Annotated in this window: 156 protein-coding genes, 2 tRNA genes, 1 pseudogene, 1 riboswitch and 1 other annotated feature; of the genes and pseudogenes, 69 read left to right on the top strand and 90 right to left on the bottom strand. The window is 67.6% G+C overall.

Annotated elements, in window-relative coordinates; translation table 11 throughout:
* Window positions 1-173: 173 nt before the first annotated feature.
* The 7 genes from AVKW3434_RS16630 to AVKW3434_RS16660 all read right to left on the bottom strand — a co-directional run bounded on the left by AVKW3434_RS16630 (window position 174) and on the right by AVKW3434_RS16660 (window position 6,135).
* Window positions 174-1,508 carry an AAA family ATPase gene (locus AVKW3434_RS16630; RefSeq protein WP_284406723.1) on the bottom strand — a complete coding sequence of 445 codons (1,335 nt, stop codon included), beginning with the start codon at window positions 1,506-1,508 and terminating at the stop codon, window positions 174-176.
* A complete protein-coding gene (locus tag AVKW3434_RS16635; RefSeq protein WP_284406724.1) occupies window positions 1,505-2,032 on the bottom strand; it encodes a hypothetical protein in 528 nt (175 codons plus the stop codon). The genes AVKW3434_RS16630 and AVKW3434_RS16635 overlap by 4 nt, the downstream gene beginning before the upstream one ends.
* A 35-nt stretch (window positions 2,033-2,067) precedes the next feature.
* The gene (locus AVKW3434_RS16640; RefSeq protein WP_284406725.1) at window positions 2,068-2,277 is read right to left on the bottom strand and encodes a hypothetical protein; all 210 of its coding nucleotides are present in this window, start codon (window positions 2,275-2,277) and stop codon (window positions 2,068-2,070) included.
* Window positions 2,278-2,389: 112 nt separating this feature from the next.
* Window positions 2,390-3,052 carry a PIN domain-containing protein gene (locus AVKW3434_RS16645; protein WP_284406726.1) on the bottom strand — a complete coding sequence of 221 codons (663 nt, stop codon included), beginning with the start codon at window positions 3,050-3,052 and terminating at the stop codon, window positions 2,390-2,392.
* Window positions 3,027-4,196, bottom strand: a complete 1,170-nt coding sequence (locus AVKW3434_RS16650; RefSeq protein ID WP_284406727.1) for an XRE family transcriptional regulator — start codon at window positions 4,194-4,196, stop codon at window positions 3,027-3,029. The genes AVKW3434_RS16645 and AVKW3434_RS16650 overlap by 26 nt, the downstream gene beginning before the upstream one ends.
* Window positions 4,196-5,560, bottom strand: a complete 1,365-nt coding sequence (locus AVKW3434_RS16655) for a 7-cyano-7-deazaguanine synthase (RefSeq protein ID WP_284406728.1) — start codon at window positions 5,558-5,560, stop codon at window positions 4,196-4,198. Before AVKW3434_RS16655 ends, AVKW3434_RS16650 begins: the two co-directional genes overlap by 1 nt.
* Window positions 5,557-6,135: a hypothetical protein gene (locus AVKW3434_RS16660; protein ID WP_284406729.1), complete on the bottom strand. Its 579-nt coding sequence runs from the start codon at window positions 6,133-6,135 to the stop codon at window positions 5,557-5,559. The genes AVKW3434_RS16655 and AVKW3434_RS16660 overlap by 4 nt, the downstream gene beginning before the upstream one ends.
* Before the next feature lie 189 nt (window positions 6,136-6,324).
* Here AVKW3434_RS16660 and AVKW3434_RS16665 point away from each other — a divergent pair.
* Window positions 6,325-7,545 (top strand): annotated as a pseudogene (locus AVKW3434_RS16665) (IS3 family transposase).
* Window positions 6,603-6,719, top strand: a sequence feature (AL1L pseudoknot). (Overlaps the previous pseudogene by 117 nt.)
* A 63-nt stretch (window positions 7,546-7,608) precedes the next feature.
* On the opposite strand, the gene AVKW3434_RS16670 reads toward AVKW3434_RS16665, so the two are convergent.
* Together AVKW3434_RS16670 and tmk are read right to left on the bottom strand one after the other, a co-directional pair.
* Window positions 7,609-10,278 carry a hypothetical protein gene (locus AVKW3434_RS16670; RefSeq protein ID WP_284406730.1) on the bottom strand — a complete coding sequence of 890 codons (2,670 nt, stop codon included), beginning with the start codon at window positions 10,276-10,278 and terminating at the stop codon, window positions 7,609-7,611.
* A 92-nt stretch (window positions 10,279-10,370) separates the two neighbouring features.
* On the bottom strand, window positions 10,371-10,982 hold the full coding sequence (gene tmk, locus AVKW3434_RS24245) for a dTMP kinase (protein WP_284413682.1): 612 nt from the start codon (window positions 10,980-10,982) through the stop codon (window positions 10,371-10,373).
* On the opposite strand from tmk, the gene AVKW3434_RS16675 reads away from it, so the two are divergent.
* Window positions 10,911-11,651 carry a radical SAM protein gene (locus AVKW3434_RS16675; protein WP_284406731.1) on the top strand — a complete coding sequence of 247 codons (741 nt, stop codon included), beginning with the start codon at window positions 10,911-10,913 and terminating at the stop codon, window positions 11,649-11,651. The two genes, tmk and AVKW3434_RS16675, sit on opposite strands and share 72 nt — an antisense overlap.
* Window positions 11,585-12,388, top strand: a complete 804-nt coding sequence (locus AVKW3434_RS16680; RefSeq protein ID WP_284406732.1) for a radical SAM protein — start codon at window positions 11,585-11,587, stop codon at window positions 12,386-12,388. Before AVKW3434_RS16675 ends, AVKW3434_RS16680 begins: the two co-directional genes overlap by 67 nt.
* A gap of 420 nt (window positions 12,389-12,808) precedes the next feature.
* On the opposite strand, the gene AVKW3434_RS16685 is transcribed toward AVKW3434_RS16680, so the two are convergent.
* From AVKW3434_RS16685 to AVKW3434_RS16695, 3 genes are all read right to left on the bottom strand, one after another.
* Window positions 12,809-12,885: transfer RNA gene (locus AVKW3434_RS16685), tRNA-Val, on the bottom strand.
* 69 nt (window positions 12,886-12,954) lie between these two features.
* Window positions 12,955-15,204 carry a RelA/SpoT family protein gene (locus AVKW3434_RS16690; RefSeq protein WP_502869110.1) on the bottom strand — a complete coding sequence of 750 codons (2,250 nt, stop codon included), beginning with the start codon at window positions 15,202-15,204 and terminating at the stop codon, window positions 12,955-12,957.
* 5 nt (window positions 15,205-15,209) lie between these two features.
* On the bottom strand, window positions 15,210-16,163 hold the full coding sequence (locus AVKW3434_RS16695) for an alpha/beta fold hydrolase (RefSeq protein WP_284406733.1): 954 nt from the start codon (window positions 16,161-16,163) through the stop codon (window positions 15,210-15,212).
* Between the two features lie 68 nt (window positions 16,164-16,231).
* On the opposite strand from AVKW3434_RS16695, the gene AVKW3434_RS16700 reads away from it, so the two are divergent.
* Window positions 16,232-17,014: a 3-hydroxybutyrate dehydrogenase gene (locus tag AVKW3434_RS16700; protein WP_284406734.1), complete on the top strand. Its 783-nt coding sequence runs from the start codon at window positions 16,232-16,234 to the stop codon at window positions 17,012-17,014.
* A 94-nt stretch (window positions 17,015-17,108) separates the two neighbouring features.
* On the opposite strand, the gene AVKW3434_RS16705 is transcribed toward AVKW3434_RS16700, so the two are convergent.
* Window positions 17,109-17,825 carry an SIMPL domain-containing protein gene (locus AVKW3434_RS16705; protein WP_284406735.1) on the bottom strand — a complete coding sequence of 239 codons (717 nt, stop codon included), beginning with the start codon at window positions 17,823-17,825 and terminating at the stop codon, window positions 17,109-17,111.
* A 217-nt stretch (window positions 17,826-18,042) separates the two neighbouring features.
* Between AVKW3434_RS16705 and ompR the strand changes: the two genes are divergently transcribed.
* Window positions 18,043-18,774 carry an osmolarity response regulator transcription factor OmpR gene (gene ompR, locus AVKW3434_RS16710; RefSeq protein ID WP_272564091.1) on the top strand — a complete coding sequence of 244 codons (732 nt, stop codon included), beginning with the start codon at window positions 18,043-18,045 and terminating at the stop codon, window positions 18,772-18,774.
* A gap of 76 nt (window positions 18,775-18,850) precedes the next feature.
* Window positions 18,851-20,350, top strand: coding sequence for a sensor histidine kinase family protein (locus tag AVKW3434_RS16715; protein WP_272564092.1), 1,500 nt, complete (start codon window positions 18,851-18,853; stop codon window positions 20,348-20,350).
* Here AVKW3434_RS16715 and ispF read toward each other — a convergent pair.
* Window positions 20,331-20,822: a 2-C-methyl-D-erythritol 2,4-cyclodiphosphate synthase gene (ispF, locus tag AVKW3434_RS16720; RefSeq protein WP_284406736.1), complete on the bottom strand. Its 492-nt coding sequence runs from the start codon at window positions 20,820-20,822 to the stop codon at window positions 20,331-20,333. The two genes, AVKW3434_RS16715 and ispF, sit on opposite strands and share 20 nt — an antisense overlap.
* Window positions 20,823-20,852: 30 nt before the next feature.
* Window positions 20,853-21,701 (bottom strand): IspD/TarI family cytidylyltransferase, encoded by an 849-nt coding sequence (locus AVKW3434_RS16725; protein WP_284406737.1) that lies wholly within the window; start codon window positions 21,699-21,701, stop codon window positions 20,853-20,855.
* 152 nt (window positions 21,702-21,853) lie between these two features.
* Between AVKW3434_RS16725 and mfd the strand changes: the two genes are divergently transcribed.
* The 4 genes from mfd to AVKW3434_RS16745 all read left to right on the top strand — a co-directional run bounded on the left by mfd (window position 21,854) and on the right by AVKW3434_RS16745 (window position 28,508).
* A complete protein-coding gene (mfd, locus tag AVKW3434_RS16730) occupies window positions 21,854-25,327 on the top strand; it encodes a transcription-repair coupling factor (RefSeq protein WP_284406738.1) in 3,474 nt (1,157 codons plus the stop codon).
* 289 nt (window positions 25,328-25,616) lie between these two features.
* Window positions 25,617-26,594 carry a Bug family tripartite tricarboxylate transporter substrate binding protein gene (locus AVKW3434_RS16735; protein WP_284406739.1) on the top strand — a complete coding sequence of 326 codons (978 nt, stop codon included), beginning with the start codon at window positions 25,617-25,619 and terminating at the stop codon, window positions 26,592-26,594.
* Window positions 26,595-26,753: 159 nt separating this feature from the next.
* Window positions 26,754-27,467: a phosphoserine phosphatase SerB gene (serB, locus tag AVKW3434_RS16740; RefSeq protein WP_284406740.1), complete on the top strand. Its 714-nt coding sequence runs from the start codon at window positions 26,754-26,756 to the stop codon at window positions 27,465-27,467.
* 255 nt (window positions 27,468-27,722) lie between these two features.
* Window positions 27,723-28,508 (top strand): MetQ/NlpA family ABC transporter substrate-binding protein, encoded by a 786-nt coding sequence (locus AVKW3434_RS16745; RefSeq protein WP_284406844.1) that lies wholly within the window; start codon window positions 27,723-27,725, stop codon window positions 28,506-28,508.
* Window positions 28,509-28,600: 92 nt separating this feature from the next.
* Here AVKW3434_RS16745 and AVKW3434_RS16750 read toward each other — a convergent pair whose 3' ends face one another.
* Window positions 28,601-29,266 carry a LysE/ArgO family amino acid transporter gene (locus tag AVKW3434_RS16750; RefSeq protein WP_284406741.1) on the bottom strand — a complete coding sequence of 222 codons (666 nt, stop codon included), beginning with the start codon at window positions 29,264-29,266 and terminating at the stop codon, window positions 28,601-28,603.
* A gap of 78 nt (window positions 29,267-29,344) precedes the next feature.
* On the opposite strand from AVKW3434_RS16750, the gene AVKW3434_RS16755 reads away from it, so the two are divergent.
* Entirely contained in the window at window positions 29,345-30,283 is a 939-nt protein-coding gene (locus AVKW3434_RS16755; RefSeq protein WP_284406742.1) for an HTH-type transcriptional regulator ArgP, read from the top strand.
* 96 nt (window positions 30,284-30,379) lie between these two features.
* Window positions 30,380-30,805, top strand: a complete 426-nt coding sequence (locus AVKW3434_RS16760; protein ID WP_284406743.1) for a group III truncated hemoglobin — start codon at window positions 30,380-30,382, stop codon at window positions 30,803-30,805.
* A 19-nt stretch (window positions 30,806-30,824) separates the two neighbouring features.
* Here the strand turns inward: AVKW3434_RS16760 and AVKW3434_RS16765 are convergent, their stop codons facing one another.
* Together AVKW3434_RS16765 and AVKW3434_RS16770 are read right to left on the bottom strand one after the other, a co-directional pair.
* On the bottom strand, window positions 30,825-31,064 hold the full coding sequence (locus tag AVKW3434_RS16765; protein ID WP_272564103.1) for a DUF3820 family protein: 240 nt from the start codon (window positions 31,062-31,064) through the stop codon (window positions 30,825-30,827).
* A 7-nt stretch (window positions 31,065-31,071) separates the two neighbouring features.
* Window positions 31,072-31,431 (bottom strand): translation initiation factor Sui1, encoded by a 360-nt coding sequence (locus AVKW3434_RS16770; RefSeq protein WP_284406744.1) that lies wholly within the window; start codon window positions 31,429-31,431, stop codon window positions 31,072-31,074.
* A 208-nt stretch (window positions 31,432-31,639) separates the two neighbouring features.
* On the opposite strand from AVKW3434_RS16770, the gene AVKW3434_RS16775 reads away from it, so the two are divergent.
* Window positions 31,640-32,914 (top strand): DEAD/DEAH box helicase, encoded by a 1,275-nt coding sequence (locus AVKW3434_RS16775; protein ID WP_284399371.1) that lies wholly within the window; start codon window positions 31,640-31,642, stop codon window positions 32,912-32,914.
* 24 nt (window positions 32,915-32,938) lie between these two features.
* Here AVKW3434_RS16775 and AVKW3434_RS16780 read toward each other — a convergent pair whose 3' ends face one another.
* From AVKW3434_RS16780 to AVKW3434_RS16790, 3 genes are all read right to left on the bottom strand, one after another.
* Window positions 32,939-33,943: an aldo/keto reductase gene (locus tag AVKW3434_RS16780; RefSeq protein ID WP_284406745.1), complete on the bottom strand. Its 1,005-nt coding sequence runs from the start codon at window positions 33,941-33,943 to the stop codon at window positions 32,939-32,941.
* 67 nt (window positions 33,944-34,010) lie between these two features.
* A complete protein-coding gene (locus AVKW3434_RS16785) occupies window positions 34,011-34,229 on the bottom strand; it encodes a SlyX family protein (RefSeq protein WP_272564107.1) in 219 nt (72 codons plus the stop codon).
* 26 nt (window positions 34,230-34,255) lie between these two features.
* The gene (locus AVKW3434_RS16790; RefSeq protein ID WP_284406746.1) at window positions 34,256-35,161 is read right to left on the bottom strand and encodes a LysR family transcriptional regulator; all 906 of its coding nucleotides are present in this window, start codon (window positions 35,159-35,161) and stop codon (window positions 34,256-34,258) included.
* Between the two features lie 98 nt (window positions 35,162-35,259).
* Between AVKW3434_RS16790 and AVKW3434_RS16795 the strand changes: the two genes are divergently transcribed.
* Window positions 35,260-36,024: a sulfite exporter TauE/SafE family protein gene (locus AVKW3434_RS16795; protein WP_284406747.1), complete on the top strand. Its 765-nt coding sequence runs from the start codon at window positions 35,260-35,262 to the stop codon at window positions 36,022-36,024.
* 90 nt (window positions 36,025-36,114) lie between these two features.
* On the opposite strand, the gene AVKW3434_RS16800 is transcribed toward AVKW3434_RS16795, so the two are convergent.
* The 6 genes from AVKW3434_RS16800 to AVKW3434_RS16825 all read right to left on the bottom strand — a co-directional run bounded on the left by AVKW3434_RS16800 (window position 36,115) and on the right by AVKW3434_RS16825 (window position 42,936).
* Complete coding sequence (locus AVKW3434_RS16800) at window positions 36,115-37,311, bottom strand: aminotransferase-like domain-containing protein (protein WP_284406845.1); 1,197 nt, start codon at window positions 37,309-37,311, stop codon at window positions 36,115-36,117.
* Between the two features lie 160 nt (window positions 37,312-37,471).
* Window positions 37,472-39,625 (bottom strand): prolyl oligopeptidase family serine peptidase, encoded by a 2,154-nt coding sequence (locus tag AVKW3434_RS16805; protein ID WP_284406748.1) that lies wholly within the window; start codon window positions 39,623-39,625, stop codon window positions 37,472-37,474.
* 127 nt (window positions 39,626-39,752) lie between these two features.
* Entirely contained in the window at window positions 39,753-41,339 is a 1,587-nt protein-coding gene (locus AVKW3434_RS16810; protein WP_284406749.1) for a RimK family ATP-grasp domain-containing protein, read from the bottom strand.
* A gap of 1 nt (window position 41,340) precedes the next feature.
* Entirely contained in the window at window positions 41,341-42,486 is a 1,146-nt protein-coding gene (locus AVKW3434_RS16815) for a GNAT family N-acetyltransferase/peptidase C39 family protein (RefSeq protein ID WP_284406750.1), read from the bottom strand.
* A complete protein-coding gene (locus tag AVKW3434_RS16820) occupies window positions 42,479-42,610 on the bottom strand; it encodes a hypothetical protein (protein ID WP_272564113.1) in 132 nt (43 codons plus the stop codon). Before AVKW3434_RS16820 ends, AVKW3434_RS16815 begins: the two co-directional genes overlap by 8 nt.
* Window positions 42,611-42,621: 11 nt before the next feature.
* Window positions 42,622-42,936: a hypothetical protein gene (locus AVKW3434_RS16825; protein WP_284406751.1), complete on the bottom strand. Its 315-nt coding sequence runs from the start codon at window positions 42,934-42,936 to the stop codon at window positions 42,622-42,624.
* Window positions 42,937-43,171: 235 nt separating this feature from the next.
* Here AVKW3434_RS16825 and nth point away from each other — a divergent pair, with 235 nt between their 5' ends.
* The gene (gene nth / locus AVKW3434_RS16830; protein ID WP_284406752.1) at window positions 43,172-43,810 is read left to right on the top strand and encodes an endonuclease III; all 639 of its coding nucleotides are present in this window, start codon (window positions 43,172-43,174) and stop codon (window positions 43,808-43,810) included.
* Between the two features lie 133 nt (window positions 43,811-43,943).
* Here nth and AVKW3434_RS16835 read toward each other — a convergent pair whose 3' ends face one another.
* Window positions 43,944-45,026: a YcjF family protein gene (locus AVKW3434_RS16835; protein ID WP_502869106.1), complete on the bottom strand. Its 1,083-nt coding sequence runs from the start codon at window positions 45,024-45,026 to the stop codon at window positions 43,944-43,946.
* 355 nt (window positions 45,027-45,381) lie between these two features.
* Between AVKW3434_RS16835 and AVKW3434_RS16840 the strand changes: the two genes are divergently transcribed.
* Both AVKW3434_RS16840 and AVKW3434_RS16845 read left to right on the top strand, forming a co-directional pair.
* On the top strand, window positions 45,382-46,710 hold the full coding sequence (locus AVKW3434_RS16840; RefSeq protein ID WP_284406754.1) for an MFS family transporter: 1,329 nt from the start codon (window positions 45,382-45,384) through the stop codon (window positions 46,708-46,710).
* 288 nt (window positions 46,711-46,998) lie between these two features.
* Window positions 46,999-48,579: a tyrosinase family protein gene (locus AVKW3434_RS16845; RefSeq protein WP_284406755.1), complete on the top strand. Its 1,581-nt coding sequence runs from the start codon at window positions 46,999-47,001 to the stop codon at window positions 48,577-48,579.
* A 78-nt stretch (window positions 48,580-48,657) separates the two neighbouring features.
* On the opposite strand, the gene AVKW3434_RS16850 is transcribed toward AVKW3434_RS16845, so the two are convergent.
* The 6 genes from AVKW3434_RS16850 to AVKW3434_RS16875 form a co-directional block, all read right to left on the bottom strand.
* Window positions 48,658-49,425 carry an aspartate/glutamate racemase family protein gene (locus AVKW3434_RS16850; RefSeq protein ID WP_284406756.1) on the bottom strand — a complete coding sequence of 256 codons (768 nt, stop codon included), beginning with the start codon at window positions 49,423-49,425 and terminating at the stop codon, window positions 48,658-48,660.
* Window positions 49,426-49,456: 31 nt separating this feature from the next.
* A complete protein-coding gene (locus AVKW3434_RS16855; protein WP_502869107.1) occupies window positions 49,457-50,263 on the bottom strand; it encodes a GntR family transcriptional regulator in 807 nt (268 codons plus the stop codon).
* Window positions 50,260-51,159, bottom strand: coding sequence for an ABC transporter permease (locus AVKW3434_RS16860; RefSeq protein WP_272564119.1), 900 nt, complete (start codon window positions 51,157-51,159; stop codon window positions 50,260-50,262). Before AVKW3434_RS16860 ends, AVKW3434_RS16855 begins: the two co-directional genes overlap by 4 nt.
* A 92-nt stretch (window positions 51,160-51,251) precedes the next feature.
* The gene (locus AVKW3434_RS16865; protein WP_284406757.1) at window positions 51,252-52,166 is read right to left on the bottom strand and encodes an ABC transporter permease; all 915 of its coding nucleotides are present in this window, start codon (window positions 52,164-52,166) and stop codon (window positions 51,252-51,254) included.
* Window positions 52,167-52,252: 86 nt separating this feature from the next.
* A complete protein-coding gene (locus tag AVKW3434_RS16870; protein WP_272564121.1) occupies window positions 52,253-53,536 on the bottom strand; it encodes an ABC transporter substrate-binding protein in 1,284 nt (427 codons plus the stop codon).
* A 110-nt stretch (window positions 53,537-53,646) separates the two neighbouring features.
* Window positions 53,647-54,735: an ABC transporter ATP-binding protein gene (locus AVKW3434_RS16875; RefSeq protein ID WP_284406758.1), complete on the bottom strand. Its 1,089-nt coding sequence runs from the start codon at window positions 54,733-54,735 to the stop codon at window positions 53,647-53,649.
* Window positions 54,736-55,007: 272 nt separating this feature from the next.
* Here AVKW3434_RS16875 and AVKW3434_RS16880 point away from each other — a divergent pair, with 272 nt between their 5' ends.
* From AVKW3434_RS16880 to AVKW3434_RS16890, 3 genes are all read left to right on the top strand, one after another.
* A complete protein-coding gene (locus tag AVKW3434_RS16880; protein ID WP_284406759.1) occupies window positions 55,008-55,886 on the top strand; it encodes a DUF6402 family protein in 879 nt (292 codons plus the stop codon).
* Between the two features lies 1 nt (window position 55,887).
* Window positions 55,888-56,292 carry a hypothetical protein gene (locus AVKW3434_RS16885; protein ID WP_284399309.1) on the top strand — a complete coding sequence of 135 codons (405 nt, stop codon included), beginning with the start codon at window positions 55,888-55,890 and terminating at the stop codon, window positions 56,290-56,292.
* 199 nt (window positions 56,293-56,491) lie between these two features.
* Complete coding sequence (locus AVKW3434_RS16890) at window positions 56,492-56,875, top strand: hypothetical protein (protein WP_284406760.1); 384 nt, start codon at window positions 56,492-56,494, stop codon at window positions 56,873-56,875.
* Between the two features lie 56 nt (window positions 56,876-56,931).
* Here the strand turns inward: AVKW3434_RS16890 and AVKW3434_RS16895 are convergent, their stop codons facing one another.
* Entirely contained in the window at window positions 56,932-58,077 is a 1,146-nt protein-coding gene (locus AVKW3434_RS16895) for an alginate lyase family protein (RefSeq protein WP_284406761.1), read from the bottom strand.
* Window positions 58,078-58,493: 416 nt separating this feature from the next.
* On the opposite strand from AVKW3434_RS16895, the gene AVKW3434_RS16900 reads away from it, so the two are divergent.
* Window positions 58,494-59,786: a hypothetical protein gene (locus tag AVKW3434_RS16900; RefSeq protein WP_284406762.1), complete on the top strand. Its 1,293-nt coding sequence runs from the start codon at window positions 58,494-58,496 to the stop codon at window positions 59,784-59,786.
* A 46-nt stretch (window positions 59,787-59,832) separates the two neighbouring features.
* On the opposite strand, the gene AVKW3434_RS16905 is transcribed toward AVKW3434_RS16900, so the two are convergent.
* Window positions 59,833-61,080 (bottom strand): MFS transporter, encoded by a 1,248-nt coding sequence (locus AVKW3434_RS16905; protein WP_502869111.1) that lies wholly within the window; start codon window positions 61,078-61,080, stop codon window positions 59,833-59,835.
* 186 nt (window positions 61,081-61,266) lie between these two features.
* Here AVKW3434_RS16905 and AVKW3434_RS16910 point away from each other — a divergent pair, with 186 nt between their 5' ends.
* The gene (locus tag AVKW3434_RS16910; RefSeq protein ID WP_284406764.1) at window positions 61,267-62,157 is read left to right on the top strand and encodes a LysR family transcriptional regulator; all 891 of its coding nucleotides are present in this window, start codon (window positions 61,267-61,269) and stop codon (window positions 62,155-62,157) included.
* Window positions 62,158-62,193: 36 nt separating this feature from the next.
* Here the strand turns inward: AVKW3434_RS16910 and cobT are convergent, their stop codons facing one another.
* Both cobT and AVKW3434_RS16920 read right to left on the bottom strand, forming a co-directional pair.
* Complete coding sequence (gene cobT, locus AVKW3434_RS16915) at window positions 62,194-63,264, bottom strand: nicotinate-nucleotide--dimethylbenzimidazole phosphoribosyltransferase (RefSeq protein WP_284406766.1); 1,071 nt, start codon at window positions 63,262-63,264, stop codon at window positions 62,194-62,196.
* Between the two features lie 86 nt (window positions 63,265-63,350).
* Window positions 63,351-64,817: a cobyric acid synthase gene (locus tag AVKW3434_RS16920; RefSeq protein ID WP_284406767.1), complete on the bottom strand. Its 1,467-nt coding sequence runs from the start codon at window positions 64,815-64,817 to the stop codon at window positions 63,351-63,353.
* Window positions 64,818-65,110: 293 nt separating this feature from the next.
* On the opposite strand from AVKW3434_RS16920, the gene AVKW3434_RS16925 reads away from it, so the two are divergent.
* Complete coding sequence (locus tag AVKW3434_RS16925; protein WP_284406768.1) at window positions 65,111-65,524, top strand: DUF3224 domain-containing protein; 414 nt, start codon at window positions 65,111-65,113, stop codon at window positions 65,522-65,524.
* Between the two features lie 25 nt (window positions 65,525-65,549).
* Here the strand turns inward: AVKW3434_RS16925 and AVKW3434_RS16930 are convergent, their stop codons facing one another.
* From AVKW3434_RS16930 to AVKW3434_RS16985, 12 genes are all read right to left on the bottom strand, one after another.
* Window positions 65,550-65,951, bottom strand: a complete 402-nt coding sequence (locus AVKW3434_RS16930; protein ID WP_284406769.1) for a DUF3037 domain-containing protein — start codon at window positions 65,949-65,951, stop codon at window positions 65,550-65,552.
* Window positions 65,938-66,723, bottom strand: coding sequence for a HipA family kinase (locus tag AVKW3434_RS16935; protein WP_284406770.1), 786 nt, complete (start codon window positions 66,721-66,723; stop codon window positions 65,938-65,940). Before AVKW3434_RS16935 ends, AVKW3434_RS16930 begins: the two co-directional genes overlap by 14 nt.
* A gap of 54 nt (window positions 66,724-66,777) precedes the next feature.
* Window positions 66,778-67,785, bottom strand: coding sequence for an aminotransferase class I/II-fold pyridoxal phosphate-dependent enzyme (locus tag AVKW3434_RS16940; RefSeq protein WP_284406847.1), 1,008 nt, complete (start codon window positions 67,783-67,785; stop codon window positions 66,778-66,780).
* The gene (gene cbiB / locus AVKW3434_RS16945) at window positions 67,776-68,750 is read right to left on the bottom strand and encodes an adenosylcobinamide-phosphate synthase CbiB (RefSeq protein ID WP_284406771.1); all 975 of its coding nucleotides are present in this window, start codon (window positions 68,748-68,750) and stop codon (window positions 67,776-67,778) included. The genes AVKW3434_RS16940 and cbiB overlap by 10 nt, the downstream gene beginning before the upstream one ends.
* Window positions 68,750-69,493: a 5,6-dimethylbenzimidazole synthase gene (gene bluB / locus AVKW3434_RS16950; RefSeq protein ID WP_284406772.1), complete on the bottom strand. Its 744-nt coding sequence runs from the start codon at window positions 69,491-69,493 to the stop codon at window positions 68,750-68,752. The genes cbiB and bluB overlap by 1 nt, the downstream gene beginning before the upstream one ends.
* A gap of 26 nt (window positions 69,494-69,519) precedes the next feature.
* Window positions 69,520-70,089, bottom strand: a complete 570-nt coding sequence (gene cobO, locus AVKW3434_RS16955; protein ID WP_272564138.1) for a cob(I)yrinic acid a,c-diamide adenosyltransferase — start codon at window positions 70,087-70,089, stop codon at window positions 69,520-69,522.
* A gap of 66 nt (window positions 70,090-70,155) precedes the next feature.
* Complete coding sequence (locus tag AVKW3434_RS16960) at window positions 70,156-70,935, bottom strand: ABC transporter ATP-binding protein (protein WP_284406773.1); 780 nt, start codon at window positions 70,933-70,935, stop codon at window positions 70,156-70,158.
* Window positions 70,932-71,981: a FecCD family ABC transporter permease gene (locus AVKW3434_RS16965; protein WP_284406848.1), complete on the bottom strand. Its 1,050-nt coding sequence runs from the start codon at window positions 71,979-71,981 to the stop codon at window positions 70,932-70,934. The genes AVKW3434_RS16960 and AVKW3434_RS16965 overlap by 4 nt, the downstream gene beginning before the upstream one ends.
* A gap of 44 nt (window positions 71,982-72,025) precedes the next feature.
* Window positions 72,026-72,943 (bottom strand): ABC transporter substrate-binding protein, encoded by a 918-nt coding sequence (locus tag AVKW3434_RS16970; RefSeq protein ID WP_502869108.1) that lies wholly within the window; start codon window positions 72,941-72,943, stop codon window positions 72,026-72,028.
* Window positions 72,940-73,551 (bottom strand): bifunctional adenosylcobinamide kinase/adenosylcobinamide-phosphate guanylyltransferase, encoded by a 612-nt coding sequence (locus AVKW3434_RS16975; RefSeq protein WP_284406774.1) that lies wholly within the window; start codon window positions 73,549-73,551, stop codon window positions 72,940-72,942. The genes AVKW3434_RS16970 and AVKW3434_RS16975 overlap by 4 nt, the downstream gene beginning before the upstream one ends.
* Entirely contained in the window at window positions 73,548-74,951 is a 1,404-nt protein-coding gene (locus AVKW3434_RS16980) for a cobyrinic acid a,c-diamide synthase CobB (RefSeq protein ID WP_284406776.1), read from the bottom strand. The genes AVKW3434_RS16975 and AVKW3434_RS16980 overlap by 4 nt, the downstream gene beginning before the upstream one ends.
* A gap of 73 nt (window positions 74,952-75,024) precedes the next feature.
* The gene (locus tag AVKW3434_RS16985; RefSeq protein WP_284406777.1) at window positions 75,025-76,923 is read right to left on the bottom strand and encodes a TonB-dependent receptor domain-containing protein; all 1,899 of its coding nucleotides are present in this window, start codon (window positions 76,921-76,923) and stop codon (window positions 75,025-75,027) included.
* Between the two features lie 91 nt (window positions 76,924-77,014).
* A riboswitch (cobalamin riboswitch) is annotated at window positions 77,015-77,259 on the bottom strand.
* A gap of 66 nt (window positions 77,260-77,325) precedes the next feature.
* Between AVKW3434_RS16985 and AVKW3434_RS16990 the strand changes: the two genes are divergently transcribed.
* Window positions 77,326-77,547, top strand: coding sequence for a DUF904 domain-containing protein (locus tag AVKW3434_RS16990; protein WP_272548299.1), 222 nt, complete (start codon window positions 77,326-77,328; stop codon window positions 77,545-77,547).
* Window positions 77,544-77,954: a cell division protein ZapA gene (locus AVKW3434_RS16995; protein WP_284406778.1), complete on the top strand. Its 411-nt coding sequence runs from the start codon at window positions 77,544-77,546 to the stop codon at window positions 77,952-77,954. Before AVKW3434_RS16990 ends, AVKW3434_RS16995 begins: the two co-directional genes overlap by 4 nt.
* Window positions 77,955-78,209: 255 nt before the next feature.
* On the opposite strand, the gene AVKW3434_RS17000 is transcribed toward AVKW3434_RS16995, so the two are convergent.
* The 4 genes from AVKW3434_RS17000 to hemN all read right to left on the bottom strand — a co-directional run bounded on the left by AVKW3434_RS17000 (window position 78,210) and on the right by hemN (window position 84,287).
* Window positions 78,210-80,687 (bottom strand): sensor domain-containing protein, encoded by a 2,478-nt coding sequence (locus AVKW3434_RS17000; RefSeq protein WP_284406779.1) that lies wholly within the window; start codon window positions 80,685-80,687, stop codon window positions 78,210-78,212.
* Window positions 80,684-81,982 carry a cyclic di-GMP phosphodiesterase gene (locus tag AVKW3434_RS17005; protein ID WP_284406780.1) on the bottom strand — a complete coding sequence of 433 codons (1,299 nt, stop codon included), beginning with the start codon at window positions 81,980-81,982 and terminating at the stop codon, window positions 80,684-80,686. The genes AVKW3434_RS17000 and AVKW3434_RS17005 overlap by 4 nt, the downstream gene beginning before the upstream one ends.
* Window positions 81,983-82,128: 146 nt before the next feature.
* Window positions 82,129-82,887 (bottom strand): sulfite exporter TauE/SafE family protein, encoded by a 759-nt coding sequence (locus tag AVKW3434_RS17010; RefSeq protein WP_284406781.1) that lies wholly within the window; start codon window positions 82,885-82,887, stop codon window positions 82,129-82,131.
* 17 nt (window positions 82,888-82,904) lie between these two features.
* A complete protein-coding gene (gene hemN / locus AVKW3434_RS17015) occupies window positions 82,905-84,287 on the bottom strand; it encodes an oxygen-independent coproporphyrinogen III oxidase (RefSeq protein WP_284406782.1) in 1,383 nt (460 codons plus the stop codon).
* Window positions 84,288-84,464: 177 nt separating this feature from the next.
* Here hemN and fnr point away from each other — a divergent pair, with 177 nt between their 5' ends.
* Window positions 84,465-85,184 (top strand): fumarate/nitrate reduction transcriptional regulator Fnr, encoded by a 720-nt coding sequence (gene fnr, locus AVKW3434_RS17020; RefSeq protein WP_284406783.1) that lies wholly within the window; start codon window positions 84,465-84,467, stop codon window positions 85,182-85,184.
* A 31-nt stretch (window positions 85,185-85,215) separates the two neighbouring features.
* On the opposite strand, the gene AVKW3434_RS17025 is transcribed toward fnr, so the two are convergent.
* The 10 genes from AVKW3434_RS17025 to AVKW3434_RS17070 all read right to left on the bottom strand — a co-directional run bounded on the left by AVKW3434_RS17025 (window position 85,216) and on the right by AVKW3434_RS17070 (window position 95,540).
* Window positions 85,216-85,509: a hypothetical protein gene (locus AVKW3434_RS17025; RefSeq protein ID WP_272548306.1), complete on the bottom strand. Its 294-nt coding sequence runs from the start codon at window positions 85,507-85,509 to the stop codon at window positions 85,216-85,218.
* Window positions 85,510-85,554: 45 nt separating this feature from the next.
* Window positions 85,555-85,839 carry a FixH family protein gene (locus tag AVKW3434_RS17030; protein WP_284406784.1) on the bottom strand — a complete coding sequence of 95 codons (285 nt, stop codon included), beginning with the start codon at window positions 85,837-85,839 and terminating at the stop codon, window positions 85,555-85,557.
* An 85-nt stretch (window positions 85,840-85,924) separates the two neighbouring features.
* The gene (gene ccoG / locus AVKW3434_RS17035) at window positions 85,925-87,373 is read right to left on the bottom strand and encodes a cytochrome c oxidase accessory protein CcoG (protein ID WP_284406785.1); all 1,449 of its coding nucleotides are present in this window, start codon (window positions 87,371-87,373) and stop codon (window positions 85,925-85,927) included.
* A gap of 111 nt (window positions 87,374-87,484) precedes the next feature.
* The gene (ccoP, locus tag AVKW3434_RS17040) at window positions 87,485-88,399 is read right to left on the bottom strand and encodes a cytochrome-c oxidase, cbb3-type subunit III (RefSeq protein WP_272564151.1); all 915 of its coding nucleotides are present in this window, start codon (window positions 88,397-88,399) and stop codon (window positions 87,485-87,487) included.
* A gap of 24 nt (window positions 88,400-88,423) precedes the next feature.
* Window positions 88,424-88,561 (bottom strand): cbb3-type cytochrome oxidase subunit 3, encoded by a 138-nt coding sequence (locus AVKW3434_RS17045; RefSeq protein WP_272548310.1) that lies wholly within the window; start codon window positions 88,559-88,561, stop codon window positions 88,424-88,426.
* A 20-nt stretch (window positions 88,562-88,581) separates the two neighbouring features.
* Window positions 88,582-89,211, bottom strand: coding sequence for a cytochrome-c oxidase, cbb3-type subunit II (gene ccoO, locus AVKW3434_RS17050; protein WP_284406786.1), 630 nt, complete (start codon window positions 89,209-89,211; stop codon window positions 88,582-88,584).
* 19 nt (window positions 89,212-89,230) lie between these two features.
* Window positions 89,231-90,670 carry a cytochrome-c oxidase, cbb3-type subunit I gene (gene ccoN, locus AVKW3434_RS17055; RefSeq protein ID WP_284406787.1) on the bottom strand — a complete coding sequence of 480 codons (1,440 nt, stop codon included), beginning with the start codon at window positions 90,668-90,670 and terminating at the stop codon, window positions 89,231-89,233.
* Between the two features lie 594 nt (window positions 90,671-91,264).
* Complete coding sequence (locus tag AVKW3434_RS17060; protein ID WP_284406788.1) at window positions 91,265-92,701, bottom strand: alpha/beta hydrolase; 1,437 nt, start codon at window positions 92,699-92,701, stop codon at window positions 91,265-91,267.
* A gap of 212 nt (window positions 92,702-92,913) precedes the next feature.
* Window positions 92,914-93,051, bottom strand: coding sequence for a cbb3-type cytochrome oxidase assembly protein CcoS (gene ccoS, locus AVKW3434_RS17065; protein ID WP_272564155.1), 138 nt, complete (start codon window positions 93,049-93,051; stop codon window positions 92,914-92,916).
* Window positions 93,051-95,540, bottom strand: a complete 2,490-nt coding sequence (locus AVKW3434_RS17070) for a heavy metal translocating P-type ATPase (protein WP_284406789.1) — start codon at window positions 95,538-95,540, stop codon at window positions 93,051-93,053. The genes ccoS and AVKW3434_RS17070 overlap by 1 nt, the downstream gene beginning before the upstream one ends.
* 107 nt (window positions 95,541-95,647) lie before the next feature.
* Between AVKW3434_RS17070 and AVKW3434_RS17075 the strand changes: the two genes are divergently transcribed.
* A complete protein-coding gene (locus tag AVKW3434_RS17075) occupies window positions 95,648-96,091 on the top strand; it encodes a universal stress protein (protein ID WP_284406790.1) in 444 nt (147 codons plus the stop codon).
* A gap of 143 nt (window positions 96,092-96,234) precedes the next feature.
* Here the strand turns inward: AVKW3434_RS17075 and AVKW3434_RS17080 are convergent, their stop codons facing one another.
* From AVKW3434_RS17080 to AVKW3434_RS17105, 6 genes are all read right to left on the bottom strand, one after another.
* Window positions 96,235-96,969, bottom strand: a complete 735-nt coding sequence (locus AVKW3434_RS17080; RefSeq protein ID WP_284406791.1) for an ABC transporter ATP-binding protein — start codon at window positions 96,967-96,969, stop codon at window positions 96,235-96,237.
* Complete coding sequence (locus tag AVKW3434_RS17085) at window positions 96,966-97,721, bottom strand: ABC transporter ATP-binding protein (protein WP_284406792.1); 756 nt, start codon at window positions 97,719-97,721, stop codon at window positions 96,966-96,968. Before AVKW3434_RS17085 ends, AVKW3434_RS17080 begins: the two co-directional genes overlap by 4 nt.
* A gap of 20 nt (window positions 97,722-97,741) precedes the next feature.
* Window positions 97,742-98,620: a branched-chain amino acid ABC transporter permease gene (locus AVKW3434_RS17090; protein ID WP_284406793.1), complete on the bottom strand. Its 879-nt coding sequence runs from the start codon at window positions 98,618-98,620 to the stop codon at window positions 97,742-97,744.
* Between the two features lie 19 nt (window positions 98,621-98,639).
* Window positions 98,640-99,515, bottom strand: a complete 876-nt coding sequence (locus AVKW3434_RS17095; RefSeq protein ID WP_272564160.1) for a branched-chain amino acid ABC transporter permease — start codon at window positions 99,513-99,515, stop codon at window positions 98,640-98,642.
* A 78-nt stretch (window positions 99,516-99,593) separates the two neighbouring features.
* Entirely contained in the window at window positions 99,594-100,814 is a 1,221-nt protein-coding gene (locus AVKW3434_RS17100) for an ABC transporter substrate-binding protein (protein ID WP_284406794.1), read from the bottom strand.
* 31 nt (window positions 100,815-100,845) lie between these two features.
* Complete coding sequence (locus AVKW3434_RS17105) at window positions 100,846-102,078, bottom strand: metal-dependent hydrolase family protein (protein ID WP_284406795.1); 1,233 nt, start codon at window positions 102,076-102,078, stop codon at window positions 100,846-100,848.
* A 216-nt stretch (window positions 102,079-102,294) separates the two neighbouring features.
* Between AVKW3434_RS17105 and AVKW3434_RS17110 the strand changes: the two genes are divergently transcribed.
* Window positions 102,295-103,266, top strand: a complete 972-nt coding sequence (locus AVKW3434_RS17110; RefSeq protein WP_284406796.1) for a LysR substrate-binding domain-containing protein — start codon at window positions 102,295-102,297, stop codon at window positions 103,264-103,266.
* Window positions 103,267-103,542: 276 nt separating this feature from the next.
* Window positions 103,543-104,235 (top strand): Fic family protein, encoded by a 693-nt coding sequence (locus tag AVKW3434_RS17115; protein ID WP_284406797.1) that lies wholly within the window; start codon window positions 103,543-103,545, stop codon window positions 104,233-104,235.
* 77 nt (window positions 104,236-104,312) lie between these two features.
* On the opposite strand, the gene AVKW3434_RS17120 is transcribed toward AVKW3434_RS17115, so the two are convergent.
* The 6 genes from AVKW3434_RS17120 to AVKW3434_RS17145 all read right to left on the bottom strand — a co-directional run bounded on the left by AVKW3434_RS17120 (window position 104,313) and on the right by AVKW3434_RS17145 (window position 111,826).
* Window positions 104,313-105,896 (bottom strand): sensor domain-containing diguanylate cyclase, encoded by a 1,584-nt coding sequence (locus AVKW3434_RS17120; RefSeq protein ID WP_284406798.1) that lies wholly within the window; start codon window positions 105,894-105,896, stop codon window positions 104,313-104,315.
* Between the two features lie 113 nt (window positions 105,897-106,009).
* Window positions 106,010-107,575 (bottom strand): malonate--CoA ligase, encoded by a 1,566-nt coding sequence (locus AVKW3434_RS17125; protein WP_284406799.1) that lies wholly within the window; start codon window positions 107,573-107,575, stop codon window positions 106,010-106,012.
* A 27-nt stretch (window positions 107,576-107,602) separates the two neighbouring features.
* Entirely contained in the window at window positions 107,603-108,463 is an 861-nt protein-coding gene (locus AVKW3434_RS17130) for an enoyl-CoA hydratase/isomerase family protein (protein ID WP_284406849.1), read from the bottom strand.
* Window positions 108,464-108,538: 75 nt separating this feature from the next.
* A complete protein-coding gene (locus AVKW3434_RS17135; RefSeq protein WP_272564166.1) occupies window positions 108,539-109,531 on the bottom strand; it encodes a Bug family tripartite tricarboxylate transporter substrate binding protein in 993 nt (330 codons plus the stop codon).
* 154 nt (window positions 109,532-109,685) lie between these two features.
* A complete protein-coding gene (locus AVKW3434_RS17140; RefSeq protein ID WP_284399174.1) occupies window positions 109,686-111,140 on the bottom strand; it encodes a malonyl-CoA decarboxylase in 1,455 nt (484 codons plus the stop codon).
* On the bottom strand, window positions 111,137-111,826 hold the full coding sequence (locus AVKW3434_RS17145; RefSeq protein ID WP_284406800.1) for a GntR family transcriptional regulator: 690 nt from the start codon (window positions 111,824-111,826) through the stop codon (window positions 111,137-111,139). Before AVKW3434_RS17145 ends, AVKW3434_RS17140 begins: the two co-directional genes overlap by 4 nt.
* A 274-nt stretch (window positions 111,827-112,100) precedes the next feature.
* Between AVKW3434_RS17145 and AVKW3434_RS17150 the strand changes: the two genes are divergently transcribed.
* Both AVKW3434_RS17150 and AVKW3434_RS17155 read left to right on the top strand, forming a co-directional pair.
* The gene (locus AVKW3434_RS17150; RefSeq protein ID WP_284406801.1) at window positions 112,101-113,132 is read left to right on the top strand and encodes a GlxA family transcriptional regulator; all 1,032 of its coding nucleotides are present in this window, start codon (window positions 112,101-112,103) and stop codon (window positions 113,130-113,132) included.
* A gap of 111 nt (window positions 113,133-113,243) precedes the next feature.
* Window positions 113,244-114,410 (top strand): MFS transporter, encoded by a 1,167-nt coding sequence (locus AVKW3434_RS17155; RefSeq protein ID WP_284406802.1) that lies wholly within the window; start codon window positions 113,244-113,246, stop codon window positions 114,408-114,410.
* 94 nt (window positions 114,411-114,504) lie between these two features.
* Here the strand turns inward: AVKW3434_RS17155 and lgt are convergent, their stop codons facing one another.
* Window positions 114,505-115,326: a prolipoprotein diacylglyceryl transferase gene (gene lgt, locus AVKW3434_RS17160; RefSeq protein ID WP_272564174.1), complete on the bottom strand. Its 822-nt coding sequence runs from the start codon at window positions 115,324-115,326 to the stop codon at window positions 114,505-114,507.
* A gap of 383 nt (window positions 115,327-115,709) precedes the next feature.
* On the opposite strand from lgt, the gene AVKW3434_RS17165 reads away from it, so the two are divergent.
* Window positions 115,710-117,875 carry a TonB-dependent receptor gene (locus AVKW3434_RS17165; RefSeq protein WP_284406803.1) on the top strand — a complete coding sequence of 722 codons (2,166 nt, stop codon included), beginning with the start codon at window positions 115,710-115,712 and terminating at the stop codon, window positions 117,873-117,875.
* A gap of 36 nt (window positions 117,876-117,911) precedes the next feature.
* On the opposite strand, the gene AVKW3434_RS17170 is transcribed toward AVKW3434_RS17165, so the two are convergent.
* Window positions 117,912-119,876 (bottom strand): Fic family protein, encoded by a 1,965-nt coding sequence (locus AVKW3434_RS17170; protein ID WP_284406804.1) that lies wholly within the window; start codon window positions 119,874-119,876, stop codon window positions 117,912-117,914.
* An 80-nt stretch (window positions 119,877-119,956) separates the two neighbouring features.
* The gene (locus tag AVKW3434_RS17175) at window positions 119,957-120,337 is read right to left on the bottom strand and encodes a hypothetical protein (protein WP_284406805.1); all 381 of its coding nucleotides are present in this window, start codon (window positions 120,335-120,337) and stop codon (window positions 119,957-119,959) included.
* A 244-nt stretch (window positions 120,338-120,581) separates the two neighbouring features.
* On the opposite strand from AVKW3434_RS17175, the gene bfr reads away from it, so the two are divergent.
* Window positions 120,582-121,058, top strand: coding sequence for a bacterioferritin (gene bfr / locus AVKW3434_RS17180; RefSeq protein ID WP_284406806.1), 477 nt, complete (start codon window positions 120,582-120,584; stop codon window positions 121,056-121,058).
* Window positions 121,059-121,158: 100 nt separating this feature from the next.
* Here bfr and AVKW3434_RS17185 read toward each other — a convergent pair whose 3' ends face one another.
* Window positions 121,159-122,142: a LysR family transcriptional regulator gene (locus tag AVKW3434_RS17185; RefSeq protein ID WP_284406807.1), complete on the bottom strand. Its 984-nt coding sequence runs from the start codon at window positions 122,140-122,142 to the stop codon at window positions 121,159-121,161.
* 141 nt (window positions 122,143-122,283) lie between these two features.
* On the opposite strand from AVKW3434_RS17185, the gene ilvD reads away from it, so the two are divergent.
* Complete coding sequence (gene ilvD, locus AVKW3434_RS17190; protein WP_272564179.1) at window positions 122,284-123,978, top strand: dihydroxy-acid dehydratase; 1,695 nt, start codon at window positions 122,284-122,286, stop codon at window positions 123,976-123,978.
* Window positions 123,979-124,082: 104 nt separating this feature from the next.
* Here ilvD and AVKW3434_RS17195 read toward each other — a convergent pair whose 3' ends face one another.
* Entirely contained in the window at window positions 124,083-124,325 is a 243-nt protein-coding gene (locus tag AVKW3434_RS17195) for a TIGR04438 family Trp-rich protein (RefSeq protein WP_284399149.1), read from the bottom strand.
* Window positions 124,326-124,428: 103 nt separating this feature from the next.
* Here AVKW3434_RS17195 and AVKW3434_RS17200 point away from each other — a divergent pair, with 103 nt between their 5' ends.
* Window positions 124,429-124,734, top strand: a complete 306-nt coding sequence (locus AVKW3434_RS17200) for a c-type cytochrome (protein WP_272564181.1) — start codon at window positions 124,429-124,431, stop codon at window positions 124,732-124,734.
* Between the two features lie 122 nt (window positions 124,735-124,856).
* Here AVKW3434_RS17200 and AVKW3434_RS17205 read toward each other — a convergent pair whose 3' ends face one another.
* Window positions 124,857-125,336 (bottom strand): LapA family protein, encoded by a 480-nt coding sequence (locus AVKW3434_RS17205; RefSeq protein WP_272564182.1) that lies wholly within the window; start codon window positions 125,334-125,336, stop codon window positions 124,857-124,859.
* Window positions 125,337-125,811: 475 nt separating this feature from the next.
* On the bottom strand, window positions 125,812-127,806 hold the full coding sequence (acs, locus tag AVKW3434_RS17210; protein WP_284406808.1) for an acetate--CoA ligase: 1,995 nt from the start codon (window positions 127,804-127,806) through the stop codon (window positions 125,812-125,814).
* A 199-nt stretch (window positions 127,807-128,005) separates the two neighbouring features.
* Between acs and AVKW3434_RS17215 the strand changes: the two genes are divergently transcribed.
* From AVKW3434_RS17215 to proX, 4 genes are all read left to right on the top strand, one after another.
* Window positions 128,006-128,617 (top strand): TIGR00645 family protein, encoded by a 612-nt coding sequence (locus AVKW3434_RS17215; protein WP_272548342.1) that lies wholly within the window; start codon window positions 128,006-128,008, stop codon window positions 128,615-128,617.
* Window positions 128,618-129,260: 643 nt separating this feature from the next.
* Window positions 129,261-130,541, top strand: a complete 1,281-nt coding sequence (gene proV, locus AVKW3434_RS17220) for a glycine betaine/L-proline ABC transporter ATP-binding protein ProV (RefSeq protein ID WP_272564185.1) — start codon at window positions 129,261-129,263, stop codon at window positions 130,539-130,541.
* On the top strand, window positions 130,538-131,830 hold the full coding sequence (proW, locus tag AVKW3434_RS17225) for a glycine betaine/L-proline ABC transporter permease ProW (RefSeq protein ID WP_284406809.1): 1,293 nt from the start codon (window positions 130,538-130,540) through the stop codon (window positions 131,828-131,830). The genes proV and proW overlap by 4 nt, the downstream gene beginning before the upstream one ends.
* A gap of 37 nt (window positions 131,831-131,867) precedes the next feature.
* The gene (gene proX, locus AVKW3434_RS17230; RefSeq protein ID WP_284406810.1) at window positions 131,868-132,905 is read left to right on the top strand and encodes a glycine betaine/L-proline ABC transporter substrate-binding protein ProX; all 1,038 of its coding nucleotides are present in this window, start codon (window positions 131,868-131,870) and stop codon (window positions 132,903-132,905) included.
* A gap of 39 nt (window positions 132,906-132,944) precedes the next feature.
* On the opposite strand, the gene AVKW3434_RS17235 is transcribed toward proX, so the two are convergent.
* Window positions 132,945-133,856 carry a LysR family transcriptional regulator gene (locus AVKW3434_RS17235; RefSeq protein ID WP_284406811.1) on the bottom strand — a complete coding sequence of 304 codons (912 nt, stop codon included), beginning with the start codon at window positions 133,854-133,856 and terminating at the stop codon, window positions 132,945-132,947.
* A 140-nt stretch (window positions 133,857-133,996) separates the two neighbouring features.
* Here AVKW3434_RS17235 and AVKW3434_RS17240 point away from each other — a divergent pair, with 140 nt between their 5' ends.
* The 8 genes from AVKW3434_RS17240 to AVKW3434_RS17275 all read left to right on the top strand — a co-directional run bounded on the left by AVKW3434_RS17240 (window position 133,997) and on the right by AVKW3434_RS17275 (window position 143,837).
* Window positions 133,997-134,920 (top strand): amino acid ABC transporter substrate-binding protein, encoded by a 924-nt coding sequence (locus AVKW3434_RS17240; RefSeq protein WP_284406812.1) that lies wholly within the window; start codon window positions 133,997-133,999, stop codon window positions 134,918-134,920.
* The gene (locus AVKW3434_RS17245) at window positions 134,920-136,260 is read left to right on the top strand and encodes an aminotransferase class V-fold PLP-dependent enzyme (protein ID WP_284406813.1); all 1,341 of its coding nucleotides are present in this window, start codon (window positions 134,920-134,922) and stop codon (window positions 136,258-136,260) included. The genes AVKW3434_RS17240 and AVKW3434_RS17245 overlap by 1 nt, the downstream gene beginning before the upstream one ends.
* Window positions 136,261-136,461: 201 nt before the next feature.
* Window positions 136,462-137,385, top strand: coding sequence for a dioxygenase family protein (locus AVKW3434_RS17250; protein ID WP_284406814.1), 924 nt, complete (start codon window positions 136,462-136,464; stop codon window positions 137,383-137,385).
* Window positions 137,386-137,474: 89 nt separating this feature from the next.
* The gene (locus AVKW3434_RS17255) at window positions 137,475-137,768 is read left to right on the top strand and encodes a hypothetical protein (RefSeq protein ID WP_284406815.1); all 294 of its coding nucleotides are present in this window, start codon (window positions 137,475-137,477) and stop codon (window positions 137,766-137,768) included.
* 17 nt (window positions 137,769-137,785) lie between these two features.
* Window positions 137,786-139,390, top strand: a complete 1,605-nt coding sequence (locus AVKW3434_RS17260) for an ATP-binding protein (RefSeq protein WP_284406816.1) — start codon at window positions 137,786-137,788, stop codon at window positions 139,388-139,390.
* On the top strand, window positions 139,387-140,118 hold the full coding sequence (locus AVKW3434_RS17265) for a response regulator (protein WP_284406817.1): 732 nt from the start codon (window positions 139,387-139,389) through the stop codon (window positions 140,116-140,118). The genes AVKW3434_RS17260 and AVKW3434_RS17265 overlap by 4 nt, the downstream gene beginning before the upstream one ends.
* 211 nt (window positions 140,119-140,329) lie before the next feature.
* Window positions 140,330-142,414 carry a TonB-dependent receptor domain-containing protein gene (locus AVKW3434_RS17270; protein ID WP_284406818.1) on the top strand — a complete coding sequence of 695 codons (2,085 nt, stop codon included), beginning with the start codon at window positions 140,330-140,332 and terminating at the stop codon, window positions 142,412-142,414.
* Window positions 142,415-142,694: 280 nt separating this feature from the next.
* Window positions 142,695-143,837, top strand: coding sequence for a DNA topoisomerase IB (locus tag AVKW3434_RS17275; RefSeq protein ID WP_284406819.1), 1,143 nt, complete (start codon window positions 142,695-142,697; stop codon window positions 143,835-143,837).
* A gap of 54 nt (window positions 143,838-143,891) precedes the next feature.
* Here AVKW3434_RS17275 and fumC read toward each other — a convergent pair whose 3' ends face one another.
* Window positions 143,892-145,277, bottom strand: coding sequence for a class II fumarate hydratase (gene fumC, locus AVKW3434_RS17280; RefSeq protein ID WP_284406820.1), 1,386 nt, complete (start codon window positions 145,275-145,277; stop codon window positions 143,892-143,894).
* 187 nt (window positions 145,278-145,464) lie between these two features.
* Between fumC and AVKW3434_RS17285 the strand changes: the two genes are divergently transcribed.
* The 3 genes from AVKW3434_RS17285 (at window position 145,465) to murI (ending at window position 150,359) form a co-directional block, all read left to right on the top strand.
* Window positions 145,465-147,684 carry a putative bifunctional diguanylate cyclase/phosphodiesterase gene (locus AVKW3434_RS17285; protein WP_284406821.1) on the top strand — a complete coding sequence of 740 codons (2,220 nt, stop codon included), beginning with the start codon at window positions 145,465-145,467 and terminating at the stop codon, window positions 147,682-147,684.
* Window positions 147,685-147,757: 73 nt separating this feature from the next.
* Window positions 147,758-149,311 (top strand): fumarate hydratase, encoded by a 1,554-nt coding sequence (locus tag AVKW3434_RS17290; protein ID WP_272564198.1) that lies wholly within the window; start codon window positions 147,758-147,760, stop codon window positions 149,309-149,311.
* A 130-nt stretch (window positions 149,312-149,441) separates the two neighbouring features.
* Window positions 149,442-150,359 carry a glutamate racemase gene (gene murI, locus AVKW3434_RS17295; protein ID WP_284406822.1) on the top strand — a complete coding sequence of 306 codons (918 nt, stop codon included), beginning with the start codon at window positions 149,442-149,444 and terminating at the stop codon, window positions 150,357-150,359.
* A 46-nt stretch (window positions 150,360-150,405) separates the two neighbouring features.
* Here murI and AVKW3434_RS17300 read toward each other — a convergent pair whose 3' ends face one another.
* The 3 genes from AVKW3434_RS17300 to AVKW3434_RS17310 all read right to left on the bottom strand — a co-directional run bounded on the left by AVKW3434_RS17300 (window position 150,406) and on the right by AVKW3434_RS17310 (window position 151,726).
* Window positions 150,406-150,921: a M48 metallopeptidase family protein gene (locus tag AVKW3434_RS17300; RefSeq protein WP_284406850.1), complete on the bottom strand. Its 516-nt coding sequence runs from the start codon at window positions 150,919-150,921 to the stop codon at window positions 150,406-150,408.
* A gap of 67 nt (window positions 150,922-150,988) precedes the next feature.
* Complete coding sequence (locus tag AVKW3434_RS17305; protein ID WP_272564201.1) at window positions 150,989-151,621, bottom strand: DUF6806 family protein; 633 nt, start codon at window positions 151,619-151,621, stop codon at window positions 150,989-150,991.
* A 13-nt stretch (window positions 151,622-151,634) separates the two neighbouring features.
* Window positions 151,635-151,726, bottom strand: a tRNA-Leu gene (locus tag AVKW3434_RS17310).
* 516 nt (window positions 151,727-152,242) lie between these two features.
* Here AVKW3434_RS17310 and AVKW3434_RS17315 point away from each other — a divergent pair.
* The 5 genes from AVKW3434_RS17315 to AVKW3434_RS17335 all read left to right on the top strand — a co-directional run bounded on the left by AVKW3434_RS17315 (window position 152,243) and on the right by AVKW3434_RS17335 (window position 158,357).
* Entirely contained in the window at window positions 152,243-152,695 is a 453-nt protein-coding gene (locus AVKW3434_RS17315) for a hypothetical protein (RefSeq protein WP_284406823.1), read from the top strand.
* Window positions 152,696-153,212: 517 nt separating this feature from the next.
* Window positions 153,213-155,042, top strand: a complete 1,830-nt coding sequence (locus AVKW3434_RS17320) for an ATP-binding response regulator (RefSeq protein ID WP_284406824.1) — start codon at window positions 153,213-153,215, stop codon at window positions 155,040-155,042.
* A gap of 479 nt (window positions 155,043-155,521) precedes the next feature.
* Window positions 155,522-156,496 carry a LysR family transcriptional regulator gene (locus tag AVKW3434_RS17325; RefSeq protein WP_284406825.1) on the top strand — a complete coding sequence of 325 codons (975 nt, stop codon included), beginning with the start codon at window positions 155,522-155,524 and terminating at the stop codon, window positions 156,494-156,496.
* Window positions 156,493-157,416: an alpha/beta fold hydrolase gene (locus AVKW3434_RS17330; protein ID WP_284406826.1), complete on the top strand. Its 924-nt coding sequence runs from the start codon at window positions 156,493-156,495 to the stop codon at window positions 157,414-157,416. Before AVKW3434_RS17325 ends, AVKW3434_RS17330 begins: the two co-directional genes overlap by 4 nt.
* 185 nt (window positions 157,417-157,601) lie before the next feature.
* Window positions 157,602-158,357 carry a M20/M25/M40 family metallo-hydrolase gene (locus AVKW3434_RS17335; RefSeq protein ID WP_284406827.1) on the top strand — a complete coding sequence of 252 codons (756 nt, stop codon included), beginning with the start codon at window positions 157,602-157,604 and terminating at the stop codon, window positions 158,355-158,357.
* An 81-nt stretch (window positions 158,358-158,438) separates the two neighbouring features.
* On the opposite strand, the gene AVKW3434_RS17340 is transcribed toward AVKW3434_RS17335, so the two are convergent.
* Together AVKW3434_RS17340 and avrBs1 are read right to left on the bottom strand one after the other, a co-directional pair.
* A complete protein-coding gene (locus tag AVKW3434_RS17340) occupies window positions 158,439-159,458 on the bottom strand; it encodes a secretion protein EspV (RefSeq protein WP_284406828.1) in 1,020 nt (339 codons plus the stop codon).
* A gap of 290 nt (window positions 159,459-159,748) precedes the next feature.
* Window positions 159,749-161,092, bottom strand: coding sequence for an AvrBs1/Avra family type III secretion system effector (gene avrBs1, locus AVKW3434_RS17345; protein ID WP_284406829.1), 1,344 nt, complete (start codon window positions 161,090-161,092; stop codon window positions 159,749-159,751).
* Between avrBs1 and AVKW3434_RS17350 the strand changes: the two genes are divergently transcribed.
* The 14 genes from AVKW3434_RS17350 to AVKW3434_RS17415 all read left to right on the top strand — a co-directional run.
* Complete coding sequence (locus AVKW3434_RS17350) at window positions 161,092-161,496, top strand: hypothetical protein (RefSeq protein WP_284406830.1); 405 nt, start codon at window positions 161,092-161,094, stop codon at window positions 161,494-161,496. The two genes, avrBs1 and AVKW3434_RS17350, sit on opposite strands and share 1 nt — an antisense overlap.
* A 157-nt stretch (window positions 161,497-161,653) precedes the next feature.
* Window positions 161,654-162,739 (top strand): IS5 family transposase, encoded by a 1,086-nt coding sequence (locus tag AVKW3434_RS17355; RefSeq protein ID WP_284406851.1) that lies wholly within the window; start codon window positions 161,654-161,656, stop codon window positions 162,737-162,739.
* A 242-nt stretch (window positions 162,740-162,981) separates the two neighbouring features.
* Window positions 162,982-163,344, top strand: a complete 363-nt coding sequence (locus tag AVKW3434_RS17360) for an integrative conjugative element protein, RAQPRD family (protein WP_284406831.1) — start codon at window positions 162,982-162,984, stop codon at window positions 163,342-163,344.
* A complete protein-coding gene (locus AVKW3434_RS17365; protein WP_284406832.1) occupies window positions 163,341-163,574 on the top strand; it encodes a TIGR03758 family integrating conjugative element protein in 234 nt (77 codons plus the stop codon). The genes AVKW3434_RS17360 and AVKW3434_RS17365 overlap by 4 nt, the downstream gene beginning before the upstream one ends.
* A 17-nt stretch (window positions 163,575-163,591) precedes the next feature.
* Entirely contained in the window at window positions 163,592-163,966 is a 375-nt protein-coding gene (locus AVKW3434_RS17370) for a TIGR03745 family integrating conjugative element membrane protein (RefSeq protein WP_284406833.1), read from the top strand.
* A 10-nt stretch (window positions 163,967-163,976) separates the two neighbouring features.
* The gene (locus AVKW3434_RS17375) at window positions 163,977-164,372 is read left to right on the top strand and encodes a TIGR03750 family conjugal transfer protein (protein ID WP_502869109.1); all 396 of its coding nucleotides are present in this window, start codon (window positions 163,977-163,979) and stop codon (window positions 164,370-164,372) included.
* Window positions 164,369-165,061, top strand: coding sequence for a PFL_4703 family integrating conjugative element protein (locus AVKW3434_RS17380; RefSeq protein WP_284406835.1), 693 nt, complete (start codon window positions 164,369-164,371; stop codon window positions 165,059-165,061). The genes AVKW3434_RS17375 and AVKW3434_RS17380 overlap by 4 nt, the downstream gene beginning before the upstream one ends.
* Window positions 165,058-165,963 (top strand): TIGR03749 family integrating conjugative element protein, encoded by a 906-nt coding sequence (locus AVKW3434_RS17385; RefSeq protein WP_284406836.1) that lies wholly within the window; start codon window positions 165,058-165,060, stop codon window positions 165,961-165,963. Before AVKW3434_RS17380 ends, AVKW3434_RS17385 begins: the two co-directional genes overlap by 4 nt.
* Window positions 165,953-167,404 (top strand): TIGR03752 family integrating conjugative element protein, encoded by a 1,452-nt coding sequence (locus tag AVKW3434_RS17390; protein WP_284406837.1) that lies wholly within the window; start codon window positions 165,953-165,955, stop codon window positions 167,402-167,404. The genes AVKW3434_RS17385 and AVKW3434_RS17390 overlap by 11 nt, the downstream gene beginning before the upstream one ends.
* Window positions 167,385-167,819 (top strand): TIGR03751 family conjugal transfer lipoprotein, encoded by a 435-nt coding sequence (locus AVKW3434_RS17395; protein WP_284406838.1) that lies wholly within the window; start codon window positions 167,385-167,387, stop codon window positions 167,817-167,819. The genes AVKW3434_RS17390 and AVKW3434_RS17395 overlap by 20 nt, the downstream gene beginning before the upstream one ends.
* Entirely contained in the window at window positions 167,819-170,698 is a 2,880-nt protein-coding gene (locus tag AVKW3434_RS17400; RefSeq protein WP_284406839.1) for a conjugative transfer ATPase, read from the top strand. Before AVKW3434_RS17395 ends, AVKW3434_RS17400 begins: the two co-directional genes overlap by 1 nt.
* A gap of 246 nt (window positions 170,699-170,944) precedes the next feature.
* Window positions 170,945-173,278 carry a type VI secretion system Vgr family protein gene (locus AVKW3434_RS17405; RefSeq protein ID WP_284406840.1) on the top strand — a complete coding sequence of 778 codons (2,334 nt, stop codon included), beginning with the start codon at window positions 170,945-170,947 and terminating at the stop codon, window positions 173,276-173,278.
* 235 nt (window positions 173,279-173,513) lie between these two features.
* Window positions 173,514-173,774 carry a hypothetical protein gene (locus tag AVKW3434_RS17410; protein ID WP_284406841.1) on the top strand — a complete coding sequence of 87 codons (261 nt, stop codon included), beginning with the start codon at window positions 173,514-173,516 and terminating at the stop codon, window positions 173,772-173,774.
* A 95-nt stretch (window positions 173,775-173,869) separates the two neighbouring features.
* A partial coding sequence (locus tag AVKW3434_RS17415) for a hypothetical protein (RefSeq protein ID WP_284406842.1) occupies window positions 173,870-175,205 on the top strand: 1,336 nt, incomplete at its 3' end.

Genomic DNA, 175,205 nt, shown 5'->3' on the forward strand with positions numbered 1-175,205 from the left:
TACCTGATCCACCACCGCCAGCTTAAAGGCCAGTGTGTAGTCCTTCTGCGTTCTCTTAACCCATTGATCCACTTGACTTTCCTTTCTGATGAACAGAAAGGTGTCAACCTCATTCAGGACGGGTCATTTCCACCGAATCAGTTCTTCTGGCTGCCCCCCTTTATTGATGAACCTCATGCTTCATCATCCTCTAACCATTGCAGGCTCTTGATGGCTGCTTGCAGCTCCAGCACCTGTGGAATATCGCAGACGCTTTCAGGCAGCCCCGCCAGCACTTTTTCTGCACCTGCTATATCGTCCTCATCCAGTAAGGTGCGAATAGTGCTGAGCTGGGAAGCTACCGCCACATTGCTGGCATTCGCATCCATCAACTCTTCCAGCACATCCCCGCTGCTCAGCCCCAAGGAGCGTTCCGCATGCCCGACAAACGCGCCATCGCGCAGCAAAAGCACGGACTCGGGAGCAAGCTCACCCACCACCTGTGGCGAGTGCGTTGTGATGATGAACTGGCAATGTGGGAAAGTGCGCTCCAAAGATGCCACCACCGAGCGCTGCCATTTGGGATGCAGATGCAGGTCGATCTCATCAATCAACACCACGCCCTCACCGTGCAAGGGGTTTTCTCGGTCGGTATTGAGCAAGCTCAATCGCCGCGCTAAATCACCCACCAGAGCCAAAAGGCACTTTTCCCCGTCCGACAGTTGCAGCACATTCAGCTCTGTCTTGTTCTTTTTTACAGTCATGCGCAATGATGGTTTGCGCCGAATCCTCAAAGCGGTGAACTGCGTGAAGCTCTCCACCGCCGCCCTCACCGCCTGCAAATCACGGTCTATATAACCGGGTTCATCGCGAATGCGCTCATTTTCCGCATCTTCACGGTCACGAAACCAAGCAAAGAATCCCCGAAAGTCGGTGCCACCATGACCCAAGGCGTCGTGGTAGGCCTCGCGCGGGGTGTTCTTGAGCTTTTCCTTGACCCGCAATGGGACATCCAGCACAGCCCGGTGCACGTCGTAATACACGGCCAAAGGCAAATGTGTGGGCTGGTGATTGGCTTCGGCATAAAGCATCCGACCATTGAACAGACTGGTATGCGAATTCAGTTGATCAAGGTCGCTGCTACGCTCCTCTGGGTGCTTTCCAGCTTTTCTATTGCGCGCTATGGCCCAGGTGGTTAGCGCATGGACACGCGACTCGACGGAACCATCGATACCAACTTCAGCCGCGGAAAGCTGACTGGTGGATGTATGAACATCTAGGTCAGCCGTGACTTGAATTCGTGCATAAGCAGCATCGCTTTTGATGTCGTCGGGCGAGATATCCCGAGCCTTGGCGGCTTGACCCGCAATACGCTCCGTCATGTTAGACAGGGCGATAGCCAGCGCATCGAGCACCGCAGATTTCCCCACACCGTTGATGCCCAAAATGGCCGAGGTTCTGGTAGTGAACGGCAGCTCCATACTCGCGATACCGCGAAAGTTCACCAGCTGAATTTCTTTGAGCATCATGGTTTGCTTCCTTTTGCTGCTATTTTCTCCGTCAATGTCAAATGGTGGTCATTGATTCGATCCCCCTCAAACACCTTGAACCACGGCGCGCTTTCCACGTCCTTGCCTCGATCTTTGTCCCAGGTGATGTTGAGCTTGGGCTTCTTGTTGTGGCGCAGAACCTCAGCGGTCATGAAGGGGCGGATGTTCAGGCGCACGCCGTCATTGAGGTCCGGATTCCAGCCGATGAACTGCGCAAACACCAGGGCCATCCAGTCCTCAGGCTTGGCCGCCACCTTCAAGCCGCAGCAGGCCACCTGCGGAGCAGGCATGTCGGCGCGCACACCCAGCGCCTCGCCGTGCTCAACGTCGAACTGTCCATACAGACGGATGGCAGATGACTTGGCCGCACGCTTGATGCGGTCTGCCAGATCACTGTCGTCAAGGGCCTCTTGCCCTCTCGCCTGGAACACTCGAACACCCGCTATAAGTTGGTCCAACAAGTCGGCCAGCTCTTTTTCAGCGGTGCGTTGGCGGCTTTCCATGGAGCGCTGAGCATCACGGCCTCGGCTCTTCACCGTCACGCAGCGCTTCCCCGCAGGTTGGTGTTAGACAAAGTGTCATCCGGCACACCGTCCAGCGGATAGCCCTGCGCACGGCAGTACGCCACCACCATCACTTCAACCATGTTGGCAAGGCTCCGCATCTCGCGTTCAGCGGCGGACTGCAGAGCTGTCTTGATGTGCGGCTCCACGCGAACACTAACTACCTGAGATTTGGAAATGGCCATTGAGCTGCTCCTGCAAGCATAACGCTCGCAATACGCTAGCTTAACGCATCTTGGTGCCAGCAGCCTCCGCTCCATTGAATGCAAGATCACCTAGGCTAGAGGCTACTTAAATTCATGCCGGAGGCGCGAAAACACCCGAAGGAGTAAGGCAGCGGCCGCTCGCAGGTAAATTCTTTACGAGACGCCTCAAACTTGGGCACAACGCCAAGTTTTCCACACCAATTTGTTCGACCACCCACTCAAACTGGGGCAGGCCCACCTGCATTCTTGCCAAGCGGAGGGCATCGAGAACAGCCATGGAAAGCCTTTCTTGTCCCAAAGCGTGCATCACAGAGGAATGAGCAAGGATGTCCACAGTGGTTGCCATTCTGAGCGAAGCAAAACGCTCAGAAGCAATGCGGGTGGCTTTCCTTTCGTCAATAGCCGCTGTCAGCCCGCTGTGATAAGCAAAAGCCAAGGTTGCAGCCTCACCGTCACCCAGTGACTCCGACGCTGAGCCAGATACGATGTCAATGAAACTTTCGAGCGCCAGTTCGTCTAAGACAGCGACCTCGAGAGGCCCTCCCTCGATGAGATCGAAAAGCTGCTTCGACTCTGGACGACCACTCCCAGCACCACCATTAATTTCGCCAACGACGTTTTCAGTAACGTATGAGCGCCCAGGCAAGGATTGCAGAATCATGCCTGCATGTCCTGTCGCCAGCAGGTTGATGACCACGCTGGCATCGAGAACAAGGGGGTTGGATTGCTCAACTAGGCAGCTTGAAAAGGTCATCAACCTCATCCTCTTCAGCTTCGTCCAGCAGCTCCCGGACCATTTCACGATTAAGTTTAAGCAAGTCCGATATCTGCCCTTCGCTGATCAGCGCCTTCTTCCAAGCCTCAATTGCCATTAAATACAGCCTCGACGATTGAGGAGACTGTGCAACAAACTGCTCTTCCGCAACATTTCCAAGCACTTGGCGGACTTGATCATCGGTAATGCCACCGTTGTCAACGAACCAATCCCAGGTCCCCCTCTTCGTTAATGCTAAGTCTTCCAGCCTCATCACCATGGCTTGGCGCGATACACCGAAAAAGTTAGCCAGCAAAATGATATGACGGCGCGTGAGGTGGGTGGACCCGATGGTCACCTCCTTAAACTTCTCCATGACTGCTCTCGTTGGCGTCAAAAATGCCCGGGCAAATGCATTGGCATATCGCTCGTCGCGAGAGTTTTCATAAATAGAATCTTGGTAAATTTCAGGCTTGCGGCGAGTCGCAATGAAATGCCCCAACTCATGGCTTCCCGTTTGAGCTCGCCGATCTTTTCGATGCCCCGCATTGATGAGCATGCAAGCTCCCACCGCATCGTCGTAGGCAAATAGACCTGAAACCTTGGCGTCGAGTTTTCGCGTGTAAACACGAATGCCGAGCTGCAGCTCAAGGATGGCGTAAAGATCGTGGATCGGCCCCTCCCCCAGCCCCAGCCAGTTACGCAGACTTAGAGCATCCTGCTCTGCTTGCTGACGTACATCTCCCGGAAGAATGTTCTTTTCCGATGGGTAGTTGTAGGTCTTTTTAATGCCAAGAATGTTCTCTAACTCGACTTCGGCCTTGACCAAATCATTGAGCAATTTTGCAGCTTGGTCGACTCCCGCGTCACCGGTTTCTGCGAACGCTCGAAAGCGTGGCACAAGGTCCACGTGAACGGACTCGCGACGTAATATAGAGTTGACTGACACTCCGTAAGACCGGCATAAATCTTGTAATTCCTTCAGCTTCGCTACACGCTGGCCTTTTTCAATAGCGACCAACGTCGTTCGCGAAATGCCGACAGCCTTAGCTGCCAGGTCTTGAGTAAGGTTTGCAGTTTCACGCGCACCTCTAAGTCTTTCGCCGAGCTCAAGTTGGCTCAGTTCATAGTTGTCTTTAGTCATCATAATTCATCTATCCATTGCCTCACGAATGACCTCGGTCCCAGGTCCTTCGTGAATGCCGCCCATTCCTTGGCGTGTTGCTGCAGCAGCCTATCCAACTTCTGTGAAACATCCTGAGGACCTTGCCCTAGGGAACGAGCTAATTCGTAAGTCTTCAAGCGTTTGATTAGTTCGTACTGAGAAGAAGTCGGGAGCAACGCCAAATGTTCAAAATGGAGAATCCCAGCGATTGAGTATTCATACAAGGCCTTCGTAAACTGAGAGAACTTTTCGGATGCACCTTCCTTCCATTTTTCAGCGCTCAAGGATTCCCATACATAGACTTCCGGAGGCTCAATCAGACCTGCAGCATGCACGCTGAGCCGACGGAGTATGCACGCAGCACAGACTCCACACTGCCTTCTCGATTGCCCAACGGATACCTGTCTTGAGTTCTGCCAACAAGACCGGGTCTTTTGCCATTTAGCCCCCGCCTCGCAGACCTCAACGTACTCTCGCAGGGTTTCCCCTTTGGTGGACCACAGACGAGGGAACTGAAATTTAATTGAGTAATTTAATATCGTTGAAAAAAAACGTTCCATTTTTGAAGTGAAGGCAGGGTGATTTCGATAATCTTCATACCCATGCCCCACAGGCAAAAATACCGGTGCCAAAGCGCCCTGTCCACTTTCCGGAACGATGGCTGCCGGAGCTTCAATCAAATACGCAGCAACAGCAGACACCACGCTGAACTTGAACCCACGACTACGTGCACTGGACTCGCCGTTCCTCTTATTTAGCTTTACGTCATAAGGAACCGCCCTAAAAGGCCTCTCTTTTCGATCTGCCCTCGAAATATCATGCTGTTTGTTGCCCACACGCACTCGGACGAGGCGCATTCCTAGCCTTTTACCCTCCAACGCTGCAACAGCTTGTGAGTCCATGCCATCGCTGTACGCAATCACGGCCTCCGCATCTGCAGGGAAGGTCATTCGCTCTTGAGCGGGACGTGGCGCGGGAGTCTTTCGTGGACGAAACTCAAAGTGCCAGTCATCGCCGGTCAAAAGATTCAGCGCTTCGGTCAACGCCCTAACAACTGAAGCCTCCTTCCACTGATACGGCTCATGAACAGGAATATGCAACTTGAATCGTCGCCCCCAATTCATTGAACTCCGCAGAAGAGTACGGTCGCAAAACTCCACCGCGGCAGCCAGAAGCAACAAGTCGTAGACCAAGGGTTGCCACCGGCGAGACGAAAAAGACTCAAGAGCCCCTATGTCAAAGGTAATGTTTTTATTGATCCGGCAAGGCTCTGCGCCTTTTCGACAGCGCCCGTTCGGCTCAACAACATCAACAACAAGCTCTCTTAACGCCAACGTGTTCATGAGAACGCCACTCCATCATCAAGGCCGCTCTTGCTCTTCCGTTTATGAGATCGAGTGATCGCTGAACGGGCATCTATAAGCAGAGACCCAAGTTTGCTTTCGGAGAAGCCAACCACGGCGCTTTTGATCCGGCCGGCCACGTTATTTGCCCTTCGCACCGTCGACTGACGAAGATAGTGCTCTTCAACAGCTTTTGCGTTAGCAAGCCCTCGCATCTTGGCAGCAAGGCCAATAGCGTCATAAAACGCCTGAAGTTCAAGCCGGCCCTCTGCCACGAGTACCTCGCTGCAGGACACTGCGTTTTGGCCAAATACGGATCCCCCAGCCAAAGCGCGAGCATCGTTGAGTTGCTGCAACGCGATTTCCGGGGAGCCCAAGGAATTGTCACTGCAGCTGAAGATGGACTTCAGCATGTTGATGAGCTTCCAAGAGACCTCGTTGATGAAGTCGCTCGCCAGGGCTGTTGCGGCCGCTTGAGCCACTTCAACATTGGCATAGGCCTGGTTATCGCCGACCTCCGCCAGCTTCTTCCACTGCTTCCTCAAGTCCAAACTTCTATGCGGTCCGTCACTCATTGGTCGCCTCCTTTTGTCAAATTTTACCAAATAAATTATGACAATGTCAAATCAACCAACGCAAGATATTTTGGTAAGACGCGACTACCCTGAGAAGACCTACACCAGCTGCCAGGAACGGAACTACCGGCTGGCGCTTTGAATCGCCCCGGGCCTCGCGGAGGCTCAACGCTCTGAGAGGATTGAGCCATGAAGAAGACGAACAAGTTCTCGCCTGAGGTGCGTGAGCGCGCAGTGAGGATGGTGCAAGAACAGCGGGGTCAATATCCATCGCTGTGGGCAGCCATCGAGTCCATCGCCCCCAAGATTGGGTGCGTGCCGCAGACCTTGAACGAATGGGTCAAGCGTGCCGAAGTGGATGCAGGCACGCGAGAAGGTGTCACCACAGCTGAAGCCCAACGGCTCAAAGAACTGGAGCGCGAGGTCAAAGAGCTGCGCCGGGCCAACGAGATACTGAAGCTGGCCAGCGCGTTTTTCGCCCAGGCGGAGCTCGACCGCCGACTGAAGTCGTGAAGGCGTTCATCGACCGGCATCGCAATGCCTTCGGGGTCGAGCCGCTCTGCAAGGTGTTGCAGGTTGCCCCGTCGGCTTATCGAAGACATGTAGCGCTGCTGCGCGAGCCCCATAAGCGCTGTGCCCGGGTTCTTCGAGACGATGCCCTGGCGCCCGAGATTCAACGCGTCTGGCAGGCCAACATGCAGGTCTATGGTGCCGACAAAGTGTGGCGGCAACTGGAACGCGAAGGCGTGACGGTGGCCCGCTGTACGGTCGAGCGTTTGATGCGCAGGATGGGACTGCGCGGCGTGATGCGGGGCAAGGTCGTACGCACAACCGTCGGGGAAGCCAAGGCGCCTTGTCCGCTGGACCGGGTAAACCGGCAGTTCCGGGCCGAACGGCCGAACCAGTGTGGGTCTCTGACTTCACGTACGTCTCTACCTGGCAGGGCTGGCTGTACGTGGCCTTCGTCATTGACGTGTTCGCGCGTCGAATCGTGGGCTGGCGGGTGAGCAGCTCGATGCGAACGGACTTCGTGCTTGATGCATTGGAGCAGGCCCTGTATGCCCGGCAGCCCGAACGTGATGGGAGCCTGATATGCCACAGCGACAGGGGCTCTCAGTACGTCAGCATTCGGTACTCGGAAAGGCTGGCTGAAGCCGGCATCGAGACGTCCGTGGGCAGCAAGGGCGACAGTTACGACAACGCCTTGGCCGAGACCATCAACGGCCTCTACAAGGCCGAGTTAATCCATCGCCGTGCACCGTGGAAGCCGTGGAGTTTGCGACGCTCGAATGGGTGTCCTGGTTCAATCACCATCGCCTGCTCGAACCCATTGGGTACATCCCGCCTGCAGAGGCTGAGGCAAACTACTATCGGCAACTTGCCAATCAGGCCACTGCTGTGGTGACCTGACTTAAACCAAACAGCCTCCGCGAAACCCGGGGCGATTCAGTCATGACATCCCCCAAGCTGTACCTACCCGTCGAGTTCAGAGATTTGCTTGAGAAGACCAGGGTGCTTAGTAAAACTCAAAGCTTCGGCAATATCGGCGGAAGCGTCTAGTTGCAGCGCACGCTTGACCTTGATCCGCTGCAGAAGAAAGCTGCTGCGGTACCTCTCGTTCGCGCCAACCGCAGCGGTTACGGACTCGTCGATCAGCGCTAGTGCTTCCGGAAGCTTGCCCAACGCAAGTTTGACCTGCGACAAATTATGGGCCAGCCAAGGGCGCCCCGGATCGTCGCTGATGGTCTCGAGAATAGCCTCTGCATCGATGAATCGATCCAGCCTGTAGAGCGTCTCACCCCATTTGCGCCGTTGGTAGGCGTTGGGAGACTGGAGAGTCTCAAACGCTTGCAGCGCCTGGCTCAAGTACGTCTCGTTCTCGCTCGCTTGCGCTGCGATCATCATGATTTCGGCGTAAGCGCCTCGGCTCTGATCATCGTCCAGCATCAAGGGGGTAGGCTCAGGCAGGCGCGCCAGCACCCCCTCGACTCGCTCAGGGGCATGCCAGATGAGCGCTCGCACAAAGTTCGCCAGCGAGTGATAGCCCTGCGGAACACCAATCCCGGCGCTGTACAGCGCCTCGCCAAGAAACATCTCCTCGTGTTGGTCGAGAAGCTCTCCCGCCCATGTCTTGCGAGCTAGGTTGAGTGTGTCTCCAAGTGCCAGGAGCAGAGATGGCGAGACGCCTGCGTCCTCTAGCTTTGCGGCAATGATGTCTGTGGCGTATTGCTTTGCCGCCGCATAGCCCTCGGGCCTGAGGCCGAGGGACCTCACCAGCTGGAGCTTGGCATCGTTCAGGGGATAACTGGCGACCACCTCCTGGAATAGCTCCTCGGCTTCGGAATCCCTCCCGAGAGTGCGCAACACTTTAGCCTGGTGGTGCTTGATCTCAGCCACTTGGCGAGCATTTTGGTCTGCCATGCCAGCGAGCGCTCCGTAGGCTTGCATCACTGAATTGAGCCAGCTGGTGACCGCAACTTCTCCCATGGTGTGCTTAAGAAAGCGCGCCTTAGCTTCGATCGTCTCCAGCACGACCAGGATCGCCACTTCGTTTTCGCGAGCGCTGAGAGCGCTCAGTCGCTTGGCTTCCTGAATCGGATCGGGAAGCAACTGGACAGGGATTGCACCGCCGCTCCACGTCATCGCCAAGGCATAAAGGTAGGCCGGACGTCGGTCACCGTTCTCGACGTTTCTTCGGATCTTGGCTCGCAGTTGCGAGGCGATCAGCTGCAGGCCATGCCCGTCATCCCGGATCTGTTTGACGATGAACGCTTCCAGGTGACCGTCGATTGCCCTGGATCGCTGTGTCGTTAGCCAGTCCAGGGACTTGAGCGCTGTGAAGACGATGTCGTGAATTCGAATCGATGCCTTACCTTCGGGCGCCGTGAGGCCATGGCGCTCGAACGCCCTCATACGAAGGGAACCGATGACGTGTTCAAAAAAGGCTCGATCTAAGTTACTTTGGTCCGCCCATTGAAAGAGGCTCAGCTCCTCCTCAAGCGCCGGCCTGAGCCTTCCTAGGATGCTGTCGGCAAGCCGCGCTCCGTGCAGTTGAAACTTGGCTACGTGCGCGCACTCATTCGCAAGCTCGTTCCAAGACGATCCTTCCCGTGCCGCGGCGTTCAGCATCGTCAGGGTAAGTGGGTGACCTCCGACTGTTCGCCAAATCGTGCGGAAGGCTTTGTCGGATAGCTGGCTCGCCACGTCGTGGGTGAGCAAGGTGCGGGCCTGATTCTCGTCCATCAGCGGCATGGCGAACGCTCCTGGGGATGAGTGCTGCCGCGTGATCACGACCCGCGAGTCGGGGCCGCACAAGTTCGCCAGCCCGCATGGGTCAAGCCGGGCGTTTGCGTCATCGAGGACCAACATCGTGCGCTCTCGCCGCAGCAAGGCACTCACGTTTCGTTCGGCACCTCCGCGCCGCAGAGGGACCGCAGAGAGGCGCTCAATGCCGTCGATATCTCTGCCGCTGACCCAGAAACGGTAGTGGAATCGACCTTCTGCGCGCGCCAGGCACGCGGCTGCGGCCTGAGATTTGCCGATGCCGCCGATGCCTGTGATCTCAACGCATTTCTTCGTCTCCAGCAGCCGGTCAAGTTCCATGTCGACCGCTGTGTTTGGCAAATAATTCTCGCTCAATGGTGCTGCGGTCAGAGATGCGGGGTGGTCGTCCCGAATGTCCGACAACACAGGCAGGTGGACCGACAGCTTGTCTATGGCGCCGTCCCGAAGCATGAGCGTATCGACGATGGCCTCAGCGATCGCCCGGCTGTCCATAAGATGCAGGCGCCTACCGGACATCCGCGCTTGCCCGAGCGCTTCGTTGACCATGCCTTCGATTTTCCCCGTTTCAGCACGTTGCGAGCTCAGAAGGTAGACATCTTGTGCTCTCGGCGCGAGATCAAGCGCGTGCTCCAGATCGCCCCAGGGCTTGGCCATCTGCCCCGAAAAATACCCCTTGACGATGGAGGCCTCCACGACCACGCGGCCGTCTTCCGAAACGGCATCAAGCGCACCGCCGACAGGGCTGCCATTGACGGAAGATCCGCGCTGCACCAGCGTGATGTCGTGCAGCTGTTCTATCAGGACGACGGCGAACCTCTCGAATACCGAGCCTGGGGCGAGGACCGCCAGCGATTCCATCAGGCGCGTCACTAAAAGACTACGGGTGTGTTGGTGCACAAAAAGCCTAAACTGATGTCAGCGCCACGCGGCAGCACTCTTCGCAGGCGCAGTCACAGCGACTGCTCAATGATGCGACGTACTGCGGCAGCGACTTGATCGACGGGCTGGTCTGCATTCACGACGCGGCACCGTCGCGGGTCGTTGCGTGCAATCTCAAGCAACGCGCTTCGGATCGCTGAAAAATCCCGGGTTTTTTCCGCGGGGTCATCTTCTTGGTCGCCACGCAGCCTGCGGCGGCTTATAGCCACTTGCGGCGGCAGGTCAAGGATAAGCGTTAGATCTGGGAGTGTGGTTCCTACGACAATGTCGCAGGTGGCTTGAAAGAGTGGACGAAGATTCGTTTCAGACACAGACACCTGGAAAGCGGAGGTGGAGTCCAAGAATCGGTCGGACACGACCCAGGCTCCGGCGGCCAGAGCTGGCCGAATGACATTCTTGACGTGGTCGTAACGAGCAGCGCTGACCAAAAGGAGCTGCTCCGTTGGGTCCAGCGTGCGCTGAGGCCGCGTCAAGATCGCTCGCACCTCCGCACCTAGATGTCCTCCGTCTGGCTCCTTGGTCTGTAGTACGGACCGACCTGAATCACGCAGGTGCTTGACAATCCGCCGAACCTGCTCAGACTTTCCGCTTCCGTCGATGCCTTCAAAACTAATAAACGGCACTGCTTTCCTTCTAAAGCCGCAGTTCGCGGGTCGCTGCTCGAAATGAGGCGATCGAACACAGTGGCGTTCGTGTCCGCAGGCATGCTGTCGCCCAAGAAGCGCGATCATATGCTGGCTCGCCGGCAGCTCTACTTGAACTATGGCGCTCTCTCGCTTGCAACGATCCTGAATGATCAGGGATTCAAGACCTTGCTGGTGCACGGCGAGCATCGCGAGCCCAGAGAACTACTCGACGCGCTTGTGCAAGACGGAACGTTGCCGTCCTCACTGCCGGTCATGCTGTCGATCCCGAGCTTCTACGCTCTCGGATGGGCGCAACGGTTTTGCAAGCTTGTCCGCCTCGCGGACCCCTGCGCAAAGATCATCGTTGGCGGGCGCTGGGTTGTCGGTCCGGATCCTGGCTGGCTTCGCAAAAAGCTTCCTGAAGCGGACTTGCTTATTCCAGGGCTGGCTGAGCCTGTCATAACGAGTTTGCTCACCGCCACGCCGATCGTGCGCCGGCTCTCCGCACCGACGCCGCAGTTCGTTCTGAACCATCGACTGGTCTCGGGGTTTGAGCGGTATCAGCCAAGCATTGAGGCGTCGCGAGGGTGTGGCATGGGGTGCAGTTTGACATCCCCCTCGAGAAACTGCTGCCAGCCGAGCAGATCGCGGCCGCCTTGGCGATGATCGCGGGGCAGTACGGAACCAGCGATGTTCGCCCGTACCTGCAATCGTCGATGTTCGCGCCCAATCTGAACTGGAGCACTTGTCTGGTTAGCGCAGTGCGCTCACATGGCCTAGAAATCAAGTGGCGCACAGAGAGCCGTGTCGATGCGCTGACGCCAGAGACTATCGCCTGCCTGGCCGAAGCCGGCATGAAGGTCCTGGACCTAGGGCTCGAGACCGCCTCTCCCACTCAGATCCTGAGCATGCGCAAATCGGCACACCCTGATCGTTACCTGCATCGAGCTTCCAAGCTCCTTAAGGCTTGCGGACAAAACGGAGTGGCTGCCAAAGTCAATGTGTTGCTCTACGCGGGAGAGACGGCCAAGACACTCACCGAGACTCGCTCATTCCTCGATGAACACGACGAGCACATTGCCGGCGTTTCAGTCGGCCCTGTGGTGGCCTACGGCCCTCCCAAGACTGCCAATATCTTGTTGCATGAATGGTCGGGTAGTGGCTGCGTCGCTGTGGACTCGCGCAGCACCGATGAGACGGGCATCACCCATGTTCACTTGAGCCGGGAAATGGATGCAGAATCGGCCGAGCTTGCCAGCCTGGACATGTCGCGGCGCTACATGAACGCAAACGCGTACTACCGCCTTAAGAGCTTTTCCTACTACCCTCGTGACTACACGCGCCATGACTTCGACCGCGACGTCGACGCAAGCGACAAGTCGAGACTGCCCTTCCGCCAATAGCTGAATGAGATCGCAAACACTCTGGTTTTTCAGCCCAAGCGGTGGCATTCTTCTTCCGAGCGAGGATGTGCGGGCGGGCGGTCTTCGTTGAAGTTGGGCGACTTGTACCGAGCGAAGTCGCTCGCGGCGCACGACGGCCGATGTCAGCGACCTCAGACATTCGCGCGGCAAATCTGACCGTCCGCACTCAGCCCGAAGCTGCCGCCTCTAGTTGACGGCTTGTGCGAACAAACCAACGCCACGGCCCGCGCCGCGGGGCACGCCCCCAGCGTGCCTTGTTGCCTCCAATAACTGCTCGTCTCGAAGCGAAAAGGCTTCACCCGCAGTCGATAAAACCCCAATAAAACCCCAACCGACGAAGCAACAAAAGAAAAAGCCTTCTAGACCGTTGATCTAGAAGGCTTTTTACCAATGGTTAGTTGGTAGGCGCGATTGGACTCGAACCAACGACCCCCACCATGTCAAGGTGGTGCTCTAACCAGCTGAGCTACGCGCCTGTTTGTATTCGAGAAGAGAGATTGTAGCAGTAAAAAATACGCGTTCCAGGCAACTTCGCGCGCTTTCTTTCAACGGCGCCGTGCAGAGCGCACGCCTTGCACCGTGGCCACGATGCCGAGCACTTTGTTGAGCCGTCCAGAGTCGGCCACCTCCACCGTGAACGTCATCCAGGCCGTGCCTTTCACGGACTGCGTCTGAACGCCGATCACGTTGGTCTTCTCCCTGGCGAAGACTTCGGAAATGTCGCGCAGCAAGCCTTGCCGGTCTGCAGCCTCGACCGACACGTCCACGGGATAGACCGACGGGCCGGCACCGGCGGACGCCTTGGATTGCCCCCACTCCACTTCAATGACGCGTTCGGCACTGCGTGCCGCCATCTCGCGAAAATTGCTGCAGTCGGCGCGGTGCACGCTCACCCCTTTGCCACGCGTGACGAAGCCCCGGATGTTGTCGGGCGGCGCAGGCTTGCAACACTTGGCCAGTTGCGTCATCAGCGAATCGATGCCCACCACCAGCACCCCGCCCTTGGGCGCGGTCTCGGAGGTGCGCGTCTTCTTGAGAAGCAGGTAATCGTCCGGCTGCAGCACGGGCTCGGGCGGGCGCAGCAGCGTCTCGATGGTGCGCAGCGAGAACTCGTCCTTGCCCACCACTTCGAACAAGGCGTCCGCCGTCTTGAAGCCCAGCTGAACGGCAAGATCGTCGAGCTTGATGGCGGTCTTGCCCTCGCGCTGCAGCAGCTTTTCCACCGCCTCGCGACCCCGCGCCGTGGTCTCATGCGTGGCCTGGGCGTTGAACCACGCGCGCACCTTGGCGCGGGCGCGGTGGCTGGTGAGGTAGCCCAGTTCGGCATTGAGCCAATCGCGCGACGGGCGGCCTTCCTTGACGGTGGTGATTTCGACCGTCTGCCCGTTCTGCAGCGGCGTGTTGAGCGGCACCATGGCACCGTCGACGCGCGCGCCGCGGCAACGGTGGCCGACACTGGTGTGCACCGCATAGGCGAAATCGACCGGGGTGGCACCCTGCGGCAGCTCCACCACGGCCGCGTCCGGCGTGAGCACGTAGATGCGGTCCTCGAACAGCCCCCCGTGCTGCACGGTGCCCGCCATGTCCCGCTCCCAGGCCAGCAACTGGCGCAGCACCGCGATCTTGGCGTCGTATTCGCCGGAGGCCGAAACGCCCGCATAGCCTTTGGTGCCCGCCTCCTTGTAGGCCCAGTGCGCGGCCACGCCATGCTCGGCGTGGTCGTTCATGGCCTGGGTGCGGATCTGGATTTCGATGGCCTTGCCCGTCTCGTCGCGCACGACGGTGTGCAGCGACTGGTAGCCGTTGGGCTTGGGCTTGGCGATGTAGTCGTCGAACTCGGCGTCGATGGGCTTGAAATGCTCGTGCACCCAGGACAGCGCGGCGTAGCAATCTTTCACCGACGGCACCACCACCCGCAGCGCCCGGATGTCGAACACATGCTCGAAGTCGAGCGACTTGCCGCGCATCTTCTTGACGATGCTGTAGATGTGCTTGGGCCGGCCCTGCACGCTGGCGCTGATGCTGCGGGCCCGCAGTTCGGACTCCAGCCGGCCGCGAAGCTGCTCCATGTACACCTCGCGCTCGGCCCGCTTTTCGTCCAGCAGCCGGGCCACCTGCTTGTAGGTCTCCGGTTCCAGGAACCGGAAGGACAGGTCTTCCAACTCCCATTTCATCTGCCAGATGCCGAGCCGGTTGGCCAGCGGCGCGAACACCTGCAGGGCCTCTCGCGCGATGCCGGGCGACACGGCGCGTTTGGTGGCGGCATAGAAGCGCAGGGTTTGCAGGCGCGAGGCCAGCCGCAGCATCACCACGCGCAGGTCCCGGGAGAACGCGAGCAGCATCTTGCGCACGTTCTCGGTCTGCGTGGCGGGGTCGTCCACCGGCTGTCCGGCGATCTGGGCTTCGCGTGCCTGCTGCTGCACGCGCATGAGCTTGGTGGTCTCCACGGCCAGCGCGGCGAAGTTCTGCCCGAAGGCCTTGGCAATGACCTCCTCGGGCTTGTTCAGGTGCGAGCAGGCATGCACCAGATAGCTGGCCGCCTGCATGGCTTCCGACCCGCCGATGCTCTTGAGGATGAAGGCGACGGCTTCGGCATGCGCGAAAGTGTTCTCACCGGTCTCCAGCGTCTCGCTGGACAGCAGCGGTTCCGCAAAGGCCCGGGCCCGCGCCAGCGCACCCGCCTGCTCGGGCAGCGACAGCGCCGTGGCAGCGATGAGCTGCGGCACGGCATCGGACCGGGGCGACGCGCTCCCCGCGCCTCCCTGGCCCTGCGTGGCGGGAGGTGCAGTGGCCAGGCTCTTCACAGCCCACCTCTTCTTTCGCTGGGATCGAAGAGGAACGCCTCGACCGCATCCACCTGCTCGTCCGCCACCAGCGTCGGGGCATGCCCCACCCCGCTCCACTCCACCACCTGCGCGCGGGGCCCGCGTTGCGACATGGCTTGCGCCGTAGAGGGCGAGAGCAGATCCGATTGCGCGCCGCGCAGCAGCAGCGTGCGCGCGCTGATCCGGTCGTACAGCTGCCACAGCTGCGCCTCGCCCGCAACGGCGGCCTCCTGCGTCATCGCGCGAAACGGCTGGGCGATGGCCGGGTCGTAGTGCAGCACGAACCCGCCCTCGGGCGCAGGCCGGAGCATGGCGCGCGACAACGCCAGCCACTGCGCCGGCGTATGGGGGCCGAAACTGGAGGAGATCGTCCACAGGGCATCCGCTGCCTGCTGCTCCGTTTCGAAGTGGGCGGGCCGCCCGAGGTACTGGCCGATGCGCTGGAGCGCACTCCATTCGATCACCGGCCCTACATCATTCAGGACCAGCCGGCGCACAGGCACGGGAAGCGGCAACCCTGGCTGGCCGAGCAGCGCCATGCCGATCAGCCCGCCCATGCTGGTGCCCACCCAGTCCAGCTGCTGGATGGGAGCGCGGCCATGCACGTCGGCCAGCAGTGCCAGCATGTCGGCGGCATAGACCGGCACCTGATAGGCCATGGGATCGGCGAGCCAGTCGCTGCGGCCGCGGCCGGCCACATCGGGGCACAGCACGCGGGCGTGGCGGGACAGACGGCGGGCGAGCACATCGAAATCGCGCCCCTGGCGCGACAGGCCATGCACGCAGACGACCACGTGCGGATGGTCCGGCTGGCCTGTCGCATTCCATTCCCAATACGCCATGCGATGGCTGGCGGCTGCACCGTCCGCCGTGCCCTCCTTGGCAGCGATTCCAGGGCAATTCACGTAATTCAGCGTAGGCTCGGTCATGGGAACGAATTCGTCACGGGGCGCTCGATAATGGTTGCGTTCATCCTAATTCATTCGGAGAGACTCACATGCTTCAAGGCAAAACGGCCCTCGTCACCGGCTCCACGAGCGGCATCGGACTGGGCATCGCCAAGGCGCTCGCGCGCCAGGGCGCCAACGTCGTCCTCAATGGTTTCGGCGATGTGGACGGCCCCCGTGCCGAAGTGCTGGCGGCCGGCGAAAGCCACGGCGCGCAGGTGGCCTACCACGGGGCCGACATGGGCCGCGCAGCGGAGATCGAGGACATGATGAAGTACAGCGCCAGCCAGTTCGGGCGCGTGGACATCCTGGTCAACAACGCAGGCATCCAGCACGTGGCGAACGTCGAGGATTTTCCCGTCGAGAAGTGGGATGCCATCCTGGCGATCAACCTGACCAGCGCCTTCCACACCTCGCGCCTGGCCCTGCCTCCAATGAAAGCGGCCAACTGGGGCCGCATCATCAACATCGCCTCGGTGCACGGGCTGGTGGCTTCGGCCCAGAAGGCGGCCTATGTGGCAGCCAAGCACGGCATCGTGGGCCTGACGAAGGTCACCGCATTGGAAACCGCCACCACCGGCGTGACCTGCAATGCGATCTGTCCCGGCTGGGTGCTCACGCCGCTGGTTCAGAAACAGGTCGATGCCAAGGCGGCCGACCAGGGCCTGTCGAACGAAGACGCCAAGAAGCAGTTGCTGAGCGAAAAGGAACCCTCGCTGCAGTTCACCACGCCCGAAGAACTGGGCGAACTGGCGGTGTTCTTCTGCTCGCCGGCGGCCAACAATGTCCGCGGCGCGGCCTGGAACATGGACGGCGGCTGGGCCGCCCAGTAAGAACGAAAAGCCTTAACCGCCCGATCGCCGGCGCCCCCTGCCCTGGCATCCAGGGCACGAGACGGTCCGGCGCGGGCGTCAGCCCGCCAACCCTTCAGCGCAGTTGCACGGCGCCGGAGACGTTTACCACCACCTGCGCCTTGCCGGCTTCCACCGGTACGGGCGCATCGGCGGACATCGACGACATCTTGGATTCCATGGCCATCATGCGTGGACGGGGGCCGGGGATCATTTCGTTGCTGTTCACCGCCACCTCCCGCAGCGTGTAGCCGCTGAAGCCGAAGCCGCGCGCCAGTTCATTCGCACGGGCCTTGAATTGCTCGATGGCCTTGGTCTGCGCCTCGCCCTCCACCTTCTCGCGGGCCTCGCGCGACAGGTCGAAGGCGATTTGGCTGATCGGCATGGACTGGATCTTACCGGCGGTGGTGGTGATGCGCGAGAAATCGCGGCCCTGCAGGATCAGCTCGGCCCGGCCCTGCCAGCCGTTGATCTTGCCCTCCTTGCCATAGCGCGGGTACATGCCGAACGCGCCGGTGCGCACGTCCATCTGGTCCGGCTGGGCAGAGCGCTTGGCCTCCGCCAGCGCGGAGTCCAGCGCTTGCTTGAGTTGCGTCTGCACCGTGGCTGCGTCGGCGCCTTCCTTGCTGGTGGCCAGCGTGAGCACCAGCAGGTCCTGCTGGACATCCACGGTGCCGGTCGCGGACAGCTGCAGCACGTTCTGCGGCGGCGGCATCACGGCGTTTTGAGAGAAAGCGGCGCAAGTGCACACCAGAAAAGCACCTGCAGCTATTATTTTCATAGCAATTTTCATGATCGGAATCCTTGTGAAGAGAAAGTGGGCGGGTGCATCGGACACCCTTGAAACGCTACGTTAACCGGTCCGGATCAATCGGCGGTAAAGGCCCGATAGCGTCTGTGCGTGGTGGGGCAAAACTTGTAACAGTTGGTCAGGTATCTGGCAAAAAGCCGAACTTCGGGGTTCAAGGTGGTCAGAATCGGCTCTGTTACAAATAGGACTTGGGAAACAAATGGCCTCAACAACCAACCGTACCGACAAGATTCTCGTGGTGGATGACGACGCCCGCATTCGCGATTTGCTGCGGCGCTATCTCACGCAAGAGGGCTTCGAAGTCATGGTTGCGGAAGATGGCAAGGCCCTCAACCGCATTCTGCTGCGCGAAACCGTGGACCTCATCGTGCTGGACCTGATGATGCCCGGCGAGGACGGCCTCTCGATCTGCCGCCGCCTTCGCGCCGCCAACGATCGCACTCCCATCATCATGCTGACCGCCAAGGGCGAGGACGTGGACCGCATCGTGGGCCTGGAAGTGGGCGCCGACGATTACCTGGGCAAGCCGTTCAATCCCCGCGAACTGCTGGCCCGCATCCACGCGGTGCTGCGCCGCAGGCCGCCGCAAGAGGCGCCGGGCGCTCCGTCGGGCGACAACGAGGTCGTCACCTTCGGTCCTTTCACGTTCGACCTGGGCACGCGCGCACTGCAGCGAAGCGGCGAAGAGCTGCCGCTCACCACCGGCGAGTTCGCCATGCTGAAGGCGCTGGTCCGCCACCCAAGGCAGCCGCTGTCGCGGGAAAAGCTGGCCCTGCTGGCGCGCGGCCGCGAGTTCGAGCCGTTCGACCGCAGCCTGGACGTGCAGGTGTCCCGACTGCGCAAGCTGGTCGAAGTGGACGCTGCGGCGCCCCGCTACATCCAGACCGTCTGGGGCGTGGGCTACGTGTTCGTGCCGGACGGCACGAGCTGATCTCCCTTTTGCCGAGGGCCGCGTTTTCTCCGTGGCGCCCTCTGCCCTCCGGCAATTTCCCGATGATTCTCACGACATGAGCGCCAACTACGAAGCAGCGTCGTCCGACGCCACCAGCCCCGCCCCCCTGGAGGCCCCCGTGTACCTGCGGGCGCAGCGCGCACGGGTGGGGCTGAACCTTTTTTGGCGCACGTTCTTCCTGCTCGCGCTGTTGCTGGTGGGCAGCATCCTGGCCTGGCTGCAGACGCTGCGCGCGCTGGAGTTCGAGCCGCGCACGCTGCAGACGGCGCAGCAGATCGCCTCGCTGGTGAACCTGAGCCGCGCGGCGCTGGTGCATGCCGATGCGATCGCGCGCGTCTCGCTGATCAAGACCATGGCCGACCAGGAAGGCGTTCGCATCCTGCCGCGCGAGCCGTCCGACCGCTTCGACCTGCTGGACGCCTCGGCCCTGGGCATGCGCCTGACCGAAGAGCTGACCACCCGCCTGGGGCCGGGCACCATCGTGGCGAGCAACGTCAATGGCGAAAGCGGCCTGTGGGTGGGCTTCACCATCAACGGCGACCCCAACTGGCTGCTGATGGACCGGTCCCGCTTGAGCGCGGCCGGGGGCAAGACGTGGATGATCTGGCTCATCACCGCCGCGGCCCTGTCGCTGGCGGGTGCCGCGGCCATCGCGCGCCTCATCAACCGGCCGCTCAAGCAGCTGTCGTATGCCGCGAACCGCGTGCGCGACGGCGATTTCGCCGCCAGCCAGCTCGACGAAGAAGCCGTGACCAGCGAAATCCGCGAGGTGAACATCGGCTTCAACCGCATGGCGCAAAAGCTCGCCAAGCTGGAGCAGGACCGTGCGGTGATGCTGGCGGGCATTTCGCACGATTTGCGCACACCCCTGGCCCGTCTGCGGCTGGAAACCGAAATGAGCGTGTCGGACAACGTGGCCCGCGAACACATGGTGGCCGACATCGTGCAGCTCGACGCCACCATCGACAAGTTCCTCGACTACGCCCGCCCCGACAACGTGACCCTGAACCCGGTCAACCTGCATGGCGTGGTGTCGTCGTGCGTGTACGCCGTGCAGGACCACCGCGAGCTGCAGATCTCGATGAACGTGCCCGAGGACCTGAACGTGCTGGCCGACGAGGTCGAACTGGCGCGCGTGATCTCCAACCTGCTCGAGAATGCCCGCCGCTACGGCAAGACGCACGACAGCGGCACGGCCACCGTAGACATCGCGGCCAAGGGGCGCGAGAAGTGGGTGCTGATCAAGGTACGCGACCATGGCCCGGGCGTGCCGCCGGAGCAGCTGGCCAATCTGACCAAGCCGTTCTTCCGCGGCAATTCGGCCCGCACGGCGGCTGCCGGCGCGGGCCTGGGGCTGTCCATCGTGGACAAGACCGTGCAGCGCATGGGCGGCATCTTCGCCCTGGCCAACTCGGGATCGGGCGGGCTGGTGGCCCACATCCAATTGCAGCGGGCGACCGACCTGCCCGGCGGCAAGGACCCCAAGCAGCGCCTGCAGCGCCCGCAGATCAAGCGCAACCTGCCCCCGCGCCGCCCTAAGCCGGCGAAGGCTTGACGAACAGCAGCGTCGCGGCCCGGGCCTCCATGGCAAGGCCCTGCCCCACCGGGCCGAGCCGCTCGGCGGTCTTGGCCTTGACGTTGACCTGATCCTCCTGCAGCGACAGCGCCTGCGCGATGCGGGCCCGCATCGCGGGGATGTGGGCGGCCAGGCGCGGCGCCTGCGCGATCACGGTGCTGTCGATGTTGCCGATCTCGTAGCCCTGCGCGCGCACGCGCCGCGCGGCCTCCACCAGCAGCGCCACGGAATCCGCGCCTTTGAATGTGGGGTCGGTGTCCGGGAAGTGGCTGCCGATGTCCCCCAGCGCGGCGGCGCCCAGCAGCGCGTCGGTGATGGCGTGCAGCAGCACGTCGGCATCGGAATGGCCGAGCAGGCCCATGGTGTGCGGCACGTCCACACCGCCGATGACGAGGCGGCGCCCCGGCACCAGCGCATGCACGTCCCAGCCTTCGCCGATTCGGATGTTCATCGTTCGCGTTCCTGCAGGCGCTCCAGGCGCCTAAAAAATGGTCTTGCCCGGCACGGCCGAGGCTTCGCCCCGGGCACCGCCGAAGCGGTCCAGGGTGGCGGCATGCATGCGCTGCGCCAGCACCGCCTCGGCCAGCGCGAAGTCGGCCGGGTAAGTCACCTTGAAGTTCTGTGCGCCGCCCGGCACCAGCCGGGGGTGCAGGCCCATGGCCTCCATGGCGCTCGCCTCGTCGGTGGCCGCCGGGCCCAGGTGCTCCAGCGCCTGCCGCAGCGGCCCGAGGCGGAACATCTGGGGCGTCTGGGCGAGCCATTTGTCGGTGCGGTCCACCGTGGAGGCCACGCGCACGCCGCCCGGGCCGTCGATCGCGGTCTTGAGCGTGTCGGCCAGTTTGTGGGCCAGCAGCCCGCCCACGGCGTCGTCGGCGCAGGCGTCGATCAACGCGTCGATCTGCGCCGTGGTGACCAGGCAGCGCGCCGCATCGTGCACCAGCACCCAATCTTCGGGCAGCGCGCCGCGCTCTTGCAGCACGCGCAGGCCGCCCAGCACCGTCGCCGCGCGCGTGGCGCCCCCGCAGGGGGCCACGAAGAAGGTGGGCTGCGGCTGGCCGTCGAAAAACGCATCGCCCGGGGCCACGGCCACCAGCGTGCCCAGCAGCCGGCCCACGCCGGCGAACGCGGCCAGGGTGTGCAGCACCATGGGATGCCCGGCCACCGGCTGGTACTGCTTGGGCAGCACCGGCACTTGGCCTGGAGCGCTCCGGTCCAGCCCCGAAGGCTGCGCCACCGCACGGGCGCCCACGCCGGCACACGGCACCAGGGCCCAGAAACGCCCCTGGCCGGAGAGCGGTGGCGGCGAAAGGTGCGGGAGCAGATCGGTCATGGGGCGGCCATTGTAGGAGGGCCGGGCGTCCCCATCTGACAACGTGCGCCGAGAGCACGCCGCCTAGAATTGCCACTCGCCCGCACCGCCCGACCGCCGCGCACACCGCGCCCCCGGGGCCGGTGTCCCGGGCCCGACGCACCGCCACCCGCATGGACCTCCCCAAACTCATCCCCGGAAAACGTTTCACTCTGCCACGCCCGGTGGGCAGCGCCGATGCCCTGCTGCTGGCGCGCCTGGGCGAGCGAGAGAAAGCCGCGCGGCGCACCACCGCCATCGTGACGGCCGACGCCACCGATGCGCGGCGCCTCATCGACGAGATGGCGTTCTTCGCCCCCGAGCTGCGCTGCGCGCTGTTCCCCGACTGGGAGACACTGCCCTACGACACGTTCTCCCCGCACCAGGACCTGATCAGCGAGCGCCTGGCCACGCTGTGGCGCATCAGCCAGGGCGAAGCGGACGTGGTGCTGGTGCCGGCCACCACGGCGCTGTACCGGGTGGCGCCGCCCTCCTTTCTCGCGGGCTACACCTTCCACTTCAAGGTCAAGCAAAAGCTGGACGAGGCGAAGTTCAAGGCGCAGCTCACGCTGGCGGGCTACTCCCATGTGTCGCAGGTGGTGAGCCCGGGCGAGTACGCGGTGCGCGGCGGGCTGATCGACCTCTTTCCGATGGGCTCGCTGGTGCCCTACCGCGTGGACCTGTTCGACGACGAGATCGACAGCATCCGCACGTTCGACCCGGACAGCCAGCGCAGCCTGTACCCCGTGCCGGAGGTGCGCCTGCTGCCGGGCCGCGAATTCCCGATGGACGACGACGCACGGGCCAAATTCCGCAGCCGCTGGCGCGAGATGCTGGAGGGCGACCCGACCAAGAGCCGCATCTACAAGGACATGGGCAACGGCGTGGCCACCGCGGGCATCGAGTACTACCTGCCGCTCTTCTTCGACGAGACGGCGACCGTGTTCGACTACCTCGGCGCCGAGGCCACCGTGGTGCTGCACGGCGATCTGGAGCCGGCCTTCCAGCGGTTCTGGCAGGACACGAAAGACCGCTATCGCCTGATCCAGGGCGACCCGGACCGCCCGGCCCTGCCGCCGGAGGCGCTGTTCCTCACCACCGAGCAGTTCTACACCCGGGCCAACGCGCACGCGCAGCTCGCCTTGCGACCGGGCGTGGAGGACATCGCCGACAACGCCCATTTCCAGAAGCTGGGCGACCTCTCGGTGGCGCGCGGTGCCGAAGACCCGCTGGCGCGCCTGCACGCCCACATCCGCAACACCCCGCACCGCGTGCTGCTGCTGGCGGAAAGCGCCGGGCGGCGCGAGAGCCTGCTCGATTTCCTGCGCGCTTCGCAGTTGAGCCCGCCGGCCTTCGACTCGCTGGCCGAGTTCCAGGCCCATGCCGAGGAGAAGGTGGGCATTGCCACGGCCGCCGTCACGACGGGCTTCAGCTGGCTCGGCGACGGCATCGACTTCGTGACCGAGACCGAGCTGTTCGCCGCCGGCGCCACCACGCGCCGGCGCAAGAAGCAGGAGCAGGTGAGCGATGTCGAGGCGCTGATCAAGGACCTGTCCGAGTTGAACGTGGGCGACCCGGTGGTGCACAGCGCGCACGGCATCGGCCGCTACCACGGGCTCATCAACATGGACGTGGGCCAGAAGAACCCCGACGGCACGCCCGCGCTGCAAGAGTTTTTGCACCTCGAATACGCCGACAAGGCGGTGCTGTACGTGCCCGTCAGCCAGTTGCAGCTCATCAGCCGCTACACGGGCGTGAGCGCCGACGAGGCGCCGCTGCACAAGCTGGGCAGCGGCCAGTGGGAGAAGGCCAAGCGCAAGGCGGCCGAGCAGGTGCGCGACTCCGCGGCCGAGCTGCTCAACATCTACGCCCGCCGCGCGGCGCGCGAAGGCCACGCCTTCCGCTACTCGCCACAGGACTACGAGCAGTTCGCCAACGACTTCGGCTTTGAGGAAACGGCCGACCAGAACGCGGCCATCCACGCGGTCATCCAGGACATGATCTCGCCCCGCCCCATGGACCGCCTGGTCTGCGGCGACGTGGGCTTCGGCAAGACCGAGGTGGCCCTGCGCGCGGCCTTCGTGGCCGTCACGGGCGGCAAGCAGGTGGCGTTCCTCGCACCCACCACGCTGCTGGCCGAGCAGCACTACCAGACGCTGATGGACCGCTTCGGCAAGTGGCCGGTGAAGGTGGCCGAGGTGTCGCGCTTTCGTTCGGGCAAGGAGATCACCTCTGCCATCAAGGGCATCGGCGACGGCACGGTGGACATCGTGGTGGGCACGCACAAGCTGCTCTCCGAATCCACCCAATTCCACAACCTGGGGCTGCTCATCATCGACGAGGAGCACCGTTTCGGCGTGCGCCACAAGGAGCAGATGAAGGCGCTGCGCGCCGAGGTGGACGTGCTCACCCTCACCGCCACGCCCATCCCGCGCACGCTCGGCATGGCGCTGGAGGGCCTGCGCGACCTGTCCGTGATCGCCACGGCGCCCCAGCGGCGCCTGGCCATCAAGACCTTCGTGCGCAACGAGGGCACGGGCGTGATCCGCGAGGCCGTGCTGCGCGAACTGAAGCGCGGCGGGCAGTGCTACTTCCTGCACAACGAGGTGGAGACCATCGAGAACCGGCGCCAGAAGCTGGAAGAGATATTGCCCGAGGCCCGCATCGCCGTGGCCCACGGCCAGATGCCCGAGCGCGAGCTGGAAAAGGTCATGCGCGATTTCGTGGCGCAGCGCTACAACATCCTGCTTTGCTCGACCATCATCGAGACCGGCATCGACGTGCCCACGGCCAACACCATCATCATGAGTCGCGCCGACAAGTTCGGCCTGGCGCAGTTGCACCAGCTGCGCGGCCGCGTGGGCCGCAGCCACCACCAGGCCTATGCCTACCTGATGGTGCCGGACATCGAGGGCCTGACCAAGCAGGCCGCACAGCGGCTCGACGCCATCCAGCAGATGGAGGAGCTGGGCAGCGGCTTCTACCTGTCCATGCACGACCTGGAGATCCGCGGCGCGGGCGAAGTGCTGGGCGAGAACCAGAGCGGCAACATGCTGGAGGTGGGGTTCCAGCTCTACAACGAGATGCTGTCGGAGGCCGTGCGCTCGCTCAAGGCGGGCAAGGAGCCCGACCTGCTGGCGCCGCTGTCCGTCACCACCGACATCAACCTGCACGCGCCCGCGCTGTTGCCGAGCGACTACTGCGGCGACGTGCACCTGCGCCTGTCGTTCTACAAGAAGCTCGCCACCGCCAGGACCACCGACCAGATCGACAGCCTGCTGGAGGAGATCGTGGACCGCTTCGGCAAGCTGCCGCCGCAGGCGCAGACCCTGATCGACGTGCACCGCCTGCGCTGCATGAGCCAACCCTATGGCGTGGTCAAGGTGGATGCGGCGCCCGGCGTGATCCACATCACCTTCAAGCCGCAGCCGCCGATCGATCCGATGAACATCATCCACCTGATCCAGAAGAACAAGCACATCAAGCTGGCCGGCAACGAGAAGCTGCGCATCGAGCGCGAACTGCCCGAGGCCAAGGACCGGGTGCAGATGGTGCGCGACGTGCTGCGCAGCCTGGGGCAGCCGCTGGCGCAGGGCGCGCCCGCCTGACGGATGGCTTGGGACGGTGCCGTGGTGAGCGGCATGCCATGCGCGGTGTTCGGTGCCTTCCGGCCGGGGCGCCCCGCCATCTGGCCGGACCTTTTGTATTCAGAGCGAAAAGGGCCCAGAGCACAATAAGTACTAGGGCATATAGCTACAAAAATAATAGCACTCCAACCACCAACCGCTGGCGCACGCGCCAGCACACCGCGAACGGGTGCAGGAATTGCTTGGACGATGGCACGCGCCGGGATGGCACCGGCGGCCATTCGTTCCAACCGATCCAAGGAGTCCGCCCATGCGTGTTGCACGCCCGATCCCGGCATTTTTCTGCGCCCTCGGCCTCGTGGCCACGGCAGCGCCCGCGCTGGCCCAGGGCACCTACCCGGACCGCCCCGTGAAAGTGATCGTCGCGCTCCCCGCTGGCGGCAGCGCCGACATGATCGCGCGCATGGTGGGCCAGAAGATGGCAGCCGAACTGGGCCAGCCGTTCGTGGTGGACAACAAGGCAGGCGCTTCGGGCCAGATCGGCACGCCCATGGTGGCCCGCGCGGCGCCGGACGGCTACACGGTCATGGTGTCGCCCGCGTCGTTCCTGACCACCAACAAGAGCATCTTCAAGACCCTGCCCTATGACCCGCAGGCCGACTTCGTGCCCATCACCAAGCTGGTGAACCAGCCGATGGTGCTGGTCGCCAAGGACGCGCAGAAGTTTCCGAGCGTGGCCGCCGTGCTGCAGGCGGCCCGGGCCGCGCCGGGCCGGGTGACCTACGCATCGTCGGGCGACGGCAGCCCGCAGCACCTGGCGGCCCTGATGTTCGGCACCCGCACGCAATCGAGCATGCTGCATGTGCCGTACAAGGGCGGTGCCCCGGCCATCAACGACACGCTGGCGGGCAACGTGGACCTCATGTTCGCCGTGCTGCCCGAAGCGTTGCCCCACATCCAGTCGGGCAAGCTGCAGGCGCTGGCGGTGATGAGCGCACAGCGTTCGGCAGTGCTGCCGCAGGTGCCCACCATGGCGGAAAGCGGCGTGCCGCAGGTGGAACTGTCGGCCTGGGTCGGCCTGCTGGCACCAGCCAGGACGCCGCAGCCCGTCATCGACCGGCTGCGCAGCGCCGCCCACGCCGCCTTGGCGGGCGACACCCAGACCCGGCTGGCGGCCAGCGGCATGGAAGTGGCGCCGGGCACCACCCAGCAACTGCAGGACACCATCGCCGCGGAAATCAAACTGCACGCGGAGCTGGTCAAGGCGGCCGGGCTGGCGCCCCAGTGAAGCAACGAGGCGGGAGCGGCAGCGATCACGGCAAAGGCAGGCAGCGGCAGGCGACCTGGGGATAATCCCCGCTGTGTCCCGGAACGCCGCCGCTGCGCGCCGGGCAGTCCCCTCCCCCTTCCTTTTGTCTTCGCCGCAGGATCTTTCCTCCCCCCTCCCATGAGTGCCGCCACCGAATTCGCTCCCGGCCTTGTCGTCCAAGGCCTCTCCACCCCGCTGTCCCTGTCGGACTTCAAGCTCATCGCATTCGACATGGACTCCACCCTGATCAACATCGAGTGCGTGGACGAGATCGCCGACGCGGCCGGCCGCAAGGCCGAAGTGGCCGCCATCACCGAGGCCGCCATGCAGGGCCTGATCACCGACTACAAGGAAAGCCTGCGCCAGCGCGTGGCCCTGCTACGCGGCGTGACCGTCGGGCACCTGGAACACGTGTTCGCCGAGCGGCTGCGCTTCAACCCCGGCGCCAAGGAACTGGTGGCCGCGGCCCGCTCCGCGGGCTTGACCACGCTGCTGGTCTCGGGCGGTTTCACGTTCTTCGCCGACCGGGTCCGCGCCGGGCTGGGCATCGATCTCGCGCGGTCGAACCAGTTGGAGGTCGAGGGCGGCGTGCTCACCGGCCGCATGGTGGACCAGGCCTGGGGCGACATCTGCGACGGCGCCGAGAAACGCCGGACGCTGCTGGAAGTGGCCTCGCTGCTGGGCATTTCGCCCAGCCAGGCCATTGCCGTGGGTGACGGCGCCAACGATCTGCCCATGATGGGAGCCGCGGGCCTGTCGGTGGCCTACCACGCCAAGCCGGCGGTGCGGGCCCAGGCCAAGGTGGCGATCAACGAAGGCGGGCTGGATCGCCTGCTGGAAGTGCTGCGCTGACGCCCTGGCGTGCCCATCGGCGCGCCACCCCGATTGCTATTCTTTCAATAGCAAACAGGGCAGACGATACTAGGGGATCGGCCTCTTTTCTTCTGAATGGCGAGTCACGGGTCGCATAAGAAGATCACTCGTTATATCGATATGAAAATAAAAGAATGGCGCATTCCCGCGCCCTTCTTTACATTCGCGTCTTCCCACGGCGCGCGCTGGGGCGCCCGCCGACCGATCCAACCGACTGAAATGAAAGCCCTCTCCATGCTGAAGAAAACGCTGTCCGCCCTGGCCGTCGCCACCCTGGCCTTCTCGGCGCATGCCGCCGATGTGCTCAAGGTCGCGGCCTCGGCGGTGCCGCATGCGGAAATCCTGAACTTCGTGAAGCCGCAGCTCAAGGCCCAGGGCGTGGACCTGCAGGTCAAGGAATTCAGCGACTACATCCAGCCCAATGCCGCGGTGCAAGACAAGCAGCTGGACGCCAACTTCTTCCAGCACCAACCCTACCTGGACAGCTACAACAAGGACCGCAAGAGCAGCATCGTCGCCGTGCCCGACGGCAAGGTGCACGTGGAGCCCTTCGGCGCCTACTCCCGGAAGATCAAGGCCGTGGGCGAACTCAAGGAAGGCGCTCTGATCGCCATCCCCAACGACCCGTCCAACGCTGGCCGCGCGCTGATCCTGCTGCAAAAGCAGGGCCTGATCGAGCTGAAGGACCCCAAGAACATCACGGCCACCCCGATCGACATCGTGAAGAACCCCAAGAAGCTCAAATTCCGCGAACTCGAAGCCGCCCTGCTGCCGCGCGCGCTGCAGGACGTGGACCTGGCGCTCATCAACACCAACTACGCCATCGAGGCCAAGCTCAACCCCACCAAGGATGCGCTGTTCATCGAAGGCGCCGACTCGCCCTACGCCAACCTGGTGGCCGCGCGCGCCGACCGCGCCAACGACCCCCGCATCCAGAAGCTGGTGAAGGCGCTGCACACGCCGGAAGTGAAGAAGTTCATCCAGGACAAGTACCAGGGCGCCGTGGTGCCCGCGTTCTGACCCGGGTGCCTTGAAAATCCGAAGGGGGCGGGTGCAGGACGGCCGAGCCGTCGTCACCGCCCCCTTTTGCGTGAAGGCCACAGCGGCGGACGTCAGGCCGCTGGCTGAAGCGCCCCGGCCGCGACCCAGGCCGACAGCGCCAGCATCACCGAGCCCGTGAGCCCGTCCAGCACCCGCCAGGCCATGGGCCGCGCGAACACCGCCTGGAGCCTGCGCCCGGCCACCGCCAGCAGGACGAACCACAGCAGGCTGGCCGACGCCGCCCCGGCCACGAACACCCATTTGAGCCCCCCTTCCTGCCGCGCGCCAATGGAGCCCATGAGCACCATGGTGTCCAGGTACACGTGCGGGTTGACCAGGGTGATGAGCGCGAGGGTGCCCACCACGCCCCAGGCGCTGCGCTGCGCCCGGTCGGTCCCGCCCGTCTCCAAGGCCTGGCCGCCCGACCACAACGCGCGGTACCAGGCGAAGAGGCCATAGGCCAGCAGGAACACGGCGCCGCCCAGGGTGAGGGCCTGCGCCAGGGCGGGCGATTGCCCGAGCAGCGCCGCCGCGCCCGCCACGCCCAGCCCGATCAGCAGCGCGTCCGACACGACACACAGCACCACGCAGGCACGCACGCATTCGCCCTGCACGGCCTGCCGCAGCACATAGGCGTTCTGCGCGCCGATGGAGACGATGAGCGAAAGGCAGACCGTGAAGCCGGCCAGCCAGGAAGTCGATGCCGCACCCGCGGCGGGGAAGAAAGGGGTCCACATGCGGCCGATTCTGGCCACCGCTCCGGTTTAAGTACACTTAAAAAGCCTTAACACTGTGAAGCAAAACTTCATCCCGCCATGTTCGACTACGCTGGTCTGGAAGCCCTCGCTGCGGTGGTGCGCGAAGGCAGCTTCGAGCGCGCCGCGCGGCGCCTGCACGTCACCCCGTCGGCCGTGTCCCAGCGGGTCAAGCAACTGGAAGAGCGCGCCGGCCAGGTGCTGGTGCAGCGCGGCACGCCCTGCACGGGCACCGAGGCCGGTCGACGCCTGTGCCTGCACCTGGACCAGGTCGCCCTGCTGGAAAACGAACTGCGCCGCACCAACCCCGCCCTGGCACCCGACGGCCCCACGGCCGCGCCCACGCTCAAGCTGGCGGTGAACGCGGATTCGCTGTCCACCTGGTTCATGGACGCGATGGCGGATTTCACGGCCGGCGGCAACGAGTTGCTGGACATCCGCATCGACGACCAGGAGCACACCGCGCAGCGCATCCGCGAAGGCGAAGTGATCGCCGCCGTCACCGCCAGCGCCGGCAGCATCGCAGGCTGCAACACCTGGCCTCTGGGCGCCATGCACTACGTGGCGGTCGGCAGCCCGCCATTCGTGGAGCGCCACTTCGGCGGCGGCGTGACGCCCGAGACTGCCGCGCTCGCGCCCATGATGGTCTATGGCCGCAACGACCGCCTGCAGGACCAGTGGCTGCAGCGCCAGGGCCTGGCCTCGCGCCGCCACCCGCCCCGCCACTTCATGCCGTCCAACCAGGGGTTTCTGCGCAGCTGCGAGGTCGGCATGGGCTGGGGCATGCACCCCACCGTGCTGATCGAACGGCAACTGGCCGATGGCACGCTGGTGGAGCTGCGGCCGCAGGCGGGGATGGACGTGCCGCTGTACTGGGCGCTGCCGCGCTCGGCCCAGGCGGGGCTGGAGCGGCTCACGCGCTGCGTGATGGCGGCGGCGGGGGCCTGGCTGGGCGACGGCACGGCGGGACCATCGCTTGCTGCGCATCAAACCCCTTGATGCCGGAACGGGCATGCTCTGCCCCGGCCCGGTCCAACCCACCCGACCACCCGACCACCCGACTTCAACCACCGCGCAGCCCCGCGCACCGACCCGATGGATTCACCCGCTCCCCTTCAGCCCCCCGTTCGGCACACCCTGGACCTGGCGGGCGTCACCGACCTCGTGCACGGCTTCTACGCCGACGTGCGCGCCGATGTCCTGCTGGGCCCCGTGTTCGATGCGGCGCTGCAGGACCGCTGGGAGCCGCATCTGGCGCGCATGGTGGACTTCTGGAGCACGGTGGCGCTGGGCAGCCGGCGCTACCGCCGCAACGTGCTCGCGCGGCACGGCGCGCTGGAGGGCGTGACGCCGGCGCATTTCGCGGCCTGGGTGGGGCTGTGGCGGCAGCACACCGAGCGCCGCTTCGCGCCCGAGGTCGCGCATTCGCTGCAGCAGGCCGCGCACGGCGTGGCCCGCGCGCTGTTCCGCAAATGCTTCGGGCACCTGCCGGCCTTCGACATGCCGGCCGGCGGCCACTGAGAGCGCGCGCGGCGGCGGTTCAGCGCCGGGCCGCCGGGCCCTGCCCGGCCTGGGCGCGCAGCGGCTCCAGCAGGGCCGACAGGCCGTTGTGGTCGATCTCGTGCATGAGGGCCAGCAGCCGGCCCAGATCGCCGCGCGGAAAGCCTTCGCGGGCGAACCAGTTCAGGTAGTTGCCCGGCAGGTCCGCAATGGCGTGGCCCTTGTACTTGCCGTAGGGCATCTGGACGGTCAGCAGGCGCTGCAGTTGTTCCGGGTCCATGGCCGGCTCAGCCCCCGGCCCGCTTGACGGTGTGGCCCCGTTGCCGCAACGCGTCCATCACGCGCTCGACATGGTCGCCCTGCACCTCGATCACGCCGTCCTTCACGGTCCCGCCGCTGCCGCACGCGGCCTTGAGCTGCTTGCCCAACAGCGCCAGCGCCGCCTCGTCCAGCGCCACGCCTTTCACCACCGTGACCGCCTTTCCGCCCCGCCCCTTGGTCTCGCGCGAGACCCGCACGGTGCCATCGCCCGCCGGCACCACGCGGGCCGCCTGGCAGGCGCACTGCGCCACGGGCTGGCGGCAGCCGGGGCACATGCGGCCGGATTCGGTCGAATAGACGAGGCCACCCAGGTCGCTCAGGCGCATGGCGGCACTCCCTGGGCTTTGAAGAAAACGGCGGCAGTGGCAATCAGGCGCATGGCGAGGGGCCCGGGGCGCGGGCGAAGGACGGCGGGCAAGGAATGAAGGCAGGAAATGAGGCACGAAAGGCCTCAAAGACCGCGAATTATCCGCATCCCGCCCCAGGGCGGCACAATCGCGGGTTCCCTCCTTCGCGCCCCGTTGCGCGCCTGCCATGCCTTTTGCTTCCCTCGGCCTCTCGCCCGCCCTTGTCCACGCCGCCGATGCGATGGGCTTCACCACGCCCACGGCGGTCCAGGCCGAGGCCATTCCGGCCGTGCTGCGCGGTGCCGACGTGCGGGCCTGCGCGCAGACCGGTTCGGGCAAGACCGCCGCCTTCGCCTTGCCGCTGCTGCAGCAGTGCCTGCCGCACACGCTGGCCCAGGCCGGCCGGGGCGCGCGCCGCGTGCGGGCCCTGGTGCTGGTGCCCACACGCGAGCTGGCGGAGCAGGTCGGCGAGGTCCTGCGCGATCTGGCCCGGCACCTGCTGCCGCAGCGCCTGGCGGTCGCCGTGGTGTTCGGCGGCGTCTCGATCAACCCGCAGATGATGGGCCTGCGCAGCGGGGCCGACATCGTCGTCGCCACGCCGGGCCGCCTGCTGGACCTGGTGGACCACAACGCGGTGGCGCTCTCCGCCGTGCAGACCCTGGTGCTGGACGAGGCCGACCGCCTGCTCGACTTAGGCTTCGCCGAGGAACTGAACCGCGTGCTGGCCCTGTTGCCCGTGGAGCGGCAGAACCTGCTGTTCTCGGCCACCTTCGCGCCGGCGGTGGCCGCGCTGGCCGACGGCCTGCTGCGCGAGCCGGTGCGCATCGAGATCGCCCACTCGCCCGAGACCACGCCCGACATCGCCCAGCGCGCCATCGCCGTGGACCCGGGCCGGCGCACGCAACTGCTGCGCCACCTGGTGCAGACGCACGAATGGTCGCGCGTGCTGGTGTTTGTGGCCACGCAGTACGCGGCCGAGCATGTGGCCGAGAAGCTCTACCAGGCCGGCATCTTCGCCTCGCCCTTCCATGGCGGCCTGAGCCAGGGCGCGCGCAAGCAGGTGCTGCAGGAGTTCAAGGACGACCGCTGGCAGGTGGTGGTGACGACCGACCTCGCCTCGCGCGGGATCGACATCGCGCAACTGCCCGTGGTGGTCAACTTCGACCTGCCCCGCTCGGTGACCGACTACGTGCACCGCATCGGCCGCACCGGCCGCGCGGGCGAGACCGGCGTGGCCGTGAGCTTCGTCAGCGCCAGCACCGAAGCGCACTGGCGCCTGATCGAAAAGCGCCAGCGCATGGCCCTTCCCCTGGAGCAGATCCCTGGCTTCGAGCCCACCGAGGCTGCGCCGGCCGCGCCGCCGGGCAACGGCGGCATCAAGGGCAAGCGCCCGAGCAAGAAAGACAAGCTGCGCGCGGCTACGGCCCGCCAGGGCCAGGACGGCGGCGGTGCGAACGACTGAGCCGCGCCTGCCGTCGTCGCTCGATCAGCCGCGGGTGCGCGGGTACAGGGGGTAGGCCGGGTCGGTGTAGCCCGGGGTGGACGGGTGGCCCGGGGCCACCAGTTCGTTCACCAGCGCTTCGTCCTGCACGGTGATCTCGACGCCCAGCGCGGGCGCGTAGTCCTGCCACTGCGCCAGGGTGCGCGGGCCGGCGATCACGGCGCTCACCGCGCGGTGCGCCAGCACCCAGGCCGTGGCGAACTGGGCCAGCGTCACGCCGCGTTCCTCGGCATGCCCTTTCAGCCGCTGGGCGATCTGCAGCGATTCCTCGCGGAACTCGGTCTCGGCCATGCGCTTGTCGCCGCGTGCCGCGCGCGTGCCCTCGGCCGGCGGCTGGCCCGGCAGGTACTTGCCGGTGAGCACGCCGCGCGCGATCGGGCTGTAGGGCACCACGCCCACGCCGTGGTGCGCGCAGGCCGGCAGGATCTCGACTTCGGGCATGCGGTTGAGCAGGTTGTAGTACGGCTGGCAGACCACGGGCCCGGGCAGGCCCATGCGCGCCGCCAGGTGCACCAGCTCCGTGATGCGCCAGGCGCGGAAGTTGGACACGCCCCAGTAGCGGATCTTGCCGGCGCGCAGCAGCGCATCAATGGCGAACAACGGCTCCTGCAGGTCCATGTCGTTGACGTCGCGGTGCAGGTACAGGATGTCCACGTGGTCGGTCTGCAGCCGGGCCAGGCTGGCGTCCACCTCGCGCAGCATCCAGGTGCGGGAATACTGCGATTCGTTCACCCGGTCGGACATCTTGTTGCCCAGCTTGGTCGCCAGCACCCAGTCGTGGCGCTGGCCCTTGAGCAGTTCGCCCAGCATCGTTTCCGAGGCACCCCGGGTGTACACGTCGGCCGTGTCGATGAAGTTCACCCCGCGCTCGCGCGCGTCGGCCACGATGGCCGCGGCCTCGTCGCGCCCCGTCTGGTCGCCGAACATCATGGTGCCCAGGCACAGGGCGGAGACTTGCAGGTTGCTGCGGCCAAGGCGGCGGTATTGCATGGCAGGGACCTTTCGGTGAGAAGAAAAAGAGGGAGAGGAAGCGAACCCGGCGGGGGCGCGCGGCAGGTCAGTAGTGCGGCGGCAGTTCGTCGCGCAGGCTGCGCACGGCCGCACCACCGCCCTCGGGGATCTGCTGGCGCAGCTGGGACACCTCGGCGATGAGCCGGTCGATCTGCTGCTGTTGCCGGTAGATGGTGAGGTTGAGCTGGTCGAGCAGGTCTTCGGCGAAGCTGGCCTTGATCTCCAGCTCGTTCAGGCGCTGTTCGTTGGGATGGGTGTCGGGCATGCCGCTATTGGAACCGAAACCACGCTTCACCCGCCGCTGACGCTTTGCGGCGCCCCCAGCACCCTTGCCACCAGTTGCCGGGCGGGGGTCGGCAGCGCGTCCAGTTCCCGCACGCACAGCACCAGCGATCGGGCGGCCCACGCATCGTCCAGGGGCACCGCCCGCACGCCGGCCGAACGGCCGCAGCGCTGCACCACCGCGCGCGGCACCACGGCCAGGCCCACGCCCTGCCCCACCATGCGGCAGACCGCCTCGAAGCTGCCAAGGCGGATGCGGTAGCGCGGGCGGGTGCCCAGCCGGCGGGCATGGCCCGCGAGGTGGTCGTCCAGCGCGCTGCCGGCCGACAGGCCCACCAGTTCCCAGTCCAGCACCTCGGCGAATGCGATGCGGCGGCGCGCCGCCAGCGCATGGCCGCGCGGCACCACCAGCACCAGCGGGTCCGCCCCCAGCACGAAGGCCTGCAAGCCCGCGGCATCGACCGAATCGGCCAGCACGCCGATCTCGCACACGCCGTGGCGCAAGGCGTCCACGATCTCGTGGCTGGGGCGCTCCTGCAGGTCCACCGACATGCCGGGATGGTCGTGCAGGAAACCCGCCAGCCGGTCGGGCAGCCAGGCGCTCAGCGCGGCGCTGTTGCACATCAGGCGCACGTGGCCGCGCAGGCCCGAGGCATGGTCGCCCAAGTCCCCCTGCATGCGCTCGATCTGCTGCAGCACGATCAACGCGTGCTGCAGCAAGGTCCGCCCGGCAGGGGTGGGCGACACGCCGCGCCGCGTTCGCAGCAGCAGCGGCACGCCCAGCGCGGATTCCATGCCGCGGATGCGCTCGCTGGCCGACGCCAGCGTGATGCAGCTGGCTGATGCGCCGGCGGTGATGGTGCCCGTCTCCAGCACGTTGGCGAACAGTCGCAGATCGGTCAGGTCGAATGCCATGGGCGCCAAGGTAGCACGCCCTGCCTATGGCCTCGCCTGAGGCAGGCTGCGCCGAATCCCGATTGCCGGGTTAACGGGCGCCTCCAACAATCCACGGCATGACCGCATCGCTCACCCCCACCGCCTTCCTCGCAGCCACGGCCGTCTTCCTGCTCGCCGGGTGCGTCAAGGGCGTGGTGGGCCTGGGACTGCCGACCGTCGCGATGGCGCTGCTGGCCCTGGTCATGCCCCCCGCCCAGGCGGCGGCCTTGCTGGTGGTGCCGTCGCTCGTGACCAACCTGCTGCAGTTGCGGCCCCTGTCGGGTCTGGGACCGATGGTGCGCCGGCTGGGCGGCATGCAGCTGGGCGTGTGCGCGGGCACCCTCGCGGGGGCGGCGTGGATCGGCGCGCCCTCCGGCCAGGGGGCGTCGGTGGCGCTGGGCACCGTGCTGGTCCTGTATGCCGCCTGGGGCCTGCGCGGCGCCCCGCTGCAGGTGCCGGCGCGCGCCGAACGTTGGCTGGGGCCGGCCGTGGGCGTGGCGACGGGCCTGGTCACGGCCGCCACCGGCGTGTTCGTGGTGCCGGCGGTGCCCTACCTGCAGTCGCTGGGCCTGGCGCGGGACGAGCTCGTGCAGGCCATGGGGCTGTCGTTCACCGTCTCCACCCTGGTGCTGGGCGCCGGGCTGGCGGCCAACGGGGCGTACCCGGGCACGGCGGCCCTGTCGTCCGCGGCGCTGCTGGTGCCCGCCGTCATCGGCATGGCGGCCGGCCAGTGGCTGCGGGGGCGCCTGTCGCCGGCACGGTTCAAGGCCTGCTTTTTCATCGGCCTGGGGCTGTTAGGCATCTACATGGCCGTGCGCGGGCTGGTGTCCCTGCAGGCCTGACCGGTGCGGCCATGAAAAAAGGGCGCCATGGCGCCCTTGGGGTGATCAGGGCAGCGCCAGCGGGCGCCGCGCCGGTCTGCAGCCGGCCGGTCAGGCGCGCACCGCCTGGCCCAGCCGGGCCACGCCTTCGCGGATCTTGTCCACATCGGCCGTGGCGAACGACAGGCGCAGCGTGGCGTGGTCGGGCTGCGCGCAGAAGAACGGCGTGCCGGGCACGAAGGCCACGCCCTGCTCGATGGCCTTCTTGGCCAGCACGTTGCCGTCGGCCACCTGGCCGCGCGCGCCGGTGAGGCGCGCCCAGACGAACAGGCCGCCCTGCGGCTGCACGAACGCGATGGCATCGCCCAGTTCCTTGCGCAGCGCGTCGCCCATGGCCTGCGCGCGCTCGGCGTACACCGCGCGCACCTTGGCCAGCGTGGCGGGCATGCGGCCGGCCTTGAGGTACTGCGCGGCCGTGGCCTGCGCGAAGGTGCTGGTGTGCGCATCGCTGAACTGCTTGCACATGGTGGCCTTGGCCAGCAGTTCGGCCGGCGCGATGAGCCAGCCCACGCGCAGGCCGGGGCTCAGCACCTTGCTCAAGCTGCCGCAGTGCACCAGCAGGTCGCGGCTGCCGGGCACGTCGGCCGACAGCGCCAGCAGGCTGGGCGGCGGCGCCTCGCCGAAGTACAGGTCGCCGTAGGGGTCGTCCTCGACGATCAGCGTCTGGTGGCGGGCGGCCATCTCCAGCACCTTTCGGCGGCGCTCCAGGCTCAGCAGCGCGCCGCTGGGGTTGCCGAAGGTGGGGATGAGGTACACGAACTTGGGGCGGTGCTCGGCGATGAGCTTTTCCAGCGCATCGGTATCGACGCCCTCGCCATCGACCGGCGCGCTGATCAGTTCGGCGCCGTAGAGGCGAAAGCACTGGATGGTGGCCAGGAAGGTCGGGCCTTCCACGATCACCTTGTCGCCGGGGCTGATGAGCGTCTTGCCCAGCAGGTCCAGCGCCTGCTGGCTGCCGGTGGTGACGATGAGGTTGTCGGTCGCCACGTCCCTGGCGCCCTTGCTGGCCATGAAGGCGGCCAGTTGCTCGCGCAGGGGGTTGTAGCCCTCGGTGGCGCCGTACTGCAGGGCCGCGCCCGGCTCCTCGGCCAGGGCCTGGTTGGAGGCCTCGCGGATGCCGTCCACATCGAACATCGCGCTGTCCGGAAATCCCCCGGCAAAGCTGATGATGCCGGGCTTGCCCAGCAGCTTGAAAAGCTCGCGGATGGCGGAGGTCTCTACATTGTTCAGTCGGTCGGCGAATTGCAGGGGCATGGTCGGGGTCTCACTTTCTGGATGCGATTGTCGCCAAATCGGCGTGGCGTTTTCCTGCGTGTGGTGCCAGTGCCCGCGGCCGGCGCGCCGGGGCCGCGGCGCGCCGCCCCGGCCCCGGTGGCGAAATGCTGCGCCGCTGCGGCCGACACGGCATTCAGCGGGCGGCGTTGGCCGCCGCAGGCCGCGGGCCCAGCTGCTGCCACAGGTAGGCGAACTCCAGCGCCAGCAGGTGGGCACGCTGCGCGTTGTCGGCCGCGCCGCCGTGGCCGCCCTCGGTGTTCTCGTAATACAGCAGGTCGTGCCCCTGCGCCAGCATGCGCGCGGCCATCTTGCGCGCGTGGCCGGGGTGCACCCGGTCGTCGCGTGTCGAGGTGGTGAACAGCACCCGGGGATAGCGCGCATCGGCCCGCACCTGGTGGTAGGGGCTGTAGCGCGCGATGAAGGCCCAGTCGGCCGGATCGTCCGGATCGCCGTACTCGGCCATCCACGACGCCCCTGCCAGCAGCGTGTGATAGCGCCGCATGTCCAGCAGCGGCACCTGGCACACCACCGCGTTGAACAGGTCGGGCCGCTGCACCATCACCGCGCCCACCAGCAGCCCGCCATTGCTGCCGCCCTGGATGCCCAGGTGCGCGGGCCGGGTGACGCCGCGCGCGATCAGGTCCTGTGCGATGGCGATCAGGTCGTCGTAGCTGCGCTGCTTGTGTTCGCGCACCGCCGCCTGGTGCCACGCCGGCCCGTACTCGCCGCCGCCGCGCAGGTTGGCCACCACCAGCACGCCGCCCTGCTCGCACCAGGCCCGGCCGTAGTCGGCGGCGTACCAGGGCGTGAGCGCATGCTCGAAGCCGCCGTAGCCGTAGATCAGCGTGGGGTTGCCGCCATCGGCCTGCGCGCCGCGCGGCCACAGCACGAAATACGGCACGCGCGTGCCGTCGGCCGAGGTGGCGAAGCACTGCTCGGTGCGCATGCCTTCGGCATCGAAGCGCGCCGGCCCGGCCTTGAGCAACTCGCGCTCGTCATGGGCGGTGCTGGCCAGGAACAGCGAGGCGGGCGTGGTGAAGTCGGTGTACGACAGCAGGTAATGCTCGGCCAGCGGGTCGTCGGCCAGCGGGTCGTCGGCCAGCAGCGGGTCGTGCAGGGCCGTCACGCCCAGTTGGCCGGGGAACGGCGTGTCCACCGCGCGGCCGACGAAGGGACCACCCTCGCCCCTGGGCCGGTGCCACAGCTCCAGCCGCTCGGCCACGTTGTCCATCACCTGCAGCAGCACGTGGTCGCGCGTGGTGTCGTAGCCGGCCAGCGAGCGCGTGGCCGTGGGAGTGAACAGCGCCGCGGCCCGGCGCTCGCCGCGCAGCCAGGCCGTCGCGTCGGCATGCAGCAGCGAGCCGGCGGCGAAGTGCGCCTCCCCCAGCACCAGGTCGCTGCGCAGCTCCAGGAGCAGCGTGCCGCGCACGAAGTCGGGAATGGCGTCGTCCGGCACGTCCAGCCGCACGGGGGCGGCATCCGGCGCTTCGGCAGGCCCCTCCGTCAGCCAGACCTCGTGGCGGTAGAAGTCGATCATGCGGGTGAACACGGTGCGCTCGAAGCCCGGCGTGCGGTCCACGCCCACCCCCACGCCCACGTCCGACGCCTCGCCCTCGAACACCGTGACCGCGCTGGCCAGCGGCGTGCCACGCCGCCAGCGCTTGACGATGCGGGGGTAGCCCGATTCGGTCAGGGAGCCCTCGCCGAAATCGGTGCTCACGTAGACCGTTTCGGCGTCGATCCAGGTCACGTCCGACTTGGCCTCGGGCAGAGCGAAGCCCCCTTCGACGAACTGCCGCGACACCAGGTCGAACTCGCGGATCACCGTGGCATCGGCTCCGCCGCGCGAGAGCGACACCAGGGCGTGGCGGTACTCCGGGCCCAGCACCTCGGCCCCGCCCCAGACCCAGTTCTCGTCCTCGGCCAGGGCGAGGGCATCCAGGTCGAGCACCGTTTCCCACGCGGGTTCGGGCGCGCGGTACCCGGCCAGCGTGGTGCGCCGCCACAGCCCGCGGCGGTGGTGCCCGTCCTGCCACAGGTTGTAGAGCCAGTCGCCACGCCGCACCACGCTGGGAATGCGGTCCTTGGCGTCCATGATGTCCAGCAGCTGCTCGCGCGTGGGGGCATATTCGGGCCGGGCCGTCAGCACCGCCTCGGAATGCACATTGCGCTCGCGCACCCAGGCCAGGGCGCGTTCGCTGTCCACCGCTTCGAGCCACTGGTGGGGGTCTTCATCCTGCGCGGGATCGTGGGCGAGCGTTGCGATGGGCGGCGTGGATTCGGGCATGGGTTCCTTGAGGGATGGCGTTCCGGGCCGGCACGGCCGGTCTTCGGGGATTTTCGCCGCCCCGGCTTGCCCTGTGCCGGACCGGGGCTTGGCCGGAGTTTTGCGAGGCAGCAGGCCCTGCCGCTTTCTACCGCGCGGGCACGGCCGCACCGGTGCCGGCGGGCTCGGACCGCCACGCCGGCCCCTGGCAGGCGGCCGGGTTCCGCTGCGACGGCCCGCTGCAGAGGGGCGCAGCGCCCTCCCGGTTCAGCCGCCAGTCCATGCGCGCGAGCAGATGGCCCAGCAGCGTGCGGTACAGCGCATCGCCCACCAGCGCATCCTCCACGCCGGCGTCCAGGTTGGGGTTGTCGTTGATCTCGATCACATGGGCACCGGCCGCATTGCACTTGAGGTCCACGCCGTAGAAACCGTTGCCGACCAGCCGCGCCGCGCGCGTGGCAGCCTGCAGCACCGGCGGCGGCACGGCATCCAGGGACACGGCCTGCGTGCGGCCCTCCACGTACCCGCCGTCTTCGCCGTGCTGCAGGATCTGCCAGTGGCCGTCGCACATGTAGTACTTCGCGGCGAACAGGGGCTCCCCGCCCACCAGGCCGATGCGCCAGTCGAAGTCGGTGTACATGAACTCCTGCAGCAGGATGATCCCGGACTCGCGGAGCATTTCGCGCGCAATGGCGTGCAGCGCCTCGGCGTTCTCGGCCTTCTTCACGCTGCGGCTGAACGAGCCGTCCGGCACCTTCACCACCACCGGGTAGGCCAGGCCCCGCGGCAGATCGCCCAGCGTGCGGCGGCTCACGAGGTGCGTGCGCGGCGTGGCGATGCCGTGGCCCTTGAGCAGCTCGGCCAGGTACGCCTTGTTGGTGCATCGCAGGATGGACACCGGATCGTCGATCACCGGCATGCCCTCGGCCGCGGCTTTCTTGGCGAACTGGAAGGTGTGGTGGTTGACCGCCGTGGTCTCGCGGATGAAGAGCGCATCGAACTGGGTCAGGCGCGAGAAATCCTTCTTCTCGATCAGTTCGACCGCGATGCCCATGCCGTGGCCCACGTCCACGATCTTCTGCAGCGTGCGGCGGCTGGACGGCGGCAGCGGGTCGTTGGGGTCGTGCAGGATGGCCAGGTCCATGCGCGGCGCGGCCACCGGCGCGGCAGGCCGCCAGTGGCGGCGCGTGAAATGCGCCAGGGCCTCGTCGAACAGGCCGTCGCGGTGGGCGTCCACATCGCGCGGATCCAGCGATTGCAGCGCGGCGACGTGCCAGCCGGGCGATGGCTCGCGCCGCTGCAGGTGCAACCGCAGCAGCGGGCAGCGGAACAGCTCGAAGCCCTTGCGTGCGAGGGCGGTCAACTCCGCATCCTCGGTGCGGCCGAAGAACACGTCCAGGGTGAGCGAGCTGACGGACTGCGGCACGCTGTCCAGCGGACCGATCAGGCGGTCCAGCGCGGCCAGCGAGGCCGCCTGCTGCTTGCCGCGCTGCAGGGCCACGATGGTCTCGACGCTGGGCGTGACCCGGTCGCCCCGCGCTTCGGCCAGCAACGAGCAGTAGTAGCCCATGCCCAGGTAGCTGTAGTTGCGGCACAGGTTGGTGACCTTGCGCGCACGCGCTCGGGGGCGCGGCTCCTCGGCGATGAACGCCTCCGCGGTGACGATGCGCACCCCGGGGTCGCTCCAGCGGAAATCCGAGCGTCTTTCCACCACGATCACATGTTCTGAAGTCACTTCAAGGCTTTCTGGACAGGATGACGGCCGCTGTCCGGCGGCGGCGCCCGTAGCGGGCCATCTTCTTGAATTCGGACAGGCTCACCGACACGCCGCCATCGCCCTCGCCCGAACGGGCCATGGGGTCCAGCACCCGGAAGACCGTGCCGTCGAAGCCGGTGATGACGACCCAGTGCGGTGCCTTTTCGCGGTGCAGGCGCCACAGGCTGATGAGCACGATGGGCACATGCCCGTGGCGCAACTGCTCGATCACGCCCTCGGGCGAGACGGGCAGCGCGAACACCGGCGCGCCATGCGCGACCAGTTCGGCGCGGAAATCGTCCTCCACGCGCTGGATCACCCGCTTCTTGTGGGGCTCGCGCACGCTGTCCATGAAGAGCGACGAGCCCGCGGCGGCGTACACTGCCACACCGAAACCACGGCGCAGGGCGGCGCAGGCCAGGCCGAACGGGCCGCAGCCGCCGTGGCCCGCGGCCATGAACACCGTGGTCGCCTCGCGCCACAGGCGGATCTCGGCAGCCTGGTCCAGCACGGTGTCCGGCGCCAGGGCCGACATGGCGATCAGCAGCGCGCAAGGGCCGCAGGTGAAGTCGAGCGTCTGTCCGTAGTGCCGTGCCCCTGGCAGCATCAGCCGGTCCCGGCGGTGGCCGTCGAACACGTCCTTCTCGAAGCGGATCGCATCCGCGCCGTCCGCGTAGTAGCCGGGCGCGCGGCCCACCGCCACGAACCCGAAGCGCTGGAACAACCGGTGGGCGGCCAGATTCTCGGCCCGGCTCTCCAGACGCAGCAGGGCGCAGCCCCAATGGCGCGCGCAGTCCAGCGCCTCCGCCAGGAACGCACTGGCGATGCCACCCTGGCGCGCCTGGGGCGCCACCGCGATGGAATACAGCCGCGCCACCGAAGTGCCCCGGCGGCGCAGGACCACGCAGGCGCCCAGCAGCGCGCCGCCGCCCGGGGCCGCGCCCGCCGCCGGCCGCGCCACCATCACGCGGGCCGAACGGCTGCGCAGCAGGCGCCGCCAGCTCGGCAGCGAGATGCGGTCTCCCAGGAACGAGGCGCGCTCGATCGCCTCCAGCGCACGGGCATCGGCAGGCAAGCCGGCATCGATCGCCCGCCCGGGCGTGGCACGGGGCCGGGCCTTATTCATGATCGCGCCCGCTGTCCGGGCGCGGGGCCGGGCGCTCCATCCAGTACAGCAGGCACCAGGCGCCGCCGAGCGGCAAGAAGACCACGAGCAGGGCCAGAAAGAGGTGCAGGGCAACGTCGTGCATCGAACAGGTTCTCAGTGCATCCAGTGGGTGGGCCGGGCGATGCGGCCGAATTCCGCGCAGGGCATGCCGGCCGTCAGCAGGCGCAGGCACGCGGCCAGTTCGCCGCGGCGCACGTTCATCTCGATGCGGATGCAGTGCCGGGCCGCATCCACGTCGATGCGGTAGCCCTGCAAGCGCGGGCCCAGGATGCGGTGCAGCGAGCGGCGCCCTTCCAGCACGTCGGTGTGAAAGAGGCGCAGCGGCAGCACGACGATGTCGCTGTCGGCCGGCGGCCGGGCCTCCAGGGCCACGCGGTGAAGGGTCGGAAAAGCGCAGGAATGCGGCATGGGGCGAGTCGCCGCCACGGGGCCGGAAGGGTGCCGGCGGGCGGTGGCGGGCTGCGGGTGGAACATGGCCCCAGTCTAGGAACGCCGGCATAAAAACGCCGTTAAAAATGCGCCGGCGCCCGTCAATTCCCCGTCAACCCGCCCGGGCGGCGGCCCGCCGCCGGGCCGGCAGGCGCCCGGGCGGCCGGCTGCGGGACAATGCGGCTCCCCGCGTGCCCACAACGACATTCCCACCATGAAGACCGCGCAGATCGAACCCTTCTTCGCCGCCCTGAAGGCCGCCAACCCCATGCCCAACACGGAGCTGGAATACACCACGGTGTTCGAGCTGCTGGCCGCGGTGCTGCTCTCGGCCCAGGCCACCGACGTGGGCGTGAACAAGGCCACGCGCAAGCTCTTTCCAGTGGCAGGCACGCCGCAGGCCATCCTCGACCTCGGGCTGGAAGGGCTGGAGGGCTACATCAAGACCATCGGGCTGTACCGCAGCAAGGCACGGCACCTGATAGCCACCTGCCGCATCCTGGTGGAGCAGCACGGCGGCGTGGTGCCCCGCACCCGCGAGGCGCTGGAGGCCCTGCCCGGCGTGGGCCGCAAGACGGCCAACGTGGTGCTGAACGTGGCGTTCGGCCAGCCCACCATGGCGGTGGACACGCACATCTTCCGCGTCAGCAACCGCACGGGCCTCGCGCCCGGCAAGAACCCGCTGGCGGTGGAGCTGCAGCTCATGAAGCGTGTTCCTGCGGCCTACGCGGTGGACTCGCACCACTGGCTGATCCTGCTGGGCCGCTACGTGTGCCAGGCGCGCAAGCCGCGCTGCTGGGAATGCGTGGTGGCGCCGTACTGCGACTACCAGCCCAAGACCCCGCCGCCGTGACAGGACGGCTGGGCATTAAAAGTGCCTCCAGCACAATTGATACTAGGGCATATTGCTATATTTTTAATAGCAAACCACCCTTGGCGCCCGGGGTGGCGGATTCACCCCGCGGCCGGCACCGCGCGCCGCCGGATCAGGCGCGCAGCTCGCGCAGCAGCTTGCCCACATCGAGGCCCTGCGCACGTTGCTGGATCTGCGGCGCGTAGCGCTGCTGCAGGTTGCGCGCCTCGTCCACCGTGCGCGAGAAGGACGTTTTGAGCGCGTCCTTGCCCAGCGTGCGGCCCCCGGCGTAGTAGCGCTGCGCCACCTTGCCCAGCGCGTACGTGGTGGCGAACGAGAACGCCGAGCCCGTGGCTGCGCTGCCCACCGCGCGGCCCATGCCGCCCATCACCTTGCCCAGCAGCCCGCCCACCAGCTTGCGGCCGAACTGCTCCACGTACTGCGAGGTGAGGCCCACGCCCACCGTGGCGAGAAAGTCGGTGATGTGGCCCTTGTCCAGCTCGTAGCCGTACAGCTTGCCGATGCGGTAGACCAGCCGCGTCTGCAGCGGAATGATCGCCATGGAAGCCAGCGACTGCGGCAGCAGCTCCAGCGCCCCGTTCAGGATGGAGGCATTCAGCACCATGGAGTCGATCTCGGCCGCATGGGGATCGACGGCCGGCGCAGGTGCGCCGACCGGCACCGGCGCTGGCACCGGTGCCAGCGCCTGGCCCGGGGCGGAGACGGCCGCGGTGCCCGCCGCCACCGCCGCAGCGGCACCCGCCCCCGCCACGGCGATCGCGGCAGGCTCGGCCCAAACCTGCGATGCGCCTTGCGAATCAACGGGCGCATCGCGCAGCGGCGCAGCCGCCAGCGCATCGGCCTCGCGCACCACGGCGGCGGCTTCGTCCGGCGCCATCTGCAGGGCCGTGCCCAGGCGTTGCAGAAAGGCCTTTTCCTGGGCATTGCACACGCCGTCGGCATCGCACACGCCCACGGCCATTTCGTAGGCCAGCTGGCGCAGCGCCGGCGTGTCCAGCGCCTGGGCCGCGTCCTTGATGCGCACGCGCTGCAGCAGCACGTCCTGGTAGAGCTTCATCAGGTCCAGGCCGGTGCCGGCGCTGAGGGACTCGGCCAGCTGGCGCAGGTGTTCGCGCTCGCGCTCGTCCTTGTGTTCGTCGGCAAAGGCCGCCATCAGGCTGATGGCCATCACGGCGCGGGTGTGTTCGGGTTGCATGGATCGGTATTCCTCGGGTGGCAAAAACGAAAAGGCATCAAAGGGGAGAGGCGGTCGGCCGGCGCCGCGTGCACGGGCCGCCGGCCTCCAACAGGCTGGCGGGCCGGCGCGGTGCCGATCCGGGTTCCCGCTGCGCTGTATGCGTTGGTTTTGCAGAGGAAGGAAAGCGCAGCCGCCGCAATGGCAGAGCGATCCCCGGGCTGCATCTAGGAGCGAAAGCGCGGTTTTCAATAGGCTGGTGGCGCGATGCCGGATTTGGCTGACAGCCAGGACTTCGTCGTCCCGACGACAATGCGGCCTGCCACAACAACACACCCTGCATGCCGCGCATGCGGACCAGAAAGGCCCGTCTTCCATGACTGCATCCGTCCCCACCGCGGCCGACGCCGACGCGCCCGCGCCCCGCGCCTACACCGCCGAGGAGAAGCGCCACCGCGTCTTCTCCATCATGGCGGCCTCGTCGGGCAACCTCGTCGAGTGGTTCGACTTCTACGTGTATGCCTTCTCGGCGCTGTACTTCGCGCCGGCCTTCTTCCCCAAATCGGATCCCACCGCCCAGTTGCTGAACACCGCCGGCGTGTTCGCCGCGGGCTTTCTCATGCGGCCCATCGGCGGGTGGCTGTTCGGGCGCATCGCGGACAAGTACGGGCGCAAGACCTCGATGCTGATTTCGGTCACCATGATGTGCGCGGGCTCCCTCGTCATCGCCGGCCTGCCCACCTATGCCGCCATCGGCGCCTGGGCGCCCTTCCTGCTGCTGATGTGCCGCCTGTTCCAGGGGCTTTCGGTGGGCGGCGAATATGGCACCACCGCCACCTACATGAGCGAGGTGGCGCTGCGCGGCCAGCGCGGCTTCTTCTCCTCGTTCCAGTACGTGACGCTGATCGGCGGGCAGCTGCTGGCGGTGCTGGTCATCGTGATCCTGGAGACGCTGCTGAGCGAGGCCGAGTTGAAGGCCTGGGGCTGGCGCATTCCGTTCGTGATCGGCGCCATCTCGGCCGTGGTCGCGCTGCTGCTGCGCCGCACCCTGCACGAGACGCAGACCGACGCCGCCAAGCAGAACAAGGAAGCCGGCACCATGGGCGGGCTGTTCCGCCACCACAAGGCGGCCTTCTTCACCGTGCTGGGCTACACGGCCGGCGGCTCGCTGATCTTCTACACGTTCACCACCTACATGCAGAAATACCTGGTGAACACGGTGGGCCTGCCCATCAAGACCACCAGCTACGTGATGACGTGCGCGCTGTTCGTGTACATGTGCATGCAGCCGCTGTTCGGGGCGCTGTCGGACCGCATCGGCCGGCGCAACAACATGCTGCTGTTCGGCGCGCTGGGCGCGCTGTGCACGGTGCCCATCCTCACGGCGCTGCAGCACACGACCAGCCCCTACGTGGCCTTCGTGCTGATCGCGCTGGCCCTGGCCATCGTGAGCTTCTACACCTCCATCAGCGGCATCGTGAAGGCCGAGATGTTCCCGCCCGAGGTGCGCGCACTGGGCGTCGGCCTGGCCTACGCGGTGGCCAACGCGATCTTCGGCGGCTCGGCCGAGTACGTCGCGCTGGGGCTCAAATCCATCGGCCATGAGACGGTGTTCTTCTGGTACGTGACCGGCATGATGGTGCTGGCGTTCGTGGTCAGCCTGCGCCTGCCGCGCCAGGCGAGCTATCTGCACCACGACCATTGACGGGGCCGGCCCCCGCACCGCCCCGCGCCCTGCCGCCGAGTGCCTGGGCCACCGAATTCAGAACTTTTAAGGTGCCGGCCAGTGGCCTCGCCAGCGGCGGCACCCGGTGCGCTGCAGCGCAAAAAATCCAGGTGCGACAATGAGTTGGCGCCGCCATCGGGCCGCGCCAGCCCACCGCGCAGCCCTTCGCCCGGGCCTTCGCGGGCCGCCCTCCCCCGCGTACATTGATCGCCGTGGCACGGGCCCTGACCCGCGCCACGGCAAAAAATCAATTCGGAGGACCGCGGCATGAGCCATTCCCATACTTCCCGCAGGCAAGCCCTGCAGCACCTGGCCAGCCTGACCGCCGGCTTTTCGTTGTGGAGCCTGCAGCACAGTGCCGCCTGGGCGCAGAACCCGGCCGACAACCCGCAGAACTGCGCCCCGCCCCCGCCGCCCGGCCCGGCGACGCCCTTCCAGGGCGGCAAGATCGCCGTCAAGCCACGCAAGAGCGCCTTCGCCCTGACCGACGCCGAGATCGCCAGCCTCACCAAGGGCTGGCAAGGGCTGCGCGACATCACCGCCCAGAACCCCAACAGCCCCACCGGCTGGCTGCGCCAGAGCTACGTGCACTGCTGGGCCTGCGGCGGCGGCACCGACGGCCAGCAGGGCGAGGAAATCCATTCGAGCTGGTGGTTCCCGCCATGGCACCGCGCCTACCTGTTCTTCCTGGAGCGCGCCCTGGTCAAGGCCTCGGGCGACCCCGACCTGCGCCTGCCGTACTGGGACTGGAGCACCCAGAGCCCCTCGACCCAGACCTTCCCGCAGATCTACGCCAGCGCCGGCAGCGCCCTGTACGACCCGCTGCGCAACCCCGCCAACGTGAAGCCGGGGGCCCGGATCCCTGCCGCCTTCGTGGGCCCGAAGGCCATGTCCATCGTGCTGAATTCGCCCACCTATGCCTTGTTCGGCGGGGTCAACACGGCCATCGGCGGCGGCAGCCCCGGCGCGCTGGAGACCATTCCCCACAACCACGTGCACGTGTGGACGGGCACCGATGGCAGCCAGGCGCCCAACTACGGCTCCGACATGGGCGTGCTCTCCACGGCAGCCCGCGACCCGGTCTTCTTTGCCCACCATTCCAATGTGGACCGCATGTGGAGCAGCTGGGTGGCCGTCGACCCCTCGCACACCAACCCGCCGGATGCGGACTGGAACGGCCACGCCTGGAACTTCTACGACGAAAACGGCGTGTGGACTTCCATGAAGGTCAGCGACGTCGTCAACTCCGAAAACCTGGGCTACGTGTACGACTCCCTGGCCACGCCCCCGAAGCCCCTGCGCAGCGCCGTGCGGACAGCAGGCGCCAGCCAGCCGGCACCGGCCGAGAACGCGGCCCTGGCGCATCCCTCGCAGCCGCTGGTGGTGCTGGCCGCGCCGCAAAAGCGCAACCTGGGCACCGCGCCCGTCACGCACAAGGCCGCGCTGCCGGAGGGCTTTCGCAAGCCGCTCGCCGCGCTGGCGGCCAACCAGTCGTCGCGGCTGTACCTGCTGCACATCGACGACGTGACCACCCCGCCCGACCGCAGCGTGAGCGCCAAGGTGTACGTGAACCTGCCCAACGCCAACGCCAGCACCACCACCGAGTCGCCCAACTTCGTGGGAATGATCTCCAGCGTGGCCAAGACCACGCCCGCGAACACGGCGGGGCATGCGGCGCACCACCAGGCCGGTATCCGCTATTCGTTCGTGATCGACGAGGAGACGGCCCGCCTGATCGCGCGGGACAAGGCCGTCACCGTCACGCTGGTGCCGGTGGACAGCAACGGCGCGACGCCGCGCCGGTCACAGCTGAACTACGGCCGGATCACGCTCACGCCGCTGTCTTGAAGAACCGGCCCTGAAGGCCAGGCTCCGGCCCGACGCGCGGCATGCTGGCTGCGCAGCGGGCCGGGGCCTGCGCTTTTTTCAGGCCGCTGCGGCTCCGTCAGGTGGGCGCGTTGCCAGCCCCAGCGCCGCCAGCTCGGGCGACACCCGCTCCCAGGCCACGTCGCACCGGGGCTGCGTGCGCTCGCTCGGCAACGCGGGCGTGCGCAGCGCCCATTGCGCGCCGGCCACCACGCTGTCGATCACCGGCACGCCCACCTCGGGCTGGATCGCGCCGGCCATGCCGGCCAGGCCCGCGCCCCCGAGGATGACGGCCTGCACGCCCATCTGCCGCACCACGTCGCGGCAGGCCTGGGCGAGCAGCGCCCGCGCCGCCGCAGGGTCCGCGGCCAGTTGCGCGCCGGTGGGTGCCACCGTGTGGATGCCCGCCAGCATGGGCGCATGCCCCAGTGCTTGAGCCAAGCGCTGCAGCATCGGGCCCCAGCGCTCGCCGCCGGTGACGATGCCGAAGCGCCCTTGCCGCGCCGCCGTGATGAAAGAGGCCTCGGCCAGCCCGGTCACCGGCACCGGACTGCTCTCGCGCAGCGCCATCAGGCCCGGATCTCCGAAACAGCCGACCAGCACCGCATCGGGCGCGCTGCCGCCGTCCGCCAGCGCCGCGGCCCAGGCGTCCAGCGCGGCGTGCGAGGCCACCGCGTAGCTGGCCTCGCAGGCGATGTAGGGCGCGCCGAACCGGGCCGTGGCCGTGCGCACCTGCACGTGCGATCCGGCGGCGGCCTGCACATGGCGCTGCAGCAAGGCGCTCACGCTGGCCGAGGTGTTGGGGTTGATGACGAGCAGTTGGCGCATGCGTTGCCTTGTTGTCCGGGTGCGCGGCGCGTCAGGCCGCGCGGCCCGCGCCCAGCAGTTGCACCAGGTCCGGCGCCGCGTCCTGCGGGGGCGTGAATTCGAGCTGCGATTCGATGCGCGCCAGGTGGTCCAGCATGCGCCGCGCGGCCTCGCCCGCATCGCGCAGGCGGATCGCGTCGATCAGCGCGCGGTGCTCGCGGCAGCCGCAGGCCGTGGCCTCTTCGTGGGCCTGCACATGGCTGGGGCTGTAGGTCATGAGGATGAGCGATGTGCGCGACACCAGCTCGCGCAGGATGCGCCCCAGCGTCTGGTGGCCAGCTGCCTGCGCGATGTGCAGGTGAAAGTCCCCCGACAGCCGGATCGCCCGGCGCATGTCGCCCGCCTGGCGCGAGGCCTCCTCGTCGGCCACGCTCTGCACCAGCCAGGCCACGTCCTGCGCGGTGGCCGTCTCCACGAAGAGCGACACCAGGCGCGGCTCGATCAGGCGGCGCGCCTCGAACACCTCGCGCGCCTCCTGCACCGTGGGCTGGGCGATGGAGGCGCCACGGCGCGGCGTGAGGGTGACCACCTGCTCGCCCGCCAGGCGCACCAGCACCGGCCGCACGCGGGTGCGCGACACGCCGAAGGCCATGGCCAGCTTGTCTTCCACCAGCTTGGTGCCGGGCGGCAGGCGATGGTCCAGGATGGCCGAGACCATGCGCTCGTACATGTCGTTGTCGCTCAGCAGGCCGTCGTCGGCATCGGTCGCGGGCAGCGCCGCGGTGCGCGGGGACGCGGCCCTGCGGCGCGGCGCGGCCGCCGCACGGGGGGCGCGGCCGGCGGGTGCGGGAGGCTTCATCGGGCGGCCCCCGCGCGGCGACCGCGCCCGAGCAGCCACACCAGCGCCAGGGTGAGCCCCATCACCACGAAAGAAACCACCGTGGTCAGCGTGCCCAGCGCGTAGATCGACGGCGTGGTCACGGTCGATGTCAGCCCCTGCAGTTCCAGCGGCAGCGTGTTCACGTCGCCGATGGCCTGCGAGGTGCGGGCGATCTCGTCCCAGCTCAGCGTGAAGCCGAACATGCCGATGCCCACCACCGACGGCGCCACCAGCGGCAGCACCACGTGCGCGAAGCCCTGCCACGGCGTGGCGCCCAGGTCCCGCGCCGCCTCTTCGTAGGCCGGGTTGAAGCGGTTGAACACCGCGAACATGATGAGCAGGCCGAACGGCAGCGTCCACGTGAGGTGCGCGCCCAGGGCCGAGGTGAACAGGCCCAGAGAGGTGCCGAAGCCCTCCAGCGTCTCCTGCAGGCCCAGCCAGCCCAGCACCGCCTTGATGGCGGTATCGATCAGTCGGAACTCCAGCCCGATGCCCAGCGACACGATGATGGACGGCATGATGAGGCTGGCCACCACCACGAAGAACAGCGTGTTGCCGCCTGCCAGCCGCTTGCGAAAGGCCAGGCCCGCCAGTACTGACAGCACCACGGTGCACGCCATCACGGCCAGACCGAGGGCGAGCGAACGCCGCAGCGCCGCGCCGATGTCCACCACGCCCAGCCCCTCGGCCAGTTGGCGGAACCAGTGCAGCGACAGGCCGCGCATCGGAAAGGTCAGCCCGCCTTCGGGGCCCTGGAAGCTCAGCACGAAGATGACCAGCATGGGCCCGTACATGAACAGCACGAACAGAACGAACACCATCGCCAGCAGCCAGAAGCTGAGCGGGCGCGGCTCGCGCAGGCGGGTTTTGTTCATGGAAGGGGCCTCCATGCCATGGGAAAGACGAAGGGGGCGGTGCCTGCGCGGGGCACCGCGGAAAAGGATGTGCGTGCGTGAACGGCCATGGCTCAAAGCTCCTTGCGGATGTCCACCAGCCGCGTGAGGCCGTAGCTGATCATCAGCACGACGGCCAGCAGGATCACGGCGTTGGCCGCCGCCAGCGGAAACTGCAGGTACGAGGTCTGCACCTGGATGATCTTGCCCACCGAGGCGATCTGCTGCCCGCCCATCACGCCGATGGTGACGAAGTCGCCCATGACGATGGTGATGACGAAGATCGAGCCGATGATGATCCCGGTGCGCGACAGGGGCACGATCACGTTCCACAGCGTCTGCCAGCCCGAGGCGCCGGAGTCGCTCGCGGCCTCCAGCAGGCTGCGGTCGATGCGCATCATGCTGTTGAAGATGGGCACGATCATGAACATGGTGTACAGGTGCACGAAGGCCAGCACCACGGAAAAATCGGAGAACAGCAGCCACTCGATCGGGGTCTGGATCAGGTGCAGGTCGATCAGCGTCTGGTTCACCAGCCCATTGCGCCCCAGCAGCGGCACCCACGAGATCATGCGGATCACGTTGGAGGTCCAGAACGGGATGGTGCACAGCACGAACAGCAGCGTCTGCATGCCGGGCGAAAGCACGTGGAAGGCCAGGAAGTACGCCACCGCGAAGCCCAGCACCAGCGTGATGCCCCACACCAGCAGGCTGAACTTGAGGGTGGACAGGTAGGTGCGCAGCGTGGTGCACAGGTCGGCCGTGTTGCCGCAGCCCTCGAACACCGACAGGTAGTTCTTGAAGGTGAAGCCGGGCAGCAGCTCGTATTCGTTGAAGTCCCAGAAGCTCACCATCAGGATGAGCCCGAGCGGGACGAGAAAGAACAGCACGAACACCGCGGTGAACGGCGCAGCCTGCCACCAGGCCGCGATGCCGCGGCCGGGCGCGGCGGCCACGGCGGCGGTATGGGAGGTCGAAGGAGGGCTCATGGTGCGGTGGAACGTGCTGAAAGGGACGACGAAAGGAGCATGCCAATCGAAGACGCCGGGCGGCAGGCGCCGCCCGGTTTCATCGGTCAGGCCGCGACGAATTCATTCCATTTCTGGACCATGTAGTTGTTCTCGTCCATCAGCGCGTTCCAGCAGGCGATACCGCCCATGCGCGACTCGTAGCTGCCGCCGTCGCGCACGCTGCCGGCCTTGGCCAGCAGGTCGCCATTGGGGCTCTTGATGTCCTGCGCGGCGGGCTTGCCTTCCATCCAGTAGGCCCACTCGTAGGCTTCCATCTTGGCCTTGGCGGTCTCCAGCACGGCGCTGTAGTAGCCCTGGCGGTTCAGGTACGCGCCGGCCCAGCCGTCGAGGAACCAGTTGATGAACTCGTACGCGCCGTCCAGCTTCTTGCCCGACAGCGTGGCCGGCAGCCCGAAGCCCGCCGCCCAGGCGCGGTAGCCCTCCTTGAGCGGCTGGAAGTTGCAGGCGATGCCCTTGGTGCGCACCGCCGTCACCGCCGGGCTCCACATGGACTGGATCACCACCTCGCCCGAGGCCATCAGGTTGACCGACTCGTTGAAGTCCTTCCACAGCGCGCGGAACTGGCCGGCGCGCTTGGCTTCGATCAGGGTCTTGATCGTGAGGTCGATCTCCTTCTTGGTCATGTTGCCCTTGTCGGGGTACTTGTACAGGCCCATGGCCTCGACCACCATCGCCGCATCCATGATGCCGATGGAAGGAATGTTCAGGATGGCCGTCTTGCCCTTGAACTCGGGGTTCAGCAGCTCGGCCCAGGAATCGATGGGGCGCTTGATCAGGTCGGGGCGGATGCCCAGCGTGTCGGCGTTGTACACGGTGGGAATCAGGCTCATGAACTGCGTTGGGCTCTTGGCGAACACCTTGCTCTTTTCGCCTTCGAGGTAGATCACCTTCTTGGGCGCGGTGCCCTGCTCGCCCACCGCCTTGCCGCCCACCATGCCGGTGGTGAACAGCGGGGTGATCTTGTCGGCATTCTTGATGCGCTTGGTGTCGATGCCCTTCAGGTTGCCCGTGGGCACGATCTTCTTGAGCGAGAAATACTCGGTGTCGATCAGGTCGAAGCTGTTGGGCGCGGTGACAGCGCGCTTGGTCACGTCGTCCGTGGTCACGGCCACGTACTGGATCTCGATGCCCGTGTCGGCCTTGAATTTTTCAGCGATGGCCTTGTCCTGGTTCACCGCCGTGCCCAGGTAGCGCAGCACGATCTTCTCCTGCGCATGGATGGCCGGGAACATGCCGGCGGCCAGGATGCCGGCCGTGCCCTTGAGCAGCGAGCGGCGCTGCACGGCGGACGACGGGGCAGCGAGGGATTCGGAAGACGCATCGGACATGGAAAGCTCCTAGGTTGAACGAAGGGACAGGGGGAAAAAGGAAATCTTTGCCGGCCAGCGGAGGCCGCAGCCGCGGCGCCCGGTGCGTTGCGGCTGCCGGCTGCAGCGCCTCAGGCCGGCACCGCGACGGGGGCGACTGCCGAGGCCGGTGTGGACGGCGCCTGCAGCGGATGCGCGCGCTCAGGCCGCCAGTGCAGGCGCACCGCATCGCCCACCTGGTAAGGCCGGGCGGCATAGGCGTCTTCCGACACCATCACGGAATACGCGGCGGTGGTGCTGGACGACACCACGGCACCTTCGTCCTGCAGGCCCAGCAGCACGTAGGTGCCCTGGTACTCCACATCGGTCACCACCGCGCCGATGTGGCTCGACCCGACCGGCAGCGCCTCGCCCACCGCGGCGATCTGCAGGTGGTCGGTGCGCACGCCCACCGGGCCGGACGGTGTGGCGATCACGTTGTGCCCGCCCATGAAGCGCGCCACGAATTCGCTCGCGGGCCGGTTGTAGACCGTGTGCGGCGAGCCCACCTGCTCGATGCGGCCATGGTTCATCACCACCATCGTGTCGGCCAGGGCCATGGCCTCTTCCTGCGAATGGGTCACGTGGATGAAGGTCAGCCCCAGCTCCTTTTGCCAGCGCCGCAGCTCGGCGCGCATCTGGATGCGCAGGAACGGGTCGAGCGCGGACAACGGCTCGTCCAGCAGCAGCACGCGCGGCTCGGTGATGAGGGCGCGCGCCAGCGCCACGCGCTGCTGCTGCCCACCCGACAGCTCCGCCGGCTTGCGGTCGGCTAGGTGCCCCATCGCCACGCGCTCCAGCAGCGCCCGCGCGCGCGCCTGCCGCTCGGCCTTGCCCACGCCCTTCATCTTGAGACTGAAGGCCACGTTGTCCAGCGTGGACAGGTGGGGAAACAGCGCGAAGCTCTGGAACATCATCGCCGTGCCCCGCTCGGCCGCCGGCAGATCGGTGATGTTGCGGTTTTCCAGCAGCACATCGCCACTGGTCACCGACTCGTGCCCCGCGATCATGCGCAGCGTGGTGCTCTTGCCGCAGCCCGAAGGCCCCAGCAGGCAGCAGTAGCTGCCGCTGGCAATGCGCAGATCGATGCCATCGACGGCAGGCTTGCCCTGCGCATAGCGCTTGGTCAGCGCAACGATTTCGATGGCGGCGGGGGCCGGAGGGTGGGAGGTGGCGTCCATGCCGGGGCAATACGCAAACCCCATGCCAGCCTGGAATACGGTTTTTGCACCGTTTTGTATACAAAACGACACGGCCAGGAAGATCGATGCACCGCTGTGGCGAATGAGGGCACCTTGGGCAATATTTGTTTTATTGTTACGTGATTAATATGCAAATAAAGTAAGAGTGCGTTGCAAAGAGACCAGGGTTGCGGGGGAGCTTTTAAGATGCGCCGCGCGGTCGTTTGTATGGGAATGGCCGCAATGCCTTGCATCGATAAAAGGGAGGATTCATGACAAAAGATTTCAACGATGCCGCGCTTGCTGCGGCCCGGCTGGTGGCGAAGCCCATCAGCCTCGCTTCGAATTACCCAGCCGCTGGTTGCTTCAAGAACATTCAGCTGACCGATCTTCCTGCGGCCATGGAGAAGAACGGATTTCGCGTGGGCGCTGCCCTGATGCGTAAATGGTTCACGGGTGCGCCGTTCGCCATGCCGAGTGCCTGGAAAACAGGTGTAGGGGTAGACCACAGGTCTTTGACCGCGCAGCACATCGATACGTCGATCATCAGCATGCCTTGGGCGTTGCGTTTCGGAAGAACGCAGGAAACATATTTGGAACTCAAAAATGCCATTTCCGGTAACGGCTCAGAAAGAAGCCTGGCCTTTTCACAAAAGGAACTCTTCAACAACCTCCGAAAAGCGGGAAAGCTGGGAACGCATGCCACCCCGTTCGGCATCAGTCCTTTCGTGGTCGATGTGCACGAGACGGCCCATGTCAATGCCCGCTCTGTATCAGCGAACGGACTCGAAAAACTGACAGGCCCGATTGATGACATGTATTGCGCATTGGGCGCTTTCACATTGCATGTCGCAGCAGAAGGCGTTGTGACGCCATTAGAAAACGCCGTAGCGCGCGCGCACCGCGTAGACATTCACAGCCTGGTTTTTTATATAAGAGACTGCTACGACTTCTCAGGCGAACAGATCCTTGGCAACTGGAACGCCAGTGAAGTGCGCAAGGTGCCTTCCTCAAATCTCTACATGGTGGAAAACGCCAGTTTCCGCGAATGGCGCTCACACCATCAAAAGGGTGGTGACTTCATTGTTTTCTCCGATCTTTATCGTGAAAGACTAAAGACCCCTTTGACTTGGCATTGCAAGGTGACTTGAGATGGCGATCCCCTTATCACCCCCCTCGCAAACTGCGCAGCGCAAAGCATTTTGGCGCAGATGGCAATGGTGGGCTGGGCTGATTTTTTGGCTCATCGCCTTGCTATCGCTCGCAGTCTGGCTGGTGTTTAACACCCCCATTCTTTTCGTACTGGCCAATTCCAGTTATTTCGGAAAGGCAGAGTTTTCCCACGCATCGCACTGTAAAAACACCAGCTATCGCCTGGATATTTACCTATACAAAAATGGGGATGGCTACGCTCAACTGGTGGACGGCTCAGGCCGCGCGCACGGCAGATCGCTTTTTTCAGATGGGACTGACCTGAGCCCGATCTGGTCAGACGATTGCAAGCAGGTAAGCATCAACACGGACAAAGATCCTGCTTTGTTGAGCGTACGGCCATGAAGCCGACTCAGCACCCAAATGTTCCGGTTCACGATGAATCCGTTCTCGCAAGAAGCAGCCATCGGTAATTCCTATCGGGCACATGGTTGCCACCGATTCAATGTCGGCTCCAGTCGATAACGCACCAATTTAAAAGTGCGTCCTCGACTGGCACATCCATCGGCTCGTATTCACTGAGCCCGCCTGCGACCCAACACCCATGAAATCCCACACCTCGTCACTCTCCACCCACCGCGCGGCCTTCCGCCAGCCCCGCTTTTGGCAGACCTGGCCGCGATGGGCGTTGCTGCTTCTTGCGGGCATGCCGCTGGCCCTGTTGGCCGGCTCCCTGCTCTCCTCCCGCGCTTTCAACACCGCAGAACTCATGCACACCGATGTGTGCGGCGGGAGTGACTACAGCCTGGAGTTCTACGATTACAGCGACGGCGCGGGCTACGTGAAACTGGTGGACCAGGCCGGGCGGTCGTATGGGCGCGCCGAGCATTCGGACGCCGACGCGCTTCGCCCGGTGTGGGCCGACGATTGCCTGTCGGTCACGGTCAGCACGGACCGGCGCCGCGTGCGGCTGGAGGTCAAGCCCTGAACGGCCCCTGGCCTGCGTGACCCACCGCGTTCATGCAGGGTATTCAGGCGCCCCACTCACCCTCCCTGGGTGCGTGCGGCAGGCAGCCGGCTGAACGCCAGGCGCCAGTTCGGGCGACCTCCGCTGAGCCGCTCTGCCAGGGCAGCGCACTCGGGGTCGTAGGCAGCGGCCAGGAACAGCAGCGGCAGTGCGTCGCGCGGCTCGTACAGGCTGCCGACCACATGGCCCCGCTCGCCGTTGTCCGATCGCGCCTTGTCGAATCGCACGTCGCTGCCCACGAATTCGGCATGCGTCTTCTCACCCCTCAGGTACGGCATCAGCCACGCCACGCTGTGGGCGATGGAGGCGCCGTTCGCCGCCTTCCAGTGGTAGAAATCCTCGCCCTGCTCCGCGAAGGCCAGCGCCAGCGTAACCAGCGGGCGCAGGTCGTACACGTGGTAGGACAGCGCATCGCGCTCCTGGAAATCGACGCTTTCGCCGCTGGCAAGCAGGTTGTCGTTGATCTGCGCACGCAGGCCGTCCCGGGCGTAGGCGATCAGCCGTGCGTCGCCGAGTGCGAAGCCGATGAGGCCGACGATCTTCAGGCGATGGCTGTGCCAGTTGTTGGTGGCGGTTTTCTTCTTCATCTCCCGCGACCCCATCTCGGCTTCGGCGATGCGGCGCATCCAGCCATCGACCGATTCGCGTGTGGAAGCGCCCAGGTCGGCCCGCACCAGCCGATAACCGAAGATGGCGGGCTCCAGGCCGGTTTCATCGATGGGTTGGCCGGTCGGGCGGTTGACCTGTGCCCAGCGCAGCAGGTAGTCGCCCGCCTTCGCCGCATGGCGCGGGTCGTGGTCGAGCCGGTAAGTGATGGCCAGCGCCTGGATCTTGTCCATGTCCTGCAGACCCGCTTCGGTCTGGGCCTTGAGCGGATCGCCCCGCAGCCGGCCGCCAGTGGTCAGCACGGCCACGGGCCGGGGCTCGCTCTTCATCGCGTCTTCGGCGATGCGCCGCTGGGCGGCCATGGCAGTGCGCCATGCGGGGACGGTGGCCGATTGTTCTCGCGCCTGATCCCATTGCCGGGGGGTGGGCCAAAGCGTCTGCGCCTGCGCCAGGCAAGCGCCAGACAGCGCTACCCAGGCCAGAGCCGCCAGGACGGCCTTGCGCCCGCTGCGGGGAGAAGGCACCGCGTACCGCACTTTCCATAGAACCATTGACATTGATCTTCCCTGGTGGATGGCGCTGCACTGCACTGCGCAACCGGCGGACTGCCGTGCAGAACGCACCCGGTGAATTGAGGAAGCCACCACCGGCGCGATGGCCCAGAAAGCCGGAGGACAGGGCAGTCGCCAAGCGAATCCGGTGCACCGGCAACGGCACCGAACCATGATGGCGTGCGGCCGCATCGCCCGTGCTTCCAACGGTTTCAGCCTGGGGCGCACCCATTCATCGGCATCCGCGCACACACGCCTCGCACGCGCATTCCGCCTGGAAGCATGTCCCTATCGAGATTGAAACACCTATTTACATAAACACTGGCGAAAGATAGTCTGGCGCCGATTTCTACTGCCTCGGGCCGCACATGGGCACATGGTCGCCCCTTCGGCCCCACCGCCATCACCCAGGAAAACGACCTGTGAACCACTCCAGAACCATCCGCCTCTCCCTGCTGAATGCCGCCCTCGCTGCCGCTTGCCTGGTCCATGCCCCCCTGGCCCAGGCCGCAGACGTACGGATCACCGTGCCCTCGGCAGGCGGCTTCGTGGTGCGCAGCGCCAATGGGACGCAAGAGGGACTGCGCGTGCAGGATGGCGGCGGCGTCTTCCTGCCCACCCTCTCCACACGGACGCCCGTGGCCACGGTGCTGTGCTTTGAAACCACCACGGGCGCGCTGGGGCCCTGTGCAGCAGGCGTGGCCGCAGGCCCGGCCGGCGCGACAGGCGCGACAGGCGCCACAGGCGCCACAGGCGCCACAGGCACCGCAGGCCCGACCGGCGCTACAGGGGCGACCGGTGCCGCAGGCGCCACAGGGGCCACCGGCGCCGCAGGCTCCACGGGTGCCACAGGCGCCACGGGTGCCATCGGCACGGCGGGTGCCACCGGTGCCACAGGACCTGCGGGCACCGCCGGCGTTGCCGGCGCCACGGGAGCGACCGGTGCCGCAGGGCCGACAGGCGCCGCCGGTGCGACGGGAGCGACCGGGTCGACAGGTGCCACGGGCGAGGGGTATGCCAACGGCACGGCCGGCGGGCAGATCACCGTGACGTCATCGTCCGCGCCTTTCAGCCCGCAGGCGCCCGTCACGCTGACGGGAGACGCGAGCCTGAGCAGTGCCGGCGCGCTCACCATCGCGGACGGCGCCATCACCGGCAACAAGATCGCCAACCTCACCGTGGCCAACTCCAACATTGCCGTGAATGCCATCACCACCAGCAAGGTGGCGAATGGCACCGTCACCACCAGCAAGATGGCCGACCAGGCGATTTCCACGCTCAAGCTGCTGGACTCGGCGGTGACCAACGTCAAGCTGGCCGACGACGCGGTGAGCGTGTCCAAATTGCAGGGGGGTGCCTCCGCCGCAGCCCGAACCTACCTGCGCTCGGACGGCGTTTGGGTGCAGCCCGGACAACTCGTACAGGGCGGCACCCTGACATCGGGCTCCACCGTGCCCAGCACCCCGACCGGAGGGGTGTACTACGCGGCCCAGGGCGGCAGCACGCTGAACCTGCCCCCCGCGAACGTGGCGGGGCAGACGCTCACCATCATCACCCTCGATCCACAGAACGGCACATCGGTCATCCTGCAGGCCTCGGGCGCGGACACCATCGTGAATGCGAGCTTCAGCGGCAACGGCATCGGCAGCACCTTGCAGGGCGCCTTCAAATACTTCCTGCTGAGCGACGGCAACGGGCGGTGGTTCGTGAACTGAAGCGTTCCGGCCGCAAGATGGCGGCGACTTGCCATCGCCGCCCGGTTCACGCCTTCGCCCCGGTCCCCCGCGGCCCCACCGCCGACATTCCGATCCCCAGCACCGCCAGCGCGCCCGTCAGCCCCACGATGGCCGGCCACCCGCCGTGCTGCCAGAACCATCCGCCCACCGATCCGACCACGCTCGAACCCATGTAGTAGAACCAGAGATAGAGCGATGCCGCGTGCCCCTTGGTCAGCCCGGCCAGCGGGCCGATGGATGAACTGGCGATCGAGTGGCCGATGAAGAAGCCGGTGGTCACCAGCGCGATGCCCGCGAACACGCCCCACAGCGACGGCGACAGGGTGAGCAGCGTGCCGCCCAGCATGAACGCGAAGCCCGCGGCGAGCAGCCCGCGCCGCCCCAGACGGTCCGCCAACCGGCCCGCCACGGACGAGGACACGATGCCGAAGCCGAACACCAGGAACATCAGGCTGATCTGCGTCTGGCTGAGGCCGTAGGGTGCGCCGGACAGGCGGAACGTGGCGTAGTTGAACAGCGTCACGAAGATGCTCGTCAGCAGAAAACCGATGGCGAACAGCCGCAGCAGCCCGCGGTGGCGCAGGTGGCCGCCCCAGGCCCGAAGGTGGTAGCGGATCTGCAGCCCGGGCTGGGGCGTGAAGTGGCGCGACCGCGGCAGCAGCACGAGAAAGCCGATGGCCGACAGCAGGCACAGCGCGCCCAGGCAGCCCAGCGCGGCGCGCCAGCTCACCCATTCGGTGAGCACGCCCATGCCCACGCGCCCCATCATTCCGCCGAACGCGGTGCCCGCCACATACAGGCCCATGGTGTGCGCCAGATGGCGCGGGTCGATCTCCTCGGCCAAGTAGGCCATGGCCACGGCCGGCACGCCGCCCAGCACCAGCCCTTCCAGCGCGCGGGCCACCAGCAGGCCGTGCCAGCTGGGCACGATGGCCGCGGCGATGTTCAGCAGCGAGGCCAGCGCCATCGAGGCGAACATCAACCCGCGCCGCCCCAGCGCCTGCGAAAACGCCCCCGCCAGCACGATCGCCACGGCCAGCAGGCCGGTGGTCAGCGACAGCGGCAAGGCGCTCTGCGCGGGGCTGATGCCGAACGATCGGGCAAACGCCGGCAGCAGCGGCTGCACGCAGTAGATGAGCGAAAAGCTGGCGAAACCCGCCAGGAACAGCGCCGCGGCGGCACGCCGGTAATCCGCGGAGCCGCGCGCGATCCAGCCCGAAGCGGACGTGCCCGGCAGCGTGGATCGGGCCGCGGGCGGTTCGGCCAGGGGCATGGCGGAAGGCGGGGCGAGGTCTGGGGAAGCGGTCAACGAAGGCATGGGTCGAACGATGGACGGCAGAGCAAGGCGGCAAGGGAAAGGCGCTGCGTCGAAAGGCAGCCAGCGCTGGAATCTAGGCGCTTCCCTCATATATGTCCAATATATGATTCATCTCATCACCATACCTATTTCAGATACCCGATGGAACTGCGACACATCCGCTACTTCATCGCCGTGGCCGAGGAAGGCAACTTCACCCGGGCCGCGGCGCGCCTGGGCATCGCGCAGCCGCCGCTGAGCCTGCAGATCAAGGACCTGGAAGCCGAGGTGGGCGTGCCGCTGTTCCACCGCGTGCCGCACGGCGCGCAGCTCACCGACGCGGGCCGCGCCTTCCTAGAAGGCGTGGGCGGCCTGCCGGCGCGCACCTTCGACGCCGTGCGGGCGGCGCAGCGGGCGGCGCGCGGCGAGGCGGGCGTGCTGCACCTGGGGTTCACCGGCTCGTCCGCGCTCAATCCCGTGGTCGTGCAGGCCATCCGCTCGTACCGCCGCGGGTTCGCGCAGGTGGAGCTCAGGATCGACGAGGGCAACTCCCTCACCCTCGTGGAGCGGCTGCGCGACGGGCGGCTGGACATCGCCATCCTGCGCCCGGACGGCCTGGACGCCAAGGGCCTGCACTTTCACCGCTATGCGGACGAGCCGCTGATCGTGGCGCTACCGGCCAGCCACGCCGCCTCGCGCAAGGGCCCGCGCATCGATCTGCTGAAGTTGCGCGGCGAGCCCTTCATCCTCACGCCCCGGCCGCTCGGCCCCAGCCTATTCGATGCCTCGGTGGCGGCCTGCCGCGCGGCGGGCTTCGAGCCGCAGCTGGGACCCACGGCGCCGCAGATCGTGTCGATCCTCGCGCTGGTCGCCGCCGAGCTGGGCGTGGCGCTGGTGCCCGCCTCCATGCGGCACCTGGCCTTCAAGGGCGTGGCCTACCGGTCGCTCAGCAGCCAGTCGGCCCTGGTGAGCCTGGCCGTCGCCCACCGCGAGGGCGACCGTTCGCCCTTCGTGCAGAACTTCGTCGCGCTGGCCCGGCCCGCAGCCCGGTAGCCCGAGGCATGCTTTCCGGCACGCGCGCCGCCCGGGTCACACCTTGCCGGCGACCCCCGCCGATTCGAAGCTCGCCATCTCGCGCAGCACGGCGCAGGCCGATTGCAGCAGGGGCCAGGCCAGCGCAGCGCCCGAGCCCTCGCCCAGCCGCAGGCCCATGTCCAGCAGCGGCTCGGCCTGCAATTCGCCCAGCAGCAGCGTATGGCCCCGTTCGCCCGATCGGTGGGCGAACACGCAGCGCTCCAGCACGGCGGGCGCCAGGCGGCTGGCCACCAGCACGGCCGCGCTGGTGATGAAGCCGTCCACCACGATCACCCGGCGCTCGCTGGCGGCCTGCAGCACCGCGCCCACCAGGGTGGCCACCTCCAGCCCGCCCAGCGCGGCCAGTGCCTCCAAGGGCCCGGTGGCCTCGGCATTGGCCTCCAGTGCCTGCTGCAGCACCGCGCGCTTGCGCGCCACGCCCTCGGCATCCAGGCCGGTGCCCGCGCCCGTGCAATCGCCGATCGGAAGGCCGCACAGGCGCGACAGCAGCAGCGAGGCGACCGATGTGTTGCCGATGCCCATCTCGCCCAGCAGCAGGGCATTGCCCGGCAAACGGCGCACGATGGCACTGCCATGGGCGATGGCCTGGGCGCATTGGTCCGCGGTCATCGCCGGGCCCACCGACGCATCGGCCGTGCCGGCCGCCACGCGGCAGTGGCTGAGCAGGCGCGGCTGGCCCGGTGCGCTGTCGCGCGGCGCGATGGTGCGCGCCACGCCGCAGTCGGCCACGGTCAGGTCCAGTCCGTGCTGGCGCGCCAGCACGCTCACCGCCGCGCCGCCGGCCAGGAAGTTCTCCACCATCTGCCAGGTCACATCGCTCGGAAAAGCCGATACGCCGCGTGCCGCCAGGCCATGGTCGGCCGCGCACACCAGCATCTGCGGCTGGCGCAGCTGGGGCGCCTCGGTGCCCAGGATGCGGCCGATGCGCAGCGCCAGCGACTCCAGCCGGCCCAGGGCGCCCAGCGGCTTGGTCTTGTGGTCCAGCAGGTGCTGCAGGCGCGCGGCCAGGGCTTCGTCGGACAACGGGGCGACGGCGGGAAGCGTCAGGTGGGCGGCAAGGGTCATCGGTCATTCACTCCACGAAAACGGTGGGAAAAACAAAACAGGAAAGGCACCCGCGCCGCACGCCGTGGCTGGCGCTGCGCAACGGGTCATGCGCGGCCCCGGTGGGCCTGCAGCCACTGCGGGCTGAACCACGTGTCGATGCCGCCGGCCAGCCGGTCGAACACGGCGTCGAGCGTGGGTGCATCGGCCCCGAAGAGCGCGCGCAGGATGCCCGCGTCCTCGAACAGGCCATGCAGGTACAGCCCCAGCACGTTGCCGCGCGCGTTCTGCCATGCCAGGCCCGGGATCACGGCATGCGACACGTCGCCCGCCGCGGCCATCGCCGGGTGCTGCGCGGTCTGGCCATGGTGGATCTCGTAGCCCTGCACCGCCGTGCCGGCCAGCGCCTGCCAGGCGCCGTGCGCGGCGCCGAACGCGGTGCGGGTGTGGCGCACGGTCTTGGCAGGCTCGAAGGCCGTCACCAGCGGCAGCAGGCCCAGGCCCGCCGCGTTGCCGTCCACGCCGTGCGAGTCGATGAGGGCCTCGCCCAGCATCTGCAGGCCGCCGCAGATGCCCAGCACCCGCCCGCCCCGCGCCGCGTGCGCGGCCACGGCGGCGTCCAGCCCCTGCGCGCGCAGCCAGGCCAGGTCGGCCGCGGTGGCCTTGGAGCCCGGCAGCACGATCCAGTCGGACCCCGCCACATCGGCCGGGCTGCGGGCCCACAGCAGCCGCACGCCGGGCACGGCTTTGAGGGGCTGGAATTCGTCGAGGTTGCTGATGCGCGGATAGGCCACCACGGCGATGGTCGTGTGCACCACGCCGCTGGCATGCGCGGCACCGTCGAACACGCCGTCTTCCTCGGGCAGGCCGTGGTGCCACTGCATGGGGATGGTGGCCACGGTGGGCACGCCGGTCATCTGCTGCAGCATCTCGGGCGCCGGCGCCAGCAGCGCCGCATCGCCCCGGAACTTGTTGAGCACGAAGCCCTGGATCAGCGCGCGCTCGTCCTCGGGCACCAGGGCCCAGGTGCCGTAGAGGTGGGCGAAGGCGCCGCCCCGGTCGATGTCGGTGACGAGCAGGCAGCTCGCACCCGCATGCCGCGCCACGCGCAGGTTGACCACGTCGCTCGCCTGCAGGTTGATCTCGGCCGGCGACCCCGCGCCTTCGATCACCACCACGTCGTTCTCGGCGCGCAGCGCATCGAGCGCGGCGGCGATCTGCGGCCACACGCGCGCACTGCGGCCGCGCCAGGGCAATGCCGACAGCGCCTCGCTCACCTGCCCCATCAGCACCACCTGGCTGCGGGTGTCGGCCTCCGGCTTGAGCAGCAGCGGGTTCATGCGCACGTCGGGCTCGGCACGCGCCGCCAGGGCCTGGAAATACTGCGCGCTGCCGATCTCGCCATGGCCGCCGCCCGGCCCGGCAACCACGCGCGCGTTGTTGCTCATGTTCTGCGCCTTGAACGGCGCGACCTTCAGACCCTGGTTGCTGTACCAGCGGCACAGGGCCGTGGCCAGCCAGCTCTTGCCGGCGCCGCTGGTCGTGCCCAGCACCATGACGCAGCGCGCCGCCATGTCAGCGCCCGGCCCGTGCGCTGCGGCCACAGCGGCGGCAGAACAGCGGACACGGAAAAAGCGGAACGGTGGGGCGAGGAGCAGCGAAGGCGAAAGGGGCGGAATGCACGGCGCAGTTCGATTGGCGAAGGAGCCGTATTGTCCCCCGACCCGCATGCCCGGCTCGCGGCCAGCATGGCCCGAACCGCGTTGCACGTTCTTGCGGTTCAATAGCGGCTTCGTTTCCACCGACAGGCCCTGCCCACCTGCGCGTTCCTGCAGCGGGCGGGCCGCTTCCACCCGCGAGACAACCCATGATTTCTGATTCCATCACCGGCCCCTTCGACGTCAAAACCGCGCCCCACCCACTGAGCGACACAGCGAGCGCCAGCGGCCTTCTCCGCATGTCCCTCGACAAGCGCTTCCACGGAAGCCTGGACGCCACGAGCACGGGCGAGATGCTGGCCTTTCGCAGCGCCACCGCGGGATCGGCCGGCTACGTCGCGATGGAAACCGTGCATGGCAGCCTGGCAGGACGCCACGGCAGCTTCGTGCTGCAGCACAGCTCGACCATGGCGCGCGGCGTGCCGGAGCAGCGCATCGCAGTGGTGCCTGATTCGGGCACCGACGCGCTCACCGGCCTGGAAGGTCGCATGACCATCGACGTCGCCGCCGACGGGGCGCACGCCTACCGGTTCGACTTCACATTACCGGACAGCGCAGGCTGAGGCGGGTCGCGGCGCCTTCACCCCATCAACCCATCGCACGCAACGGCCGGACCATGCGGTCCATGATGTGCTCCAGCGCCGCGCCCGCATCGGTGCAGCGCCCGGTGTGCACCGGCGAGGTCTGGATGATTCCGCTGCGCCGCGCGGTCAGCCAGTGAAAGCGCGATCGGTAAGGCATCTGCGCGATGGGCCCGCAGCCCGTGTCGCCCGCGCAGATGGCGACGATGGCCGCCAGGTGCCGGCGCACCGTGTCCAGGTCGGCCGCAGGGTCCAGGGCCAGCAGCCGCATCTCGTCCAGTGCCATGGTGGCCTGCAGGAAACCCGTGCGCTGGCACGACAGGATGGCGCCGGCATTGATGAATTCTTCGCGCTCCACACGCGGCACCACGCGCACGATGGCGTAGTCGTACACATCAGCCGCGTGCATCGATCGCTCCTTTCAGCCAGGCGCCGCGACCGGCCAGCCGCGCGGCGAAATAATCCGCGTAGGCCTGCCGGTGGGTGCCGGGCGCCGTCAACGGGCCTTCGGCGTGGTCGGCACCGGCCAGTTGCAGAAATTCATCGGGCACCTCGGACAGCACGCCCTGCAGCACCGCGGGCGTGAGGCGCGCGGCCAGTTCCGCATCCACCTGGGCCAGCGCGGTGGCGCGGGGCAGCAGCACGTGGTCGGCAATGGGCGCGAAGGGCTTGGCCGGCACGGCCACCGTGCCGTTCCAGGCATGGTGGAAAGTGAGCGCCGCGCCATGGTCGATCAGCCACGGGTTGCGGTGCCACACCAGCAGGTTGGTGTTGCGCGCCGTGCGATCCACGTTGCCCACCAGCGTGTCGAACCAGACCAGCCGCGAGGCGAAGTCGTCCGAGACCACATCCACCGCCGGGTCGAAGTTCGCGGCGCCCGAGAGGTAGTCCAGCCCCACGTTGAGGCCGCCGCTGGCACGGATCAGGTCCTGGATCTCGGGGTCCGGCTCGGTCTGCGCCAGGGCCACGTCCAGTTGGGCGAGCACGATCTCGGGAACGGGCAGGCCCAGGGCGCGGGCAATGCCTCCGGCGATCATCTCGGCGAGCAGGGCCCGCACGCCCTGCCCCGCGCCACGGAACTTGAGCACATACAGGCCCAGGTCGTCGCCCTCGACGACGGCGGGCATGGAGCCGCCCTCACGCAGGGGCGTGACGTAGCGACTGACGGTGATGGTGCGCATGGCGGGGCGGCCTCCTTGGAGCGATCGCGGGTGAGGCGGGGATGGTAGCGGCAGTCAGCCGATCCAGGCCTGGCGCAGCGCCTGCTGGGAACCCGGCGGCAGCACGCCCAGGCGCACCTGCCCCGGCAGCCCGAACGACGTGCCGTCGCGCAGCTTGACGCCGTGGGCACGCAACCGCTGCAGGGCCGCCGGCAGGTCATCGACCTCGGGCCGTGCCACGAAGTAGTTGGCCAGGCTCCCGGGCACGACGGCCCAGCCCAGCGATTCGCACAGCGCCTGCTGCTGCGCCTTCCAGACCCGCAGCGTGTCCAGGCTGTCGCGCAGCCAGCGCTGGGGGGAGGCAAGGGTCCATGCCGTGAGCAACGCCACGCCGTGGGCGCCGATGGGCCACGATGGCGCCAGCGACTGCAGCGCGGCCAGGTCTTGCGGCGGCTGCGCCTGCGGCGCGATGGCATAGGCCGCGCGCACGCCCGTCAGGCCCATGGCCTTGTTGGGCGTCCACAGCTGCCAGGCGTGGGCGGGCATGTGGCTGGCGGTGCCCTCCAGGCGCAGGGGAGCATAGGCGCAGTCGATCACGCGCAGTGCCCCGTCTTGCGCTCCGATCCGGGCCCAGGCGGCCAGCGCGGGGTCGGGCGTGCCGAGCGGGCTGGCGGGCTCGCAGGCCCAGCGCAAGCCGGTGACCGCCGGGTCCGCACCGGGTGCGGCGGGCCGCACGTCCAGCCCCCAGGCCTGCGCCGCGCGCGTGTAGTCCCCATAGCCATGCGCCGGCACCGCCACGGCCCGCACGCCCTGCCGGGCGGCAAAGGCGGTGATGCGGTGGATGAATTCGCTCGCGCTGCCCGCGATCACGATGCGCGCCGGTGCCACGCCGTGGGAGGTGCCCAGGCGCTCGCGCAACGCGGTGTAGGCCGGGTCGGGGTAGTGCCAGGCGTCGGCATGGCGCAGCGCTTCGACCGCCTCGGGGCACGGGCCGCAGGCGTTGCTGTTGGTGGAAAAGTCGTGCAGCGGCACGCCCAGGGCATCCGGGCCGCCGTGCAGGGGGGCGTGCGCCGTCACATCCATCGCGACCACCACAATGCTATTGAAAAGTGAGCAACCAGGGCAATCAATCCGCCGGCAACGACCACTTTCGATGCCCAGCCTGCCGCCCGGGGCGTGTCGCGGGCATCAGCGCCCCGCCCTTCGTGGTTGAGCGTGTACACGCCGGGCTTGGCCAGGCGCACACCCAGGGCCAGCGCCATGGCGGCCATGGGCCAGCCGCTGTTGGGCGACGGCGTGCGGCGCGCTTCGGTCGCCAGCACGCGCCAGCGCGGGCCGCCGGCGATGGCGCGCAGCAGCAGCGCCGTGAGCCGCGCCGGCAGCCACGACAGCGCATCGTCCGCGCGCGCCGCCCATTTGCCGGCCCACTGCCAGTAGCGCCCGCCGCGCATGCCGGGGTAGCCCCACATGGCATCGGCCGTGTTGGCGAAACGGTAGAGCGCGGCGCCGGGCAGGCCCAGCAGCGCGAACCAGAACAGCGGCGCGACCACGGAGTCGTTGAGGTTCTCGGCCAGCGACTCGATGGCGCTCTCGCGCACCTGCACCGCGTCGAGCGCCTGCACGTCGCGGCTCACCAAGCGCGTCAGGCGCGCGCGCCCGGCCTCCAGCGATTCGGCCAGGGCGGCTTCCACCGCCAGCACCTCGTCACGCAGCATGCGCCAGGCCAGCAGCGGCTTGAGCAGCAGCGCCAGCAGCACTGCGGCCAGCCATGGCGGCGCGTGGCGCAGCACCGCCCACTGCAGCACCGCCGACACGATCACAACCACGGCGGCCAGCGCACACCACAGCAGCGCTGCCAGCCCGAAAGACCGCCAGTCGCGTGCAGTGGGCGCGCGGGGCGCCACCCGGTCGCCGCCGGCCTGCAGCGCGCGGCCCATCCAGACCACGGGGTGCACGGCCACGGGCGGCTCGCCGAAGCACCGGTCGATGGCCAGCGCGAGCGGCACTGCCGCGGCGGGCGCGAGGGCCAGGGCCCAGGCGGCGTCCATCAACCGGGGCCCTTTTCGCCGGCGGCCGGCATCGGGTCCGCGGCAACGCCTGCCGCCAGCCAGGGCGCCGGCTGGCCCCAGGCGTTGTCGAACACCACGGTGTGAAGCGGCGCGCGGCGCGCCCAGCGCTCCTGCTGCAGCATGGGTTCTTCGTAGAAGCCGTGCACCGGGCCGATGGACAGCAGCGCCACCGCCTCGGCACCGGGCGGCAGGCCCAGCAGCGCGCCCACGGCGGCGGGGTCGAACATGGAGACCCAGCCCATGCCCAGCCCCTCGGCGCGCGCGGCCAGCCACAGGTTCTGCAGGGCGCAGGCGACCGAGGCCAGGTCCATCTGCGGCAGCGTGCGGCGGCCGAAGACGTGCGCCTCGCGACCATCGGCCAGCGCCACGGCGATGCATTCGGCCGCATCGCGCAGGCCCTCGACCTTCAGGTGCAGGAACTCCGCGCCGCGCTCGCCCAGCGCCTCGGCCGTGCGCAGGCGCTCGGCCTCCACACAGGCGTGCAGGCGCCCGCGCAGCGCCCCATCGGCCACGCGGATGAAACGCCAGGGCTGCATGAAGCCCACGCTGGGGCCGTGGTGCGCGGCCTGCAGCAGCCGCGCCAGCACCTCGGGCGCGACCTGCCCGCCCGCGAAGTGGCGCATGTCGCGGCGCTCGCGGATGGCGCGGTACACGGCGGCGCGCTCCTCTGCGGAGAAGGCGGCGCCCTGCGCACTGCCGTTGGGCGGCGTGGGGGATGGCATCGCGGCGCGGGGGCGGTCGGCGGGGCTCAATCCTCGATGCCGCGCTGCGCCGGCACGCCGGCCTGGAACGCGTGCTTGACCATGCCCATCTCGGTCACCGTGTCGGCCAGCTCGATCACCTCGGGCGGGCAACGGCGGCCGGTGAGCACCACGTGCACATGGCGCGGGCGGTCGCGCAGCACCTGCAGCACCTCGTCGAGCGGCAGCCAGCCATAGATGAGCGGGTAGGTGATCTCGTCCAGCACCACCAGGAAGAATTCGCCGCCCAGCACGGCGGCGCGCGCGCGCTCCCAGCCTGCGCGGGCCAGTTCGGCCGACTGGTCGATGTCGCGGCTCTTCCAGGTGAAGCCGTCGCCCAGGCCCTCGATGGGGATGCCCAGCTGCTCGAACATGCGGTGCTCGCCGAAGCGCGCGGTGGGCACCTTCATGAACTGGAAGATCTTGACCGGCTTGCCGCGCCCGTGGGCGCGCAGGGCGAGGCCGAACGCGGCGGTGCTCTTGCCCTTGCCGTTGCCGGTGTTGACCAGCACGATGCCGCGGCGCTCGCCGTCGGGTTTTTCGGAGCGCCGTTCGGCGGGAGGGGTTTCGATCTGCATGCGCAATGTCTAGGAAGTCGTTCGAAAAAAAAGGGGCGACAGCGGTGGCCGGGAGGGTGGCCGGCCCTAGTCGATGCGGGGCAGCGACACCCACAGGCCCGCCACCTGCTGCACCTGGATGCGCTGGTCGAACACGGCCTGCAGCGCGGCGTGGGTGGCCGGGTCGGCGCAGGCGCCATGGTGCACGATGCGGCCGCGGTCCATGATGGCCATGTCGTCGGCCTGCAGCGCGAGCGACACCTCGTGCAGCACGCTCACCACCGTGCCGCCGCCCGCCGCCAGCGCGCGCATGGCGTGCAGCCAGTCGGCCTGGTGCGGCGGATCGAGGTTGGCCAGGGGTTCGTCCATCAGCAGCACCTCGGCCTGCACGGCCAGCGCGCGCGCCAGCAGCACCCGCTGGCGCTCCCCGCCCGACAGCTGCCCGAGCGGCCGGTGGCGCCAGTCCCAGGCCTGCGTGGTGCGCAGGGCCTGCTCCACCGCCGCATGGTCGGCGGCGCTGGCCGGGGCCATCCAGCGCTGGTGCGGCAGGCGCCCGAGCATGGCGACGTCGTAGGCCGTGAGGTCGTCCGCCGAGGCCTCGTTCTGCCCCAGCCACGCCAGCCGGCAGGCGCGCTCGCGGGCCGGCATGGCGGCCAGGGGGCGGCCCAGCAGCTCGACCCGGCCCGACACCGCCGCGCCGTGCAGCAGGCCCGCCAGCACCTTGAGCAAGGTGGACTTGCCGGCGCCGTTGGGGCCGACCACGCTGGTCCAGCGGCCGGCGGGCACGGCCAGGTCCACGCCGTTCAATACCGGGGCATTTCCGATGTGTGCCGCGATGTTGATTGCCTCGATTGCTATGTTTTTCATAGCGAATGGCCCTGCATGGAGCGCCGGTGCATGAGCCACAGCAGGTAGGTGCCGCCCAGCGCTGCGGTGAGCACGCCCACGGGCAGCTCCTGCGGCGCCAGGATCCAGCGCGCCAGGATGTCGGCCGCCAGCAGCAGCGCCGCGCCCATCAGGCTGGACAGCACGATGTGCCGCTGGTGCGTGACCTTCACGATGGAGCGCACCAGGTGCGGCGCGGCCAGCCCGACGAAGGCGATCAGGCCGGTCTGCGCCACGGCCGTGCCGGTGGCCAGCGCCATGGCCGCCACCAGCCCCGCGCGCATGGGCGCCAGCGGCAGGCCCAGGCTGGCGGCCGTGGCCTCGCCCAGCGTCAGGCCGTCGAGCGCGCGCGACAGGGTCCACGCGGCGATGCCGCACAGCGCCCACGCCCCGGCCATGAGCGCGCAGGCCACCCAGCCGACGAAGCTGGTGCTGCCCAGCGTGAAGGCCTGCATGGCCTGCAGGATGTCCGGCGAGGCCAGCTCCACCAGGTCGCGCAGCGCGCCCAGCACCACGCCCACGATCACCCCGGCCAGCAGCAGGCGCAGCGTGTGCTGCACCCCGCGCGCCAGCACCAGGGTCAGGGCCACGGCGCCGGCCGCGCCGAGAAACGCCATTCCGGTGACGCCCAGCCGCGCCAGCCACTGCGCCGCCATGGGCGAGACGCCGAACACCACCATCGCCAGCGCGCCGCCCAGCGCCGCGCCCGAGGCCGAGCCCAACAAGTACGGATCGGCCAGCGGGTTGCGGAACAGGCCCTGCGCCACCGCACCCGCCAGCCCCAGCAGCGCGCCCGCCAGCCAGGCGCCCAGCGTGCGCGGCAGGCGGATCTCCCACACGATCTGCCAGGCCACCGGGTCCTGGCCCATGCGCAGCAGGCTGTCGAATCCCGTGCTGCCCACGCAGGCGCCGACGACCAGCAGCAGCGCGCTGACGACCAGCAGGCAGGCGCCCAGCCACGCGGCGCGGCGCGGGCCGGGGCCGGGCTGCGCGGCATGCGAGGCCGCCGGCACGGGCTGCGATGGCATTGGCGATGACGATGGCATGGCGGGTGCGCCGTCCGGGGGCACGCTCATGGCGCCTTGTCCGCCAGGCAGCGCGCCATGATGCGCGCGGCCTCGGCCATGCGCGGGCCGGGGCGCACCACCACGTCGGCCTCGCCGGGGCCGAACAGGCACACGCGCTGCTCGCGCACGGCTTTCAGGCTGTTCCAGCCCGGGTACATCGCCATGGACTGCATGCTGCGGTTGCCCACCATCATCACGTCGGGCCGCGCTCGCACGACGAACTCGGGGTTCAGCCGCGGGAACGGGCCCAACTCGGGCGGCACCACGTTGCGCGCGCCCAGGCGCGCCAGCGTCTCGCCGATGAACGACGCCGTGCCCGCCGCATACGGCCCCCGGCTCACCTCGAAATACACGCGGGCCCCGCGCGCGCGGGCCGGCAGCGACTGCGTGGCGGCCTGCACGCCGGCGTCGATCACGCGCCACAGCCGGTCGGCCCCCTGCTCCTGCGGCACGCCGAGCAGCTGGCCCAGCGTGGCGAGCACGCGGCGCACGTCGGCATGGGTCTTGGGCTCCAGCGCCACCACCTTCAGGCCCAATGCCTCCAGCCGGTCGCTGGCGCGCGAGCTGGTGGCCAGCAGCACCACGTCGGGCTGCAGGGCCACGATGGCCTCGATGTTCGGATCGATGCCACCGCCCACCTGGGGCAGGCGCTGCACGGCTTCGGGCCAGTTGGAGTAGCGGTCTACCCCCACCAGGCGCTGGCATTGCTGCAGCTCGCACACGCTCTCCGTCAGCGAGGGCAGCAGGCTCACGATGCGCTGCGGCGGCTGGGCGAATGCGACGGTGCGACCGCGCGCATCGGTCACCTCGAAGGCCTGCGCGGCCGTGGCACCGGCCATCCAGACGAAAGCCGCCAACGCCAGCCCCGCGGGCCACCGGCGAGCGGCATGGCAGCGCAGGCGTCGCAAGAAGCGGTGCGTCATGGTGTGTCCTTCAGCGTGAGCGGCAGGCCCGCCGCGACCAGGGTGACGCGCTGGCAGGCCTCGGCCACGCGCTGATTCAGGCTCCCCAGTGCATCGACGAAGGCGCGCACCTCGCGGCCCATGGGAATCACGCCCAGGCCGATCTCGTTGCCCACCAGCACCACCGGGCCGGGGGCCTGGTGGATTGCTCCTAAAAACATAGCGCACTGCCCTAGCCAATCATGCGCTGGAGGCTGATTTGGTTCCGTCCCCTCCGAGACCGGCGCTGGGGCCGGGGCCGGCATCAGCCAGTTGGTGAGCCAGAGCGTGAGGCAGTCCACCACGATCAGCGTATCGGCGCTGCCGTGGCGGGCGATGGCGCGGGCCAGGTCGAGCGGCTCTTCCAGCGTGCGCAGGCCGGGCACGCGCTCGGCGCGGTCGCGCTGGTGGCGCGCGATGCGTTCGCGCATCTCGTCGTCCCAGGGCTGCCCGGTGGCGATCAGCAGCGCGCGGTGCGTGGGCGAATCGGCCAGCCACTGGCGCGCCAGCAGTTCGGCACGGCGCGACTTGCCGCTCTTTTGGCCGCCCAGGATCAGCTCGCTGGCGGCAATGGGGCCAGGGCTGCTCATGCCGCCCCCCGTGGCGCATCCGGGCCGGCGCCCAGCAGGGCCGCCACCGCGCGCGGGCTCGACGGAAACCAGGCGTGGAAGTAGCTCGCGTGGATGCTGCCATGGCGGTACAACGCCTCGCCCGGGCCGGGCGGCCCCGCGTGCGCGGGCCGCTCGGTGCGCGCCCGCACCGGGGCCGGGCTGTCGCAGGTGGAGTAGTGGAAGGTGTGGCCGCGCAGCACGTGGCCGTCCACGTCCAGTTGCTGCGGCCCCAGGGCCGCCAGCCGTTTCTGCATGGCCACGCGGCCCGGCAGCAGCCCCCACAGGGGCCGGTGCTGGCCGTCGGCCAGGGTGATCGATTCGAACAGCGCCATCATGCCGCCGCATTCTGCCCACACCGCGCGGCCGGCCTGCACGTGCGCCCGCAGGCTGGCCTGCATGCGGGTGTGGCCGGCGATGCGGTCGGCATGCAGCTCGGGGTAGCCGCCGGGCAGCCAGACCGCATCGCACGGCGGCAGCGCGGCATCGGCCAGCGGCGAAAACCGCACCACCCGCGCGCCCAGCGCCTCCAGCGTGTCCAGGTTGGCGCGGTAGATGAAGCAGAACGCCGCATCGTCCGCCACCGCGACCGTGCGGCCCGCCAGCAGCGGCGGCACAGGCTCGGGCCGCTCGGGCGCGGCAAAGCGCACGGCCCAGCGCTGCAGTTCGTGCGGTTGCAGGCGCCCGAGCGGCGTGGCCGCCAGCGCATCGGCCGCGGCGTCCAGCCGCGCCAGGCCATCGGCCAGCTCGTGTGCGGCCACCAGGCCCAGGTGCCGCTCGGGCAGCAGGCCGGCCCGCGCCCGCACGGAGGCGGCAGGCTTGGTCGCACCGTCCTGGGCATCCCGCTGCACGCGCGGCAGCGCGCCCAGCCAGTCCGCGGGATCGTTGAGACCTGCGCGCAGCAGGTCGGCATGGCGTTCGGTGGCGACGCGGTTGGCCAGCACCCCGGCCCATGGCAGGCCCGCGCGGTAGTGCCGCAGGCCGTGCACCACGGCCCCCAGCGTGGCGCCCATGGCCGACGCATCGACCACCGCCAGCACCGGCAGCCCGAAGCGCTGCGCCAGATCGGCCAGGCTGGGGGCGCCGTCGAACAGGCCCATCACGCCCTCGATGAGGATCAGGTCGGCCTCGCGCGCGGCGGCATGCAGGCGCTGGGCGATGTCGGCCTCGCCGGTCATCCACAGGTCGATCTGGTGCACCGGGGCGCCGCTGGCCAATTGGTGCCAGCAGGGGTCGAGGAAATCGGGGCCGCACTTGAAGACCCGCACCCGGCGCCCCTGGCGCGCGTGCAGCCGCGCGAGCGCCGCCGTCACGGTGGTCTTGCCCTGGCCGGACGCGGGTGCGGCGATGGCAATGGCGGGACAGCCCACGCTGCCCGCCATGCCAGCCGCTTCTTCTTCTCGCGCTGCTTCTCCCCTCGCCCTCATGGGTTCTTCATCGCTGGCTGCGCCGCGGTCATTGCGGCGCCCATTTGAGGCCCGCATAGAACGTGCGCCCCGCCGTGGCATAGGTGCGGGCCAGCTGGTAATCCTTGTCGGCCAGGTTGTCCACGCGCGCCAGCAGCGTCACGTCGCGTGCGATGCGCGTGCTGGCATACAGGTTGACGAGCGTGTAGCCGCCCAGCACCGTGGTGTTGGCCGCGGTGTCGAAGCGCCGGCCCGAGGCCTGCACTTCGGTGCCCAGCGTCCAGCCGGCGACCTGCGTGTCGGCCCCCAGCGTGCCGTGGCGCTTGGAGCGGCGTGCCAGCAGCCGGCCCGTGTCTTCGTCGCGCGGGTTCTGGAAATCCACCGATCCGCGCAACTGTACGCCGGCCACCTTGTACGAGCCTGACAGCGTCACGCCGTCGTACTTGGCGCGTGCGGCGCTGGCATAGCAGCCGAAATTGGACGGGCAGCCGCCCGCCCCGCCGAACACGATGAGGTTCTTCACGCGGTTGCGGTAGGCCACGGCCGAGAAGGTGCCGGCGCCCTCGGCCCAGCGCAGGCCCACCTCGGCATTGCGGCCCTCTTCCGGCTTGAGCGATGCCAGGCCGTATTCGCTGAAGCGCTGGTACAGCGTGGGCGCGCGGAACGAGGTGCCCACGGACGCGGTGGCGCGCCACTGCGGCGTGATGGCATAGCCGTATGCGGCGCTGCCGGTGTTCTGGCCGCCGAACTCGCTGTCGGAGTCGTGCCGCACGTTGAACTGCAGCGTGTGGCCGCCGGCATTGAAGCCATAGCCCAGCGCGAGCGCGTCTTGCGAGCGCTTGCGGTCGATGGGCGCGTTCTCCAGGTGGTCCTCGCGGCGCTCCAGGGCCGCCGTCACCAGGTGCGGGCCCTGGCGCCATTCGTTCTGGAACAGGTAGCCGCGCAGGCGCGTGTCGGTGAGGTACACCGAAGGCCGCGTCTCGTAGCGGTCGCGCGAGTCGGTGACCGACACGCGGGTGGTGTACTGCGGGCTCCACTTCGCGGCCCAGTTCAGGCCGAGGGCGTGCATCTTGTGCAGGTTGCGGTCGTCGTTGCCCAGCGGCAGGGTGTCGTAGCCGGAGTTCATCTCGCTGGCCACCAGCGTGCCTTCCAGGCGGTGGACTGCATCGATCTGCAGGCCCACCCGGGCGTTGCCGGACGTGCGGCGATAGCCGTCCTTGTCGGGGTTCTGCGTGGCGACGGTGCGGGCGTTGAAGCCCTGGCTCGTCTCGCGCGCCAGGCCCACGGCATAGTCCACCGCGCCGCTGGCACCGCTCACGCCGGCCTCGGCCTTGTAGGTGCCCTGGCTACCCACGCCGACGCCCACGTAGGGAGCGGTGCCGGCCTCGCCCCGGCGCGTGAAGATCTGCACCACGCCGCCGATGGCGTCCGAGCCGTACACCGCGCCCGCCGGGCCGCGCAGCACCTCGATGCGGTCGATGACGGCCAGCGGAATGGCCTCCCACGGCGCACCGCCGGTGGATTGCGAGTCCATGCGCACGCCGTCAATGTACACGGCCGTGAAGCGCGTCTCGGCGCCGCGCAGGTACAGGCTGGTGGCACTGCCCGGACCGCCGTTGCGGACCATCTCGACCCCGGGCAGGCGGGCCAGCACGTCGGCCAGGCCGGTCGCGCCGCTGTTCTCGATGGCCTCGCGGTCCAGCACGGACACATCGGCCACCAGGTCGGCCAGCGGCTGGGGCGTGCGCGTGGCGGCCACCACGGTTTCGCCCAGGGAGGGCACGCGCTGGTTCTGCGCCAGCAGCACGGGGGCGTCCTGCGCCTGGGCGGCAGGTGCGGCGGCGAACGTGAGGGCCAGGGAAACAGCCAGGGCGGCAGGCCGCAGGGGCGAGGAAGGCACGGCAGCGGCAATGGCAGCGGCGCGCGCGGGGAACAAGGGCTTTTTCATGGAAACAGACAGACTGGCAAACATCCCCGCGCCGGCTTCCCCGCCGGCATTGGGCGAAACAGCCGCGCCTTCAGGACCATGGCGGTCCCCAAGCGCGGCCACGTTGTTGGCCGGTATCCGGGCTGGCGGAGCGCCCTCCAGCGCCTTCCCAGGCGCTTGTTCAAGGCGCCCAGTGGCTCATGGCTGGAGAGTGAGTCGGAGAAAAGGGCCGACCCGTCCGCTGACCGTTGCGGGGGCAGCGCAGGCACGGCGCGCTCTGGCGAACGCAACCTTCCTGCTTCCCGTTGAACTGCAGCATGCGAACCATGCTGCGAGCACCAACCCGCGGATTTTACGGGTGTTGCAGCCTGTAAACGCCGCCGGATGGGCGGGTGGTGGCGCCAACCCTACAATTGCGACTGTATGGATCCATCCTCTCCCATCGACCAGATCGCCGAACGCGTGGAGCGGCTGCTGTTGCGCCATGCGGAACTGCAACGCGCCAATGCCTTGCTGACCGCCCAGGTGGTCCATCTCACCCAGGAGCGAGACTCGCTCAAATCCCGGCTCAACACCGCGCGCGCCCGTGTGGACGCGCTGCTGGAGAGCCTGCCTGCGACGCCCCCCTCGAAGGACGCCGAATGAAGCAGATCGAAGTCCAGATCATGCAGCAGAGCTACCTGCTGGGCTGCCCCGAGGGCCACGAATCGCGCCTGCTGCAGGCCGTGGAACGCGTGGACACCGCCATGACGCGCATCCGCGATGCCGGCAAGGTGCGGGCCCGCGAGCGCATCGCCGTTTTGGCAGCGCTCAACCTGGCCTTCGAGATCGCCGACCGCGAAGAGGCCGATCTGGCGTCCGCTGCACAGGCCCAGGCGGCAGCCCCGACGGAGCCCGCGCCGCTGGCCCCGGCCGCCGGCCCGCAATCCACCGATGCCCCGGCGCCGTTGCACGCCTCTCACGCCTCGCTGGCGGGCGACCCGTCCGGCCAGATGCAGTTGCTGCTGCGCCGGCTGGACGATGCGCTCGGCGACGACGGCCGCCTTCTTTAAAAAGGGTTACGCAACGGCCGCTCGCGCGCCGTGCATGCAGCGCCTACAATGGAGACGTCTGCGGTGCTGCCGGGCTTTATATTTCCTTGAACCAATGCTCATTGAGCACGGGCTTGGTACATTGCCCGGTGAGCGTGATCATCTCGCGTCAGATGAACCCAACGCCTGGCTGCCCTCGCCCACCTGAACCCCCGGTTCAGGATGCCGGTCCGGTGGCATTCGCAGACACCTGTTTCTCCCACGGCCCGGCGGTTTTCACGCCGGCGTCGACAGTCCCCACGAATAGCTCTGGCGGCTCACCAGCAGGCTTCTGAAGGCTTCGGCCGGCATCGCCGGCGCGCACAGATACCCCTGGAAGTAGCGGCAGTCCATCTGCTCCAGCGCCATGCGCTGCTGCTGCGTTTCCACGCCCTCCGCCACCACTTCGATGTGCAGCGCGCGCCCCATGTGCACGATGGCATTGATGATCGCGCGGTCGCCGTCGTCGTCGGGCAACCCCCGCACGAACGACTGGTCGATCTTGAGCTTGTGGATCGCCAGCTTTTTCAGATAGGCCAGGCTGGAATAGCCGGTGCCGAAATCATCGATGGCCAGGCCGATGCCCAGTTCGGCCAGCGCCTGCAGGCGCTGCTCCATCTCCAGCGCATCCTGCAGCAGGATGGTCTCGGTCAGCTCCAGTTCGAGCAGCGAGGCCGGCAGGCCGTGCTTGAGCAAAAGCTGCGTGAGCCGATCGACGAAATCGGGCTGGCGGAATTCCAGCGCCGACACGTTGACGGCCATCACGAGCGGCGAGCCCGAGCGCATCCAGCGCGCAGCCTCCTGCACGGCCTGCTCCATGACCCATGAACCCAGCGTGATGATGTAGCCGGACTCTTCGGCCAGCGGAATGAAAACGCCCGGCGAAATGGGCCCCAGTTCCGGATCGGTCCAGCGCAGCAGCGCCTCGGCGCCCACCACGCTGCCGGTCGCCATGGCGACCTGCGGCTGGTAGTGGACCACCATGCGCTGCTGGCCCAGGGCCTGGCGCATGGCGTGTTCGAGCTTCATGCGCGACAGCAGGTCGGCATTCATCTGCGGCTGGTAGAAGCCGTAGCTTCCGCGGCCGCGCTCCTTCACGCGGTACATGGCGGTGTCGGCCTGCTTGATGAGGTCGTCCAGCGTCTCGCCGTCCTGCGGGTACAGCGCCACCCCGATGCTGCACTGAATGGAAAACCCCATGCCGTCGAGCATGAAGGGGCGCAGCATGTCCTCGAGCATGCGCCGCGCCACGCCTTCGGCGATCGCGGCATCGCCCCCGTGCAGGTACACCACGAACTCGTCGCCGCCCAGGCGGCACAGCATGTCGCTCTGGCGCAGGCACCCCTGCAGGCGCTTGGCCACGATCTGCAGCACGCGATCGCCAAACAGGTGGCCCAGGGAGTCGTTGATGATCTTGAAACGGTCCAGGTCCACGAACAGGATGGCGAAGGTGCCGGCGTCCGGGCGCGGTCCCTGCTGGATCGCGTCGATGGCTTCGCCCACGCGGCGCGACAGGCGCAGCCGATTGGGCAGGCCGGTGAGCACGTCGCTGTAGGCCAGTTCCTCGATGCGCGTGCGGGCCGCGTGCTGTTGCGTGAGATCGCGCATGAAGCCGATGCTCTGCAGCGCATTGCCCGTCTCGCTGCGCAGCACCACCCACGACAGGTGCACCGCGCAGGCCCGTCGCGCGGCCCCGTTCGCGCCGCCCTCGGGCAGGCGCAGCTCGCCCTCCCAGAAGCCGTCGCGCTCCCACGCCGCCAGGACGTGTTCCATCCAGCCGGGCTGCGCGCCCTCGGCTCCGAAGAGCGAGACCGCGGGCACGCCCTGCAAGGCGACCGCGGGCGCGCCGATCAGCCGCTCGCAGCTCGGGTTCATGCGCACGATCTGGTGCCGGTCGTCAGCGATGAAGATGGCGTCCAGGCTGGAATCGAACACCCGCGCGGCCAGCCGCAGGCTGGCCTGCGCCTCGGCGTTGAGCGTCACGTCGCGGAACGAGAACACCCGGCCGACGGGCCGACCCTGGCTCAGCTGCGGCACCGAGCGGCGCTCGATGATGGTGCCGTTGCGCAGGTGCAGGATGTCGGTGGTGTCGCGGCCCGGCTCCAGCGCGATGGACGACAGCCGCGCCCGGTAGGCATCGGCATCGGCCACCTGCTGCTGCATGTGGGCCACCACGGCGGCGTCGTTGCGCTGCACGAGGAGGTTCTCGGGCATGTCCCACAGCTGCGCCAACCGCTGGTTGAAGGCCCGCATGCGCCCGCCCATGTCGCACACCAGAATCCCATCGGCCGCGGAGTCGAGCGTGGCGCGCAACTCCGACAGCAGGATTTCCAGCTCGCGCTCGGTCGAGGCCTGCTCGCGGCGATCGATCATGGTCACCAGCAGCAGTGCCTCGCCCGCGGGCGAATCCACGCGCGACACGCGCCGGTCCACCGGAATGAACTGGCCGTCGCCCCCGAGCAGGCCGGAATGCGACTGGATGCCGCGCATCAGCGCATCGCGGTCCTGCGCCCAGAAGTACAGGTCTTCCGGCGTGCAGGCCAGCAGTTCGACGGCGTCCGCGCCTTCCATGGTTTCGGGGGAGCGCCCGAGCAGCGCGGCCGCGCTCTGATTGGCGAAGCGCACCGTGAGCCCCTCGGGCTCCACCAGCCACACGGCCTCCAGCAACCCGTCGAACACGGCGCGCCACACGCTGCCTTGCGGACCGCGGATCACGTCCGGGCCCCGGTCGGCGCGGCGTCGACGGCCCGTTCGAAGTAGTAGCAGATCCTCTTGCGGGGCGACAGGTAGTCGAGCGCATCGCGCGGCAGCTGCGCGGGCCGCAGGCTGCGGCGGATGCCCAGCGCCGGCTGGTCTTCCAGGTCGATCACCAGAGCATCGTCCTTGGAGACGCCGGACTCGTGCACGATCACCTTGGGCCGCAGCGGGCGGGCGGAGTTCACGGCCGTGACGATGGCATAGCGGTCGTCCACGAGCTGCACGATCGAGCCCGGTGGGTACACGCCCATCATGCGGATGAAGGCCCGCAGGACCACGGCGTCGAACCGTTGCTTGTGCTGCGCGAAGATCACCGACAGCGCCTCGTGCGGGGTCAGCGCATTGGCGCCCCGCAGCGGGTTGCACAGCCGGTCGTAGTAGTTGACCAGGGCCAGCACCTGCCCTTCGCGGGAGATGTCGGCCCCTTTGAGCTGGAGCGGAAAGCCCGTGCCATCGGCCATTTCATGGTGATGCGCGATGGCCTCGATGACGGCGGTGCTCAGGCCCATGCGCTCTGCCAGCACCACCGATTCGCCGACATGCGCCTCGTACAGGGCCTGGTCGGCCGGGCCCAGTGCGGAATGCGGCTGGGCCACATGGGGCGGCAGCGTGATCTTGCCCAGGTCATGCAGCAGCGCGGCCGCGCCCAGGGGCTGCAAGTCGTCGCCCAACAGGCCCAGGGCCTTGCCCAGCAGCAGCGACAGCACCATCACGTTGACCGAATGCAGCGCCGCGCGCGTGCCCACCCGCTCCGAGAGCAGGCGGATGGCGGAGTCGCCCTGGTCGAGCAGCTCATCCACGCAGCTGGACACCAGCGCGTTGGTGGAGGCGCGCGCCTCCGAAGGGTCCTGCTCGGCGCTGGTGGCCAGGCGCTCGTACACCCGCGTGGCGCGCGCGAAGCGCTCGTCGCAGGCGGCCAGGGAGCGGCTCTGCGCCTTGATGCGCTCGCGGAACTCCGCCATGGAGGCCTGGGCGATCGAAGGCCCTGTCTCCACGGGCGCCCGGGCGGCTTCGGTCACGGGATCGGGCGCGGAAGGGTGGCCGGGCGGCAGCAGGCCCTGCACCGACGGATCGCTTTTGGAAGGAATCCACCGCACCTGGGACAGGCCCAGGGCGGCGAGGGTACTGATCTGCTCCGGCGAGGCGATGCGGAAACTGCTAACCGGAAAAGGGTGGTTCATCCAGCCCAGATCGAGCTGAATGTACATGCCTACACGCAGCCGGCCGACATCGATGAGAAGGGGATTAGTCACTTTCGGGGGGCGCCGGAAGGCGCCACGGGGACGCCGGGGTATTGGTAACCATTATCACCAGTTAATACACCCCCGAATCAAATGTCAAAAACTTCACGAACCCCGATCACGATAGCCGTTGTTAACCCCCTGTTCGAAGGGCTTGGCTAGAGACACCAGGGCTCGGCCTGGCGGTGGAAAACGTCCATCCACAGCCCCCAGGCGGCAATTCCGAACAGCAACAGGCCGGACAGCCGCACGCCCCACCCTCCTCGGGCATCCCCGGCAGCACCACCGCCCCGCAGCCGCTGCCAGAGCCACTGGCCGGCCACCAGCCAGGCCGTGCCACCCACGCCGAAGCAGACCATGGCCAGCGCCCCGCGCCAGGGGTTTCCGGTCAAGGCCGCGAGCAGCAGCGCGGAATACAGCAGGCCGCAGGGCATGCAGGCCCAGGCCAAGCCCGTGGAAAACAGGCCGCCGGGCGAGCGTACCCAGGGGGCGACGCGCTGCCACAGCACGCGCCCCGCGTGGTCCACCCAGGCCGGCTGACGCGCCTGGAACACCAGCAGCACGGCCCAGGCGAGCACGGCGACGTGCAGCAGCGTCCAGGCCGGCCGCAGCGCAGCCGCCTGCTGGGTCAGCCAGGCCAGGCGGTCCATGGCCCAGGCCGCCATCGCGCCCGCCAGGGCGTACCCGGCCAGCCGACCCAGATGGAAGGCCAAGGGCCGCGTCCACACGCGCCCCGCCGGCAAAGCCGCGCCACGGCCCGCCCACCGCACCGGCTGCGCCCCCCCGCTTGGCGCGGTGGTCTGGCCCAGGCCACCCGCGCGCACCAGCGCGCCGCAGGGCGCCGCGCACATCGCCAGGCAATGCGGACCGCCCGCCAGCCCCATGGCCAATGCGGTCCAGACCAGGGTGTCAGGCATGGCGGCGTCCTTCCGGTTCAGATGATGCGGGAAAAGCGCGCACGGTTGCGGTCGGCCTGCAGGTAGCGGTCGAACAGCATGGCCACGCCGCGCACGAAGAACCAGCCCATGGCCGTGACCTCGATGCCTTCCTGGCCGAGCACGACCAGGCCCTGCGCCTGCAGATCCTCCAGCGCCTGCAGCTCGGTGGCGAAGTACTGCCGGAAATCGATGAGCCACGCCTGCTCCACCGGCTCGAACAGCACCTCGCCCTGGCACATCAGCGCCATGATGACGGAGCGGCGCACCAGGTCGTCGCGCGTGAGCGCCAGGCCGCGCACGACCGGCAGGCGCCCCTGGTTGATGAAGTCGTAGTACTCGTCCAACGTCTTGGCGTTCTGGCTGTAGGTGGCGCCCACGCGGCCGATGGCCGACACGCCCAGGCCGAGCAGATCGCAATCGGGCTGGGTGCTGTAGCCCTGGAAGTTGCGGTGCAGCCGGCCCTGGCGCTTGGCCACGGCCAGCGCGTCGCCCGGCAGCGCGAAGTGGTCCATGCCCACATAGACGTAGCCGGCGTCCTGGAACGACCGCAGCGATTGCGACAGCATGGCCACCTTCGACGCCGCCAGCGGCAGGTCGGCCGGCACGATGCGGCGCTGCGGCTTGAAGCGCTCGGGCAGGTGAGCATAGGCATACAGCGCGATGCGGTCGGGCCGCAACCGGACCACCTGCTCGAGCGTGCGCTCGAAGGACTCGGGCGTCTGCCGCGGCAGGCCGTAGATCAGGTCCACGTTGATGGACTCGAAGCCCAGCGCCCGCCCGCTGGCCACCAGGTCGAAGACCTGGCTCGCCGGCTGGATGCGGTGCACGGCCTTCTGCACTTCGGGGTCGAAGTCCTGCACGCCGAAGCTCAGGCGGTTGAAGCCCAGCTCCGCCAGCAGCGCCAGCCGGCCCGCGTCCACCGTGCGCGGATCGATCTCGATCGAATACTCGCCGCCGGGCGCGAACGTGAAGCTGCGCTGGAGCATGGCCATCAGCGACCGCAGGCCGTCGTCCGACAGGAACGTCGGGCTTCCTCCGCCCAGGTGCAACTGGCTCACCACCTGCCCCACGCCGCACTGGGCCGTGTGCAGGTCGATCTCGCGGCTGAGGTAGCGCAGGTAGACCTCGGCCCGCTCGGGGTGGCGGGTGATGATCTTGTTGCAGGCGCAGTAGTAGCACAGCGACTCGCAAAAGGGAATGTGCACATACAGCGACAAGGGCAATGCCTTGGCGGCCGACCCCAGGCGGCGCTGCTGCAGCGCGAGAACGTATTCGTCCTGTCCGAAGGCCTCCACGAACCGGTCGGCGGTCGGGTAGGAGGTGTAGCGGGGGCCGGGCACGTCGAAGCGGCGCAGGAGTTCAGGGGTGACAGCGATCATGGGATTTCCTTGTGCCTGCCCAATGTGCCGCAGCCTTCCCGGGAAACCCTTGACCTGGGTCAAGGGTTCTGCAGGCGCACGCTGCCACAATTGATCCATGACAGGCGCCTTGCGTTCGCCCGGGGCTTTCCACCCTGCCGGCCGCCCGTCCTCCCCTCACCGAAAAGGCCTTTGCCCATGAATCCGCAAACCATCAAAGTGGCATGCTCGAACTGCAACCTTCGCGAGCTGTGCATGCCGCTGGGCCTGAACGATCTGCAACTGCAGCGGATCGACGACATCGTGGCCGTGCGCCGCAAGGTCAAGCGGGGAGCCACCCTGTTTCGCAACGGCGAGCCCTTCAGCTCGCTGTTCGCCATCCGCACCGGCTTCTTCAAGACCTGCGTGGCCACCGAAGACGGCCGCGATCAGGTCACGGGCTTCCAGATGGCCGGCGAGATCATCGGCCTGGACGGCATCGTCAGCGACCACCACACCTGCGACGCCGTCGCGCTGGAAGATGCCGAGGTCTGCGTCATGCCCTTCGACCGCATCGAGGAGCTGTCGCGCGAGGTCACGGCGCTGCAGCACCACGTGCACAAGATCATGAGCCGCGAGATCGTGCGCGAGCACGGCGTGATGCTGCTCCTGGGCAGCATGCGGGCGGAAGAGCGCCTGGCGGCCTTCCTGCTCAACCTGGTGCAGCGCCTGCATGCGCGGGGCTTCTCGCAGTCCGAACTCGTGCTGCGCATGACGCGCGAGGAAATCGGCAGCTACCTCGGCCTCAAGCTGGAGACGGTGAGCCGCACCTTTTCGAAGTTCGTCGAGGACGGCATCGTCGAGGTCAAGCAGCGCCACGTGCGCATCTTGGAGACAGCGGCGCTCAAGCGCATCGTGAACTCGCAGAACTGCCACTGAGCGGCCGGCCTGCGGCACCGGCGCTGGCATTTCATGCGCCCGGGTGGTGGCGCGCGCAGTCGGCGGGCCGGTCGGTCACGGGCACGGGGCAGCGGTTCAGCTCGAACGGCGACATGGCCAGCAGCGTGGTGAGCGCGCTCGACGCCATCGTCACCAGCCAGAAAGCGAAGAAGGCGATGGTGTAGACCCCCTCGCGCGAGAGCGCCAGGGGCTGGCCGAACCAGTGCATGTCCTGTGGGTCCACCAGGGCAAAGACCAGCATTTCCAGCACGCCCGCCATCAGGAAGGCGGGCCATGCAATCCACATGAGGCGTTGGGTCCACATTGCGCTTGTCTCCTCGTTTCGGGGGGTGGTGCGAACAGGCCGCTTTCAGCGCGGCTGGTCCTGCACGGGGGTGGCCGCATGGTTGCGCGCCTTCATGGCCGGGGCCAGGCTGTTCGGCGCGCCCTGCAGCGTCTTGTTGATCTCGATGCCCTGGCGGTAGTAGTCCTCGGCCACCACCGGGTCGGGGCGCACGACCGTCACCCACAGCGTGGTGAAGCCCGCCACGACCACGATGGCCGGCCCGGCAATGACCATCCAGACGAAGCCGAACTTCCACCAGGGAGCGGCCGAAGGAAGGGGAGCCGGTGCGGCGGCGATAGGGGATGGCATGGTGTTCACTCCTGACAGGAAAAGAAGAAAGGCGGTCGGACCAGCGGTCTGGCGCCTGAAACGGTGACGGTGGGGCCTGCGGCGCTCATCGCGGCACCAGGAACACCGACTTCTCGGCGACATGGCCGCCCGAGCCCAGCGCCTGCACGTCGAACTGCACGGCATGCGATCCGGGCGGCGCGGAGCCGTAGGGGATCTGAAGGCGCACGGCCACCCAGCGGGACTCGGCCGCGCCGATCTCCACCTCGGCGTCGGACGCCACGCGCAGCCCCTGCAGCCCGCTCGCGCCGATGCGGTAGCGCTGGCCGGACTCGGTGGCGTTCATGATCTGCAGGCGGTAGATGTTCTCCAGCTGCCCGCCGGCCACGATGCGTGAGAGCGCGGCGCGGTCGCGCACCACGTCCACCTTGAGCGGCGTGCGCAGCACCAGGCTGGACAGCAGCCCCACGCACAGGGCCACCAGCACCGCGGTGTAGACCAGCACGCGGGGGCGCAGCACGCGGCGCAGCATCTGCGCCCGGCCCCAGCGGGCCGCCACGCCGTTCTGCGTGGAAAAGCGGATCAGCCCCCGCGGGTAGTGCATCTTGTCCATCACGGTGTTGCAGGCGTCCACGCACAGCCCACAGCCGATGCACTCGTATTGCAGGCCGTTGCGGATGTCGATGCCCACCGGGCACACCTGCACGCACAGCGTGCAGTCGATGCAGTCGCCCAGGCCCCGCGCCTTGTAATCCACCGTCTTGGTGCGGGGACCGCGCGGCTCGCCGCGCGCGTCGTCGTAGGTGACGATGAGCGTGTCGCGGTCGAACATGGCGCTCTGGAACCGGGCATAGGGGCACATGTACTTGCACACCTGCTCGCGCATGAAGCCGGCATTGCCGTACGTGGCGAAGCCGTAGAACAGCACCCAGAAGATCTGCCAGCCGCCCTGCATCGCCAGCAGCTCGCCCGACAGCTCGCGGATGGGCACGAAGTAGCCCACGAAGGTGAAGCCCGTCCACAGCGCCACCGCGATCCAGAGGAACTGCTTGAGCGCCTTCTTGCGCACCTTCTCGAAGGTCCAGCCCCCGGCATCCAGGCGCAGGCGGGCGCTGCGGTCGCCCTCCACCCGGTGCTCGATCCACATGAAGATCTCGGTGTACACCGTCTGCGGGCAGGCGAAGCCGCACCACAGGCGCCCCGCCACCGCGGTGAACAGGAACAGCGACATCGCGCTGACGATGAGCAGGCCCGTGAGGTAGATGAAATCCTGCGGGTACAGCACCAGCCCGAACAGGTAAAAGCGCCGAGCCCCCAGGTCGAACAGCACCATCTGCCGCTCGCCCCACTGCAGCCAGGGCAGCGCATAGAACACGAGCTGCGTGAGGGCCACCATGGCCCAGCGCCAGCGGGCGAACACGCCGCGGATGGAGCGCGGGTAGATCTTCTTTTGCGCCTCGTACAGCGACACCATCTCAGCGGCCGCATCGGCAGCGCCAGGCGCGACCGGGGTGATGGGAATGACCTTGCGGGCAGGCCCGCTGGGTGGCTTCATGGCAGTTCTCGAAAGGGTGGGCCGGCAAGGGAACGCGTCAGCGGCTGCGCCGCCGGCCAGGGCGCGCCGAGGGACAGGCCCGGATCGCGTTCCCCGGTGGCATCGGCGCCGTCAGCGCACCGCGTTCGCGCGGTGGGACAGACCCCATACGTAGGCGGTGAGCACGCCGATCTGCGCCTCGGTCAGCTTGTCGGCCTGGGCCGGCATCACGTTGACCTTGCCGTGGTTGACCATGGCGGTGATGGCCGCCTCGCCCCAGCCGTGCAGCCAGACGTCGTCGGTCAGGTTGGGCGCGCCCAGGGCCGTGTTGCCCTTGCCGTCCATGCCGTGGCAGGCCGCGCAGGCGGTGAACTTGGACTTGCCCAGCGAGGCGCGCAGCGAGTCGTGCGGGCTGCCCGACAGGCTCAGCACATAGTGCGCGAGGTTGCGGATGTCCTCCGGCGAACCCACGGCCGCGGCCATGGGCGGCATGGTGCCCATGCGGCCCTTCTCCAGCGTCTCGCGGATGTTCTCCGGCGCGCCGCCGTGCAGCCAGTCGTTGTCGGCCAGGTTGGGAAAGCCCTTGCTGCCCCGTGCGTCCGAGCCGTGGCACTGCGCGCAGTTGTTCATGAACAGGCGCTCGCCGATGGCCATGGCCTCGGGGTTGGCGGCCATCTCCTCGGTCTTCATCGCGGCGAAGCGGGCGTACAGCGGCGCGAGCTCGGTGCGGGCCTTGGCCATCTCGGCCTCGTACTCGCCGGCCTGCGTCCAGCCGAACTGGCCGGCAAATCGGCCCAGGCCCGGATAGACGGCCAGGTAACCGAAGCCGAAGACGATGGTGAGCACGAACAGCCACATCCACCAGCGCGGCATGGGGTTGTCCATCTCCCGCAGGTCCTCGTCCCAGACGTGGCCCGTGGTGTTGTCGGTGCTGGGCGCGACCTTCTTGCGGGCCGTGATCCAGAGCAGCAGCAGGCAGCCCAGGATGCCGACCACGGTCAGCCCCGCCACGTACACCGACCAGAAATTGTGGGTGAAGTCACTCATGTCGTTCTCATTGTTTTTTGCGGATCAGTCTTGCTCGAAGGGCAGGCGCGCGGCCTCCTCGAACCGGGCCCGGTTGCGGCGCGAGAACGCCCAGACCAGGATGCCGAGGAAGCACGCCAGCGATGCCAGCGTGGCGACGATGCGCACAGTGGTGATGTCCATGACCAGCTCCTTGGGGTTCGTTACTTGAGGGCGCGGCCCATGACCTGCAGGTAGGCCACGAGCACGTCCATCTCGGTCTTGCCCTTGACCTCCTCGGACGCGGCGGCGATCTGCTCGTCGGTGTAGGGCACGCCCACCGTGCGCAGCGCCTTCATGCGCGGCGCGGCCACGGCGGGATCGACGGGCGTCTTCTCCAGCCAGCTGTAGGCGGGCATGTTGGATTCGGGCACCACGTCGCGCGGGTTGTTCAGGTGGATGCGGTGCCACTCGTCGCTGTACTTGCCGCCCACGCGGTGCAGGTCGGGGCCGGTGCGCTTGCTGCCCCACTGGAAGGGGTGGTCGTACACGAACTCGCCGGCCACCGAGTAGTGGCCGTAGCGCAGCGTCTCGGCGCGGAAGGGGCGGATCATCTGCGAGTGGCAGTTGTAGCAACCCTCGCGCAGGTAGATGTCGCGGCCCAGCAGCTGCACCGCGGTGTAGGGCTGCACGCCCGTCACGGGCTCGGTGGTGGACTTCTGGAAGAACAGCGGCACGATCTCGGCCAAGCCGCCGATGGCGACCACCAGCACGATCAGCACGATCATCAGGAAGTTGTTGGTCTCGATCTTCTCGTGCGAGAAGCCGGCCGATTTGGAGTTGTGTTCGGACATGGAATGGGCTCCTCGGGGCTCAGGCATGGGCCGTGTTCACGGCGGGGATCGACACCTTGACCGAGCGGCCCGAGATGGCGGTGGCCCATACGTTCCAGGCCATCACCAGCATGCCGCCCAGGTACAGCAGGCCGCCGGCGAAGCGGACCACGTAGAACGGATAGGTGGCCTTCACGCTTTCGACGAAGGTATAGGTGAGCGTGCCGTCGGCATTGACCGCGCGCCACATCAGGCCCTGCATGACGCCGGCGATCCACATCGCGGCGATGTACAGCACGATGCCGATGGTGGACATCCAGAAGTGCAGCTCGATAGCGGGCACCGAGTGCATCTTTTCCCGGCCGAACAGACGCGGGATCAGGTAGTACAGCGAGCCCATGGTGATCAGGCCTACCCAGCCCAGGGCGCCGGCATGCACGTGGCCCACGGTCCAGTCGGTGTAGTGGCTGAGCGCGTTGACGGTCTTGATGGACATCATCGGGCCCTCGAACGTGGCCATGCCGTAGAACGACAGCGACACGATCAGGAAGCGCAGGATGGGGTCGTCGCGCAGCTTGTGCCAGGCGCCCGACAGCGTCATCACGCCGTTGATCATCCCGCCCCAGCTGGGGGCCAGCAGGATCAGCGAGAACACCATGCCCACCGATTGCGTCCAGTCCGGCAGCGCGGTGTAGTGCAGGTGGTGGGGGCCCGCCCACATGTAGGTGAAGATCAGCGCCCAGAAGTGCACGATCGACAGGCGGTAGCTGTACACCGGGCGGCCGGCCTGCTTGGGGATGAAGTAATACATCATCCCGAGGAAGCCCGCGGTGAGGAAGAAGCCCACCGCGTTGTGGCCGTACCACCACTGCACCATCGCGTCCTGCACGCCGGCATAGGCCGAGTAGCTCTTCATCCAGCCGGCAGGCACTTCGGCGCTGTTGACCAGGTGCAGCAGCGCCACCGCCAGGATGAACGCGCCGAAGAACCAGTTGGCCACGTAGATGTGGCGCACCTTGCGTCGGCCGATGGTGCCGAAGAACACGATGGCATACGACACCCACACCAGCGTGATCAGGATGTCGATGGGCCATTCCAGTTCGGCGTATTCCTTGCCGGTGGTGTAGCCCAGCGGCAGGCTGATGGCCGCCGCCACGATGACGAGCTGCCAGCCCCAGAACGTGAACGACGCCAGCGGCCCCGCGAACAGGCGCACCTGGCAGGTGCGCTGCGCCACGTAGTAGCTGGTGGCGAACAGCGCGCAGCCGCCGAAGGCGAAGATCACCGCGTTGGTGTGCAGCGGCCGCAGACGGCCGTAGCTGAGCCAGGGAATGCCGAAGTTGAGTTCCGGCCAGGCCAGCTGGGCGGCGATGAAGACGCCGACCAGCATGCCCACCACCCCCCACACCACGGCCATGATCGAAAACTGCCGCACGACGGTGTCGTCGTAATGCGCGGCAGCGGTTTTTGGAGATTCCATCGTGCACCTCTTTGATTGCACGGAAAGTTTCTTCCGGATACCCGTTGGGGGCATTGACGCATGTCAACCGTTGCGATGAATCCAGCCGGGGTCACAGGGCATCAGGCTGACCACTGGCAGCACGGCTGTCCGTACAGGGTTGGCATGAGTCAGCAACCACCAGAGAATCGCCAATGGATCTCTACCAAGAAATCAGGAGTCACGCCGTGGTCACCGGGCGGATTCGAACCTGAAGCGCAACGCCTGTGTCGTGAATGAACAAGGCGATCCAGACCCGCGTGTACGAGCGGTTCTGCATCCTTCCAGGACCAAATTCTGGACGGCGGGCCTCACTGGTCGTTCAACAGGGACGTCACTGCTTCGCAGCTACACCGACCACCCAGACGAGACTCGCTTTCTGCGCCGAGCCAAGGGAGCCTACGCACCTTGGTAGACACTGACCTGAAACACCCGCGATTCCTGTTGGCGCAGTCCCGATTAGGGAGCGAAGGAAAGTTGCCCTTGGGCTGGTTGATCGGCAGAGGGGACGACTATGAGGCGGTGCCAGAAGGTCCGCCCCACGGGGTTTAGCCATGCATTCAAGTCGACGCCAGATCAACTGCCGTTGCACCCGGGCAGGGTTGCGCGGGAAGCCACGGTTGCAGCACTGTCGTCGCGCCCACCTGCGTTGCGGGTATGGGTGCAGCCATAACGTGCGTCAGCGACGGTGGCGGGCGTTTTCACGTCGTCACCCGCGGGCTTGGTGCCTTTCTCTACCCAGTCGGCCATCGCCTTGAATGCTTCAGACTGCTCGGCCACGGTGAAATCGCAGTGGCTGGGGGCACGAACGGCGCGCTGCACCAGCCACTGGCCATTGCCGTTGGCCTCGGCGCGGTCGCGGTAAACCTGCTCCATGTGGAAGGGCACGTACATGTCGCCCAGCGTATGCAGGGTGACCACCGGGATACGGAACTGGCCATTGACCTGTGGCACCCAGCGCAGGCCATCGGTGCGCAGTCGGTTGGCGTCGGGTGCCGGCACCCACTTCGCGATGGTGGCGTTGAAGTCTGCCACCTCTGCCGCGCTGGCGTTGAACCGGTAGACCGTACCGGTGGTGTCGATTCCCTGCTTGTTCAGTATGCCGTTGAGGGTGCCGTCGCGTCCGAAGGTGCCCCACACGGTGTTTTGCAGCGGAGCATTGGCAAAGCCTTGCTCGAAGATCGGCCGCGGCCCGCCGGTCAGGTTCATGACGATGTCTTTGAGCTTCTGCCCTTGCGGCGTCACCGGCGCAAACGATGTCTGGCTGCCGAACATGGCGTCGCGCACGCGCGGAGCGAGCGCGGCCCAGTCGGTGGTGGGTGCGGCCACAGCGGGCACACCGGCCAGCTTCTGCGCCGCCAACTGGTAGGCACCGAAATAGTTGTACAGCGACAGATCGCCCAGCACGGCGCACATCGGCAGGGCGCCCTGGTAGCGCCGCTTGTGGACCGCCGTTTGCTGCGCCTCTTCCTCGATGGCGGCGGCGGCGATGTGGCCGCCCATCGAGATACCGGTGACATAGGTGCGGGCAGGCTCTGACAGCACACGGCCGTTGGCGGCAGCAATCGCCACAAACGCATTGGCCAGCGCATTGGTGTCTTCCACGCCCACGCGCACGTCATAAAAATTCTTGGTGTAGCTGGATGCCGCCCAGGCGTAGCCGTTCTCGATCAGGTAGCGCCGGAAAGCCGGGTTGGACACGGTCAGCGCATTGCCTTCGCCCGCATAGCCGTGGGCGTACATCACCAGAATGCCGTTCCAGTTTTTCGGAACCTCTACACGGTAGCCCGCGCCGGCATTCGTGCCGCTCCAGCGGTCGGTCTGCACCGTGGTGCCATCCATGGCCGCGAAAGGCAGGCTGGCGGTGGCCACGGCAAAACTGGTGCGGGTGTCTTGCACACGGGTTTCCTCTGGCGCGAGGCCCCCGCCACCACCGCAAGCCGAGAGCAGCAACGCACTGACGGCGCCGATGGCAGCCGTGCGGGAAGGAATCAAAAAACGGATCGGCTGCATGGTTGTGTCTCTCTTGGTGGGGGAGCAATGACGACTGCATTGGCGGCGCCAGTCTAGGCACGGCTCGCGCTACCCCTGTGCGGGTTTTCCCGCGCGTTTGTCACGCGGGCGACGGGTGGCGGCAGCAGCGGTTGGTCTGCCATAGGGGCCCGTCAGCCGCTGCGTGACGCGGCGGGCGTTGAATGCCGGGACGGTTTGGCTTGGCGCTCCGGTCATTCATCTCGCAGGATGCGCTCGCCCTCCTGCTCCACATCCTCGAACTGGCCCCGGGACACCGCCCAGCCCAGACCCATCAAAACCAGCAGCACCAGCACGACGGACAGGGGAATGAGCAGGTAGAGGATGTCCATCACACACCTTCCGGCAGCGGCACGTCGCTGTGGGCGGCTGGTGCCGCAGCGGGAGCGTGCGGGGAGCCGGTACCGGCTGCCAGCCGCGCCGCATTCGCGACCACCAGCAGCGAACTGAGCGCCATGCCCAGCCCGGCGAGCCACGCCGGCATCCAGCCCACGACGGCCAGCGGCACGCACAGCGCGTTGTAGAGCGCGGCCCACCACAGGTTCTGCCGCACCACGCGCAGGGTGCGGCGGGCCAGCAGCAGCGTCTGCACCACCTGTTCCAGGTCGCCGCCCATCACCACGAAATCCGCGCGCGACTGCGCCAGCGGCGCGGCGCGGCCGAAGGCGAACGACACATGGGCGCCCGCCAGCACCGGCCCGTCGTTGAGCCCGTCGCCCACCATGGCCACGCGGTGACCGCGCAACTGCTCGGCCTGCAGCAGCGCGAGCTTGTCCTGCGGCGTGCAGTCGCCCTGCGCCCGCTCGATGCCCACCTGCGCGGCGATGCGCCGCACCGCGCCGGGCCGGTCGCCGGAGAGCAACTGCACGGCCACGCCCGCATCGCGCAGGCGGCGCACCGCGCGGGGCGCTTCGGGGCGCAGGTCTTCGCTCCAGTCGAACCGGGCCAGTTCCACGCGCGTGCCGTCGCTGCGCTGCTCGGACAGCAGCACCTGCTGCCCCGTGGCGCTGCCCCCGGCCCCGTCACCGGCCGGGCCGCCGGCGCCCGCATGGCGCACGGAGCCCAGGCGCACGGTGCGCTCGCCCAGGGCCAGCCGGCCTCGCGCATCGGCGGCGCCATCCGCGCCCTCGCCCGCCTCCCGCAAACGCGCCACCAGGCCCTGCCCGGCCAGTTCGTGCACTTCCAGCACGTGCCAGCGCGAGGCGGCGGGCAGCCCCTCGCGCGATGCCGCAGCCACCAGCGCCCGCGACACCGGGTGCACCGAATGGCGAGCCACGGCCGCGGCCAGTGCGAGGGCATCGGCCCGTTCCTGGCCTGGCGCCGGGTGCACGCCGCGCACGGCCATGCCGTCCCGCGTGAGGGTGCCGGTCTTGTCGAACACCACGGTGTCCACCCCCGCCAGGGCCTCCAGCGCCTGCAGGTGGCGCACCAGCACGCCCTGGCGCGCCAGCGTGCCCGCCGCGGTCAGCATGGCCACGGGCGTGGCGAGCGACAGCGCGCACGGGCAGGTGACGATGAGCACCGCCACCGCCACCATGAGCGCATGGCCCGGGTCGGTGGGCCACCACCACGCGGCGGCCAGCGCGGCGGCCGCCAGCACGGCGATGAGGAACGGCCGCGCGATGCGGTCCGCCAACTGCGCCAGTCGCGGCTTTTGCAGCGAGGCGCTTTCCATCAGCGCCACGATCTGGGCGAAGCGCGTGTCGGCCCCCACCCGCTCCACCTTCACTTGCACGGCCGACTGCAGGTTGTAGCTGCCAGCGGTCACGGCGCTGCCCTCGGGCCGTGCCACGGGCGTGGACTCGCCCGTGAGCAGGGCCTCGTCGGCGAGCGTGTCGCCCCGCGTGATGCGCCCATCGGCCGGGAAGGCCTCGCCCGGCAGCACGCGCACCGTGTCGCCCACGGCCAGGCGCCGCACGGCCACGCGCACGAAGGCGCCATCGGCCTGCAGGCGCTCCACGCTGTCGGGCAGGCGGTTCATCACCGCCTCCAGCGCGCCGGCCGTGCGGTCGCGCAGCCGCAGCTCCAGCCAGCGGCCGGTGAGCAAAAAGAACACGAACATGGTCAGCGAGTCGTAGAACACCTCGCGCCCGAAGATTCCGCTGGGATCGAAGGTGCCCGCCGTGCTCACCCCGAAGGTGATGGCCATGCCCAGCGCCACGGGCAGGTCCATGCTCACCCGGCGCAGGCGCACGTCGCGCAGCGCGTTCGCAAAGAACGGCCCGCAGGCGAAGATGACCACCGGCAAGGTGATGACCCACGAGGCCCAGCGCAGCAGCTGCTCCATCTCGGCCGTGAGGTCGCCCGGCTGCGCCACGTAGGCGGGCCACGCGTACATCATCACCTGCATCATGCAAAAGCCGGCCACCAGCCAGCGCCACAGCGCGCGGCGATGCTCGCCTTGGCGTTGCGCCCGCGCGAAGGCGTCCATGGCCGGCAGGGCCCGGTAGCCCGCGCGCCGCACCGCCGCGATCCACTGCGAGGGCCGCACGTGGGCGGCATTCCACACGACGCGCGCGCGCCGGGTGGCCGCGCTCACATCGGCCTGCGCCACACCGGGCACGGCGCGCAGGACGTCTTCGATGGTCAGGGCGCAGGCGGCGCAGTGCATGCCTTCCAGCACCATGTGCGATTCCCAGGTCTGCGCGGTGGCGTCAGCGTCGGCGCCAGCACCCGCAGGCAGACGGGCGCGGCCGAACGACGCCCACTCCTGCGGGTCGTCCAGCAGCAAGGCACGCTCGGCGCACGGAGCGTCCGGGGCCGGCGTTCCCGCAGTCAGGTCGGGACGGTCGGGAGGCGGCTCGAAGCGATGGGAAAGCATGGACCCAAGGCTATGCCCCCTGCCCCGTCCGCACATTGACCTGGATCAAGCCTGCCCTTGCCCAGGCTTCGTAAGCTGGCGTCCTCCGTCCACTTCAGGAGTCTTCCATGTACCAACGCATCCTGATCGCCACCGATGGCTCCGAACTCTCCGGCAAGGCCGTGGACCACGGCCTCGCGCTGGCGGCGCTGAGCGGCGCCGCTGTGGTCGTGCTCAAGGTGGTGCCGCGCTATCCGCGCAGCTACTTCGAGGGCGGCTCCATCGTGGACACGGGCGATGCCAAGCGCATCGAGGCGCAGTGGACCGCATCCGCCAAGGCACTGGTGGACGGCATCAAGGCGCTGGGCAGCGCCCAGGGGGTGGCGGTGAAGGCGGTGGTGAGCAAGTCCGACCTCGTCGCCGAGGCAGTGATCGCCGCCGCCCGAAAGCACCAATGCGACCTGATCGTGATGGCCTCGCACGGGCGCAAAGGCCTGCAGCGGCTGCTGCTGGGCAGCGAGACGCAGCACGTGCTGACGCACTCGCACATCCCCGTGCTGGTGCTGCGCTGACCGGAAGCGGCCGCCTGCGCCGGCGGGCAGGCCGTGTGGCCCACCGATTTCAAGCCGAATCGCCCTCCAGCGCAATCGATACCAGGGCATACAGCTATCAAAAAAGGAGCAACCAACCGCAGCGGGCGCGCCTTTACTCGCCATCAGTGGTTGCCCAGGTACAGCTGCGCCATGCGCTCGTCGGCCAACAGCCCGTCAGCCGGGCCCTGCAGCACGCAGCGCCCCTGGTCGAGGATGTAGCCCTGTTGGCTGATCTGCAGCGCCTGGCGCGCGCGCTGCTCCACCATCAGCACCGCCACGCCGGCGGCGGGCAGCGTGCGCACCATGTCGAACACCTTGCCGACCAGCGAGGGCGCCAGCGCCGCCGTGGGCTCGTCCAGCACCATGATGCGCGGCGAGGGCATCAGCGCGCGGGCGAAGGCCAGCTGCTGGCGCTCGCCGCCCGAGAGGTTGCTGGCCGGCTGTGGCAGGCGCTCGACCAGGGCGGGAAAATCCGCCAGCACCGCATCCATGCGGCGCTTGACGTGCGGCACGCCGCGCACCACCAGCAGGTTCTCGCGCACGGTGAGCGAGGGGAACACGTTGGCCACCTGGGGCACGTAGGCCAGGCCGGCATCGAACCGGTCTTCGGCCGACAGCCGCGTGATGTCGCGCCCGCCCAGGTGGATGCTGCCCGCCACGCGCGGCAGCAGGCCCAGCAGCGCCTTCACCAGCGTGGACTTGCCCGCACCGTTGGTGCCGGCGATGGTGACGATCTCGCCCGGCGCGACGGCCAGGTCGATGCCGTGGATGATGTCCACGTCCGAATAGCCGCCGCGCAGCTGCCCGATCTGCAGCAGGTTGCCGCTGCCGCTGCCGTTGTGCAAAGCGCTGGTCATACCACCCCTCCCATGTAGGCCTCTTGCACCCGCGGGTCGTCCAGCACGGTGTGCGGATCGCCCTCGGCGAGGATGCGCCCGCGGTCCATCACGATCATGCGGTGGGACAGCGCCTTGAGCGCCTGCAGGTGGTGCTCGATCACGATGAAGGCGATGCCCTGGCCGTGCAGCTCGCGCACGCGGTCGCAGATTTCCTCGATCAGCACCGGGTTCACGCCCGCGAAAGGCTCGTCCAGCAGGATGCAGCGCGGGTCCAGCATGAGCACGCGGCCCAGCTCCACCAGCTTCTTCTGCCCGCCCGACAGGCCGCCCGCCTTGACATCGCGCACACGCGCGAGGTTCAGGAACTGGAGGATGCCGTCGGCCTTGGCCGCCAGCTGCGCTTCGTGCTCGCGCAGGCTGCGCGTCTGGAAGAACGCGTTCACCAGGCGCTCGCCCTGCGGGTTGGCCGCGGCGGCCAGCAGGTTCTCGTGCACGGTGAGGCTCTTGAACTCGCGCGGGATCTGGAAGGTGCGCACCAGGCCCATGCGCGCGCGGCGGTACGGCGGCACGCGGGTGATGTCCTGGCCGGTGAAGGTGATGCGCCCGGCATCGGCGGGCTGCTGGCCGGCGATGGCGGCGAACAGGGTGCTCTTGCCCGCGCCGTTGGTGCCTGCAATGCCCAGGATCTCCTGCTCGGCCAGCTGCAGCGACACGCCGTCCACCGCCTTGAAGCCGCCGAACTGCCGCGTCACGGCCTCCACTTTCAGCATCGGTGCTGCTGTCGTTGCCATCATTGCGACTTCCCTCCGAACAGGCCGCTCGGGCGATACAGGGTGACCAGGATCAGCGCGAGCCCCACGGCCGCGAGCCGCAGGCTGGCCATGCCCACTTCGGACACGCCAGGCACCCAGTCCTTGGCGAAGCGCGAGCCCTCCAGGAACACCATGAGCAGCAGCGAGCCGAAGACCGCGCCGCGCACCGAACCGGCGCCGCCCATCACCAGGCCCATCCACACGTAGAAGGTGATGAGCGGAATGAACTGCTCGGGCGTGATGAAGGTGATGAAGTGCGCGTAGAACGCACCCGCCACGCCGGCCAGCGCCGCGCCCAGCATGAACACCTGCACCTTGAACCAGGCCGGGTCCTTGCCCAGCGCCGACAGCGCGGCCTCATCGTCGCCGATGGCTTTCAGCAGCCGCCCGAAGGGGCTGCGCGTGAGCCGCACCGTGCCCCAGGACACCAGCGCGACCAGCGCGAGCAAGGTGGCGAACGTCGCCACGTCCGACACCGGCCCCCAGGCCGCGAACAGCTTGGGCAGGCCCGGCAGGCCCTGCACGCCCTTGGTGAGCCAGCTTTCCTGCTGGATGGAGATGCGCACGGCCTCCGAGAAGCCGAGCGTGACGATGGCCAGGTAGTCGTCGCGCAGCCGCAGCGACAACAGGCCGATGGGCAGCGCCAGCAGGCCCGAGAGCACGCCCGCGGCCACGAAGCACAGCGCCAGCGGCACGCCCTGCAGGTACAGCAGGCCCGAGGTGTAGGCGCCGACGGCGAAGAACGCCACCACGCCGAAGTTCACCAGCCGCGTGAGGCCGAACTGCAGGTTCAGGCCCAGCGCGAGCAGGCAGTAGATGAGGGCGATGACGCCGATGGCGCAAAGGTAGGCAATCATGGATTCGGCTCCTTCGGCATCAGCGCACCAGCTGCACGCGGCCCATGATGCCGGCCGGGCGCAGCAGCAGCACCAGCGCCAGCACCACGAACGACAGCACCAGCTTGTAGGAAGGCCCCAGCAGCGGCACGGCCAGCTCCTGCGCCACGCACAGCAGCAGCGCGCCCAGCACCGCGCCCACCGGGCTGCCGATGCCGCCCAGCACCATGGCGGCGAAGGCGGGAATCAAGCTCTCCCAGCCCATCTCGGGGCTGACGATGGCCTTCATGCCCAGCAGCACGCCGCCGATGGCCGAGAGCGCGCCCACCAGCACCCACAGGCTGAGCATGAGCCCGCCCGCGCGGATGCCGCTGGCGCGCGCCAGGTCGGCGCTGTCGGCCACGGCGCGCAGCTGGCGCCCGAAGCTCGTTTTGTAGATGAGCACGAACACCACCAGCAGGCACAGCACGGCGATGCCCGCGATGGCCACGTCGGTCGGCAGCAGGCGCACGCCGCCGAAGTTCCAGGCCCGCACCAGCGGCAGGTCGAACGTGCGCTGGTCGTGCCCGGCGAAGAACGAGATCAGGCTGCGCAGCAGAAAGCCCAGGCCGATGGCCGCCAGCATCGACGACACCATGGGCCGCCCGGCCAGCTTGCGAAAGATCAGCGTGTACGAGCCCGCGGAGACCACGGCGGTCGCGGCCATGCTCGCCAGCGCCGCGGCCCAAAGCGGCCAGCCGCCCAGCATCTGCACCGCCACGGCGGCATAGGCGCCGGTGGTCAGGAAGTCGCCCGTGGCCGCGTTGGGAAAGCGGTTGACGCCCATCACCAGGGTCATGGCCAGTGCGGGCAGCGCCACCACCAGGCCTTCGATCAATCCATTGATCAACAGGTTTGCGAAAGCTATCCAGGTCATTGCGTCATCTCGTTCTTACCCTGCCTTGTCAAGAAAAGCCCGGTCGCCCCCGCTCGGGGCCTGCCGGGCTGCGCCCGCTCACACCGTGATGGACACCACGTCGCGGCGCACGAGCTGGCCCTTCTCGATGATGAACACGCCGAAGTCGGGCGTGGCGTCGCCGTACTTGTCGAAATCGAGCTTGCTGGAGGCGCCCTCGTAGTTCACCTTGGCCTTCCTGCCCAGCTGGGCCTTGCCCTCGGCGAACGAATAGACGGCCGTGCCGGGGGCGTTGGAGACCTCGCGCAGCTTGGCGTTGACCTGCTCCACCGTGGCCTTGGGGCCGGCCGCCTCCATGGCCAGGGCCAGCGAGATCACCATGTCGTAGGCCATGGCGGCGTAGATGTTGGTGGAGGCCGCCTTGCCCGTGGCCTTGGTGAAGGCCGCGTCGAACTGCGCGTACGAGGTGCTCTTTTCGTTGGAGACCGTCTCCACCGAGATGATGCCCTCGCACACTTCGGCGCCCAGGGCCTTCACCAGGTCGGGATTGGCCGCCCAGCCGGGGATGACCCATTGGTTGTCGGCGCCGGACTGGAACCATTCGCGCAGGATGATGGTGGTGTCGGGCAGGTACGAGCCCATCACGATCACATCGGGCTTGGCCGCCAGGATCTTCTGCAGCTCGCTGCGGTAGCTGGGGCGGCTGGGTTCGTAGGTGACGTGCGCCGCCACCTTGCCGCCGCGCTTTTCCCAAACCTTGGTGAACCCTTCCACGTTGCCCAGGCCCGATGCGTTGTTGAACGCCATGGTGGCCGGGCGCTTGAAGCCGCGCTTGGCGCAGATCTCGGCGAACGCCGCGCCGAAGCGGTCGTTGGTGGCCTGAAAGCGCCACACCAGGTCCTTGGTGTCGAGCGTGGAGATGGCGGGCGCGCCCGACACGTTCATCTGGATGATGCCGGCCGCATCGGTCAGCGGCATCACCGCCAGCGTCACGCCCGAAGCCCAGGTGCCCAGCACGGCCTGCACCTTGTTCACTTCAATCAGCTTCTTGGCGGCCAGCACGGCCGCGTCGGGCTTGGTCTGGTCGTCTTCGGTGAAGAGTTCCAGCTTGCGCCCGCCTGCGCCACCCGCGGCGTTGACCTCGTCCACCGCCAGGCGGATGGCCTGCTGCATGCCCGGGCCGTAGGGGCTGCCGGCGCCCGTGATGGGCGTGAGCGAGCCGATGCGGAAGACCTCGCCCTGCTGGCTGAAGCCGATGGAGGGAAGGCACTGCAGGGCGGCTGCGGCGCCGCCGAGCTTGACGAAATTTCTACGTTGCATGGTGTTCTCCGGTCAGGTCAGGGGGTTGGTGTCAGAGGTTGTTTTTCACGAAGGCGCCGTCCTTGACGATGGCGCGGATGCGCTCGCCCTGGTTCAGCAGGCAGGCGATGTCGGTGAGCGGGTTGCCGTCCACCAGCAGCAGGTCGGCGATGGCGCCGGGCGTCACCTCGCCCAGCTGGCCCTGCTGCCCGAGGATTTCGGCGCCGACCAGCGTGGCCTGCTGCAGCACCGGGCCGTTGCCCAGCACGTCGGCGCGCAGGCGCAGCTCGTCGGCCTGCAGGTAGTGCGTCTCGGCCAGCAGGTCGCTGCCCAGGCCCATCTTCACGCCGGCCTTGGCGAGGATCTCGATGGCCTGCCTGCCCTGGCCGCGCACCAAGTCGATCTTGGCGATGGACACCGCCGGCAGGCCATAGCGCTCGCCCTCGTTGGCCAGGCCCTCGTAGGTGATGAGCGTGGGCACCATGAAGGCGCCCAGCTCGGCCATCAGCTCGGCCGTGGGGGCATCCACCAGGTTGCCGTGCTCGATGGTGCGCACGCCGCAGCGCACCGCGCGGGCGATGGCGCGGGGCGTGTAGGCATGGGCCATCACGTAGGTATTGGCGTTGGAGGCTTCTTCCACGATGGCGCGCAGTTCGGCCTCGGAATAGCCCAGGTTGTTGATCGGGTCGTTGGGCGAGGCCACGCCGCCCGAGGCCATGACCTTGATCTGCGTGGCGCCCTTGAGGATCTCTTCGCGCACCGCCAGGCGGCAGGCGTCCACGCCATCGACCACGCGGCCGATGTTGCCCAGCTTGTAGGCGCACGAGCACACGTCCAGGTCGTCGTTGCGCTGGCGGAAGTCCGCATGCCCGCCGGTCTGCGACAGCGCCTTGCCCGAGGGGAAGATGCGCGGGCCCTGCACCAGTCCCGTGCGCACCGCTTCGGCCAGCGACCAGTCGCCGCCGCCCGCATCGCGCACCGAGGTGAAGCCGCGCTCGAGCATGCCCTTCATGATGGGCAGCGAGCGCAGCATGGTGAACACGTTGGGCATTCGGGCCACCGCGCCCAGGTTGAACGACGAGGCCACCACGTGCACGTGGCAGTCGATCATGCCGGGCATGAGCGTCATGCCGCGCGCATCGACCACCGTGGCGCCTTCGGGCGCCTGCAGGCCCTCGCCCACCGCGGCGATGCGCCCGTCCTGCACCAGCACCGAAAGACCCGGGCGCAGCGCCAGCGCATGCACGTCCAGCACCTGGCTGTTTTCAATCAACAAAGCGGTCATGGAATCAAAAAATCCAAAATAGGGGCTTCGAAATTACTCATGGGCTGGCGGCGATGGGGGCCAAGGCCCCGTACCGTCCCGAAAGCGGTGCACGCTGACACCTTCATTCGGGAAAAACCGTCACAACGCCGTCACAGGTTGCATTTATCGGGCCAATGGCGTCTTGTCGCAACGCCTAAAATCTCACCTGCCCATGACTACAGCTCATACCACTGCATGCGCCGCCTCTGCCCCACCCTCTCCGAACTGAACGCTTTCCACTCTGCGGCAAAGCACCAGGCCTTCACGATGGCGGCCAAGGAGCTGTGCGTGACGCAAAGCGCCATCAGCCGCCACATCGCCTCGCTGGAGGACTACCTGGGCCAGAAGCTCTTCATCCGCCGCTCGTCGGGGCTGGAGCTGACCGATGCGGGCGCCACCTACCTCAACGCCACGCGCCCGGCCATCGCCGCGCTGGAGTCGGCGACAGCGCAGCTCATGTCCTATGGCGGCGACGGCGGGGCGCTGAACCTCTCGGTGCCGCCCACGTTCGCGGCGCAGTGGCTGTTTCCGCGCCTGGGGCACTTCAAGCGCACGCTGCCGCAGGTGTCGCTGAACTTCGTGCGCTACCAGCACGCGCACGACTTCGCGGTGCCGCACGAGTTCGATGCCGCCATCCAGTACGGCTACGGCAACTGGCCCAGCGCCAACGCCCGCTACCTGATCGGGCAGGAGACCAGCATCGTCTGCAGCCCCCAGTTGCGCGACACGCTGCCGTTGCGCACCCAGGCCGACCTGCAGCACGCCACGCTGCTGCAGCACATCGAGGTGCCGCTGGCCTGGCACGACTGGATGGCGGCAAACGGCTGCGACACCGGCGGCAGCCGCTTCGGGCCGGGCTTCAACCTGTACTCGCTCATCATCCGGGCCGCCGTGTCGGGCTTCGGCGTGGGCATCGTGCCCACCTGCCTGGTGGAGGACGAGCTGCAGGCCGGCACGCTGGTCGAGCCGCTGGGCCAGCGCTTCCAGAGCCCGCTGGGCTACTACCTGTGCGCGCCCACGGCCCGCACCAACCTGTCGGTGTACCGGCTGGTGAGCGGCTGGCTGGAGCACTGCTGCAGCCACGCGGCGGGCACCGATCCGGGCGAAGGCACCTCGCCTGCGGCCGGCTGCATCTTTTGCGCCAGCGGTTCGCCGATGGCAGGTTGAGCCCCGTTCGCAACCAGGCCAGGTTTTTCGTTCGGCGCAGGGGGCCTGCGGGAAAATCGGGGCAGCATGGGAAGCACATCAAGCAATGTGATTCACATGCCTCCAAAAATTGACGGATCGAAAACGGCGCGTGCCTCGACCCTGCCACCATCGGCCTCGTTCGACAAAGCACCGAACACTTCCGGGCGCTCCCGCGCGGGCTCCGCACCGGAGGGGCTTCAAAGCGCGCAAAGGGCGAGAACTTCCGGGACATCCGGTCTGCGCCCAAGAACCGCATTGCAGCCACAAAGCCACCATGGCGGCAAGGCACATGCCGCCGAACAAATGGCCCGCGAAGTGCTGGACAGCGTTCCGCTGGGGCAACTGAAAAGCGAGTTCTCGCCAGAACTGCTGCATGTCGTGCATTCGGCGGCTTACGCACCTGATGACCAATACAGCACGCTGAAGGGCAAACTTTCCGTCGGCTATGCGTTGGCCTGGGCACGTGGCAAGGACAAGGTCGAACCCGCACAGATACGTGAGTCGTGGGCTGCAGCGCCTGGCGGCCTGGGCGTGAAAACCTATCAGCCCGAAGAGATCGGCAAGCTGGAGAGCTACGGCGCATCTTTCTGGGGTCTGCCTTTGCCGGGTTCGTCAGGAACGGCTGGCACGCTCACGGGAAAAACCGTGTTTCGCCCGGCAGAACGCATCCCGCAAGACCTGCAGAGGCTGTGCGGGGAAGTCAAGAAGATGCTCCGCCAGGCCAAGGGAAACGATCCCATGGAGGCTGCCATGATCGCGGCCCACTTCAAGCAAAACTTCATTGCCATCCATCCGTACATGGACGGCAATGGACGGGTCAGCAGGCTGTGCGCGGAACGTATTCTGAAAGAGCTTGGCATGCCATCGCCCGATTGGAGCAAGGCCGATTTCAATCTCAACCTCAGCGTCGAAGAAACCGCCCAACGGATGCTGCAGCACATGAACTGAACCCCCAGCCGGCTCCTGCGTCGCAGACCGCGCAGTGATCCTGGCGAACAGTGGAACCTACTCCCGCGCCGCGCCGGTCAGGCCGCCCGAGCGCCGCGCCCGGCGAGGGAGAGCACCGTGTTGCGCCCGGCCTGCTTGGCGGCATACAGCGCGGCGTCGGCGCTGGCCAGCAGGTCCTGGGCGCTGTCGGGCGCGCCGTCCGTCCAGTCGCAGCACGCCAGGCCGCCGCTGACCGTCACGCATTCGAAGGGGCTTTGCGGGTGCGCGATCTGCAGCGCGCGCACCGCCGCGCGCGCCGCCGAGGCCACGAGGGCCGCGCCGGCCGCGTCGGTCTCGGGCAGCACGATCACGAACTCCTCGCCCCCATAGCGCGCCACCATGTCCTCCGGCCGGCGCACCGACGCCTCCAGCGCCTTGGCGACCTGCCGCAGGCATTCGTCGCCGCTGAGGTGGCCGAAGAAGTCGTTGTACTTCTTGAAGAAATCCACGTCGAACAGGACGACCGACACCGGCAGGCGGCTGCGCCGGCATCGGGCCATCGCACTGGCGATGTGCTGGTCGTAGGCGCGGCGGTTGTACAGCCCCGTCAGGCCGTCGTGCTCGGCCAGGTGCTCCAGCTTGTCGTTGGCCAGCACCAGCGCATCGCGCGCCGCGGTCAGGTCGCGCTCGACGTCGCGGCGGTGCCGGACCGCCTGGATCACGCCGCCCCCGGCCAGCCCGACCACGACCACCAGCAGCAGGATGTCCAGGGCCTGCACCGAGGCCGAGCGGCGCCACTCGGCCAGCACCTCGTCTTCCGCCAGCGCGACGGTGACCAGCAGGGCATTGCTGCGGGTGTGTTCGAAGCCCACCAGACGGCGCACGCCGTCGATGGGCGACGGCGCGGTGGCGATGCCGGCGCGGCTTTGCGTCAGCATCTGGAACAGCGGCGTGCCGCTCAGGCTGCGGCCCAGGTCTTCGGCGAAGAAGGGCCGCCGGGCCAGGACGGTTCCGTCGTCCAGCAGGAGCGCGATGGCGCCCTTGTCGCCGATCTGCAGCCCGTTGAGCAGGCCGAGCACGTAGTCCACCCGGATGGTGGCGAGCGCCACCCCTGCGAAGTGCCCTTCGGCGTCGTCGATGCGCCGCGACACCGGAATGATCCACACGCCCGAAGACCGGCTGACGATGGGCTTGCCGATGGCGACACGCGTGCTCGGGCTGTCGCGGTGGTGGATGAAATAGGCGCGGTCCGCATTGTTGGCCTGGGGGTTCTGCACGGGCTGCGAATTGACGAGCCAGCGGCCATCGGGCCCGAAGACGAACATGCCGTGCAGGTGCTCCGACTGCGCCACGTGGGTGACCAGCAGGGGCTGCAGGCGTTCCAGGGCGTCGGGGGCCATCTCCGAGCGCTCCAGTTCGTACACCACGCTACCGACCACGCGGCCGACCTCGGCGAACATGGCATCGGTCTGCTGGGCGACCGCATGCGTCAGGTTGCGCGCCGCATCGGCGGCCTGCTGCCACTCGGCATCGCGCGCCCGCCAAGCCAGCCACACGTTGGAGGCCACCAGCAGCAGCGCGACCAGCACGACGAACAGGACCGCCGACGCGACCGACCGGTCCTTGTCCGGCAGGTTCGGGGGGGCCGGGGTCGCCGGGGACCGGGGCAAGGCGGCAGGCATGCAGCAGGACTCCAGAGGGCAAGGGCAAGGGTCAGGTTAGCACCTGCCACCCCATCGGTGAAGCGGCTTTTCCCCCGCGTTCCGCGGCCCGTGTCCGCCGGGGCCGCGCCGGGTCAGGCGAACAGCCCCTTGTGCTGCTCGCGCAGCAGGTTCTTTTGCACCTTGCCCATGGCGTTGCGGGGCAGCTCGGGGGCGATGAAGCAGCGCTTGGGGATCTTGAAGTTGGCCAGCTGCGATCTGAGCCGCCCCACGATGGCGTCGCCATCGAGCTGCGCGCCGGGCTTGGGCGTGATGACGGCCACGCCGACCTCGCCGAAGTCCGGGTGCGGCACGCCGATGAGCGCGCTCTCGGCCACGCCGGGCATCTCGTTGATGTAGCCCTCGATCTCGGCCGGATAGACGTTGTAGCCCCCGCTGATGATGAGGTCCTTGCTGCGGCCCACGATGCTCACGTAGCCGCGCTCGTCCACGCGGCCCACGTCCCCGGTCTTGAACCAGCGGTGCCCGTCGGCATCGGTGCTGAACTCTTCCTGCGTCTTCTCGGGCATGCGCCAGTAGCCCTTGAACACGTTGGGGCCGCGCACCTGGATGCCGCCGATCTCGCCCACGGGCAGCAGGGCGCCCGCATCGTCCACCACGCGCAGGTCCACGCCCGGCAGCGCAAAGCCCACGGTGCCGCCCCGGCGTTCGTCCTGGCCGCCGTGGCGCGGGTCGGCCGTGTAGGGGTTGGAGGTGAGCATGATGGTCTCGCTCATGCCGTAGCGCTCCAGGATGGTGTGGCCGGTGCGCTGCTGCCATTCGCGGAAGGTCTCGATCAGCAGCGGCGCCGAGCCCGCGATGAACAGGCGCATGTTCCGCACCGCCTCGCGCGTGAGGCCCGGCTCGGCCAGCAGGCGCACGTACAGCGTGGGCACGCCCATGAAGACGGTGGCGCGCGGCATGGCGGCGACCACCGCGCGCGGGTCGAACCGCGCCAGCCAGATCATCTTGCTGCCGTTGAGCAGCGCCGCATGGATCGCCACGAACAGGCCGTGCACATGGAAGATGGGCAGCGCATGGATGAGCACGTCGTCCGGCCGAAAACCCCAGTATTCCTTGAGCACCTGCGCGTTGGACAGCAGGTTGCCGTGCGTGAGCATCGCCCCCTTGCTGCGGCCGGTGGTGCCGCTGGTGTACAGGATGGCGGCCAGGTCGTCGGCCGCCCGCGGCACGGGCAGGTGCGTGTCGCCGTGGTGCGCGGCACGCTCCAGCAGGGTGCCGGTGCGGTCGTCGCCCAGCGTGAACACGTGCTGCGTGCCGGCCGTGAAGGCGATCTTGGACACCCAGCCGAAGTTGGCGGGCGAACACACCACCACCGCGGGCTCCGCGTTGCCGACGAAGTATTCGATCTCGCCGCTCTGGTAGGCCGTGTTCAGCGGCAGGAAGGCATGCCCCGCGCGCAGCGTGGCCAGGTACAGCAGCAGGGCCTCGACCGACTTTTCGACCTGCACCGCGATGCGGCTGCCGTCCGGCAGGTCCAGCGACGCCAGCAGGTTGGCGATGCGCGCGCTGGCGCGGTCGAGGTCGCTCCAGGTGTAGTGCAGGGGCGTGCCGTCGGCCGCCGTGGTTTCGACGGCGACGGCATCCAGGTCGTCCGGAAAGGCCGCGCGCAGGGCGGTGTACAGGTTGTGTTGGCTCATACAAAAAAAGAGGAAAACGGTCGGGTGTCAGAAGACGGGAGGACGTTTGGCCAGGAACGCCATGATGCCTTCGCGGTGCTCGGGGCTGTCCGCGTAGGCATAGGGATCGGGGTCGGCGAAGGGGCCCGGCCCCTGCCCCGGTGCGGTGGCCGCCGGATCAATTGCTACATTATTCATAGCACCATGCCCTAGTGGAATATGCGCTGCAGGCCCTTTCAAAGCACGAAGCGTCTGCTTGTTCATGCGCGCCGCAGCGGGGGCGAGCGCGGCGATGCGCCGGGCGCTGGCCAGGGCTTCGGCGGCCAGTGCCTCGTCGGCCACCACGCGGTTCAGGAAGCCCCGCGCCGCCATGGCCTCGGCGCCGAAGGTGGCGGCCTCCAGCAGCATCTGCCGGGCGATCAGATCGCCCACCGCGCCGGCCACCAGCTGCGCCTCGCGCGGGGCCATCGGAAAGCCCAGCCGCGCGATCGGCGCGCCGAAGCGGGCCCCCGCGCCGGCGATGCGCACGTCGCAGCAGCTGGCGATCTCCACGCCCGCGCCCATGCAGGCGCCGCGGATGCCCGCCACGATGGGCACGTCGCACGCCAGCATGGCCGCGAGGCCGCCCCACACTTCGGTTTCGTGGAAGTCGCGCAGCGCCTCGCGGTCGAAGCGGAAGGCCGGGTACTCGGAGATGTCGCCGCCCGCGCAGAAGGCATCGCCCTCGCCTTCGATGAGCACGCAGCGCGCGCCGGCATCGGCCTGCAGCTGCTCGAACACGGCGCGCAGCTGCCGCCACATGGCGCGGGACATGGCGTTGAGCCGCCCCGGGTGGCGCAGCACCACGCGCACCACCCCGGGGGCGCCATCCGCCCCGTCGACCCGCTCCACCCCGATGTCACCCGCCATGTCCGCCCTCTCCACCATGTCCGCCGTTTGCACTGGCCGCATCGGCCGCCTTGCCGCCCCGCCCGGGGCCCCCGGTCAATCGAGCTTGGCGCCCGAATCCTTGACCACCTTCGCCCAGCGGCGAACCTCCGAGTGGACCATGGCGGCGAACTGCGTCTGCGACAGGCCGCCGTAGTCGGCGCCGTTCTTGGCCCACACGGCCTTCAGGTCCTCGGCCGTGCCCAGGCGCTGCGTCTCCTCGACGATGCGCGCCTGCAGGTCGGCCGGCGTGCCCTTGGGCGCCCACAGGCCGTACCACGTGGTCACGGTGTAGTCGGGCAGGCCCACCTCGGCCGCGCAGGGCACGTCGGGGAAGGCCGGGTTGCGCCGGGCGCCGGCCACCATCAGCGCCTTGATCCGCCCGCCCTTGATGTGCGCGGCGGACGAGCCCAGCCCGTCGAACATCATGTCCACGTTGCCGCCGATCAGGTCCTGCAGCGCCGGGCCGGCGCCGCGGTAGGGAATGTGCGTGATGAAGGTGTTGGTCTGCAGCTTGAACAGCTCGCCCGCCAGGTGGTGCGAGGTGCCCGCGCCGGCCGAGGCGTAGTTGAGCTTGGCCGGGTTGCGCCGCAGGAAGTCCAGGAACTGCGGCATGGTGGTGGCCTGCACCGTGCGCGGGTTGACCACCAGCACCTGCGGCACGTTGGCCAGCAGCGCCAGCGGGATGAAGTCCTTCTCGATGTCGTAGTCGAGCTTGGGGTACATCGAGGGCGCGATCACGTGGTGCGTGCCGCCCATGAACAGCGTGTAGCCGTCGGGTTGCGCCTTGGCCGCGAAGCTGGCCCCGACGGTGCCGCCCGCGCCGCCGCGGTTGTCGATGATCAGCATCTTGCCGGTGGATTTGGCGAACTGCGCAGCGAACGGCCGCGCGAAGGCGTCCGTGCCGCCGCCGGCCGGGAACGGCACGACGAGGTTCACCGGCTTGGCCGGCCAGGGGTCGGCCGCCAACACCCGGCCGGTGGCCAGCGCCAGGCCGGCCGCGGCCGCGCCACGCAGCACGCCGCGGCGCTGCAAAGGGGAATGGTTCATGGTGTCTGTCTCCTGTCGTTGTGGGTCTTTGTCATGCATGCAAGGAAGGCGCGCTCATGGCGCCGGTGCCATCTGACCCGCAGGGCGAAAGGCTCGGGCGCTTTCCTTCATGGCGCGCACCGGCCTTTTTTCTTTCCGCCCCGCTCACACCGCCTCAGTCCCGGCACAGGCTCTCGATGTCTCCCGACATCGGCACGCGGCCCTGCGCCAGCAGGCCGCGGTGTTTGTCGATCCGCTTGAGATCGTAGAGATAGTTGACCATCAGGCCGAACGATTGCTTGAGGCCCTTGGACGACGGGTCGCCCGCCCAGTTCAGGCGCTCCACGCGCGCGCCGTTGCCCAGGTGAAAGCGCGCCACCGGGTCCACCGGCTTGCCCTCTTGCAGCTCGCGCCCCAGGTAGCGCGCGGCGCACTGCAGCAGCAGCTGGCGCACGGGCGATTTCGGGGGCAGCTCCAGCGCCTTGTCGGCCGCGGCCAGCACGTGGGCGGCCTGCGGCGGCTCGAACCCCACGGCCTTGCCCAGCTCGGCGCGGCGCTTGTCATCGAGCGCATCGAGCGCGGCGGCGCAGTGCTTGGACAGCCACGAACGGAACCCCGGGATCGGCGACAGCGTGGCGAAGGTGCGCAGGCGCGGAAACTCCGCGTTCAGCGTCTCCACCACGTGCTTGATGAGCGAATCGCCGAAGCTCACGCCGCGAAGCCCCGTCTGCGTGTTGCTGATCGAATAGAAGATCGCCGTGGTCGCCTTCGACAGGTCGGACGGCGCCGCGCCCTCGTCCAGCAGCGGCGTGATGCTGCTGGACAGGTCGGCCACCAGCGCCACCTCCACGAAGATCAGCGGCTCGTTGGGCAGGCGCGGGTGGAAGAAGCCGTAGCAGCGCCGATCGCTGTCCAGCCGGTTCTTCAGGTCCGCCCAGCTGCGGATGTCGTGTACTGCCTCGTATTTGATGAGCTTTTCGATCAGCGAGGCGGGCGAATCCCACGACAGGCGCTTGAGTTCCAGGAACGCCACGTCGAACCAGGTGGAAAACAGCTGCTCCAGCTCGGCATCGAGCGCGAGCAGCCGCTTGTCGCCCTTGAGCTGCGGCAGCAGCTCGGCCCGCAGGTCCAGCAGAAAGCGCATGCCGTTCGGAAACACCGCAAAGCGCTGCAGCAGCCGCGTGCGCGGCGACACCAGCGCGCGGCGCAGGTGGATCTCGGCATGGGCTTCCTCGGCCGTGCCGGCCGCCGCCTCGTAGCGCTGGCGCGCCGACTTGAAGCGCGTGGCATCGGGCGCGAACTGCTCGCACAGCAGCAGCCACATGTCGCGGCGCTCCTCGGGCTCGGCCGCGTGGTACCAGGCGGCGACGGCCTCGGCGCGGCGGCCGCCCTCGACCTCGCTCACCTGCGGCGCGCCCACCTCCTGCAGGTCGGCCAGCAGGCGCCGCAGCGCGCGTGGCGACAGCGCCTCCTGGCCGCGGCGCAGCGTGGCCTGCAGGCGTTCGTGCGTGGAGCGCGGCACCGGCGCCTTGGCCGGGCCGCTGCCCGCGCCGTCGGCCGATCCGGTGGTCTTGTCAGCGGGGCGCAGGCGGGAGACGCTGCGCGTGATCCATTCCGCAGTGGCATTCATGGCGTGATCCTCGAAGGGGGGTTGCGGGCGATGTCGCGCAGCGCGGCGCGCTGGCGCACGAGGTGGGTGCGCATGGCCTCCTCGGCCACCTCGGGAGCGCGCAGCTTGATGGCATCGAACAGCTCCAGGTGCTCGGCCAGGCTCTGCTGCAGCCGCCCCGGGGCGCGCAATTGCTGCAGGCGGGCCAGCCGCAGGATCTTGCGCAGGTCGCCGATCACCTGGGCCAGCCAGCGGTTGTCGGCCAGCGTGATGAGCGCCTCGTGGATGGCGTGGTTGGCCGCGTAGTACTCGCCGATGCGGCCGGCCGCAGCGTGCTCGCGCAGGCGCTCGTGCAGCACCTCCAGCGCGGCCAGGTCGGCCTCGCTGGCGCGCAGGGTGGCCTCGTGCGCCGCGCGGCCTTCCAGCAGGGCGATCACCGGGAAGATCTCGTCCAGGTCGCGCTCGGTCACCTCGGCCACGAAGCAGCCCCGGCGCGGCTCGTGGCGCAGCAGGCCCTCGGCCACCAGCACCTTGAGCGCCTCGCGCAGCGGCGTGCGCGAAATGGCCAGCCGGTCGCACAGCGCGATCTCATCCACGAACCCGCCCGGGGGCAGCTGCCCGGCAAAGATCAGCTCGCGGATGCGCTCGGCCGCCTCGGAATGCAGGGACAGGGGGAGCGCGCGCGCGTTGGCGGGAAGGGAGGACATGGCAAAGCGGCAGTGGTGGCTGTGGGTAGCTGTGGGTGGCTCGATCGACCTCGCAAGCAGTGACAACGAAACGCAACGTGCCGGCATCGCGCGGCAATGTGCGTAATTTCACATAATTATGGCGATGGAGCCGCCACTTTCCCATCAGGGATTCCCTGGGCCGCGAAAACCCCATGCGGTGGCGCCGCGCGTCGGTCCAACTCCCCGAAAAGTGGCTGGATCTGTGCGATGGTTGTCATTGCAGCCACCGCCGCGCCGCGCGACACTGCAGCGCATGACCCCACCCCGCCCCCGCCGCATCGCCTGCCTGCTGTACCCCGGCTTCATGAGCCTGGACGTGGTCGGCCCGCTGCAGGTCTTCGCCTCCGCCAATGTCGAGATGGAGCGCCAGGGCCGCGCGCCGGCCTACGCCCTGCAACTGGTGGCCGAGGCCGCCGGCCCGGTGGCGTGCTCCGCCGGCTTCGCCGTGGTGGCCGACGCGGCGCGGCGCGACGTGGCGCTCCCTGGACTGGACACCCTGCTCGTGCCGGGCGGCATGGGCGTGGACGCCCAGCTGGACGACACCGCCCTGCACGACTGGCTGCGGCAGGCCGAGCGCACCGCCCGGCGCGTGGGATCGGTGTGCTCGGGCGCGCTGCTGCTGGCCCGCGCCGGCCTGCTGGACGGGCGGCCCGCCACCACCCACTGGGACAGCGTGGACGGCCTGCGCCAGGGCCATCCGCAGGTGCGGGTGGCGGGCGACCGGCTGCACACCTACGACCCGGGCGGCATCGACGGCGACGGCCACGTCTTCACCTCGGCCGGGGTGACGGCGGGCATCGACCTGGCCCTGGCGCTGGTGGAGCACGACCTGGGCCGCGCCATGGCGCTGGCCGTGGCGCGGCGCCTGGTGATGTACCTGCGCCGCCCGGGCGGGCAGGCGCAGTTCAGCCCCCTGCTGGCGCCCGATGCGGCGCACGCGCCCCGCCTCACGCCGCTGCTGGAATGGATTCCCGGCCACCTGGGCGGCGACCTGTCGCTGGACGCCCTGGCCGCCCGCGCCTGCATGCCGCCGCGCACCCTGACCCGCGTGTTCCAGCGCGAACTGGGCACCACGCCCGCGCGCTACGTGGAGCGGGTGCGGGTGGAGGCGGCATCGGCCCTGCTGGCCCAGGCGCAGGCCTCGGTTTCCACCGTGGCGCGGCTGTGCGGGTTCCAGCACCCCGAGACGCTGCGGCGCGCCTTCCACAAGCACCGGGCCGTGAGCCCGCAGGCCTATGCCGAGCGCTTCGGCGCTGGGACGGCCGGCGTGGCCCGGCCGGGCTGACGCGTCGGCCGGCAGAGAAAGCCCCGGGTCGCTGCGGCCGGCCCATCGCACCGCGCCACGGCTCGACCGCCCTTCCCTTTTCCGTTTTTCATCTCCCTCACAGGCCCTGCCATGCTGCTTCGCAACCCCGCCATCCGTCTGCTGTTCGCCGGCCAGGCGCTCTATTGGTCGTGCTCCATCATCGGCATCACCCTCACGTCCCTCGTCGGGCTGCGGCTGTCGCCCTGGGGCGCGCTCGCCACTCTGCCGCTGGCGCTGTTGGTGTTGGGCAACCTGCTGGCCGTGTCGCCGCTGTCGCTGTTCATGCAGCGGCGGGGCTGGCGGCCGGGCCTGGTGCTGGGTGCGGCCTTCGGCGTGGCCGGGGGCCTGGTGTGCGCCCTGGCCGTGGCGGCGGGCAGCTTCGCGCTGCTGTGCGTGGGCACGGCGTGCATCGGTGTCTACCAGGCCTCGGCGGGCTACTACCGCTATGCCGCACTGGAGGCCGTGGACCCGCGCCACAAGGGCCGAGCCGCGGCCTGCGTGGTGGGCGGTGGCCTGTGCGCCGCGCTGCTCGCGCCGGCCGTGGCGGTGGGCTCGCGCGATGCGCTGGCCACGCCGTTCGTGGGCTCCTACCTGGCCATCGCGGCCCTGGCGGCGCTGGGCGTCGCCACCATGGCGCGGCTGCGCGAAGGCGTGGCGCCGCAGCCGGCCGCCGCCGGGCGCGCGGTGCTGCTCGCGCTGCTGCGGCGCCCCGCCCTGCGCGCCGCCGTGGGGATGACGGCCATCGGCCACGGCCTGATGATCCTGGCCATGAACGCCACCCCGCTGGCCATGGATGGGTGCGGCTTCTCCACGGCCCAGGCGGCGCGGGTGATCCAGTGGCACGTGGTGGGCATGTTCCTGCCGGCGTTCTTCGCCGGCCCGCTGGTGGACCGCTGGGGCAGCCGGCGCGTGGCCGGCGCGGGCGCCCTGGTACTGGTGGGCAGCGCGACGGTGGCGCTGTCGGGCCTGGGGTTCGCGCAGTTCCTGGCCAGCTCGCTGCTGCTGGGCGTGGGCTGGAACCTGATGCTGATCGCCGGCACCACGCTGCTGTCCGAAAACCACGCGGAGCACGAACGCGGCCCGGCCCAGGCGCTGATGGAGCTGTGCAACGGCGGCATGGCCGTGGCCATGTCGTTCGGCTCGGGCGCGCTGCTGTCGGGCATCGGATGGACCGCCATCAATGCGGCCATGCTGGTCCTGCTGGCCGTGGCGCTGGGCCTGCTGTGGTCGATGGCGCCGCGGCGCGCGGCGGTCTGAGGCACCCTGCGGTGCCGATTCGCCCCCAGGGCGATTGCTATATTTTCAATAGCAACATGCCCTAGTATTTATTGTGCTGGAGACCTCTGGCGCCTCAAGCCCTTTGCAGCACCGGCTGGCGCCGCGCCCACACCCACATGGCGATGCCGGCGACGATCATCGGCACGCACAGCCATTGGCCCATGCTCATGCCCAGCGAGAGGATGCCCAGGAACGCATCCGGCTCGCGGAAGTATTCGGCGATGAAGCGGAAGCTGCCATAGCCCACCAGGAAGGCCGCGGCCACCTCGCCCTGGCGGCGCTCGCGGCGGGCATAGAGCCACAGCAGCACGAACAGCAGCACGCCCTCCAGCAGGAACTGGTACACCTGCGACGGGTGGCGCGGCAGCAGCGAGCCGCTTTGCGGGAACACCATGCCCCAGGGCAAGTCCGGGCTGCTGAAGCGCCCCCACAGCTCGCCGTTGATGAAGTTGCCCACGCGCCCGGCCGCCAGCCCCGTCGGCACGCACGGCGCCACGAAGTCGGCCACCTGCAGCCAGGGCCGCTTGCGCGAATGCGCAAACCACACCATGGAGGCGATCACGCCCAGCAGCCCGCCATGAAAGCTCATGCCGCCCTGCCAGATGTAGAAGATCTCCAGCGGGTTGGACAGGTAGTAGCCCGGCTTGTAGAACAGGCAGTAGCCCAGCCGCCCCCCCGCCACCACGCCCACCACGCCGAGAAAGAGAATGTCCTCCACGTCGCGCCGCGTCCAGGCACCGGGCCCGGTGATGGAGGCGAAGGGCTCATGGCGCAGGCGCCGCACCCCAAGGAACATGAACAGCGCGAAGGCCGCCAGATAGGTCAGGCCGTACCAGTGGATGGCCAGCGGGCCCACTTGCAGGGCGATGGGGTCGATTTGGGGGTACATCAGCATGGTGGGCGGTATTGTGCCCGCCCGGCATGACGGTTCCGGCCGGCGCCCCGGAGCGGCGACCGCTGCGGCGACGGTGCGGCGCGCCGGCCGGCCAGACGCCGCCGCGGTCCGCCCGGAGGACTTCGTCATCGCATTCCGCCGGGCGGGATATGGGCCGAATCGGGCCCATGCCGGCGTTTCGATTGCCTTCGATGCTATTTAATTAATAGCATCAGTCCCGCCCACCCGGCCATCGACCCCGCTCGACCCGTGGTGGCGACTTCATAATTGATAACGCTTCTCATTCTTCCAACCGCTTTCCGCCGCCCGGCGGTCCTCTCCCGGCGCTTCACGGCCTGGCCACGGACCCCGGCCCGCCGGCCGCAAAGCCCCTCCTGAACACCATGCACCGACACGCCAGCCGCGCAGAACCCCGCTTCGCCCCCACCCCGCTCGCCCGCCTCGTGCGCCATTGCATCGGCGCCGGGCTTCTCATCGCCGCCGCCGGCGCCGGTGCGCAGACCGCCGCCCGGACGGCGCTCGACGAAGTGGTCGTGTCCGACCAGGCCGAGGCCATCGGCGGCCTGCAAAAGACCTATTCGGGCGGGCAGTTCGCGCGCGGCGGCAACCTGGGCATCCTGGGCAACACCGACCTGATGAACGTCCCGTTCAGCACCACCAACTACACCTCGGAGCTGATCGACAACCAGCAGGCACGGACCGTGGCGGACGTGGTGATGAACGACGCCTCGGTGCGCACGCTCACCTCGCGCGGCGGCTTCGGCGACGACTTCCAGGTGCGGGGCTTCACCCTGTCCAACAGCGACATCAGCATGAACGGGCTGTTCGGCCTGGCGCCGTCCACCAGCATCCCGCTGGAGACCATCGAGCGCGTCGAAGTGCTCAAGGGCCCCGGCGCGCTGACCAATGGCGTGGGCCCGAGCGGCAGCGTCGGCGGCAGCATCAACGTGGTGACCAAGCGCGCGGCGGACGTGCCGCTCACGCGGCTGACCACCACCTACATGGGCAAGGCGCAGTTCGGCACCCACCTGGACGTGGGCCGCCGCTTCGGCGAAGACAACCAGTGGGGCGTGCGCGTGAACGGCCTGGTGCGCGGCGGCGAGGGCAACATCGACGGCGGCAAGCAGAACCTGGGCCTGGGCTCGGTCGGCCTGGACTACGCCGGCGCCCGCACGCGCTGGTCGCTGGACGCCTTCGCCACGCGCGGCGAAACCAAGGAGTTCCGGCCCCAGATCAACTTCGCCGGCACGGCCACCTCGGTGCCGGCCGTGCCCGACGCGCGGCTCAACTTCTACCCCGGCACGAAGCTGCAGGACAACGTGAAGACGGTCATGTCGCGCCTGGAGCACGACCTGAACGACCGCACCACCGTCTACGGCAGCCTGGGCTACATGGACATGGACTACGAGCAGACCTTCCCTAGCGGCCGGCCCGACGCGCTGGGCAACTTCCGCGTGTCGAACGCCTACTACGACCAATACACGAAGTCCAAGGCCGCCGACGTCGGCCTGCGCACGCGCTTCAAGACCGGCAGCGTCGGCCACACGCTGGCCCTTGGCGCGAACTACCTGAACCAGGAAACGGGCTACTTCTACGCCACCTCGGCCACGACCAACGCCTCCAACCTGTACAACCCCTCGCCCCTGCCCGCCATGACCGTGGCGCGCGGCGCACCCGGCAAGAGCTCGGTCACCGACCAGTCGAGCCTGGCGCTGGCCGACACCATGGCCTTCCTCGACGACCGCCTGCTGGTGACCCTGGGCCTGCGCCACCAGACCATGGAGCAGGAAAACTTCACGCCCACCACCGGCGTCTCCACCAGCCGCTACGACAAGAGCGCCGTGACGCCGCTGGCGGGTGTGGTGTTCAAGCCCGCGAAGAACATCTCGGTCTATACCAACTACACCGCGGGCCTCACCCGCGGCGCCACCGCCGGGGTCACCACCGCCAACGCCGGCGAGACCTTCGCCCCGCAAAAATCCAAGCAGCACGAAGTGGGCGTGAAGGTGGACTGGGGCCAGCTCACCACGCAGGCCGCCATCTACCAGATCAAGAAGCCCGGCGCGGTCACCGACCCGGTCACCAACGTGTACAGCTTCGGCGGCGAGCAGCGCAACCGAGGCCTGGAGCTGACGGCCTACGGCGAAGTCCAGCGCGGCCTGCGCCTGATGGCCAGCGCCGCCTTCAACGACGCCAAGCTCACGCGCACCGCAGGCGGCCTGAACCAGGGCAACAACGCCGCCGGCGTGCCGGACCGCACCTTCAACCTGGGCCTGGACTGGGACACCCCCTGGGTGCAGGGCCTGAGCCTGAACGGCCGCGTCATCCACACCTCGCCGGTCTATGCTGACGCCGCCAACCGCCTGCGCGTGGGCAACTGGACGCGCCTGGACATTGGCGCCCGCTACGCCACCAAGGTCTCCGGCAAGCCCGTGGTGCTGCGCGCCAGCCTGGAAAACGCGTTCGACAAGAACTACTGGGTGGTCAGCAACTACGTGACCGTGGGCGCGCCACGCACGGTGATGCTGTCGGCGGCCATCGACTTCTGACGCGGCAGGGCGGCCGGCCGATGGCCAACGCACCGGTCAGTGCGCCGCGCCGCTGGCATGCCCCTCGGCCCGGGGCTCCAGGCCCAGGTGCCTTTCATACACCTCGACGGTTCTGGCCATGCCTTCGACGGTCAACGCCAGCGCATCTTCGGGGCCCACGGGATTGCGCCCGCTGGAGAACACGGCGATCAACTGCTTCGGGCTGCTGGCCGGGGGGAGGCCCTGGCCCATCAAGACCCAGTCGCCCGCCAGCCGTGCCGTGCGGCCATTGGCATCGGGAAACGGGTGAATGCTGATCAGGCGCTGAACCGTGGCAGCGGCCCATTCCGCCGGACTGGACTCGCCGCGCTCGACGCGCCTGCCGGCCGCTTCGAACCAATCGTCGAAGTGCGCCATTTCCGCGCCGACCTCTCGCTCATCGACGACCGCAGCCCCCGCACGGCCTTGGGAAAAACCGGTCGACTGCCGGCGGAACGCGCCGAACCGGGCTCCGAATTTTTCGAAGGCCTCGGGGTCGTCGAAGGGCCAGGTGCCCTGCCCCAGCAGGGCATTGAGTCGCTTGAGGTGCTCCGTGTCCAGCGGCTCGTTCTGCGCGATCCATTCCCGGACCTGGCGATCGGCCGCATTCCAGTTGTCGCCCGCCAACGGCATGGACTCCGCGGTGCTGGACAACCCCATCCGGGCCCGGTCGATGTCCAGGCGGGCCGCCTGGGCCTGCTGCGCTGCGCCAGCCCCGCCCGCCTCCAGCCTTTCCCGGACGGCGCTCCAGCGCGCCCGAACTTGCTGGACCCGGCCTTCCTGCGCTGCACGGACCTGCGGATCGAGCGGCTGGCTCAGCACCCTGTCCATCAGCCGGATCTGGGTGCCGCGGGTGGCGATGTGCACGTGCTTGAAGTCGATGCCCTCGGGAAGGTGCTGCAGGCCCGGATTGCCGCTCACGTCCAGGGCATTCAGCCTCGGCAGATGCCCCACGGCGGACGGAAGGCGTGACAGGGCGCATTGGTTCAGCACCAGGCGCTCGATGCGGGGGCTTTGGTCGATGCCATCGGGCAACCCGGTCAAACGGGGATTGTTGCCAAGGTCGATGTCCTTGATGGCGGGCCCCAGCCCGCCCCTGGGCAGGCGAACCAGATCGCAGTCCTGCGCCTGCAGCACCTGCAGCTCCGTCAACGTCGACATCGACTCGGGCAATGCCGTCAATCCCCGGTTGTTGCCGACCTCCAGCACCACCAGCTTCGCGGCCTGGCCCAGGTTCTCCGGCAAGCACTGCAGATCGCAGTCATTGGCCTGGATCCGCAACAGTCCTGGCGCGTGGGCGAGATCGGATGGCAACTCCCGAAGCAAGGGATTGCGATTCACGCTGATGTTGCCCAGGTGGGGCAGCAGAAAGAGTCCCTGCGGCAGGCTGCTCAGATCGGCCTTGTCGAGATTCAAGACAAAGTCATCTTTTCGATGCGCCTTGAGAATGCGGTCTTTCACCGTCTGCGGGCCCGCCCAATCCCTCAAAAAATCCTCGAGCATGGCCCTTTGCAGGATTTTGCTTTCGGGGATCGGTGGCCCGATGTCCACCCCGAAGGCGGACGACATCCTGAGTGACGGCGACATCATGCGGTCCGCGCCGGGCTCGGCCAGGACCCTCGCTGCCGTTTCAGACATTCTCAGCCGGTCCATCGCCGGCCCACGGGGCTCCAGGGCAAAAGCCTGCCGAGGCGCAGAGGGGGCAAGGCGCGAACCACGGGCATCGGCCCGCGCAGGCATGTCAGGTGGGCGGCCGAGAGTGGGCCGACGCAATGCCGGCGAGCGGGTGGCACCGGCACCGCCCGCCCCGTCCCTCCCTCCTTCCCGCGGTTCGACGGAGGCGCGGCGCCGTGACGACGATTCAATGGACGAGGGCTTCATCGTGCGACCTGCGATGCGCAAACCACACACCTTAAGACGCGGCGGAAAATCCCCCGCCCTTGGTGCGCAGCATTCGCGCAAATACCGAACCGGCAGCCCCATCGAGGCACCGCCAATCCGGCGGGTGCGCGCGCATATGGCCCGCACCACCCGCATCGTTCAGCGATGGAACAGGATCCGGCCTACTCCGGCCTTGCGGGCTTGGGATTCAGCAAAAGCTCCAGCCGTTCGCGCAGGGCCTCGGGTTTGCGCTCGCTGCCATTGATGGGTTCGCAAGCGCCCACCACCGATTCGCGTGGCCCGGCAGAGGCCTGCTGGTAGTGAAGCGTCTCGCAGTCGCACCGCAGCCGGGCCTTCAAGGCTTTCGTGCGCCGGTCCCGGACCTCGGCCACCCAGCACGCGTCGGCGCAGCCGCAGGAGCGATAGGTGAGCGCTTCGCCCGCATGGGGCCAGTCCAGGGCGTATGCACCGGTCCCGCCGGCGTGGGCGACCATGCCGGCCGTGAGCGCGCAGGCCACGCCAACGTGCCGCAGTGTGCGCCGCAAGATGCCCGGCAGTGTCATGGGGCTCGGCATGCGACCTGCCAAGGTGCGGGCGGGCGGTGCTTCAGGCTTCTCATTCAGTGATGACTCTCCACGTCTGAACCCGCCGTATTGTGGTGCAGGTCCAGCGCCCCGGGCCTGCCGAAAAGCCCCGCCAACGCGAACGCTTCTGATCCCGGTACGCATGCAGAGCGCCGGCCGGGGGGCATTCACCCACGGGCCGGGTGGCCGCGCGATACTCCTGCCCTGATTCCAAGGAAAACACATGCAGGGAAACTCACAGGTCATCGATTATTTCAAGGACCTGCTGCGCGGCGAACTGGCCGCGCGCGATCAATACTTCATCCATTCGCGCCTCTACGAAGACCAGGGCTTCGTGAAGCTCTACACGCGGATCGACCATGAGATGCAGGAAGAGACCCAGCACGCCGACGCGCTGCTGCGGCGCATTCTCTTCCTGGGCGGCATGCCCGACATGCGCCCGAAGGAATTCACCCCTGGCACCACCGTGCCCGAGATGCTGCGCAAGGACCTGGCCACCGAATACGAAGTGCGCGCCGCGCTGCAGCAAGGCATGGCCCTGTGCGAAAGCGTGCGGGACTACGTGAGCCGCGACCTGCTGCTCGCCCAGTTGCGCGACACCGAGGAAGACCACGCCTACTGGCTGGAAAAGCAGATCGGCCTGATCGACAAGGTCGGCCTGCAGAACTACCTGCAGACGCAATCGGCCTCCGCGGACTGATCCTGCGCCCGGCCAAGGCGCGCACGCCAGGGCGGTGTGCGCGCTTTTCTTTTTTCCAAGCCGTTCAAGCCCCACGCCGGCGTTTTCATTGCCCCGGCAGCTATTCATTTGATAGCAAACCATCCCCACTCGACCGATCCGCTCCTTCGCCCGGCGCCGTGCCCTGGAGCGCCTGCACGAAGGCCACGAAGCGCAGCAGGGCCGGCCCGGCCGCGGGGGCGTTCCACACCAGCCGGGTTTCGCACTCGGGCAGCGCCGGCCCCGGCCGGCGCTGCAGCGTGGCCACGCGGCGGTAGACCACGCCGGTGCGCTGGAACTGCATCACGCTCTGCGGCACGAAGGCCAGCCCCAGGCCGGCCGCCACCAGGTTGACGATGGTCTGCATCTGGATGGCTTCCTGCGCCACCTGCGGTGAATGCCCGGCCGCGTGGTATAGCGCGAAGATCGCGTCGTACACCGAAGGCAGGATGCGGCGCGGAAAGATCACCAGCGGCTCGGCCAGCACGGCGGCCAGTGGCGGGGCTTTCGCCTGCACCGCCAGCGGGTGCGCCGCCGGCAGCGCCAGCACCAGCGGCTCGCGTGCCACGCGCAGGCCGGCCAGGCCCGGCGGGGCAAACTGCGGTGAATGCAGCAGCAGGCCGGCATCGATTTCTCCGCGCTCCAGCAACTGCAGCTGCACGTCGCCCGTCGCCTCGACCAGTTCCAGCGACACCTGCGGGCAGGCGCTGCGAAAGGCGCGCACCCACGCGGGCAACTGCTCGAAGCCCACGGTGGACACGAAGGCCAGCCGGATGCGACCGACCTCGCCCTGCGCCGCGGCCCGGGCGCGCGCCGGCAGGGCCTGGGCACGCGCCAGCACCTCGCGCACGTCGGGCAGCAGCGCCTCGCCGGCCGGCGTGAGCGCGACGCGGCGGCGGGTGCGGTCGAACAGCAGCAGGCCCAGTGCGCGCTCCAGCTGGGCGATCGCCTGGGTGAGCGGGGGCTGGGTCATGTGCAGGCGCTGCGCGGCGCGGCCGAAGTGCAATTCTTCCGCCACGGCCAGGAACTGGCGCCACACGCGCAGCTCGATCGATGCGTCATTCATATGCCAAGCATATCAATGACCCCTTGAAAACGGATTGGAACCAATCAATCAAACAGCGCATACTCCGCGCTGCCCCAAAAGCCGCCCGCCCACCCGAGGCCGGCCCGGCGACACGAAATTTCCTCCCACGAAGGACGCCCCATGGAAAACAAACCCCTGCAGATCAACCGCCGCAGCGCCAACATCACCGAAGGCAAATCGCGCGCGCCCAACCGCTCGATGTACTACGCGATGGGCTACGAAGAAGGTGACTTCAAGAAGCCCATGGTGGGCGTGGCCAACGGGCACAGCACGATCACGCCGTGCAACTCGGGCCTGCAGAAGCTGGCCGATGCGGCCATCCAGGGCATCGAAGAGGCCGGCGGCAATGCTCAGGTATTCGGCACCCCCACCATCAGCGACGGCATGGCCATGGGCACCGAAGGCATGAAGTACAGCCTGGTGAGCCGCGAGGTCATCAGCGACTGCATCGAGACCTGCGTGCAGGGCCAGTGGATGGACGGCGTGGTCGTCGTGGGCGGCTGCGACAAGAACATGCCCGGCGGCCTGATGGGCATGCTGCGCGCCAACGTGCCGGCCATCTATGTGTACGGCGGCACCATCCTGCCGGGCAAGTACAAGGGCCAGGACCTGAACATCGTGAGCGTGTTCGAGGCCGTGGGCCAGAACGCTGCCGGCAACCTGAGCGACTTCGACCTCAAGGAGATCGAAAAGCGCGCCATTCCCGGCACCGGCTCGTGCGGCGGCATGTACACGGCCAACACCATGTCCAGCGCGTTCGAGGCGCTGGGCATCAGCCTGCCCTACTCCAGCACCATGGCCAACCCGCACGACGAGAAGCAGAACTCGGCCAAGGAATCGGCCAAGGTGCTGATCGAGGCGATCAAGAAGGACATCCGCCCGAGCGACATCGTGACCAAGAAGTCCATCGAGAACGCCGTGGCCGTGATCATGGCCACCGGCGGCTCGACCAATGCGGTGCTGCACTTCCTGGCCATCGCGCACGCGGCCGGCGTGGAATGGTCCATCGACGACTTCGAGCGCGTGCGCCAGAAGACGCCCGTGCTGTGCGACCTCAAGCCCAGCGGCAAGTACCTGGCGGTGGACCTGCACCAGGCCGGCGGCATTCCGCAAGTCATGAAGGTGCTGCTGAACGCCGGCCTGCTGCACGGCGACTGCCTCACCATCGAAGGCAAGACCATCGCCGAGGTGCTGAAGGACGTGCCGGACGCGCCCCGCGCCGACCAGGACGTGATCCGCCCCATCGACCGGCCCATGTACGAGCAGGGCCACCTGGCCATCCTCAAGGGCAACCTGAGCCCCGAGGGCGCGGTCGCCAAGATCACGGGCCTGAAGAACCCCGTCATCACCGGCCCGGCGCGCGTGTTCGACGACGAGCAGTCGGCCCTGAAGGCCATCCTGGACGGCAAGATCGTGGCGGGCGACGTGATGGTGCTGCGCTACCTGGGCCCCAAGGGCGGCCCCGGCATGCCCGAGATGCTGGCACCCACGGGCGCGCTGATCGGCGCGGGCCTGGGCGAGAGCGTGGGCCTCATCACCGACGGGCGTTTCTCCGGCGGCACCTGGGGCATGGTCGTGGGCCACGTGGCACCGGAAGCGGCGGCAGGCGGCACCATCGCGTTCGTGAACGAAGGCGACTCCATCACCATCGACGCGCACACGCTGCGGCTGGAACTGAACGTGCCCGAGGCCGAACTCGCCCGCCGCCGCGAAGGCTGGACGCCCCCCGCTCCGCGCTACACGCGCGGCGTGCAGGCCAAGTTCGCCTTCAATGCCGCCAGCGCCAGCAAGGGCGCGGTGCTGGACGCCTACTGATCCAGGCCGGCCGCGCGCCGGCCATTGCAAAAAGACAAAGCCCGCGGCCGGTCAGGCGCGCGGGCTTTTGGTTGGAGGGGGCGGTGCCGATCGGGGCGGTGCGTTCAGCGGCGGTTGCGCGGCTGGATGCCCAGGGCTTCCTTGTTCTTGTTGATGCGGTCTTGCTTGCGCTGGTCCATCCGTTCCATCGCGCGGCGCTTGGTGTAGCCGGTGGCGTCGGCCCAGGCCCACCAGACGAAGGCCACGGCGAAGGGGGACAGAACCCACCACCACGACCACAGGGCCACGGGCCCGATCTCAAGGTATTTGAGCAGCACAAGAAGCACTCCCAGACCCAGCGCGTACATGGCGATCTCCTGTGCGGTACGGACTTTACGTGCCGGGGGTCAACCCCCGCCACTACAATTTCATTGAGCCGGATACTAACCCACAACCCACAGGAAACCCCCGATGAAGCGCACCCTGATCACCCTCGCGATGGCCCTGTCGGTGGCCGTGCCGGCCCTGGCCGACCAGGCCCTCGCCACCTCGAAAAACTGCATGGCCTGCCATGCGGTGGACAAGAAGCTGGTGGGCCCGTCGTACAAGGATGTGGCCGCCAAATACGCCGGCCAAAAGGATGCGGTGGACAAGCTGGCCGCCAAGATCATGAAGGGTGGATCGGGCGTGTGGGGCCCGGTGCCCATGCCGGCGAATGCCCAGGTGAACGATGCCGACGCCAAGAAGCTGGCCGCCTGGGTGCTGTCGCTGAAGTAAACCCATCCATCGCGCTGCCGATCAACGCCAACGCAAACGCCGCGCTTCACGGGTTCCCGTGCAGCGCGGCGTTCGTTTTGGAGGGCTCGGCGGGCGGGCTGTGCCGCCGACGCATCACCACATCAGATCGGGTCGATGCGGGAATCGACGCGCGGGGTGCCGCGCAGCTGGTGTTCGAGCTGGCCCACGTAGGCCGCCGTGGTGTTGTCCGATTCCTGGGCACGCTGGGCCAGGTGCAGTTCCAGCGCATCGATGCGCGCGATCAGGGCGGAATGGGACTGCAGGTTCTGGTTTTCGAGAAACGCGCGCAGTTCGGTGAAGCGGGAGGCTTCGGCCTTGTCGGCCAGATCGCGCTGGGCCGTCATTTCCTTGGCGTGGCGGCGCGTCTCCAGCAGCACCGAGCCTTGCAGCGACAGCACGTAGGCGATGAAGAAAATGCCCAGCAACACGGTCAGCCCCAGCATGAGCAGGCCCAGCGGGGCCTCGAAGGAGGTCAACCCCAGCGAGATGACGGATGGGGTGGCCAGCGTGGTCCAGTTGAGCGCGGCCAGCACGGCCATGGCGGCCACGATGAGCAGCAGCGCGATGGTTCTGAAATTCATGTCAATCTCCCGGAAGGTGTCGAAATCCGCAGCCTGGCAGGTGCGGTTGGGGGACGTTTTTAACCTGTGCGGGGGCGGTTATCGCGTGCTGGAAATTGAAACCGGCACTGTCCTACAGTGCGGGGCGGGCGTGAAAAAACCAACGGACGGGGGCGTGCGGTGGTGTTGATGGGGACAGAAACCCACGTCTGAAAGAATGTCTGCGTGCCATCGGCGCTTTTAGGCCTGTCGATTGGCGCTAGTCACCGAGATGAGGGATTTTGCCGCCACTCACATCGCCTGCGGCGATATGAGTGCCGTCAAACCCTGCGAAGCGCTTCGCGCCGGGCCACCTTGCGGCGGCCCCCTGGATCAATTGGTTTCAGCCAATTGATCCAGGATCGCAGGGTTTTGGTGAGCACATCACGCCGCGGCGCGGCATGAGTGCTCCCCGAATCCGGCAGCAGCTCCGCTGCGCGCCGATGGCGCTTTCTGATCAGTTGGTCTGCGACAACTGATCCAGAATGGCCGGATTCTCCAAGGTGCTCGTGTCCTGCGTGATCTGCTCGCCCTTGGCGATGGAGCGCAGCAGGCGGCGCATGATCTTGCCGCTGCGGGTCTTGGGCAGGTTGTCGCCGAAGCGGATGTCCTTGGGCTTGGCGATGGGGCCGATCTCCTTGGCGACCCAGTCGCGCAGTTCCTTGGCGATGGCCTTGGCCTCGTCGCCGGTGGGGCGTGAGCGCTTGAGCACGACGAAGGCGCAGATCGCCTCGCCCGTCACGTCGTCGGGCCGGCCCACCACGGCGGCCTCGGCGACCAGGTCGGTCTTGGACACCAGGGCCGATTCGATCTCCATCGTGCCCATGCGGTGGCCCGAGACGTTCAGCACGTCGTCGATGCGGCCCGTGATGCGGAAGTAGCCGCGATCGGCACTGCGCACCGCGCCGTCGCCCGCCAGGTAGTAGCCCTTGAGCTCTTCGGGAAAGTAGCTTTTCTTGAAGCGCTCGGGGTCGTTCCAGATGGTGCGGATCATGCTGGGCCAGGGCTTCTTGATGACCAGGATGCCGCCCGTGCCGTTGGCGATGTCGTTGCCCACCTCGTCCACGATGGCGGCCGCGATGCCCGGCAGCGGCAGGGTGCAGCTGCCCGGCACCAGCGGCGTCGCGCCCGGCAGCGGGGTGATGACGTGGCCGCCGGTCTCGGTCTGCCAGAAGGTGTCCACGATGGGGCAGCGCTCGCCGCCCACGTTCTTGTGGTACCACATCCAGGCCTCGGGGTTGATGGGCTCGCCCACGCTGCCCAGGATGCGCAGGCTCGACAGGTCGGAGCGTGCGGGGTGCACGGCGGCATCGCCTTCGGCCGCCTTGATGAGCGAGCGGATCGCCGTGGGCGCGGTGTAGAAGATCGTGCAGCGGTGGCGCTCGATCATCTGCCAGAAGCGGCCGGCGTTCGGGAAGGTGGGAATGCCCTCGAAGATGATCTGCGTGGCGCCCGCGGCCAGCGGCCCGTAGGCCACGTAAGTGTGGCCGGTGATCCAGCCGATGTCGGCCGTGCACCAGAACACGTCGTCCGGGCGCAGGTCGAACGTCCAGTCCATGGTGAGCTTGGCCCACAGCAGGTAGCCGCCGGTGGCGTGCTGCACGCCCTTGGGCTTGCCGGTGGAGCCGCTGGTGTACAGGATGAACAGCGGGTGCTCGGCGCCCACGGGCACCGGCGGGCAGTCGCTGCTCTGGCCCTGCAGCGCCTCGGCGAAGGTCTTTTCGCGGCCCGCCACCATGGCGCAGGCGGTGGCCGTGCGCTGGTACACGAGGATGCTGCGGATGGTGTCGCAGCCGCCCATGGCCAGGGCCTCGTCCACGATGGCCTTGAGCGGCAGTTCCTTGCCGCCGCGCATCTGGTAGTTGGCGGTGATGACGGCCACCGCGCCCGCATCGATGATCCGCTCCTGCAGCGCCTTGGCCGAAAAGCCCCCGAACACCACGCTGTGCGTGGCGCCGATGCGCGCGCACGCCTGCATGGCGATCACGCCCTCAACCGTCATGGGCATGTAGATGAGCACGCGGTCGCCCTGCTGCACGCCGTTGGCCTTGAGCGCGTTGGCGAATTGCCCCACGCGGGCCAGCAATTCCTTGTAGGTGACCCGGGTGACGGTGCCGTCGTCGGCCTCGAAAATGATGGCGGTCTTGTTCTCGACCGGGGTGCCGATGTGCCGGTCCAGGCAGTTGGCGCTGGCGTTCAGCTGGCCGTCGGCGAACCATTCGTAGAACGGCGCCTTGGAGGCATCGAGCGTGCGCGTGAAAGGCTTGTCCCACTGCAGGTTCTCGCGCGCCAGGCGGGCCCAGAAGCCTTCGAAATCCTGCTCGGCCTCGGCGCACAGCGCGTCGTAGCCGGCCATGCCGGAAATGCGCGCGGCCTTCTGCAGGGCTTCGGAGGGCGGGAAAACGCGGTTTTCCACCAGCACGGATTCAATCGTGGACGAGGACGCACTCATGGGTTTTGTCTCCTGGAGTCAACATAATTTGGCGGTACTTTCGGGGGCCGCACTTACATGCCACTGACGGATGCCGGCGGCCGCCAAAGGCTCCGATGCTACGCCTGTGCAGGCGGCGGGTTTCTGTCACAAGGCAAGCGGCCGGTGCTTCTAGAATCGCGCGAGTTTCATTTCTAGCGATTTTCAAGAAAACCCTCCCATGGCCTTCCCGCAACCCCCCGCTTCCCGCAACGGCAGCAAGTCCCTCACCCCGCTGGCCTCGCTGATCTTCGCCAGCCGCTGGCTGCAACTGCCGCTCTACCTGGGACTGATCGCCGCCCAGGGCGTGTACGTGTGGCACTTCCTCGTGGAGCTGTGGCACCTGATCGAGGCCGCGTTCGGCCACCAGGGCGCACTGCAGTCGCTGGTCACCAGCATCGGCTACAAGCCGGGCGTGGAGGTCACGGCGCTCAACGAGACGGTGATCATGCTGGTCGTGCTGGCGCTCATCGACGTGGTGATGATCTCCAACCTGCTCATCATGGTGATCGTGGGCGGCTACGAGACCTTCGTGAGCCGGCTCAACCTGCAGAGCCACCCCGACCAGCCGGAATGGCTGGGCCACGTGAACGCCTCGGTGCTCAAGGTGAAGCTGGGCCTGTCGATCATCGGGATCAGTTCCATCCACCTGCTCAAGACCTTCATCAACGCCGCCAACTACGACGAGAAGGTGCTGATGTGGCAGACGATCATCCACGTGGTGTTCCTGCTGAGCGCCATCGCCATTGCCTACACTGACAAATTGCTGAACGTTTCGCACGAAAAGCACTGAGCGCCCACGCCCTCTTCCACCGAGCCCCGGCAAGGCCCTGAAACAGGGGCCTTTCGGGGCTCTTGCCTTAGTACTCATTGGTCTGATTGCTACCAAAAACATAGCAAACCAGTATCCACCCGGCTCCGCTGCTGCGCACGCGATTAACACATCGGGCAAACCCGGGTCTTTTGACACAAAAACACCCAATAACTATACTTTTGGAGTGTTTTACAACCTGCAATGCAGGTAATCCGCTCTTTCCGGCCCTCAACGCGGCGCTTTCACCGGAGCGGATCCCGCCAGGAAGACGGCGGCCCGGCCCCAGGCCCGGTCGCTTCCCCCCTGGCCCATGGCCGACCCATTCGGCCCTGATGCCCCAAGGCGCCCGCCCGTTCGTCGGGCTCGGCGCCGCGTGATCCCCGGGAGTCCTCCGACCGACCTCTCCCGGCACGCCCCAGGCCCTTGCGCACCGCCTCGCGTGCCATTCGGGCCGATCCCGGTCACCTCGGTGCCCACCCTTTCGCTGCTGTTCCCGCGCGCCCTGGGCGTCCGGGTCCGGCTGCCGCATCAGGGTCTCGAATGCGCAAGCCTTCGCAGCCCCGCCCGCCTTTGGGCGGCCGGGGCGTGTTCAACCCGTTCCAACCGAGGGAGGACCCACACCGTGGCCAAACAAATCACCATCGAACATGTGTTCAAGGTTTTCGGCGATGCGCCGCAAGCCGCGCTCGAACTCGCCAGCCAGGGCCTGAGCAAGCAGGACATCCTGGCGCGCACCGGCCATTCCATCGGCGTGTTCGACGCCAGCTTCACCATCGAGGCGGGCGAGATCTTCGTCGTGATGGGGCTGTCGGGCTCGGGCAAGTCGACCCTGGTGCGCATGCTCAACCGGCTGATCGAGCCCACGGCGGGCCGCATCCTGGTGGACGGCCAGGACATCAACGCGCTGTCCGACCGGCAACTGCGCGCGCTGCGCCGCAAGGACATCAGCATGGTGTTCCAGTCGTTCGCGCTGATGCCCCACCTCACGGTGCTGGACAACACGGCGTTCGGCCTCGAACTGGCGGGCGTGGCCCGGCCCGAGCGCCAGCGCCAGGCCGCACTGGCGCTGGAGCAGGTGGGCCTGGGATGCTGGGCCGACAGCTATCCCGACGAGCTGTCGGGCGGCATGCAGCAGCGCGTGGGCCTGGCCCGGGCGCTGGCGTCGGACCCGTCCATCCTGCTGATGGACGAGGCGTTCTCCGCGCTGGACCCGATCATCCGCACCGAGATGCAGAGCGAACTGCTGCGCCTGCAGCAGATCCAGCGCCGCACCATCGTCTTCATCTCGCACGACCTGGACGAGGCCATGCGCATCGGCGACCGCATCGCCATCATGAAGGACGGCTACGTGGTGCAGGTGGGCACGCCCGACGAGATCCTGCGCAACCCCGCCAACGACTACGTTCGCAGCTTCGTGCGCGGCGTGGACGCGGCGGCCGTCTTCAAGGCCGGCGACATCGCCCGGCGCCCGCTCACCGTGGTGTCGGAGCAGCGCGACCGGGGCTCGCGCGCCGCGCTGCAGCAGCTGGAGGAGCAGGACCGCGACTTCGCCTACGTGGTGAGCCCGGCGCGGATGTACCTGGGCACGGTCTCGGCCGACTCGTTGCGCGCCGCGTTGCAGGGCCACGTGGGCCCGCTGGGCCTGCAGCACGCCTATCTGGACGGCGTGGTGCCCATTCCCGTGGATGCGCCGGTGGCGGACCTGTTCGGCCAGGTGGCACAGGCGCCCTGCCCGCTACCGGTGGTGGAGGACGGCGGCCGCTTTCGCGGCGCGATCAGCAAGACCACGCTGCTGCGCTTTCTCGACCGCGACACACCGCCCGTGCCGCCGGACCCGTTGCCGCCAGCGCCCGCCATCGCCAACCCGCCCGCCAATGAACCATCTGAAAGGAGCCCGGCATGACCCAGTCCACCGCCCCAGCGCTCGATTCCACCGCCAACCCCACGGCCGGCGAGTCCACCCCCTGGACGCCGGCCGCGGAAGCACCCCCTGCGGCTTCGGCCTCGCCCTGGGACAGCCCAGCCGCCGCAGCGCAGCAGGCCCCCGCCACCGAGGCGGCGGCCGATCCCTGGGCCGCCTCCACCGCACCCAGCGACGCCGGCAACACCGACTGGCTGAACGCCCCCGCCAGCGCCACGCCCGGCGATGCCGCCGCGGGCTTCGACCCCACGGCCGGCGGCTTTCACCTGCACCAGCTGTGGGACGGCAGCCTGCCGGTGGAGTCGTGGATCAACCACGGCCTGTCATGGGTGGTGGCGCATTTCCGGCCGTTCTTCCAGACCGTGCGCGCGCCCATCGACGGGACGCTGGCCTGGGTGGAGGGTCTGCTCACCAGCGTGCCCACGCTGGCCATGATCGCGCTGATCGGCGTGCTCGCCTGGCAGTTCGCCGGGCGCGCGCTGGCCGTGGGCACGGTGGTCTCGCTGCTGCTCGTGGCCATGCTGGGCATCTGGCCCGAGGCCATGGTGACGCTGTCGCTGGTGCTGACCTCGCTGGCCTTCTGCCTGGTGATCGGGCTGCCCCTGGGCATCCTGCTGGCCAGCAGCGACCGGGCCCAGCGCGTGATGCGGCCGGTGCTCGACGCCATGCAGACCACGCCGGCCTTCGTGTACCTGGTGCCGGTGGTGATGCTGTTCGGCATCGGCAACGTGCCGGGCGTGGTGGTGACCATCGTGTTCGCGCTGCCGCCGCTGGTGCGCCTGACCAATCTGGGCATCCGCCAGGTGCGGCCCGACCTGATCGAGGCCGCCCGGGCCTACGGGGCCTCGCCGCTGCAGTTGCTGGCCAAGGTGCAGCTGCCGCTGGCCATGCCGTCCATCATGGCGGGCATCAACCAGTCGCTGATGCTGTCGCTGTCGATGGTGGTGATCGCCTCGATGATCGCCGTGGGCGGCCTGGGCCAGATGGTGCTGCGCGGCATCGGCCGGCTGGACATGGGCCTGGCGACCGTGGGTGGCCTGGGCATCGTGCTGCTGGCCATCACGCTGGACCGCATCACCCAGTCCATGGGCCAGCCGCGCCGCGGCGTGCGCCACTGGTGGCAGACCGGCCCGGCCGGCCTGGTGTGGCGCCTCGCCGCGCGGCGCGACCACGCGGCCCCGGCGGCCCCCGCAGCCGATGCGGCAACGCCCCAGCCTGCCGCGCAAGGCGGCTCCGGCGCCGCCCCCCAATGGGCCACCGCCGGCCGCTGAGCCCCCGCCCATCCCTTTCAGAAACAAGGACGACGACATGACCTGCATCACCCCTTCCCTCCGCCCCTCGCGCTCCCTCGCCCGCACCTGGCTGGCCGCCAGCGCCCTGGCCGTCGGCCTGGCCGGCACCGCCGCCGCGCAGGCCCTGCCGGGCCAGGGCGTGCGCGTGCAGCCGCTGCAAAGCTCCATCGCGGAAGAAACCTTCCAGACCCTGCTGGTCGGCCGCGCGCTGCAAAAGCTGGGCTACGACGTGCAGCCCATCAAGGAGATCGAGTACGCCACCGCCCACGTGGCGATCGCCAACGGCGACGCCACCTTCATGGCGGACCACTGGGACCCGCTGCACGCGGACTTCTACAAGAACGCCGGCGGCGATGCCAAGCTGTGGCGCCAAGGCACCTATTCGCAGAACGCCGCGCAGGGCTACCTGATCGACCGCAAGACGGCCGAGAAATACCGCATCACCCACATCGACCAGCTCAAGGACCCGAAGCTCGCCAAGCTCTTCGACACCAACGGCGACGGCAAGGCCGACCTCACGGGCTGCAATCCCGGCTGGGGCTGCGAGGGCGTGATCGAGCACCAGCTGAAGGCCTTCGGCCTGGGCGCCACGGTCACGCACGTGCAGGGCAGCTACTCGGCGCTGATCGCCGACACCATCGCGCGCTTCAAGCAGGGCCAGCCCATCCTCTACTACACCTGGACGCCCTACTGGGTGAGCGGCGTGCTGCGCCCGGGCCAGGACGTGGTGTGGCTGCAGGTGCCGCGGTCCTCGCTGCCGGGCGCGCAGGCCGGGCAGGACACCGCCCTGCCCGACGGCAAGAACTACGGCTTCGTGCTGAACACCCAGCGCATCGTGGCCAACAAGGCCTTCGCCGAGAAGAACCCCGCCGCCGCGCGGCTGTTCGAGGTGATGCAGTTGCCCGTGGGCGACATCAACGCCCAGAACCTGGCGATGAAGAACGGCCAGAACCAGCCGGCCGACGTGGCGCGCCACACCGACGGCTGGATCAAGGCCCACCAGAAGACCTTCGACGGCTGGATCCAGCAGGCGCTCGCCGCGGCCAGGCCCTGAGGCGGCAAGCAGGCCCCGGGCACGCGCTGCCCGAGGGCATCACGCCGCGCCATCGGCCTGCGCCTGGAAGGCCCGCGTGAAGTCGCAGCACGACTGCGCCAGCATGATGATCGAGGCGGCCAGCGCGCTGCGGTGCTCGCCCTTGTGCATGGCCACGTAGGGCACGCTGGGCAGCGCGGGCACCACGTCGATCACGGCCAGCATGCCCGCCGCGATGAGCGGCGCCAGGCAGTGCCGGGGCAGGTAGGCCACGCCCAGGCCCGATACGGTGAGGCCCGTGAGCGCGACGAGGTTGCTCACCACGATGGCGTCGGCCAGTTCCACCCCGCGCTCCTTCATCCACGCGTCGTAGAGCCGCCCGGTGCCCGAGGCGTTGCCCTGTACCAGCAGGCGGTGGCGCGCCAGTTCGTGCAGCCGCACCGGGCCGGCCGGCACCAGCCCGGGCTTGCACATCCACGCGCTTTCCACCTGGCCGATCGCCTTGGCCGGCAGGCGCGCATCGGCGAAGGCATCGGGCACGATGATGAGGTCCAGCTCGTCGGCCAGCAGCTTGTCGCGCAGGGGCAGGCTGCCGTCCACATCGGGCTCCAGGGTCACCTTGGGGTAGTGCTGCTGCACCAGGGCGACCAGCCGGGGCAGCCAGGTCATCGCGGTGAGTTCGGTCACGCCGATGCGCAGGCGCCGCTCGATCACGCCGGGCTTGCCGAACTGCTCCACCGCCGCATCGCGCTGGCGCAGCAGCTTGCGGGCGAGCACGAACATCTCCTCGCCCTTTTCGGTCAGACGCGCCGTGCGCTGGCTGCGGTCGAACAGCGGCGTGTCGAAGAGCAGCTCCAGCTCGTGCACCCGTTTGGACACGGCCGACTGCGAGGTGTGCAGCTTCTGGGCCGCCTGCGCGAAGCCGCCGAGCTGGCCGATCCAGTACAGCGCTTCGAGTTGCTTGAAGGTCATCATGGCGGGGAGTTCAGAACACTTTCATTCATCCGATTCGAGCACAAAAAATCGCTTTTTCAAAAGCGTCGGCGCTTTGAGAATGCCTTTCAGCCCCTCGCCAACGCGAGGTCCCCAGCGCCCTCTTCCGAAAGCCCGCCATGCACCGCCTGCCCCGCCCCCTTGCCTTCGCCCTGCGCCGCACCCTGTCCCTGGCGGTCTGCGCCGCCCTGCTGTCCACCGCCGCCAGCGCCCAGGAAATCGACACCCTGCGCAAGATCAAGGAGAGCGGCACCCTCATCATCGGCAGCCGCGACAGCTCCATTCCGTTTTCGTACAAGCCCACCGGCAGCGGCGACCCCATCGGCTTTTCCAACGACATCTGCCTGAAGATCGCCGAGGCGGTGAAGGCCAAGCTCGGCCTGCCCACGCTGCGCGTGCAATACACCCTGCTCAACTCGCTCAACCGCATTCCGCTGCTGCAAAACGGCACCGTGGACCTGGACTGCGCCACCACCACCAATTCGGTCGTGCGCCAGCAGCACGTCAACTTCGCGCCCAGCCATTTCGTGACCAACATCACCGTGGCGGTGAAGAAGAACTCCGGCATCCAGTCGCTGGCCGACCTGGCCGGCAAGACGGTGGCCACCGTGGCGGGCAGCACGTCGATCCAGCTGCTGCGCACCTACAAGCGCGCCGAGAACCTGGAGGTGCAGGAAATCTCGGGCAAGGACACGGCCGACGCCTTCCTGTTGCTGGCCAGCGACCGCGCCGCCGCCTACGTGCTGGACGACGTGCAGCTGGCCGGCCTGATCGCCACCGCGCCCAACCCGGGCGACTTCCGCATCCTCAAGGATGTGGTGCTGCGCCAGGAGCCCTACGGGATCATGCTGCGCAAGAACGATCCGCAGTTCCAGGCCCTGGTGGACCAGACGGTGACCGGCCTGATGCGCTCCGGCGAAATGGAGCGGCTGTACGCGCGCTGGTTCACCCAGCCCATCCCGCCGAGCAACGTGAACCTGAACTTCCCCATGTCCGACGCCGTGCGCGAAGCCTTCCGCAACCCCAGCAACAAGGGCGTGTGATGGCAGGCCACCGCAACACCACACCCTACCCGCAGGGCCGCCTCTTCCCCGACGCCCTGATGCGCGAGGTGCGAAAGCGTTTCCTGCAGGTGGAGCGCGACCACCACGGCCACGAGCGGCTGTATTTCGACAACGCGGGCGGCTCGTTCCGGCTGAAGGCGGCGGTGGAGCGCTTCGCGCAGATCGATGCCGTGCCGGACAACACCGAGCGCATCCACGCCACGGCGCGCGAGCTGCAGGATATCCAGGCCGCCGGCGTGGCCGACGTGCGGCTGCTGCTCAACGCCACGGGCGGCAGCGTGTACGCCGCGCTCACCGCCTCGGGCGCCATGTTCGAGATGGTGCGGGCCGTGGCGCAGAACGTGCCGGGCACCAACATGGTCACCACCGTGCTGGAGCACCCCTCGTCGTACGACGCCATGGAGCGCTACGCCCGCGAAATGGGCCGCGAGCTGCGCGTGGCGCCCAGCAACCGCGCCACTGGCGGCGTGGACGTGGACGCCATCGTGGCCCTGGTGGACGAGGGCACCAGCGTGCTCAACGTGATCCACGCCTCCAACATCTCCGGCGCCAAGCTGGACCTGGAGGCCATCGTGCGCCGGGCCCGCGCCATCCAGCCCGACCTGTACATCCTGGTGGACGCGGTGCAGCACGCGCCGCACGGCCTCATCGACCTGCAGAAGACGCCGGTGGACGGCATCAACATCGCACCCTACAAGTTCTTCGGCTGCCGGGGCTCGGGCTTCGCCTGGCTGTCCGACCGCGCGGCCGCCCTGCCGCACCACAAGCTGTCGGCCAAGCCCGCCGATTTCTGGGACCTGGGCAGCACTGCGCCGTGGCAGTTCGCCGTGGTGACGGAGATCGTGGACTACGTGTGCTGGCTCGGCGCGCAGGCGCCCGAGGGCGGGCCCGCCGGCGATGCGGCCCCTGGCGACCGGCGGGCGCGCTTCGAAGCCGGCATCGAGGCCATCGAACTGCACGAACGCGCGCTGCTGTCGCGCCTGCTGAACGGCGGCGACGGCGCGGGTGCGGTGCCCGGGCTGCGCGCCATGCCGGGCGTGGAGGTGTTCCTGGACCACCCCGACCTCACCCGGCGCGACCTGATCGTCGGCATCGGCTTTCCGCACCTGGACTGCACCAGCGCCGTGCGCGAGTACGGCGCACGCGGCGTGACGGTGTACGAGCGTTCGGCCTCCAGCCTGTATTCGCGCCGCATGCTGGAGTCGTTCGGCCTCGTGGGCGCGGTGCGCGTCTCGCCGCTGCACTGCCATTCGACGGCCGACGTGGACCGGTTCCTCGCGGTGACGCAGGACATCGCCCAGGCGTTCGCCGCGGCGTGAACGGCGCGCCGGCCGGGGCGGGCCGGCCACACTGGAGGCGAAAAAGGCCTCCAGCGCATGGACCACTAGGGCATTTCGCTATCAAAACAATAGCAACATGCACCGCCCGCCTGACGGGGAGAAAGGCGCGCACCGCCTCAATTTCTCCTCAATTGGATTGCAAAGTTCCTCCATCCCCAACGAAGGAAAAGGAGAGGAACCATGAACACATCCACCCCATTGGCCACCGCAGCCGCTGACATCGCAGCATCCACCGCGGACCAGCGGCGGCGCCTGGCACTCGGCACCATCGGCTCCCTGGGCATCGCCACCCTGCTGGGCTGCGGCGGAGGCGGCTCCGACGCCGTGGCCGACAATTCGGGCACCGGGACGGGCACGGGGACAGGCACCGGGACGGGCACTGGAACCGGGACAGGAACGGGCACGGGCACCGGCACGGGTACGGGTACTGGCACCGGAACGGGAACCGGCACGGACACCACCTGCTCCGTCGTCCCCGAGGAAACCGCCGGCCCCTACCCCGCCGACGGCTCCAACGCCAGCAACTCCAACTACAACGTGCTCGCGCTCAGCGGCATCGTGCGCCAGGACATCCGCAGCAACATCGGCGCGTCCACCACCGTGGGCGGCGTGCCGCTCACCATCGCCATCACGCTCACCAACACGCGTGCCAGCTGCGCGGCGCTGCAGGGCTATGCCATCTACCTGTGGCATTGCTCGCAGGGCGGCGACTACTCGGTCTACACCGAGCGCAGCATCGCCGCCAACTACCTGCGCGGCGTGCAGGCCACCGATGCGAGCGGCACCGTCACCTTCACCACCATCGTGCCGGGCTGCTACGCCGGGCGCATGCCCCACATGCACCTGGAGGTGTATCCCAGCCTGTCGGTGGCCACCACGGCCAGCAACAAGGTCAAGACCACCCAGCTCGCGTTCCCCACGGACACCCTGCGCTCCATCTACACGGCCAATTCGGGCTACAGCGCCAGCGTGTCCAACCTGGCGGCGATCACCTTCGCCACCGACAACGTGTTCAGCGACGGCACCGACCTCGAGATGGTGACCATGCAAAGCAACGGCAGCGGCGGCTACACCGCCGCCATCACGATCTCGATCGCCGCCTGAGCGCCACCGGGGCCGTTGCCCCGGTGTGTTCCCTGCCCCTGGGCCCGGCCCCGGGCCTTCTTCTCCCCGCCAGAAAGGCACGTGACACCATGCACCCTCCCCGCCACACGACCATCACCCTCGCCGGCCTCTGCCTGGGCCTGTCCCTCGCCGCCTTCACCTGCGGCGCCCTGGCCCAGGGCGCGCCGGGCGGGCAGCCCCCCGGCCCGCCGCCCGAGGCCTACACCGCCTGCAAAGGCCAGACCGAAGGCGCCTCGGTCACGCTGACCATGCCGGACGGCAAGACCCTGCCCGGCACATGCCGCACAATGAACGGCACCCTCGTGGCCATGCCCGCCGGCGGCCCCCCTCCAGGCGCTGGCGGCCCGCCCCCCTCCCGCTGACCCCCGACCAGCCGCCCATGCCCCGCCTCACGCTGCAAAGCAAAGCCTTCCTCGCGCTCACCCTGTTGCTGGCCGTGCTGCTGCTGCTTTTCGTGGGGTTCTCGCGCCTGGGGCTGCAGCGCGGGCTGGGCCCGTACGTGGCCGAGATCGAGCTGGCCCGCATGGACTGGCTGGCCGCACGGCTGCAGCGCATGCACCTGCTGCATGGCGGCTGGCAGACGCTGCGCACCCAGCCCGAGCTGTGGCGCGAGATGCGCCGCCCCGGCGACAGTCCCGCGCTGCGCAGCAGCGCCCAGGACGCAGCCAGCCCGAACGGCCGCAGCGGCGACAACACCACCGCCGGCAACGAGGGCCGCGGCGGCGGCTTTCGCGAGCGCCCACCGCCGCCGCCCGACTTCGGCGACCCCGGCGAAGGCCCGCCGCCCGACGGCTATTCGCCCGATCGCACCGCCTCCGATGGCCGCGACCGTCCGCCACCGCCGCCCGGCTCCATGCTGTCGCAGCGGCTCGGCGTGCTCGATGCCCAGGGCCGCCTGGTGGCCGGCGTGCGCCCCACGCCCGATGCCGCCCGCTTGCCGCTGCGCGGCAGCGACGGCACCCCCATCGGCGAGCTGGTGCTGAGCCCGCCCTCGCACATGGAGACCGAGGCCGACCGTGCCTTCATCGCCCGGCAGTTGGGCTTCGTGGTGTGGACCGGCATTGCCGGCCTGGCGCTCGCGCTGCTGCTGTCCTGGGCGCTGGCCCGCCGCTGGCTCGCCCCCATCGGCGCGCTGGTGGACGGCGCGCGCGGCGTGGCGGCGGGCCGGCTGGACACGCGCGTGGCCGTGCACGGCGACGACGAACTGGCGCGGCTGGCACTCACCTTCAACGACATGGCCGAGCAGCTGGGCGGCATGGAAGCGTCGCGCCGGCAGTGGATAGGCGATGTGGCGCACGAGCTGCGCACCCCGCTGGCGGCGATGCGCGCCGAGATCGAGGCCGTGCAGGACGGCGTGCGCCCGTTCGACGACAAGACCGCGCTGCGCCTGCACCGGCAGGTGATGCGGCTCATCCAGCTGGTGGGCGACCTGCGCGCCAGCCTGGATGCCGCCGCGGGCAGCGCGCCCTCCGCGCTCGTACCCGTGCACCCGCTGTCGCTGCTGGCCGAGGCCGTGGCCTCCATGCAGCCGCGATTCGACCAGGCCGAGCTCGCGGTGGACACGCACGGGCTGGCCGTGCTCGCCCGCCTGTCGCCCCCGCCGCTGGTGCGCGGCGACGCGCAGCAGCTTCACCGCGTGTTCCTGAACCTGCTGGAAAACACCGTGCGCTACACCGATCCCGGCGGCCGGCTGGAAATCCAGGCGCAGACCGAGCGCAGCGGGCCCGCGCCCTCGCTCGTGCTGCAGTTCGACGACACCGCGCCCGGCGTGGCCGAGCACGACCTGCCGCGCCTGTTCGACCGCCTGTACCGCGCCGAAGCGTCGCGCGCCCGCGCCACGGGCGATTTGGGCGGATCGGGCCTGGGCCTGGCGATCTGCCGCGCCATCGTGCAGTCGCACGGCGGCCGCATCACCGCGCAGCCCTCGCCGCTTGGCGGGCTGCGCACCACCCTCACCCTGCCCTTGCTGGAGAACCCTTCATGACAGCGCGCATCCTCGTGGTCGAGGACGAGACCGACATCGCCCACATCGTGCTCGACTACCTGCGCCACGCCGGCTACGAGGCCGAGCACGTGGCCGACGGCCCCGGCGCCCTGGCCCGGCTCACCGGCCCCACGCCGCCCGACCTCACCCTGCTGGACGTGATGCTGCCGGGGCTCGACGGCCTGTCGGTGCTGCGCCAGGCGCGCCGCCACACGGACAAGCCCATCATCATGCTCACCGCCCGCGTCGAGGAGGTGGACCGCCTGATCGGCCTGGAGCTGGGCGCGGACGACTACATCTGCAAGCCGTTCTCCCCGCGCGAGGTGGTGGCGCGGGTCAAGACCGTGCTGCGGCGTGGCATGGCCCAGGCGCCGGCCAAGGCCGGCCCGCCGGTGCTGGCGCTGGACGAGGCGCACTGGCAGGTCACGCTGCGCGGCGCCCACGTGGCGCTCACGCCACGCGAATTCCGCCTGCTGCAGGCGCTGGCGCGGCAAAGCGGGCGCATCTTCTCGCGCGCGCAATTGCTCGACCTGGCCTACGGCGACACGCTGGACGTGAACGAACGGGCCATCGACAGCCACATCAAGAACCTGCGCAAGAAGCTCAAGGCCGCCAGCGGCGACGGCGTGGAGTGGATCCGGTCGGTGTACGGGGTGGGCTTCGCGTTCGATGAGGACGCGGGCGAGGCACTGGCGTCGGGCCAGGAGCGCCAGGCGGAGACCGAGTAGCCAGTCAGTGAGCGATGGCCGATGGCCGATGGCACAGGATTCTGCTATTTTTTCAATAGCTGAAAACCCTTTCTACCAATTCGGCTTGCCGCTTTTCCAATCCCTCCTTCCACCGTTCGGCGAAGCCAGCAATTTCTTCTAAAACCCACCAATTGGTCAAATAGTAAAAGCGAATCACTATCATTTGCAGTTTTTACAGGAAACTGCTTTCATGATCTTGCCGTCTTCGCTCCGCCCCCAGCCCCTGTCGCTCGCGATCGCCCTGGCCCTGAGCGCCGGTGCCCACGCCCAGACCGCCCAGCCGTCCGGATCGCAACCTGCGCAACCCGCGCAGGCCGCCCTGTCCACCGTGGTGGTCACGGCCTCGGGCACGGCCGTGGACATCAAAGAGGCGCCGGCCAGCATCAGCGTGATCACCCGCGAAGACATCGAGCGCAAGCCCGTCACCAGCCTCGGCGAGCTGCTGTCCACCATTCCCGGCGTGACCGGCGGGCTGTCGGGCACGGGCGCGCAGTCCAAGATCCGCCTGCGCGGCCTGCCCGAGAAATACACGCTCATCCTCGTGGACGGCAAGCGCCAGGGCAATTCGGCCGGCGTGAACTACCGCGACGACCTGGGCCAGCAGGACCTGGACTGGATCTCGCCCGAGATGATCGAGCGCATCGAGGTGGTGCGCGGCCCGATGTCGTCGCTGTACGGCTCGGACGCCATGGGCGGGGTGATCAACATCATCACCCGCAAGATCGGCCTGCGCTGGGGCGGCTCCGCCACGGTCAACTACTCCAGGCCCTCCGATTCGGAGCGCGGCGACACGCGGCAGACGGGCTTCACCGTCAGCGGCCCGGTGACCGACCGCATCGGCCTGCGCGTGTCGGGCAACTACACCGAGCGCGATGCCGACGAAGGCACGGGCGGGCATGCGGGTACCTACCTGTCCACGGCCGGCGCGCGCAACCAGGGCCTGAACGCGCTGCTGAACTGGCAGCTCACGCCCGACCAGTCGGTGTCGCTCGAGGCGGCCCAGGCCACGCAGCGCGCCACCGGCTCGGATGCGCGCACCGTCAGCGGCGGGCAGGTCGTCAGCCCCTGGGGCCTGAGCCGGCTGCGGCACACCTCGTTCGGCCTGGGGCACGACGGCCGCTGGGGCGACGTGCGCTCCAAGATCAACCTGTCGCGCCACGAGTACGAGGACCTGGGCGACACCATCGGCAACCACTCGCGCGAAACCACGCTGGACGGCCGCGTGGACATGCCGCTGAAGCTCCTGGGCTTCGACCAGATGCTGACCACCGGGCTGCAATGGAAGCAGGAAGAACTGGACAACCGCGACACCATCGGCCTCGCCCCCATCGACTACAGCGGGCGGCCGGTGTCGGGATCGTCCCTGTCGGCCACCACCTGGGCGCTGTTCGGCGAGGACCAGATCTTCCTGCGCGAGAACCTGGCGCTCACGCTCGGCCTGCGCATGGACCACCACGAAAAGTACGGCAACAACTGGAGCCCGCGCGCCTACTTCGTCTACCACCCGGCCTCGGCGTGGACGGTGCGCACCGGCGTGTCGCGCGGCTTCCGCGCGCCGGGCCTGAAAGAGAACTCGCCCAATGCCGCCACGCAGTCCGGCGGCAACGGCTGCCGCAGCCTGGCGGGCCTGGGCTGGACCAGCACCCGCGTGAATGCCGACGGCACGCGCGGCTGCTACATGGCCGGCAACCCCGACCTGCAGCCCGAGACCAGCACCAACTTCGAGCTGGGCACGGGCTATGAGCAGGGCGGCTGGGCCTTCGGCGCCACCTACTTCCACACCGACTTCAAGAACAAGATCGACTACCAGCCCCTGGGCATGTACAACGGCTTCTGGTGGACGCGCATGGCCAACGCCCAGCGCGCCCGCACGCGCGGGCTGGAGGCCAACGCCACGGTGCCGCTGGCGCCGTCGCTCGACTGGCGCACCAATGCCACGAAGATGTTCGAGTCCAAAAACCTCACCACCGGTGCCTCGCTGCTGTCCGTGCCGCGCCTGACCGTGTATTCGTCGCTGCAGTGGCGCATCGCCCCGGCCTGGACCGCCGACGCCAGCGCCCGCTACGTGGGCAAGGAACTCGTCGTCACCGGCGCGGCCACCACCTTCGCCAAGGCCTACACCACCGTGGACCTGACCACCAGCTACCGGTTGAACGAAACCTTCACCCTGCGGGCCGGCATCCTCAACGTGGCGGACAAGCAGACGCGGGAGCTGGGCAGCAACTACGACAACGGCGGGCGCACCTACTTCGTGGGGGCCACGGCGCGGTTCTGAGGCCCGGGCGATGCATGCGGCGGCGCGGCATCCACCGCGGCGCCCGCCGCCGCCTCCATCTCGAATGCTATATTTTTCATAGCGTAATGCCCTAGTGGGTCTTGCACTGCAGGCCATTTTTACCCATGGACTGCGGTGCGAGCGCCCACCGGACCGACGCGGCGCGGATGCACTCCCACCGGCGCAGCGGGCTGCCTCCTACAGCCGGCCCGCGCCGGCTGGGCTGAGATCGGGGGGCGCGCTTCGCGCCCCCTTTTTGCCGCACCGCCTGCCTTCCCATATGCCACGCACCGCAACCGCCCCTGCCGCCGCTTCGCCGGCCCGCCCGCCCGCCACCCGCCTGGCCCGCGGACTGCGCTACGTCAACCCCGAGATGCCGGGCCTGAGCCGCGAGCGCAAGGGCGAGGGCTTTCGCTACCGCCAGCCCGACGGCCGGTGGCTGACCGACCCGGACGAGATCACCCGCATCCATCGTCTGGCCATCCCGCCCGCCTACACCGAGGTGTGGATCTGCCCGCTGCCCAACGGCCACCTGCAGGCCACGGGGCTGGACGCGCGCGGCCGACGGCAGTACCGCTACCACGCCGACTGGCGCCTGCAGCGCGACGAGGCCAAGTTCGAACGCATGCAGGCCTTCGGCCGCGCCCTGCCCCGCATCCGTGCCCGGGTGGCGCGCGACCTGCGGGCCAAGTCGGGCCCGGCGCTGTCCCGCGAGCGGGTGCTCGCCACGCTGGTGCGCCTGCTGGACACCACCTACCTGCGCGTGGGCAACGAGGAATACGCCAGCACCAACCGCTCCTACGGCCTGACCACCTTGCGCACCCGCCATGCGGCGCTGCGCGGCAGCCAACTGCAGCTGCGGTTTCGCGGCAAGAGCGGCGTGCAGCAGGAGGCCACGCTCGACGACCCGCGCGTGGCCCGCGTGGTGCGCCGCTGCCAGCAGCTGCCGGGCCAGGAACTGTTCCAGTACGAGGGAGAAGACGGCGCGCTGCATGCCGTCGATTCCGGCGACGTGAACGACTACCTGCGCGAAATCACCGGCACGCAGGAGGGCGAGCATTTCACTGCCAAGGACTTCCGCACCTGGCACGGCACCGTGCAGGCGCTGGAGCTGACGCGGCTGGCCTGCTCGCCCCAGCCCGGCGCGCCTGCGGTGACGGCCAAGCACATCCTGATCGAGGTGGCGCGGCAGCTGGGCAACACGCCGGCCGTGTGCAAGAAGTCGTACGTGCACCCCTCGGTGCTGGCGCTGGGGTCGCGGCTCACGTCCGACGCAGGTCCGGACATGCAGGTGCTGTGGGAGCGCATCGGCGGCACGAACACGCCGCGCGCGCTGCAGGCCGCCGAGCGGCGGCTGCTGGCGTTCCTGCGGCACCAGGACCGCCCGGTGCGCGCGCCGCGCGCGCGCAAGACCACGCACTGAGCCGGCGGGCGACGGGGCGCTGGCGCCTTTCAGTGCCCGCTCAGCGGCCGGCCTTCAGCGGCCGACCATGTTCCCCGGAACGACCCATTGGTCGAACTGCTCGCCGGTGACATGGCCCGACGCCACGGCCGCCTCGCGCAGGCTGGTGCCTTCCTTGTGCGCCTTCTTGGCGATGAAGGCAGCCTTGTCGTAGCCGATGTGCGTGTTGAGCGCGGTCACCAGCATCAGCGAGCGGTCCACCAGCTCGGTGATGCGGTCGCGGTTGGGCTCGATGCCCACGGCGCAGTGGTCGTTGAAGCTCACCATGCCGTCGGCCAGCAGGCGCACGCTCTGCAGGAAGTTGTGGGCCACCATGGGGCGGAACACGTTCAGCTCGAAATTGCCCGAGGCACCGCCAAAGTTGATGGCCACGTCGTTGCCGAACACCTGGGCGGCCAGCATGGTCACCGCCTCGCTCTGCGTGGGGTTGACCTTGCCCGGCATGATGGACGAGCCGGGCTCGTTCTCGGGAATGCTCAGCTCGCCGATGCCGCTGCGCGGGCCGCTGGCCAGCCAGCGCACGTCGTTGGCGATCTTCATCAGGCTGGCGGCCAGGGTCTTGAGCGCGCCGTGCGCATGCACCAGGGCATCGACCGAGGCCAGGGCCTCGAACTTGTTGGGCGCCGTGACGAACGGCAGCCCGGTCAGGCGCGCCAGATCGGCCGCGGCCTGCTCGGCGTAGCCCTTGGGGGCGTTCAGGCCGGTGCCCACGGCGGTGCCGCCCAGGGCCAGCTCGCACAGGTGCGGCAGCGCAGCGCGCACGTGGCGCTCGCCGTGATCGAGCTGCGCCACGTAGCCCGAGAACTCCTGGCCCAGCGTGAGCGGGGTGGCGTCCTGCAGGTGGGTGCGGCCGATCTTCACGATGCCGTCGAAGTCCTCGGCCTTTTGCGCCAGCGTGGCGCGCAGCTTGGCCAGGGCGGGCAGCAGCCGGTGCGTGAGCGCTTCCACCGCCGCCACGTGCATGGCGGTGGGGAACACGTCGTTGCTCGACTGGCTGCGGTTCACATCGTCGTTGGGATGCACCAGGCGGGCCTCGCCGCGCTCGCCGCCCAGGATCTCGCTGGCGCGGTTGGCCAGCACCTCGTTGACGTTCATGTTGGTCTGCGTGCCCGAGCCCGTCTGCCAGACCACGAGCGGGAACTCGCCCGAGTGCCGGCCGGCGATCACCTCGTCGGCCGCGGCCACGATGGCGTCGGTCTTCTTCGCGTCCTGCAGGCCCAGCGCCTGGTTGACCACGGCCGAGGCGCGCTTGACCTGCGCCAGGGCCCGGATGATCTCGCGCGGCTGCTGCTCGCCGGAGATGTCGAAGTTCTGCAGCGATCGCTGCGTCTGCGCGCCCCAGAGCTGATGGGCCGGCACCTCGATGGGGCCGAAGGTGTCGCGTTCGATGCGGGAGGTCATGTCTGGCGGGTCCGGTGGTGAAGAAACGAAGGGCGCACAAGGGTGCGCATCGTCCAAAAGCATAACGCGAAACAAAACCATTCTCATCGGTGGGGACCGCGTGGCGCAGAGACCCTCCCGCCCCCCGGGAGAGCCCGCGGTGGATACACTTGGACACCTTTGGCGCCCCGCTGCCGCCGCACCTTCCATGCCCTCCCCGCTCGCCCCACCGTTGACCGGCTTCCTGCCGTCGCACCACGATCCGCTGGTGGTGGCGGCGTCGTTCGCCGTGGCGTTGCTGGCCTCGTACGTCACGCTGAGCCTGGCCCGCCGCGTGCGCACCTCCCAAAGCCGCATCGGACTGGCCTGGTGGGCCGCGGGTTCGCTGGTGATGGGCACGGGCATCTGGTCCATGCATTTCCTGGGCATGCTGGCGTTCGAGTTGCCCATCGCCCTGGGCTTCACCCCCGCGATCACCGCCCTGTCCTGGCTGGCCGCCGTGGCGGCATCGGCCGTCGCGCTGGGCCTGGCCAGCATGGAGCGCGTTCGGCGCCGGCACCTGGCCGTCGGGGCGCTTGCCATGGGCGCGGGCATCAGCGCGATGCACTACATCGGCATGCGCGCCATGCACCTGTCCATCGGCATCGTGTGGAACGGCTTCTACGTCGCCCTGTCGGTGGCCGTCGCGGTGCTGGCCTCGGCCACGGCGCTTTACCTGTTCCAGGCACTGCGGGGCATGCACGGCAACCGGCGCAGGGTGTTCCAGGCCGCGGCTTCGCTGGTGATGGCGCTGGCCATCTGCGGCATGCACTACCTCGGCATGGCCGCCGCCCAGTTCCCGCAGGGCACCGTGTGCCTGAGCGCCAATTCGCTGGGCGGCTCGGGGCTGGCCGCCATGGTGGCGATCTTCACGCTGCTGCTGATGCTCAGCACGCTGTTCATCTCCATCCTCGATGCGCGGCTGCAGAACGTCGCGCGCCGGCTCACCCGCTCGCTGCAGGACAGCAACGCCAAGCTGCAGCAGGCCAATGCCGAGCTGCAAAAGCGCGCGTTCGCCGATGCGCTCACCGGCCTGCCCAACCGCCTGCTGTTCGAAGACCGCCTCGCCCACGCGCTGCTGCGCCTGGAGCGCACCAACCACCACCGCGTGCTGGACCGCCTGGCCGTGCTGTTCGTGGACCTGGACGGCTTCAAGCCCATCAACGACTCCTTCGGCCATGCCGCGGGCGACGCCATCCTGTCGGAAGCCGCCCAGCGCCTGCGCGCCGAGGCGCGCGAAAGCGACACGGTGGCCCGCGTGGGCGGCGACGAATTCCTGCTGCTGCTGGAAGACGTGGGCAACACGGCCGACTGCATCGTGGTGGCCAACCGCATCCTGGCAGCGCTCGCCCTGCCCTTCCAGGTGGCGGGCCGGCAGGTGCAGATCGGCTGCTCCATCGGCGTGGTGCTGCACCCCGACCACGGCGACCGCGACAAGCTGGTCGCCAATGCCGATGCCGCCATGTATGCCGCCAAGCGCGCGGGCGGCAACGGCTACGCCATGTTCGAGCCCCACATGGGCTCCGACGCATCCGACCAGCTGGAGCTGCAGAACGACCTGCGCCACGCCCTGGCGCGCGGCGAACTCGCCCTGCACTACCAGCCCAAGATCGACGGCAAGCGCGGCCGCATCAACGGCGTGGAGGCGCTGCTGCGCTGGCACCACCCGAAGCGCGGCATGGTGAGCCCGCTGGTGTTCATCGGCCTGGCCGAGCGCTTCGGGCTGATCGGCCAACTGGGCGCCTGGGTCATCGAAGAGGCGTGTCGGCAGATGGCCGACTGGGCACGCAGCGGCCTGCGCATGCGCGTGGCGATCAACCTGTCGGTGCACCAGCTGCGCGAAAGCGGCCTGGCCGAGCGCATCGAGCACGCCCTGCAGTTCCACGGCCTGGATTCCTCGCAACTGCTGTGCGAGATCACCGAATCGGTGGCCATGGAAGACACCAAGGCCACGCAGCGCACCTTCGAAGGCCTGGCGCGCATCGGCGTGTTCCTGTCCATCGACGACTTCGGCACCGGCTATTCGAGCCTGAACTACCTGCGCCAGCTGCCGGCCCAGCAGCTCAAGATCGACCGCAGCTTCGTGAACGACCTCGAACACGAAGAAGACGCCCGTGCCGTGGTCGATGCCGTGGTGCGGCTGGCCCACGCCCTGGGCCTGCGCGTGGTGGCCGAGGGCGTGGAAACCAGCGGCCAGCGCGACATCCTGCTGGCCATGCGCTGCGACGAGCTGCAGGGCTTTTTCTACGCCCGCCCCATGCCGGCGGACGTGCTGCTGGCCTGGGCCCAGGGCGACAAGCCGGAAGGCTCGGCGGATTTCGCGCCCTCCGTGATCGGCGGGCTCGAGGCGCTCGAAAGCCTGCCGTTCGACGCCGCCCCCCGCGGCTGACCGCCGCCAGCGCCGTCCGGAGCGGGCGGCGATAATTGCGCGGTTCGTTCTTTCCCCAAAAACACACCCCACCATGACCACGACCATCCGGTACCACGACCTCGTGGAGTCCGTTGCTGCGTCCCTGCAGTACATCAGCTACTACCACCCCGCCGACTTCATCGCCCACCTGGCGCGCGCCTACGAGCGCGAGCAAAGCCCGGCGGCCAAGGACGCGATGGCGCAGATCCTCACCAACAGCAAGATGAGCGCGACCGGCCAGCGCCCCATCTGCCAGGACACCGGCATCGTCAACGTGTTCCTGAAGATCGGCATGGACGTGCGCTGGGAAGGCTTTCCCGGCGGCCTGGAAGACGCCATCAACGAAGGCGTGCGCCGCGGCTACAACCACCCCGACAACACGCTGCGCGCCAGCGTCGTGGCCGACCCGCAGTTCGCCCGCAAGAACACCAAGGACAACACGCCCGCGGTGATCTTCACGCAGATTGTGCCGGGCGACACCGTGGACATCACCGTTGCGGCCAAGGGCGGCGGCAGCGAGAACAAGTCCAAGATGGTCATGATGAACCCCAGCGACAACCTGGTGGACTGGGTGCTCAAGACCGTGCCCACGATGGGCGCCGGCTGGTGCCCGCCCGGCATGCTGGGCATCGGCATCGGCGGCACGGCGGAAAAAGCCGTGCTGCTGGCCAAGGAAAGCCTGATGGACGACCTGAACATGTACGAGCTGCAGGCCAAGGCCGCGCGCGGCGAAAAGCTCGATCAGGTCGAGGAACTGCGCCTGGAGCTGTACGAGAAGGTCAACGCCCTGGGCATCGGCGCGCAGGGCCTGGGCGGCCTGAGCACCGTGCTGGACATCAAGGTCAAGATGTACCCCACGCACGCCGCCTCCAAGCCCGTGGCGATGATCCCCAACTGCGCCGCCACGCGCCACGCGCACTTCGTGCTGGACGGCTCCGGCCCTGCCTATCTGGAGGCGCCTTCGCTCGACCTGTGGCCCAAGATCGACTGGGCGCCCGACTACAACAAGAGCCGCCGCGTCAACCTGGACACCCTCACCAAGGAAGAAGTGGCGAGCTGGAAGCCGGGCGACACGCTGCTGCTCAACGGCAAGATGCTGACCGGCCGCGATGCCGCGCACAAGCGCATCCAGGACATGCTGGCCAAGGGCGAGAAGCTGCCCGTGGACTTCACCAACCGCGTCATCTACTACGTGGGCCCCGTGGACCCGGTCAAGGACGAGGCCGTGGGCCCCGCCGGCCCGACCACCGCCACGCGCATGGACAAGTTCACCGAGATGATGCTGGCCGAAACGGGCCTGATCTCGATGATCGGCAAGTCCGAGCGCGGCCCGGTCGCCATCGAAGCCATCAAGAAGCACCAGAGCGCCTACCTGATGGCCGTGGGCGGCGCCGCCTACCTGGTCAGCAAGGCCATCAAGGAAGCCAAGGTCGTCGGCTTTGCCGATCTGGGCATGGAAGCCATCTACGAGTTCACCGTGGTGGACATGCCCGTGACCGTGGCCGTGGACGCGGGCGGCACCAGCGCCCACATCACGGGCCCGGCGGAGTGGCAAAAGCGCATCGCCACGGGCGAGTTCAAGTCCATCGACCTCGTCGCCGCTTGAACTCCCTCTCCGGCCTTGGCGGCGGCTCCAGGCGTCGCCTGGTGGCGGCCCCGGGCCGCGGATCGGCCCAGCAGCCGCTGGAGCCGCCGGAGTTTTCTGATTTTTCCGTTCACATGGCACCAAGGCACGCATGACGCCCACCTCGCAGCAACGCCCCATCGGTGTGTTCGACAGCGGCATCGGCGGCCTGAGCGTGCTGCGCGCGCTGCAGGCCGAACTGCCGCACGAGCGCTTCGTCTACCTGGCGGACAGCGGCCACGCGCCCTACGGCGAGCGGGGCGACGCCTATGTCGCCGCGCGCACCCACGCCATCACCCGCTACCTGCAGGCGGTGCACGGCATCAAGGCCCTGGTCGTCGCCTGCAACACGGCCACCGCCGCCGCCATCCACGAGGTCCGGACCCAATGCCCGGACCTGCCCCTCGTCGGCCTGGAGCCGGCCATCAAGCCCGCGGTGGCGCTCAGTCAGACCGGGCGCATCGGCGTCATCGGCACGCGGGGCACGCTCACCAGCGGCAAGTTCGCTTTGCTGCTGGGGTCGCTGCAGTCGCAGGCCGAATTCGTGGTGCAGCCCTGCGACGGGCTGGCCTACGCCATCGAACGCAGCACTGAACATGCGGTGCCTGATGCCGCCGAATCCTCCGAGGTGCGCGAACTGTGCACGCGCTACATCGCCGCCATGGGCACGTTCGGCACCGCTGCAGGCCACATCGACACCCTGGTGCTGGGCTGCACCCACTATGTGTTCGCCGAAGAAGAATTGCGCGCCCTCATCGGCCCGGCGGTGCGCCTGGTGGACACCGGCGAGCCGGTCGCCAGGCAAACCCGCCGCCTGCTGCAGGCCACCGGCCTCCTGGCGGACCCGGGCGACGAAATCCCCGCAGCATGCGACCGCATGCAACTGATCACCACGGGCTCGCTGCTGCCCCTGCAGGCCGCAGCCCAGCGCTGGCTGCAGCTACCGGCCCGGTGCTGCAGCACGGCCACCGTGCCGGCGGACGGTGCAGGTGCAATGGTTCATGAAGCCAATCGGGCTCTGGCGCAATAAAGTTCCCGGCGTCTAGCTACAAAAACAATAGCAAACGCAACGGCCATCAGACGCCCCAGAGGCGCTCCCCCGCATGCTCGATGTGGGTCAGATACAACCGCGTATCGAACTCATACTGGTGGTAGCGGGGCTCCATGTGCTCGCACAACTGGTAGAAGGCCTTGTCGTGGTCCTTCTCGCGCAAGTGGGCCAATTCGTGCACGACGATCATGCGCAGAAACTCTTCCGGTGCCCGCTTGAACATGGAGGCGATGCGGATCTCGTGCCGTGCCGTCAGGCGCCCGCCCTGCACGCGCGCCGACGACGTGTGCAGCCCCAACGCGTGCCGCACCACATGGATCTTGCTGTCGAACACCACTTTCTGCACCGTATCGGCCTTGCGCAGATGCTGCGCCTTCAGGTCGGCGGCGTATTGGTACAGCGCCTTGTCGGTGCGCACGGCATGCGCCTGGGGATAGCGACGCTGCAGCAGGGCCGCCAGACCCCCTTCGGCGATGAGCGTGCGCACCTGATCCTGCAAGGCATCCGGGTACGCACGAAGGTAAGGCAGTTCGATCGCCATCGGTCCCGACCCGCTGGCCGCCTCTGGATGAGAGGCCACCGGGTCTTTCGAGAAGATGCGTGCGCTCTCAGTGCAGATGGCGGGGGCGGCGCCCGCCACTGCCACCATGGCCACCGCCGGAACCGCCGCTGCCGCGTGGCGGCTTGCCAATCTCCAGCGAGTTCACCAGAGCATCGAAACGCTGCGAGAACAGCTTGTCGATCTCGGCCACCACGCCGCCCAGTTCGGCGCCGTCGAAGTGGCGTTCCATCATGTTCACGACATCCTGCACGAGCAGATCGCGCTGCACTTGCATGATGGCCGCGGGGGTCGGCCCCACGAACAGCATGAGGAAGTCGTCACGCGCTTCGGTGCCGTCATCCTCTTCGTCCTCGTCGAAGTCGGTGTCGTAGAACGTGACCTCGATGGCCGCGCCCTGCTCCGACAACTCGTTGAGGCTCATGCACATCTCGTCGAGCGACTGGCGGAAGTCTTCGTCGCCACGCACCGTCCAGCAGATTTGCAGGGTGTGCTCCTTGGCGTCGAACTGGATGCCGGGCTCTTCCTCATAGGCGCTCGCCGCACCATCGGCCAAGGAACGGGCCCCGGCGTACTTCCAGAGCGGCTTCAAGGCCTCTTGCAACTGGTCGAACCCCGTATCGGCCCGCAACTGCACCTGGCCGTGGACATGGATTTCAAAGGGAGCGTTGTAACTTGACATGATCGAATCGTAGTGGTGCCCCGAGCCGGGGTCGAACCGGCACGCCCCTTTTCAGGAAGCGGCGGATTTTAAGTCCGCAGTGTCTACCAATTTCACCATCGGGGCGCCGGCTGCGCGGCGCGCACCTTGCATTCAAGCGTAACCCGGGCCACGCAGGTGCGCAACGCTGCCAATGCGGATCGGCCAATCCAAAGAACAACCGATTCGCACAATAAAAAAGGGAAGCCTAAGCCTCCCTTGCAAATCGGAGCGGGAAACGAGATGCTCGCTTCCGACTCAACGTCTTGATGCACAAGAGGTTTTTCGGACACCCCTCGGGCAGAAAACCCAGATTATGTCCTACTTTTTCGGGCGTGGCCAAGTTTCAGGCCCACGCGCACCCTGTAACCTCCAGTGCAATTCACCCCACCATGGAGGGATGGGTCATACGGAGTCGACGTGTTCCAGTCCTGCTTCCTCAAAATCTTCGATCTTTCAGAGGGTCACCCATGCACTACGCACCATCGAACCGCCAGCCACCTCGGCTTTCATCCTGGGGGTTTAACGGCTGCCTGTGCCTCACTGCCCGGGCGCAGACGGCCGAGCCCAAACTGGGCATGGGGAGTTACGACGGAGAATTGAATGGTGGGTCAGGCCGCAGCCTGCACATCGTTGCGCAGCAAGGCAACGCAAGGCATGGTCGTGAACTATGTCAGCCACCGGCCGGATGGTTCCTCGCTCTTTCTGCAAACCGGCGGCGTGCGCGCTGAGGGACAGACGGCTTTCTCTGGCGACCTGCGCGAGTTTCGCAAAGGCCCCGTACCCGGTGGCGCCCAAGGTCACGGCGAGGAAGCGGCCGACCTCGGGCAGATGCGCATCGCTTTCGACTCCGCGACGACGGGAACGGTGACCCTGCCGGGCGACACGCCCCGCCGCATCGCGCGGTTCCAGTACGAGAACCACACGGCACGTTTCAATCAGAACTATCGGAGCCGGAACATTGGCAGCACCAGCGTGATGGGGTATCCCACCGCGCTGTCGTTTTCCGCGCGCGACGGCCAGTTCCGGTTCGTTTACGGGTATGGCGAGTCCTAAACGTGCATTTACACAGGCCCCTACCGGTTCGCGGGCCGAGGCATCGAAACCTCGGGAACCTATTCCTGCAACAGCACCCAGCCCGTCACCTACGACTACCTCCGCTTCGAGGGTTGACGGAAAGGGGCATCTGGTCGGAAACATGAATTCCGGTCGCCCCAGTGATCGGCATCTGTGTTCGCCCCGACATCACTACGCCCGGTTTGCAACGTCCATGCACCAGCGCAGAACTGAACACATTGGCACTGTGAAGGCTCCTAATCACGTCAGAGCAACTGCAAGCCGTGCGCGAAACGTGCCATGCATCCCGACAGACACCGTGGGGTGATTGCAGTTCGCAGCCAGCGAGTAAATAGCGGTGTCCACACAAAGCGGCTGCGCAAGAGCAGTCGCTTCTAATGAGAGGATTCAGAGGTGAGGTAGACGTCGACTTCCCGAGTGGCTGACGAGGCCCGCAACCGCCGCCTTCGACTCCTCCACCAGCCGTTCCACCCTATTCCGCACGCTCCTCGCACAAATGCCGATCGCACCAGACAGCCGCTATCCCGATGCATGGCATGCCGAGCCCGCCGCCGATGCCCAAACCTCCAGCGCCGTACTCGATCTGGCGGTACGGCGACGACTGCTCCAATCTTTCGCATCGCGTGGCGGCGCTTCGGAGATTCCTGCCCTCGTCATTCCTGGCGTATTGACGTGGCTTCACGCGCGCACCGGAGCGCCATCCGGCCCCATGCTCTGGTGGTGGGGTGCGTTCCTCGCCTTTGCGGGCCTGCTGTGGGCCATGCAATGGCGCTTTCGCCGAGACACCACGCGGCCCGATGCCGAGGTGGTGCCTCGCTGGGAACGGATCTTCCAGGTGCTGGCAGTGGCGGATGGTGTGCTCTGGGTCGTGCCCATCGCACTCACACAGGAGGCACCCCAGGATTTCCGGCTCCTGGTGTACCTCGTCATGTGTGCGGTGATCGCCTCCGGCACGACTTTCCTCGCGCCCCAGCCCCGCGTTTTCTTTCCGTTTTTCGTGGCCACGTACGGTCCGATCCTGGCCGCCGTGACATGGTATTTCCCCGAGCGCTGGCAGGCCATGCTCGCGCTGGTGGCTCTCTTTGGCGGCGTGATCTTGCGACATGCCTGGGGGTCGCGCCGATTCGTCGTGCAGCAGGTGGAAATGGAGCGCCAGCGGTTGCAGCTCGCAGAACGTTACCGAGCGGCCAAGGAGGAAGCGGAGCGCGCGCTGGAGGAAAAGAACCGGTTCTATGCCACGGCCAGCCATGACCTGCGCCAGCCACTGCACGCATTGGGCCTGCTGATGGAGACGGCGATTCAGCGCAATACCGATGCGCAGCTCGTGCCGGTGCTCGACGGCATCCAAGATTGCGCCCGGTCCCTCTCCTTCATGTTCGATGCGTTGCTCGACCTGTCGCGCCTGGAATCGGGTACCTACGAAGTTCGGCGCGAGCCCGTGGCGCTGACCACCGTATTCGGCGACGTGGCGACGGTGTTCGGTCCGGATGCGCAGCGGCGGGGGCTGCGACTGCGGTTCGGCCTGCCACGCCGCCGACTGCCCACCGTGCACACCGACGGCACGCTACTGCGGCAGATGATCTTCAACCTCGTTCAGAACGCGCTGCGCTACACCTCGAGCGGCGGCATGCTGGTGGGGATTCGCGCGCGCGGCACGCAATGGCGGATCGAAGTTCGCGACACAGGCCCTGGCGTGCCGCTGGAGGACCAGCATCGCCTCTATGCCCCGTTCTATCGCGGCGGCGCCCGCTGGACGCAGGAGGTGGCCGGCCATGGCCTGGGCCTCTCGGTGGTGGCGCGCTCGGCCCGACTGATCGGTGCCACCTATGGCTTTCAGTCGACGCCGGGCCGGGGGTCGTGCTTCTGGCTCTCGCTCGACGCGGCGCCGGATGGCCTGCCGCAGGATGGCAAGTCGCCGGGCGACGTGTCATGGCAGGAGCGGATGGGTTCCTTGTCGGGACGCTGCCTGCTGGTCGAAGACGATCCGCAGGTGGCGACGGCGGTGGCCGCGCTTTTGCGCTCCTGGGGGCTGGAGGTCGACCTGGCAGCCACGGCACAGCAAGCATTGCAGATCGTGGACGCGGGCCCCTTGGCGCCAGGGGCCGTTCTGTGTGATCAGCGCCTTGCCGGTGGCCAGAGTGGCTTCGAGCTGCTGCAGGAGTTGCTGCGGCGGTGCCCTGCAGCGCGTGGCGCGCTCGTGAGCGGCGAGCACCAATCGGCCGCGCTGGCACAGGCAGAGGACGAAGGCTACCTCGTTTTCCGCAAGCCCCTCTCACCCGCGCAGTTGCATGCGGTCCTGGCCCGCTGGTTCACGGCCTCCGGTTGATGCCCTGCAGCACGGTTCACCCTTCACTGGGGGCGATGGACCATACCTCTGAGCGCTGACGTCACATTCAAGCGTTACGAGGCCCTTCAATGCGCTGACCTGAAGTTGGTGGATCACCCGCCGCGTATACCACCGATGATTCGCGCCAACATCCAGGCACGAAAGGTTACGTTTAATCAGATATATACCAAATTGGCATAGTCTGTATGCCGCCGGTCTCTACAGTGTCTGACACTTGATTAAAACTGGGACGACTGCCCGATGCTGCCTTTTGCAAGCTCTGCCCGCTGCGCTGGACCGTGGCATCGTTCAGCCGCTGGCCTGGGTGGAAATGCCATGGGACGGGCATCCGCGCGCGATCATCACATGGCGCCCGGGCGTGAGCTGCCATGACGGGGGCAAGTTGAGCACTGCGGACGCAGCCGATTCATTGCAACACGCCATCGACCGCAAGGCCCATCGCACCAGGAGACAACAAGATGGAAATGAAGTGGCTGGAGGATCTTCTTGCGTTGGTGCACAACGGCAGCTTTTCGGCGGCGGCCGCGGATCGGCACGTCACACAGCCTGCGCTCAGCCGCCGCATTCGCGCACTCGAACAATGGGTGGGAGTTCCACTTGTCAACAGAGCCGTCTACCCGGTGCAGCTCACGCCATATGGGCAGGAGTTCATGGGGTTGGCGCGCCAGACAGTGGCATCGATGCAAGCAATGCGCGCCGACCTTCGCCAAGCATCGGGCGAGAACGGCCAGCGTGTGCGAGTGCTGGCCCTGCACACGCTGGCATCGCGCACCGTGCCGGAGCTGATCGCACCGTTGATGCGCAATGAGCCCTCGCTGACAGTCGAGATCGTGCCCAGTGTTCAAGGTGTTGAGTCACACTTTGACGAGCTCGACGGGGGCGGCGCACAGTTGCTGGTGGGCTATTCGCAGCTCAGGCCCGAAACGCGCACCAAGGATTACGAACGACGTATCGTTGCTCACGATGCATTGGTTCCAGTCGCATCGCGCGCTTTTGTCGATGAAGACGGTCGCTGCGATTTGCAGCGCTCACGCGAGGTGCCCCTGCTCCGGTATTCGCCTTTCACTTTTTCGGCGGCACTGCTTGACCGTGTGTTCACTCAGATCGGCACGCGCTTACTGCCGCGCGCTGAATCGCCTCTGGCGGAGACGCTCAAGGCGCTTTGCCTGCAAGGATTGGGCGTGGCCTGGCTGCCGCGCAGCAGCGTGGCCGATGAGTTGGTGACCGGTGTTCTGCGCATCGTCGGAGCGGAGTGCTTTCATGTGCCAGTCGAAGTGTGCGCATGGCGCCGGTTCGACCTGAATCATCGCCGCGCCGTGCATCTATTCGAGGCGCTGCCGTCCCTGGCGGCTGCGGCTGAGCCAAGTCAACAGACGTCCCACAGCAAAACATCCGCGCCCAAGAACCGTGGCAAAACCCGAGGTATGCAATGAAAGCTTCCATCACTGACCTGACCCAACGCCGTCATCTGCTGGCTCTGGCCGCCGGCCTCCCGCTGATAGGCTGCGTTTCCTCGCCGTCTGCCGGCGGGACGCTGCTTGCCGGATCGCACGTCCTGCACTTTCCCGCACCTGGCCTTGGTGCGACCTCCGACGACATTCGCCTGCATGCCCACCGCCCCGCGCGCTGGCAGCCGGACGACCCTGTCGCCATCGTCATGCATGGCGTCCGCCGCGACGCAGACCGCTATCTCCGCGAATGGCTGGAACCCGCCGAGGATGCTGGCATCCTGGTTCTGGTGCCGGAGTTCACGCAGGCCAAGTTTCCCGGGCGCAACTTTTATAACTTCGGAAATGTCGCTGACGACAAGATGAACATACGGCCTAGCGAGCAGTGGGTATTTCGCGTGGTCGACGATGCTTTCGCCATCGGGCGTAAAGCCTTTGGAGCTCGCCGTGAACGATTTGCTCTGTACGGCCACTCGGCCGGTGCGCAGTTCGTGCACCGCTATATGCTTTTGGCAAAGGAATCACGGGCGGAACTGATCATCAGTGCCAATGCCGGTTCGTACACGCTACCCAACCGCGACGCCAATTTCCCCTGGGGCTTGGCCAACGTCGCGGCGACGGATGAAGATTTGAAGCGTGCATTTGCACGGCAGGTGGTTCTCCTATTGGGCGACAAAGACATCGACCCGAACCATCCGAATCTGCCGACCGATCCCGAGGCCAGAGCCCAGGGCGTGAACCGTTTTGCGCGCGGCCATTACTTCTACGAACAGGCGCGTGCGGCGGCGGCCAAACTGGGTGTGCCGCTGCGCTGGCGCGTGCAGACAGTTCCTGGCGTCGCTCATTCCGACCACGGCATGGCACCTCCTGCGATGAAGATCATGCGCCAGGGCGTTGCGGCGTGAGAGCGAGGCAGACCGCAGTTCCAGAGCACCGCCGCCCTGACGCATGCAAAGCACGCGGCCCATGCATGGGGTGGTTGAGTCTGGCTGGACTGTTGGTGCTGTCCAACCATCTTGAAGGCACCACGCAAAGAGTGCTCCATGCGGCGGCTCATTTTTAAATTTATCAACGTTGTGATTGAAACTCGATGAAACCGACCTCCTCGACATTCCTGCTCCCTGCTCTCTCCATCGCCTTGTCCTATGCCACCTTGGGGGTCGGCGCGGCTCATGCCCAGACTGCGGATCCCGCGGCGGAGGTACGGCGTGTGCTGGCCAGCCCAATCTACCAAAGCGCCACTGCCGCGCTCGACAAGGAGCACGGGCGTATTGTCGAAGACGGCATCAAACTGACCGAAATCCCCGCGCCGCCGTTCGGTGAAAAAGCCCGTGCAGAAGAGTTCGCCAAGATGCTCAAGGCTTCCGGCCTGAGCGATGTACAGATCGACCCAGAAGGCAACGTGCTGGGCTTGCGCAAGGGCACCCGAAGCGACGGCAAAGTGGTGGTCGTGTCCGCCCACCTGGATACCGTCTTCCCCGCCGGCACCGACGTCAAGGTAAAGCGCCAAGGCACCAAGCTGTATGCCCCCGGAATCGGAGACGACACCATGAGCCTGTCGGTGCTGTTGGGCTTCGTACGCGCCATGAAGACGGCCGGCATCAGCACCCGCGACGACATCCTGTTCGTGGGCACCGTCGGCGAGGAAGGTCCTGGAGACCTGCGCGGTGTGCGATATCTGTTTACCAAGGGCAGCTACAAGGACAAGATCAAGTCCTTCTTCTCGGTGGAGTCGGGCGACGTCAACCGAGTGACCCACGGCGGCGTAGGTTCCAAGCGCTACCCAATGCGAGAAATTTCTTTACACGGGCCAGCGATAAAAGTCGGTCAAAGCTCAAGATTTTGATCGGCGAACTGCATCGTCAAGACCGATCGTTCGCAAGTTTTGCCGCATCCAGTTGTCGTTTGGCCTGTCGTGTGTATTCGCTCAGAGCTTGCTCGACAGATCGCTCACGAGTTTTGCTCCGTCCAGCCGTCGTTTGGCCTGCAGCGTGTATTCCCTCAGCGCTTGCTCGACGGCAACCGGGTCGCGCGGGTCGATGCCGTCAACTGTCAGCGATACCGCGGCATGGATTTCAGGGTAACTGTGGGCGAAAACCTCGGCCGCTTCCACCTGTTTGTCCGGCAACCCGAGTTGGGCTCGCACCCCATTCATTCCCTTGGCCAGCACCGCAGGCGGGTTCGAGCCTTCGGTGCGAAAGAAATGAAGGGCTAAATCGATCAGGGCTTTCTTTGCCTCTTCCTGAGATAAGCCAGGGGCTGCCCAGGAGCTTTCGGCTTTCTGCGCGCCATATCGCATGGCAATGGCCACATCTGACGATGAGCCCGAGGTCCCGGTCATGACAGGCACCCCAAGCGCGTCTCGCAAGTGCGTGCCGGCGTCATGCGATAGATCGGCTCCATCCAATGTTTTCGTGGGATGAGTCCCAGAGCGAGTGGCATCGTGGCGATTTTCAGCACGGAAAGTTACGCGGTCTTGAAGTTTCAAACGACCCGCTAACAGTTGGCCCTCCTGTGCCGTTTCAAATCCTGTTTGAGCTTGTGCCCATGTAAATGGGCCGGATTCACCCTTGAGCATCATTGCGAATGCCGCACTGGACGCAGGCGAGGGCGTCCACGCTTTAGGACGCTTGTAAGGGGAGTCGTCGGAGGGAGCGATGTGACCTTGGGCTTCGTCCCCGAGCCGCTGACGATCTCTGCTCTCCAGCGCTTCTTCCGACTCCCAAAGCCCACGTTCCAGATGACAAAGCCATGCCGACTGCTGAGCAGCAGGAGTTGCGGGGTCTTTCAGAGCGAGGCTAGCGGTATCAATCAATGCCTTCTCCGCTCCGATGTTCGCGAGATAGACCTCTGCCCTGCGATGCAAGTGGGAAATGGAGTCATATCGGTTGTTCGACAATGACCGAGAGAGAAACTGACGAATGGCAGATGGCGTTTGTTCAGTCACGACATAAGGCGATCCGTCTATCGTGGCGCTGCTGAACGTGTCATTAACGGGGCTAGGCGAAGCTATGGCAACACCCATTTTCACCTCTGGCATTGGTATTCTGGGTGCCATAGTGCTGCTTGGACTGGAACGACCTACAACATCGATATGCGAGCTGTGCAGCACGCGGGATTGGGGTGATTGCGGATCACTCGACTGCTCATTCGACCGAGGTTTGCTAAAGGCACTCAGCCCGGTCGAATTGCTATTGGATAATGGTATTGAAGGATTCATGACAAAGGTTTGGAGAGTCAAAGCCTTGAAAGAAATTGACTTTTCTTAGTTAGATGTTGCATTTTAGACGAAAGAAAAAGTTCCAAACCAGTTAATATATCGCTGGCCTTGAAATCTCGCAAACTCAAGGCACGTATGGCACTTCCCTCCTCCTGGAATTCATAAGTACAAAGCGATATCCCTTTGCGGAGATTTGAAGTAATATCGGCCAACACCACCTCGCGCATTTCCTTGGAGATTAGCTTCAGGCTTTCAAGGCTAGATGCCAAGTCTTGCACCTGCCCGGATTCGGTCCATGACACTTGACGACCCAGGAAATCGATTAGACTTTTCCCTTCTGGCCCTTCTTGTTCCAAATCTCTCGCAAGGGCTGCCATTTCTAAATTGAACTCCAACAAGGTGGCGATTGCAACGCTTGGAGAATTTCCGACTTCCAGTGCCCGGGCATCCCAAACCTCTAGTTTTGCGCAATATTCATTGTGCCTTAAAACAGATCCAGGTTGCTTTGACTGAAAAATCTGCATGTTTTGCACCAACTCTTCAATAGAGTGCGAAAAATCAGAATTCTGACGGTGTGGGTCCGGTTTGATGTATTTTTTGACTTTTCGCTCCAGCATTTCCAATTTCTGGGAATGACTCAACGAAGCGCTTTTTCGCGCATATTCGGCATCGAAACCTTCGTTGGACTTGAAAGAATGCACATCACCAAATCCCGGTCTCTTTGAAATTTGTCCGAATAGGGAGGGAGGCGTTCGGTTTTCGGGCATGGAGACAATGGATGGAAGCCCTTTCCACTTTGGCCGATCAGGCTTTTTCATCAGAGAAATCGTGCTGGCCTTGGCCCCGGATACGATTGCCGAAGCAGGGTTCATGACTATGTCACGGCCAGTGATTCTGTTTGTCAGTGTGTCCACTTCGCGCTTTGCTGGTGTTTTTCCAGAGGCTCCAAACTCTTTAGTCGCTTCGTTATCTTTATAAAATCTGAGCGTACGTATCAGTGCTGGATGCCCCTCTGCGAATCTTTGCGCGACATTCCCATCTTGCCGTGGAGCGAATGCTGATTGTTCGATATATTTGTGAATGTCATTGCCCTGTATTTTCGCTTTCCTTGCGTGATCCCATAATTTTGCAATTTGCTGTACTTGGATTTTCTTTTCTTGAACCTGTGTTATTTTTCTTAAAGCTTGCGATGTTAAATTTCCTACGGTGCCTTGATGCTCATAGGTGGATGGGCCGGTTCTTGCTCGAAGCGTGTGGTGTGAAATTTCCCGTCTTTCTGGTAGGTCAGATTTTTTGTCGCCGAGAGATGTTATGTTGGATGAAAAAGATGGGGTTAAGGCGGGCGTGTTGATTTTTGGCAATGAGAACTCTCCGTTTCAATGACAATCTGAAAATTAAAGCGCCGGTTCTTTTCCCGCAGGAAGGGGATGACGAAATCCGCCTTGGCGGTTTGCTCTGCGATACGGGCCATGAGCGCTGCGGTTTCTACGCGGCATTGCTAACCGATCTGCGGTACGGAAGACGCAAGGAAGGCGCGATTGGCCTGCGTCTTTTTTTGGGCGATTACCTCGATGACGCCGGAATGCAATCCGAGATTGCTCCTGAGTTTGTCGAGTCCTTGCCTAGACGGGGTGGGATGTCGCGAGAAATAGGTTCCTTTGGTTCGTTTGATGGCCGTCAGTCCGCTGCGAATACGCAATACACGAAGGCAAGTGGACTGACTGTGTTGGGAAACAAACGATATTCCAAGCTGTGGAAATCTTGATCGAAGGCAGGCGAACTCACATCAGGATTTGCGAAGTCCGACCGCTTGCGGGGGAAACAGGCGGTATCGCCCAGGTATCGACAGAAACGTATGGGAACCTCTCAAAACCCATCCGGTCCCTTGTTGATCGAGAACGCGTGCTCCATCCTTTGCCATGATCACTCCCCGTAGCGCCCTGAAGTTCGACCTGTTCGCTGAGGCCTCGCGCCAACACAAGAGAGATGAGGTGGGCGATCCGCTGCAGGTGATCGCGCGGCACATCGACTTCGCAGAACTGGCCCGGCTGGTGGATGCCTTGATCGAACGCGGGGATGGCCGCCGGGGCGGTCGGCCCGCCTACCCCACCGAGGTGATGGTGCGCATCCTGGTGTTGAAGCGGCTGTACAACCTGTCCGATGAGCAGATGGAGTATCAGTTGCTGGACCGGGGGAGCTACCAGCGGTTTTGCCTGTTGCAGGATGCGATGAACGTACCGGACCGCAACACGATCTGGCGCTTTGGCGAGCGCCTTGGCGTGGGCGGGGCAACGGCCTTGTTCCAGGGGGTGGATGCCCAACTGCAGCGCCACGGCTACATCGCCCGGGGCGGGCAGGCCATCGATGCCACGCTGGTGCCCGCGCCCCGACAGCACATCGGCCAGCAGGAGCGGCGAACGCTGGCACAAGGCGGGCAGCCGGACTGGAGCCAAGCGCGACGCAGGCAAAAGGATGTGGAGGCCACGCACACGAACAAGCACGGCAAAAGCCACTTCGGCTACAAGCTCAGCGTGAGCGCGGACCTCAAGCACGGCTTCATCCGCCGCCTCGCCACGGGCACGGCCAGCGAGCACGACGGGCACCACTTCGATGAGGTGCTGGACATGCACAACACCGGGCGGGCAGTGCATGCGGACAAAGCCTACCCGAGCCGCCAAAGGTGCCAGATGCTGAAAGTGCCGGGATTCGTGGATGCGATGCAGCGCCGTGCGCAGGCGGGCCGACCACAGAGCGAATGCCAAAAGGGGCGCAACCAGCGCATCGCAAAGAAACGAGCCAAGGTGGAGCACGTGTTCGCCGGTATCCGCCACCTGGGGGGCAAGTTCGTGCGCACCATCGGACAGGCGCGCGCCACGGTGGGGATGACGATGATGGCCGCCTGCTACAACATGAAGCGACTGGCCTGGTTCCTGCATCGGGGCGTGGATGCTTTCTTCAAGCCCGCCACTGGCAAGGCACAAGTGCGCCTGCAAACGGTGAAAGCCTGAGCCACCGGGCCTGCAAGGCCCCTCATGCACCCAGGCGCAGACCGCTGCTGGGCCTCATCACGCTCAAACGGCTACTGGCGCCCACTCCTCCCTATTCGGATTCGTCAAACATGGGGTTGTGAGAGGCTCCCGTATGTCTGTCGTCGCACAAGAAAGTGGTCACAGAACATTCCCGATAGATCGCGGACTTTTCACGCGCCAGTCCGCAGCATCCAGCCATTCGCATCAGACGGGATGGCACGATGGATCGAACCCACAGATCGACGCTGGCATGGCGACCCGCTTTCGCGGCGGTCCTGTTCGCCAGCCTGCTGCCCACGGCACACCAAGCCGCCGCAACCGATGACGCGGAGATCGAGCGCGAGCGCCTCGCCGCCATCGTCCGCCAGTTGGACCTGATCGATCGCCTCGTCGGTCAATCCGCCACTGCCGCGCCCGACGTTCCTGCCCGATACCAATTCGACTACCCGCGCCTGAACGCCGATCTGCGGCGCGTGCGCGCCGGCATCCGCGATTACCTCAGCCCGCAGCGTGCCCAGCCGCGCGACCCGGCTGCCCTCTCCGGCGACTACCGCCAGGACGCCGGGCAGGAGCGCGAGCGATGACGGCCCAGCAACTGTCCGCATTCCAGGCCAATGGCGGCTTCGATGCCTCCGCATCCCTCGGCCTGCTGGTCGGGGCCGTGTTTGCCGTCCTGCTGCTGTGGGGGGCGTGGGCATTGCGCACGGCCTATGTCGGTTGGTCGGAGCAACGGATTTCCCAGCGTCAGTTCCTCGGTGTCGCGATGCGTTTCGTCGCGATGTACCTCGTGCTGACTTTCTTCCTTCTCTCTTGACGCAAAGGCAGGACACCATGCATCCGGTCCCCTCCCATCGTTCCTTCCTCCGCTGGCCCGTGCGCCTTTCGGCGCGGGCCAGTATTCCCGCGCTGCTGCTGTCGTCATTCGCGCAGGCCCAGGGGTTGCCCACGCTGGAGGACCCCACCCGCGGCGCGGGCAGCGGCATCATGGAAACGCTGCGCAACTACGCCTACGACATCGTGATGCTGGTGGCGCTGCTCGTCGTCGCCTCCATGTTCATCGGTGTCTGCTACCACGCCTACGGCACCTACGCCGAGATCCACAACGGCCGCAAGACCTGGGGCCAGTTCGGATTGAGCGTGGCGGTCGGTGCGGTGCTTTTGGTGGTCGGCATCTGGCTGCTCACCAAGGCCACCGGGATTCTGTGAGGGCATGGGCATGGCCGAGCACGATATCCGGCCCGATGGCACGGTTGCATTCCTTCCGCATCGGCTCAACCGCCATCCCGTGGTGGTCCGGGGCCTCACGGCGGACGAGCTGTGGGTCTGCGCCGGACTGTCGGGGGCGGCGGGGTTTGCGATAGGGGTGCCGCTGGCCCTCCTCGCCGCCTCGATCGCCGTCGTGCCCACCGCCATCGTGCTGGCCATCGCGGTCGGCGTGTTCGTCGGCGGCGGTGTCCTGCGTCGTCACAAGCGCGGTCGGCCCGATACCTGGCTGTACCGGCAGATGCAGTGGTGGATCGCACGCCACCAGCCGGCGCTGGCCTGGCTGTTCGGGGGAGATGGCCTGGTGATCCGCTCGGGCTGGTGGTGCACCCGGAGGACCACGACGTGAGCCGGTTCAAGAACGAAATCACGCAGTTGCGCGCACACATCCAGACCCTGCGCCTGGGTGCTGGCGCGCTGCTGCTCATCGCCCTGGTGATGGGCGCGGGCTGGTGGAGCTCGCCGCGCAACCTGACCATCCATGTGCCACCGGACCTCCGGTCGGGCAGCACCCGCAAATGGTGGGAGGTTCCCCCGGAGAGCGTGTACGCGTTCACGTTCTACATCTGGCAGCAGCTCCAGCGCTGGCCGACCAATGGCGACGAAGACTATGCGCGCAACATCCGTGCGCTGTCGCCCTACCTCACGCCGGCCTGCCAGGACTTCCTTTTGCACGACTACGAACTGCGCCGCGCGGCGGGCGAGTTGCGCCAGCGCGTGCGCGGTATCTACGAGATTCCGGGGCGCGGCTATGGCAGCGATCCCGCGCTGCGTGTCAGAACCGTGTCCGAACGGGACTGGCTCGTCACGCTGGATGTGACGGCCGACGAGTATTTCGGGGCGGAACAGGTCAAGCGCGCGCTGGTGCGCTACCCGCTCAAGGTCGCGCGCTCGGACATCGATCCCGAACGCAACCCGTTCGGGCTGGCGCTGGATTGCTACAGCACACCGCCACAACGCATCGCCACGCCCGAACCTGCGCCCGCCCCTGGCCAGCCCTCGGGGGTGCTCGGTGGCGCCTTGGGAGAGACACCATGAGACACAACCGTTGGTCCATCGGCCTGCTGCTGACCGCGGCCTACCTGGCCACCCCGGCGCAGGCGCTGGAAATCCTGCGCTGGGAGCGGCTTCCCCTGGCGGTGCCGCTGCATGTCGATCAGGAGCGTGTCGTCTTCATCGACCGCAATGTCCGCGTAGGCGTGCCGGCATCGCTGGAAGGACGGTTGCGGGTGCAAAGCGCGGGCGGCGCGATCTATCTGCGTGCCAGCGAACCGATCGAACCCACCCGGCTGCAATTGCAGGACGCCGATACCGGCGCGCTCATCCTGCTGGATGTCGCCGCCGAAACGGCCGGGGTTGGCCAGCCGGCCTTGGAGCCGGTCCGCATCGTCGAGGCCGATGCCGCCGCCGTGCGCTACGGCGATGCAAAACCTGCGGCAACCGTCGAGGATGCCACCGAAGGGCCGGGATCATCGCCCCGCACGCCGGAGACGCCGATCCCCGTCGTTCTGACCCGGTACGCCGCGCAGAATCTCTATGCCCCCTTGCGCACCGTCGAGCCCTTGAGCGGCATCACGCGCGTGAACCTCCCGCGCCACCTGGCGCTGGAGACCCTCTTGCCGACCGTCCCGGTGCGGGCACGGGCCCTGGCGGCCTGGCGGCTCGATGACCTGTGGGTCACGGCCGTGCAACTGAGCAATGGCTACCCGCGCACGTTCAGCCTGGACCCACGGGACTTGGTGGGCGACTTCGTGACGGCCACCTTTCAGCACGGGACATTGGGGCCCGCCGGCCAGCCGGACGACACCTCGGTCGTCTATCTGGTAACGAAGGGGCATGGCCTCGCGCAATCGCTGCTGCCCGCCATCGGCCGGATCGATGCCGCCGTCAACCTTCCGAAACCGGCCCAGCGCCCGCAGGGAGCCTCCCATGAAAAGTAATGGCCTGCTCAAGTGGTTGATGGTCCCGCTGGCGCTGGTGCTGGTGTTCGCGGGCATCCAGCTGTTCTCCGGCGGCAGCGCGTCGTCGCCCCGCCCGCCCGGCACCCGGCTGACCGCCGAGGAGGCCAAGACCCTGGGCATTGATGCCGACACGCCGCGCGACACCGTGGCGACCCTGGTCGGCCAGGTCAAGCAGTTGCGGACCGAACTGCAGGGTGCCCTGGCGGACAACAAGACCCAGCAGGCCGAGAACGAGCGGCTGCGCGAGCGCGAAGGCGCGATCGACCGGCGCATCCAGAGCGCGCTGGACGCCGAGCGCAACCAGTTGCGCACCGACCGCGATCAGGTCGCGGGCGAGCGCCAGCAGGCGCAAGGCCTGCTGCAGGAGGTGCAGCGCCAGATCGAGGGGCTGGCCGGAAAAAGCGGCGATGCCGACCTTCCAGTGGGTCTCGGACTGGAGCCGGATGCCAAGGGCGCGCCCGGCGCGCAAGGCCTGCGCTGGATCGAACCCGACGATGCGCGCCGCGACAAAAAGAGCGGCGTGTCCGATCAAAATTTCAGTTTCCCCACCCGGTTCGGGATGGACAAGGCCAACGGGGCGTCCGCCGATCACACCACGGACGTTAGCGGACAGGCGCCAGAAGTCTCCGCCGCCAAGCCGGTCTATACCGTGCCGACCAACGCCACCCTGATGGGCTCCATCGCGATGACCGCGCTGATCGGGCGTGTGCCGGTGGATGGCACCGTCAACGACCCCTATCCGTTCAAGGTGCTGATCGGGCCGGACAACCTGACGGCCAACGGCATCGACATTCCCGACGTCGCAGGGGCCGTGGTGAGCGGCACAGCCTCCGGCGATTGGACCCTTTCATGCGTGCGCGGCCAGATCCGCTCGGTCACTTTCGTCTTCGCCGATGGCACCATCCGCACCGTGCCGCAGGATCGCGGGCGCGGGTCCGGCAATGGGCAGCGGAACGGTGCGGGTGAAGGCAATGGCAATGCCGACAGCCATGGGACGCGGGAAGGCCTCGGCTGGATCAGCGATCCCTACGGCATCCCCTGCGTCAGCGGCGAACGGCGCAGCAATGCACAGCAGTATCTGGGGACGCAATCGCTCATCACCGCAGCAGGGGCCGGTGTCGCCTCCCTCATCCAATCCGACAATGGCAGTGTCGCGGTCGTCGCCAACAACAACGGCTCGCTGGGCACGGTCGGCATCTCCGGCAACGAGGCGATGGGCCGCATCCTCGCCGGCGGCGTGCAGGACATGTCGCAGTGGGTGAACAAGCTCTATGGCCAGGCCTTCGCCGCCGTCTATGTCCGGCCCGGCGCGAAGGTGGCGGTGCACCTCGAACAACCCCTCACCATCGACTACGACCCGAAGGGCCGCAAGGTCGATCATCGCCTCGGAGGAGCCTTGCATGCGCAGGACCTGGATTAACGGCATGGCGGCGCTGCTCGCCGCCCTCGCGCTGGCGGGCTGCTCGACCAGCAAGGAAAAACTCCTTCCCCACGACGACCAGACCATGCTCGACGTCTGGAACGCGGAAACCGGCGGCAGCGCGGGCGCAGGCCGACAGGCCGGGCCGTTGCTCGACGCCCGGCAGTCGCTGCGCCGCCCGCTCACCGAGGCGGACGTGAAGGCAGCGCCCGCGGGCCAGGCGAGTTACACCCGCACGGCGCGCAACGAGATCAATCGGCAGTTCCACCGCCTGCCCAATCCCGACCTGGCGATGTACGTGTTCCCCCATCTGGCGGGCACCGATCCCGTGCCGATTCCGGGCTACACCACCGTGTTCCCGCTGTACCAGCGGGTGCAGTACGCGATGCCCGGAGAACGGACCGAGGACTACTGATGCGCTGGCCCTTCCAGCGCCACCGCAACGCCACACCCGACGCTGGCGCGGACGCGCCGCCGCCCGATGCCTGGGAGCGCCACGTCGCTGCGTTGGCGGCGCAGGGCATCGCCGAGCCGGGCAAGCCGCGCGGCGGGGCAACGCGCCCTGCGACGGTCGCCGACGAGCAGGCGCTCTACGACGTGACCCCATCGTTTGCCGACATGCTGCCCTGGGCCGAGTACCTGCCCGACTCCCGATGCATGCTGCTGGAGGATGGCACCTCGGTGGCCGCGTTCTTCGAGCTGCAGCCGATCGGCACGGAAGGCCGCGAGGCCGACTGGCTGATGCAGGCGCGCGATGCCGTGGAAAACGCGCTTCAGGACAGTTTCGATGAACTCGACGAATCGCCGTGGGTGGTGCAGTTCTACGTGCAGGACGAGGCGGACTGGAACCACTACCTGCAGACCTTGGAGAACTACGTGCAGCCGCGTGCGCAGGGAACCGCGTTCAGCGCGTTCTACCTGCGGTTCCTGGCCCATCATCTGCGGGCGGTGGCCAAGCCGGGGGGCTTGTTCGAGGACCACACGGTCACGCGCCTGCCCTGGCGCGGGCAGACCCGCCGCGTGCGTCTCGTCGCCTATCGGCGTGTCCACCAGACCGCGGCCCGCAGGGGCCAGTCACCGGAGCAGGCGCTGAACGTGATCTGCGAGCGATTGGTCGGTGGCCTGTCCAATGCCGGCGTGCAATCGCGCCGCCTGGCCGCTGCGGACATCCATGCATGGCTGCTGCGCTGGTTCAACCCTTGCCCGCCCCTGCTGGGGCCGAGCGCCGAGGACCGCGAGCGCTTTTACCGCTTGGCGGCCTATCCCGAATCCACCGATCCCGGTGAGATCGAGATGGCGAGCGGCACGGATTTCGCGCAACGCCTCTTCTTCGGCCAGCCGCGATCGGATGCCGACAACGGTCTTTGGTATTTCGACGCAATGCCGCACCGGACCATCGTGCTGGACCGGCTTCGCCTGCCGCCTGCCACGGGCCACGTCACCGGGGAGACCCGCAAGGGCGGCGATGCCATCAACGCGCTGATGGACCAGATGCCTGAGGACACCGTGATGTGCCTGACGCTGGTCGTGACGCCGCAGGACATTCTGGAATCCCATCTCAACCAGATCGCCCGCAAGGCGGTCGGCGAGACGCTGGCGTCGGAGCAGACGCTCAAGGACGTGCGGCAGGCGCGCGGCCTGATCGGCAGCTCGCACAAGCTCTACCGCGCCTCCATGGCGTTTTACCTGCGAGGACGCGATGTGGCCGAACTCGACGCGCGCGGCGTGCACCTGGGCAACGTGTTGCTCAACGCGGGCCTGCAGCCGGTGCGCGAAGAGGACGAGGTGGCCCCGCTCAATAGCTATCTGCGCTGGCTGCCGTGCGTCTATGACCCCGCCAAGGATCAGCGACAGTGGTACACGCAACTGATGTTCGCCCAGCATGCGGCGAACCTGGCACCCGTGTGGGGCCGCAGCCAGGGGACGGGCCACCCCGGCATCACCTTCTTCAATCGTGGCGGCGGGACCGTGACGTTCGATCCGTTGAATCGCCTGGATCGGCAGATGAACGCCCACCTGTTCCTGTTCGGGCCGACCGGCTCGGGCAAGAGCGCCACGCTGAACAACATCCTCAACCAGGTCACCGCGATCTACCGGCCACGGCTGTTCATCGTGGAAGCGGGCAACAGCTTCGGCCTGTTCGGCGACTTTTCCAAGCGGCTCGGGTTGACGGTGCATCGCGTCAAGCTGTCTCCGGGCTCGGGCGTGAGCCTGGCTCCGTTTGCCGATGCCTGGCGCCTGGTCGATACGCCCAGCCAAGTGCAGACCCTGGACGCCGATGCACTGGACGAGGACAGGGAAGAGCCAGACCACGCCGCCGATCACGACGAACAACGTGACGTCCTGGGCGAACTGGAGATCACTGCCCGCCTGATGATCACGGGGGGCGAAGACAAGGAGGAGGCCCGCATGACGCGCGCCGACCGCAGCCTGATCCGCCAATGCATTCTGGATGCGGCGCAGCGCTGTACCAGTGAGCGGCGCACCGTACTGACGCGAGACGTGCGCGATGCGCTGCGAGAGCGCAGCCGTGACAGCACCTTGCCGGAAAGCCGACGCTCGCGATTGCTGGAAATGGCCGATGCCATGGACATGTTCTGCCAGGGGGTCGATGGCGAAATGTTCGACCGGCCAGGCACGCCGTGGCCCGAGGCCGACATCACCATCGTGGACCTCGCCACCTTCGCCCGCGAAGGCTACAACGCTCAGCTGTCGATCGCCTACATCTCGCTCATCAACACGGTGAACAACATTGCAGAGCGCGACCAGTTCCTGGGTCGGCCGATCATCAACGTGACCGACGAGGGACACGTCATCACCAAGAACCCGCTGCTGGCACCCTATGTGGTGAAGATCACCAAGATGTGGCGCAAGCTCGGCGCCTGGTACTGGCTGGCGACGCAAAACCTGGACGATTTGCCCAAGGCGGCGGAACCAATGCTCAACATGATCGAGTGGTGGATCTGCCTGTCCATGCCGCCCGACGAGGTGGAGAAGATCGCACGGTTTCGGGAGTTGAACGCCTCCCAGAAGGCCCTGATGCTGTCGGCGCGCAAGGAGGCGGGCAAGTTCACCGAGGGCGTGATCCTGTCCAAATCGATGGAACTGCTGTTCCGTGCCGTGCCACCCAGCCTGTACCTTGCCTTGGCGATGACCGAGCCGGAGGAAAAAGCCGAACGCTTTCAACTGATGCAGGAGTTCGGTATCAGCGAGCTGGAGGCCGCTTTCAAGGTGGCTGAGAAGATCGACCGCGCGCGCGGAATCGAACCTTTGGCGTTCGATGCGCTGGACTGAAACTGGCGGATGGCAGAGCCCATGCAGAGCGCCCCGATAAGGCGCACCGCCGCACTCAACGTCCCGCCCGATCAACCACCGACCTCGGGTCAATTGTGGCAATACGTATCAAACTGGCGGAATAGTTACGCTTAGACGCATTTAGACAGGTCTGGTGCAAGGGAGAAATGGCTCGATATTCCATCTGACGGGATATGATCGCCGCCGTTTCAACGCCACCAGGCCCCATTGCGGGTCCGCATACCAATGACCCGCCGCGTCACGATCCAAACGCCCCTGGGAGAGCAACTGCAGTTCCGGCAGTTGCAGGGCAAGGAAGCCATCAGCCAGTTGTTCTGCCTCGACCTGGATTTGCTGAGCGACAGCAAAAGCATCGACCCGAAGGCGTTGCTGGGCAAGAACGCCACGGTCGTGGTCGAGACGCAGGGCGGCAGTCGGCGCTACCTGGACGGCATCGTCACCCGCTTTGGCATGCAGGGCGAGGACCACCGCTCCTACTCCTACCGGCTGCGCCTGCAGCCCTGGCTGTGGCTCGCCACCCGCAAGACCGATTTCAAAATATTCCAGAACAAGACCGTCCCGGAGATCGTCGAAGAGGTCCTCGGAAAATACGGCTACCCCCTGCAAAAGAAGCTCACCCGCAGCTACCGCAGTTGGGACTATTGCGTGCAGTATGGCGAGAGTGATTGCGACTTCGTGTCCCGGCTGCTGGAGCATGAAGGGGCGTACTACTACTTCGAGCATGCGGCCGGCCAGCACACCCTGATCCTGGCCGACGACATCGTCGCCTCGCACAGCCCGCTGCCCGGGGCCGCCGTCATCCCCTTCTACCCCCCAGAAAAAGCCGCCGTTGCCGACAAAGAGAACATCCACGCCTGGGAACTGCACCAGGCGATCCACTCCGGGCGGCACTACAACGACGACTACGACTTCCAGAAACCCCGCGCCGACCTGTCCAACATGCGCCAGACCCCGCCGGGGCACGCGCACGACGCCCACGAAGTCTACGAATGGCCGGGCGGCTACACCCAGTTCGGCGACGGCGAAGCCTATGCCCGCGTGCGCCTGCAATCGAGCCTCACCGGCCAAAGCACCGTCCGGGGCCAGTCGCGTCACCGGGCGCTCGCCCCCGGCTACACCTTCACGCTGGAGAACTACCCGCGGGAAGACCAGAACCAGCAGTACCTGCTGACCGGCATCGAATACCACTTCAAGGAAAACCCCCAGGTCAGCGCCGCTGCGCCGGGCCCCAAGGGCACGCCGCAGGAAGAAGGCTCGTTCCAGAAGTTCACTTTGCAAGCCCAGCCCACCAGCCTGCCGTACACGCCCGAGCGCACCACGCGCAAGCCGCGCACCACTGGCCCGCAGACGGCGGTGGTGGTCGGCCCACCCGGCGAGGAGATATGGCCCGACCAGTACGGCCGCGTGAAAGTGCAATTCCACTGGGACCGCATCGGGGCGATGAACGAGAACTCCAGTTGCTGGGTGCGGGTGTCGAGCAGTTGGGCAGGCTCGGGCTTCGGAGCCGTCTTCATTCCGCGGATCAACCAAGAAGTCGTGGTGGACTTTTTGAATGGCGACCCGGACTACCCGATCATCACCGGCTGCGTTTACAACGCCGACAACATGCCGCCATGGGCGCTGCCTGGCAACGCCACGCAATCGGGCATCAAGACCAAATCCAGCAAGGGCGGTGCCTTCGGTGACGGATTGAAGAACGGTGCGGGCGATGCCAACGCCATCCGCTTTGAGGACAAGGCCGGGGCCGAGCAACTGTGGCTGCATGCGCAGAAGGACCAGCTCGTCGAGGTCGAGAACGATGAAGACCACTGGGTGGGTCAGGACCGCCGCAAGACCATCGACCGGGACGAGACCAACGTCATCCACCGCGACCGGACGGAAACAGTGGACCGGAATGAGGACATCACGGTCCACAACAACCGCACCGAGCGGGTGGACCATGACGAGCGGATCAGCATCGGGGACAACCGCCGCGAGGACGTCGGTATCGACGAAACGGTGAGCATCGGCAAGAACCGGACAAAAACCATCGGCCGCAATGAGAAGGACAAGATCGGCAACAACTGGTCGATCAAGGTCGGCAAGTTCAAGACCGAAACCATCGGCATCGCCTCCATGCAGAACGTGGGCATCGGCCGCATGGAAAACGTGGGCGTGGTCTATAACCTCAATGTCGGGGCGATCATGGCCACCATCGTGGGCAAGAACCAAAGCACCACGGTGGGCAGCGACCAAGACATCAAGGTGGGCACCAATCAGACCACGGTGGTCGGCACCAAGTACAGCCTCAACGTAGGGGGTGGCGGCGGAGATGCCAGTGGGGGCGGTGGCGCGGGCCTGACCAAGAACGTGACCGCACCGTCCTCCTCGGGCGGTGGAGAAGGTGGCGGTGGTGGCGGCTCCAGCATCACCATGGATGCGGAGACGATTACGCTGAAAGTCGGTGCCAGTTCGATCACCCTCCAGGCCGACGGCACCATCACCGCCAACGGCAACAGCATCCGCCTCATCGGCTCCAGCGATGTGACCACCCTTTCCGGGGGCATCCATGAAAACTGATCCCCGCATGCTCCGAAATGCCTCATCCTTGGTCGCCTCGCCCACCGATTCCGCATGGTCCTTCCTGCCAGCGCAAGTCCTGCGACAGGAGGCAGATGGCGCCGTGACCCTGCAGTACCGAGGGCAGGAACATCGTGCGGCACTGGCATCCCAGATGCCAGGGGTGATCGAAGGCCAATACGTACTCGCGGCCCTGCCTGCGGACCTTCCATCGGCGGTGCCAGGAGACGCGCCCTTGCCAGCGCTGATCGTCGCGGCCTGGCCCTGCCCTGGCGCGCCCGCCGCTGCGCCCTGGCAATTCGACCGGGCAACCGGGGCGCTGTCGCTGGAAGTGACCCAGCTCGAATTGAGCGCGGTCAGCAGCGTGCTGCTGCGCTGCGCCGATGCGCGCATGCAGTTCTCGCAGGATGGATCGGTCGAAATCCGGGGCCACCAGATCACATCGGCGGCGGTCGAAACCCATCGCGTCGAAGGCGGCTCAATCGAGTTGAACTGACCTTTCTGCGCCGCGCCGTGGCCGCCACTGCGTTCGCGGTGCGAGGCAGACCGTCATCGCGTGGCAGGACCGCTACCGCCCTTCCTTTCCGGCCCATGATTTCTCGCATTCGACCTTCCACACCGCCGCCATTGCCCGGCATGCTGACCCAGCAGATGGGGATCGCCGTCCGAGCCTACGGCCGGCGCTCGGGCATGTTGCGCGGTGGGCATACGTTGCGCGCCTTGAAGGCCGTCGATCAGCGCCTGGACGCGCTCATCGCCGTCGGCCGCTACTACGGCACCGCCTGCCTGGACGCGGCGGCGATTCTCGACGGCAAGGCCCAGCCCGAGGAAATCGCAGGTGCCGCGTTCGTGCGCGTTGCGCTGGCAGAGCAGCACCAAACCGATGTGGCGACGCGCCTGGACCTCATCGCCCGTCTGCATGCAGCGCAACCCGTCTGCGTTCGGGATGCCCTGTGGTTCTATGCCGCACCGGATACCTGCGGCCACCTTCTGGCGTCGGACGACGCCCAGCTGCTGGCCTGCGGCGTGGAACTGGCGGGACGGCTCGCATTGCCGGAGCACAACGCCGCAGTCCATGCGGCAGCGGTGCGCGGAGCGGACCCGGATGCGTGCCTGCTGGCCTGCGCGCGCATGGGGCAGGTGCCACCCCGGGCAGAAGAACAATGGAAGGCCGTGCTGCAGGGTCAGGACCTCGCCCGGCAGATCACCACGCTGCAGGCCCTGGGCGTGATGGGCGGGCACCGGCTGCAGCCGGAACTGCGGCACTACATCGACCGGATCACCGCCGCAGACGGCCCCACCGAGCAATCGCACCCCGTGGGCTGGGCCGCCGCGGCCGACGCCGCGCTGGCGCTATGGGCCGCGCGCGAACCCGAAGCGGCCTTGGGTGCCGTCCTGCAAGGGCTCCGGGTGCCCAACGACACGGCGCTGCGGGTCGTGGCCCTTGCGGGGCGCATCGAAGGGCTGCTGCCGGTGCTCGATTTCATCGAACGGCAGGAGCGGCCCGTGGAGCCGGGCGAGCGCGACGTGCTTCGGCTGGTGTTCGGCCACGTACCGGGCGAGCTGGTGAACTCCCAGGGCACCTCCGACGAGCGCCAACGCGCCTTGCGCGCCCTCGCCTGCAAAGTGTTCGCGGCCAACGGCTGCACGGGGCTGGAGCCGGACCAAATCACCCACTGGACAGATCCTGCACTCAAGGATCGCCTGTGGGCGCTCGATGCCATCCGCATCCGCTCGGGCCAGCCGATCACGCAGACCCATCGGCTGACGCAAGCCTTCGACGTCGGGCATGCGCTGCGCAGCTGGCTCTACGTGGAGCATGCGGCGGTGACCCACCGCCCGTTTCCGCTGTCCCACGAAGACCTTGCCGCACGGCAGATGGCCGCTGTGGAAACCGTGCAGCTCATGGACAGCCTGCAAGCCGATC

Origin of the sequence: Acidovorax sp. SUPP3434, assembly GCF_030159015.1 — a bacterium.
Lineage (GTDB): Bacteria > Pseudomonadota > Gammaproteobacteria > Burkholderiales > Burkholderiaceae_C > Paracidovorax.

Excerpts from the sequence above, each read along its gene's own strand:
- AVKW3434_RS17275 (WP_284406819.1), top strand. The coding sequence starts at position 142,695 with ATGCCACGCACCGCAACCGCCCCTGCCGCCGCTTCGCCGGCCCGCCCG.
- AVKW3434_RS16790 (WP_284406746.1), bottom strand. The coding sequence starts at position 35,161 with ATGGCATTCGACCTGACCGATCTGCGACTGTTCGCCAACGTGCTGGAG.
- AVKW3434_RS17025 (WP_272548306.1), bottom strand. The coding sequence starts at position 85,509 with ATGTGGACCCAACGCCTCATGTGGATTGCATGGCCCGCCTTCCTGATG.
- AVKW3434_RS17360 (WP_284406831.1), top strand. The coding sequence starts at position 162,982 with ATGGATCGAACCCACAGATCGACGCTGGCATGGCGACCCGCTTTCGCG.
- cbiB (WP_284406771.1), bottom strand. The coding sequence starts at position 68,750 with ATGGACGCCGCCTGGGCCCTGGCCCTCGCGCCCGCCGCGGCAGTGCCG.
- AVKW3434_RS17080 (WP_284406791.1), bottom strand. The coding sequence starts at position 96,969 with ATGACCAGCGCTTTGCACAACGGCAGCGGCAGCGGCAACCTGCTGCAG.
- AVKW3434_RS16940 (WP_284406847.1), bottom strand. The coding sequence starts at position 67,785 with ATGGATGTGACGGCGCACGCCCCCCTGCACGGCGGCCCGGATGCCCTG.
- AVKW3434_RS16745 (WP_284406844.1), top strand. The coding sequence starts at position 27,723 with ATGCTGAAGAAAACGCTGTCCGCCCTGGCCGTCGCCACCCTGGCCTTC.
- AVKW3434_RS16890 (WP_284406760.1), top strand. The coding sequence starts at position 56,492 with ATGAAATCCCACACCTCGTCACTCTCCACCCACCGCGCGGCCTTCCGC.
- AVKW3434_RS17195 (WP_284399149.1), bottom strand. The coding sequence starts at position 124,325 with ATGTACGCGCTGGGTCTGGGAGTGCTTCTTGTGCTGCTCAAATACCTT.
- AVKW3434_RS17165 (WP_284406803.1), top strand. The coding sequence starts at position 115,710 with ATGCACCGACACGCCAGCCGCGCAGAACCCCGCTTCGCCCCCACCCCG.
- AVKW3434_RS16655 (WP_284406728.1), bottom strand. The coding sequence starts at position 5,560 with ATGAACACGTTGGCGTTAAGAGAGCTTGTTGTTGATGTTGTTGAGCCG.
- ompR (WP_272564091.1), top strand. The coding sequence starts at position 18,043 with ATGGCCTCAACAACCAACCGTACCGACAAGATTCTCGTGGTGGATGAC.
- AVKW3434_RS16715 (WP_272564092.1), top strand. The coding sequence starts at position 18,851 with ATGAGCGCCAACTACGAAGCAGCGTCGTCCGACGCCACCAGCCCCGCC.
- AVKW3434_RS17285 (WP_284406821.1), top strand. The coding sequence starts at position 145,465 with ATGCCCTCCCCGCTCGCCCCACCGTTGACCGGCTTCCTGCCGTCGCAC.
- AVKW3434_RS17325 (WP_284406825.1), top strand. The coding sequence starts at position 155,522 with ATGGAAATGAAGTGGCTGGAGGATCTTCTTGCGTTGGTGCACAACGGC.
- AVKW3434_RS16995 (WP_284406778.1), top strand. The coding sequence starts at position 77,544 with ATGAAGCAGATCGAAGTCCAGATCATGCAGCAGAGCTACCTGCTGGGC.
- murI (WP_284406822.1), top strand. The coding sequence starts at position 149,442 with ATGACGCCCACCTCGCAGCAACGCCCCATCGGTGTGTTCGACAGCGGC.
- AVKW3434_RS17395 (WP_284406838.1), top strand. The coding sequence starts at position 167,385 with ATGCGCAGGACCTGGATTAACGGCATGGCGGCGCTGCTCGCCGCCCTC.
- AVKW3434_RS17090 (WP_284406793.1), bottom strand. The coding sequence starts at position 98,620 with ATGATTGCCTACCTTTGCGCCATCGGCGTCATCGCCCTCATCTACTGC.
- AVKW3434_RS17070 (WP_284406789.1), bottom strand. The coding sequence starts at position 95,540 with ATGCTTTCCCATCGCTTCGAGCCGCCTCCCGACCGTCCCGACCTGACT.
- cobO (WP_272564138.1), bottom strand. The coding sequence starts at position 70,089 with ATGCAGATCGAAACCCCTCCCGCCGAACGGCGCTCCGAAAAACCCGAC.
- AVKW3434_RS17170 (WP_284406804.1), bottom strand. The coding sequence starts at position 119,876 with ATGGGGCTGCCGGTTCGGTATTTGCGCGAATGCTGCGCACCAAGGGCG.
- proW (WP_284406809.1), top strand. The coding sequence starts at position 130,538 with ATGACCCAGTCCACCGCCCCAGCGCTCGATTCCACCGCCAACCCCACG.
- AVKW3434_RS17085 (WP_284406792.1), bottom strand. The coding sequence starts at position 97,721 with ATGCTGAAAGTGGAGGCCGTGACGCGGCAGTTCGGCGGCTTCAAGGCG.
- AVKW3434_RS17145 (WP_284406800.1), bottom strand. The coding sequence starts at position 111,826 with ATGTCCTCCCTTCCCGCCAACGCGCGCGCGCTCCCCCTGTCCCTGCAT.
- AVKW3434_RS16640 (WP_284406725.1), bottom strand. The coding sequence starts at position 2,277 with ATGGCCATTTCCAAATCTCAGGTAGTTAGTGTTCGCGTGGAGCCGCAC.
- AVKW3434_RS17140 (WP_284399174.1), bottom strand. The coding sequence starts at position 111,140 with ATGAATGCCACTGCGGAATGGATCACGCGCAGCGTCTCCCGCCTGCGC.
- AVKW3434_RS17235 (WP_284406811.1), bottom strand. The coding sequence starts at position 133,856 with ATGACCTTCAAGCAACTCGAAGCGCTGTACTGGATCGGCCAGCTCGGC.
- AVKW3434_RS16970 (WP_502869108.1), bottom strand. The coding sequence starts at position 72,943 with ATGACGCACCGCTTCTTGCGACGCCTGCGCTGCCATGCCGCTCGCCGG.
- AVKW3434_RS17375 (WP_502869109.1), top strand. The coding sequence starts at position 163,977 with ATGGCCGAGCACGATATCCGGCCCGATGGCACGGTTGCATTCCTTCCG.
- AVKW3434_RS16805 (WP_284406748.1), bottom strand. The coding sequence starts at position 39,625 with ATGCCCGAATCCACGCCGCCCATCGCAACGCTCGCCCACGATCCCGCG.
- bluB (WP_284406772.1), bottom strand. The coding sequence starts at position 69,493 with ATGCCATCCCCCACGCCGCCCAACGGCAGTGCGCAGGGCGCCGCCTTC.
- AVKW3434_RS16695 (WP_284406733.1), bottom strand. The coding sequence starts at position 16,163 with ATGACCGAGCCTACGCTGAATTACGTGAATTGCCCTGGAATCGCTGCC.
- AVKW3434_RS17105 (WP_284406795.1), bottom strand. The coding sequence starts at position 102,078 with ATGACCGCTTTGTTGATTGAAAACAGCCAGGTGCTGGACGTGCATGCG.
- AVKW3434_RS16795 (WP_284406747.1), top strand. The coding sequence starts at position 35,260 with ATGACCGCATCGCTCACCCCCACCGCCTTCCTCGCAGCCACGGCCGTC.
- AVKW3434_RS16735 (WP_284406739.1), top strand. The coding sequence starts at position 25,617 with ATGCGTGTTGCACGCCCGATCCCGGCATTTTTCTGCGCCCTCGGCCTC.
- AVKW3434_RS16630 (WP_284406723.1), bottom strand. The coding sequence starts at position 1,508 with ATGATGCTCAAAGAAATTCAGCTGGTGAACTTTCGCGGTATCGCGAGT.
- AVKW3434_RS17200 (WP_272564181.1), top strand. The coding sequence starts at position 124,429 with ATGAAGCGCACCCTGATCACCCTCGCGATGGCCCTGTCGGTGGCCGTG.
- AVKW3434_RS17405 (WP_284406840.1), top strand. The coding sequence starts at position 170,945 with ATGACCCGCCGCGTCACGATCCAAACGCCCCTGGGAGAGCAACTGCAG.
- AVKW3434_RS16770 (WP_284406744.1), bottom strand. The coding sequence starts at position 31,431 with ATGCGCCTGAGCGACCTGGGTGGCCTCGTCTATTCGACCGAATCCGGC.
- fumC (WP_284406820.1), bottom strand. The coding sequence starts at position 145,277 with ATGACCTCCCGCATCGAACGCGACACCTTCGGCCCCATCGAGGTGCCG.
- AVKW3434_RS17335 (WP_284406827.1), top strand. The coding sequence starts at position 157,602 with ATGAAACCGACCTCCTCGACATTCCTGCTCCCTGCTCTCTCCATCGCC.
- AVKW3434_RS16645 (WP_284406726.1), bottom strand. The coding sequence starts at position 3,052 with ATGACCTTTTCAAGCTGCCTAGTTGAGCAATCCAACCCCCTTGTTCTC.
- AVKW3434_RS16650 (WP_284406727.1), bottom strand. The coding sequence starts at position 4,196 with ATGACTAAAGACAACTATGAACTGAGCCAACTTGAGCTCGGCGAAAGA.
- AVKW3434_RS17075 (WP_284406790.1), top strand. The coding sequence starts at position 95,648 with ATGTACCAACGCATCCTGATCGCCACCGATGGCTCCGAACTCTCCGGC.
- AVKW3434_RS16935 (WP_284406770.1), bottom strand. The coding sequence starts at position 66,723 with ATGCGCACCATCACCGTCAGTCGCTACGTCACGCCCCTGCGTGAGGGC.
- AVKW3434_RS17245 (WP_284406813.1), top strand. The coding sequence starts at position 134,920 with ATGGCAGGCCACCGCAACACCACACCCTACCCGCAGGGCCGCCTCTTC.
- ccoN (WP_284406787.1), bottom strand. The coding sequence starts at position 90,670 with ATGGAATCTCCAAAAACCGCTGCCGCGCATTACGACGACACCGTCGTG.
- acs (WP_284406808.1), bottom strand. The coding sequence starts at position 127,806 with ATGAGTGCGTCCTCGTCCACGATTGAATCCGTGCTGGTGGAAAACCGC.
- AVKW3434_RS17370 (WP_284406833.1), top strand. The coding sequence starts at position 163,592 with ATGCATCCGGTCCCCTCCCATCGTTCCTTCCTCCGCTGGCCCGTGCGC.
- AVKW3434_RS16700 (WP_284406734.1), top strand. The coding sequence starts at position 16,232 with ATGCTTCAAGGCAAAACGGCCCTCGTCACCGGCTCCACGAGCGGCATC.
- AVKW3434_RS17255 (WP_284406815.1), top strand. The coding sequence starts at position 137,475 with ATGCACCCTCCCCGCCACACGACCATCACCCTCGCCGGCCTCTGCCTG.
- AVKW3434_RS17185 (WP_284406807.1), bottom strand. The coding sequence starts at position 122,142 with ATGAATGACGCATCGATCGAGCTGCGCGTGTGGCGCCAGTTCCTGGCC.
- ccoS (WP_272564155.1), bottom strand. The coding sequence starts at position 93,051 with ATGGACATCCTCTACCTGCTCATTCCCCTGTCCGTCGTGCTGGTGCTG.
- AVKW3434_RS17120 (WP_284406798.1), bottom strand. The coding sequence starts at position 105,896 with ATGCCTGCCGCCTTGCCCCGGTCCCCGGCGACCCCGGCCCCCCCGAAC.
- AVKW3434_RS16960 (WP_284406773.1), bottom strand. The coding sequence starts at position 70,935 with ATGAAAAACATAGCAATCGAGGCAATCAACATCGCGGCACACATCGGA.
- AVKW3434_RS17290 (WP_272564198.1), top strand. The coding sequence starts at position 147,758 with ATGACCACGACCATCCGGTACCACGACCTCGTGGAGTCCGTTGCTGCG.
- lgt (WP_272564174.1), bottom strand. The coding sequence starts at position 115,326 with ATGCTGATGTACCCCCAAATCGACCCCATCGCCCTGCAAGTGGGCCCG.
- AVKW3434_RS17315 (WP_284406823.1), top strand. The coding sequence starts at position 152,243 with ATGGTGGGTCAGGCCGCAGCCTGCACATCGTTGCGCAGCAAGGCAACG.
- AVKW3434_RS17250 (WP_284406814.1), top strand. The coding sequence starts at position 136,462 with ATGAACACATCCACCCCATTGGCCACCGCAGCCGCTGACATCGCAGCA.
- AVKW3434_RS16885 (WP_284399309.1), top strand. The coding sequence starts at position 55,888 with ATGGCGATCCCCTTATCACCCCCCTCGCAAACTGCGCAGCGCAAAGCA.
- nth (WP_284406752.1), top strand. The coding sequence starts at position 43,172 with ATGAAGACCGCGCAGATCGAACCCTTCTTCGCCGCCCTGAAGGCCGCC.
- AVKW3434_RS16775 (WP_284399371.1), top strand. The coding sequence starts at position 31,640 with ATGCCTTTTGCTTCCCTCGGCCTCTCGCCCGCCCTTGTCCACGCCGCC.
- AVKW3434_RS16880 (WP_284406759.1), top strand. The coding sequence starts at position 55,008 with ATGACAAAAGATTTCAACGATGCCGCGCTTGCTGCGGCCCGGCTGGTG.
- AVKW3434_RS16725 (WP_284406737.1), bottom strand. The coding sequence starts at position 21,701 with ATGACCGATCTGCTCCCGCACCTTTCGCCGCCACCGCTCTCCGGCCAG.
- AVKW3434_RS17330 (WP_284406826.1), top strand. The coding sequence starts at position 156,493 with ATGAAAGCTTCCATCACTGACCTGACCCAACGCCGTCATCTGCTGGCT.
- AVKW3434_RS17205 (WP_272564182.1), bottom strand. The coding sequence starts at position 125,336 with ATGAATTTCAGAACCATCGCGCTGCTGCTCATCGTGGCCGCCATGGCC.
- AVKW3434_RS17240 (WP_284406812.1), top strand. The coding sequence starts at position 133,997 with ATGCACCGCCTGCCCCGCCCCCTTGCCTTCGCCCTGCGCCGCACCCTG.
- AVKW3434_RS17060 (WP_284406788.1), bottom strand. The coding sequence starts at position 92,701 with ATGCAGCCGATCCGTTTTTTGATTCCTTCCCGCACGGCTGCCATCGGC.
- AVKW3434_RS16875 (WP_284406758.1), bottom strand. The coding sequence starts at position 54,735 with ATGGACGCCACCTCCCACCCTCCGGCCCCCGCCGCCATCGAAATCGTT.
- AVKW3434_RS16965 (WP_284406848.1), bottom strand. The coding sequence starts at position 71,981 with ATGCCATCGCAGCCCGTGCCGGCGGCCTCGCATGCCGCGCAGCCCGGC.
- hemN (WP_284406782.1), bottom strand. The coding sequence starts at position 84,287 with ATGATCGCTGTCACCCCTGAACTCCTGCGCCGCTTCGACGTGCCCGGC.
- AVKW3434_RS17125 (WP_284406799.1), bottom strand. The coding sequence starts at position 107,575 with ATGAGCCAACACAACCTGTACACCGCCCTGCGCGCGGCCTTTCCGGAC.
- proX (WP_284406810.1), top strand. The coding sequence starts at position 131,868 with ATGACCTGCATCACCCCTTCCCTCCGCCCCTCGCGCTCCCTCGCCCGC.
- AVKW3434_RS16855 (WP_502869107.1), bottom strand. The coding sequence starts at position 50,263 with ATGAAGCCTCCCGCACCCGCCGGCCGCGCCCCCCGTGCGGCGGCCGCG.
- AVKW3434_RS17260 (WP_284406816.1), top strand. The coding sequence starts at position 137,786 with ATGCCCCGCCTCACGCTGCAAAGCAAAGCCTTCCTCGCGCTCACCCTG.
- AVKW3434_RS17100 (WP_284406794.1), bottom strand. The coding sequence starts at position 100,814 with ATGCAACGTAGAAATTTCGTCAAGCTCGGCGGCGCCGCAGCCGCCCTG.
- AVKW3434_RS16660 (WP_284406729.1), bottom strand. The coding sequence starts at position 6,135 with ATGAGTGACGGACCGCATAGAAGTTTGGACTTGAGGAAGCAGTGGAAG.
- ispF (WP_284406736.1), bottom strand. The coding sequence starts at position 20,822 with ATGAACATCCGAATCGGCGAAGGCTGGGACGTGCATGCGCTGGTGCCG.
- AVKW3434_RS16850 (WP_284406756.1), bottom strand. The coding sequence starts at position 49,425 with ATGCGCCAACTGCTCGTCATCAACCCCAACACCTCGGCCAGCGTGAGC.
- AVKW3434_RS16905 (WP_502869111.1), bottom strand. The coding sequence starts at position 61,080 with ATGCCCCTGGCCGAACCGCCCGCGGCCCGATCCACGCTGCCGGGCACG.
- AVKW3434_RS16860 (WP_272564119.1), bottom strand. The coding sequence starts at position 51,159 with ATGAACAAAACCCGCCTGCGCGAGCCGCGCCCGCTCAGCTTCTGGCTG.
- AVKW3434_RS16760 (WP_284406743.1), top strand. The coding sequence starts at position 30,380 with ATGGATTCACCCGCTCCCCTTCAGCCCCCCGTTCGGCACACCCTGGAC.
- AVKW3434_RS16750 (WP_284406741.1), bottom strand. The coding sequence starts at position 29,266 with ATGTGGACCCCTTTCTTCCCCGCCGCGGGTGCGGCATCGACTTCCTGG.
- AVKW3434_RS17045 (WP_272548310.1), bottom strand. The coding sequence starts at position 88,561 with ATGGACATCACCACTGTGCGCATCGTCGCCACGCTGGCATCGCTGGCG.
- ilvD (WP_272564179.1), top strand. The coding sequence starts at position 122,284 with ATGGAAAACAAACCCCTGCAGATCAACCGCCGCAGCGCCAACATCACC.
- AVKW3434_RS16985 (WP_284406777.1), bottom strand. The coding sequence starts at position 76,923 with ATGAAAAAGCCCTTGTTCCCCGCGCGCGCCGCTGCCATTGCCGCTGCC.
- AVKW3434_RS16925 (WP_284406768.1), top strand. The coding sequence starts at position 65,111 with ATGATTTCTGATTCCATCACCGGCCCCTTCGACGTCAAAACCGCGCCC.
- AVKW3434_RS17265 (WP_284406817.1), top strand. The coding sequence starts at position 139,387 with ATGACAGCGCGCATCCTCGTGGTCGAGGACGAGACCGACATCGCCCAC.
- AVKW3434_RS16670 (WP_284406730.1), bottom strand. The coding sequence starts at position 10,278 with ATGGAATCGCTGGCGGTCCTCGCCCCAGGCTCGGTATTCGAGAGGTTC.
- AVKW3434_RS16825 (WP_284406751.1), bottom strand. The coding sequence starts at position 42,936 with ATGCCGCATTCCTGCGCTTTTCCGACCCTTCACCGCGTGGCCCTGGAG.
- AVKW3434_RS17030 (WP_284406784.1), bottom strand. The coding sequence starts at position 85,839 with ATGCCATCCCCTATCGCCGCCGCACCGGCTCCCCTTCCTTCGGCCGCT.
- AVKW3434_RS16815 (WP_284406750.1), bottom strand. The coding sequence starts at position 42,486 with ATGAATAAGGCCCGGCCCCGTGCCACGCCCGGGCGGGCGATCGATGCC.
- AVKW3434_RS17095 (WP_272564160.1), bottom strand. The coding sequence starts at position 99,515 with ATGACCTGGATAGCTTTCGCAAACCTGTTGATCAATGGATTGATCGAA.
- cobT (WP_284406766.1), bottom strand. The coding sequence starts at position 63,264 with ATGACCCTTGCCGCCCACCTGACGCTTCCCGCCGTCGCCCCGTTGTCC.
- bfr (WP_284406806.1), top strand. The coding sequence starts at position 120,582 with ATGCAGGGAAACTCACAGGTCATCGATTATTTCAAGGACCTGCTGCGC.
- AVKW3434_RS16990 (WP_272548299.1), top strand. The coding sequence starts at position 77,326 with ATGGATCCATCCTCTCCCATCGACCAGATCGCCGAACGCGTGGAGCGG.
- AVKW3434_RS17400 (WP_284406839.1), top strand. The coding sequence starts at position 167,819 with ATGCGCTGGCCCTTCCAGCGCCACCGCAACGCCACACCCGACGCTGGC.
- AVKW3434_RS16920 (WP_284406767.1), bottom strand. The coding sequence starts at position 64,817 with ATGGCGGCGCGCTGCGTCATGGTGCTGGGCACGACCAGCGGCGCCGGC.
- AVKW3434_RS17350 (WP_284406830.1), top strand. The coding sequence starts at position 161,092 with ATGAGAACTCTCCGTTTCAATGACAATCTGAAAATTAAAGCGCCGGTT.
- ccoG (WP_284406785.1), bottom strand. The coding sequence starts at position 87,373 with ATGAAGCCACCCAGCGGGCCTGCCCGCAAGGTCATTCCCATCACCCCG.
- AVKW3434_RS17175 (WP_284406805.1), bottom strand. The coding sequence starts at position 120,337 with ATGACACTGCCGGGCATCTTGCGGCGCACACTGCGGCACGTTGGCGTG.
- AVKW3434_RS16840 (WP_284406754.1), top strand. The coding sequence starts at position 45,382 with ATGACTGCATCCGTCCCCACCGCGGCCGACGCCGACGCGCCCGCGCCC.
- AVKW3434_RS16975 (WP_284406774.1), bottom strand. The coding sequence starts at position 73,551 with ATGAGCAGCCCTGGCCCCATTGCCGCCAGCGAGCTGATCCTGGGCGGC.
- AVKW3434_RS17155 (WP_284406802.1), top strand. The coding sequence starts at position 113,244 with ATGCTGCTTCGCAACCCCGCCATCCGTCTGCTGTTCGCCGGCCAGGCG.
- AVKW3434_RS17365 (WP_284406832.1), top strand. The coding sequence starts at position 163,341 with ATGACGGCCCAGCAACTGTCCGCATTCCAGGCCAATGGCGGCTTCGAT.
- AVKW3434_RS17270 (WP_284406818.1), top strand. The coding sequence starts at position 140,330 with ATGATCTTGCCGTCTTCGCTCCGCCCCCAGCCCCTGTCGCTCGCGATC.
- AVKW3434_RS17130 (WP_284406849.1), bottom strand. The coding sequence starts at position 108,463 with ATGGCGGGTGACATCGGGGTGGAGCGGGTCGACGGGGCGGATGGCGCC.
- AVKW3434_RS17320 (WP_284406824.1), top strand. The coding sequence starts at position 153,213 with ATGCCGATCGCACCAGACAGCCGCTATCCCGATGCATGGCATGCCGAG.
- AVKW3434_RS17300 (WP_284406850.1), bottom strand. The coding sequence starts at position 150,921 with ATGGCGATCGAACTGCCTTACCTTCGTGCGTACCCGGATGCCTTGCAG.
- AVKW3434_RS16785 (WP_272564107.1), bottom strand. The coding sequence starts at position 34,229 with ATGCCCGACACCCATCCCAACGAACAGCGCCTGAACGAGCTGGAGATC.
- AVKW3434_RS16865 (WP_284406757.1), bottom strand. The coding sequence starts at position 52,166 with ATGAGCCCTCCTTCGACCTCCCATACCGCCGCCGTGGCCGCCGCGCCC.
- AVKW3434_RS17135 (WP_272564166.1), bottom strand. The coding sequence starts at position 109,531 with ATGAACCATTCCCCTTTGCAGCGCCGCGGCGTGCTGCGTGGCGCGGCC.
- AVKW3434_RS17215 (WP_272548342.1), top strand. The coding sequence starts at position 128,006 with ATGGCCTTCCCGCAACCCCCCGCTTCCCGCAACGGCAGCAAGTCCCTC.
- AVKW3434_RS17305 (WP_272564201.1), bottom strand. The coding sequence starts at position 151,621 with ATGTCAAGTTACAACGCTCCCTTTGAAATCCATGTCCACGGCCAGGTG.
- AVKW3434_RS16980 (WP_284406776.1), bottom strand. The coding sequence starts at position 74,951 with ATGGCGGGCAGCGTGGGCTGTCCCGCCATTGCCATCGCCGCACCCGCG.
- AVKW3434_RS16910 (WP_284406764.1), top strand. The coding sequence starts at position 61,267 with ATGGAACTGCGACACATCCGCTACTTCATCGCCGTGGCCGAGGAAGGC.
- AVKW3434_RS16870 (WP_272564121.1), bottom strand. The coding sequence starts at position 53,536 with ATGTCCGATGCGTCTTCCGAATCCCTCGCTGCCCCGTCGTCCGCCGTG.
- AVKW3434_RS16780 (WP_284406745.1), bottom strand. The coding sequence starts at position 33,943 with ATGCAATACCGCCGCCTTGGCCGCAGCAACCTGCAAGTCTCCGCCCTG.
- AVKW3434_RS17390 (WP_284406837.1), top strand. The coding sequence starts at position 165,953 with ATGAAAAGTAATGGCCTGCTCAAGTGGTTGATGGTCCCGCTGGCGCTG.
- AVKW3434_RS16895 (WP_284406761.1), bottom strand. The coding sequence starts at position 58,077 with ATGTCAATGGTTCTATGGAAAGTGCGGTACGCGGTGCCTTCTCCCCGC.
- AVKW3434_RS16845 (WP_284406755.1), top strand. The coding sequence starts at position 46,999 with ATGAGCCATTCCCATACTTCCCGCAGGCAAGCCCTGCAGCACCTGGCC.
- AVKW3434_RS16930 (WP_284406769.1), bottom strand. The coding sequence starts at position 65,951 with ATGCACGCGGCTGATGTGTACGACTACGCCATCGTGCGCGTGGTGCCG.
- AVKW3434_RS16765 (WP_272564103.1), bottom strand. The coding sequence starts at position 31,064 with ATGGACCCGGAACAACTGCAGCGCCTGCTGACCGTCCAGATGCCCTAC.
- mfd (WP_284406738.1), top strand. The coding sequence starts at position 21,854 with ATGGACCTCCCCAAACTCATCCCCGGAAAACGTTTCACTCTGCCACGC.
- fnr (WP_284406783.1), top strand. The coding sequence starts at position 84,465 with ATGAATCCGCAAACCATCAAAGTGGCATGCTCGAACTGCAACCTTCGC.
- AVKW3434_RS17150 (WP_284406801.1), top strand. The coding sequence starts at position 112,101 with ATGACCCCACCCCGCCCCCGCCGCATCGCCTGCCTGCTGTACCCCGGC.
- AVKW3434_RS17010 (WP_284406781.1), bottom strand. The coding sequence starts at position 82,887 with ATGCCTGACACCCTGGTCTGGACCGCATTGGCCATGGGGCTGGCGGGC.
- AVKW3434_RS16835 (WP_502869106.1), bottom strand. The coding sequence starts at position 45,026 with ATGCAACCCGAACACACCCGCGCCGTGATGGCCATCAGCCTGATGGCG.
- AVKW3434_RS17110 (WP_284406796.1), top strand. The coding sequence starts at position 102,295 with ATGCGCCGCCTCTGCCCCACCCTCTCCGAACTGAACGCTTTCCACTCT.
- AVKW3434_RS16820 (WP_272564113.1), bottom strand. The coding sequence starts at position 42,610 with ATGCACGACGTTGCCCTGCACCTCTTTCTGGCCCTGCTCGTGGTCTTC.
- AVKW3434_RS16705 (WP_284406735.1), bottom strand. The coding sequence starts at position 17,825 with ATGAAAATTGCTATGAAAATAATAGCTGCAGGTGCTTTTCTGGTGTGC.
- AVKW3434_RS16635 (WP_284406724.1), bottom strand. The coding sequence starts at position 2,032 with ATGGAAAGCCGCCAACGCACCGCTGAAAAAGAGCTGGCCGACTTGTTG.
- ccoP (WP_272564151.1), bottom strand. The coding sequence starts at position 88,399 with ATGAGTGACTTCACCCACAATTTCTGGTCGGTGTACGTGGCGGGGCTG.
- ccoO (WP_284406786.1), bottom strand. The coding sequence starts at position 89,211 with ATGTCCGAACACAACTCCAAATCGGCCGGCTTCTCGCACGAGAAGATC.
- AVKW3434_RS16755 (WP_284406742.1), top strand. The coding sequence starts at position 29,345 with ATGTTCGACTACGCTGGTCTGGAAGCCCTCGCTGCGGTGGTGCGCGAA.
- serB (WP_284406740.1), top strand. The coding sequence starts at position 26,754 with ATGAGTGCCGCCACCGAATTCGCTCCCGGCCTTGTCGTCCAAGGCCTC.
- AVKW3434_RS17385 (WP_284406836.1), top strand. The coding sequence starts at position 165,058 with ATGAGACACAACCGTTGGTCCATCGGCCTGCTGCTGACCGCGGCCTAC.